The sequence below is a fragment of the Nocardia fodinahabitans genome (assembly GCF_052983615.1).
Genome location: NZ_JBRJJC010000001.1, coordinates 4,399,535 through 4,630,220, shown reverse-complemented (window position 1 = coordinate 4,630,220; position 230,686 = coordinate 4,399,535). Strand labels below are relative to the sequence as shown.

Genomic DNA, 230,686 nt, shown 5'->3' with positions numbered 1-230,686 from the left:
CGGGTCGTCGGTGTGGTTCGGGTCGGGCTCGACGACCAGCGCGTCGGCGGGCAGCGCCGGGAACCGTTCGCGGACAGCGACTTCGGCGAGCTGACCGATCGGGTCGTAGCAGCTGCGGCCGCGCAGGCCGGTGAGCGAGACGGCGCCGGTGTCGGCGGCGGCGAGCATGGACTCGGCGGCCGCGGCGTCGACCCGGCCGTAGGTGAGACCGGACGGCAGCAGGACGACGGCGGGGGCGAAGCGGTGACCGCCGGTGTGCGAGGCCTCCCAGACGCGGTCGGGATGGGCGGCGCCCAGGGTGGCGGCGATCGGGCGGCCGAGCCGGGCGCAGCACTGGTCGCGTTTGCCGTGCGCGCACACCAGGACCAGCGGATCGTCCACGCGCACACCGATTCCCGGCGGCGGGCCGTCGACGAGATGCAGGTCGATGTCGAGGAGCTGACGCAGGTCGGTGATCTCGAACCGCTCGCACCAGGAGCCCTCGGGACGCGAGCTGACCAGCAGGACGGTGCGGGTGCCGGTGAACTCGTTGCGGCCGGGGCGGCGGATGAGGGTCGGCCGGACCTTCGCCGCGGTGGTGCGCGCGGCCAGTTCGGCGGTGATCTCCGGGCCGAGCACCTCGTCACCGAGCACGTCGTGACCCCAGGCGCCGGGATGCTCGACGCACAGCCAGCCGGTGACGTGGGCCGCGGTGCCGAGCAGGGACAGGCCGGTCGCGGCCACCGAGCACGACATGCTCTCGAACGGGTTCATGACGGCTCCTTCCGCGACCGATGTCCGGCCGATCCGGAACAGGCGTCGTTTCACTGTAGAGCCGATTCCGGCCCCGCCGGTAAGGGCACCCTGTGTTCTAGGCCGCAGTCGCAATTGTCGGGCTCATGACCCGGTGTCCCCGGTCCGCCTTCGTGCTGTCAGAACGTGAGGTCTGTCCACGGGATGCGGACCGGGAACGGAAAGTCGATCTCGACGCCGTGCTCATCTGCAGGCGACCACTCCCCGGCGAGCAGATAGTTGGCCGATCGCAGCGGGCGAACTCCCGGCGGCAACTCACCAGGATGAGTTTCGAGCACGTAGGCACGCACCGTATCGATCGCGCTGACAGTTCGCGACAACGCCACTTCCCAGTACCAAGGGATCCCCGCCGAAGCGTAGCGCGCCTTCTTGGACTCGATATCGACCTGCCGGTTCGCCGGAGACAGCACCTCACCGGCAAGAACGACATCGGCGCCGCGCACATCCTGATAGGGCGAAGGCAAACACCGGACGACGAGAAAGTCGGGCGTCACAAAATCTGCTTTCCCCGTAGCACCGAGGAACACGTTCGTCTCCAGTGCGACCCGCCAGCATCGTTCCGGGTGCGCGGACAGGTCTTTGCGTGCTGCCTGTTCGAGTGCGCTGGTCAGTCGCATCGTGAATACCTGATGTTCGAGCGGACCGCGCCGGACCCACACGACACGGCCTTCCCACAGTTCGATCTGAGCGGCGATGTCGTCGGGCAGTAGTTCCAGTTCCTCCCAGGTCATCTGTTCCGGGAGGTCGGGCCGCTCGCCGTGCGGGACAGACATGGGGTCATCCTAGTACCAAGGTTCTCGGTACAGCCCGGGTCCGGCAGCTCATTCGTAGACGCCCTCGGCGTGCCAGGCGGCGGCGTCGTAGACGAGCAGGACGGCCCTGATCTCGGTGGGTTCGGCGTCGAGCTGGACCTGGGCGCGGGCGGCCGGACCCACCTGCTCGGCAGCGGCCCACCAGCGCTCGTCCACCGGCCACGGACCCGCCCAGCCGAGCAGCGCCCACTGCCTGCGACCCCAGTGCAGGCGGGCGGGGTCGGCGGTGAACAGGCCGCGATCGGTGACCTCGACGGCGGTGCCGTCGGCGGCGGTCAGGTGCACGGTGGGGCGGTGCAGGAGCAGCAGCGTCGGCGCCGGTTCGGGGAGCCGGCCGGGCCAGGGCTGGGACGGGTCGGCGGCCGGGGTGAGTTCGTCGCCAAGGGCGATCATGGTGATCCGCTCGGCGGGCCCGCGCCCGCCGCTGAGCACCCCGACGCGCACCGCCTCACCACCGAGCAGGCCCTGCACCCGGACCAGCGCGCGGCGGGCCCGTTCGGTCTCCTCGCCCTCCCCGCCCCAGAGGCCGAGTTGCAGCTCGCCTGCGGCGACCACCTCGACCGGTTCCAGGCGCAGCGCGACGATCGGAGCGGTCGGCCGATCGCGGTGGGTGAGCCAGCCGTCGAGCTGCCAGCGGATGCGGTCGGCGGTGTCGGGCGGGGTGAGCGGGCGCGCGCAGCGCCAGATCCGCGAGAGCTCCTCCCCCGCCTCGGTGCGCGCGGTGACGGCCAGCCGGGTGCAGGCCACGCCCGCGGCGGTGAGGGCGGTGTGCAGCTGGGTCGCGAGGGTGCGACCGGCGAACGCGGCGGCGTCGACCCGGTCGATCGGCGGATCGCAGTCGAGGTCGACGCTCAGTTCCGGCGGTGGGCGCCGCGCCGAGGGCGGTCGTTCGGGCAGGCCGCGGGCGACGCGGTGGGCCAGCACCGCGTCGGCGCCGAAGCGCGAAGCCACCTCGGCGGGGGTGAGCCGGGCGAAGTCGCCGACGCGGCGTAATCCCAAGCGGTGCAACAGATCGACCAGGTCGGCGCGTTCCGGTGGCGCCAGCGCGGGTTCGGCCGCCAGCTCGGCCACCGGGAGCGGCGCCAGATAGCGGGCGCCGTCGCCGACCGGGACGAACGCGGCGCGGCGGGCCGCGAGCACCGCGGTCGACACGGCGTCGGCGATGCCGATCTGCGCCTCGGCACCCGCCACCGCCACGGCGTCGATCAGCTCGACCGCCGCCGCCTCCTCGGAGCCGAAGAACCTGGTGGCGCCCCGTGCTCCGAGCACCAGCAGACCCGGGCGCAGCACTTCGACGCCGGGCACCGTCGCGTCGACCGCTCCGGCGATCGGCTCGAACAGGCGGGCATCCCGGTCCGGATCAGCCTGGGCGACAACCAGATCGGGGCAGCGCGACTGGGCTTCCCGGCGAGTCACGCCCGCGCGCACACCCTCGGCCCTGGCGATCGCCGACGACGACACCACCCGGTTCCCGTGCAGCACCGCCACCGGACGATCCGCGGGCACCCCGGCCACCGCGGCCGCCGCCACCGCGGGCCAGTCGGGACACAGCAGCGCCAGGACACGCTCTGCCCGTGTCATCGTCTGCCACCGGCTCGAACACCGACCGCCAGACGGTCACGACCGGTCGGCGTCCACCGTCGGGACAGGAACCGCCCCGGTCGGATGCCGGCGGGCACGGAACCACCGATCGAGGCCGGTGCCGTTCCGGAGCCTATGGGACACACCGTGACCGGAGGAGCCGCCGTCCGGTGACCAGTGCTCGGCGGGGCAGGCGGGCAGGCGATCGGCGCCTGACCGGTCGGCCACCGCCGGCCGGTCACGACACGGCCTCCCGCACGTCGGCCGCGGCGCGGTTCTCCGCTTCGCGGGCGAGCCATTCGGTGCGACCGGCCCTGGCGCACAGGTCTATCCGGCCGTGCCGGGGTGGGCCCGCCTTGGCGCTGACGAGCACGTCCAGGCAGACCGAGCGCAGGCGGCCGCGGCCTGCGCCGAGACCGCGGTAGCCGGTGACGCGGGTGTCCAGGCGCAGGGTCGGATCGGCCCAGGTTCCGCCCGCGACGACCAGGGTGGCACCGCGGTTGCGGGCGCGGGCGGCGAGGACCCGGCAGCGGGCGGGTGGAACGACCACGCCGTCGAGCCCGAGGACGACCAGATCGAGGCCGTCGAGCAGGACGGCGGCCACCTCGCCCGGATCGGGGCCGGGGTCGGCGATCACCGCCAGCCGGGACAGCTGCGCGCCCATCTCGGCGGCGGCCAGCAAACCCAGCCGGGGCAGTCCGACCACCGCGGCGTGGCCACCGCCGCCGGTCACCGCGGCGAGCAGACCGGACAGCAGCGAGTGCGCGCCGGTATAGGCGACCACGGCGCCCTTGGGCAATCCGCCGTCGGGCAACAGCTCGGCGAGCGGTGCGGGCACCGGCAGCAGATCGCGACGTAAGGGCTGTTCACGGGGGATGTGACCGGTGGCGGACTCGCCACGGCCGGGCACCGCGGCCATCCGCCTGCGCAATTCGTCGAGCGTGCGCGCGCGGGCCGCCACCTCGGGCGACAACGCATCCGAACCCATCAACACCACCTACTTCCACGATGGACCCGCGAGCGGAGAACCGCCCAGCGCCGGAACGGCAGCACCGTTTCAGCTATCGATCGTATTCGAATATACGTTCGATCGCGACCAGGGTGACACCCACCCCCGGCCCGTGTCCACAGCGGGGCCCCTTATACCCGCGCGTGGTGATACCGGCCAGTCATCGGCATATTCGACTACCCTCGCACCCGTGACCGAACGTGCTCGCCCCCATATCGGCCCCGACTACCTCGTCGCGGGTCGCTACCGCCTGCAGTCGAAATTGGGCGGCGGTGGCATGGGTGCGGTCTGGCTCGCGACGGACCGGTTGCTGAACCGGGAAGTCGCGATCAAGCAGGTGCTCTCCACGGCCGGATTGAGCGAGGCCGAGGCCGAGCGCATCCGCAGCAGCATCGTGCACGAGGGCCGGGTGGCCGCCAAGCTGTCGCACGAGCACGCGATCGCCGTCTACGACGTGGTGATCGAGGCGGGTGAACCCTGGCTCGTCATGGAGTACTTACCCTCGCGCAGCGTGGCCAAGGCGCTCACGCTGTTCGACACGCTGCCCGCGGTCGAGGTCGCCCAGATCGGCGCGCAGGTGGCCGACGCGCTCGCCGCCGCGCACGCCGCGGGCATCGTGCACCGCGACATCAAGCCGGGCAACATCCTCGTCGCCGATCGCGGTCCCGATCTCGGCAAGGCCAAGCTCAGCGACTTCGGCATCTCCCGCGGCGCGGGCGACACCCACGGCGACGACCCGGAAGGCACCATCACCGGCACCCCCGCCTACCTGCCGCCCGAGGTCGCCCGCGGCGCCCAGCCCACCGAGGCCAGCGACGTGTTCTCCCTCGGCGCGACCCTCTACACCGCGCTGGAGGGTCAGCCGCCGTTCGGTTTCGACGACGACGAGAACGATGTCGTCACCCGGGCCGCGATGGGCCGGATCATCCCGCCCAGCCGCAGCGGCATCCTCACCCAGCCGCTGCTGCACATGCTCGAACCGGCGCCGCAGCGCCGCCCCACGATGGCCCAGGCGCGCGACGAGATCCTCACCGCCGCCTTCGGCCCCGGCACCGCCGCCTACATCCTCGGCGTGCCGCTGCGCACCGAGGACGGCACCATTCCGTCCTGGGCGGCCCGCAACTCCGCCAGCGGCCTGCGCAGCCCGCATTCCGCACCGCTGCCGCGCCCGCAGCGCGCCCCGCTGGCCGCCGCCCAGGCACCGGCCCAGCGCAGCGGCAGCTTCGTCGACAACCTGCCCAACGGCGCCCCGCTGGCCATCGGCGCGGGCGTGCTGATCGGCCTGGTCATCCTCATCGCGATCATCATCGCGGTGATGTGATCACTCGATCCGGCGGCGGTGGGCCCATCGGGTCAGCGCGTTGCGATTGGACTGCTGGGTCTTGCGGAGCACGTTCGAGGCGTGGGTTTCCACGGTCTTCACCGAGATGAACAGGGTTTCGGCGATCTCGCGATAGGTGTAGCCGCGAGCCAGCAGGCGCAGGACCTCGAGCTCACGCGGGGTGAGCGAGTCCAGCTCGGGATCGAGCGGTGGCTCGGGGACCGGGGAGCGGCCGGTGAACGAGTCGAGGACGAAACCGGCCAGCCGCGGGCTGAACACGGCGTCCCCGCCGGCGACGCGCCGGATGCCGTCGGCCAGTTCGGCGCCGGAGATGGTCTTGGTGACGTACCCGCGCGCGCCCGCCCTGATCACCGCGATCACGTCCTCGGCGGCATCGGACACACTCAGCGCCAGGCATACCGGGCCGTCGGCGATCCCGGTCAGCACCGCGACACCGCCACCGTCGGGCATGTGCACGTCCAGCAGCACCACATCCGGCTTCGCCGCATCGATCCCCGCGACCGCCTCGGCCACCGCGCCCGCCTCGCCGACGACCTCCATGTCGGTCTCGCGGCTCAGCTCGGCGCGCACGCCCGACCGGAACACCGCGTGATCGTCGACCAGGAACACCCGAACACTCACTGACAGCTCACTCTCATCCCACCGGCGATCGACTTGGTCTCATCGGTACCACACAACCGTGAATGTCGTCGCGGACCGAGGGCAGAGCGCCCTCGAATGCGCTCGGCGGCAGCCGTTCCGGTGCCATCGAGGTGTCACCGGTCCGCGGCTTCGACGGCCCGCGCACGAGCCGGTGGCACGGTCGAACAGCGTGCCACCGCCTCGGTCGACGCGGGGGCTCACGCCTCGGGCGGGAGTGGTGCATCGCCCGTGTCCGCGGCTACCGCTGGATCGGGCTCGGTGGTGCCGGAGTCCGAGCGCGGCATCACGATGCGCACCTCGGTGCCGCGGCCGATGGTCGAGTCGATGACGGCGGTGCCGCCGCGGCGTTCGACGCGGGCGCAGATCGACTTCGCGACACCGCGCCGGTCGGCGGGCACGGCCGAGGTGTCGAAACCGGCGCCACGGTCGCGGACGAAGATGCTCACCTGATGCGGTTCGGTCTCGGCGAACAGGTCGATCTCCGGGACGCCCGCGTGCTTGGCCGCGTTGACCAGCGCTTCCCGGCTGGCGCCGAGCAGGGCGGTGAAGTGTTCCTTCGGCAGGCCCGCGCCGGTGTCGCCGGGGTCCATCGCGACATCGCCGACGGTCACCGGGGTGACCTTCACCCCGTGCTGGTCCTCCACCTCGCCCGCGATGGTGCGCAGCGCGGCGGCCAGACTGGACTGGGCGGGGGCGGTGTCGTCGAACAGCCATTTGCGCAGCTCGCGTTCCTGGCTGCGGGCCAGGCGCAGGACCTCCTGCGGGTCCTCGGCCTGCCGCTGGATCAGCGCGAGGGTCTGCAGTACCGAATCGTGCAGGTGCGAGGCGATCTCCTCGCGCTCCTCGTTGCGGATGCGGGCGCCGCGCTCGGCATTGAGCGCGCGCACCATGCGCAGCCACAGCGGCACCGTCAGCAGGCCCGCGCCGACCAGCGTGACCGCGACCGCGATCAACGCCGACCCGAGCGAACTCAGGTCGATCCTGGCCAGCACCACCACGCCGAGACCGACCACGATCAGCGTCGCCCCGGCCACGATCCGCGACCAGGTGACCACCGACGGTCGCGCGGGCAGGCCGAACAGCGCGCGGGGGCCCGGCGCGGCGACGTCGTACTCGCGCCAGACCAGCGCGGCGCCGACCGCGACCACCACGATCGGGGCGATCACCTTCGCGGCGGTGCCCTGGAACAACCAGCCGACGGTCACCGCGAGGCCGAGGCCGAGCAGGGCGAGCCCGATTGCCTGCCTGCGCTCGTCGCCGGTCGGCTTGGCCGCGTCGTCGCCGCCCGGGGTGAAGATCCACAGCAGGCCGTAGGCCACCAGGCCCGCACCGACCAGGGCCGACAGCAGCACGAACGCCATCCGCACCTTGAACACGTCGACGCCGAGATGATCGGCCAGCCCACCGGCGACACCACCGACCACCCGGCCACCGGTCCGGCGGACCAGTCGCGGGGTCGGCGGCAGCGGCGCGCCGACGGGCTCGGGACCCGGCGTCGGCAGCATGCCCGGCCGATAGCCGCGCGGCACGCCGTACCCCGACGGCGCCGGGTATCCCGCGGGGTAATAGCCGGGCGCGGGGCGATACTGCGGCTGCGGAACGTAAGGGTGCGGCGTGCCGTAGACGGTCTGGCCGTTGCCGAGCGCCCGCGCGACGAATCGCTGCGGCCCCTTCGCGGTCCGGTGTCCGCCGGGATTCATCGCGGCACCGGGGCCGCTGGTGTAGCGGGGCGCGCCGGCGACCGGTGGCGGCGCGTAGCGCGCGCCACCGCCGGACGCCTGCCCATACCGCGCGGGTGCGACCGACGCGGCCGGGCTCGTCGGTGTCGTGACGTCGTTCCCCGGGGCGGCGCCGTACCCGTGCGGGGCCGACCCCTGGGCGGCGCGGGCGGGAACAGACGGATCCATCCTTCGATACTGGCACGCTCGCCCGGCCCCCGGCATCGGGAATCTCCCTGATCTTGCCGCTTTCGCGCCGACCGGGCCGACCGGCACGCGCAGGCGGTCGCCTTGGCCGTGCCGCCGCGCATCCGTCGGCGGTGATCCGACCCGATTCCGGCCTGTCCGGTGCGGATTGCTGTCCGGACCGGACAACCGGTCACAGCACTCTCACCTGCGGTTATCACCTCCGGAACGGGTGCGGCGGCAGCCTCGGCACAGGTCGGATTCCTACCTTGATGACGGGCCGGAAACAGCGGCCTTCGAACAGGGGAGGAACGTTGAACATCATCACCACCGTGCTGGGTGCCACCGCCATCGCCGCGGCCACCGTCGGGATCGCTCCCGTCGCGTCGGCGACACCGATAGCCCCGCACGAGACGACCTATCACGGACCCGCCGGCTTCGAACTGACCCTCGGCCACACCGATCAGTCCTACCGGCAGGTGCCCGCGCTCAACGCCATGCCGACCAACCGGGAGGTGTTCCTCGACAACACCGCGTACGTGACGGCGCCCGCCGGGGCGAGCGGCACGCTCGAGTCCGGCTACCTCGTCGCCTGCGCGGTGGACGTGACACTGACGGTGGGACTCGACGGTGGGGTCTCGGTCAGCGCGGGGGCCACCATCGGGTTCGGCTCGTCGGGACCGGACGCGTCGGCCGACATCGGTCCGTCGATCTCGGCGGGGCTCGATCTGAACCTCTCGCTGGCACCCGGCGAGATCAAGAAGATCGATGTGGGGAGCATGCCGCTCGGCGCGGGCACCACCTACCTGGTGAACCGTGACTTCCACCTGATGGTCGGCGACTGCGGTGGCCCGCTCAACATCTACTCCTGGGCCACGGTGACCGCGACCACGCCGCAGGTGAGCGCGACCAACTCGGTCTTCGGCGACACCATGTTCCTCTGACCGGATCGGGACCCGGCGGCGCGCCGGGTCCCGATGCACCAAATATCATTCCCCTCGGTCGTTTTCACCGAACGGGGGTGCCTTGGCCATCAGTGATCCGGAGGGTTCTTCGCCGCGTGCGGTTTTCGCGCAGCGCTTCGCCGAACTCTATGCCGCGGCGGGCAATCCGACCCTGCGTCGCGTCGCCGCCGCCACCGAACGGCGCATGCGCAACACCCAGGCGGGCACACCGTCGGCGCAGCGGATCAGCGACTGGAAGGCCGGGCGCAACGTGCCCGCCCGCTTCGAATCGCTGCTGCCGGTGATCCTGACGCTGGTCGACCTGACCGAGAAGGCCCAGCACCAACTGCCGCGCAGGCTCGCCGACCCGCACGAATGGCGCCGCCTGTGGCAGGAATCGGTGACCTGGACAGCGGCAGCGGGCGAGGGCGACACCTGCCCCTACCCGGGTCTGCGGGCCTTCCGGGCCGAGGAGCGCGCGCTGTTCTTCGGGCGCGAACAGGCCACCACCGCGTTCGTCGACCTGGTCCGCGCCACCATCGGCATCGTGGTGCTGATCGGCGCCTCGGGCGCGGGCAAGTCCTCGCTGCTGGCCGCCGGCCTGCGCCCGGCCCTCGACCTGCCGTCGGCCACCATGACACCGGGTACGGCACCGACCGCCGGGCTGGCCGACGCGCTGACCGACGACCTCCGGGTCCTCGTCGTCGACCAGTTCGAGGAGCTGTTCACCCTCTGCCCGGACGAGTCCGAACGCTCGGCGTTCCTGACCGCGCTCGCCGCGCTGACCACCCGTCCGCACGATCCGCTCACCGTCGTCCTCGCGCTGCGCGCCGACTTCTACGAGCGCTGCCTGCACCATCCGATCCTGCGGAACAGCCTGCAGCACAACGACTATCTGCTCGGCCCGATGTCGATGGAGGAAGTCTCGCGCGCGATCAGCGGTCCGGCGGCCGCCGCCGGTCTCACCCTCGAACAGGGCCTGGAAGAGCTGGTGCTGACCGAGCTGCGCGGGCTCGGCGCGCACGCCGGCACCGACGGCTACGACCCCGGTGCCCTGCCGCTGCTCTCGCACGTGATGGCCGCGACGTGGCAGCAGCGGGAGGGGCGCAAACTCACGGTCTCCGGATATCGCAAGGCGGGCGCGGTGGCTGGGTCGGTCGCCGAGACCGCCGAACTGGCGTGGAGCGAACTCACCCCGGCCCAGCAGGACGCCGCCCAGGAACTGCTCGGCTCGCTGGTCACCGTCGGGCAGGACGCGCGCGATACCCGGCGCGTCGTCGGCCGTACCGAATTGCTCGCGCGCAGTGCCGATTCCGGCGCCGCGGCACAGGCACTCGATGTGCTCGCCGCGAGCAGGCTGCTCTCCCTGGACGCGGACTCGGTCCAGTTCTCCCACGAGATCGTGCTGACCGCCTGGCCCCGGCTGCGCGGATGGATCGATACCGATCGGGTCGGGCACCTGGTCCGGCAGCGGCTCGAGACCGACGCCACCGAATGGGAAGTGGCCGCCCGCGATCCCGCGCTGCTCTATCGCGGCACCCGGCTCGACAGCGCGAGTGAGCACACCCTCGGCACCGCGACCAGCCCGCGCGCCCGCGCCTTCCTCGCCGCCTCGGGGCGATCGGCCCGGCTCGGGCGGCGCTGGCGAGTCGGGGCCGGGGCCGTCGTGATCGCGCTGCTGGCCACCGGGGTGGTCGCCTGGGATCGCGGCAAGCTCGCCGATCAGCGCACCGCGGACCGCGACTACACCGAGCTGGTCGCCGCGGCCCAGCGGACCAGGACCGGCGATCCGTCGCTGTCGGCGCAGCTGTCGCTGGCCGCGTTCCGGATGCGCCCCGACCCGGCCACCCGGACCCAGCTGCTCAACAGCCAGGAGTTGCCGCTCTCGGTCACGGTTCCCGCCCACGACCAACAGGTCGACACGCTGGTCGCCCGCCCGGCGGACGGGCTGCTGGTCTCCATCGATCTCACACGCAAGGCCCTCTTCTGGGACACCACCGACCCGCGACGGCCGCGCCGGATCGAGTCCGACTTCGCGGTCCCCATCGACGTGCTGGCCTTCGTCCCCGGCGGCACCGGCGCGGTCACCAACGGGCCGTCCGGCCTGCAGTGGTGGGACTTCGCCCAGCCACGGTCACCACGGCTGCTCCAGACCCTGACACCCGCACGGCGGCAGTCGATGGCGATCAGTCCGCGCGGCACCCACCTCGTCGAGTCGGACGCGACGACGGTGACGTTCTGGTCCCTCGGGGCGCGGCCGGGTCCCGTGCGCAGCATCACCCTGCCCGGTGACGGCTCCGCGCACGTGCAATCCGTCGTTGAGTTCAGCCCCGACGGCGCCCTGCTCGCCATCGGCAGACTCGTGTTCGACACCGGGGCGCCCGATGTCGTGCAGCTGTGGGACGTCCGTGATCCGGTGGCGGCCCGGCCGGTCGGGGCACCGATCGTCATCCCCGGCAGTGACCATTTCCGCGACCTCGCGTTCAGCCCGGACAGCGCGATGCTGGCCGTCGGCACCTACGGATCGGCCGACCCCGCCGGCCCGCAATCGAGCCGGGTCGAACTCTGGCAGGTCACCGACCCCGGCCGTCCCCGCAGACACGGCTCCCCCTTCCGGGTCGACAACGACGTCCTGCAGTCGATCGCCTTCGCCGAGAACGGCACCGTGCTCGCGACGAGCTCCGCCGACGCGGGCCGCCTGTGGAACATCACCGATCCGGCCCAGCCGGAGCAAGCCGCGCCACCGCTGGCGGTGAGTCCCGGTCCCTGCTTGCAGGCCGTGGCCTCGGTCTGCGACAGCGGCCCGCGCTCGCTCATCGTCCTGCCCGGCACGCCGCTGCTGGCCGGGGCAGGCAACGACGGATCCCTGCGCCTCTGGACGATGCCCCGATCGATCGTCACCACGGCACCGCACTCGGCCTTCACCCCCATCTTCGATCGGGCGGGCGACCGGATGGCCGTGCTGTCCGGCAACGGGTCCATCGCGATCTGGGACACCGGTGACCCCCGGCACCCGGTCCGGCTGGCCACGATCGCCGGTGCGCCGGGCCGGTCGGACCCGGCGCTGAGTTCCGACGGACGGACGCTCTCGGTTCACGACCAGTACATCGCTCAGCGCCTCGTGTTCGACCTCGACGACCCGACGACCCCGCGCCCGCTGGCTCCGTGGCCCGCCGACGACACCACGGAATCGATCGTCGAGGGCGATCGGATGATGGTGATCCACGGCTCCTCGCTCCAGATGTGGGACGTCACCGATCGGGCCGCGCCGGTGCGCCGGGGAGTCCCGATCACCACGACACACGGGACGTTCACCTCGGGCCGTTTCGCCGCCGACGGCGACCGGCTCGAGACCACGTCCTACGACCCGGGCGAGAGCGCGCAGCCGTACCTGCGCCAGGTCTGGAGCCTCGCCGACCCGGACCATCCGCGACTGATCGGCACCGTGGACACCCGCACCACGACGAACTTCCAGCCGTCCCACCTGCTACCCGACAACCGCACGATGATCGTGACGGAGTTCGACAACTTCCGGCTGTTGGCGGCCGGGGAGCCCGGCCCGATCAGGCCGCTCACCGACCGGATCCGCACCGAGATGTCGCCGATCATCGCGCTGTCCACCGAGGTCGGCGGCAACAGCGTCGCCCTGTCCAGCGACGACGGCACGACCGTGCTGTGGTCCATCGACGACCCGCGCGCACCACGCAAGAGTGCCGGGCCGATCGGGCCCGCCGACGGGCGCAATCGCCGGGTGGTCGTGCACCCCGGCGGCGAACAGCTCATCGTGATCACCGACAACGGCCAGCTCGGGGTCTGGGAGCTGGACCCCGAGCAGGTCGCCGCACGGCTCTGCGCCGCCACCGGCGACGCGCTCACCGAATCCGTCTGGCACCGTCACGCCCCGAACGTGCCCTACCGTCCGCCCTGCGCCTGACCGGGGAACCCGGGCAAACCTCAGGGTTCACCCCGATGTGCGAAAGGACTGGTCGAGCACACCATGGAGGACATGAGCAGAACGAGCTTCGGTGACCAGATCCAGCAGATGTGGCATACGCGGCCCGTCCGGCTGCCGCGGCAGGGGCCGATCGCCGGCGTCGCGGCCGGGTTCGGGCTGCGATACGGCGTCGATCCGGTGCTGCTGCGGGTGGCGTTCGTGGTGTCGACGATCTTCGGTGGCGCCGGCATCGTGCTGTATCTGCTGGCGTGGCTGGTGCTGAGTTCGGCGGGGAACGAGGCGTCGGCGGCCGAGGCGCTGACCGATCACGCGCGCGGCACGCATTCGCAGACCAAGACGATCGTGTTGATCGTCGCGCTGGCGATCGCGGTGTCGACCATGGGGCCGGTGGGGCTCGGAATGGGCGGCTCCGGGGTGGTCAGCATGGGGCTGATGCTGGCGGGCTGGTGGATGCTCTACATCCGGCACCCCGAACTGCCCAGCGGTTTCGACACCGTCCGCGCCGAATCGCTCGGCACGGCGGGCTATCCGGCCGCCGGCTATCCGACCGGCGTGCCGGTCCGCGGCTATCCCTACATCCCGGACGTGCCGCCGACCGGGATGTACACGCCCTACACGAAACTGCCGGACGCCTACGTCCCCGATCCGGCCACGACCGTGCTGCCCCGCGAGGAAACCCGCACCGACGCAGCCGAATCCACTCCCCTGCTGCGCGTGGATGCCTCCGAGACGATCGTCCTGCACAAGGACGTCGCACCGGCGACCACCGACGAACCCGGCACCGCCGAACCGTCTTCCGCCGGCACGGCAGCCGACGTGCCCGCATCGGATTCGGCCACGGCGGCCGACGCGGAATCTACCCCGCCGCGCGCCGTGCCGACCGATCCCGCCCGCCCCGTCGACGAGTCGGGCGATCCCACGACGACCATCGATCTCGACAAGCGCGACGCCGGACCGTCCGAGGTGGTGACGCCGGAGCCGATCGCGGATTCCGGGCTCGGCACGACCGCCGTCCTCGGCAAGGGCCTCCCCGTACCCCCTTCGCCCACACCGGGTTTCCCGCGCACCGGCGCACAGGTGCCCAGCGGGGTCGATCCGCTCGGCATCGCGCCGCTGGCCTGGGAGCTCCCCGAGGCGGCACCGCGCTACGCGGTGGCGGTACCGCCACCGCCGCCGAAGCGGCCACGGTCCCGGCTCACCCCGATCACCATCGGACTGGCCATCCTGGCGGCCGCGCTGGCCGGTGCGGTAGCGGCGTCCGGCGTCGAATGGATGACACCGGCGCGGATCGCGGCCGTCGCGCTCGCGGTCGTCGGGCTCGGACTGATCGCGGGCGCGTTCCTGCGGCGCGGCTACGGGCTGCTGGTACTCACCGCGCCGCTGGCCGGGTTCGTGCTGCTGGCCTCGCTGATCGGGCCGATCGACTTCGAGCACAACGGGGCCATCGGTGACCGCGTCTGGGCACCGACCTCGGTGACCGAGCTGCAGCCCCGCTACGCCCTCGACATCGGTTCCGGCACGCTGGATCTGCGCGGACTGGACCTCACCGAGTCGCGCAGCGTCGAGGTCGCGGTGAACATCGGTGACGCGAAAGTGCACCTGCCCGAAGGGATGACAGTGAATACGACATGTGACATCCGGGTGACCGACGCGACCTGCGTCGAAGGCCTGAGCGGGCCGAAAACCCCCGGCGCCCCGGTCCTCGACCTGCACATCAAGATGCACCTTGGTGCCGTGGAGGTGACCCGTGGCTGACCCGACCAGCACCGAACCCCGCCGCACACCGGCGTTCTCGCTGCTCTGCACCGGCCTGATCGCCCTGGCCCTGAGCGTCTGGGCCCTGCTCGGCGCACCGACCCCCGACAACGGCGGCATCCTGCCGATCGGCTGGGGCGTCGTGATCGCGGCGATCGTCATCGGCCTACTGCTGACGTTCTCCCCCCGCCGCAAACGACACTGACGAAGGCACACCGACCACCGAGACACGACAATGGCCCGTCACCGTGACGGGCCATTGTCGTTGGAGGACAACGGCAATGAACGAAAGCACACACCGCGAGCAACACCCGCGCCCCTCGAACGCCCTACCGCTGGGCCGAATCCTGCTCACCCACCGACACAAACCACCGATCGCCCCCACCCCGTTTTCGGCCGCCTCGCCGCCGAGGGGCGAGACGTAACGCCGAAGGCGCAGTATCGCCCCTCGGCGGCGAGGTCACGAGGCCGAAAACCCGCGGCACCAGCCGCCAAAAATACAGCTCACTCCCATTCGATGGTGCCCGGCGGCTTGCTCGTCACATCGAGCACCACGCGGTTGACGTCCTTCACCTCGTTGGTGATGCGAGTGGAGATGCGCTCCAGCACGTCGTAGGGCAGCCGGGTCCAGTCCGCGGTCATCGCGTCCTCGCTCGACACCGGGCGCAGCACGATCGGGTGACCGTAGGTGCGGCCGTCGCCCTGCACGCCGACCGAGCGCACGTCGGCCAGCAGCACGACCGGGCACTGCCAGATCTGCTTGTCCAGGCCGGGCGGCGGTGAGCTCTTCGCGGGCGATGGCGTCGGCCTGGCGGAGCAGGTCGAGCCGATCGGCGGTCACCTCGCCGACGATGCGGATGGCCAGGCCCGGACCCGGGAAGGGCTGGCGCGCAACGATTTCCTCGGGCAGGCCCAGCTCGCGGCCGACCGCGCGGACCTCGTCCTTGAACAGCAGGCGCAGCGGCTCGACCAGGTCGAACCGAGGTCGTCGGGCAGACCGCCGACATTGTGGTGGCTCTTGATGTTCGCGGTGCCGGTGCCGCCGCCGGATTCGACGACGTCCGGGTACAGGGTGCCCTGGACCAGGAACTCGACCTTCGGCGCGGTGCCCGCGGCGGCGCCCTCCTCGAGCACGATGCCCGCGACCGCGTCCTCGAAGGAGCGGATGAACTCGCGGCCGATGATCTTGCGCTTCTCCTCCGGATCGGAGACGCCCTTCAGCTCACCCAGGAACTTGTCGACCGCGTCGACGGTCACCAGCTTGGCGCCGGTCGCGGCGACGAAGTCCTGTTGCACCTGCTCGCGCTCGCCCGCCCGCAGCAGACCGTGGTCGACGAACACACAGGTGAGGCGGTCACCGATCGCGCGCTGCACCAGCGCGGCGGCGACGGCGGAGTCGACGCCACCGGACAGACCGCAGATGGCGTGGCCGTCACCGATCTGCGCGCGCACGTCCTCGATCAGCGCCTCGGCGATATTGGCCGGGGTCCACTGCGCGGGGATGCCCGCGAGCTCGTGCAGGAAGCGGCTCAGCACCTGCTGGCCGTGCGGCGAGTGCAGCACCTCGGGGTGGTACTGGACACCCGCCAGGCGGCGGGCGCGATCCTCGAACGCGGCGACGGGCGCGCCCGCGGTGGTGCCGGTGACCTCGAAGCCCGCGGGGGCGTCGGTCACGGCGTCACCGTGGCTCATCCACACCGGCTGGATGGTCGGCAGGCCGCCGTGCAGCACGCCGCCGTCGATGCTGAGCTCGGTGCGGCCGTATTCGCGGGTGCCGGTGTGGGCCACCGTGCCGCCGAGCGCCTGCGCCATCGCCTGGAAGCCGTAGCAGATGCCGAACACCGGCACGCCCAGGTCGAACAGCCGGGCGTCGAGCTGCGGGGCGCCCTCGGCGTACACGCTGGACGGACCGCCGGACAGGATGACGGCCAGCGGCTGCTTCTCGGCGATCTCCTCCACCGTCATGGTGTGTGGAATCACCTCGGAGAACACGCGCGACTCGCGCACCCGGCGAGCGATCAGCTGGGCGTACTGTGCGCCGAAGTCGACGACGAGGACCGGTCTCTGAGTTTCTGCCACCGGGACAGTTTAGTGACGGCGCACGACGGTCGAGCAGCGGGCATCGGTGCACGCACACGCGTTGGGGGAACATTGCGCAATACCCGGTCGACCTGGCTATCCTCGTCCACGTGCCATTCGCCCGCGCGATCGATGCCGACATCTACTACGAGGACAGCGGTGGCACGGGTCCGGTGGTGTTGCTCGCCCACGAATTCTTCATGGACCACACCATGTTCGCCTCGCAGCAGGCCGCGCTGGCACCCGAATTCCGGATCGTGGCCTGGGACGCGCGCGGGCACGGCCGCACCAAGGATCAGCGGTTGCCGTTCACGTACTGGACCGCCGCGCGCGACGCGCTGACCGTCCTCGACGACATCGGCGCCGAACGCGCTGTGGTCGGCGGCACCGCGCAGGGGGGCTTCACCGCATTGCGGACCGCGCTGGTCGCGCCGGAGCGGGTCGCCGCGCTCATCCTCATCAGCACCGAGGCGCATGGGCCGACCAGGGAGCAGTCCACCGCGACCCAGCGCTTCCTCGACGAATGGCACGACAAGGGCTCACGCGCGGAAGCCGCGAACCGCCTGGCCGACTGGCTGATCGGCGACGACGACCGGCACCGCGACATCTGGACCAAGCGCTGGGTCTGCGACGCGCACAACGGCCTCGACGCCGCCGTGGGCTGCCTGCTCGGGCGCGACTCGGTGCTGGACCGGCTGCGCGAGATCACCTGCCCCGCGCTGATCATCCACGCCACCCACAGCGGCATCGCGGGCCAACGGGCCCGCACGCTGGCCGACGGGCTCACCGCCTCCACCTTCCTGGAGATCGATGGCGCCCGTCTGGCCGTCACGATGACCCACCCGGAACCGGTCAACGCGGCGATCGCGCGGTTCCTGCGGGAGCGGGTCCCCCTGACTCACGCGCGTTAGCGGACGCTGAGCCCGACCTTCTGGAATTCCTTGAGGTCGGAGTAGCCGGCCTTGGCCATCGAGCGGCGCAGGCCGCCGACCAGGTTCAGCGAGCCGAACGGGTCGTCGGAGGGGCCGTAGAGCACGCGCTCGAGGTTCGGGCGGGTGACGGTGCCGTCGGCGCCGTCGAGCCAGGACTCGTCGACCGGCAGGAACGAGCCGCGCGGCACCGAGGGGTGCGCGGTCGCCGAGGGCCAGTACCAGCCGCGACCGGGCGCCTCGGCCGAAACCGACAGCGGCACACCGAGCATCACGGCGTCGGCGCCGCAGGCGATGGCCTTGGCGAGCTGGCCGGAGGTGGCGACGTCACCGTCGGCGATGACGTGCACGTAGCGGCCGCCGGTCTCGTCGAGGTAGTCGCGGCGGGCCGCGGCGGCGTCGGCGATCGCGGTCGCCATCGGCACGCCGATGCCGAGCACCTCGCCGGTGGTGGTGGCACCCGGGTAGGAGCCGTAGCCGACGATGACGCCCGCGGCGCCGGTGCGCATCAGGTGCAGCGCGGTGCGGTGATCGCTCACGCCACCGGCGACGACCGGCACGTCCAGCTCGGCGATGAAGGTCTTCAGGTTCAGCGGCTCACCGTCGCCCACGTGCTCGGCGGAGATGATGGTGCCCTGCACCACCAGCAGGTCGACACCGGCCTGCACCAGCGCCGGGGTCAGCGCCCGCGCGTTCTGCGGGCTGACCCGCACCGCGGTGGTCACGCCCGCCGCGCGCACCTGCGCGACCGCGGCCGCGAGCAGGTCGGGCTGCATGGGCGCCGCGTGTAATTCCTGCAGCAGGGAGATCGCGCGTTCGTAACCCCCCTTGTCGACGAGATCGATCAGCTGATCGACCTTGCCCTGGACGTCGGCGTGCCGCGCCCACAGGCCCTCGCCGTTGATCACGCCGAGGCCGCCGAGACGACCCAGCTCGATCGCGAACTCCGGGGAGACCAGCGCGTCGGTGGGGTGCGAGAGCACCGGGATCTCGAAACGGTAGGCGTCGAGCTGCCAGGCCAGCGAGACCAGCTTGGACGACCGCGTCCGCCGCGAGGGGACGATATCGACGTCGTCGAGCTCGTAGGTCCGCCGAGCGACCCGCCCCATGCCGATTTCCACCATGTCACGCACAGTCACGCTCTTCTTTCTGCGCGCTGGTGCGCGCGTGTTCGCGGCCCCGAAGGGCCGCCGGTCAGGCACCGGTGCTTGCTCCTACGTCGCCTACGCACCGGCGCCTGACCGGCGGCCCGGCCGCGAACGGCCACTGCGTGGCCGCCGCTCCTCGAGGTCGCGGGTGCGGGGAACGTTGGCGTCGAAGGTGACATGTTCGATGTCAGCCTTCGCTGTCGGTCGGTAGACCGCAAGCCCCTGCAGGGTGCGAGTCGGCCACGTGGCTGTGCGCCGGAGGTCGGCCCTCCGGCGCACAAACGCGTCTAGTGTACTCAGCCGCGCCCGGTGTAGTTCGGGGCCTCGACCGTCATGGTGATGTCGTGCGGGTGGCTCTCCTTGAGTCCCGCCGCGGTGATCTGCACGAACTGAGCGCCCTGCAGGTGCTCGATGTGCTGCGAACCCGTGTAGCCCATGGCCGCGCGCAGGCCGCCGACGAGCTGGTGGATCACCTGGTTGACCGGGCCACGGAACGGCACGCGTCCCTCGATGCCCTCGGGGACCAGCTTGTCCTCGGCGAGCACGTCGTCCTGGAAGTAGCGGTCCTTGGAGTACGACTTGGCCTGGCCGCGGCCCTGCATGGCCCCGAGGGAACCCATGCCGCGGTAAGCCTTGAACTGCTTGCCGTTGACCAGCACCAGATCGCCGGGCGACTCGGCGGTGCCCGCGAGCAGCGAGCCGAGCATCACGGTCGACGCGCCGGCGGCGATGGCCTTGGCGACGTCACCGGAGTACTGCACGCCACCGTCGGCGATGACCGGCACACCGGCGGGCTTGCACGCGGCGACGGCCTCGAGGATCGCGGTGATCTGCGGCGCGCCGACACCGGCGACCACGCGGGTGGTGCAGATGGAGCCGGGACCGACACCCACCTTGACGGCGTCAACGCCCGCCTCGACGAGTGCCGCGGCGCCCGCCCGGGTCGCGACGTTGCCGCCGACGATCTGGATGCGGTCGCCCACCTCGGCCTTGACCTTGGCGACCATCTGGAGCACCTGCGACTGGTGGCCGTGCGCGGTGTCGACGATCAGCACGTCGACCCCGGCGTCGGCCAGCGTCATCGCGCGCGACCAGGAATCCTGGCCGACACCGATCGCCGCGCCGACCAGCAGGCGGCCGTCGCGGTCCTTGGTGGCGTTGGGGTACTGATCGGTCTTGACGAAGTCCTTGACCGTGATCAGGCCACGCAGCCGGCCGTTACCGTCGACGATCGGCAGCTTCTCGATCTTGTGGCGGCGCAGCAGACCCAGCGCGGCCTCGGCGGTGACGCCCTCCTGGGCGGTGATCAGCGGCGCCTTGGTCATCACCTCGTCGACGCGGCGGTCCTGGTCGACCTCGAAGCGCATGTCACGGTTGGTGATGATGCCCACCAGCGCGCCGGTCTCGTCCACCACGGGCAGGCCCGAGATGCGGAAGCGGGCGCACATGGCGTCGACCTCGGCGAGGGTGTCGGTGGGACGACAGGTGACCGGGTCGGTCACCATGCCCGCCTCGGAGCGCTTCACCGTCTCCACCTGGGCGGCCTGATCGGCGGCCGACAGGTTGCGGTGCAGCACGCCCATACCGCCGGCACGCGCCATCGCGATGGCCATGCGGGCCTCGGTGACGGTGTCCATGGCCGAACTCACCAGCGGGGTGCGCAGGGTGATCTCCCTGGTGAGCCTGCTGGAGGTCTCGACGGAACTGGGGATGAGATCCGAGGCGGCAGGCAGCAACAGCACGTCGTCGAACGTGAGGCCGAGCATGGCGATCTTGGTCGGATCGTCGCCACCCGTAGGAGGGCGCACCGCGATTCGTTCGCCCGACACGGGATTACTCATTCGGATCGACCCCTCCTGGTCGTCGGCAGCGACCGACGCCGACGATGCAGCGCGGCGGTGCTGAGCGGAAATGATTGATGGTCGGTGAGAACAAGCTCGCCGACGCCTGCATTCCATGGTATCCGGCGGGCGAACACGCCTGTGAAGTGAGCCCCGCGGCAAACTTGCCCGGTGCATCGCTGGCGCAGACCACCAAGTACTGCGTACCGTGGGGATGTGCGTGACCATCTACCACCTGGCCTGCCGCCGGATCCCTTCGCCGGAGACCCCTCCGACCCGTCTGCCGCGCTCGATGCCATCGAGCCCGGTGAGCCGCTGGATCCTCATGAGCGCCTCGCGGTCGAGGAAGATCTCGCGGACCTCGCCGTCTACGAAGCCCTGCTGGCCCATCGCGGCATCCGCGGGCTCGTCGTCAGCTGCGAGGATTGTCGGCAAGATCACTACCACGACTGGGACATGCTGCGGGCGAACCTGCTGCAGCTACTCGTCGACGGCACCGTCCGTCCGCACGAGCCCGCCTACGACCCGACGCCCGAGGCGTACGTCACCTGGGACTACTGCCGCGGCTACGCGGATGCCTCGATGAACGAGGCGTTCCACGGCGACGGATTCGACGGCTTCGACAGCTGAGCCGCCCGCCAGGCGCCGCTCCCCCGCTCCGGTCACGCGTGCACGGGGGACGACGCCGCACGGCATCGACAGACAACGACGAAGGCCCCGAACCTGTGAGGTTCGGGGCCTTCGTCGTGGAACGAGGCGATCAGGGTGACGGCACCGCGGGCGGCGCGGGCAGAATCGTCATCGCCGGCGGCGTCTGCAGAGTCGGCGGCACCGTGGGTGGCAACGGAGCCGACGTCGGGACCACCGTCGGCACGGTGACCGGCGGTGGTACGGCGATGGTCGTCTGCGGGGTGGTCGGGTCGACCGTCACCGGGGGCGGGGTGGTCGGCACGGTGGTCACCGGCGGCACCGTGGGTTCGGTGGTCTCCGGCGGGACGAGCGGCTTGGTCTCCGAACCGGGACCCGGCGACTGCATGATCACCGGCGGCTCGGACGACGGATCGGTGGTGCCTGTGCCGGGCCCGGTCGGCACCACCGGAGCGGTGCTGCCCGGGTTGGTCGTCGGCGACGGCGAGGTCGGCTTGGTCTGGCTGGGTGCGGACGGCGTCGGCGGCGCCAGCTGGGCGGCGATCTCCGGCGCGCGCTTGGCCAGCTCGTCCCGCAGCAGGTTCCAGCGGGCGACCAGGTCTTCCCGCTTGCCCTGGTCGTTGACCTGGCTCGCGGTGGCGGAAGCCTGTTCCAGCCGGGCCCGCGCCTGCTCCGGATTACCGGCGTCGAGCAGGTTCTGCGCGGCGACCAGATCGTCGTCGGCACGTGCCACGACGGTCGACTGCGCCTGTTCGCTGAACACGACCTCCTTGACGCGCCACAGCGGATCGCCGGGTGCCGCGCTGTAGGAGAACGCTGTGACTCCGCCGAAGACCACGGCCAGTGCCGCGGCCGCGCCGAGAAGGGGTCGTACCAGCCGCAGACGTCCGCGCGAGGAAGCTCCGACTCGAACCTGCCGCGCGCCGATCTCCTGATTGACCGCCGCGAACACGGTGTCCAGATCAGGACCCGCGGGCATCGGCTCGGCCAGCAGGTCAGCTCGCCAATCCGCGAGCAACGACGCCAGCTGGAACTCCTCGGGGCTGTCGGTACGCACCGGTCCGTCGCTCGCGATCGCGTCGATCAGCGCATCGTCGCTGCGCACCGCCGCAATGTCGACCGGACCGGAATCACCGGCATCCTCGGCGGCGTAGGGACCGCTGTCATGCGACCCACGCCAAACCTTCCGGTCGCCTCGACCGCGCTCGCCATCCCTAGCCATACATTTCACCTGCCCTCGCCACTTGTGACTTCAGTTTCGCGAGTGCCCTGTGCTGGGCTACTCGTATCGCCCCCGCCGTGCTGCCCACGGCGACTGCGGTTTCCTCTGCTGACAGACCCATCACCAAGCGCAGGATCAGGATTTCCCGATGTTTCTCGGGGAGCGTGGCCAGCAGAGTGTTCATCTGCCTGCTCGTCTCCGAGTCGAGAGCTCGCTGCTCCGGTCCATGGTCGGTGGATATGACATCTGGTACTTCGGCCATCGCCTCCGCCTTGTTACGGGCGGCGTTGCGATGGGCGTCGGCGACCTTGTGCGAAGCGATTCCGTAAACGAAGGCCATGAAGGGCCGACCCTGATCCTGATAGCGGGGCAGGGCGGTCATCACAGCCAAACAGACCTCTTGCGCAACATCATCCGCGGAGAGCTGCCCGCGCTCCGCGGCACCGATCCTGGCCCGGCAGTAGCGGACTACCAGCGGACGGATCAGTTCCAGTACCTGAGCTAAAGCAGACCTGTCGCCCTGCGCAGCCGCAGCGACGGCGAGGTCCAACTCTTCGCCCATATGCGTCATCGTCAGAGATTTTCCTGGCGTTACGAGTGGCGCGGTCCAATGTGACCGAGCTTCCACCGAAGGGGCGGAACGGAACTAACAATAGCGACCCGTTGATCACCCGCCAGCGGGCCTGGCCCCTTCTATGAGACCTCTCAGGAAGATCATCGGGACCGGGTCATGCGAACGGCAGGGTGAAATCCCCGCCCCACCCGCGGATTCGGGCCGCATGATCTGCGGCTTCGGTCGCGGCGGCCCGCGCTTCGGGCTCCTCGCACACCCCGGCGCGCAGCATCGCGGTGGCCCAGCGCAGGGGAAGCAGGCCGTATTCGGCGCAATCGGCGTCGACCGCGCCGGCGCGTTCCGCCGACCCGGCCGGGTCGCCCGCGGCGGCGGTCGCGGCGGCGACGAGCAGTGCCGATTTCACCCTATGCCGGACCGACGGCAGCGCGGCGGCGAGCGCCACCGCGGTCTCGGCGTCGCGCAGCGCCGGCCCGGCCTCGCCGCCGGCGAGCGCGGTCTCCGCGCGTACCCAGTGCCAGCGCACCGCGCAGCGGGCGGGCGCGTCGGCCAGCAGTGGTTCCACCCGGCCGAGCAGCCGGTGCGCCAGGGCGAGCCTGCCGGTACCGAGGGCGTCGGCGGCCAGGCCGGTGCAGGCGTCGGCCAGCGCCTCGGCGCGCGCGGTTCCGGTGGCGCCGAGCGCGAGCGTCGCCGCGCGACCGTCGAACGTCGCGGCGGCGGCGTGCCCGCCGAGCTGGCGCAGCAGCGAGCCGCGGGTGCTCTCGACGCGCGAGCGCAGCGCCGGGTCGATCCGCGCGCGGGTGAGCGTCAGCAGGTCCGCCCTGGCGGCGGCGTAGCGCCCCTGGGCACCGAGCGCGACCGCGCGATACCACCTGTCCAGTGGGGTGGCCGGGGTCGGCAACTCCGCAGCGGCCGTGCCGGGAGTGGGCCCGAAAGCAGTCGAAACGAGTATTTCGGAACCGATATCCGCGGGTGAAGCCGTTGTGTGCACGCCGAGACTGTAGCCGGTGCGGGTGCCGGGCCGTTCTCGTGATATGTCACGACGGCATCGGTACAGCTACCGATCAGCTTTTCCTCCGGCGGTCCATGTTGCCATCAGGTAAATCTCCGCCCGCCGCCACCACTACCGCAAAGTTTCGAATTCACATGCGTTTCGCGCAATTAACCTCGGCGCCCCGATTACGCCATCTGCGCCCCGTCCGCGGACGAGGGCCGTTGTGACCCGGAACACCCGCTCGACCGGCGGCTCAGCCGGCCGAAACCGGCCCTGCCTGGCGCGACCTGGGAAAACGCCGAAGACCTCGAGCACCGCGCGGGGACCCATCCATAGCCAACCGAACAGTATGGACGGAGCGAGCATGAAATGTAAACAGTGCGCAGGTTAAATTTCAGCGTTGCAGATTTGCGGAACCAATGCGTCGAACTATTGACGGAAATTCCCGCGTGCACCTAACGTAGCTCATCGCCGGGGTCGGCGCCGCGCGAAATTGCAGCGACCACCTACGGCACCGTCAGGCACCGTCGAGCCGGCCACCTCCGCGCGAGGTGGCGCGAAGACCTGCCGCACCACGTCGCTCGACAACGCTGACGAGCTCGCACCACAAGGAGTTCACCATGCCCATGCCCACTCACCTCCCCGGCCCGAACGCCGATGTCTGGGATTGGCAGATGCGCGGTTCGTGCCGCGGCCAGGACTCCGCCGTCTTCTTCCACCCCGACGGCGAACGTGGCCGCGCCCGCACCGCGCGCGAGATGCGTGCCAAGGAGATCTGCCGGGCCTGCCCCGTGCTGATGCAGTGCCGTACCCACGCGCTCAAGGTGAGCGAGCCCTACGGCATCTGGGGCGGAATGTCGGAGACCGAGCGCGAGATGCACGCGCGCCGCAACCGGCGCCGTATGGCCGTCTAGATACTTCGGCAGATCAACTCCCATCCGCCCGGCGTGGCGTGCCGAATCTCTAGCAAACAGCTGGCACCCCAACAAGGCACCCCCGGGCGGAGGGAGGTCATAGCCGCGGGCTACATTCGTGACCGATGACACAGAATGGGTTCCGAAGCGAAGCCTTCCCACCGAGCGTGGATTCTGCGGTTACCGCACGCGCGGCCGAAGGAGTCGAGCTAGCCGCACTGCTGGAACGATGCGGCCTGTCCGACCAGCAAGCCTTTGCCGAACTGTACGACCGGACGTCTGCGCGCGTCTTCGGCCTGATCCTGCGGGTCCTGCACGACCCGGGATACGCGGAGGAGACTACGCAAGAGGTCTATCTCCAGATTTGGCGCACCGCAACGAGTTTCGACCCCGCCAAGGGGTCGGCGGTGACCTGGCTGATGACGTTGGCGCACCGGCGGGCGGTCGACCGGGTTCGTGCCGAGCAAGCCCACACCCAGCGCGAAGTCGCTTACGGGATACGGGTTCTCGGCAACGAATTCGACGAGGTCACGGAGGAGGTGGAACGCAGACTCGAACAACAGGCCGTCCAGCGCGGGCTCTCGACATTGACCGAGACGCAGCGCGAGGCGATCTCGCTCGCCTACTACGGCGGGCGCACCTATGCGGAGGTAGCTCAGCATCTCGGCATCGGACTACCGACCGTCAAGTCCCGTATTCGGGACGGACTGACACGACTGAAGAAAAGTTTGGGGGTGCCGTGAGATGAACGAATCCCAGATCGATCTCGCGCACACCGTCGCGCTCGGATTGATCGACGACGAAGACCATCACGCGATCCAGACCATCATCGATACCGAAGACCCCGTCCTCTGTACCGAGTTCCTGCACGAGATCCGCGCTACCCGCACGGTCCTGGCCGAACTCGGTGCGAGTACCCCGACCCCACCTCCCCCCTCCCTGCGTGCGCGCCTGCTGGCCGCGCTCGACGCCGAAGAGCCCCCGGTAGCCAGCTAGCGCGAAACGAAAGGCCCCCGAACCGCAGTGCGGTCCAGGGGCCTTCGTCGTTACGGCACGTCAGTGCGCGTGACCGTGATGCCCGTGGTCGTCGGCCTCCTCGGCCGGCTTCTCCACGATGGCGCTCTCGGTGGTCAGGATCATCCGCGCGACCGAGGCGGCGTTCACCACGGCGGAGCGGGTCACCTTGACCGGGTCGACGACACCGTCGGTGAGCAGGTCACCGTAGGTCAGGGTGGCGGCGTTGAAGCCCTCCTTGCCGTCGGCGACCTTGCTGACGACGACAGCGCCGTCGACACCGGCGTTGGTGGCGATCCAGAACAGCGGTGCCTCGAGGCCCTTGCGGACGACCTCGACGCCGACGCGCTGGTCGCCGGTCAGCGAGTCGCGCAGCTCGAGCAGCGCGGTCGCGGCCTGCACGAGTGCGGTACCACCACCGGGGACGATGCCCTCCTCGACCGCGGCCTTGGCCGCTGCGACCGCGTCGTCGACGCGGTACTTGCGCTCCTTGAGCGCGGTCTCGGTGGCCGCGCCGACGCGGATCACCGCGACGCCGCCGGCCAGCTTCGCCAGCCGCTCTTCGAGCTTCTCGCGATCCCAGTCGGAATCGGTGGCCTCGATCTCGCGACGCAGCTGCGCGCTGCGGGCGGCGATGTCGGCTTCGGTGCCCGCGCCGTCGATCAGGACGGTCTCGTCCTTGGTGACGACGATGCGCCGCGCCTGACCGAGCTGCTCGATGGTGGCCTCGCGCAGGGTGACGCCGAGATCGGGGTTGATCACGGTGCCACCGGTGACGACGGCCAGGTCGTCGAGGAACGCCTTGCGGCGGTCACCGAAGAACGGCGCCTTGACCGCGACGGCCTTGAGAGTCTTACGGATCGAGTTGACCACCAGGGTGGACAGGGCCTCGCCCTCGATGTCCTCGGCGATGATCAGCACGGCCTTGCCGGACTCGGCGATCTTCTCGAGCAGCGGCAGCAGATCGGGCAGCGAGCTGATCTTGTCGCGGTGCAGCAGGACGTAGGTGTCCTCCAGCACGGCCTGCTGGGTCTCGGGGTCGGTCACGAAGTAGGGCGAGAGGTAGCCCTTGTCGAACGCCACACCCTCGGTGATCACGAGCTCGGTCTGGGTGGTCGAGGACTCCTCGACCGTCACCACGCCGTCCTTGCCGACGGTGGTGAGCGCCTTGCCGACCATCGCGCCGATCTCCTCGTCCCGCGAGGAGACGGTGGCGACCTGGGCGATGGCCTGCTCGCCGGAGACCGGGGTGGCCGCGGCCAGCAGCACCTCCGACACCTTGTCGGCGGCCAGCGCGATGCCCTGGCCGAGGGAGATCGGGTTGGCGCCGGCGGCGACGTTCTTCAGGCCCGCGCGCACGAAGGCCTGGGCCAGCACGGTCGCGGTGGTGGTGCCGTCGCCCGCGACGTCGTTGGTCTTGGTGGCGACGCTCTTGACGAGCTGGGCGCCGAGGTTCTCGAAGGGGTCCTCGAGATCGATGTCACGCGCGATGGTGACACCGTCGTTGGTCACGGTCGGGCCACCGAAGGCCTTCGCCAGCACGACGTGGCGGCCACGGGGACCGAGGGTCACCTTGACGGCGTCGGCGAGCTTGTCGACACCGCGTTCCAGAGCCCGACGAGCCTTCTCGTCGAACTCGATCTGCTTTGCCATGAAGTTCCAATCCTCTGGTCGAGACACTGATGAACCCAGCGCTGCCGCCGATCGCGATGCCACGGCGTGCTACGCAGAAGAGTTCCCTGCCGGCCGAGACGCCGAAGGCGCTGGGCCACGCAATCCGCCCCGGGTCGCTGGACGACGCCGGGGCGGAACGCGAATGCGGCGTTGGCCTACTTGGTGACGACGGCCAGGATGTCGCGCGCCGACAGGATGAGGTACTCCCCACCCTGGTACTTGATCTCGGTGCCGCCGTACTTGCTGTAGATGACGACGTCGCCTTCCTTGACGTCGACGGGGATGCGGTCACCCTTCTCGGTGATCCGACCCTCGCCGACGGCGATGACGGTGCCCTCCTGCGGCTTCTCCTTGGCCGTGTCCGGGATGACCAGGCCGGAGGCCGTCGTCGTCTCGGCCTCGTTGGCCTGGACGAGGATCTTGTCCTCGAGCGGCTTGATGTTCACGCTCGCCACGTTGAGCCCTCCACTTTCAGGGGAAATTCGGTCGTCCGGAACTGTTGTCCCGGACCGGGTTTCGGTCAGCATGCGACTCTGCGCGTCAGCCCCGTCGTCGCGGGTGCCGGGACCCGAAGCCCAGTAGTCGACTGGCACAAGTACAGCTACACAGTGCCGACTAGCACTCTATACGTGAGAGTGCCAGCGCTCAAGGGTGGGTTCTGCCAATGTCGCATTTTCGACACGCCCACACTGGCCAGTGATCTTCACATCGCCTGCCGCAATCTGTAACGTTCGCATAACAGGCTGTGAAAGGATATGTATAGCGTTCCATTCGAGATGGTCGGCATCACAGAACCATCCGCTCGAAGGGAGGTGAACATGCGAACATCCCTCGGCATCTCCGCAGGTAACGAGGTGGTGTGCTCAGCACTGGTCGCCACCGGTCCCGCCGGTGAGCAGAGCTTCGACTACCGCGTCGTCTCCGCCGACGCGGCCCATTCCGATCTCGGTGATCTCGTGTCGTCCTCGATCGAGCTGATGACCACCCAGCTACCCGTCACCCAGGGCGCCGCCATGGCGGGCGAACCGCTCGGGCGCTATTCCTCCGGCGCGCACCGCCGGGACGAGCCGGCCCGTTCGCGGCCACCGACCAGTGTCGCCGTCGCCTACCGGAACAGGGAGCAGGCCCAGGCCATTCGCGCCGCCACCACCCGGCACCGCGATCTGCGGCTGGTACCCGAGGGCACCGCCGCGATGACCTACCTGCGCGACACCGGCCTGCTCGACCGCTACGCCACCATCGCGGTAGTCGACCTCGGCGCCACCGGACTCACCGTCACCGTCGTCGACCACGCCGACGGCACGATCCTGCACACCGAGCGCACGCCCACGCTCAGCGGCAACGCCATCGACGAGCTGATCTACCACCATCTCGTCGATCTGCACTACGCCCGCCGGGGCACCAGGCCCAACCGCGGCACCCTGACCAACCGGGGCCGGGCGGCCAAGGAGCACCTGTCGATCGCGCCCGCGGTCACCATCGACCACGTCGCCGGGCAGCCGCTCAAGCTCACCCGCTCCGATTTCGAGGAGCTCATCGGCGGGCTGCTGCGCAATATCGCGCTGTTCACCGGTTCGGTCTTCACCCGCGCGCCGAAGTACCCCGAGGCGGTCGCGGTGATCGGCGGCTGCGCCAATATCCCCGCCGTCGTCGAGACGCTGCACGACAGGCTGGACGTGCCGGTGATCACCGTGCCCGATCCGGAAGCCGTGATCGCCAAGGGCGCCGCGCTGGTCGCCGACGCGGCGGCACCGTCGGCCTTACAGGTCGCCGCGCTGGGCGACGCCCCGAGCGGCACCTTCGCCAAGGTGGCCGGGACGCTGGCGGGCGCGGTCGTCGTGGTCGGCCTGGTGATCGGCTACGGCGTGCAGGCGGTCTCGCCCGACCCCGCCGAGGTCACCCCCGCGGGCACCAGCAGCACCGTGCGGCAGCCGCCGTTACCCGTGGTGCCGCAGCAGGCACCGACACCACAGAACCGCGAGAGCACCGACCGCACCGGCGTCACCAACGCGCCGCCCACCACCGAGGCCGCGACGACCCCGGCTCCGACCGCGCCGTCGACCACCCCGCCGTCGTCCCCGAGCCCGATCGCGCCGCCGTCGACGACGGCGCCCACCCTGCGCCCGGATCCGAATCTGCCGCAGATCCCCTACCCGGAGTCGCCGCTCGGCCCGCTCGACAGCGGGTCATCGGGTGGCCAGCAGCAGCGGCCGTCGACGCCGAACACCTCACCCTCGCAGCGGCCCGCCCAGGGCCTGCTCCCGGTGCCGCCCGCCGCGAGTATGCCGGAGACCGCGCCGCTCCAGCTGATCGACTAGCCGCGCAGGGCGCTCACCGATACCGGCAGACCCGGGTCCGTGGCGACCGTCAATTCCGCGGGCTGCGCGCCCGCCGCGATCACGTGCGCGCCGAGCGCCGCGATCATCACCCCGTTGTCGGTGCACAGCCTGGGCTTGGGCACCCGCAGGGTCAATCCCGCTGCCGCGCAACGTTCCTCGGCCAGCGAGCGGATCCGCGAATTCGCGGTGGCGCCGCCGCCGAGCACGATCGTGTCGACCCCGACATCGGTCGCTGCGCGCACGGCCTTCATCGTCAGCACGTCGGCGACCGCCTCCTGGAAGGACGCGGCGATATCGGGGATCGGCAGCTGGTCGGGGCCGATGCCCTGGCGCTGCGCGGCCTCGACATAGCGGGCGACCGCGGTCTTGAGGCCGGAGAAGGAGAAGTCGTAGCGGGCGTCGCGCGGGCCGGTCATCCCGCGCGGGAACGCGATCGCGCGCGGATCACCGTCCGTGGCCGCCGCATCGAGATAGGGGCCGCCCGGGTAGCCCAGGCCGAGCAGGCGGGCGACCTTGTCGAAGGCCTCGCCCGCGGCATCGTCGACCGTGCTGCCGAGTTCGGTGATCGGCGAGCCCAGATCGGTGACCTGCAGCAGATGCGTGTGCCCACCGGAGACGAGCAGCGCCACCGCGGGCGGCAGCGGACCGTGCTCGAGGGTGTCCACCGCGACGTGCCCACCGAGGTGGTTGAGCGCGTAGAACGGCACGTCCCAGGCGGCCGCGTAGGCCTTGGCCGCGGCGACCCCGACCAGCAGCGCACCGGCGAGGCCGGGCCCGATGGTGACAGCGAGCGCGTCGGGTTTGCTGATCCCGGCAGTGGCCAGCGCCCGGCGCATGGCGGGCACGATCGCCTCGAGATGCGCGCGCGAGGCGATCTCGGGGACCACGCCGCCGAAGCGCGCGTGCTGGTCGACGCTGGAGGCCACCTCGTCGGCGAGCAGCTCCAGCGAACCGTCGGGATGGCGCCGGACGATGCCGACTCCCGTTTCGTCGCACGAGCTTTCGATGCCCATGACGATCACGACAGCACCTCGTCCTGCCTGCCGCGCGCGGCCCATTCGTCGGCCGCCACGGTGAGTTCGGGCCGCCGCATGGTGTACGCGTCGGCACCGCTGGGGTGGTAGTAGTTCTTGCGCAGCCCGATGATGTGGAAACCGTGCTTGGCGTAGAGCGCGATCGCGGGCGCGTTGTCGGTGCGGACCTCGAGGAACACCGGGCCGCCGCGTTCGGCGGCGGTGGCCAGCAGCGCCTCCAGCAGCAGTGTGCCGATGCCGCCACGGTGGCAGTCCGGATCGACGCCGATGGTGTGCACCTCGGCCTCGGGATGCGCGGCGTCGCCGAGCAGGGCGATGCCCGCGTAGCCGACCATCGCGCCCGTCGCGTCGCGGGCGGTGATGTAGCGGTTGTGCGCGCCGGCCAGCTCGGACCGGAACGACACCGCCTGCCAGGGGTCGTCCTCGGGGAACAGCAGGTGCTCGAGCTCGACGCAGCGGTCGATGTCGTGCACCGTCATCGGTGCGATCCGGTAGTCGGACACGGCGCTCACGCCCCGGTCCGGTCGAGGGTGCGGAAGCTGTTCTCGACGGCGTCGGGCCTGCGCAGGTACAGCGGGACCAGCGCCTCGGGCGTGGTACCGGCCAGCAGCTCGGCTGCGGCGACGGTCACCAGCCCGGCGGGCGACGGGGTCTCGCTGGGCAGCACCGGCAGATCGAAGTAGTCGACGTGGGCGGCCGAGCCCGCGATCGCGACGGCGTCACCGAGCGGCACCTCGCCGGGCTTGCACACCTCGGGTCCGGCGGTGCGCGCCCCGTTCAGGTAGCGGGCCCAGTACACCTCGCGCCTGCGCGCGTCGGTCACCACCAGCAGTTCGCCGATCTCGCGCTGCTCGCCCGCGGCCTCGGCGGCGATGGCGTCGAGACTGCACACCCCGTGCACGGGCAGCCCGAGCGCGTCACCGAAGGCGGCGGCGGTGGCCATCCCGACTCGCAGGCCGGTGAACGGGCCGGGCCCGATCCCGACGACGAGCGCGTCGAGCTCGTCGCGCCGCACCCCGGCCTCGGTGAGGCATTCCAGGATCTGCGGGGTGAGCACTTCGGCGTGGGCGCGCGCGTCGACCTTCACGCGGGCAGCGAGCGTCGCCACGGCGGGCCGGGTGTCCGCGTCGGCGGCAGGTGACAGATGCACCAATCCCGCTGTAACGGCGGGTGTCGCGGTGTCGACTGCTAGTACGAGCATGATTGCCTCAACAATACCGGGTGGTTTCCGCGCCCGGCGCGCACCGGTGCCCGCCGATCCACGGGTTATTCGATCCACTCCCAGATGACCGTGCGCACATCGGATTCCGGTTCCCGTGCGAGTTGCACCCGCAGATGCCGCTCGGTGAGGTGTTCCACGACACCCTTGCCCCATTCCACCACGACGACGGCGTGATGCAGGTCGGTGTCGAGGTCGAGCGCGTCGAGTTCGTCCAGATCGCCCGCGAGCCGATAGGCGTCCACGTGCACCAGCGCGACGCCGGGCGTGCCGTCGGGCCGCTGCCCCGCCTTGTGCGCCCGCGCGATGATGAAGGTCGGCGAGCTGACCCGGCCCGCGACACCGAGACCCGCCGCGATTCCCCTGGTCAGAGCCGTCTTTCCGGCGCCGAGCGGACCGTCGAGAACCACCAGGTCACCGGCGCGCAGGGTCGCGGCCAACTCCCGGCCGAACGCCTCGGTGTCCTCGACCGTGGCCAGCACGCGCTGCTGTGGGTCAGCCACCGACGGCCTCCCCGCCCCGCGCGTCGCCGAAGCCGGCGTTCACCAGCAGCCGGTCGAGCGCGTCCAGCGTCACCTCGGGGTACTGCAGGTGCGGCATGTGCGCGGCCTCACGCACCCGCACCAGCTCACTGCCGGGCAGCGCCTCGGCCAGCGCGCGGGAGTTGCGGAACGGGATCACCATGTCGTGCGCGCCGCCGAGGACGAGCACCGGGATCTCGGCCAGTACCGGCAGCGCCGCCGACTCGTCGTGCAGCTCAATCGCTTTCAGGAACTTCTCGATGGTCGCGACCGGGGTGCGGTCGATCATCATGGTGGTGAACCGCGACAGCGTCGGGCTCACCGGACCGTGGAACGAGCTGACGTGCAGGATCGGCGTCACCAACTGCTTGGCCGCGGTCCGGCTCACCTGGACGACGGCGGGCGCGGTCCGCACCGCCATCCGGAACCCGTCGATCGCCGGATGCCGCAGCAGCTGCGGCAACCCGGTCGAGGTCACCTCGGCGGCAGCGGTACAGAACAGGCCGACCGCGCGCACCCGCGCCGCGAAGAGTTCGGGGAACTGCGCCGCGGCCGCGAGCACGGCCATCCCGCCGAGCGAATGCCCGACCAGCACCACCGGACCGGTCGGCGCGCACTCGCGCAGCACGGCGGCGACATCGTGGGCGAGCTGCGCGACGGTGCAGCTCTCGGTGCTCGGCGTGCCGGAGCGGCCGTGCCCGCGCTGGTCGAAGAAGACCATCCGGACCCGCGGGCCCCATTCACGGGCGAGGTCGCGACGCTGGAAGTGGAAGGACTCCATGCTGTTGCAGAAGCCGTGCACGAAGACGACGGTCACCTCGGCGGACTCGTCACCGTAGGTGCGGGTGGCCAGCGACACACCGTCGTCGGCGATCACCATCCCCGGCTCGTCCTCGTCGATCAGGGCGAAGTTCTCGTCGCGGTACTCGTCGCGTTCGGCGGGCCACAGCACGCGCGCGCCGATCCGGCGCAGGGTATGCGCGACGGCGAGCGCGCCGAGCAGACTCGCGGTCGCCAGGCCGCCGCGCAGGATCACACTGCCCCGCGTCATCGGCCGGTCCCCACGTAGCGACGCACGGCCCGGCCGCGCGGCGAGCAGACCACCTCGTAGTCGATGGTGTCGAGCAGCCTGGCCCAGTCGAGCGCGTGCGGATGCCCGGCGCCGCCGCCGAACAGCACCGCTCGATCGCCCTCCCGCACGCCGCCCGGGTTGTCGCCGAGGTCGACCATGAACTGGTCCATGCACACGCGCCCGACATTACGGTGCCGGGCCCCGCCCAACCACACCTCGAAACGTCCACTCAGCGAACGGAATACGCCGTCGGCGTACCCGGCGGGCACCAGCGCGACCGTCGTGTCGCGCGGCGCGATCCAGCGATGCCCGTAGGACACGCCCTCCCCCGCGGCCACCCGTTTCACCAGGGCGACCTCGGCTTGCAGCGTCATCGCCGGCCGCAGCCCGAAGTCGCCGAGCTCCGGGATCGGGGACAGCCCGTACACGGCGATACCCGGGCGGACCACGTCGAAGTGCAGGTCGGGGCGGGTCAGCGTGGCCGCCGAATTCGCCAGGTGCACCTGCTCGGGTTCCAGGCCCTGTTCCTTGGCCTGCGCGATCGCCTCGACGAAGCGTTCCCGCTGCCGGTCGAGCATCGGATGATCCGGTTCGTCGGAGTGCGCGAGGTGGGAGAAGATCGCCCGGAACCGGACGACCTGCTCGTCGACGAGGGCGCGCAGGGCCCGCAGGACCTGCGGATACTCGGTGACCGACACACCGTTGCGGTTCAAGCCGGTGTCGACCTTGAGCGTCACGACGGCGGTCCGGCCGCTCGCGCGCGCGGCCCGCTCGACGGCCCGCAACTGCGTGAGCGAGGACACCCCGATCTCGACATCCGCCGCGATCGCCGCGCCGAAATCGGCGTCGACGGTGTTGAGCCAGCACAGGATCGGCGCGGTGATCCCGGCGGCGCGCAAGGCCAGCGCCTCGGCGACCGTCGTGACCCCCAGCTCGGTGGCCCCGGACGCCAGCGCCGTGCGCCCGACCTCGACCGCGCCGTGGTTGTAACCGTCGGCCTTGACCACCGCCATCACCCCGGCGCCCTGCGCGAACTCACGCAGCACACGCACGTTGTGGGCGATGGCATCCAGGTCGATGACAGTCTCCACTTGCGCATTCACGGCTTCGATCCTGCCAGGACCCGCCGGATTCACAGAACCTGCCCCCGCACGACCCGACCGGTCCCCGCGACAGCGGCGGCCGCGATCACGCGCGTGCCGTCATCATGACCCGGATGACCTCATCCGGGTCATGCCGTCATTCGCCGGCGAGTTCCCGCAGGACACGGATGGCCGGACGGATGTGCCGCAACAGCGGGGAGGCCGAGATCGGCGCGGCCGCCGGCTCACCGTCATAGGCGGCCAGGTTGGCGGCCAGGGCGTGCACGCGGGCGGCGGCCGCGGCCGCCCACGCGGGTGGGCGACCCGTCGCCAGCAGCGCGCCGAGCAGGCCGGACAGCACGTCACCCGATCCCGCCGTCGCGGCCCAGGACCCACCCGCGTCGCTGACCAGCGTCGTCTCTCCCGGCGCAGCGATGATCGTCGCGCGGCCCTTCAGCAGCACGGTCACCCGCCACTCGTCGGCGAGCGCGCGGACCGCCGCCACCCGATCCGGACCGGGATCGGCACCGGTGAGCCGGGCGAACTCACCCGCGTGCGGCGTCAGCACCGTCGGCGCGGTGCGGCCCCGGACCAGGTCGGGTTCGGCGGCGAGCAGGGTGAGCCCGTCCGCATCGACGAGCACCGGCAGATCGGTGGCCAGTACCTGCGCGAGCCGGTCCCTGGCCGCGACATCGGTCCCCGCACCGGGACCGAACACCCACGCCTGGACCCGCCCGGTTCCCGAGATCGTGTGGCTGGCGATGACTTCGGGGAAATTCTCCAGTACCTCCGTGTCGTCGCCGACGTACCGCACCAGACCCGAAGTCGCCGCCACCGCCGCGCCGGTACTCAGCACCCCGGCCCCCGGATACTTCGCGCTGCCCGCGCACACCCCGACCACGCCCTGGCTGTATTTGTCGTCCGTCGCGCCGGGGACCGGCCAGTCCGCCCCGATCGCCGCGGCCTCGACCTGGGCGAGGTCCGGTTCCGGCAGCCGTAAACCGATCGGCACCAGCACGATTCGTCCGCAATACGGGGCGGCCAGCGCGTGCACCGGTTTGTACGAGCCGAACGCCACCGTCACCTCGGCACGGACCGCGGGCCCGTCGACCGCACCGGTATCCACATCCACCCCACTGGGCAGATCGACCGCGATGATCGGAACATCCACAGCCGCAACCAGTTCCGCGGCCGCCGGGCGCAACGGTCCGCGGCCGGAGATCCCCACGATCCCGTCGATCACCAGATCCACCGCATCGAGCCGGTCGACCACCCGGCCGCCCGCCTTCCGCAGCGCGGCGAGTCCGTCCGGGTGCGCGCGTTCGGGACTCAGCAGCACCGCGCGCACCGCCACACCGCGGCGCGCCAGCATCGACCCGGCCCACAGCGCGTCGCCGCCGTTGTCGCCCGACCCGACCAGCAGTCCGACCGACCGGCCCGCGACACCGCCGGTCCAGGAACGCAACTCGTCGGCCACCACGTTGGCCAGCCCGTACGCGGCCCGGCGCATCGGCATGCCCGCAGGCACCCGGGTGAACAGCTCCGCCTCGGCCGCCCTGACCTGGTCGGCGGTGAAGTAGCCACGCCGATCCGACATCGTCGCCTCCCGGCCGCCCGCGCGGCCCACGACAGGTCCGCGATCGTTCGCAGACTACGCTCCAGACCCATGTCGATGGTTCGTCACCGCGCCGCATCCACCCGGGTTGTCGCCGGATTCGTCGTGGCCGCCACCCTGCTGGTCGCCGGTTGCTCCGGCGACTCCGGGGACGCCGCCTCCACCACCACCCGCAAGCCGCGTCCGGTCACCACCACGACCACCCCGACCGAGCACAAACCGACCAACCTCACGATCGACGTCACCGGGATGAAGTACTCCCCCGCCGACGCCACCATCAAGGTCGGCGAGACCGTCACCTGGAAGTTCTCCGACAAGGCACCGCACAACGTGCAGGGCATCGGCGACAAGGCGATGGGCATCAACAGCCCGATCATCGACAAGGGCGAATGGTCCTACACCTTCACCCAGCCCGGCACCTACCGCTACCTGTGCAGCCTGCACCCGGATATGCGTGGTTCCATCACGGTGTCTTAGGAGCGCTGGCGCGCTCGGGTCGGCGGCCCCTTGGGTCCCGCCGGTCAGGCGCCGTTGCTTGCTCCTTCGTCGCTTGCGCAACGGCGCCTGACCGGCGGGACGGCCGCCGATGGCCGACTGCGTCGGCCTGCCCCTCCTCGGGGTCGGGGCGTGGTGGTCGGGTTGATCGGTCGGGGGCGGGTTCCGCCAGCAGGGGTGAGTTCTTGGAGCGCTGGTGCGCTCGGTCGGCGGCCCCTTGTGTCCTGCCAGTCACGTGCCGTGGCTTGTTCGTTCGTCGCGTACGCCACGGCGCCTGACCGGCGGGACGGCCGCCGACGGCCGACTGCGTCGGCCTGCCCTCCTCGGGGTCGGGCGTGCGGGGACGGAGTCGGGCGGAGTCGATCTACTCGACGGTGACCGACTTGGCCAGGTTGCGCGGCTTGTCCACGTCGTAACCGCGCGCCTGCGCCACCTCGGCGGCGAAGATCTGCAGCGGGACCGTCGACAGCAGCGGCTGGTACAGCGTCGGGGCGGCCGGGATCTCGATCAGATCGTCGGCGAACGGCCGCACCGTGTCGTCGCCCTCTTCGGCGATCACGATGGTCCGCGCGCCGCGCGCCTGGATCTCGCGGATATTGCTCAGCAGCTTCGAGTGCAGCACCGGGCGGCCCTTCGGCGAAGGCATCACCACGATGACCGGCAGGCCGTCCTCGATCAGCGCGATCGGCCCGTGCTTGAGCTCGCCGGCGGCGAAGCCCTCGGCGTGCATGTAGGCGAGTTCCTTGAGCTTGAGCGCGCCCTCCAGCGCCACCGGGTACCCGACGTGGCGGCCGAGGAACAGCACCGTCGGCACGTGCGCCAGCTCGCGCGCGATGGCCCGCACCTGCGCACCGGTCTCCAGCACCCGCGCGATCAGCTTCGGCATGGCCTCGAGCTCGGCGAACTCACGGGCGACCTCGTCGGGGTACTTGACCCCGCGCGCCTGCGCCAGGGCCAGACCGACCAGGTAGTTGGCCGCCACCTGCGCCAGGAACGCCTTGGTCGAGGCGACCCCGATCTCAGGTCCGGTGCGGGTGTAGATGACCGCGTCCGACTCGCGCGGGATCTGCGCGCCGTTGGTGTTGCAGATGGCGAGCACGCGCGCCTTCTGCTCCTTGGCGTGGCGCACCGCCTCGAGCGTGTCGGCCGTTTCGCCGGACTGCGAGATCGCCACCACCAGCGTCGACCGGTCCAGCACCGGGTCGCGGTAGCGGAACTCGCTGGCCAGCTCGACCTCCACCGGCACCCGGGTCCAGTGCTCGATCGCGTACTTGGCGAGCAGGCCCGCGTGGTAGGAGCTGCCACACGCGACGACGAACACCTTGTCGAACTCGCGCAGTTCCTGATCGGCGAGGCGCTGCTCGTCCAGGACGATCCGGCCGCCGTTCTCGTCGACGACGAAATGCCCGATCAGGGTGTCGGCGACCGCGGTCGGCTGCTCCTCGATCTCCTTGAGCATGAAGTAGTCGTGGCCGCCCTTCTCGGCGGCGGCGAGATCCCAGTCGATGGTGAACGGCCTGGTCACCACGCCCTCGGTGTTGCCCGCGAAGTCGGTGACGGTGTAGCTGTCGGCGGTGATCACCACGGCCTGGTTCTGCCCGAGCTCGACCGCCTCGCGGGTGTGCTCGATGAACGCGGTGACATCGGAGGCGATGAACATCTCGCCCTGGCCGACGCCGACGACCAGCGGCGTCGACTGCCGGGCCGCGACGATCGTGCCCGGGTGATCGGCATGGGTGAAGACCAGTGTGAACGCGCCCTCGAGGCGCTGCAGCACGGCCAGCGCGCTCGCGGTGAAGTCGCCCGCGGTGGGGCCCTCGGCGTAGGCGCGCGCCACCAGGTGCACCGCGACCTCGGTGTCGGTGTCGCTGAGCAGCTCGATGCCCGCGTTCTCCAGCTCGCGGCGCAGCGGCGCGAAGTTCTCGATGATGCCGTTGTGGACGACGGCGAGCTTGCCGGACGCGTCTCGGTGCGGGTGCGCGTTGCGGTCGGTCGGCGCGCCGTGCGTCGCCCACCGGGTGTGGCCCATGCCGCTGGTGCCCGCGAACCGCTCGGCCCCGGCTTCGCCCAGCTCGGCCTCCAGATTGGCCAGCTTGCCCGCCTTGCGTTCGACCGCGATCGACCCGTTTCCGTCGAGGATCGCGACGCCGGCGGAGTCGTATCCGCGATACTCCATGCGTCGCAACGCGTCGACGACAACGCCGAGCGCGTCCCGGTACCCGACGTAGCCCACGATTCCGCACATGGTGGTCCAGCCTAGCGATACACCCCGATTCTCGCCGTGCCGGTGTCGGCCGTGCGCGCCGGACCGAGTTCGCCACCAGGGCCGCTTCGGCGCGCGGGGTGATCGGATACTCTTCTCCCCGTGTCGGTGTCGGTGAAGTCGCTCCTCAGCACCCTGTCCGCGCGTGGTCCCCACCGGGTGTTGCGCGGAAATCTGGGCATCGCGGGCCAGCCGGGTGTGGTGTTCACCCCTGAGTCCGGCCTGAGCCTGCCCGCCGTCGCGTTCGCGCACAGCTGGCTGACCAGCGCGGAGAACTACAAGAGCCTGCTCGAGCATGTCGCGTCGTGGGGCTTCGTCGTCGCCGCGCCCGACACCGAGCGCGGCCCGATCCCCTCACACCTGGACCTCGGCACCGACCTGCTCACCACGCTCGACATCGTCAGCAAGGTGCGCCTCGGTGACGGCACCATCAGCGTCCACCCCGACCGCCTCGCCCTGGCGGGCCACGGCATGGGCGCGGGCGCCGCCGTCATCGCCGCCGCCCAGCGCCGCGTCGCCGCCGTCGCCGCCCTGTTCCCCGCCCCCACCTCCCCGGCCGCGGAGAACATCGCCCCCGAACTCGACACTCCCGGCCTGATCCTGGCCGGCGCCACCGACCTCGACTCGGTCAACTCCAACGCCCGCGCCCTCGCCACCGCCTGGGCAGGCCCCACCATCCTGCGCACCATCGACGGCGCCTCCCACAACGGCATCATCGAAGGCCGACGCCTCTTCACCGCCCTCGGCGCGGGCCGCTACGAGCACAAAACCGAGAAGACCACCCGAGCCCTCCTCACCGGCTACCTCCTCAACACCCTCCTCGGCGACAAGACCTACGCCCCCTTCGCCGACCCCGAAGCCGTCCTCCCCCACACCACCCTCGTCGACCCCACCGCCCCGATCGAAGAGGAAACCCCCAAACTCTCCCTCGGCACGGTCGCGAAGCTGATCAGGGGCTGACCGGCCCCGACTCGCGATCACCACGGATGCCCTCCAGCGCAAGACTTTCGCTCTGTGACGAGTGGCCACCCATCGGCAGCGATCCGGTAGTCTCTGAGCGCATCGGGGCGGGGACTCCCCGGTAGGAGGGGTGATAGATATGGGCCGGGGAGCAACAGCGGACGCACCATCGGAAAACGGCGATCCGCGATGAACTGGCTGGCCAGAATCGATGCCATCGCCGCCGAACACATCGCCGCCGCACGCCAGACCGAAGACCGCGTCACACAGGTCACACGCGACGCCGCGGAGGCGACACAGCAGATCGGTGAGCGCGTCGCGGCGATGGGCTTCGGACCGGAGACGCCGGAGGAACGGGCCGCACGCGAAGCGCGCGAAGAACGGGACCGGCTGATGTACGAGTACCGGTTGCGGACGCAGCAAGCAGCTGCCCAGGCGCCGCAGCGGGAGGTCTACGTGCAGCCGACGGATTGGACCGATGTCGACGAGGCACGCGTCAATGGGTTCGGCCGTGACTCGTGGCTGGTGTAGGCACAGCGGAGGGGATTTCCGATGAGTGACTGGTTGAACATGAACGCGGACACCGTCCGCGCGCAGGGCGCACAGCTGCGGAGCGCCGCGCAAGAACTGTCGGCGGTCGCCGGGTCCTGGGGAAACATGTTCGACAAGAACGATCTCGGCGCCGAATACGCCACCGAAGCGGCGGCCATCGTCACCGGCTTCGAACACACCGCCACTGCGGTGAAGAACTGGTCGAGCGCCTGCACGGCGTTCGGCGACGCACTGACCAACGGCGCCAACAGCGTGCAGTACACCGACGCTCAGTTCTCCGCCGCGATCAATACGGTTTCGGTCGACACCAAGGGTGATCTGACCATCGGGGGGAAGTAGGACATGTCAGACGACTCCGAACTCGGCTTGGGCCAGGGCAATGCGGGTGCGTGGGTCACCGTCAACGGCACCGGAACCGACAGGTCCGCGGTTTGGGCAGGATACGGTGATCACGCCGCCGGCGACGTCAAGATCAACGAGACGCTCTCGGCCGACTCCGGCACCTACAACACGGGATTCGACGCGGGCCAGATCCTGTCCTATGGCGCAACGCCTTACGCCGCCAACAGCAACATGGATGGCAGTCCCTACAAACCCTTCCTAAAGTGGTTCTATCTTGTCCAGGAACGGTACGAGCTTTCCGGGGCCACCGGGGGCGCCGGCATCTCGCTGGAATCGGAAGACGCGATGGCGACCGCGTACTTCAAGCAATCGAACATGAAGCTGAACAATCTCGTCGGAGCCGCTCGGCGCATCTCGGCCGCGAAGCCCAAGATCGAAACCGCCCAGAATGATCAGGAACAGGCCGTGCGGGTCCTCGACGGCGCATGGCAGGGCGCGAGTGGCAGTGCCGCGAAGGTCAAGCTGAGCAACCTGAACACGTGGTCCGACGAAGCGTCTACGGAAATCGGACAGCTCCCCACCATCTTGGAAGCCGCCGTCGACGGGATCAAGAGCTGCCTCCAGCGAAAGGCCAACGCCTTCGGGAAGCTCTACGAAGTCACCAAGATCAATGGCATCGACATGACCAACGGAGATTCGGGCGGCCTGACCTTCAACAACAAGCACGGCGATGATGCCTCGGCAGGCGACGACGATGTGTCGCTGATCCTCAACTACGCAGAAAAGCGCGGAGTCGGGGATACCGTACGCGCCCGTATTCAGGTACTGGCCGACCGAGGAGTCTTCGGACCCAATCGCGGCGGCCTGCTGCGCTACATGCGAGACAGAAACCCTAAGGACGAGAGTCAAGCCGGTCCCGTCGAATTCGACATCCAGGCCCAGGCGTTATGTCAGCAATGGCGACAGCATTTTCGCGAGAGCGCAGAAGGGTATTTCCGAGCCTATACAAACCTGTGCACCGAAACAGACACGGCGGTCAAGGCATACCTGAAGGTCGTCACCGACGCGCTGAACAACGTCGAGCATCTGTCCACGCCCCCAGCTCCGGCCACCGAGCAACCGAATCCCCAGTCACCGGGCACCACCCCGGCGGGCACCACAACCGATACCTCGACCGGCGCCGGCGGCACGACGACCGGAGACACCACCGGCACGACGACGGACGAGACGAAGACAACCACTGCGGGAACCACGAACCCGACAACGACAGACGATGATGATGACGACGACAACAACTCGACCACGGATCTGAGCAGCCTGCTGTCCACAGTCTCGAGCGGCCTGTCCACATTGAGCTCGGTGGTCAGCGAACTGTCGAGCCTGACCTCGGGATCCTCGACCTCGGCAGAGTCCATTGCCGAATCGATCGGCACCGGCCTCAGCTCGCTCGGGACATCGATCACCAGCGGTATAGAGCAGTTGAGCACCCTGTTCAGTAACACCGGATCGACCGAATTCACCATCGCCGGCACCACCCTGAGCTTGGCCACCGACGCGGATGGACAGCTTCAGCTCACCACGACCGATTCCACCGGCACATCCCATCAGTACGGCCTCACACTGAACGAGAACGGCATCCCAGTCGTCAGCGACACCGCCTCGACCGGCTCTGTCGGCACGGGCGAGCCCTCGGCATCCTCGGGCCAAGGCCCCGCGGGGCTCGAAGACGCCGGGTCATCATCGGGTGCGACGCCGAATCCCACCGGCTCGCTCAACGCCAAAGGTCAGGAAGCTGAACACAACCCGGGGAGCTACAGTGGCGCTCCGTCGTGGACAGCCGAACCCGAGCCCGAGAACGAACACTGGCCGTCCACGATTCCGGGCGGCGGCCAGCAGCCGGTTGTGGGCGACTCCGGAGCCGAACTGGCTGAGGCAGGCCCACTCTGAGTTCGAATCGTGCAATCTTGCCGGACGGGTTCAGGTCGCACGATCAGACCATGTCAGTCCAGCCACGTCGAGCGACGGTAGTACTCCGACTCGGAGTCGTAGTCACCATCCGACGGCGCGACCGTCGATCTGGCCTGCCGTGCCGCCTTCGCCCGCGCGACCGCCGCCCTGATCTCGGCCTGCTGTTGCTCATGGGACATGTTCGGGTCCGCCACGAACGGCGTCGGTGGCGGCACCGGCGGTGAGCGCACAGGCTCGATCCGCTGCACCGGTTCTTCCTGAACCGATTGCGGCTCCGACGTTTCGGGCTCTTCCTCGGCGGATTCCTTTTCGGCCAGCTCGCGCAGTCGCTGGGCGGCGTCGGCGGCGAACTGTTCTGCCCGCAGCGAGGTCTGACGATTGATCTCGTCGATCTCGTCCATCAGGTTCGCCGAACGCCGACGTGCCTCGGCCGCGATCTGCTCAATCTCTGCCGCGTAGTCCACGGTCGATCAGTCTCCCGATATCGTGCGCCGACCGCCAATGATCACCGGAGTCACAGCGGCCCCGCCTCGGCGAGCACCGCACCGCTGTCACCCGGGTTACTCACAGGATGATCCTCGACGCTCGGAACGTGCTCACCGTCGGTCTCCTGCTTGGTCGACCGAGGACCGACAGGCACGCCACCGGCGACGGACCCCGATGACTGTTCGCCCGAACCGACTTCGCTGGTGACCGGAGCGTTCGTCAGATCGGGAGTCTCGGACGTGGTCGCGTCCGCGCCACCGCGGCCGCCGGTTCCCGCCTCCGCGAGACCGGCTTCGCCCTGGCCGGTACCGGATTGCGGTGTACCCGAACCCACTACGCCGGTGGTGTCGTCCGTCTGCCCGGTCGTCGCACCATCGGCCGACGTGGAATCCTGCGTCAGCACCGGAATCCCGTTCTCGTCCAACGTCAACTTGTACTGCGTCGAGCCACCGTTGGCATCGGTCGTCGTCAACGACAGCCCGTTCTCACCAGCCTCGATGCTCACCTTCGTATCGCCGAGTTGGAACGAAGCCTCGGTCTCGCCCGACAGCAAACTGCTCGCCTGCTCGGTCATCTGCTCGATGCCATCGCTGATCGAGGTACCGATCGATTCGACCGCAGAGGTGAGTGTGTCACCGAGATCGCCGGTCAACGCTTCCGAGAGGGTGGTGCCGAGTTCGCTGATCGTCGAGGTGAGGGTGCTCAGCGCATCACTGGTATCCGAATCGTCGTCCTCGTCGGTGGTGCTGGAATCGTCGGTAGTCTTCGCTCCGGTTGTTGTCTTCGTCGTCGAGCCGGTGGTCGTCGATGTGTCACCGTTCGAGGTCTGGGTACCCGCCGCCGTAGTTTGATTCCCGGCCGAGGTCGACTGATTGCCGTTCGTCGTCGTTTGGGTACCTGCGGCCGTGGTCTGATCGCCGTTGGCCTTCACCTGTGTGCCGGCCGGAGGGGTCTTCTGCTCCTCTGTCGGGGTGCCCGCGACGGACTTCGCCCCGTCGTAGGACTTCTCCTCGACTGCGTTGAGTGCGGTGACGATGAGGTCGTACTTACCCTCGATCGCCGTGCGCGCAATCGAGCAGGCCGAGTTGAACGCGGTCACGCTTTGCTCGTATTTGAACACGAACGTCTGCTTCAGCCATCGCTCGCACTCGGTCTTGATCTGCTCGGGGTACTTCTTCGGGAAGATCGCGCCAGGAATCATCTTCTCCCAGACTTCCTTCTCGATCTCCCCCGTTTCCTCGCCGGTGATCACCTGATCGATATCGGTCGGCGTCAGATTCGCGATCGTGACCTTGCCATCCACCAACAGTTCATCGATGGCCTTGACCTTGTCCTTCACCGTCTCCAGGATCGTCGTGCTCGCCGTGTTCAAGGCATCGAGGACCTTCTGCACGGCCGTACAGTCCGTCTCCGAATGACTCGCCAGACTCGCAACGACTTGGATACCGCGGGTCCCCGCCTCCCCCTGCCACGAGACGGGTAGCACCTGGCTGACCTGGCGTTGTTTGTCGGACTGAGACTTCGCGGTGGTCAGCGCCAACTGGAGGCTGGCCGCTGTTGCCGCCAATGTCTGAAGGTTGAGGCCACGTTCTGCGTCGTATGCCGCGTAAATGGACGACAAAGTCATTGTCTGCGCCGCGGGAAACGCTCGCAGATACCTCGGTGTCAGATCTGTGAAAAAACCCAGGCCCTTGGCAGCGCCATCATCGAGCACCCCGTCGACGGTGTCAGCCATGATTGATCCCCTCCCCTGTGCGCGGGCTCATTGTCCGGCGGCCTGAGCAGCGACCTTCTTCTGGTCCTGGGCGTTGGAGTTATCGACCCCGACCAGTTCGATGGTCGCGGTGCCGATCGCTCCCGCGGTGTAGTCGGTGGCGGTGGTCCATCGGTTCAGCCAGCCACTGATTCGATCGAACCCGGTGGCGATCTTCTGACCGCGGTCGGTATAGGCGCGCCCTGCCTCCACACCGGACCCCCACGCGTTGATGTTCGTCGCGGCTTTGCGCAACTCACCGACAGTGGTCTTCAGATCATTGACCGATTGCGTGACTGCAGCCTGATTCACCACGATCCCGTTCGAGACGGTTGTGCTCATCCCCCACCTCCACAGTGCCGACTGCGCCACGGCGGCGCACTACCTACTTCGACGCACGAACCGGCCCACCGGTTCCCTCACCGGCGGGCCGAATTCACTCACTTCCCCAGGTTCCCCTGGTCGGTCCTGCGCCACTCCGACGTCCCATCAGGATGTCGGTGGTACTCCCACGCCGCGTAATCCCCGTCCGCCTCGACGACGGTCACGTGATCGGCGAACCCGTCATGGTCGTAGTCGGACCAGATGGTGGTGTCGTGGGGGGTGGCGTCGGTGAGGGAGTCGACTACTCCGTCGCCGTCCAGGTCTTGGGACGGGGAGTGGAGCTCGACCGGGCCGAGGCCGCCCAGGGGGGAATGGGCGTCGATGTCGGGTAGGCCGAGGCCGGGGATGTCGCCCGAGGTGACCATGGGACTCCTCCTCAAACGGAACTCGCGGATGACGGCGCGGTGGGATTGCCACCATCCTGTCATCCGCGAGCGGTGAGCGGAGCGGTCGGGCCTTACTTCTTGGGCATGATCAGCCACAGGACCAGGTAGAGGAGGAACTGGGGGCCGGGCAGCAGGCAGGAGACGACGAAGACCAGGCGGACGACGTTGGCGTTCCAGCCGAAGTACTCGGCGATACCACCGCAGACGCCTGCGATCCATGTGTCGCTGGTCGAACGGGTGAAGCGGCGGGCGGGGGCAGTCATTGTGTGTTGCCTTCCTCGGGAAGCGGTGATGACTCCACTGTGCCGAGCCAGGCCCCTGGCCCGCATCGGTCGGCAGACCCATCCGCACCCTGATTTCCGGCGGGCCCGATCTCAGGGTCCGACCCCGAGGCGGGCAGACTTAGGAGGTGAGCACGACATTGCAAGCCACCGGTCTGTCCGCCGGCCACGCCGAGCGGACCCTGTTCGCCGACCTCGATTTCACCCTCGCGCCCGGCGATGTGATCGGGCTGGTCGGGGTGAACGGCGCGGGCAAGTCGACGCTGCTGCGGATGCTGGCCGACGGGGTGGCGGGCGAAGGCGCCATCATGCTCAGCCCGCCGGACGCGACAGTCGGGTATCTGGCGCAGGAGCCGGAGCGGATCGAGGGCGAGACGGTGCTCGAGTTCCTGTCCCGCCGGACCGGGGTCGCGCACGCGCAGCAGGTGATGGATGCCGCGGCCGAGCGGCTCGGCGACGGCGGGGACGACGACTATTCGCCCGCGCTCGAACACTGGCTGGCGCTCGGCGGCGCCGATCTGGACCAGCGCGCCGAGGAGGTGACCGCCGATCTCGGGCTCACCGACGGGCTGGCCGGCGGCTTGAACACCCCGATGACGGGACTGTCCGGTGGGCAGGCCGCCCGCGCGGGTCTGGCCTCGGTGTTGTTGTCGCGCTTCGACATCCTGCTGCTCGACGAGCCGACCAACGATCTCGATCTGGACGGCCTGGACCGGCTGGAGCGCTTCGTCAAGGGCATCCGGGTGCCGCTGATGGTGATCAGCCACGATCGGGAGTTCCTGGCGCGCACCGTGAATCGGATACTGGAGCTGGATCTGGCCCAGCAGCAGGTCGGGCTCTACGACGGTGGTTACGAGGCGTATCTGGCCGAGCGCGAGATCGCCCGCAAGCACGCCCGTGAGGCCTATGACGAATTCGCCGACACCAAGGCGGGTTTGGAGGCGCGGGCGCAGATGCAGCGCAACTGGCTCGAGCACGGCGTGCGCAATGCCCGGCGCAAGGGCAAGAACGACTCGGACAAGATGGGCCGCAAGACCCGGGCCGAGTCCACCGAGAAGCAGGCGGCCAAGGCCCGGCAGACCCAGCGCCGGATCGAACGGCTGGATGTGGTCGAGGAGCCCCGCAAGGAGTGGGAGCTGCGGATGGAGATCGCCACCGCGCCGCGCAGCGGTTCGGTGGTGGCGACCGCGGCCAACGCCGTCGTGCGGCGGGGCGATTTCACGCTCGGGCCGATCACCACGCAGATCGACTGGGCCGACCGGATCGTGCTCACCGGCGCCAACGGTTCGGGCAAGTCCACCCTGCTCGGCCTGCTGCTGGGCAAGATCGCCCCCGATTCCGGTTCGGCCGCACTGGGTTCCGGCGTCCTGATCGGCGAGGTCGACCAGGCTCGCGGGCTGTTCCGCGGGCAGGACACCCTGGCCGGTACCTTCAGCGCCGCGATGCCCGAGTGGCCCGATGCCGATGTCCGCACGCTGCTCGCGAAGTTCGGCCTGCGCGGTCCGCACGTCACCAGGGCCTGCGACACCCTGTCCCCCGGCGAACGCACCCGCGCCGCGCTGGCGCTGCTGCAGGCGCGCGGGGTGAATCTGCTGGTCCTGGACGAGCCGACCAACCACCTCGACCTGCCCGCCATCGAACAGCTCGAGCAGGCCGTCGACTCCTTCACCGGCACGCTGATTCTGGTGACGCATGATCGCCGGATGCTGGATTCTGTTCGTGCGACCCGCCGTTGGCACATGGCGGGCGGGTCGCTCACCGAGGGTTAGGACGTTCCATGGACCTCACGCTGGGCATCGACACCCGCGTCACGCTGCTCGTCACCGGCCTGATCTTCCTGAGCGCGCTGCTGCTCGGGGTGTGGAAGTACCACGGCATCCGCACTTCGGCCGACGGCGCGGCACACGTCTACGTCGACATCGCGCATCGCGCGGCGCTGCTGTATTCCTTCGCCGGCGTGCTGCTCGCGGTGTTCACCGAACTCAGCGCGTGGCCGACCGTCGTCAATCTGACCGCGGACCTGGTGATTCTCGCGTTCTTCGCGGGCGCGATCGCCAGCTACGCGCTGCACGGGTGGCGGCGCGACACGACCAACCAGTTCGCCGGCCGGATCCCGGCCGAGCTGCGGCTGTCGATGTACGGGCTGATGGCGGGCGAGATCGCCGGGTTCCTGGTGCTGTTCAGTGGATTCGTCGCCGGCCAGTTCTGATCAGAACGACTGCACCGCAGCCGGTTCCGCGGCACCGAACAGGTCGATGTCGGACCCGAGTTTCGCGCCGATCAGCCCGGCGGCACCGGTCACGAAGAGAATCGCCACGACGACGATGAACGACCGGGACCGCGGCACTCGCGGCACGGGGAACGAATATCCGCGCGACGGTTCGGGGACCGGCTCGTAGTGCTCGACCGGCTGGCCGTAGCCCTCGTCACGGATCGGGACGGTGTGCGAATACCCCTGCGGCACATCACGGCACCCCGGCCGGCCACACGCCCCACCGCAGCGGTGATACGGGTCGGGCTCGCCGTATTCGACCGGGTAGCGGTCCTCATCGCGATAGTTCCGGGCAGGCAGCGGCGGCACCATGAATCGGCCCCTTCGAATCGTGCTGCGCGCCAAACTATCCGGTGCGCCGAGCAGCACACGCGCCACCGGCACACAGGTCCATACGGCGTATGCCGATAGTAGATGGACCGGGCGCGACCCGCCAGGTAGAGCTAGACGGCCGCGACCCGCTTGGCCAGATCGTCGGCGAGCTGGCGCGCCTGCACCGGATCGGTGGCCTCGACCATCACCCGCACCAGCTGCTCGGTTCCGCTGGGCCGCAACAGCACCCGGCCGGACTCACCGAGAACGCGCTCGGCCTCGGCGACCGCGTCGCGCACCTCGGGGGCGACGGCGACCGCGGCCTTGTCGCTGACCGGCACGTTCACCAGTACCTGCGGCACGGTGCTCATCACCGCGGCCAGCTCGCTCAGCGGACGCCCGGTCTGGGCCATCCGCGCCATCAGCCGCAGGCCGGTGAGCACGCCGTCACCGGTGGTGCCGTAGCGCGGGAACACCACGTGCCCGGACTGCTCGCCGCCGAGGGTGTACCCGCCGCGGCGCAGTTCCTCCAGCACGTAGCGGTCGCCGACGGCGGCGGTGAGCACCGTGATTCCGGCGGCGCGCATGGCGATGTGCAGGCCCAGGTTGCTCATCACGGTCGCGACCAGGGTGTCGGCGACGAGTTCGCCCGACTCCCGCATGGCCAGCGCCAGCACGGCCATGATCGCGTCACCGTCGACGATCTCGCCCGCGGCGTCCACCGCCAGGCACCGGTCGGCGTCACCGTCGAGGGCGATGCCCAGGTCGGCGCCGTTGGCGAGGACGGCGGCGCGGACCGCGCCGAGGTGGGTCGAGCCGCAGCCGTCGTTGATGTTGAGGCCGTCGGGTTCGGCGTTGATCGCGATCACCGTCGCCCCGGCCTCCCGGTACACCTGCGGGGCCACCTCCGAGGCCGCGCCGTGCGCGCAGTCGACGACGACGGTCAGCCCGGACAGGTCCTGGCCGGTGGATTCGAGCAGGTGCTCGACATAGCGTTCGTGGGTGCCCTCGACGGTGTAGTCGCCGCGCACGCGGCCGATGCCCGCACCGGTCGGGCGCACCGTGACGCCCTCGGTGATCAGCGCTTCGATCCGCTGTTCCACGGCGTCGTCGAGCTTGTGCCCGCCCGCCGCGAAGATCTTGATGCCGTTGTCGGGCATGGGATTGTGCGAGGCGGAGATCATCACGCCGAAGCACGCGTCGTAGAGGCCGGTCAGGTACGCCACGGCCGGGGTGGGCAGCACGCCCACCGAGAGGACATCGACACCGACGGAGGTCAGACCCGCGGTCACCGCGGCCTCGAGCATCTCGCCACTGGCCCGGGGATCACGGCCGAGCACCGCGACCGCGCGCTTCTTGCCGCGCGAGAGCACCTGCGCGGCCGCACCCGCGACGCGCATCGCCAGTTCCGGGCTCAGCGACTCGTTGGCGAGTCCCCGAACACCGTCTGTGCCGAACAGCCGTCCCATACCTATGCCCCTTAGAGGTGGTGGATACAGCACGAGAGCAGGCGACCAGCCGCGCTGGAAGCCTGCTCTCGCACACGTGCTCCGCCGACCGTACCGTCTCAGCCAAAGTAAGCGAAGACGGTGGTCGACAGTGCCGAAATCAGCGCTTCGAGTACTGAGGCGCCTTACGGGCCTTCTTCAGGCCGTACTTCTTACGCTCGGTGGCACGCGGGTCACGGGTCAGGAAGCCGGCGCGCTTGAGCGCGGGGCGATCCTCGGGGGTGACCTCGATCAGCGCACGGGCGATGGCCAGACGCAGAGCGCCGGCCTGACCCGACGGGCCGCCACCGACCAGGCGAGCGAAGATGTCGAAGCTCTCGACACGCTCGACGGTGACCAGCGGGGACTTCACGAGCTGCTGGTGCACCTTGTTCGGGAAGTAATCCTCGATGGTGCGGCCGTTGAGCACGAAGTTGCCCGAGCCGGGAACCAGGCGCACGCGAACGACGGCTTCCTTACGGCGGCCGACGGTCTGCACCGGGCGATCGATCACGATCGGGGCGTAGGTGGTCTCTTCGACGTACTCGGCCTCGTAGCCTTCGCCGTCTTCGACAACCTCGACCACGGTCTCGTCGACCACGTCGTACTCTTCGTTGAACTCTTCAGGAGCGGTCACTGGGCCACCTGCTTGATCTCGAACGGAACCGGCTGCTGCGCGGCGTGGGGGTGGTTCGGGCCTGCGTAGACCTTCAGCTTGCCCGCGATCGCGTTACCCAGCTTGTTCTTCGGGATCATGCCCTTGACGGCCTTCTCCACGAGACGATCGGGACGGGTCGCCAACACCTCGCCGACAGTGCGCGACTTGAGGCCGCCCGGGTGTCCGCTGTGGTGGTGGATGAGCTTGTCCTGCTTCTTGTTGCCGGAGATGGCAACCTTGTCCGCGTTGATGATGATGACGAAGTCGCCACCATCGACGTGCGGTGCGTAGGTCGGCTTGCCCTTGCCGCGCAGCAGGCCAGCGGCCTGCACGGCAAGACGGCCGAGGACTACGTCAGTGGCGTCGATGACGTACCACTTACGGGTCACGTCACCCGCCTTGGGGCTGTACGTAGGCACAGTCGGTCCCTGTCTGTCGTCGGTGTTGCCGGCCACGGGTGTGGGTCGAGACTGTCCCGGCGGCCGGTGGAGACCCGGGACATCGAGGAGACGCCGATCCGCGAACGGTTCGACGTTCCACACGCCAGCGAGCAACGATACCAGCTACGCATGACGCCACCACAATCGGGCGAGCCCGGCTAGATCACCACCGGTGGGCCGGGGTCGGTCGCGCCCGCGGGCCCGGGGATCAGGTAGCGCAGCGTATCGATGCCGGGGGTGACGCAGGCGTTGTCCTCGATCAGGCCGCCGCCGCGGGCACTCGCGATACCCTCCGGCGGAACTGTGTTCGCGTACGGGGTGAACGCGCAGGTCACCCGCTCCCCCTCGGCCGCGACCGCGGGGCCCGCGGCACTCGTGTGCAGGCCGGTCGCGGCCAGCGCGACCATGCCGAGCACGGCCGGTGCGCCGAAGAAGCCCTTCTTCACCTTGCCGATCAGCTTGCCGCGGCGATCCTCGTCGTCGGCCTCGGCCAGCGCGTGCCGCGGCGATCCACTCGCCTGCGCGGGCGGTCCGGCGACGATGCCCGCGGGACTCGGCGGCTGACCGGTCTGCGGCGCCGGGGCGCCCCAGCCGACCTGCGCGGCATAGCCCTGACCAGGATGCTGCGACTCGGGGTAGTCGTCCTCGTCCAGCTCCGGCTCGGTGACCAGTAGATGCGCCGCGCCGAGCACCAGCGCGTGCATCGGGTGATCGGCCACGTGCAGGCGCTGGCCGAGATGGTTCTGGAAGGCCAGCCGCAGCGCGTCGTTGAAGCAGACATTGCCCGCCAGCAGCACCGTCGAGGTGTCGGCGCCGATCGAGCGGGCCGCCGCCATCGCCTCGATCACCACGTTGTCGGCCGAACGGGCATCGCGCAGCGCCTCCGCGGTCACCGCGACCTCGACCGATTCGGTCGGCTGCTCGTCGTCGCCGTGCACCGCGACGACCAGCAGCGTGCGGCCGTCGGAGTACACGCCGGTCGCGCCGATCCCGTGCCGGTGCCGCTCGCTGGGCGGCGAGACCAGCCCGAGGGCGCGCACGTAGCCCGACAGCGCGACGCTCTCCGGCAGCGGCTCGACCACCACGTCCAGCTGCTCGACGAGCGCGGCGTAGATGTCGACCTTCTCGTCGGGCCAGCTGTCCGGATACGGCAGCGCGACCAGCTGCGGCTTGCCGCGCAGGTACTTGCCGACCGCGGCCAGCGGGTTGTAGAGCCGTGCCCGGAACACCAGCTCGGCGGGCCAGGTGGCACCGGCGATGACGATCTGCGGGTGCCCGAGAATGTCGCGCACGTCGGCGATCGCCATGCCGAGGTCCGGCCGCTGCCGGTCGACACCTGCGGTGTGCAGCCTGCCCGCGGCGTCGGCGAGTAGGTAGGCGGGTGGGGTGTAGGTGCCCTCCACCTGAACCGGGCGGATCGGAGTCTCACCGCCGCCCGCGGCAACGGACACCACATCCCACCCCAGATGCAGGGCCCCAACTCGAACGGTCACAGGCTCAAGTGTGCCCGGTCGGCGAGCGACACGCGCAGCATGCCCGCCGATATGGCCCTGACCTTGCGATCCCCCGTCATGCGGTGCCCCCTCAGGCATTCTCGGGCGCCCTCCGTAGTGACGCGAGCTGCCGCCTCCGGGCGCTGACTGCTCATGCCTGCGACTTCTTCAGGCGTAGGCGGCTCCACGTGATGACCGCCAGAATCGAGGTGATCACGATCAGCAGCGCGATGTCGAGGATCCAGATTCCCGGCTTGTGTTCCCAGAGCGGATCCTCCTGGGCACCGATGACCAGCTCGCGCAGGTCGACGGTCGCCGCGCCCGCGGCGTAACCCCAGCGCGATGGGAACAGGTACGACACCTGCTCGAGGCCGACCCGGTCGGTCACCGGGATCAGGCCGCCCGCCATCACCAGCTGCACCATGATCATCACCACGAGCATCGGCATGACCTGCTCGTTGGACTTGGCCAGGCTCGACATCAGCAGACCGAACACCACACAGCAGACCGCGGTCATCGCGATGTCGAAGTACAGCTCGACGCTGCCGTTCGGGATCAGCGCGCCCTCCGGCGGCGCCTTCTTGCCGAGGAAGGTGATGCCGACCAGCACCGCCGACTGCAGGAACGCGGTCACGCTGAACACCACGATCTTGGCCATCAGATACGCCGACGGCAGCAGGCCGACCGCGCGCTCGCGATAGAAGATCGACCGCTCACCGACCAGGTCGCGCACGGTCAGCGTGGCGCCCATGAAGCACGCACCGAGGATCAGCACGACCAGCAGCTGTTGCGCCTCACCACCGCTGGAGCGCGCGAACGATCCGTCCGGCTGCGCGATCAGCGGCCCCTCGGTGAAACCGTCACTACCGGGCACCACCAGCGACAACGCGCCGAGGATGAACGGCAGCACCACCAGGAAGATCAGGTAGCCGCGGTCGGCGAAGATCAGCCGCAGCTGCCTGCGCGCCAAGGTGCTGAACTGGCGCATCCCGCTCGATTGCGGTGGCGCGCCCGCGTTGCCGCGCTGCATCGGCGCGGGCGGTGGCGGCGGTGGCACATACGCCTGCCTGGATCGATAGGCCGCGAAGGCCTGGTCCGGGTTGGCCGCGACCTTGGCGAAGATCTCCGCCCAGTCGGTCGTGCCGAGCGCGGCGCCGACGCCACCGGGATGACCGGCGAAGGCGGTCTTGCCGCCGGGCGCGAGCAGCACCACCTGGTCGCACATGTCCAGGCAGGCGACCGAGTGGGTCACCACGATCACCACGCGACCGGCGTCGGCCAGCTCGCGCAGCATCTGCATGACCTGCCGGTCCAGCGCCGGGTCCAGGCCGGAGGTCGGCTCGTCGAGGATCAGCAGCGACGGACCGGTCAGCAGCTCCATCGCCACCGACGCGCGCTTGCGCTGACCGCCGGAGAGCCGGTCGACGCGGGTGTCGGCGTGCTGGGTGAGCGAGAGCTCCTGCAGGACGCCGTCGATCACCTGCTGACGGTCGGCTTTGGTGGTATCGGGCGGCAGCCGCAGTTCCGCGGCGAAGCCGAGGGCCTGGCGGACGGTGAGCTGACGATGCAGCACGTCGTCCTGCGGGACCATGCCGATCCGGGAGCGCAGCGCCTCGTACTCGGCGTGCAGGTTGCGGCCCTCGAAGGTGACCACACCGCCGGAGGGCTGGGTGCTGCCCGCGATCAGCTTCGACAGCGTCGACTTGCCCGCGCCCGACGGGCCGATCAGCGCGGTGAGGGTGCCGCGACCGGCCTGCATGTTGACATCGACGAGCAGCTGCTTGTTGCCCTCGACGGTGAACCCGACCCCGTGCACCGTCAGGCCGAGCTCGGCGACCGGCTTCTGCCGATGCGCCAGCGCGCCCTGGGTGACGACGAAGTCGATATTGCCGATGGTGACGATGTCGCGCTCGCGCAGCACGGTGCGCTGCTGGCGGTGACCGTTGACGAAGGTGCCGTTGGCCGATCCGAGGTCCTCGATGACCAGGCCCTCGCCCGAGGACACCAGGCGCGCGTGCTTGCGCGAGGCCAGCGGATCATTGACGATGATCTGATTGTCGGAGGTACGGCCGATGCTCAGGCCGCCGGGCGGAATGCGATCGCCGCGCGCCACCGGCTCGGTCGAGGCCGACTTGCGCACGGGCGGCAGCATCGAGGAGTCGGCGCGGCGGGTCATGTTGATGTTGTCCTGCGGCGCCATCGGCTGCGACGGCAGCTGCGAGGTCGGCACGTACTGCGGCTGTTGCTGCTGCTGCGGCGGCGCCGGTCTGGACGGTGGCTGGTAGGGCTGCTGCTGCGGACGTTGCGGCGGGCGTTGCTGTTGCTGCGGCTGGGACGGCGGTGCGAGCATCGTCGCGGCATGGCGCGACGACGGCGCCGCGGGCACCAGATGCAGCAGCGGCCCACTGATAGCGTCCCCCAGACGCACCTGTGTGGGCCGGTCGATCGAAACGGGCTGGCTCAGCCTGCGCGCGTCGACGAAAACGCCGTTGGTACTGCCGTTGTCGGCGAGCACCCACGCGCCGTTCTGGAAACGCAGAGTGGCGTGCACGCGCGATACCAGCGGACTGTCCACGAACAGCGTCACTTCGGGCGCCCGGCCCATGGTGATCTGCTGGCTCGCTTCGAAGACTCGTTCGGTTCCATCATGGCGCACGGTGATGGTCTGCGCCCCCGGTGAAGACATGGAGCGGATACTATGCCATCGCCCGGACATCGGCGGTGCCCCCGAGACGGCTTCAGTCCCGATCCGGCGATCGACCTGCACATGTATCCGGCCGACCAGGGGGACTGATGCCGAAACCCCAAGTGCTCATTGCGATCACCGCCGTGCTATGCGCGTTGCTGAGTGTGGGCTGCACGCGGGCGATCGACGGCCACGGGGTCTCGATCTACGACGATCCGTTCCAGGTGGCCGGGCTGCCGACGACCGGTGGCCCGAACGGACCGCGGCCGAACGTGCCGGATTCGTCGCTGACCGCGTCCAACGGTGACGGTGGCGAGGTCGACGCGCTGGCGCTCAACGCGATCGACGACATCCAGTCGTACTGGCAGGCCGCCTTCGGCCTCGAGTTCCACGGCGAGACCTTCGAGCCGGTCGAGAAGCTGGTGTCCTGGAATGCCAGGGCCTCGCGCAACCAGGCGATCGAATTCTGCAAGGAGACCACCTACCACCTGGTCAACGCCGCCTACTGCCGCAGCGACAACTCCATCGGCTGGGACCGCGCGATGCTGCTGCCCACCATGAGCGAGACCTTCGGGAAGATGTCGGTGGTCATGGTGCTGGCTCACGAGTACGGGCACGCCATCCAGACCATGGCCGAGCTCGTCACCAAGAAGACCCCGGTCCTGGTCAAGGAACAGCAGGCCGACTGCTTCGCGGGCGCGTTCATGCGCCACGTCGCCGAGGGCAAGTCGAAGCACTTCACGATCAACACCTCCGACGGCCTGAATTCCGTCCTGGCCGCGACCGTTTCGATCCGCGACTCCGACCCCGACGATCCCGAGAGCGTGCACGGTTCGGCCTTCGAGCGCGTCACCGCGGTGCAGATCGGCTTCACCGACGGCCCGCGCGGCTGCAAGGGCATCGACGACGAGGAGATCGACCAGCGCCGCGGCAATCTGCCGCAGAGCTTCTCCGGCGATCAGGGCCGCGGCGAGTACCCGATCACCAAGGAGAACCTGGTCGAGCTGAGCAAGGCGCTGCAGTCCATTCTGCCGGTCGAGGAAGCCCCGACCTACGAGTACTCGGGCGCCAGGATCGACTGCAAGGACGGCACCGCGACCGAACCGGTCACCTACTGCCCGGCCAGGAACGTCATCGCCACCGATGTACCCGGTCTGGCCCAGCGCGGCTCGGTCGATTCCGACGACGACGGCCCGCTCCCGGTCAAGGTCAGCGGCGACTACAACGGCTACGTCGTGTTCATCTCCCGCTACACCCTCGCCGTCCAGCGCGGTCACGGCCAGGCGCTGACCGGTGCGAAGACCGGTCTGCGCGCGGCCTGCCTGTCCGGTGTCGTCACCGGCAAGCTGGCCCAGCCCGGCCGCCCGGCCAGCCAGGGCGATATCCAGCTCTCCGCGGGCGACCTCGACGAGGCGGTCTCGGGCCTGCTCACCGACGGCCTGGCCGCCAGCGACACCGAGGGCAACACCGTTCCGAGCGGCTTCTCCCGCGTCGACGCCTTCCGGGCGGGTGTCCTCAACGGCGAGACCACCTGCCTGTCGCGGTACTCCTAGCCGAACGGCGGCGGCGCGGCCGGCTCGTAGCGCAGGACGCGGTTGCCGATCATCACCTCGGTGCCGGGGATCAGCGCCATCGGCTGGTTCGGGGTGAGCCGGATCCAGTCGCGGTAGCCGGGCAGGCGGGTGCGGGTGCCGTTGGTCGAACCGCGGTCGATGAGCTGGACGTCCCAATTCACCAGGTGCACTTCGGCATGCGCGCGGGACATGCCGCCGGAGGTGTCGTCGACGCGCAGCGGGATGAGCCCGCGCTGGGCGGCTTCGGAGTTCTCCGGGTCGCGGCCGATCACCGCGTCGGCGGCCAGCAGGTAGGTCATACCGTCGTCGAGGACGAGCATGCCCAGCGGCGGGCGCACCACTTCGCTGAGCGCCTGGGTCTGGTCGACCGGCATGCCGCAGACCGTGCAGAACGCCGAGCGTGGATCGCTGGGATGCGCACGCGCGCACTTGAATCCCATCACCTTGACCGTGAGCACCGTGGACCTGGCCGTCGCCTCGAGCCGTCGCTGCAGGTCGGGGTCGGGTTCGGGCGCCGGGTTGGTGCCCGAATTCCTGGTCTCGGCGTTGTGCGGGTCGACGGCCGCGTGCGCCGGTCCGGTGGCGCTGGTCGCCGCGTCCATCAGCGACGTCGCCGGCTGCATCCCGGTGGCGGGCGGCTCGGCGGGACGTGAATCCGCGTGCGCCGGACGAGGTTCCCGATCGATCCGGGCGGTGGGCGGCGGTGGCCTGTTGGTGCCGGCCGCGGGATCGGCGGTGCGGACCCGGGAGCGGGTCCCGTTGGACCACACCACGGCGCCGCCCGCCTGCGCGATCCCCTCGACCAGCCACCCGACGCCGCGCTCCGGCGGCAGATCGGGGATGCGGCCCTTGGCGTCGTCGACGAACAGCGCGACCGCCGTGGCGGGCTCGGACGCCACCCGGTCGACGGTGAACGCGGCGTCACTGCCCCGGTAGTACTCCGCGGTGCCGTCCCCGGCGAGCACCGCCGTCACCGCACCGTGCAGGAAGATCGCGACCCCGCCGTTGTCGGCGGCCGAGAGCACCCCGAAGTCGATCGGCGTGCCCGGCGAGATCTGCTCGGCGTACTTCATCAGCCAGCGTGTCGATTCCCGCGCGACCACCGAGCCCGGTCCGCCCGGCGCTTCCTCGGCGGCGCCGCGCACGAGCTCGGCCAGCGATTCCAGCGCGACCGCCGCGGTGTCGTCGGGAGTGAGCCTGCCGTGCCCGCGATGCGCGACGACGATCACCGCGCCCGCGACGCGCGCGACCGCATGACTTCCGAGCACGACTTCGACCTGCCGATCCCTCACAGGTATCGGCCTCTACCGGAACTGCGCAGCAGGGTCGTCGCCATGTCCTCCAGACTATGGCAAACCCGCCCACATAGGTCCCCCTGGGCGGCGATGGTCCGGTAACTTCAAGGGACCGCGGGAGGAACATCAAGGGGCACCGATGATCTATTCGACGAAGATCCGTATCGCGTCCGCACTCTGTGGTGCCACGCTCGCCGCCGCCCTCACCGGCTGCGCGGTCACCGGAACCCCGGTCGCCGCCGAACCCGATGTGCGCGGCCTGGAGACGGGCACCTACGCCACCGATCACCACAGCTACGACGACACCGCGGGCAGCCGGGGCGCGCTCGTCGAGGGCACCCGCATGTCGGCGGCCGTCGTTTCCGCCGTGCGTATCGATCCGTCGCTGTCGCACGGACGCGGCGGTACCGTGGTCCCCGATGTCGAGCGCGCGCTCGACTTCGTCGCCAATGTCTCCAAACCCGTTCTGGAGAACCGCAAATTCGTCACCGGGTACGCCGCCCTCGGCTCCGACCAGCCCGATCCGTCTGGCCAGAAGCGCCCGGCGGACGACGCGACCGCCGTGACCACCGCCGTCTTCCGTTTCCCGGACGCCACCGCGGCCACGCTCGCCGCCCGCGAGCTCGAGGACGTCGACCTGGCGGTGTCACCGGACAACCGCAAGCTCCCGTCGACCAAATACCCCGAGGCCTACGTCCATTGGCGCCCGAACGTGCCGACCATCGGCGCGTTCCTCGCGCACAAGGAGTTCGTGATCTCGCTGTTCATCCAGCGCCCGCGCGCCGACTCCATCGACCTCATCTCCTGGGTCGACAAGACCCTCGCCGCCGAGCTCACCCAGCTCGCCACCTTCTCCCCCACCCCGTTCGACGAACTCGGCGACCTCCCGATCGACCCGGAGCGGCTGCTCGCCCGCGCCGTCGTGCAGGACCGCGCCGGCGAGCACCCCGACCAGCACTCCTTCGCCGTCTACAGCCCCGCCCACCTGGTCAACAACGCCGACGACCAGACCACCCGCCAACGGCTGGTCGACACCACCGGCGCCGAGAGCATCGCCCTCGTCGACGGCGGCTCCGTCACCCGCGTGCGCGACCTGGCCGCCGCCGAGGCCCTGATGACCGGCCTCATCGACAGCGCGGGTCACTACGACACCCTGCCCGCCCCCACCGACATCCCCGGCGCCAAATGCCTGCAACTCAACAACCAGGGCGACGCCGAGGAAGAGTACAAATACCGCTGCTACGTCCCGTACAAGCGCTATCTCGGCATCGTCAGTTCCGACCAGGAACCCGACGTCCGCCAGAAGATCTCCGCGCAGTACGCCTTGCTCGCCAACAGTCTGTGAGCCCGGCCGCGCACAACAGCACCGCCCATCCCCGAATTCGGTGACGTAGTATTCCGCCGACCATCGTTTCGGGGAGGAATGATCGTGTTGCGAGCCACGAGACCAGTCAGGTCCGCTTGCGCCGCGCTGGCGGCCACTGTGCTGACAGGTGTCGTCGCGGCCTGTGGCACCGGCGACCAGGCGTCCGGGGCGACCGAGATCCCGGTCGACCTCACCACCCTCGACGTCGGCGCCTACGCCACGCAACCACGCCAGGTCGGCACGGTCGCGAACCACGATCAGGCGCGCTTCATCGAAGCTGAGCGGCTCGGTGACCACGTCCCCACCCCCGCCGACATCGATCCGCGCTTCGTCCACACCAACTCCTCGATCGCCACGGTGTTCATCGATGCCGAGGCGTCGCTCGGCAAGATCATGGCGGTCGATCGTTTCGGCGAGATCGCGCCGGACTTCATCGGCGGTTTCGTGAGTTCGGCGGAGACCGCGGGCCACAACAAGGGCATCGACATGGTCAATGCCGTGATGATCTTCCCCGACGAACAGAAAGCCGCCGCCGCGGCGACCGCGCTCGAACGACTCGATTTCGGTTACGCGCCGAACAATCAGCCGATCGAGATTCCCGGTTATCCCGCCGCGAAAGCGCATTGGCAGCCCGACCAGCAGTCGATCGGATCCTGGTTCGCCACCGGCCATCTCGTGATCTACACCTGGTTCTACGACTACCTGAAGATCTATCTGGAGAAAGTCGACAAGCAGGCGCTGCTCGACCTGACTCGCAAGAGCCTCGACACCGTCGTGCCCTCGGTCGCGAAGTTCACCCCGACCCCCGTCGACCAGCTGATGACGCTCCAGCGCGATCGTGAGAACATGCTCGGCCGCACCGCGCCCCGCCCGCGCGAGGATTCGTGGATCAACCCGCCGGGCGTCTACGCGGGCCGCACCGCACGGCATTTCTCCTCCGATCCGGAGAGCGCCACGAAGATGATCGACGACAACGGGGTGGACCTGTTCGCCAACGACGGCTCGGATGTCTACCGCGCGCGCGACATCGCGGGCGCGCGGGCGGTGCGCGACGAACTCGGCGGCCTCACCCGCAAGTTCACCGCCGCGGACCCACCGAAGAATCTGCCGAGCGCCCGGTGCAAGGAATACATCGGCCGGGAGAAGCTGGCTGTCCGTTTCTACTGCGCGGTGTCCTACGACCGCTACGCCGCCTACGTGTGGTCGAACCAGCTCCTCGATGCCCAGCAACGTATCTCCGCCCAGTACGCGCTGCTGGTGAACGCCCGATGAGCAGCCCGAAGCGCACCGCGACGGTGCTGATCACCGCCCTGCTGACCGCCGTCCTGACGGCCTGCGGTGCCACCGTGTCCGGCTCCGGCGTGCCCGGTGAGATCGATGTCCGCTCGCTCGATGTCGGCGCGTATCCCACCGAACCGCCCAATGCCCACGACGACGATCCGAGTCCGGCCTTCTACGAGATGTACAAGCTGGCCGCGATGCGGATCGCGGACTACGCGATCAGCGCCTACGACATCGATCCGCAGATGATCTACGGCAACCGGGCCGACGCGAACAATGCCCGGCTGATGCCGTCGGAACTCGGCAACGAGACGGCGATGTCGGCCATCGCGCAGAAATACAAGATGCTCTACGGCTTCCATTCCAGCGGTGCCTCGAAGGATCTCAGCGTCACCACCAGCGGTACCTGGCCGACCAAGAAGGACAACAACTGGTTCACCGCGACCACGATGATCCTGCAATTCCCCGACGCCGAGCGCGCCACGGCGGCGGCCCGGGAATTCCACGACGCCGACTTCGCCGCGCAGGAGGGGCGCAACCAGCCGGTGTCGCTGCCGAAATACCCTGCCGCCCATGCCCAGTGGCGTCCGGACTCGCCGTTCGTCCGGGTGCTGTTGCCGCACGGTCCGTATGTGATCGCCTTCCTGCTGTCGGTGGCCAGGCCCGACCTGCCCGCGCTCACCGCCCTGGCCGAGTCGGCGCTGACCAAGCAGATCGAGGCGCTGGCCGCGACGACGCCGCTGACCGACGAACAGCTCATGACCCTGCCCTGGGACCCCGATCACGTCCTGATGCGGACCCTCAACCCCGATGGGCTGACCAGCCCCGAGGGCTCGTACTACCTGGTCACCGGCGCGCGCGGCATCCAGCACTACTCCGGTGGCCCGCTCCCCGACCACCGCGAGTACATCGGGCAGCAGCTCACGAAGATGAACGCCCAGCAGGTCGCCATCTCGTGGGGCTCGATCGGAATCCGGACTCCCGACGCCGAGTCGGCCCGCCGCGCGGTCGCCGAGAAGCTGTTCCTCTGGCCCACCGCGACCGACGTCGCGCCCCCGCCCAACCTCACCGGCGCGACCTGTGTGGAGAACAAGCAGCTGGCCGCGAAGAAGCGCTTCAGCTGCATCCTCGCCTACAAGCAGTACGTCGGGATCGTCAGCAGCGAACAGCTCCTCGACGCTCAGCAACGCGCGGCCGCGCAGTACGCCGTCTTCGCCAACAGCCGGTGAGCTGAGGACTGCGCGTCGACAGGGCGGCCAGTATGCTCCCGCCGGAGCGCGGCACAGCAACGAGTCAGGAGACCGAAAGAGATGACGATGAGCCCGGGCACCATCGTCGGTGGCTACCGAGTCATCCGCAAGCTGGGCGCGGGCGGCATGGGCTCGGTCTATCTGGCCGCGCATCCGAGCCTGCCTCGCACGGACGCGCTCAAGATCCTCAGCCCCGAGCTCAGCCGCGATCCCGAGTTCCGCGCCAGGTTCGAACGCGAAGCCAATCTCGCCGCCGGCCTCGATCACCCGAACATCGTCTCGGTCTACAACCGCGGCGAGGAGCACGGCCAGCTGTGGATCGCGATGCAGTTCGTCGAAGGCACCGACGCCGCCGCCGAACTCGCCCGCGACCCGCACGCGATGACCCCGCTGCGCGCCCTGCGCATCACCACCGAGGTCGGCAAGGGCCTGGACTTCGCGCACCATCGCGGCCTGCTGCACCGCGACGTCAAACCGGCGAACTTCCTGCTCTCGGACACCTACGGCGACGACGAGCGGGTGTTGCTCACCGACTTCGGCGTGGCCAAGTCGACCGACGACGCCTCCGAGCTCACCCAGACCGGAAGCTTCCTCGCCACCATCGCCTATGCCCCGCCGGAGCAGCTGTCGGGTGGTCATCTCGACCACCGCGCCGACGTCTACAGCCTGGCCTGCGCCTTCTTCAAACTCCTCACCGGCCAGAACCCGTATCCCGCAACACAACCGGCCCTGGTGATGATGGGGCACCTGCACGAACCGCCGCCCCGCGCGACCGCCGTGCGTCCCGGCCTGCCACCCGCGATCGACCAGGTCTTCGCCCGCGCCATGGCGAAGAACCCGAACGAGCGATTCTCGACCTGCCGCGAATTCACCACCGCCGCGACCGCCGCCCTCGTCCCCGGCTCGCATCCCACGGGCCATCACACCGCGCCGACCTACCCGATCCAGACGCACACCCAGTGGTCGCCCAACGCCGTCACCGCGATCGGCTCGACGAATCCCGGTGAACCACCGAAGAATTCGAAGAACCGGCTGGTCCTCACCGTCGGTGCGCTGGTCGCCGTCGTCGCGGTGGCCGCCGGGATCGGCATCTGGGCCGCCCGCGGCGACAGTCCGCAGGTCGGCGGCTCGGGCACGACGACCGTCTCGACCGCCGCCCTGAGCCCGCTCGAGCAGGCCCGCAAGGACAACCCGGCCTTCACCGGCAAGACCGTCCTGATGGTCGACGTCGACGCCGACAACAAGGTCGCTACCTACCTGGGCGGCACCCTGCAGACCAAGTTCCTCGAGGACCTGGGTTTCGTCTACAACTTCAACTACACCAAGTCCGGTGAGGAACCCTCCCCCCGCCCGGTCGCCAACTCCTTCGACCGGCTGAACGTCGCCGAGGACAGCTATATCCTCGCCGTCCGCAGCGACGCCAAAGCCGGCGGCGGCGGCCTCCTGGGCCTCCCCTTCCAGATCACCGGCTCCCGCGCCACCGTCATCCCGGTCGACGACCCGATCAGCGTCACGGCCCTGCGCTCCTGGACGTCGAGCTCGGAACAGACCCTGCTGTCCCGGCTGCTCCCGGTCCTGAAGAGCCGCGTGAAGTAGGACAGGGCACTCACCACCGCTTCACACCAGGTGTCCATGAGAACCGCTGCAGTACAATCTCTCTCGATGGCACTGAAGCGGTGGAGGGCGTACCGCGTATCGAATCGCTGAGGAATTGCGTTCTGCTTCGGCAAGTCTGGACACCGAAGTGCAGGGCTTGACGTCCACTTGGAAAGGTGCGGCCGCAGACTCCTACGTAGCCGGATGGGATGAGATGCATCGGGGCGCTCTTGATGTATGGGACACTCTGTTCGCGCTCGCCGAACAGCTCGGGATCACCGCCGAGGACGGATTTTCGGTCGATCTCGAGCATCTGGACGCGGTGACAGCACGGATGCGCGGATTGAAGGGCTACGTCGCAGACCAGCTCGCTGCACTGGACTCCGCCGCCAATGCAGCGATGCTCAACTGGAGCGGCGAGGCCGCGACTGCCTACCAAGTCGCACATCGCGAATGGGCCGACGGTGCAACCGACATTCAGGATGGCCTGGCAGCAATGGAGAGCGCCGCTCAAATTGCGCACTCCAACTACAGCGGGATACCGACATCTTGCAACAGGCCAAGAAGAACAAGGGAAATTTTGGCCTCGGCGAGGGCACAATGGAAGAAGCCGAGGCCGCCGGAAAGGCCTGGGTCGAACCGAATGCGAAGCTAGCGTCAGATGGAAAAACCTGGGTAAGCGAAGATGGCCTCCGCCAATACCGGCCACCGAGCTATAAGCCGAACCTGGGCCTCACTCAAGCGAATTTTGAATGGCGGACCCTACCGTCGACAACCAAGGAATGGCAGGGCAATGGACACCTCTACATCACGGACGCACCATGAAGGCTGAATTGAAAGGGCTGCACAGCCCAGATGCCGACTTGACCAGTGACATTCTGCCGGACGATGCACTGTTCGTGCAATTGATGATCGGCCCACTCGGTGGACGAGGCGAAGAATCATTCGATGTTACGGTGTGTACACCCGCATGGCGTGCACAGGCAATTTCCAAAGATCCGGATGCAGGACGATTTCTCCTGGTATTGGACCGAATAGACGTCGAACTCATCGAACAGTATGTGGCAGACTTCCTGGCGCCATTGGAGCGACCGACATGGCAGGAACTGGCGGTCGAAATCGGAAATCTTGGAAAGTGGGAGTTCCTGGATTATCGCCCGTAACAACCCCTTGGCACGAGATGGATCTATTTTCCAGGATCTAATAGATTCCGGATGGGTGCGGCGCCGGTGGATCATCTGGCGTGGGTGCGCCGAGACCACGTGCGCTACTATGCCCGCGAGCCAGATCACCGGGGAAGGGTGGGCCTGGGACTCGGTCCGAGTCGGTCCACGATCGGATCAGCTGGTCAGTTGGAGGGGGAGAGCGTGCTGCTCAACCGTGGTGCATCGAGAGCGCGCGGAGCGATTCTGGCGGCGGTCGCCGTCGTGGTCGCCACCGCCGTGGTCGGGTGCGGATCACCGGTATCGGGGAGCGCGACGCGCATCGAACCGGACAAGTCGGACCTGGATTTCGGCAACTACCAAACCCAGCCGCGCACGGTCGGCAACGCCAAGAGCCTGAACCAGGGACGGGCGTGGGAAGCGCAGCGGCTCGCGGACTACGTGGCCGTGCCCTTCGAGATCGACCCCGCCTACGTCTACGACAATCGCCGGGAATCGCTGGTCCATCCCACACAGATCGTGCTGAATCGCAAGGGCCTGGGCAAGCTCATCATCAACGACACCTTCGACGAGGTCGCCGAGGATCTGGTCGCCGGCTGGCTGAACACCTGGGCGACCGGTCCGAGCGGGGACGAGCCGCGCCGCAGCCTCAATCTCTCGGTCCTGATCTTCCCCGACGCCAAGACGGCGGAGACCGTCGCGCCGATCCTCGAGCACGACGACTTCACCTTCAACAGCGACAACGAGTCCGTGTCGATCACCAAGTACCCGAAGACCTACGCGCATTGGCGGCCGTCGGTCTCCTCCATCGGTTCCTGGACGGTGCACGACCGCTACGTGATCTTCATGAAGATCGATGACGGGACCAAGGCACCCGATCTGCCCTCGCTGACCGCGCAGGTCGAACAGGCACTCGCGGTGCAGATTCCGCTCCTGGACAAGTTCGTGCCGACCCCGTCGGACCAGCTCGAGCGGGTCCCGCTGGACCCGACCGGACTCCTCGGCCGGACCCTGCCCTCGGATCCGTCGGCGCCGGTGCGCGCACAGCCCGACGGATACTCCATCGGACGCGGCGCACTGAGCCTGTTCGCCGATCCGGACGCCGATCTGCTGAACACGTTCACCAAGAACGGCATCGACCTGATCACCTTCGGCGACTCGGTCGTTTTCCGATCCACCACGGCCGCGGGCGCGAAGACCCTGGTCGACGAGTGGAAGAAGCCGGAGGCGGACTCGAAGGAGGCGGCGGCGCCGTCGAAGCTGGCCGACGCGGTCGCCTGCCGGGCCAACACCTACGAGTCACAGGGCGAGGTGAAAACCTCCGACTACATCTGCTACCTGCAGGTGGACCGCTACGCCGCGCAGATCCGCGACGGGAACCTGCAGGATCTGCATCAGCAGGTCGCCGCCCAATACGTTCTGCTCACCCGCCGATGAGGATGCCCGAGATGAAGAACACCCTGCGGCTGGCCGGGCTGCTCACCATCCTGATCGTCGGGTCGGGTTGCGCGGCGCCCATTTCCGGCCAGGCCAAGCCCGGCATGACGCCGGTCGACCTGGCGACGCTGAAAACCGGTGCGGCGGTCACCGAACCGACCGCCTTCGATCTGAAGTACTCCGACACCGCGAAATCGGTCAGGTTGATCGAGGGGCGTCGGTTGCTCAATGTTCTCGTCCAGCCGATCGATGTCGACCCCGAACTGACGAAGCGCCTCACCACCAAGGTGTTCGCCGACGGCACGGACATGTCGAAGGACGACGGGCTCCCGGAGCAGTTCAAGGCCGCGGTCGACGGCAACAGCTTCATCGCCGGCGTCACCGCGTCACGCACGAACGGCAGCGTGCGCGATACCAAGGGCCTGCACCTGAGCGTGCTGCATTTCGCGACCGCGCAGGACAGCAAGAACGCGGCGACGGCGATGTATCAGGTGAGCACCTCCGGCGAATCGCCCCGGCAGCCGGTGACGATTCCCGGCTACGCCGAGGCCAACGGGTCGACCAAGGACGGCACGGCGGTCAGCGCCTTCCAGGCGCACGGACCCTTCGTGATCGCCGTCAGCATCTCGCAGGAGACCGCCGATCAGGCCGGTTTGGCCGCCAAGGTCAAGAAGACCCTGGATCTGCAGCTGCCCGCTCTCGACAAGTACCGGGTCATCGCCCCGGACGACCTGCTCGACCTGCCGCTCGATCCCGACGGGATCATGCGGCGGGCGACGGGCAAATCGCCGTCGGGCGACCCCTACGGCATGAGCTACCACGAAGAGGACTTCGGCACCTTCGAGCCGTCCGGGATCCTGCACTTCGAGCGGAACCCCGCCGAGGCGAGGAAGGCGTTCGACGCGGCCGGCGTCGACCTGGTCGGCCGGCGCTTCAGCACCGTGTACCGCACCCGCGATGTCGAGGCCGCGTTCACGCTGCAAACCGCCCTCGCCAAGCGCGGTAAGAGCGACTCCGAACTCGCTCCCCCACCCGGCATCGCCGACGCCCAGTGCCTGCGGCTCGAGGACGAGGACCCGAACCGTGGCTACAACGGGATCTGCGTTCTCGTCTACGGCCGCTACGTCGCCGTTGTCATGTCGCTGGCGAGCGTGTCGAAGGCGGCGCTGCAGGTCGACCCGATCCTGCAGGAACGGACCGCCGCGCAGTACGCGATCCTGAAGAAGAGTGAGTGAACGATGATGCGAAAACTCCGCCTGAGCAGCGCATTGCTGACACTCGGATTCGCGCTGGCCGCGTGCGGCGGCTCCGATGCCGCCGCACCGCAGACACCGGCCGTCGACGTCACCAAGCTGGACTCCGGTAACTACCCGACGAAAGCGGTCGACCTCGAGCCCAGCCGGGTGCCGACGTCGGGAGCCCTGCGCGAGGCGATCCGCATCGGTGCCGCGACTCCGATCACCTCCCAATTCGATCCGCGATTCATCTTCGCGACCGGATACAGCGGTGGTCGGCACATCACCGCGATCGACCCGCCGTACTTCAGTGGCTCGGGAATCGAATCCACTGATTTCAACACCGTCATTCCGGGTGTCGTCGCCGGATGGGACAGTTCCGCGAATCGCCGTGACCAGCTCTACGCCGGCCGTGAGGTATCGACGATCACCCTGCGCTTCTCGACGCCGGATCAGGCGAAATTCGCGGCGACCGAACTGTCGAACCGCACGCCGAGCGCGGCCTATCAGATTCCGAACTACCCCGACAGCCTGGCCAAGCTGGAAGTCAAAACCGACCCGCTGCGGCTGCAGCACCTGCGCGCCTGGCTGGTCCGCGGCGACATGCTGCTGTCCATCGACGTCACCGATCCGATCGGCCTCCCCTACGACCCGGCCGCGGACGCCGAAGTCGTGCGCAAGTATTTCGACAAGCAGATCGAGATGTTCCGCACATACACCCCGACGCCGCTGAACGAGATCGACAAACTGCCGCTCGACACCGAGGGCTTGCTGAGTCACGTACTGCCGACCGAGGCTTCGAAGCGCCCGAAAAAGGGAACCAGCAGCTCCGCGGTGTATCCGGCGCAGGCCGTCCTGCATCTCGAAGAGCATCCGGCGGTCATGGGTCCCGCCTACACCGACGCCGGTGTCGACCTCATGGCGTTCGACACCGGATCCGTGTACCGCACCCGTGACGAGTCCGCGGCAGGCCGATTCCGCGCGGCGCTGGACAACGAGACGACCAGCGATACGGAGTACATGAAGGTCGACGGTCCGCCGAATCTGCCGGTCGTCAATTGCTTCAATGCGAAACCCGAAGTGAAGTACGCCTCCGACGCGCCCCCGACGTGTCACGGTGTGATCGGTCGATATGTGTTCGGCGTATCCGGCACCAACCTGCAGGACGTTTACCAACGGGCCGCCGCACAGTACAAGCTGCTGGTCGGGTTCAACTGACACGCACGAGCACTGTGGGGTGTGACAGCACCTGCTAGATTGCCCTGTTGGAACGTGCACTGCGGGGCGCGCGAAGGATTGAGGAGACGCGAATGGCCTTGCGGCCCGGCGCAATTGTGGGTGGCTACCGAGTGATCAAGGTCCTCGGCGCCGGAGGCATGGGCACCGTCTACCTCGCCCAGAACCCCAGCCTCCCCCGCCGCGACGCCCTCAAGGTCCTCAGCGGCGACCTGTCCACCGACCCCGAGTTCCGGGGCCGGTTCGAGCGGGAAGCCAATCTCGCCGCAGGCCTGGACCATCCGAACATCGTCGCCGTCTACAACCGCGGCGACGAGGACGGCCAGCTGTGGATCGCCATGCAGTACGTCGACGGCACCGACGCCTCCGCCGAGGTGGCCAAGGGCCCGAGCGCCATGCCGGCGCACCGGGCCCTGCGCATCATCGGCGAGGTCGGCAAGGGCCTCGACTACGCCCACCGCCGCGGCCTCCTCCACCGCGACATCAAGCCCGCCAACTTCATGATCGCCGCAGCCGAAGACGGCGACGAAGAACGCGTCCTGCTGACAGACTTCGGTGTCGCCAAGTCGGCCGACGACGGCCAGGACCTCACCGCCACCGGCAACTTCATGGCCACCGTCGCCTACGCTCCCCCCGAGCAACTGATGGGCACCAAGCTCGACCACCGCGCCGACATCTACAGCCTCGGCTGCTCCCTCTACAAACTCCTCACCGGCCAGAACCCCTACCCCGCCACGGTCCCGGCCATGGTCATGATGGGCCACCTGCACGAACCCCCACCCCGAGCCACCGCCATCCGCCCGGACCTCCCACCCGCGATCGACCACGTCATCGCCAAGGTCATGGCGAAAGACCCGGCCCACCGCTACAACACCTGCCGCGAATTCATCCAGGACGCCCACAACGCCCTGTTCGGCGCGCCCATGCAGGCACCCGCCTCCCAGGGATTCCACACCGCCCCGCGCATGCCGATCAACGGCCCGGCCACTGCCGCCACCGACGTCGTCTCGCCTCAGTGGGGCACGGACCCGAGTCGTCCGATCCCCACTTACCAAACCCATGCTGGTGTCCCCGAAAGCGATATCCTCACCGCTCGCAATCCCACACCCTATCGACCGAAGCGTGCACGGAAACTGCTGCTGTCAGGGCTAATCGCTGTGCTCGTTGCGGCGCTTATCGGAACCGGGATCTTCGTTCTGACCAGATCAGGTGGTTCACCAACCGGCGGCGGCAATGACCCGATGGCCCAAGTCCGGACACAGCATCCGGAGTTCAGCGGAAAGTCGATCACCGCATACAATTTCGGCAATTCCACCCTGTCCGTGGTTCTCAATCCGAGCGACCAGTGGAAGTTCTTGCGCGATCTGGACTTCGACTATAACGCCGACTACAAGGCCGTTGGAAACGAGAAGTCGCCTCGTGCGCTCTCAGTCGGAGACTACAGCATAAAGAACAGCACCGATATCGTCATCGTGCTCCGTACAGACGGCCAGGCCGGAAATGGCGGATTCCGCGGCCTCCCGTACGCGCTGACCAGCGGAAAAGCAACGGTCGTCGTTATCGATGATCCTTCGACAGTGCAGGCCTTTCAGGTGTGGAGCGACCAGTCGCAGCAGATCCTCATCGATAAGATGGTTCCAGCAATCGCAAAGGCCATCCAATGACGCCGTCGATCGGCAAAATTCGCATGTTAGCGCTATCCGGGGTGTTGGCGCTCGCTACCGGTTGTGGTGCAACGGTTCCAGGGAACCCACAACCTGGCGCAACGCCAGTCGATCTCGAGCACCTGCGCCCTGGGCCGTTTAAGAACGTTCCCACGCCTTTCGACATCACCTGGAACTCCGACACACCCAAGGTCATAAGGCTCATTGAAGCCCGCAGGATGCTCAACTACCTGGTGCATCCGATCGACGTGGATCCTTCGTTGGACACGCCCGGTGGCACCCAGATATTTGCCGACCATGCCGCAATGCCATCGAAAGGCGGCCTCGGGGAGCAGTATTCCGCCCCAGTGCGCCTCAACATTGATTTTATTGGCGGTGTATCGACATCCCAATCGAATGGAAGTGTTCGCTCACCCAAAGATCTCGCTATAGCTGTTCTGCAATTCTCGACGCCCTCTGAGGCCGCGAGAGTCGCGGGGGAGTTCCATCGGATAACAACCGAGTCAGGCGCCCGGCAGATCGTGCAGATTCCGGACCACCCCAACGCTCATGCATCAATAGAATTCGAGAATGTTCTCGACTCTTGGGAGCCGCACGGACAGTATGTCCTCTGGACGAGAGTGAAGACCCCAAATCCCGATGTCGGCGCCGCTTTGGCAACGACGAAGAAGACGATCGAAATGCAGATAGAGGCACTCGACCGGTTCAAGCCTATACCACTCGACGATGTTCTCGATGCCCCCCTCGACCCAGAGAACATTATGCGCCGCGCAACCGTCCGCGACGGTCGAGATGGCGTGGGCATAAGTAGATCCGAGGAGGATTTCGGACCTTTCGAGCCTTCCGGGATCCTCCATTTCGAGCGCCGCCCAGCGGAAGCGCGGAAGAAATTCGAGGAGACTGGCGTAGACTTGATCGGCCGCAGGTCGAGTACTGTTTATCGCACTCGTGATCTTGCATCCGCCTTTCGGCTTCAGACATTCTTCACAACTCCCGGAAAAGACGACGTGATTCTGAAGTCACCTCCAGGAATGGCGGACACACAGTGCATCAGACTGGATACTGCCGACAAGAGCCGCAATTACGACGCGCTGTGCGCAGTCGTACATGATAGGTACGTTGCAGTTGTGACGGCGAAATCGATCAGCGGCGGCGAGATCGAGAGCTCATTGATGGAGCGCGCAGCCGCGCAATACGCCATCTTGAAGAAATGCGAGGAATAGATGCGGAGCACGAGGTTCGCACCAGCCCTTGCCGCCCTGACACTCCTCGCGAGCGCGTGCGGGACTTCGGGATCCCCGCAAGAGATAGATATCGATAAACTGGACGTCGGAAACTATTCAACGAGACCGATCGATGTCGAGTCTATCAGGACACCGATGTCCGGAGCCGCACGAGAATCGATCAGAATCGGCAGTTTGACGCCACTCCCCCTTGACTATGACAGCCGGTTCGGCTTTGCGCCGCTCTACCCAGCGCGAGTAAACCGGGTAACGCCAGAGGAGCCACCCTACTTCAACGGCGCTCGTATCGAGAGCAGCCAATTCGCGGATGAGATGCCAGGCCTTGTCGCAGGATGGCGCATGTCCGCGAATCGTCGAAACGAGCTGGGCCGTGGCCGCACGATCGAAACCTTTACGCTCCGCTTCGGCGATCCGAGCCAGGCGCGCGCTGCATCGAACAAATTGGCAGATCGCAGCCCCGGTGACTTCCATAACGGAGTTAGCGGATTCTCCGACGTGACATCAAAGATCGCCCCGACGGACATTACGGGCGTTGCTTCGATTCGGACATGGCTCGTACAGAACGACATGCTACTGTACATTCAGATAAACGACCCGGTCAGTCGGCCATTCAATCCTGTCGACAATATCGAGATAACCAAGAGGTTTCTCGAGAAGCAGCTAAATATGCTCCGCGATTATTCGCCGACACCAACGTCTGGGCTGAACCAGCTTCCACTAGATACCGACGGACTGCTGAGCAAAACGCTCCCCAGAGACAAGCCACTCTCTGGCGGTGCCGTCTATCCTGCACACGCCGCGCTGGCGCTATCGGAGCGGCCAGCTGCCCTGTCTGCGGCCTTCGCTGATACAGGCGTCGACTATGTGGCAATTAATGGCGCTACCGTCTATCGCACTCGCGACGAAGCAGCCGCCACCAGGCTGATAGCAGCTCTGCAGAACGGCGCCTTTAATTCCACAGGACTTGTCGATGCTGAGGCTCCACAGAACTTGCCGGTTGCCCATTGCTACGCGCTCGACCCCAATCTCGAAGCTACCGGTGTCAACACCCCCCGGTGTCTAGCGCCAGTTGGCAGATACGTCATCTCGGTACCTGGAACAAACCTGCAGGACGTGCGCCAACGTCTTGCAGCCCAGTACAAACTATTGGCGACTGCTGGCTAACCAGCCAAGCCGAAACAGAAGAAGGTGGGTACGGAGAAATCCGTACCCACCTTCCGTTGTCAAGCCAGTGGGCTAGCTCAGCAGCATCTGAGCGAGGCGCCCGTCGGTGGCCTTCATGTTTTCCGAGCCCGACAGGGTCTTGGTACCGATCGCCTGAAGCTTGGTGTTCAGGTCGATCGACTGCGACTGCCACTTGGTCTGAAGGATGGTGAAGGCCGTCGAGCCCTCACCATCAGACCAGTGCTCCTCGATGAAGCGCTGGAACTCGTTCTCGTAGTCCTGCAGGGCAGTGGTGATTTCCCGGGCCTGCGTCTGAAGGCCGGCGCCGGCGTCGTTGATCGCGGCGAAGTCATACCGAATCGAACCGATATCAGTCATTGGCGTTCCTTAAGGTTGTCAGCAGGAGGATGATCAGGATTTCATGTTCAGAGTCGGAGTCGGCGTGTCAGCGGACTCCGCGATGATCTGCTGCGCGTTGTCGACTTCCTCGTTCGTGATCGTCTTGGCGATCTGCGAGACGTTGTCCGAGCTGTTGTACAGCTGGTTGTTCAGCGCGCGGGCGGACTCGAGGTAGGACGTCATCGCCTTCTGGAACGCCTCACCCGCGGCGCCCTGGAAGGCCGGGTTGTTGACGTTGGTGGCGTGGCCTTCCGAGTTCCGGATCATCGCCTCGATCATGTCGTGCTTGTCTTTCATCTTCGTCGAGAACGTCTCGATCTCGGCGGGCGAAGCGGAAAAACCCATCTTCTGGCTCCTTCGTGGTCAAGGTGGACCAGACCCCCCTGCTGGCGATCTGAGCCCTTCTACTTAGGTTCGACGCACCGACGGTGCGTTCGGTTCCATCATCTTTCGGAGAAGTTTCCGAAACCTACGGCGAGATCGACACTGATCGCATCACTTCCTCGCACGCAGTACTGACAGTCCCCCATCCTCCCGAGCCGTGCTGGCAGCCGACGTTGGTCTGGACGCCATGGTCGAGAAGGACGTACCACCTGACGACGGAACCGTCGCCAGGAAGCTCTTGGTAGCCGATCCCCCGGCGCCCGGCGAACACCACATCGCGTTCCGGCGTGCCGAACCGCCCGGGCTCGGCGCGTGAGATCCGCGCGGTGATGTCCCTTAGCACTTCATCATATCCAGCCTGGTCCGCGACAGTGTTGTACGTCACAGTAATTCGGCCGGGGGTGGCTGTCTGTGGAACGAGCACGGCTCGGTCCGCTGGTGAGCCGGTGGCGAGGCGCCAACCGGACGGGATGTCGAAGGTAACGCGGCCCATTGCGTGCTGGGCGGGGGAAGCGGCCGGCTGGGTGGTCGACGGTTTCGGTGCCAAGGACTCCGGAGTCGTGGATACCGCGGCTGACATGCTCCGAGCGGCGGTGGTTCCCGCGGCGTCGGCGTCGCTGCTGCGAGTGGCCACGACCGCGACGATGCCCGCGGTGACGACCGCCAGCGATACCGCCGCTGCCGCAATGATTTTGGTGGTGCTGTGGCGCGGCGAGGGTGCTGTGGCGGCGGCGCGTTCGCGGAGGGTGCCCACCCATTCGGCGTTCTGTGCCGGGATCGGGCGTGCCCGGTCGTCGTTGAGTCCGGATTGCGGCAGCAGCAGGGCGGTGAAGGCCAGTGGTTGGACCAACGGGGTCGGTTGCGTGGTCCAGGTTTCGGCGGCGAACTCGCGCAGGCGCTCCAGCAGGTGGTCGTCGGTCGGGCCGACGATCAGTACCGATGTCGGGCGGGAGCCGTCGGCGACCTCGCGGATCATGGCCGCCAGGCGGTCGATGTCGTCGTCGTTCCAGTCGCCCGCGCCCAGGGTGGGTTCGTGCTCGCAGGCCGCGACCGAGATCTGGTCCCGGGAACGGTCGACCGCGCTCACCGTGACGGCCAGCGGGTCGATTTCGATGACAACGACGAACTCGGTGGTCGCGAGCGTCTGGCGCAACCGGGCGACACGGGCGGCGATCGGTTCCAGCGTGACCGAACCCGAGTACCTGGCGAATGAGCGGGCGAGGATCGAGCGGCGGGCCGTCGACCACGAACTGGGATGTGCGACACCGATGCTCGCGCCGGGCGGAGTCGGTGCGACGCCGGCGAGGACATCGTCGACCACGGCGTCGGTGGCTGCCGCGATCGAGAGCGGGTGCGGCTCGTAGCCGATCCATGGCGAGTCCGCCATGGCCAGCGCCGAGACCGCCGGTTGCGACGGGCCGGTGGGCGCGCCGACCAGGATGCCGTTCGGCACCGGCATCACCGTGGGCGCGACATCCACGTGCCGGGCAGCGGTGCGCGCCAGCACGCGCGCATCGCCGACCACGACGTCGATGTCGGTCACAAGGCCGGTGCCCATGCCAACTGCACCAGATCGATCGCGTTCCTGGTGACGAGGGTTCCTCGACCCGGGGGCATCGCGCTGGCGCGCACGGTGCCGAAGAGCTGTCCTTCGTCGCGGCTACCGCTCATCACCAGGCCGATGCAACCGACGTCGCGCATCCGGGACACCACGGGCTCGTAGAGCGCCCGCGACGCACCACCGGATCGGCGGGCGATGATCAGGTGGAAGCCGATGTCCTTGGCGTGCGGGATGAATTCGACCAGCGGCGAGAGCGGGTTACCCGACGGGGTGACGACCAGGTCGTAGTCGTCGATGATCAGGTACAGCTCGGGACCTGTCCACCACGAGCGCGCTCGCAGTTCCTGCTGCGTGATGTTGGCGCCCGGCATCCGGGACTTGAGGATCCCGACGACCTGCTGGACGAACGGGGTGAGCACTTCCGCCGAGGGCGCGTAGCCGGCCAGGTGATTCGTCTCGATGGTGCCCAGCAGGGTGCGCCGGTAGTCACCGAGGATGATCTTGGCCTGCGACGGTTCGTTCGATTCGACGAGACCCTGGACGATTCCCCGCAGCAGCGCGGTCTTACCGCACTCGCTATCACCGAAGACCAGGAAGTGCGGCGTATCGGCCAAATTCAGCATGACCGGCGCCAGCTCGGACTCGTTGACACCGATCGGCACCAGCATGTTCGGACGCGACCGGTCGACTTCCGCGGGCCAGTTGCGCATGCCGAGCAGCAGCTCGTTCCGGTCCAGCAAGTCCGGCAGCGTGCGTGTGCCGGGGGCCGGACGACCGGGAGTGCGCTGTGCGATCAGTTCGACCGCGTGGGCGACACCGGCGCTCAGGTCGAGCGGGTCGGAGCTGCCGTCGACGCGGGGCAGCGCCATCAGCATGTGCAGTGCGTCCGGGGTGATACCGCGGCCCGGACGACCCTGTGGCACGAGCGAGGCGAACTTGCGGCCGATGTCGGAGTCCATCGGGTCACCCAGTCGGAGTTCGATGCGGGTGGCGATCTGGTCCTTGAGGGCTGGGCGCGCTTCCATCCACCGGGACAGGCCGATGACGACGTGCACGCCGTACGAAAGGCCTTGCAGGGCAAGGTTGGTGATCTGCTGTTCGAGTGCCTCGTAGTCCTGGCGGATCGTGCCGAAGCCGTCGATGACGAGGAAGGCGTCGCCGTACGGGTCGGCGTGCGCGCCGGCCGCGGCGGGGCTGCTGTTGGGGTCCATCGCGCGCAGGCGCCGGTACTCGACCATGGACTCGATGCCCAGCTGATGGAAGCGCTGTTCACGCTGCCGGACGAGGGTGCTCATCTCGGCGACGGTGCGACGCACCTTGTCCGGGTCCAGACGGTTGGCCACGGAGCCGACGTGCGGGAGTCCCTCGAGGCTGGACAGCGTGCCACCACCGAAATCGAGGCAGTAGAACTGCACCTGCTCGGCGGTGTGGGTCATCGACATCGACATGACCAGCGAACGCAAGGCCGTCGACTTACCCGACTGCGGGCCACCGACGATCGCCACGTGGCCGCGGGCACCCGACAGGTCCAGCATCATCGGGTCGCGCCGCTGATCGTACGGGCGGTCGACGATACCGATCGCGGCGCGCAGGCTGGCGATCGGCGAGTACTCGCCGGTGATGATCGAGCGCGGGTTCAGCTGGTCCAGGGTCGGTGCCTCGTCGAGCGGCGGCAGCCAGATCTCGTGGGCGGGCCGGCCGTGGCCGGTGATGCGGGACACGAGCATGTTCAGGTTCGACATCTGGTCGCCGTCGTCGCCGGTGGGCTCGGGCTCGTAGGTCGATTCCGGTGCGACCGGGATCCGGTCGGAGGTGCGGAAGGCGACGTGGTTGGCGCTGAAAGGGCGTGCGTTGACGTCGATTTCGCCGCCGACGATGCCCGCGCTGGTGACCTCGCGCTGTGAGCCGCCGCCGACGTACGGGCCGGAGACGTAGGAGGCCTGGAAGCGCTGGATCTCGCCGGAGTCGGCCTTGAGGTAACCGCCACCGGGTGAGTTGGGCAGGTTGTAGGCGTCGGGGACGCCGAGGACCTGGCGGGACTCGTTGGCGGAGAACGTCTTCAGGCCGATGCGGTAGGACAGGTGGGACTCGAGGCCCTTGAGCTTGCCCTCTTCCAGTCGCTGCGAGGCGAGCAGGAGGTGGACGTGCAGCGAGCGGCCGAGGCGGCCGATCATCACGAACAGCTCGGCGAAATCCGGGTGCTGGGTGAGGAGTTCGGAGAACTCGTCGAGCACGACGAACAGGGCGGGCAGCGGGTCGAGGTCGGCGCCCGCGGCGCGGGCCTTCTCGTATTCGGAGACGTTGGCGAAGTTGCCCGCCTGGCGCAGGACTTCCTGGCGGCGGTTCATCTCGCCCGCCAGCGCGTCCTTCATCCGGTCGACGAGGTCGGCCTCGTCTTCGAGGTTGGTGATGACCGCGGCGACGTGCGGGACGCCGTCGAGGCCGAGGAAGGTGGCACCACCCTTGAAGTCGACCAGGACCAGGTTGAGCTGGTCGGGCGAGTGGGTGGCGAGCAGGCTGAGCACGAGGGTGCGCAGGAACTCGGACTTACCGGAACCGGTGGCGCCGATGCACAGGCCGTGCGGGCCCATGCCGTTCTCGGCGGCTTCCTTGATATCGAGTTCGACCGGAGCACCGTCGGCACCGATGCCGAACGGCACGCGCAGACGCTCACGTCCGTACCGCGGACGCCAGGCGCTGGCCGGGTTGAAGTTGCCGATGTCGCCGAGGCTCATCAGCTGCGACCAGGTGGAGATGGTCTCGGAGTCGTCGGTTTCGACGTCGCTGCTGCGCTGGGTGGCGGCGCGGTAGGGGGCGAGGCGGCGGGCGGCCTGCTGGGCCTGCTCGGCGCTGACGCGGTCGATGGTGGCGAAGCGCTCCTGGTTGCCGGTGGCGCCACGGCCGAGGCATTCGCCGTCTTCGACGACCATCTTGATGCCACGCGAAACGGCAAGGCGGGGTGCGTAATTGCACAGGTCGATGATGGTGACGCCCTCGAAGCCGGATTCGCGGAGCTGGTCGTCCTCGGCCTCGAGCAGGCCGCCGTCGACGACGATCACCACGTGCACCAGGTTCGGGTTGTTCGGCTGGTTACGGGAGTAGCGCACGCGGTTGCCGAGCAGCGGGTGCAGGCTGCTCAGGGCTTCGCGGATGGAGCCGTAGAACATGCGCTGGGTGCCGATGCCGTCGGAGACCTCGGGGTGCTGGGTGTGCGGGAGCCACTTGGTCCACTCCCACTCGCGCGCGGTGTCGGGGCCGCAGACCACGGCGACGAGCACCTGGTCGGGCGCCTGGAACATGCACAGCTGCAACAGCATCGCGCGGGTCATGTCGCGGGCCTGGGCGCGGTCGCCGTCGAGGGCGATGGTGCCGAAGCCCTTCACCGCGATCGCGGTGGGCAGGTCGGGGACCGTGGAGTGGGCGCGGACGAAGCGGCGCAGGGAGACCGCGGCGATCGGTTCGAGCTCTTCGACCGGGCCGGTCTCCGGGGCGACCAGGCGGGTGGCCAGGCGCTGACCGCCGAGGCCGATCCTGGCGTGGCAGAAGTCCTTGTCGCCGGAGCGGCGCTCCCACATGCGGCTGGTGCCGGCGAGCATCCAGATCAGGCCGGGCTCGGGGTGGCTCCACTCGACGGCGGCGCGCTGCTGCTTGGCGGTCTCGTCGACGTCCTTGCGGACCTGGTCGAGGTAGCGCAGGTAGTCCTTGCGGTCCTCGTTGGCCTCGGCGGCCTTGGCGCCCTTGCCGTTGCCCTGACCGAACATGGTGACCATCGACATGATCATCATCAGCGGGAACATCATCGACATCGGGTTGGACAGCATGCCGCTGCCCTGGGTGAACATCAGCGCCATCATGCCGACCATGCCGACGACCATGACGACGGGCATCATCTTCATCAGCAGGTTTCCCGGCGTGATCCGGGGGATCTCGGGCGGCGGCTGCAGGGTGACCTCGCCACCGGGCGTGCGCGGCATCTCGCGCCGGGCACGGCGCTGGAACCGTACTGTGCTCATGGTCGAAGACTCCCCCTGCTTGACTACTCGCTGTCTTCCCTCGCGACGGGCTCAGTGTAGAGGTCGCGGCCGACATGTCGTATGGTTCGTCAGGCATTCTGCTGTCCGAACGGTGAGTTCCGCAAACTGTCGATCGCCCGAGGGGTCGAGCGGAAACACGAGGTAGAGACGGAGTTGGGGGAGTTTTGACGCACGCGCGACTCGATCATCTCGAGGAGGATTCCGCGCGCGGCATTGTTCGCGCACCGGATCTGGCCCGGGTGACGATTCTGGCCAAGCACACGCAGGTCGACATGGCGATTCCGGTCGACGTGCCGGTCGCGCTCGTCATTCCGAGCGTGGTCGACATGGTCGCTCAGCACAGCCGTTCCAACGATTTCGACAATGACGGTGAGCGCTACGAGCCGGCCGAATGGGTGCTCGCCCGCATCGGTCATCCGCCGTTCTCGAATTCGCTCAGTCTCGGTGAGCACGGGGTGCGCGACGGCGAACTCCTCATGCTGGAGAGCGCCTCGCACACCGCGCCGACGCCGCTGTTCGACGACATCATGTACAACGTCGCGATCGCCGACGCCGACCACTACCGCAGCTGGACCCCGAAGACGGCGCGCATCACCGGTTCGGTGCTCGCCGCGATCACCATGCTGGTCGGCTGCTTCGGTCTGCTCGCCGCCCCGGACGCGCTGCCGTTCTGGGTGACCGGCTCGCTCGCGCTGCTGGTCACGATCCTGTGCGTGGTCGCGGGCACGGTGCTCAGCCGCATGTACGGCGACACCTCGGCCGCGCTGGTCCTCGGCGGCTGCGCGCTGCCGACCGCGTTCACCGGCGGCATGCTGCTGGTCCCCGATCATTACGGCTGGGCGCATCTGCTGCTCGGCGCGACGCTGTTCGGCGCGACCGCCGTGCTGGCCTGGCGCGTCACCGGGGTCGGCCTCGCGCTGTTCATCGGCGCGGCCGCGGTCTCGGTGTTCGTCATTCCGGCGGCGCTGGTCGGGCTGCTCACCGAGCAGCCGGTCAAGGCCATCGGCGCCGTCGTCGCGGCGGTCGGGCTGGCCGGGCTCTCGCTGTCGCCGCGGGTATCGATGCTGCTGGCGAAGCTGCCGCTGCCGCCGGTCCCCTCCCCCGGCACCCCGATCGATCCGACCGAGGACGATCCCGACGACCACCGCGCGCTGCCCACCCTGGACGCGCTGCGGGCCAGGTCGGAGCGGGCCCGCAACTACCTCGCGGGTCTGGTCACCGCGACCACGCTGGTCACCGTCGTCGGCGCGCTGCTGGCGATCGACGCGGCCGCGGACGACCCGTACTGGCCCGGCATCGCACTCGCGCTGGTCTGCGCGGCCGTGCTGATGTTCCGCAGCCGCACCTACGCCGGCGCCGAGCAGGCGATCGTGCTGATCGCGGGTGGCGCGTCGATCGTGCTGATCATGCTGGTCGGGGTCGCGCTCGAAATGCGCCAGCCGCTGGTGGTTTTCGGCGCCGCGCTGGCGATCCTGATCGCCGCGCTGGTGATCGGCCTGATCGTGCCGAACCAGTCGGCGACGCCGCCGATGCGCCGGGCGGTCGAATTGCTCGAGTACGCGTTCGTCGCCGCGGTGCTGCCGCTGGTGTTCTGGGTCGCCGAGCTCTACTCCCTCGTCCGCGGGCTGTGAACGCGAGCCTGCGCGTCGCGGCGGCGGCCGTGGCGCTCGGCGTGGGCGCGTCGTTCGGGGTGGGTGCGGCGCCCGCCTCGGCCGACCGGCCGCCCGCCGCCGATCCCGCTGATCTGCCCGCGGGCGATCCGGCCGCGCCGCCGGAGAAGACCGAAGTCGGCTCGAACGCGGTGTGCACCACGGTGGCCACCGGCGGTGACGGGCCCGCCATCCCGGACGCGCAACGGTCCCTCGATCTGACGCGGGCGTGGGAGTTCTCGCGCGGCGCCGGCCAATTGATCGCGGTGATCGACACCGGCGTGAGCAGGCACGACCGCCTGCCCGACATGATCGCGGCGGGTGACTTCGTCGCCAATTCCGGTGACGGCGCCGAGGACTGCGACGCGCACGGCACCTTCGTGGCCGGGTTGATCGCGGCGACCCAGGTGCCCGGTCAGGGATTCGCGGGGGTGGCGCCGGAGGCTCGCATCCTCACGATCCGGCAAACCAGCAAGATGTATCAGAAGGAGGGCGCCAACCGGAACAAGGCGCCCGAGGATCTGCCCGACGGCTACGGCAACCTGAACACGATGGCCTCGGCCATCCGGCGCGCCGCCGATATGGGCGCGGGCGTCATCAACGTCTCCGAAGTGTGGTGTGGCACCAACAAGGACGTCAACGACCGGGCGATCGGTGCGGCCCTGCAGTACGCGGTCGAGGTCAAGAACGCGGTTCCCGTTGTGGCGGCGGGTAATTCGGATACCTGCAAGACGGCGAACACGGTGGTCGACCCGCTCGAGCCCAACGCCGACCCGTGGACCAAGACCTCGATGAACGTCAGCCCCGCGCGCTGGGACGAGTACGTGCTGGCCGTCGGCTCGATCGACGCGAACGGCGCACCGTCGAAGTTCACCGTCGCCGGACCGTGGCTCAGCGTCGCCGCGCCCGGCGAGAACATGACGTCGCTGAACCCGCGCGGGCCCGGCACCGCGACCGGAACGGTGAACCAGCAGGGCCAGACCGGCCCGATCAGCGGCACCAGTTTCGCGACACCGCTGGTGTCCGGCGTGGTCGCGCTGGTGCGGGCGCGGTTCCCCGAGCTCAGCGCCAAAGAAGTGATGAAGCGGATCCAGGCGACCGCGCACGCGCCCGCCGAGGGCTGGAACCAGTACATCGGCTACGGCAGCGTCGATCCGATCGCGGCGCTCACCGCGGAGGTCACCGGGCCGTTGCCGCCCAAGCGGCCGTCGCCGGCCAAGCAGGTGCAGCTCGCGGTGCCCGCGCCCGCGCCGATGCCGGACAACACGGCCAGGAATGTCGGGCTGATCGGGGCGGGCGTGGTCGGTCTGCTGTTCGTGCTCGGCATGCTCGCCTCGTTCCCGATCCGCCGCCGGTTCGGCGTACGCGAAGACACCTGAGGGAGCGGACGCGGTACCGTCCTGGTCGAGCGCACTCCGCGCAGCCCGTCGACCCAGGTAGCAGTATGGATTCGTTGACCACAGAGCCGCGCCCACCGACCCGCAGACAGCGGTGGGAACAGGCCACCAACCTGCCGATGATGGTGCTGGCCGTGCTGTTCCTGCTGCTGTATGCGTGGCGGGTGCTCGACACCGATGCCTCGCCGACGCTGGACGCCTGCCTGGTGTGGGCCGATGTCGGGATCTGGGCGGTGTTCGCGGTGGACTTCGCGGTCCGGCTGCGGTTGTCGACCGATCGGCCCCGGTTCGTCCGCAAGCATCCGCTCGACCTGCTCGTCGTGCTGGTGCCGCCGTTTCGCCCGCTGCGCCTGTTGCGCGCCGCGCTGCTGCTGCTCGACTCGCTCAACCGGGCGACGCATCCGCGGACCCGGCTGGTCACCTTCGTCGGCACCAGTTCGCTGCTGATCCTGCTGCTGTCGAGCCTGGCCTTCTTCGATGCCGAGTACGGTGCGCCCGACAGCAAGATCGAAACCTTCGATGACGCGCTGTGGTGGTCGGCCGTCTCGGTGACGACGGTCGGCTACGGCGACGTCTACCCAGTGACCATCGAAGGCAGGCTGGTGTCGCTGGTCCTTATGTTTCTGGGTATCGGCCTGATCTCCTTCGCCATCGGCACCATGACCAGCTGGGTCGTCGAGCAGCTCAAGACCGTCGACGACGCGGCCGACCGGACCGAACGCACGCTGGCCGAACTCGTCGACGAAGTGCGCGAGTTGCGTTCGGAGGTCGCCGAATTGCGGGCGCGGTCGGAGTCCCCGCCCGTCGGCTGACTACTTGCTGTTGGCGACGGTGGCCACCGGCTGCTTGGCCGGGGACGAGTCCGGCGCGACGCCGTCGTGCGCGACCATCGCGTCCTCCCGGCCCAGGCTCGGGCCGCCCGCGAGCAGCCCGACGATCGGCCACGGCGCCGGCTCGGCCTTCACGTTCTCCAGCCCGAGCGCCTTCACCGCGTCGGAGTTCTTGATGCCGAAGCGAACTCCGGTGTCGGCGATGTAGAACAGGCTGTCCTTGCGGCGGCTGTCCGGTTCGATGCCGGTGGTCTGGACGTAGGCGCCCGAGGCGGGCGGGATGTAGACCGAGTCAGCCTTCGGGCCGGAGCCGTCGGCCTGGGCGAGGCTGACCAGCTTGGCCTTGTCCGGGATGGGCAGGTCGATACCGGTGAGCACGGACAGTTCGGCGCGGGCGGTGGCGTCGTTGTTGTCGGTGGCGCCGGGGATCGGCTTCCAGGACAGGCAGCTGACCGGCTGATCCTTGGCAGTGACCAGGGTCGGCCGCTCCTTCGGGTAGTTGTCGACCTTCAGTGACTGCGAAACAGGCGCGTTCACGCGCTCGGTGTTCTGGATCGTGGTGCCCGCCATGGTCGAGTTGACCGAGTTGCGGATGATCTGGGCCGTCACGGCCGAGATTGGCTGCAAGCCGTCCTGCAGCACGACGAAGTCCTGGTTCGGCGCGTTGAACACCTGAACGACATCGCCTATCCGATGACCGCTGACGTTGTAGGTCGGTACACCACCCGGGTTGGCGATGACCGGCGAGACCACCGGCAGCACTTCCGGAATCGCGTTGAGCACACCCTCGCTGATCGGGCGCGGGGTGACACCGGCGATGCCGAGCGCGAGCGTGACGGCCGGGTCGTTCATGTTCACCTTGGCGCGCTTGCTGTCGAAGACGAGGAAGACGTCGTCCTTGGCCTTGACGAGCAGCGCCTTGTCCGCCGGCATCGCCGAGGCCTTGTCGCCGAGGTCGAGCGAACCGGCCAGCACCGAGGTGGTCAGATCGGCGGTGCCGTCGGACTTGAGCTGGTCGCACACCGACCACTGCCGGCCCTTGCCGTCCTTGTCGTACAGCAGCGACGACGGCGCGCCCGGAATGCCGATCAGCTGGCCGCGCGGCTTCTTGCCGAGTTCGGATTCCTTGACGATGACCGCCTTGGCCGCCTCACCGGCGGCCAGCCGGGCAGAGGCCAGGTTGAGCGCGGGGTGCACGACGTTCTCGATGACGACATAGACGCCACCGGATTCCTTGCCGATCAGGATCTTGTTGTCGCCGATCTTGTCCTGCGGGCGCAACAGCGCGAGGATGCCGCAACCCGCCAGCACGACCAGGCCGAGTACCAAACCCACCGCGTATGCCCGGGACTGGGCGCGCATCGGATCGTGCAGCATGCGCACGTCCCGGCGCACCAGGGCGTGCTCCATCCGCCGCACCAGGAAGCGGTAGCCGCTGACCTGCCAGCGTGTAGTGGGTTTTGAAGGCATGGTTCCTCCCCCGAACAGTGCTCTCGTCCGGGCAACACAGTACAGTTCCCGGCAGCACTTGTTCACATTCGGGGGAGGAACCAATGGCCGAGTACACCGGTGCTGGTCCACGTCCACTGTTCGGTCGCATCACGTTGCCGCAGCTGCTCATCGCGCAGGTGCTCGGCTTGACCGTCGGGCTCATCGCGCTCGTCTGCGGCCTCGGGCCCTTCCCCGCCCTCGGCATCGCGGTCGTCGTCGCGCTCGTGCCGCTGATCCCGATCGGCAAGCGCACCGTGCTCGACTGGCTGGGCACGATCCGCAGCTACCTCGGCAAGCGCGAATACACCCTCGGCGACACCGTCGACTTCCGCGACACCGACGGCCGCTCGCTCGGCCTGTACTGGGACGGCAGCCGGGTGGTCACCGTGGTCGAGGTGCTGCCGCCCAAAGGCGGACTGACCAGGATCGCCCGCACCGCGGTGCACGCCTCGCACCTGCTCCCCCTGCCCGAGCTGGCCGCCTGCCTGCACCAGCACGACATCCTGCTCAGCGGCATCGACATCATCAGCCACGGCCACCGCAGCCGCTCCGGCACGCCCGCGGGCGCGATCTACGAGTCGCTGCTCGGCCCGCTGCCAGCGACCGCGCACCGCACGGTCTGGCTCGCGATCAGCTACGACTCGGTGCAGTGCCCCGACGCGACGGCCCGGCGCGGCGGCGGGACCGACGGCGCCTCCCGCGCGGTCACCATCGCCACCCAGCGGATCATGCGCACGCTCGAGGACGCCGATTGCAGCGCGCGCATTCTCACCGCGCCCGAGATCCGCAAGGCGGTCCAGCAGATCACCTCGGGCCTGGACCCGCGCACGCTGACCCAGCGGTGGAAGTTCGCCGAGATCGGCAACACCGTCAACATCGGCAGCGCGGTGGACCCCAAGCAGCTCGGCTCGGATCTGCTCGCGCAGCTGTGGGTCGCGCCGTCGCGGGGCACGACGGTCGCGGTGCGGCTGCGGCCCGGCAGTGACGCCGAGTCGGTGAGTGTCGGTGCCGCATGGCGTTTGACCGCGCGTGAGCTGCCGGAGAAGACCGCGTCCAAGGGCATGGTCTCGATGAACGGCCGCCACCGCGACGCGCTGCTCGCGCATCTGCCGATCGCGGTGCCCGGCGTGGACGACACCGTGCCGACCACCGAGTACCCGATCGATGTCATCGGCGCGCTGCACCTGCCGTCGGCGGGCTGCGGCCAGCTGCTCGGCTCCGACGACGAGGGCAACGGCGTCGCCACCAGGATCATCGGCGCCGGTATCTCCTCGGTCTACGTGGCAGGCGAGCTGTATCTGGCCCAGCAGCTGGTGTTCCGCGCGCTGGCCGTCGGCGAGCGCGTCCTCGTCCGCACCGATCGCGCGCACGCCTGGGAACACCTGGTGAACACGGTCGGCAATCCGGAGCGGCTGACCATCGCGGTCGAAACACACCAGTCCGACGCGGGTTTCACCGCCACCGTCGTCGACGGTGTGCTCGCCCCCGCGCCGCACGCCGGTGTCACCACCATCTACCTCACCGGCGACCCGAACGGCTGGCCCGCGTCGCGCCCCGATCTGGAGATCTTCCAGCCGGGCGCGATCGGCAACCGGGTGGTGCTGCGCACCGGAACGACCAGGGTGAACCTCACCCTGGTGTCGATCCCGCGCGAGGCGACCTACATCGGGCAGCCGCGCGGGCAGCGCTCGATGGCGCCCGCCTGACCGATCAGCCCGGGTAGGGGTCGGCCGCCCGGGCGGCCCGCAAAGTCCGTCCCCACCAGGCCAATTGGCCGAGCATTCGCGCACTCGCGTCGATCGCGGCGTGATCGTCGGTGGCGCCCTCGGCGTCGAAGCGCCGCTTGGCCTGGGCGAAACTCACCGATTCGCGTACCGAGACCATGTGCAGTTCGGCGACCACCTGCCGCAACTGCTCGACAGCCCGCAAGCCGCCCGAGAGACCACCGTAGGAGACGAAGCCGATCGGTTTGGCCCGCCACTCCCGTTTGGCACTGTCCAGCGCCGTTTTCAGGGACGCGGGATACCCGTGGTTGTACTCGGAGGTGACCACCGCGAAGGCGTCGGCCGCGGCGAGCCTGGCCCGGAACGCGTCGACCTCGGGAGTCTCGGTCAGATCGACGGGCAGGGCGATGTCGCGCAGATCGAGTACGCCCACCTCGAACTCCGGCCGCTCGCCCAGCACACCGAGGAACCAGTCGGCCACCGCCGGCGCGAATCGCTCCGGGCGGGTACTGGCGACGACGACCTCCAACCGCAACGGTGTGTCCATACCGCGAGCTTATCGATGGACCCCCACCCCGCGGCGCCCGGCGGATCGGGCACGATGGGCGCAGGCGTTTTCATTCGATATCCGCAGGTGGGGAGTGACCGAAGGGGGCAACAGGTGATCATCGGGCAGTGGCAGCTGGTGGAGACGCTCGGCGCGAGGTGGTCGATGCTGACCACGGGGACGACGCCACGGGAGTGGGCGTCGTATCAGCGCGCGATCCCGGCCGCGCTGCAACCGATGATCGCCACCGCCCACGATTCCGGCACGCCGGTCGACCGGGTACTGCCCAGATCCCGACAGCCGTGGTCGGAGTTGCGGTTACGGGCCGAGCCGGTGGTCTGGCCGGGCGCCGGGACGCACGCGGTGAAGGTCTGGGTGGGCGAACAGGCACCCGAAGCCGCCCTCGGGGTCGGGCTGTTCCGGATCGACGCGCAGGCCAGGGTGGTGCGCACCCGTCCCGCCGGACTCGGCCCCCATCTCGGTTCCGTGCCGGTCGAATTGACCGGCGCCGAGGCCTTTCAGCGGATCGAGCGTTTCGATCGCGCGCTGGATATCGTCGCGGCCCTGACCCGTTCGGACCCGGACAGCAACTGGTCGGGCATCGCCACCGTGCACTCGACGGCGGGACCACGGTCGCTGCTGGTGGCGGCCCGCAACGGAACTGCGGCACAGCGGTTCTCGTGGCGTGGTCTCACGGTGGACGTCACCGACAGCATCGCCCCGCAACCCCAGTCGTTCGAGGCGGCGACGCTCGCACTGCTGCGCAACACCCAGCCGGGCCTGTATCTGTGCATCCTCGACACCGCGCAGGTCCGGCAGGTGCGGTGGGTCACCGAGCCGGTGCCCGGGCTGCGCTGGCGCGGGATCGACGAGCGGCTGATCCCGCACCCCGACGACCGCGCCAGGATCGTCGCGGCGCGGGCGGAGATCCTGGCGGGCGCGGCCCGCGCGGGGATGACCGGGGTGCGCCTCGCGGCCGAGGCGGGCGGCTGGCTGGTCGCCGACGTCGAGGTGTCGCCGTTGCCCGCGGGCGCCGACGGCGGCGCGGCGCCCGCGTTCGTGCTGGCTCAGCTGCAGGTCACCGCGCCGGCGGAGTGATCAGGGCAGCTCGAAGGGCAGCGACACCCCGGCATGCACGCGGCAGCGCTCGCAGGTGTCCTGGCCGTCGACCGCGGCGACCGCGCGACGCATCAGCTCCTTGAACGGGCCGAGGTTCTTCTTGAACTCGGCGAAGACGTCCACCGCGTGCACGCCGTCACCTTCCTCGAGGCCGGCGTCCAGATCGGTGATGAGAGCGACTGCGGCGTAGCACATCTCGAGTTCGCGGGCGAGCACGGCTTCGGGGTGGCCGGTCATGTTGACCAGGTCCCAGCCCTGCCCGGCGAACCAGCGGCTCTCGGCCCTGGTGGAGAAGCGCGGGCCCGGCACGACGACCATCGTGCCGGAATCCTCGACGCGCAGGTCGTCACCGGCGGACTTCACCGCGGCGGCGCGCAGGTCGTCGCAGTAGGGATCGGCGAAGGAGACGTGGATGCCGCCCCCGTCGAAGTAGGTCTGCGGACGGCCGGACGTCCGGTCGACGAGCTGATCGGGCACGGCGACGGTGCCCGGCCCCCAGTCGGCGCGCAGGCTGCCGACGGCGCACGGCGCGAACACCCGGCGCACGCCGAGCGAGCGCAGCGCCCACATGTTGGCCTGGTAGGGCAGGGTGTGCGGGGCGAACTCGTGCTGCTTGCCGTGACGCGGCAGGAACGCGACGGCGCGCCCGTCGACCTCGCCGATGGCGACGGGCGCGCTCGGCGCGCCGTACGGTGTGTCGACCTCGACGTGCACCGCGTCGTTGTCGAAGAAGTCATAGAAACCGCTGCCGCCGATGACGGCGAGTGCGGGCCGGGGAAGCGAACTCATACCGGTGATTCTCCCGTCCGGGCAGGTCGCGCGCATCACCGGGACCGCGACGACGGCCGCATCTGACAATTCCCACCGGAAACTGTACCCTAGGGGGGTATCAGCTCGGTAATCCGAGCACCCCGTCAGGCGAGGAGACCTCCGGTGACCGCACCCACCCCCGACACCACGACCGGCGGCGAGCACACAGGCCACGAAGGCCACGGCTACATCACCGCCAAAGAGGACTACCTCAAGCGCCTGCGCCGCATCGAGGGCCAGTCGCGTGGCCTGCAGCGGATGGTCGAGGAGGAGAAGTACTGCATCGACATCCTGACGCAGGTCTCCGCGATGACCAAGGCACTGCAGGCCGTCGCGATGGGCCTGCTCGAGGACCACATCTCGCACTGCGTCGTGAACGCCGCGGTCGCGGGTGGGCCCGAAGCCGAGGCCAAGATCAAGGAGGCGACCGACGCGATCGCGCGCCTGGTGCGTTCCTGACCGGCCTCAGCGGGCCGGCGGGAAGTCCTGACCGTCCGGCCACGGATCGGCCGACTCGTCGACGGCGAAATCGGCGAACAACACCCCAGGTGGGGCGGCGCCCGCTCAGGCGCCGGCCAACTCGGCGCGCACCGGTTCCCGGCGGGCGATCCGGCCGCTCGGTACCCGGAAGTTGTCGCGCTCGCCGCAGGTGGCCGGGACGGCGCGGAGGCCACGGGTGAGATCGAGGTCGGCGTAGAGAAGGCCTTCGGCGCCCTCGGCGAGGGGGGTGGCCAGTTCCAGGCCACCGGGGCCGAAGATGCGGGAGACGCCGCCACCACCGCGCAGCAGCGCGGCCGGGCAGACGCGCGTCGACGACTTCCCAGCCGGCGACCGGCACCACGGCGACGGGGGCGATCACATAGGCGGCGCCGTCCATCGCGTAGCGCACGCTGGCCGCGGTATTGAGTTCCGGGCCCCACTCCTTGCCCTCGCCGTAGTACACGGTGAAACCGGACCACGACGCGATGTGGATCTGTTCGCGCTCGTCGTGCATGCGGGCGCGCAGCGCGGGGCGCATGTGGTCGGCGCCGCCGAGCACGCCGATCCGGCCGTGCTCGGTGTCGCGCACCAGCACCTGGTCGTCGGCGGCGCTGAAGACGGTGCGCTCCAGGCCGGTCGGTTCCCCCTTGCGGGCGACCGCGATCTCGCCCTGCACGTCGACGAGCGCCTGCGACATGAACACCTCGCGGCCGGCGCGCTCGGCGAACCCGATCGACACGTGAATGCCTTTGCGGCGTGCGGCATAGGCGATGGCCCGCAGCTCCGGTCCGTCGGCGGTGAGGGAATTGGCGAGATAGCGCGCGAGGAACTCCTCGCCCCAGTCGACCGAGTTGAGCCACATCCACCACGGGAATCCGGGCAGGAACGTCTCGGGAAACGCGACCAGCTGCGCACCGCCGTCGGCGGCTTCCTCGATCAGCCCGATGGCCTGCTCGACCCCCGCGGACAGGTTCAACCACTTCGGCTCGGCTTGCACCGCAGCAACGCGTATCCGACCAAACATCGTGACCCCTTGTCGCTCAATCCTTGAAAGGTGTTCGATTCACTCTCTCGCAGATAGCGCAGACATAAACTGTCATACCGTGCCACTCGACTGACCGTCCGTGCCAAACCGGCGATACGCCCCGGGAGTCCGGCCTGTTTCCCGACGAAAGGCCCGGTAGAACTGCCGTTCCGTGGCGAAGCCCGACGCCGCGCCGATGATACCGAACGTCAGGTCTGGTCTTGACACCAGCATTGCACACGCACGCCGCACCCGAAGCCGCCGCAACAGATCGCTGGGGGATTCACCGTGCTCCTCGAACACGCGATACACCGATCGCCGGGAAACGAAACACGCCGCCGCGAGGGAATCGATCGTCAGTGCCGGATCGGTGTAGTTGGCCCGCAAATAGGCCAGCACGCCTTCGCGCGTCAGCGAATTCTCGGCAGGGCCGTTCACCGGCTTGCCCGCCACCAGCGAGGCCGCCGAGGCGATCAGGTCGATGGCGGTCTCGGTGAGCGCGGCGGCCTGGCCGGTATCGCGATCCTGCAACCGCGCCAGGTCGGTCAGGAACCCGCTGACGATCGCGACCGGTCCGTCGGCGGGGATGGTGCGGGCGGTCGGGACCGACACCGTCGACATCCCCGGCCTGCGCCGCACGGCGTCCATCGGGATCTGCACGATGACCTGCTCGATGTCCTCGCCGACCCGCCACTCGTAGGGCGCGTTCGACTCGTAGAACACCATCTCCCCCACCCCGACCCGCGTGCTGCGGCCGTGCTGGCTCAACACGGCCGACCCCCGGGTGTGGATGCTGATCAGCAGGTATTCCGCCGCGGCACGGGCGATCAGCGACCGCGTCCTGGTGACCTCCTGGCGGGTCGAAGTCAGCCGGGACAGACCGAAATCCGGGTAGGCGTGGTGGGCGATGCGGCCGTGGAACGACTCCGCGCCCGCCGGCCGGGCGGCCAGGGGAAGGTAGGTCTGCGTCAGCATGGCTTCCCACTGCTGGAACTGTTCCTCGGCGCGAACGTGGGCGCCGACCGCGAGCACTCCGGGAAGACGTGAACAATCAACTGCGGCCGGAACATCGGCTGTCATCGGGACATCCTCGTCGTATTCGTATTCACACGACGGAGAGACTCGCCGAGCACCGCCCTGGACCGGGACGAGGATATCCGACAGAAAAGATCACTTTTCAAAAATTGACCGATCGTGACAGGCCCCACTCGGAGATCACAGACCGGAACACATCGCATATCCCGCTCGGTATTCCCCCGGCGCCATTCCGAATTCCGCTTGGAACACCCGGTAGAAGTGACGCTCGGCGGCGAATCCGGCCGCCGCGGCCACTTCTTCGATCGGTCGCATGTGCCCGTCGCGCAATAATTCGCACGCGCGTTCGAGACGCAGCCGGAGCAATCGCCGGGCCGGGCTTTCCCCGCCTTCGAACAGCCGGTAGAGAGTGCGGCGCGAGATCGCGAATCGCTGCGCGACGGTGTCGACGGTGAGGTCGGCGTCGGCGAACCGGCGCCGCATGAAAGCGAGGATTCCGGCCCGGGTCAGCTCGGCGGCCGAGGGCCCCCGCGGCACGGACCCGGCCGCGAGTTGCAGCGCCGAGGCCAGCAGCCCGACGCCGTGGCGCGCGAACTCGGCGGCCACCACCGGGTCGCCGTGCTGCATGCCCGCCAACCCGCGGAAGAAGGCGCCGACCGCGGCGGCGGGATGCTCAGGTCCGAGCGCGATCGCGGACGGGATCGTGGCCAGCGGCGCGCCGACCGCGGCCAGCGCGTCGATCGGCACCTGGACGACGACCTTGTCGAAGTCCTCGTCGATCTCCCAGCGATACGGCCGCGCGCTGTCGTAGATGACCATGCTGCCCGCGTCGACGTGCGCGGACCGGCCGTCCTGGTGCATCACCCCGCGCCCGCCCAGGTAGATACTGGCCAGGATGTGCCGGTCGGCGCCGCTCTCGATCAGCCTGGGCGTCCGGCGGACGGTCTGCGCACCGGCCTGGACCGAGGTGACCAGCAGATCGTCGTACGCCGTCGCCGCGATCCGGCCACGGAACTCCTCGGCGCGATGCGGCGCGACGGCGAGCGGAATGTAGGTCTCGCTCATCAGCGATTCCCACCGATCCACCACCCCGCGCCCGGACAGCTCGCCCCCAGCCCGGACAGCCACCGTCGTCCGTCGACTCATGACCGTTCAGTACCCTCCCCACTCGGCCCTGCGTGCACACAGCATGCCACGCCAATGCGGACATAACACCCAAACGACGCGGGGTCACGCGGTGTGGCGGCGGAGTTCGTCGCTCGCGGGCGCGGGCCCGGTGACCAGGCGGTATTCCCCCGGCGTCATCCCGGTCTCCACCCGGAACGCCCGGAAGAAGTGCCGCTCGGAGGCGAAGCCGGAGGCGAGCGCGACCGACGATGTCGACCGGCCGGTGTCCCGCAGGAGCAGCACCTGCGCGCACTCGACCCGCATACGCCGCAGCACCGAACTCAGCCCGTCGCCGGTCTCGTCGAAGAGGCGATACAGGCTGCGCCGCGACACCAGGCACGCGCGCGCGATCTCGTCCACGGTCAGCGCCGGATCGGTGCACCGAGACCGCATGAACGACAGCACCTGCTCCCGCGACAGCGCCTGGGCCGACTGCCCGGTCGGCAGCGCGCCGCCGGCGAGGGTGACCGCCGACGCCAGCAGCTTGACCCCATTGTCGGCCAGGACGACCGCCTGCTCGGGCACGCTCTGCTGGATGCGGGCCAGATCGCGGAAGAACCCCGCGACCACGCCGGCCGGACTCTCGGCGTGCACCGTTGTCGCGGTGGGCAACGCGCCGCGCCCGGTGGGGACGTGTTCACCCAGCACCGACAGCGGCACCCGGGCCACCACCTGCGACCAGGAGCCGTCGATGTCCCAGTGATAGGGCCGGGTGGTGTCGTAGAAGACCATGTCGCCCGGACGCAGCACCGCGATCCGCCCGTCCTGGTGCAGCCTGCCGAATCCCTTGGTGAGAATGCTGACGAACAGGAACTCACCGTCGGTGCGCGCGATGCCGCTCTTGGTACGCCGGATGCGCTGGCCGCTGGCCCCGACGGTCGACAATTCGAAGCCGGGCAGACTGCCGCGAACAATGCGGCCGTGGAACGCCTCGTCGCGTTCGGGATCCACCGCGAGCGGCACGTAGCTTTCCGACAGCAAGGATTCCCACTGCGCGAAAGCCTCGCCCGCGGCCAATTCCGGACTGTCGTTCAGCTTCAGCTCGACGAGAGGCTCAGACGACTCCACGCCAACCACCCCGCTTTCCTGCGAACCGACCAGCAAACCGTGGGCGCAACAACGCATCACGCGTCGCCCGGTGTCAGAGCCTGCCAGATCGACCGGGCCGTTGCCAACGAGTGATTCGCAATGGAAATATCTCCGCAGCTCAAATCTTCAACCGACCCCGGCCTTTACAGGAGATTCGGCCCCTCCCGCCCCGTGGCCGCAGCCACCTTGTGACGCTTATCACCGCACCTCACGATTCGTCGTATCGCGCTCAGCGCAACGCCACTCGCGCCCGGGCAACCATCCGGTATTCGCCCGGTGTCATTCCCGTGACCTCCCGGAACACCCGGTAGAACTGCCGCTCGGTGGCGAAACCGGACGCTGCGGCGACCATCGCGATCGAGCCGATCTCCCCGGCCTCCAGCAATTTTCGGGCACGCTCCACCCGCAGCCCACGCAGCACGGCGCCCAGCCCACCCTCGAACTCCGCCACGATGCGATACAGCGTCCGGCGCGACACCTGGCAGGCATCGGCGATCCGGTCGACCGTCAGGCCGGGATCGGTGAAGTTGGCGCGCACGTAGTCCAGGACGCGCTGACTGCTCATCGCCTCCGCCTGCGCGTGCCCGGGGCGGCCGCCCGCGGCGATCACCGCGGCCGCGCCGACGAGGTCGATCCCACTGGCCGCCAGCATCCCGGCGGCGGCCGGATCGGAGTGATGCAGTTCGGCCACCCGCTGAAAGAACCGGGCGAGCGTCGTACCGACACCGCCCGCACCGAGCACCATCCCGGCGGGCAGCGCTTCGGCCCTGATCCCGAGGAAGTCGACGACCCGCTGGCGGGGTACCCGGATCGTCAGGTCCTCGATGGCCGCGTTCGACCGCCACAGGATCGGGCGGGAGGTGTCGTAGAAGATCATCGACCCGGGCGTCAGCACCGCGCGATGCCCCGCGTGCTCTACTTCCGCCCGCCCGGCGACCACGATGCTGCCGATGACATGGAATTCGTCGGCCCTGGCGATGTGCCGCCGGGTGCGGCGTAGCTCGTGCCCCTGCACGCGCACCGTCCCCACGGCGACGTCACCGAAGTCGGCCGAGCGGATCCGGCCCCGGAACTCGCCCGCCACCGTCGGCGCGATCGACACCTCGGTGAGCGCGCGACCGACCAGGTCCGCCCAGAAGCCGAACGCCTCCGACATCGCCGTCCGCTCGGTCGAGCAGACTTCGGGAAAACCCTCGAACCCCTGCATCGCCCGATCGTCGCACCAGCGCCGACCCGCTGTCCGGAAATTTGGCGAACATCACCGTTCGCATAGCTAACGATGGGGCGCGGCCTGTACCTCTCCCAGGAACTCACCCGTGGTCACGCCGGTCGCTGCCCGGAAGACCCGGTAGAACTGTCGTTCCGAGGCGAAGCCGAGGCGGGGACCACCGCACCGAACGACCGCGCCGGATCCGCCCGCAGCAACGCCTTGGCACGCTCGATCCGCATCCTGGACAACCGAGCCCGCACGCCGACATCGCTGCTGTCGAAGACGCGATGCAGCACGCCGCGAGATCTGACAACCGTGCGCGATGTCGTCAACGGTCAGCGCCGGGTCACCGCATCGATGCCGCATGAACGCCAGAACCCGTTGCCGCGCCAGAGCTTTCGCCCCGACTGTACCGGGCAGCTGACCGCCGGCTCGGCGGTCTGCGCCGGAACGTGCCCCGTGGTCACGTCACACGGCGCGGATGGGCGAGGATCTGCAGCACCAGCAGGGCCACCACCGCGAACGTGGCGATGAGCACAGCCACCCACACCGTCGGGTAGTCCCAGAGCAGGAACACCAGCGCGGCGATGATCAGCACCAGGGCCCGCAGCGCGCCGAGATACGCGGCGGCGAAACCGGACACCCGGCCGCCTTCCCCGCGCCGCAGCCGCGCGATCGCGCCGTCGAGGAGGTCGCGCAGCTTGGTGGCGAGCGCCGACGGCCCGGCCAGATAGGCACCGACCGCCGTGAGCGCACCGACGAGCGCGATCACGCGCGTGGTCACCCGCAGCGGATGGACGAGTGTGTCGTAGACCGTCCTCGCCACTTCCGCCGAGACAGCTCGGGCCGAGAGCTGATCGAGGTAGACCGCGCGCGCGATCAGCAGGGCGGCGGCGAGCACCACCATCGACACCAGCACGCTCAGGCCGACCGCGAGCAACGCGCGTCGCCGGGAACCGCTGCCCGCCACCAGCACCGCGCCGATCGCACAGACCACCGCGGCGACGCCGAGCACGATCGCGCCCCGATCGAGCAGCCGCACGGCCCGCTGGGCTTTCGCCAGCTCGTCGGAGTCGATCAGGACGAATTCGCCGCGCGGATCGAGATCGAGGCGGGCCAGGTCGAAGCCGCGATCCGCGAGCTCCGCTTCCAGCCTGCGCAGCATCGGTTCCAGCGAGAGCGAGACGACGCCCTCCGTGCTCACCTGCAGCACCCCGTCGTCCACCCCGGTGAGAGTGGCGACGAGGGCGCGGTGAGCCTGCCGGTTCGCCGTCTCCCACAGATCCGCGAAGCCGTCACTGCGCACCAGCGTGTCCGCCGCGTCGCGCACCAGCTTCTCGGACTGCGCGGCCAGCAGCGCGGGCACACTGCGCAGTGCCGCCTCCACGCGCGGTCGCAGATCGCGGCGCTCGTCGATCGTGTCGACCAGTTCGGACGCGGCGCCGCGCACGTCGACCCGCGTCATGACCGCCTCGGTCAGCTTGCCCGCGACAGCGTTCTGGATCACGGGATCGTCGGCCAGCGGCGCCATGGTCGCGACGTAATGATCGGTATCGAGGACCTCGGCGCGCACAAAACCCGCGACCACCGACACGAGGGTGAGCACCCCGGTCGCACAGACCAGCAAGGCCACGGCAATCCGCCTGGTCGTGCGGGCACGTCCACCAGAATCGTCTGCCATCTGCCCGGCTTTCTCGCTGACGTCGAGTCTGCCATCGTATCGCCGTTCGCCCGGCGACGACAGCAACTACCCAGCGGTCACTCGCCGCAGCACCCGCCGGCGGCGGGCAGAGTCCTGGTTTCCCGGGTCTGGGCGTTGCGCGCGGCGAGGTCGGCATCGGCCGGGTAGTCGACGCGGACCAGGCTCAGGCCGTGCGCGGGCGCCACCGTCACCGAGCTCGATCGCTCGGTCTCGGTCAGCAGGCTCGCCACCCAGTCGGCCGTGCGGCGGCCCTCACCGACAGCCAGCACCGCGCCGACCAGGCTGCGCACCATCGACCAGCAGAACGCGTCCGCGCTGACGTGCGCGTTCAGCAGTTCGCCGTCGCGCTCCCAGTCGAAGCGCTGTAGCTCACGCACCGTCGTCGCGCCCTCGCGGCGGCGGCAGAAGGCGGCGAAATCATGCAGCCCGAGCAGCTGCCGGGACGCCGCTCGCATGGCGTCGAGATCGAGACCGGGCTTGGCGGCCACCACGCTGCGGGCGTGCAGCGGCTCGGCGCCGTAGCGGGCGGTGGTCAGCCGGTAGACGTAGTGGCGACGGGTCGCGGAGAAGCGGGCGTCGAAATGCGGCGGCGCCGGCGCGACCTCGGTGATCCGCACGTCCTTGGGCAGGAAGCGCGCCATCCGGTACAGCAGTTTGTCGGCATCGAGTTCGCCGGTGGTGTCGAAATGCGCGACCTGGCCCTCGGCGTGCACCCCGGCGTCGGTGCGCCCGGCGACGGTGAGCTGGATCGGCTCGCGGAACACCTTCGACAGCGACTCCTCGAGCGTGCCCTGCACCGTACGCAGCCCCGGCTGACGCGCCCAGCCGGTGAAATCGGTGCCGTCGTAGCTGATCCCGAGCCGCACCCGGATCGCTTCCCGCTCGGTGTCGTCCATCGCTTCCTCCGCACCTGCTGTCACTGGCAAAAGGACGAGCCCGTCACCCACGAAGGGTGACGGGCTCGGCCGGATTCGAAGAGAATCAGGCGTCCTTCTTGTCCTCGGTGGCCTCGTCGGCGGCCGGGGCGTCGGCCACGGTCTCCTCGACGACGGTCTCCTCGGCCTCGGCGGCCGGAGCGGCCTCGGCCTTCTGCGAAGCGGCGACGCGACGGGCCCGGTCGGCCTCGTTGGTCACGGTCTTCTCACGGACCAGCTCGATGACGGCCATCGGCGCGTTGTCACCCTTGCGCGGCAGCGCCTTGGTGATGCGGGTGTAGCCACCCTCGCGACCCTCGAACGAGGGGCCGATCTCCGCGAACAGCGCGTGCACGATGTCCTTGTTGCGGATGACCTTCATGACCTCGCGACGGTCGGCAAGGGTGCCGCCCTTCGCCTTGGTGATGAGCTTCTCGGCGTAGGGGCGAACCGCCTTGGCCTTCGACTCGGTGGTCGTGATACGACCGTGCTCGAAAAGCGCCGTGGCCAGGTTGGCGAAGATCGCCTTCTGGTGCGACGCCGACCCGCCGAAGCGAGCACCCTTCTTGGGCTTAGGCATTGGATTCTCCTTGGGAAAGGTTCACCGGGGGTGCCCCCCTGGCGACCTAGAGCTGTTCGGTCTCGGCGTAGTCCTGCTCGCCGCCGTCGGTGTCACTGAACGTGCCGCTGTCGCTCCACGTTCCGGTGCTCGCGTCGTAACCCACCACGGAGGACGGGTCGAACGACGCCGGGCTGTCCTTGAGCGAGAGGCCCAGCGCGTGCAGCTTGACCTTCACCTCGTCGATGGACTTCTGGCCGAAGTTACGGATGTCGAGCAGATCCGACTCGGTGCGGGCGACGAGCTCGCCCACGGTGTGCACACCCTCGCGCTTGAGGCAGTTGTAGGACCGGACGGTGAGGTCCAGATCCTCGATCGGCAGACCGAAGGAGGCGATGTGATCCGCCTCGGCCGGGCTGGGGCCGATCTCGATGCCCTCGGCTTCGACGTTGAGCTCACGGGCCAGGCCGAAGAGCTCGACCAGGGTCTTGCCCGCCGAGGCGAGCGCGTCCCGCGCCGTGATGGAGTTCTTGGTCTCCACGTCGAGGATGAGACGGTCGAAGTCGGTGCGCTGCTCGACACGGGTGGCCTCGACCTTGTAGGTCACCTTGAGCACCGGGGAGTAGATCGAATCCACCGGGATCCGGCCGATTTCCGCACCGGTCGCCTTGTTCTGCACGGCGGGCACGTAACCGCGGCCCCGCTCGACGACGAGCTCGATCTCGAGCTTGCCCTTGTCGTTCAGGGTGGCGATGTGCATGTCCGGGTTGTGCACGACGACGCCGGCCGGCGGCACGATGTCACCGGCGGTGACGGTGCCAGGGCCCTGCTTACGCACGTACATGGTGACCGGCTCGTCCTCTTCGGAGGACACGACCAGACCCTTGAGGTTCAGGATGATGTCGGTGACGTCTTCCTTCACACCGGGAACGGTGGTGAACTCGTGCAGGACACCGTCGATGCGGATGCTCGTGACCGCGGCCCCCGGGATGGAGGACAGCAGGGTACGACGCAGCGAGTTGCCGAGGGTGTAACCGAAGCCCGGCTCGAGGGGTTCGATGGTGAACTTCGAGCGGTTCTCCGCCACAACCTCTTCGGTCAGTGTCGGACGCTGGGAAATCAGCATGAGGATCTACTTCCTGTTCAGGGCATCCGCTATTTGATGCCTCGTCAGTGAGTGCGGGGGCTGCCGTGTGCGCAGCCCCCACCAAAAGCGCTTACTTCGAGTAGTACTCGACGATGAGCTGTTCCTGCAGCGGCACATCGATCTGCGCGCGCTCGGGCAGCTGGTGCACCAGGATGCGCAGGCGGCCGGGGACGACCTGCAGCCAACCGGGAACCGGACGGTCGCCGACGGTCTCACGCGCGACCTGGAACGGCAGGGTCGGCAGCGACTTCTCCTTGACATCGATGATGTCGTACTGGGAGACCTGGTAGCTCGGGACGTTCACCTTGACGCCGTTGACCACGAAGTGGCCGTGGCTGACGAGCTGACGAGCCTGACGACGGGTGCGCGCCAGACCGGCGCGGTACACGACGTTGTCCAGACGCGACTCGAGCAGACGCAGCAGGTTGTCGCCGGTCTTGCCCTTGAGGCGGTTGGCCTCTTCGTAGTAGCGACGGAACTGCTTCTCCATGACGCCGTAGGAGAAGCGAGCCTTCTGCTTCTCCTGCAGCTGCATGAGGTACTCGGATTCCTTGATCCGCGCGCGGCCGTGCTGGCCGGGCGGGTAAGGACGACGCTCGAACGCCTGGTCGCCTCCGACGAGGTCGACGCGCAGACGACGCGACTTGCGGGTGATGGGGCCTGTATAACGTGCCATTTCAGCTGTTCCTTTCCCGCTTAGACGCGACGCCGCTTGGGCGGACGGCAGCCGTTGTGCGGCTGCGGGGTGACATCGGAGATCGAGCCCACTTCCAGGCCGGCGGCCTGCAGCGAACGGATCGCGGTTTCGCGGCCCGAACCCGGGCCCTTCACGAACACGTCGACCTTCTTGACACCGTTCTCCTGCGCCTTGCGGGCAGCGTTCTCGGCGGCGAGCTGCGCGGCGAACGGGGTGCTCTTACGCGAACCCTTGAAGCCGACGTGACCCGACGACGCCCACGAGATGACATTGCCCTCGGGGTCGGTGATCGAGACGATGGTGTTGTTGAACGTGCTCTTGATGTGCGCGTGGCCGTGCGGGATGTTCTTCTTATCCCGGCGACGCGACTTCTGAGTCTTCTTCGGGCCAGCGGCCCGGCTCTTCGGAGGCATACGCTATCCCTACTTCTTCTTGCCGGCGACGGTCTTCTTCGGACCCTTGCGCGTACGCGCGTTGGTCTTGGTGCGCTGACCACGAACGGGCAGGCCACGACGGTGGCGGATGCCCTGGTAGCAGCCGATCTCGATCTTGCGGCGAATATCGGCCTGGACCTCGCGGCGCAGGTCACCTTCGACCTTCATGTCAGAGGCTTCGATGTAGTCACGAAGCTTGGTCAGGTCGTCGTCGCTGAGATCCTTCGAGCGCAGGTCCGGGCTGACGCCGGTCTGAGCCAGGATCTCGGTGGCGCGGGTGCGCCCGATTCCGAAAATGTAGGTCAACGCGATCTCCATGCGCTTTTCGCGCGGGAGATCGACGCCCATCAGACGTGCCATGTGGCAGGTTCCTTCATGGTTGCGGAGGTCTGCTCCCTGTCCGTCCCCCCGTCTTTCAGGTGGGGGCACCGGCCTCCGTACCGGTGGTTGGCGCGCACAAGTGCGTGCGCGCTGGAGCTGGGAGTTCTTCTTTTCGGTCAGTCCGATCAGACGATCGGTGCCCGGTGGTGCTGCGTAGAACGGCCCCTCGGCAAGCCTCGGGAACGTTGAATCAGCCCTGACGCTGCTTGTGGCGCAGGTTGTCGCAGATCACCATGACCCGGCCGTGGCGGCGGATCACCTTGCACTTCTCGCAGATCTTCTTGACGCTCGGCTGAACCTTCACGTCCGTCCAATCTTTTCTTGGCTCACAAGGGTCTGTGAACACAGTTTTTCCCCAGCCGACGACTGGGGAAGTCTTGTAGCGCGCTCCGACCCGGGCCGGAACACCATGCGACGCCGCGTGCCGTCAGGCTCGCGGCGTCGAGCAGGTCTCACTTGTAGCGGTAGACAATCCGGCCGCGGGAGAGGTCGTACGGCGACAGCTCGACGACCACGCGGTCTTCCGGAAGGATGCGAATGTAGTGCTGCCGCATCTTTCCGCTGATGTGCGCGAGAACCTTGTGACCGTTCTCGAGCTCGATCCGGAACATCGCATTGGGCAGCGGCTCGACAACTCGACCCTCGACCTCGATGGCCCCGTCTTTCTTCGCCATATCCTCCGCGATCCCGGTTATGCTTCTAACCTGAGTTTGGATTGCCTCGTATCTGCTCGCTGGCATGCGAACAGTCGGCGCATAGGTGCACCGCCGCTCAAGCTTACCGGTACTGCACCCCAGAGGCAAAAACGGCCCGAACCGACCACCGGTCCGGCAGGGTCGGCCGACCGGAGGCGCCCACCACCGCGCCGATGTTGTCGCGTAAACTCACCGGCGTCGGAGATGTGGGTCGAGCAGATCGGGGGACCCTGGTGAGCGGAACGCGCCGGTGAGTCGTAACAACGACAGCCTCCCCATGTTGCCGCCGTGGCTGTCGGAGAGCGAAGTCACACAGGTCGGCTACGAGGCTCCGGTCGAGAACCTCCCCCAGGACGACCTGATCGACGAGGCACCCAAACGCCGCCGCTTCATGAGCCGCGGTGGGAACGACGACGCCAAGAAGGACAAGCGCGGCCGCCGGCGCAAGGGCGAGGACCAGCAGCCCGAGCAGCACCGGCCCGAGCCCGTCGCCGAGCCGCAGCGTCCGCCCGCCGAGCCGCCCACGCGGCAGCCGGGGTGGCCCGCCGAGACCGCGAACCCGCTGATCCCCGGCGACCAGCCCAACGCCGGATGGCAGGGTGGCCCGACGAACCCCGGGCCCGGAACACCGCCGCCCTGGCCGCAGGAGCGGGCGCCGCGCAACGCGACCGCCGCGGCGGTGCCGCCCGCTCCCGGGCCGTCCACCCACGCACCGACCAGCGATCCGTCCATCCCCACCGGCCCGACCGGTGCGCCCTTCGCCCACGGGCCGGGCGCTGCGCCGTACGTCGGCCCGGCCGGTGTGCACGAGAGCTCCGCGGCGGCCTACGCCGACCCGGCTTCGCAGGCAGGCGACCCTTCCGGTCCCGCGCTGCCGACCCGCACGCCCGCACCGCCGTCGACCGGGTTCACCCCCTCGGCCCGGGCCAGCAGCAGCGTCAGCTCCCCGACCTGCCGCCGCCCCCGCCCCTGCCGGATCCGCCGGCGCGCAACCGGCCGACCGAAGCGCCGCCGCGCCTGACCGCGCCGGGCGAGCCCTCGGCCCCCGCCACCCCGAACCCACTCCTCGGCCCGACGCCCGACGCCGAATCGCCGATGTCGTCGGCCGGTGCCGCTGATCCACTCCCCGGCCCGGCGCCGACTGCCACCACCGGAACACCCGCGCCGTCGACCGGTGGCCCGGACCCGCTCCGCGGACCGTCATCGACCACCACCGGCGCCGCCACACCGTCGACCGGTATTGCGGACCCGCTCCACGACCCGTCATCGGCCGCCACCACCGCCCCGTCGACCCGTGACGCGGACCCGCTCCTCGGTCCGGCCTCGAATCCCGCCGGAACTCCGTTCACCGGTGCTGCGCCGACGGGCAGTTGGTCGATGCCCGATGACGCCGCCGCCGAGCTGCGCTCGCCCGCCCCCGATGCGCACGCCGTCACGCCCGACCAGGCGCCGTCGCCCGATGCCCGACGACTGCCGGGTCCGGCCGACATCGCCCCGGCGACGCCGAATACGGCGACACCGAGCGAGGCCGCCCCCGCTGAGCCCGGCGAACCGGCACGCACCGACCGCGGCCGTCACAGCCTCGATCAGCCGGAGTCCGCGGCCACGACGATCGACGACGCGACGCCCACTCCCCCACCGCTGCCGGAACCTCCGGCGCTGCCAGATCCCACGACGGGCGCGGCCGTCCCGTCACCTGACGATGCGGCTCGCGGGATCGTGCACACCTCGCCCACCCCCGGCGATGCCGTCGCATCGGCCCAGACCTCGTCGGCCGCGCAAGCGGATGGCATCCTCACCGGCGATATCTCGTCGGGCAGCACATCCACGACGCACGCCACGGCGCCCGCCGAGGATGTCGCGGCAGACAGCGCACCGGCCGACCGCACGACCCGGATGAGCCTGCCCGCGGATCTCGCCGGTGGCGCCGGCGCGTCCGCTGCCGGAGCGCCCGACGCCCGGTCCGCCTACAGCACAGGTGGATTCACGCCGTCGGCCGGTACGGGATCCTCGTATCGTCCCGGCGAGTCCGTCGCTCCGCAGCAGGCGCCGGGCCCCGATCAGCACTCGCACTACGTCTCGCAGACGCCGACCTACCATTCGTCGCAGTACAAGGCGATTCCCGGCGACCCCTCGCCCGGTGCGGGCACCCACTCCGCTCCGGACGCGCGGACCGAGACGTACCGCAGCGACGATCCCCGGGTCCAGGCCGCCCGGAATCAGGCGCCCGGTGGCGACTACGCGCCGCCGGCCTGGCAGGCCGCCGCCGAGCAGCAGCCGTACGCTCCGCAAACCGGTTACCGCTCCGGCGAATTCGCACAGCCCGCGAACCCGATCTCGCCGTACCAGCAAACCCCCGGCCAGTACCAGCCGGGCGAGCCCGCGCACCAGCTGCCCGACGGCACCGTGACTCCGCAGTACCCGCAGCCCGAGTCGTACAACGCACCCGCACAGCACTTCCCACAGCCCGACGGCGCCCCGGCGCAGCACCAGCGCCCGGACGTCGCGCAGGCACCACACTCCGAGGCGACCCGGCACTACCAGCAGCCCGATGCCGCCCAGGCCCAGCCGAACCAACGGCCGGACGGCGCCGCTCCGCAATTCCTGCCGGACGGTTCCCCCGCGCCGCAGTACCAACCGGACGGTTCCCCCACACCGCAGTTCCTGCCCGACGGCACACCCGCGCCGAACTTCCAGCGCCCCGACGGCGCCCAGCCGTACCAGCAGCCGGGTGACGTCGCGCCCCAGCAGTTCCAGGGCGGCCAGACCGTACCGCCGTACCAGCAGCAGGCTCCGGGCCCGTACCAGCAGCCCGGCCAATACCAGCAGCCCACTTGGGGCGCCAACCCGCAGCACGGCTACCAGCCGCCGTCGCTCGACAATGTCCCGGTCAAGCGGGTCAAGAAGGCGCCAGGCAGTGGCTGGCGTAAAGCGGTGCACCATGTTTCGGGTGGCGCGATCAACCCGGGGATGTCCGCCGAGGAGCGGCGCCTGCAGGAGCTGGTCGCCCGCATCCGGCAGCCGGTGCGCGGTGACTACCGGATCGCGGTGCTCTCGCTCAAGGGCGGTGTCGGCAAGACGACGACCACCACCGGCCTCGGCTCGATCTTCGCCTCGATCCGCGGCGACCGGGTGATCGCGGTCGACGCCAACCCCGACTTCGGCACCCTGTCGCAGCGCGTGGCGCTGCAGACCCGCTCGACCGTGCGCGACCTGCTGCTCGATCCGTCGATCGAGCGCTACTCCGATGTCCGCAGGCACACCTCGCAGAGTTCGAGCAGGCTGGAAGTGCTTGCCAGCGAACGTGATCCGGCCGCGTCGGAGTCGTTCAACGACGAGGAGTACCGGGCGGTGGCCCGGATCCTGCAGCGGTTCTACAACATCATCCTGACCGACTGCGGTACCGGCCTGATGCACTCGGCGATGAGCGGCGTGCTCGATCTGGCGCACTCGCTGGTGCTGATCTCGTCGGCGGCGATCGACGGCGCGCGCAGTGCCGCGGCGACGCTGGACTGGCTGTCGCTGCACGGGCACGACCACCTGGTCCGCAACGCGGTCGTGGTGATCAACCTGCCGCGTGAGGGTTCACCGAATGTCGGTGTTCAGCAACTGCGCGAGTACTTCCTCTCGCGCTGCCGGGCCGTGCACATCATCCCGTTCGACGAGCACCTGTCCGAGGGTGCCGAGATCGATCTGCACCGCCTGCACAAGACGACCAAGCGGGCGTACGTGGAACTGGCGGCGACCGTCGCCGACGAGTTCGGCGTCGACCATCACCGCTTCGGCTGAGCTACGCCGCGGGCGGGCCGGTCACCATTCCGGCAGCCTGCGGCGACCGGCGATCACATCGCGGACCAGGTCGTCGTAGGCGTCGGCCAGCTCGGCGAGGTGGTGCCACGCGCAGTGCAGCATCTCGTCGTTGGCGGGCATCGTCATCAGGGCGTGGTGCGCGCGCACCGAGGACTCGGCCAGCCGGTCGATGACCGCGCCGATCGTCTCGGTGTGCAGGGTTGCGCCCAGGCGGTGCTGCGGAACGCCGCGATGCACCCAGTCGTCGATCGCGAGCACCAGTTCGGCTCGGCGGCAATCGATCTCGCGCATCACCACCGGATCGGTGTCGACGAATCCGCCGCGCCCGACGATGCGCTTCTCGTGCAGCACCGCGAGATCACGCGCGAACCACAGCAGTGGTCCCCCCACCACCCGGTGTCCGCGACACGCCCGGACGAGAAGATCGGAGAGCGGCAGCAGACCGGTAGTCGCCGGCGGCCCGGCGGTATCGACACACCGCAATGTGTCGGGGAAAGCCATTACGACCGTAGAACTCTCCGCACCAGCCACGTTGCCTCGCCGTCGTCGCCGCACAGCACCGGATCAGGACGTTCATTACAATAAACCTCGCAAGCTCACTGTCAAGCACTACTCGGCCGTAGGTAACCCAGACGAGTACACTTCGTTACCTGCACGACCTACCGAGGAGCATGATGGCGGACGGTCCGACATACCTCCGGATCGCAGACCTCCTCCGTGAGGAGATCCGCGCGGGCACGTGGAAGCCGGGCGATCGGCTGCCCAGCCATTCCGAACTGGCCGAGCAGATGCAGGTCTCGATCACCACCTCGCGCAACGCGATCCAAGTGCTCGTCGCCGAAAACCTTGTCTACACAGCTACTTCCCGCGGCACCATCGTACGAAACCAGGAAGTGCTGGAATCCGTGGTCACCGACCACATTCGCCGGGACCGGCCGCGCTCGGCGCACGACATCTTCGAGGAGATCGCGCGCGCCGCCAACCGCGAGCCCGCCAAGGAATTCAGCACCAGGATGGAGCCCGCCGACGACCAGGTCGCGCAGTGGCTCGGCGTCGCCGTCGACTCCTGGGTGCTGGCCCGCACCGTGGTGCAATACCTCGACAACGAACCGTGGTCGTGGGAGGTGAGTTTCTACCCACGCGATCTCGCCGAAGCCGCCGGCATCGATTCACCCCACGACATTCCCGAGGGCACCACCCGCCGTCTGGCCGACCGTGGCTACGGCGAGACCGCCCACCGCGACACCCTCGCCGCCCGGCCCGCCACCGCCGAGGAGGCGGCCGTGCTCGGCGTCGCCACCGGCACCGTCCTGCTCGACCACCTGCGCATCGGCGCCAACCACGAACGGGTCACCCGGGCGACCCGGCATCGTTGTCTGGCCGGCCGCAACCGGCTGGCCTACCAACTCGGCGACGCGGCGGGCACCGCCGTCATCGCCCGCACCCTCGGCATCGCACCCGGACCTGCCGTCGCATTGCCATGACCGTGGGGATGCGCCCGGCCGCCCTGGGCGACCTGCCGCTGATCTGCCGGCTGCGGGTGCAACGCACCGCCTGGCTCACCGCGCGTGGCTCCGACCAGTGGACGGTCGCGGGCCGGGGCCGCCCCATCGAGATCTTCGCAGGCGCGGTCGGCCGGGCGCTGGACGCGGGCGAGACATGGATCGCCGAGGTCGACGGTGAACCGGCGGGCACGATCACCGTCAACCACCGCGCCGACCCCGGCCTGTGGTCACCGTGGGAGCTGGCCGAGGCCGTCATCGTGCATTTCATGATCGTCGACCTGCGCTTCGCGGGCAGACAGGTCGGCCGCCACATGCTCTCCCACGCCGCCCACCTGGCAGAACACGAGCAGCTGTCCTGGGTCCGGCTCGACGCCTGGACCACCAACACCGAACTGCACAACTACTACCGCCGGGCCGGCTTCACCCTGACCCGCATCGCGGGCCCGGCCGCCACCGGCCCCTCCCGTGCCCTGTTCGAACGCCGCATCAGCCGGTGCCCGCCGCACCCCAACCGCAGCACCAGCACGCAACGGTCGTTCTCGGCGGCCTCGCTACCGGACTGACTCACAGCTCCGGCAGGTCGGCGATGTGCACCATTTCGATGCCCTGGCTGCGGGAGACGAGGGTGCCGCGGCCGGGGGGCATCTTGCTCGGACGGACCTCGCCGACCACCTTGCCCTCGTCGCGCGAGCCGCTCATGACCAGCGTCTGGACCGACAGATTCTTCATCGCACCGAGCACCGGGTCGTAGAGCGCGCGGGAGATGCCGCCGATGCGGCGGGTGACCACCAGGTGCAGGCCGATGTCGCGAGCCTGCGGCAGGTACTCGAGCAGCGGGGCGAACGGGTTTCCCGATCCGGTGACGACCATGTCGTAGTCGTCGACGACGACATAGATCTCTGGACCGCTCCACCAGCTGCGCTCCCGCAGCTGCTGCGGCGTGATGTCGGCGCCCGGGATGCGCTTGGACAGGTAGCCGGCGACCTCCGCGATCATCGGCCCGCAGGTCTGCGAGGAGGTCGAATAGCCTGCCAGCTGATCGCCTTCCAGCACACCGAGCATGGTGCGGCGGTAGTCGATGAGGATGACGCGCGCCTCGTCGGCGGTGGACTGTTCGGCGATGCCCATCACGATGTTGCGCAGCAGGGTGGTCTTGCCGCATTCGACATCGGCGAAGGCCATGAAATGTGGCTCGGTCGTGAAATCGAGGACCAGCGGCTGCAATTCGGATTCGCCGAGTCCGACCGCGACGCGGTAGCGATCCAGCGCGACGCCCTGTGCCCGCGCGGCGGCGATGACCTGCTCGCGCGGGAAGCTCAGTGGCAGCATGCGCACCTCGGGCGCCCGACGGGCCGGGTACAGCGCGGTGAGCTCCTCCTTGGCCCGCGCGACACCGTCGGCGATCGAGGCGGGGTCGGAGTCGGAATCCAGGCGCGGCAACGCGATCAGCATGTGCAGCTGCTGCGGGGTCAGACCGCGGCCCGGCCGACCGACCGGGACCTGATGCGCGGTTCGCCTGCCCATCTCGGAGTCGCCGGGGTCGCCGAGCCGCAGTTCCAGCCGGGTACCGATCTGGTCCTTGACCACCGGCCGGATCTCGGCCCAGCGGGACGCGCCGATCATCAGGTGGATGCCGTAGGACAGACCCTGTGCGGCAATGGCGTTGATCTGGTCGGCCAGTGCGTCGAATTCCTCACGGATCGCGGCCCAACCGTCGACCACCAGGAAGACGTCACCGAACAGGTCGGCCGCCAGCGGGTCCCCGGCGGCGGTCGCGGTGCCGTTGACCCGGCGCGCCTCCAGCGCGGAGAACTTGCGGCGGCGGAACTCGGTCATCGACTCGATGCCGAGTTCGGCGAAGCGTTCCTCGCGCTGCCGCATCAGGGTGGTCAGCTCGGCGATGGTGCGGCGCACCCGATCACCGTCGAGCCGGCCCGCCACCGAACCGACATGCGGGATGCCGACCAGACCGGCCATCGAACCGCCGCCGAAGTCCAGGCAGTAGAACTGCACCTGCTCGGGCGTGTGGGTGGCCGCGGCGGCCATGATGATGGTGCGCAGCGTGGTCGACTTGCCCGACTGCGGACCACCGACGACCGCCACATTGCCCTGGGCGCCCGCGAGATTGATGGTGAGCACGTCACGCCGCTGCTCGTAGGGCTTGTCGATGACGCCGATCGGCATCCACAGCTGACCGTGCCGGTTCACCGGCGAACGCCAGTCCGGATCGGGCAGCAGCATATCGGTGGTCGGCGATTCCTCGAGCGGCGGCAGCCAGACCTCGTGCGCGGGTCTGCCGTGGCCGGTGAGCCGCTTGACCACCACATCCAGCAGCGAGTCCGGAATGCCTTCCTCGACCATCGGTCCCGACGGCGGCGGAGGCGGCAGCTCCGGCAGTCGCAGCGGCGACTCCGTCTCCGTGGCGAGCGGTGCGACCTCGGCTACCTCCACCGGCGCCGCGGTGAACACCATCGGACGCTGACCGGCTACCGGCTCGCCGTCGTCGCCGGTCACCGTGCCCGCGGGCGCGACGTAGGGACCCGAGACGTAGCTGGCGTTGAACCGCAGCGGCTCGGACGCGTCGCTCTTGAGGTAGCCGGCGCCGGGCACGCTGGGCAGGTGGTAGGCATCGGTGATGCCGAGGACCGCGCGGGATTCGTTGGCGGAGAACGTCCGCAGACCGATCCGGTAGGACAGGTGCGACTCGAGTCCCCGCAGCTTGTTCTCCTCGAGCCGCTGCGAGGCGAGCAGCAGGTGCACGTGCAACGACCGGCCGAGGCGACCGATCATCACGAACAACTCAGCGAAATCCGGTTTCTGCGAGAGCAACTCGGAGAACTCGTCGACGACTACGAACAGCGCGGGCAGCGGGTCGAGCGGAACGCCGGCGGCACGGGCCTTCTCGTAGTCGGTCACGTTGGCGTAGTTGCCCGCCGAGCGCAGCAGTTCCTGGCGGCGATTCATCTCACCGGCAAGGGCGTCCTTCATGCGGTCGACGAGGGAGAGCTCCTCCTCCAGGTTGGTGATGACCGCGGCGACGTGCGGCAGCGAGTCCAAGCCGAGGAAAGTCGCGCCACCCTTGAAGTCGACCAGGACCAGGTTCAGCGCGTCCGGCGAGTGGGTGGTGACCATCGACAGCACCAGGGTGCGCAGGAATTCCGACTTACCCGAACCGGTCGCGCCGATACACAGGCCGTGCGGCCCCATGCCGTTCTCGGCGGACTCCTTGATGTCGATCTCGACCGGGGTGCCGTCGGGCGTGACGCCGATCGGAACGCGCAGCCGCTCGCGCGCGGTCCGCGGTCGCCACACTCGCGCCGGGTCGATCTGGGCCGCGTCGGAAATGCGCAGCAGCGCCATCAGACCGGGGTCGGAGGTGGTGCCCTCCCCCAGGCTGACGATCTGCGCGGCGGTGGCCAGCCGGTACCTGGCCAGGGTCCGCGCGAAGGCTTCGGCCTCGGCCACGGTGACGGTGTCGACGGTGGCGAAGCGCTCGACGCCCGCGGCGCTGCGCGCCGACACGGCGCCATCGGCGACCACGAGCTGCAGCCCGCGTCGGGCGGCGAGCCCGTTCTCCGGGGCGGTGAGGTCGAGCACGGTCACCGAGTCGAGACCGGATTCGCTGATCAGCCGTTCGTTGCCGCTGATGTAGCCGTCGTCGATCACCACGACCACATGCAGCCTGCCCTGCGTGGGCTGCGGGTTGCGCATGAAACGGCCGCGTTCGAGCAGCTCGGTCGAGAGCGCGGATTCCAGTTCACCCAGCGAGGTGTAGAGCATGCGCGCCGAGCCGAGTCCATCGCGCTGGCTCGGATGCTGCACGTGCGGCAGCCATTTCGCCCACGCCCAGTGCGCGTCCGGATCGGCGCAGATGATGGCGACGGCGAGGTGGTCGGGGCCGTGGAAGGTCGTCAGCTCCATCAGCATGGCGCGCACGAGTTCGCGGGCGTCCTCGTCGGGTCCGTCGATATTGATCGCGGGGAACGCGCGCAGCGACACCGCCGTCGGCAACTGGTGCACCACCGAGTGGGTACGCACGAAGCGGCGCAGCGCGACGGTGGAGACCGGCTCCAGATCCTCGAGTGGCCCGGTCTCGGGGCGGGCCAGCTTGGTCGCGAGCCGATGGCTGCCGACGCCGACCCGGATATGCCCGAAGTCGGGATCGTTGGGGCGGCGCTCCCACATCCGCCTGCTGCCGATCAGCGAGGGCAGATCGGCGGGTTCGGGATGGCTCCAGGACAGGGTGTCGAGCTGCTTGGCACCGGTGCCGCGCACGTCCTTGCGTACCTGATCGAGGTAGCGGAAATAGTCCTTGCGTTCCTCGTTGAGTTCCACGGCGCGCTTGGGACCGCCGCCGCGCATGCCCGCCATCATGCCGACCATCGACATCAGCATCATCATCGGGAACATCATCGACATCGGGTTGGACAGCAGATTGCGGCCCATCGTCGCCATCATCGCGATCATGCCGACGACCGCGACCACCATGATGACCGGCATCAGCTTCATCATCAGCGGCGCCGGGATCGCGCGCTGGATCTCCGGCGGCGGGGTCAGCGCGACTTCGCCACCGGGCGCGCGCGGGGGCGCGATCCTGGGTTTGCGGACGAAACCTTCGGTAGCCATCGTTGCCTCTACTCGAATTCGGGATTCGGGTCGTGCCTGCGGGCGCGGAACGGGTAGCCGGCCGCGGCACCGATGCCGAGTGCGGCGAGCAGGGTGAGTGAGCCGATCACCGCGACCCGGCCCGGTCGGGGGTCGGGTCGCGCGGGCGGCACCGGCGCGGCCACCGCGTGCGGGCGATCGGCGTTCGCGCTGATCGGCGCGTCGGGCAGGGCCGCGGTCAGTGCGGCGAGGGGGTCGATCAGACCGGCGCCGATCGCGTCGTCGCGGCCGCGTCCCGGCGCGTGCGCGGTGCGGGTGATCCGGTCGATGACCTGCGCCGCGGTCAGTTCGGGATAGCGGGAGCGGATCAACGCGGCCAGGCCGGCGACGTAGGGCGCGGCGAAACTGGTGCCGTCGACCGGTTGGGTGCCCTCGTTGGTCTGCACGCCGTCGACCAGCCCGGTACCGCCCGGCTTGCTGTCGAGGGAAACGATATTGCGCCCGATCGCCGCGGCGCCGATCCACGGACCGTGCAGCGACAGCGCGGAGGGTTTGCCGTCGGCGTCGACCGACGCCACCGACAGTACGTACGGGGTGAACCAGGCCGGCGTCGGCACGGTCGTGACCGCGCTCCACCCCGACCCTTCGTTCTGGTTCTCACAGCTGCCGCCGGTCTCCACGTTGCCCGCGGCCGCCACCACGACGACGTTGCGTTCGTAGGCGTACTGCACCGCCGCGCCCAGGGTGCTGTCGGCGGTGTCGGAACCAGCGGGGGTGCAGGCGACTTCGGAGATGTTGATGACCGTCGCGCCCATGTCGACCGCGCGGACCACCGCGCCGGCGAGGGTGAGCACGCTGCCGTAGCCGTCGCTGCGCAGCTCACCCGGTGGCTTGTCACCCCGGCGGTCCTTGGGTTCGTAGGCGAGACTGAGCTGGCGGATCGAGAGGATCTCCGCCTCCGGCGCCACCCCGACGAAGGCGTCATCGGGTGAGGGTTGCGCTGCGATGATGCCCGCGACCAGGGTCCCATGGCCGTCGCAGTCGACGGTGCCGTCGGAGTCGCTGACGTAGTCACCGCCCGGCTGTAGCGCGGGCAGCCGCGGATGCCGGTTCACCCCGGTGTCGATCACCGCGACCTTCTGCCCGGCACCCCGGCTGAACTGCCAGGCGGCGGGCAGGTCGAGTACGCGCTGCGCGATCGGCGGCTCCGACGGCGCGGCGCCACGCAGCACCGGCTCAGCGCACAGCTCCCGCTGTTCGGTCGGCTCCAGCGGTGCGGGCCTGCCGCTGAGCGCCTGGGCGACGGCCAGCGCCCCCGGATCGATCTTGGGCGGGGCGATGGCGTTCGCCGGTGCGGCGGCGGCGAGCACGACCAGGGCCGCCGAGACGGTGAGCCGGGCGCCGCGGTACCGCACGCTCATAGGTTGCGGGCGATCGAATACACGTCCATCACCCACAGCGCCAACGGGATCAGCGCGATGATGAGCAGGTACTCGAAGATCTCGATCATGCGCCGGGTCACCGGCGTCACTTCCAGGTGCGGCCCGATCACCCCGAACACGACCACCGCGACCGCGGTGACGAGTAGCAGTGCGGCGGCCGTGAATTCGAACGCGCTGTGCCCGATGCCGAGCGCGCAGACCACGATGATCGCGACCAGCGCGCCGGCGACGATCATGATCGCGGCCTGGGCCAGATCGGCGAAGGAGCGGCCGCGCAGGCACAGCACGACCGCGGTCACCAGCGCCAGCGCGACCCCACCGCTGTGCAGCGGGCCGAACGGGTCGGCCGCGCCGAAGGCACCGATCCCCGCGGCCAGTGCCACGGCCGCGATCAGGCCGGTCTGGACCTGGTTGGCGATGCGCGCCCGCTCACCGAGCCCGGCCGCCGAGGGCAGGGCGACCGCACCGATCGCGCCGATGCCCTCGATGGTCGGCCGCTGTTCGTGATCGGCCGGGTCGATCGCGCCACCGGCGGTCGGCACCGGCGGAATCGGCAGCCGGGCGACGAGCGCGGCCAGCCGCGGCACCGACGACAGCAGGATCAGCGCCGCCACCAGGACACCGGCGAACAGCTTCGGCAGCCCGGGGTGCCAGATCAGGTACACCGAGGCAGCAACGGCGGCAATCACACTCGTCGTGACAGCCGTGGCGAACAGGCTCGCGCCGACCGCGGTCAGGCGATAGCCGAGCACCGCGGCGACCAGCACCACCACCGCGCCGAGCAGCGCGTTCGCCGCGCCGAGCCCGCCGGGGACGACCAGCGCGCCACCGCCGAACAGCAACAGCAGCCCGTCGAGCGCGAGCCAGACGCCGGTCCGCTGGTCGGCGTAGCGCCGTGCCGCGATACCCGCCGCGACCATGGCGCCGATACCGGTGCCGAGCAGCGCGAACGCCGGGGCCAGCGGGTCACCGCCGGAGCGCGAGAGCGCGAGCAGCACGAGCGCGGCCAGCACCGCGACGGTGCCGAGCACCAGCCCGGTCGTGCGCGCCGCCGCCCCCGACCAGCTGCGGAATTCAGCTGCGGTGAGCCGGGAGACCGCATCGATGACATCGTCGAACAGCGCGGGTGATTCCTTGCGCGACACCGGGCTCAGCACGAGCAGTTCACCGTCGTGGACTTCGGCCTCGGTGAGTGTGCGGCTCGGCGCCAGCGGGTCACGGCCGAGGCGGGCCAGCGTCCAGTGCTGGGCCTGTACCGGCGCGGAGTCGTCGTCGGCGTCGGCGTGCCGTGGATCGCGGGAGCGGATCAGCGCCACCAGGTCGCCGATGAAGGCGGCGATCGGGACGGTGGCGGGCAGTCCGATGTCGAGCTGGGTATCGCCGCCGATCACCGACACCCGGCACAGTTCGGGCTCGGACCCTCGGCTGCCGGGCGGGCCGGCGACGGCGTGCGCTTCAGTCACCGTTTCGACGTCTCCACTTGGACTGCCTCCATGACCACGAGCTCACTCCGCATGCCACCACCAGTACCAAATCCGCAGGCCCGGCGAAAGACACCGAGAGCGAACAGCTTCCGCACCGGGGATGAACAATGGGTCGCGTTGGAGCCTTCCGTTGCGACCTCCCACAGAGATTACATAATCTAACGGTCAGCGCGAGTTTTCCATCCGACGACGATTTCGGGGTCCGACACCACATGCCAGATATTCGCCAGGCCCAGCGTGCTTTCGACGCAGGCGTGTTGTCGCTCGGATTGACGATCGAGGGCCAGGAGTCCGCCCGCGACCTCGAGTACGCCAAACTGGCCTTCCAGCGGGCGACCGAGTGGGACCCGTCGATGGCGGACGCGTGGCTCGGCCGGGCCGCCGCGGGGGAACTGACCAAGGACGTCCTGTTCAATCTGCAACGCACGAGCCTGGATTCGCTGGGCCGGGAGCAGCGTCGGCTCGGCCTCGCGCCGCGTGCGCTCACCGGCAAGTTCGAGCCGGGCCTCTACATCAGCTACCCGCTGTCGAGTTTGACCGAGGTCTGGCTCGCCTGGGCCGCGCAGCTGATCACCGATCGCGACTACGCCGCCGCCGAGCAGACCCTCGACAAGCTCGACGAGATCCGCCGCGCCCGCGCCGACGACCCCGACCGTGCCCACGACAATCTGATCTGCCTCTATATCCGCGGCATCCTGCACTACAACACGCAGCGCTGGCCGGACGTGATGACGGTGCTGGCCGGCTCGGCCGAGTGGACCGACCCGTTCCTGGCGACCGGCGCGCACGTGATGGTCGGCAGCGCCTGCGCCCAGCTCGGCTTGTTCGGCGAGGCGGTGCGGCGGATGGAACAGGCAGAGGCCGGCCCGATCCCGCTGGCCAGGGCGCACGCCATGCACAGTCGTGGTCTGTGCCTGCGCGAGATGGGCAGCGACGGCGAAGCCCAGGCCCTGTTCGAGCAGGTCTATTCGCAGTCACCGGATTTCGCGGCGAACACCGCGGCCATGCGCGATCGCACCTTCCGGATCACGGTGACCAGCCGCGAGTCGATCGACGCCAGGACCGACAAGTGGGATCCGGCCTCGGCGCCGACGATGGCCCAGATGCACGAGGCCGAAGCCGAGGACCGCGCCAAGAACGTGCTGGCGCAGGCGCGGGCCGAGCTGGACCGTCAGGTCGGTCTCGCCTCGGTGAAGACCCAGGTCGCCAAGCTGCAGTCGTCGGCACAGCTGGCGAAGATCCGCGCGGAGAAGGGCCTGTCGAGCCAGTCCCGTGGCCAGCACCTGGCCTTCACCGGTCCGCCCGGAACCGGCAAGACGACCATCGCGCGGGTGGTCGCCAAGATCTATTGCGGTGTCGGGCTGCTCAAGACCGACAAGGTGGTCGAGGCCAAGCGCGTCGACTTCGTCAGCCAGAACCTCGGTGGCACCGCGATCAAGTCGGAGAAGCTGATCGACAGCGCGATGGACGGCGTGCTGTTCATCGACGAGGCGTACACGCTGATCCAGACCGGTCTGTCCGGCGGTGACGCGTTCGGCCGCGAGGCCGTCGACACCCTGCTGGCCCGGATGGAGAACGATCGCGACCGGCTCGTCGTCATCATCGCCGGCTACGACGGCGAGATCGACCGGCTGCTGGCCGCCAACGACGGTCTGGCCTCGCGCTTCGCCAAGCGGCTGCAGTTCCCGTCCTACACGCCCGACGAGCTCGGCCAGATCGGCCAGATCATCGCGGGTGGACGGGATTCGCAGCTGTCCGAGGCGGCGGGCGCGGCCCTGATCGAGGCGTGCTCGTTCCTGTACGACATCGAGAGCACCGACCAGAGCGGGCAGCCGCGTCGCGGTGTCGACCTGGCGGGCAACGGCCGTTTCATCCGCAATGTGATCGAGGCGGCCGAGGAGGAACGAGAGTTCCGGCTGGCCAACGACGAAGAGCTGGACCTGTCGGAGGTCGACGACGACGTCCTGATGCGCATCGAGGAACCCGACATGCGGATCGCGTTGCGCGGCATCCTCGCCACGCTCAACGTCGGCGAGCTGCCCGCGTCGCTGCGCTAGCCTCAGCGTCCGGTGGGCAGCGAATCATAGCTGGTGAGCGCATCTTTCACCGACAGGGTCGGGCCGGGAACGAGCTGACCGACGATCGCCCACGGCGCCAGTCGCGGCTTGTCGCCCAGGCCGAGCGTGGCCGCGGTCTGGGCATCGGGCACTCCGTAGCGAATGCCGTTGTCGGCCACGTAGAACAGCGACTCGCGGCGCGGACTCCCCGGCTCGGTACCGGTGACCTGGATGTACTCCCCCGAGCTCGGCGGCAGGTACACCGCGTCGATCCGGTCGCCGGTGCCGTCGGCGGTGGACAGAGTGACCGCCTTGGCCGAATCGGCCAGCGGCAGGCGCAGACCGGTGAGCAGCGTCAGTTTCGCCCGCTCGGCGGGTCCGTCGACAGACTTGTTCGCCGTCGCGGCGGTGCCCGGGTTCTTCGACCAGTTGACGCAGGCCACCGGAGCGTCCTCGGCGGACAGGATGCGAGGCTTCTCGATCGGGAAGGCGTCGATCGGCAGGGTGGACAGGACCGGCACGCGGTCCAGCGCGTCCGGCGGGACGACCGCGATATCGCGCATTCCGTGCGAGTCCGCGTTGCGCAGCAGCAGCGCCGTGAACGGGCTGACCTCCTGCACGCCGTCGGCGAGCACCACGTACTGCTTGGCGCCGGGCACCGAGATGATGCCGCCGACCGGGATATTCGACAGCTTGCCCGGGCCCGGCTTGCCCGCCTCCGGGACGACCGGCACGGTCAGCGCGGGCACCTGGGTGGTGGCGCCGAGGAAGCCGGTCCCGATCGGGCGGGCCCGGTGACCGGACAGATCGAGGGTGCGGGCGATCACCGAGTTGGCCGGGTCCACCTCGGCGCGCACGCCGTTGTAGACCAGGTAGGTCTTGTCGCCACGGCGCACCAGCAGGGCGTCGTCCCGGCCGGCGGCCGAGATCCGGTCGCCGAGCGCGGGGGCACCGACAATGACCGTGGTGGTGCCGCCGGTGGCGCCCGCCGCGCTGCCCGTGATCGAGAGCTGGGTCGACTCGCACAGCGTCCAGTCCGAGCCCGCGCCCTGCGCCGAGCCCGGCATCGCGGCGGGCGCGCCGGGGATGCCGACCAGCGGTCCGCGCGGCATCGAGCCAAGCTTGCTGTCCTTCACCGAATTCGGCTGCGCCGCCGACCCCGCGATCAGCCGGGCGGAGGCGAGGTTGAGCACCGGATGCAGCGTCTTGGTGCCGTCCGAGCCCTGCACGACCACATACATCGCACCGCTCTGCTTGCCGGTGACGATCAGCGAATCGCCGATGGCACCCTGTGGCTTGAGAAAGCTCAGAATGGCCGCGCCCGCGACGATCAGCAGGCCCAGCACGGCACCGACCCACAGCGACCGGCTCTGCGACCGCATGGGGTCGTGCAGCATCCGCACGTCGCGTCGCACCAAGGCGTGATCGAGCCGTCGCAGGAGGAACCGATAACCGTTGACCTGGGCCTTGGTCGTCAACTGTGCTGGCACAGTCGACACGGTACCGTAAGCCGCGATGGCGTCTGTGCCGACGAAATCTCGTACGCCGAACAGGGACAAGCGTTTTGAACAACAGGGTAAACGCCGGGCGAACCACCGGCGACAATGTCTACGACACCTTGCGTGATCCGGAATTCTGGCTGTTCCGCGTCCTGCCGCTGCGCGCGTGCGTTCCCGTCGCGGTGCTGTCCGCGGTGCTGGCCTGGGCGGTGCTCGCGGCGTCGCGGTCGGTGCCCGGCGCAGCGGCGACGGCGGTGGTCGTCCTGCTGATCGGCCTGGTCCCGATCCGCGGGCGCAGCCTCGCGATCCGGCTCGGCGAGTGGTTCTCGCGGCGCACCGGCAAACGCGCCGAGACCCTCGACCGCGCACCCGCCTTCGATGTGCCGCTCCCCGAGGGCGGCGGCTGCGGCGTGCGCTGGGACGGCGACCTGCTGCTCACAATGCTGCGCGTCGACCCGCCACCGGACACCCTGACCCTGCTGCGCAGCGGCGCGCTCAGCGCCGACCAGCTGCTCCCGCTGACCGAGATCGCCCAGTGCCTGGAACAGTTCGACATCCGGCTGGTGAGCATCGACGTGATCGCCACCGGCGCCCGTACCGCGGGTACCGGCGCGGCGGCCCATCTCTACGACCGGATCATCGGCCCGCTGCCCGCCGTCGCCCACCGCACCTGCTGGCTGGTGCTGCGCCTGGACCCGCTGGGCAACACCGACGCCGTCGCCAAGCGGGGCGGTGGCGCGAAGGGCGCGCTGCGCACGGTCATCATCGCGACGCGCCGCATCGCCAATCGCCTGGCCGCCCGCGACATCCAGGTCTCGGTCCTCACGGCGACCGAGATGAACAGCGCGGTCCGCCAGCTCACGCACGGCTTCGACCCTGCCACGCTGACCGAATCCGCGCTCGAGCTCACCGGCGAGGGCAGGCACCTCACCCACTACCAGCTCACCGCTGCGCTGATCAGCAACGGCGGGCTGGCCGCGATCTGGTCCACTCCCTCGCTCTCGACCACGGTCACCCTGCGGCTGCATCCCGGCGCGCGGTCCGGCGCCCCCCGCGACGATCGCACCGGCACCGTCGTCCTCAACGCGGTGGTCCGCTTCGATTCCGCGGGCGAGCTCGCCGAACCGCCGCTGCCCGGCCTGCGTGAGCTGCCCGGCCGCCAGCGCCGAATCCTGTTGGACACCCTGCCGATCGGCGCAACCGACGATCCCGCCGGCCGCGACGGCTACCGTGGCACGCTCACCGCGCTCGCGGACCTGGCCGTGCCGACCATCGGTTGCGGGCAGCTCATCGGTGCCGACGAGCGCGGCCAGGGCATCGCCGTCCCGCTGATCGGCGCGGGCACCAGGCACGTGGATGTCATCGGCAATCTGGACCTGGCCCAGCAGGTGGTCCTGCGAGCCACCGGCCTCGGCGCCCACGCGGTCGTGCACACCACCCGCCCCAACGCGTGGCAGTCCATGGTCGCCAATCTCGCGACCCCGCAGCTGCTCTCGATCGCACCGCGCGCCGCAGGCGCCACGCCCGCGCCCCAGCCCGGCCCGCCCCCGGTCCCGGCCGCGCCGTACCCGACGACGACCGTGCTGGTCTACGACGGGATCGCACCGACCACCCACCTCGGCGGCGCGACCATCGTCGAGGTCCGTACCAGCGAACGCGACTCCGACGCGGTCGAGCCGGACGTGACCCTGGTGCAGGACCCGTACTCCCCCAACCGCATCACCGTGCGCACGAGCACCGGCAGCGCGACCGTCACCATGGTGACCACGCCGGACGAGATGCACTACATCGGCGAGTCACTGGCCGCCAGATAGCGGAAGCGGAGCGGGACACCGTGCCCGTAGGCACAAGTCCCGCCCCGCTTCTCGGCGGTCCGGCTTAAAAGTCGGCGAAGCCGTCGCCGACCTTGCCGTCGGCCTCGAGGGCGCGCTGCAGCGCCGACTCGACCTGAGCGGCGAGCTTGTCGAGCTTGTCGAGGGTGTCGTCCAGGCCGTCGTTGTGCACGAGGTTGTCGTAGGCCTTCTGGAAGTTCGCCTGCGCGTTCTCACCCTGCAGGTTGGTCTTGAAATCGGTGGAGGCCTGCTCCAGCTCCGAGATCTGGCCCTTCATCTGGCCACCGTAGGTCTGCAGGTCGCTGAACAGCTCGTTCATCGCCGCGGGATCGTAAAGAATAGTCATGAGGGTAGATCCTTTTCGTTAGACGAGGTTGGTGTGCGAGCCACCGGAGGGGGCGGACGCGCCGCCGCCGGACAGGCCCTGGCTGTCCATGTTCACGATGGTGGACTTACCGGTGTTCACAGCCTGGGTGAACGCGTCGAAGCGCTTGTTGAGGTCTTCGGCCTCGGTGTGCCAGGCTTCGGCGACCTTGACGAATTCGTCGGAGGCGTCACCCTTCCAGCCGCGAAGCACGGCCTGGGCGGCGTCGTCGATCTCCTGGACGGACTTGCGCAGGGTGCCGATGGTCGTCTCGAGATTGGAGACGACCTTATCGATACCGCCGGCTTCTACACCTACTGGTCCCTGAGGGGGCATTGTCGAACCTTTCCTTCTTGATGGGTGGAACGGAGGTGGCTAATCGGGCAGCCACCTCCCACCGGGTAGCCCCTCGAGGAGCGCACCGACGGCTTGGGAGAGCCGATGGTCGGTGCCCGGCGAGATGGTGGACCACACCCGGCCGTCGGGCGCCGTCATCGGCGCGACGACGATCCGGCCGCGCGCGGTGTCGTAGACGGCGACCGCGCCGGGGGCCCGGGTGGTCAGCCCGTCGTGGTGCACGGTCGCGACGATCTCGGTGTAGCCGTGGCAGCTGCCGAAGGCGGCCCCGAGCACGGTCGCGTCGCGCGCGTCGATGCCGAGCGCGTACATCGCGTCCACGTAGTCGGCGGTCGTGGTCGCGGCGTCCAGCCGCCGGGCGAGTTCGTCGGCCGCCACACTGGCGGGGGCGACCTCGGCGGGGGCGCAGGTGGGCAGGGCGGCGAGCAGCAGCGCGGCCAATTCGCGTGCCGAGCCGTCGATTCCGCTGACGGCGACCTCGAGGTCCTCGCCGGTGCGCACCGCGCTGGCATGCCTGGTGCCGCGCCGGGCCAGGCAGATCCGGCGGGTGCCGTCGGCGGAGTAGGCACGGGCGGCGAGCTCGGCGTCGGGCTGGGCGAGCGTGTGCAGCGCGTCGGCCACGCCGGGCTCCACGTCGCCGTATTCGTCGAAGAGACCGCGCGCCGACAGCTCGGCGATCGCGCTGTCGCGCGCGGCCTGCCACTCGTCGAACGAGTCCTGTCGCGGACCGACTGCGAGGACCAGCGGCAGGGTCTGCACACCGAGCCGGTCGGCGACCGCCAGCAGCGCGTCGTTGGTGAGGGTGGTCATTGCTGATCTCCCGAGGAGGTGGTCGAGGCGGTGCCCGCCTGCGGCGCGGCGCGTTCGGCGCCACCGAGTACCGCGGGCGCCGCCTGGATCTCGCCCTCGGCGACGAGCTGGTCGGATTCCTCGTAGGCCAGGCTGGCGCGCGGGAAGCGCGGCGCGTCCTGCGCGCCGCCACCGTGTGCCATCGCGCCGGGGACCACCGGCGCGGTCTGCGCCGCGGGCGTGGCCACCGCGGAGGTGGGGGTCCCGGCGACGGCGGCGGTCGCCGACTGCACGTACATCGGGGCGCGGTAGGCGGTCTGCACCGGTGCGGGCAGACCGGGTAGCGCGATCGGGCCCATCATCCCGATGCCCGGCATTGCCGCACTCGCCGCCGCGGCGCTCGCCGTGGCGGTACCGGATTGTTCGGCGGCCAGCGCGGTTTCGGGCACGATCGGCGGTGCCGAGGAGTGCAGCCACGGGGTGGCCAGTGGTTCGGTGGCGGCCTCGTAGCTGCGCATCACCCGGGACGCGACGGCGGTGGCCGCGTCGGCATCGGCATCGGTCTGGGCGGCGATGGCCTTGATCGGGGCACCGAGCATCGCGCCCACCTGCTCGACGGCCTGCTGCATCCTGCTGATCGCGGCCAGGTCGGCGGCCCCCGGCATCGCGCGTTGCGCGAGTTCGTAGGCCAGCACCTGCGCCTGCATCCTGGCGGCGTTGGCCGTGGCCGCGGCGGCGGTCTCCACCAGCCAGTCCCGCAGGGTCGAGATGCGTTCCCACACTTCGTCACTGCGCCCGGACTGCCACGATCCGCGCAGCGTCCGCAGGACCTGCTCGTAGTCGAGCACGGCGCCGCCGAGGGCCGCGGCCAGCCGCGTCCAGGCCGCGGCCGCATCGGCCATCGGGATCGGGCCGGGTCCGGTGGTGAGGTCGGCGGCCAGCCGCTCGGGCTCACGCGCCTCCCACACCACGCCGGTGAATCCGGGCTGCGGAGGTTCGATCATCAGCTACCGAAGCCGCCCGCGTTATCGGTCTCCATCTGATCGAAGGCGGTGACCTGCGCGCGCAATCCGGCGGCCAGCTTGCGCATCTCGTGCACACCGGACTCGGTGTTGGTGAGGAAGTCGTCGGCGACGTCGTTGGCCGTGAGCGCGGCCCGGCCCGACACCTCGTCGACGCCGGCGGGCGCGACGTGCAGGGCGGGCGCGACCGCGATCAGTTCGGTCGTCAGCCGGTCGACGAGCGCGTCGAGCGAGCTCGCGGCCTGGCTTGCCGCAATGGCGTCGAATTCGAAGGTGTTGCTCATGGCTGCTCCTGTGGGGTCCGAATCTGGGTCACAAGCTGAGTTCTTTGTCCGGCGGCACCTCGGAAGCCGCGGCCATCGGCTGCGCCGCTGCGCCGACCACCGGCGCCGAGACGCCCTCGAGCTGACCGACGACCTCGTCGCCGTGCTGCCCGGTGACCAGGTTGCTGTGCACCGCCTCGCCACCGCCGTCCACCGGCCGGGCCAGGCCCGCACCGCCCGCGCCCATCGGCATGTAGCCGGGGGCCGAACCGGTGGTGGCGACAGTGCTCTCCGACGACGACTGCCCGGCCGAGCCCGCACCGCCGACGGCGCCCGCGCTCGACACCGCGCCCCGCCCCTGCCACGGGCTCAGCGGGGTCGAGGTGCTCGCCCCGCCGCCGAGTCCGGCCGCGACAGCGCCGATCCCGCCCGCCGCCGCCAGTCCGCCACCGCTCGCCGCAGTCAGGGCGTCCTCGCCGGTCGACAGCTCACCGGCGATCGGCGCGGCGGTCTGGGTGTTCGTGCTCGACAGCGAACTCGTCTGCGCGGCCAGCGACGTCAGCGATTCGGTGACCGTGCTGACGGTGCTGATCAGCGGGGTGATCATGCTCATCAGCTGGGTGAGGGTGTCCGAGCTCGACGAGTTCACACCCGTCGGGGCGTTGGTCACGTCGACCTTCTGCCCCGCCTGAGTCATCTCCGCGCTGTGGCCGACGAGCTGGACCTTGGTCTCGGCGGTGATCGCCAGCCCCTCGGTGATGGCCTCGACGGTCGCCGCGACCAGCGCCGCCTGGCCGACCGGTGTCGCCGCGTAGAGCGGCGCCAGCGCCAGCGTCGCCGAGTATCTGGCCATCACGGCCGAGAGCTTCGCCCCGCCGAGCGCGACACTGCCGGCGGCATTGACCAGCACGGCCTTCTCCGACGTACTCTGCTGCGCCAGTTCGGCACCGTCGGACTGCGCGGCGGCCGCCTTCTCGGTGGCCTGGGTCGCCGCCATGCTCTGCCACAGCGACATCACCGTGGTCAGCGCCTGCGATCCGAGCGACATGGCGGTCTGCAGCCCCGAGCTGATATTCGACAGCACGTCGGCCGGGTTGGTCGACGTGCCATCCGAGCTGGTCGAACCGAGCTGCCCGGTACCGAATGCCGAGGCCAGTTCGGTCAGCGGCTGCATCAGCGCGGTCAGGTCGATGGTCGGCAGCGGCGGCAGTTCCGGCAGCTGCACGAACTGGGGCAGCTGCGGCAACTGCGGCAACCCCAGCGATCCCAGCACCGTGCTCACCGGCTGATCCAGCATCGGCGCCAGCGAGCTGCCGCGAAGCAGTTCCAGCACAGTCGGATCCAGCGGCACCGCGCCGCCGGTGGAAGTCACCCCCGGAATGGTCATGGCTATCGCGTGACCGAGCCGATACCGAGCTTGGCGGCGGCGTCGGCCCCCTCGTAGGTCGACGCCGCTTCCATCGCGGTCACCGCGGTGCCCGCGTGCACGGCGGCCAGTTCGGCGACCGAGCTCAGGTGGTTGGCCTGCGCGTAGGCGAACGAGACCAGGAATTCCTGCCCGATCAGGCCGAACACCGGCACGACCGCGCCCATGGTGGCCGCCTGATCGACCGCGCCCGCCTGGGCGACCCCGGCCGCCATCGTGGCCGACGCGCCGGCGTAGGCGCGAACTGCTTCGGGAACTACCGCAACGTGATTCATGGTTTCAGTGTCCAATCTCGAAACAGTGCATGGTGTTTCGTTACTTTATCTACCCGAATCCGGTCGGCGCCATGCGTCGCCGGGATGAAGTTCAGTTGAATCTCACGTGCCGGACTCGTTGAACGCCGTCACCAGCGCACCCCGCTCGGCGAACGCGCGGTACACCGCGGCGTGTGCCGTCTGCACCAGCACCCGCTCGAATTCGGCCGGGCTCATCGACCGCACCGCGCCGGAGAAGTCCAATCCGACCAGCGCGCCGGCACCGTCGACGACCACCGTCACCGCGCCGTCGGACGAGGTCTCCTCGACCCGGATACCCGCCGTCGCCTCCTGCAGATCCTGCAGCCGGTAGAGCTGACCCTGCACCCGGGCGATCAGCTCGTCCATCGTGTCGACCATGTCGATCCCCTCCCGTCGCGTCCGCGCCTCAGACGGACCGTAGCCAGCTCTGCGGCTCGGTGTCGTAGTCCTGTTCCTCGACGATCTCCGCCGCGGCGACCTCGGCCTCGGTCGGCAGCCCGGTCGCGGCCAGCAGCCGCTCGTCGAACCCGGCCGCCGCCAGCTGATTGCGCCGCGCCAGCCCGGCCCGCTTGGCTGACTTCTGACACAACCGCAACACCTCCGCGGCCAGCGCCGACGGATCACGCTGCAGTTCCGCCGGATCCACGGTAATACCGATCGGCAGCCCCTGCTCGGTGGTGCGCACCTCGATGGTCCCGGTCAGCGAGGACGCGGTGAACTCGGTCGGAAATTCGTCCATCTTCCCCTCCTACGCCCGATCATCCCTGATGGCTCTGACAACTTCGGCGATCTGAGTGTTGATCAGGCTCGTCACGCGTCGTTTGTCCGCGCCGACGGCGACCGACGGCGTCCCCGGCACCACCAGGTAGCGCCCGTCGTCGACGAGATCGCGCCAGCCGAGCTGTAGCCGGACCACCCCGCGCGGCCCGAACCGCGACCAGCCCTGTTCGATATCGATGGTGCCTTCGCGGGTGGTGGCGGCCTTGCGGAACGCACCGGCGCGCACGGCGACCTCGTCGTCGTAGTGCTGCACGAGCGAACGACCGTAGGAGTAGTCGAAGTCGGCCTCGGCCTGCTCGGCCAGCTCGATCTCGCGCTCCCGGCCACCGTCGGCCTCGGGCAATTGACCCGCGACCACGTCACCGAGACTCAGCGCGTCGTGCTGGGTGACGACGAACCCTTCGGCGTCGTAGATGGTTTCGCCCGGCCGCTGCCGCACCACGTAGCCGGTATCGCCTTTACGGACCGCGAGCACACGCACCGAGAGCGCGGGATCGGTCTCGGCGTCGCCGCCGCCGTAGCCGCGCACGACCACCCGGATGTCGGGCTGCACGAGCACATCGATCAGGTCGTCGAGGTCACGGCCCCAGCGCTGTTTTATCTCGGTCCACGCCTGCCTGCGCCGGAAATCGCCTTCCTCGAAGGTCTGTGGCGGGCACCGGTAGATGAACGGCGCCGGCATGCTCGTCTCGTTGAGCCCGTCCCACATCGCGTCGAACTCGAGACCGGTGAACTCCCAGCTCGCGATCACTGTTCCACGACCGGTTTCGCGACGATCGGCGCGTCACCGAGCGCTTCTTCCAGGTGCTCCACCGAGTCGAGGTAGTCGGCGCGCTTGTGTTCCTTCTGCTGCTGACCGCCACCGGCGCCCGCGCCACCCATCGGCATACCACCCATGGGCATCCCCGAGGACGCCGACGAGGCGAGCCCGGCCCGCGCGCCCAGGTCGACCGCGGGGACCGCCGCCGAGGCACGCGGAAAGAGCTTGGAGGCGTTCAGGTTCTGGCCCGCGCCCTTCCCGGCGGCACCGGCACCGCTGCCGCCGCCCGCGCCGCCACCGCCCTTGCCCGCGGCCGCGGTCTTCTTGGCGGCGGCGTCTTTGAGATCCTGCGCCGACAAACCGCTGAGCCCGGACAGCCCCGACAGTGCCGAGTTGGCGCTGTCGCTACCCGAGCCCAGCGCGGATTCGAGTGCCTGCTGCGCCGCCGAGAGTCCCGACTGGATGGCCGAACTCGGATCGCTGGACGAGCTGGAGTTCTGGTTGCTGCCGTTCTGGTTGTTGCCGTTCTGCGTGCCGTTCTGGTCCTTGCCGCCGTTCTTGTCCGCGTCCTTCAGCTTGTCGTTCTGCTTCTGCAGGTCGCGATTCTGCTGCTGCAACTTCTGCAGCGCCGAGCTCAGCTGCCCGGCGGACTGCCCGCTGCCGCCGCCGTTGTTGCCGCCGCCACCACCGTTGTTCCCGCCGTTGTTGTTGTTTCCCCCGGTGTCGCCGGTGGTCACCGGCTTCGGGTCGGGCAGCTGGGCGATGGCCCCGGTGGTGGCGTTGACACCGGGCACGTAGATCATCCGCATCACCCCGGCCGCGGCCTTGGTCATCTCGTCCTTCTGCGCCTGGGTGACGGTCACGACGTAGGGGCTCGCCCCGTTCACGACCAGCGCCTGCTGCAGGTCCCACCCGGTCGAATACAACCATTCCGAGGCGTATTCGAGGGCCTCGCCGATCAGATTCATCCGCAGGACCAGCGTGTCGTTGCCGTCCTTGTAGCTGCCCATCGCCGACTGGGCGCGATCCGCGCCACCGCTGCCGCCGCCCGGACTGGTCCAGTGCTGCTTGCTCGCGACCACCTTGTTGTTCAGGTCACCGAAGGCGGTGTTCAGGTTCCGGGCCAGCCAGCGCCAGTCCGTGGCGGCCTGGGCGACCGCCTTCGGGGTGTTGGCCTGCAGGATCGAGTCGCGGATGTCGACGAACTGCTCATAGGTGTAGCCCCCCGGATCCTCCGCGTGCACCTTGCCACCGTCGAACGACGATTTCTCCGCCTGCACGAGCGCGGCGGGCAGACCCCAGTTGCCGCTGTCGCGACCGTCGTTGCGACCCTGCGGGAAGTAGGGCACGGAGTAGCGGGAGCCGCCGTCGATCGGCGCGGCGTTCTTGGGCGCGAGCAGGCCGGGAATGATGGCGTCCGGGTGCTCGTTGTTCGGATCGGCGCCGCCGCCCTTGCGCATTCCCGCAGGCCCCTCGTGAGCGCTCAGACCGTGGGTCTTGGACTTGCTGTCGTTGATCGAGGTGCGCAGCGCGGCCAGGTCGCTCTTGCTGAGCGAGTCGTTGCCCTTGTAGTGGCTACCCGCCTGCATGAAGGTGGTGCCGATGTCGTCGAGAATGCCCTCGTGCGCGGTCAGGATACCGCGCAGTTCGTCACCCTTGGCCGAGAACTGGGCGGCCAGCGCGGCGGCGGAGGGCAGCACCTTCGCGAACGCCGCCAGCTTGCTGACGAGGTGCAGTTCCTTCTTCACCGAATTGACCTGGATCCGCGCGTCGTTCGCGGCGTGCACCAGGTCGCTCAGCGCGGTCGGCGCGATATACAGCTGTCCATTGGACGCGGCCGAACTCAGGCCGGACCATTGTTGCGCCGCGGATGGTGTCGGTGTCATGTAGGCAAGCCTCCCCGTTCGTACCAGATCACCACCGAATCGTTCGGCTCGCGCACGATTCTACGTTCGGGAACGTGAATTCGATATGTACACAAACGAACTCGCAGGTTGCGCGGCGGTCAAAACAGTCGCTCACCACCACGAACGCACGGCGGCGCGGAACTCATCGGTCCGCTCGACGGCAGCGGGCGTGTAGTCGGCTGCCCGCACGAACTCCACGAACTCGACCGGCAGGGTCAACTGCTGTCGGATCACGTACCGCAGCGAGTCGGTCCGCCAGATCCAGGTGCCGTCGGTGTGCAGTGACGGTCCGCCCTCGATGAAGACCCCCGGCTCGAACAGGTCGGGCACCGATTCCAGCACGTCCAGGCCCCGCGCGGATTTGCGCATGTACTCCACGATCGCAGCGCGATCGGGCTCGATGACGGTGGCCTCCGCGCCCTGAATCGACGGCAGCTCGTCGCGTTCGCCCGCGTAGAGCTCCCGATACATCGCCACCGGCTTCAATTCCACGTCGTTGTCCTCGTTTTCGTCATTTCTCCAGGTTCTCGACCGAGACGACCTTGCCCGCGTCGGAGAATTCGACGCGACGCTCGGGGGTTCCGTCGGGCCGCCGGTCCAGCCAGGTCCCGACCGCACGACCCTCGGCGAATTGCCCGGTGCTTCTGGTGGTTCCGTCCGGATACCAGGAAATCTCGGGGCCGTGGGGCAGCCCGTCCAGATAGCGGGTCACCCGGGTGATCGGACTCCGCTCGTCTTCGGCGTCCAGCCGGGTGACGACCTGACCCGAATAGGGCCTGCCCGCGTACCGGAGTGTGCTGCTGGCCGGATCCACGGTCACCTCGGGCGCGGATTGTTCGATCGCGTCGGCATCGATCCCCTTGATCGTGCGCTCGTCGACGCGCTCGACCTGCTGTCCCGACTCGTCCCAGCGGATATGCGACAGGCGCCGGCCGTCGCTGTCGTAGATGTCCTCGACCGCCTTGGTGCCGTCCGGATGCCACTCGCGCCACTCGTCGATCGGATGGTTGCGGGAGAACAATCCCTCGTACCGCTCGCCGCCGTCGGGGTACCAGCCGGTCCACATGCCGGAGCGGTCGCCGTCGTCGTAGCCGTGGAGCTCGACCATCGAGCCGTCCGGCAGCGTCTTCGACACCAATCCGGTCAGGGGTTCGCCCCGGTAGGTCGCGCGGTGGGTCTCGGCATCGATCGCCAGTTCCGGATCGTCGGACTCGATGAAGTCATCGCTCATGGGAATCCGCTCCACTCGCACGGTGCTCGGCGGTCGCGCCGGCGACCGTCAGCTGGAACCAGGCGCCGTCGAGGTCGAATCCGTCGCCTGGGAACACCGCGGTCAGCTGTTCCCTGGCTACCGTACCCTGCTCGGCGGCGCGGACCAGCGGCTCGACCGCCGACCGCTGGGCGGCCGAGGCGTGCTCGCCGAGCAGACCCGCGACCAGGTCGACGACCGTCTCGGTCGACCACATGCCGGGCACGGCCGCGGCGAGATCGTCGGCTCCCGGCGAGTCACCACGGTGCCAGCGCCCGCTTTCCCACCAGTAGCAGAAGGTGAGCAATCCGTTGGCGGCACGGCGATTCAGCACCGAATCGGCGACCCAGACCGGCGCACCGCGATACAGCGGCGGCAGCGCGGCACCGCCGTTGTAGGCAGCGTCGAGTTCCGGCGCGTTCCACACCCCGCCGGAGAGCACCGCGCGGTCGCCGGGCAGCAGACACAAGGTCGACCCGCTGCGGCCCGATCCCTCGAAGACGCAGAACGCGGGCGCCGTCCGCGGCCCCCATTCGGATTCGATCGCCACGAACGCCGCCGCGATCAGCGCCCAGCGTCGGGTCATCGGCTCGGGGGCTGGAAACTCCACGTCCGGCGCCGAACTCGACGCCACCCGCCCGGCGGCGACATCGGCGCGGACCTGCTCACCCGCGCGCTGCGGACTGCGCAACTGCCGATCGTCGTGTCCGATGTAGGCGGCCAGCCAGACCGGCAGCCGGTCGCGCGGATAGATCTCGATATCGGTGCGGTACACCGCGGGCGGGAACAGCTGATCGTCCGGGAACGGATCGTCGCCGTAGTCGTAGTCGACCTCGAGCCTGCCCTCGCTGGTCATCGACAGCAGATAGCGCCACCACGGCCCGTCGCCGAAAGTGGCCGAGAGGTGCCGGTGTTCGCGCAGCAGGCCGAGGATCGCGTCGGTCGGGAACACCCGGGCGATGCGATCGTCGGCATCGCCGAAGACGACCAGGGTGATCTCGGCCGCCGCCGTCATGGCGAAACTCGCCTCGACCTTGGTCCAGCCGGGCGGGCCGATCTTGGCGATCTCGCGGGCGATCCGATGGCTGAGCGCGGTGGCGCGCTCGGCGACATCGTCGGTGGTGCGCGCCGCCGCGAGGGGCCTGGCGGTGGTGAGGGTGAAGCTCACATCGGGATCGGTCACGGTGCGTCGTCCTCCTTGTCCGACGCGGGGATGCGCACGCCGAGCTCGTCGAACCGTCTGCTCAGCAGCAGGCGGTGGGACAGGTCGTAGCTGTCCTCCTGCCGGATCCGCCCGTCCGGAAACCACTCGTACCAGGCGCCGATCGGGCCGGTCGGCGTGCGCACACCCTTGCGCCGGACGTGCCCGGCCTCCGAGCGGACGAACAGGCCCTGAGGGAAACCGATGCGGTAATCCTGGGTTTCGACGGCGTCGCCGGTGCGCTCGATCAGCCGCCCGGTGAACGGCTCGCCTCGGTGATCCCAGCGGCCCGTCGTGGCGTCGCGCGCGAGTTCGGCGTCGCCGGCCTCGAAGGTGACGAGGTCGTCGGCGGGGACCGGCAGGTCGCTGGTGTGCCCGGTGCGCGTGCCGTTCTCGTCCCATTCCTGGCGCAGCATGAGGACGCTGTTGCCGTTGAACACGTTCTCGCGCAGCGGCGCGCCGTCGGGGTACCAGTGCAGCCACAGCCCGATCGGGCGGCCGGCCGCGGCCGTGCCCGCGAACTGCCGGGCGCCGTCGCCGTGCCAGGACAGATCGGGACCGTCGGCGAAACCGTCCACGTACCAGGTCAGCTGGACGATGGGGCCGCCCGGATAGAAATACTCGACGGTCTGACCGGTGAAGGGCGCGCCACGGTATCGACGCTCGCCCGTCGCGGGATCGGACTCCAGCTCCTCGTCGTCGACATCGACCGCGTCCGCGCGGATCGGCTTCGCGAGCGCGGCCGCATCGATGTCCGCGAGCAGCGCGCCGGTGCCGTCCCACCGTTTCCGGGTGTGCAGACCGCCGCTGCGATCGAACTCGTCCTCCTGGATCAGCTGTCCGTCCACGGCCCAGTGTTTCCACGTCCCGACCGGTCGGCCGTGGGCGTACCCCCCCGGAGTACCGGTCGGCGCCGTCCGGGTACCAGCCCCAGCACCCGCCCTCGCGCACACCCTCGACGAAGGAGATCACCTCGACGGTCGTGAAATCGGGCAGCGACTCGATCGTCTCGCCGGTGAACGGCTCGTCCGCGTAACACAGCCGGTCGGCCGCATCGCGGGACAACGCCGGGTCGGTGACGTCGATCGGGTCGGACATGAGGCCTCCTTCGCGGTCAGTGGAAGATCGTTGCTCGGCGTGACGGGTCGGCGACGACGTCGCGGATCAGCAGCCCGAGGTCCAGTTCCGGCGGCAGCGAGCGGTAGATCAGCTCGCACTGGACCTGCCCTGCCATCACGACCGCGAACCTGGTCAACCGCTGTGGGGAGGTCTCCCACACGATGTCGACCGGACCGTCCAGGTGGAAGGCCTGATGGCCCGCGCGCATCGCCAATCCGTCCCTGCCACGGTAGAACACCACGGGGGTGTCCCCGAGATCGGAGTAGACGCCCGTGGCCGAGGTGGCATGCGGGGGCGCGGCATGCAGGATACCGCTGTGCGGGTCGAACTGGGCTGGCACACCGTAGCCGGTGAACGGGCGCACCACGACGCCGTGACCGGGGTCGGAGTCGCTGTGCTCGGGCCGGTAGCGCCGGTTCCCCTGGCCGCCGCCCGCCTGTCCGCCACCGCCTCCCGGCATGGGCGTACCCGGCGGGTACATGGGCGGCGGGATATCGCCGGCGTGCTGACCCGACCCGTTTCCCGGGGCTCCGGGGTAGGGCGCCGTCGGTGCGCCGGGGTTGAGCCACGGCGGTGTGGGAACCGCGGGAGTCGGGTTGTGCCACGGCGGGAGCACACCGCCCGGCGAGTTCGGCCCACCCGGACCACCGGCGTTCGACGGATCGGTCGGGCCCGGATTCGGACCGGTCGGGGTGCCCGGCTGAGTCGGGTACGACGGGTTCGGACCGGTCGGAGTGCCCGGTTGGCTCGGGTACGACGGGTTCGGGTAGCCGGGCTCCGACGGGGTCGGGTAGGTCGGTGTCGGGTATGACGGGTTCGACGGCGTCGGGTACGACGGCGGCGTCGGTGGGTACGACGGCGGCGGATAGTTCGGCGTCGGGTACGACGGGGCCGGAGGCTGCGTCGGGTACGACGGCTGCGGCGGATAGGTCGGCATCGGCGGATGCGACGGTTGCGGCGGGTGGGTCGGCATCGGGGGATGCGACGGCATCGGCGGGTACGAAGGCTGCGGCGGGTACGCCGGAGTCGGGTAGGTCGGCTGCTGCGGGTACGACGGCGGCTGCTGCTGGTAGGGCGGCTGCTGCGGAGGCTGCTGCTGCTGTCCCGGCGGATCGGTGGGCTGCGGCGACAGCACCGGGAACCGCGGCCGATCGAACAGCGGCACCTCGAGGTCGACCTCGTACTCGTGCGGTGGATGCGGAATATGCGACCGCAACGCCGATCCCGGCAACTGCGTGAACCGATGCTCGTCGGTCACCTGTGTCGGATCAGGATCGTCCCCACGCCCCGACCGATCTCCCCCACCCGGCTCCCCGGCCCATCGCCGTCGCCGGACCGCACATCGTCGCCGCCGTCACCATCATCGGGGCCATCGCCACCGTCACGACCATCGCGGCCCTCGCTGTCACGGCTATCGCGACCCTCGCCACCATCGCTGGGCACGCCATCACCAGCCGACGGCCTGCTCTCCGGTCCGGAAGTCCCCGGCGTCTGTACCACGCCGGGTGCCCCATCAGGTCGGGTCGTACCGACGGAGAACGGGCGATCGACCGACGGCGGGAGATCCTCGGCCACCACCGGATCCGTATCGGTCCGTCGAGGGCCTTCCGACTCCGATTCCTGCACAACGGGATTCGCATCGCCGGTGACGGGAGCGGTCTCGCCAACCGGAGCGGTCTCGCTGCCGTCAGCCGGTAGGACGACACTATCGGGACGGGTTGGTGGAGCGATCCCATCCGGACGCGTGTCACCCGACACCACGCCGTCCGAGTTCGACGTTCCCGTCGCGTCGGTCGGCCCGACGACGCCGTCGACGGAGGTATCGGCAGGCGGCCGAGTGACAGCGTCGGAGCCCGCCGAGTGCTCGATTCCCTCGGGTCGGGTCGTCTCAGTCCACGAGTCCGGGTCAGCGGCGGGCATGACACCATCGGGGCGAGTCGAGCCGGGCGCAAGCACCTGGCCGTTCGACGAGGCCGCGGGGGGCAGGTCTCTGCCGTCAGAGCCGGGCGGGAGCCCACCGTCGGTGCCAGGCGGCAGCCCACCATCGGACGACGGATTGTCGGGGCGGGTGGGTGGGGTGGCGGGGAGCGCACCGTGCTCGGGCGAGGCGAGGTCGGGGGTGGGTGCCTGCGGCTCGGACAGCAGGGCGCGCAGGGCGGCCAGGTCGGTGGTGCGACGGCGGATCTCGTCGCGGATCTGTTCGTGGACCTCGGCGAGCTGGTCCAGGCTCAGACGTTCGTGCTTGTCGATCCGGCCGTCACGGAAGGCTTCGTAGACCTCGGCCCAACGGGTGGGATCGGCATCGGTGAGGTCGACGCCGAGCAGACGCGCGTAGTCGCGACTCGGGCCGGGGAGATCGCCCTCGGGACGGCCGTGCAGAGGCGAGGTGCCGGACAGATCGGTGGCGCCGACTTCCCGCAGGAAGTCCAGGGCGTCGCGGGCGTGCACCGGCGGATCGTCGCCGATCGCGCGCGGATCGGTGGCCGGGTCGTAGACCAGGCCGTCGGTGAACGGGTCGATGGCGCCGAGGGCGCGCACGTAGTCGGCCAGCGGCCCGGTCAGGTCACTGAGATCGCCGCGACCGAGCCGGTTGGCGATCGCCTCGTGCAACGCGTCGGCGCCGGCGGGCAGCGCGCCACGATCGAGCCCCAGGTGCGGCGCCAGCGCGTCACGCGCGGCGGTCACCGCCGACGGGTCGACCCCGCTGAGCACCTTGGCGTAGGCGGCCAGGTCACCGATCTGCTGACGACGTAGCGCGGACGGCGTCGCCGGATCACCGATGGTCCCCGCCACGCTCTCGGGCGTGAGGTCCTCGGCGGACACGCCGATCCGGTGAGCCACCGCGCTTCTGGCCTTGTGCAGATCGTTGAACGTATCGATGGCGTCGGCCGACAGCGCGTAGTCGACCAGCCCCTCGACCTGCCGGGCCCGCACCTGGTTGGCGCGTTCGAGGTCGCTCAGCAGAGTGCGCAGTTCATCGGCGGGCATCGCGGTCGGATCGTCGATGCCGAGCCGCTGCGCCACCCCGGCGAGATCGGCCCGGATCTCCGCGGCCGAACGCGGCTGTGCCCCATCGACCGTCGTGTCGTCGGACAGCGGCGCCAGGCTGGTCGCGGGTTCCGGGGCGGTCGGCGGGAGCTCCACCATCCGCCACGGCCCCAGGCCCTCCCGCAGCATCGTGATGTCGACCTGCCGCCCGTCGACCTCGTTACGGACGTGCCGCACCTCGGGCGCGTCGAGTTCGACGATGTGCACCCGTCCGGTCTCGTCCACCGCGACCGCGCGCACGTCGATGGTGACCTCACCGCGGTTGACCCGATCGAGGAAATCCGCGTCGGCACCGGCCAGCGCGCGAGCCAGCGCTTCCTCGTGCCCGCCACCGGTGTCGACGACCGCGATCCGCCCGTTCTCGGTGTCGAGGATCAGCCGGTCACCCGAATCGGCATCGGCGAATTCCGCGGCCCGCCGGGCGAATTCGTCCAGCACGCCGGTGTTGTTGTCGAGCTGGGCACGTAGATTCGCGACCTGGGCGTCGAGGTCGCGCGCCAGAGCCTCGAGGTCCGCGCCCGCCAGGTGCGCCCACATCGATCGTTCGTCGCGCAGGCCCGATCGGCGCAGGGCGTTCTCGAAGTACTTGCGCAGACCCTGGTCGCGTCCGGGCTGTTCGCTGTCTTCCAGGTCGTTCCAGTGGCTGACCCATTCGCCACCGTTGTTGACCCCACGCCAGTCGAGAATGCTGGTGTCGCCACCGTTGGCCGCGACCAGCTCCTTGAGGAAGGAGCCGAGCGGATCGTTGCTGTTGAAGCGGTTCGACCGATAGGGCGTGTGCGCGTGCTCCTCGTTGAATCCACGAGCGGCCGCCGCCAATCCCTCGATCACGCCGTCGCGGCGCAGCAGCCGGTACTCGCCCTCGGCGACGGCTCGGCGCAGCCCATCGGGGCTGTAGTCGGTGAGCTGAATGCCGAGTTCGGCCGCGAGCAGGTCCAGCGCGGCCGCGTCGACGAGGCGCTGACGGATCGCGTCGACGACCTCCTGCGCCCACGGCGGCAACGGCTCGGCCGACTCCAGCGGCGCCTCACCCGAGCGCGGAATCTGCACCGGCTCCGCGGCTTCGGGTCCGGCCGCCAGTTCCGGCCTGCTCTCCGGTTCGAGCAGATGCTCGAGCCCGGCGTCGCGCAGATCCTGCTCGATCTGCCTGCGCAGCTCGGGGTCGGCGTCGGAGATCCACGGCTTGTATTCCGAGCCGTCGAGATTGCGCAACGGCAGGAACTCGCCCGCCTGGTCGGCCATTCGCGACGACAGGTGCTTCAGGATCGGGACGAGCTCGCGGTTCTGCCACATGAGCACGCCCTCTTTGAGGATGCGCACCGGGTTGAACTTGGTCTGCAGTTGCTCGTATTCGTCGCCGTGCGGACCGTTCGGGGTCGGGTCCTTCATCTTGGTCAGCGGCAGGCCGGCTTCGTGGCCGAGCAGCGACTGGCCCGCGCTGTCGATGCCGGAACCGGACGGGTACTTCGGGTACTCGCCGAAGTACCCGCGAGTCACCCGATCCCAGAGTCGATGCAGCCAGGTCTTCGGCTTCTCCGGTCGCGGGGTCGGCGCCGTCTCCGTGACCACGGTCTGCGCCGGCGGGCGCTCGACCGGCTCGACGCGCCAGGAACCTGGACCGTCCTCGACGACCCGAACCACGATCCGCTCACCGTCGACCTCCACCGAGAAGTGGCGAGCGTCGAGGTCGGCGGCGTGCAGATCCGCGAGATGACGTAGATCGGCGGCGTCGCGGGCGACCCCCGCGCGCAGCCTGGTCACGTCGTCGGCGGCCCGGGTGAGGCCGGGATCGGGCGCGAGGCCGAGCCGGTTGGCCCACCGCCGGGCGCTGGCTTCGAGCTGCGCGCGCTGCGCCGGATCGGTGGCTTCGTGGTAGCGGCGCACGGTCTCGGCGAAGGCCTCGACGGTGCCCGCCCGCAAGACATTCCGATAGCGCTGGGCATCCATCGCCGCCGGATTGTCGGGGTCGATACCGAAGCGCGCCGCCAGCCGCTCGGCGGCCTGCTGGGCCGGTTCCAGGCGCGGCGTGCCCGGATGCTGGGCGGGGCCGTCGCCCGGCGGGATCAGCCCGGCCGGACGAACAGGCTGTTCCGCCGGGTCGGGCTCCGGCGCCGCGGTGAGATCCGGTCGCGCACCGTCGTCGAGACCGGCCGCCCGGAGCTCGTCGGCGACCTGCGCGCGCACGTCGGGATCGCCCTCGACACGCCACGGGTCGAGCCCGTCGCTCAGCTCGTCGAGGTCGAGCGCCTCGTAGTCGCCGGGGTAGCGCATGGGAGCACCGAGCTCGGCGTCGGGATCCAGTGCGGCATCGAGGAACCCACGCGCGCGGGCCGCGTCGGCGATCTCGGCCAGCGCGCCGAGCGGATCGGCGAGCCCGGTGAGCGCGTCACCGAGCCCGAGCGCCTCGGCGAGCCTGCGCACGTGCTCGCGCTCGGCCTCCGACAGCGGGGTCGCGTCGGCGAACACCGACGGCGGCAGGTCGGCCAGCTCCTGCAGGAACTTCGCGACATCGTCGAGCGCGGGAGTGCGCTCGGGCTGCGCGGATTCGTCGGCGGCGTCCGGATTCCCGGTGAGATCCGGTTGCGCCGCATCCGGCACGGCCAGCTCCGCGGGCTCCCCCGGCAACGGCGGGAAGTCGGCGACGGTGCGCTTGGCGGGTTCTTCCGGTTCCGGAGTGAGCGCCACCGGATTGTTCGATGGCGGTTTCGACGGCGGGCCTGCCGGTTGCGTGGGAACCGGCCCGTCATCGCCGGACTCGTCGTCGCGCCGGGTGCTGTCACCGTCGTCATCCGACCGCAGGCGCTCGCCCGCACCGTCGGACATATTCGGCTCGGCGACAACATCATCCGGCCGCGTCACCGCCGACTCGGTAGGAACATCGTCGGGCTGCGTAGTCGACGGGTCACGGTTCACGAGCTCGGCGAAGCGCGCGGTGATGTCGGCGTGCGCGGCATCGAAGGCCTCTTGCGCGCGCAGGTAGGACTGCAGAGCTGCGTCGTCGGGATCGACCCCGTCCGGGCGCGTCTGGTTCGGGTCGTCCGGCTCGTTCACCGCGGCGAGTTCGTCACGCAGCGCGTCGAATTCGGCCTGAGCACGCAGATAAGAGGCGAGCGCGGCAGCATCCTCCCCGGTGAACGGCATCGAGTTCGCCTCGGCGACACCGTCCGGCCGGGTCTGCCCGGCCTGCGGCACTCCATCGGGCCGGGTCTGCTCCCCCACCGGAATCCCGTCCGGCCGGGTCACACCGGCGACGGGAACCCCGTCCGGCCGGGTATTTTCGCCGGTCAGCTGGGCGAAACGGCCGTCGATGTCGAGACGGGCGGCGTCGAATTCCGCTTGGGCGCGACGGTAGGACTCCAGGGCGGCGAGGTCTTCGTCGACGCTGTCCAGATGGGTGAGGGCGTCGTCGAGCGCCGCGTCGGCGGCGGCTTCGCGGCGTTCGTCGGCGTTGTCGGCGAGGGTGTTCTGGCGGCGTACCGCGTCGTCGATCGCGGCGAGCGGATCGACCGGCTCGCCGGGGCCGACCAGGTCGTCGAGGGTCGGCAGGTGGCGATCCAGATCCGTGGCGACGTCGTCGAGAGCGCGCATGGTCTCGGCCAGGCGGGTGTCGGCCCTGGCGTCCAGTTCGGTACCGCGTTCGGGAATCTCGGCATCCGGCTCGGACTTCGGTTCGTCGGGGCGCGCACCGTTCGATCCCGCCTCGAGTTCGCCGGGCTCGGCGGATCGATTCGGGCCGGAACCCGGATCGAGCGGTCCGCCCGGCCGGTTCGGCCCGCTCGGCCCCGAGGGCGCAGCGGGTCCACCCGGCTGGGCGGGCGGGCCCGGCTGGGCGGGCGGGCCCGCGGGCAGATCGGCGGCCGGCGTGTAGAACTCGCCGGTGAGTGAACGCAGGCGCGCGATCTGCTCGGCCCGGGTCCGCACTTCCTCGCGCATCCGGGCGACTTCGGCGGCCATCTCCGTGGGCGACAGTCCTTCGTGCTTTTCGATCTTGCCGTCGCGGTAGGCCTCGTACACCTTGTGGAACTGCTCGTTGTCCGCGGTCGACACATCGACGCCGACCAACCGCGCCCAATCGCGATTCGGCAGCGGGCGTGGCCGATTCGGGTCCGGCGTGGTGTCGGCGCCGAAGGAGCGGCCGACGTTGTCGGCGATCGCGCGGCCGAAGTCGAGCACGTCGGCGCCGGGCAGCGCGCCCCCGACCACGTCGCGCAGGCCGTGCACCGCGTCGATGTCGTAGATGTGCGGTTCACCGGTGGTCCGCGGGTCGGCGGACCGGTCGCCCTTGGGCACCTCCGAGAACCGGTCGATAGCCAGCAGGGCCTCGGCGTACTGGGTCAGCGCCGCCTGCACCACGTCGCCGTGACCGCGGCGCTGCATCCGCGAGATCAGCTTGCGCAGCTTGCGCGGGTCGATTCCCTTGTCGGCAGGCCCGTATTCGAATTTGCCCGCCGCATTCTGCTTCTGCTGCCGCGGGCGCAGTGGCGCCGGGTCGTCGACGCCGAGCGCGCGCAACAGCTGCGCCTGGGCTGCGTCCACCGCCGCGGCATCGATGATGCGCAGCTGACGCGAGTAGCCGTCGGTCTTGGCGCCGTCGCGCGGACCGTCGAGCAGGTCCTCGAACTGCTGGTCACGCAGGGCGTTGCGCTGTTTACGGTTGGCCAGTGCCTCGCCGAGCCGTTGCGGGGTGAGCTCGCGCTCGGTCAGACCGAGCCGGTCCGCGAGCTGGCCGCGCGCGTCGCCGACCAGGTGGAAGGTCTCGATGTCGGTCATCGTGCGCGCGTAGTCGGCGAGCATTTCGATCTGACCGGCCCGCACCGCGTTGTCCAGACTCAGATCCGCGAGTGTGCGGGCGAGGTTGTCCGGATGCAGTTGCACCGGAGTGAGATTCAGTTCGCGTGCCAGGTCGACGATCTCGCGCACCATCTGCTCCCGGTCGCGCGGCGGCGCGACCGGATCCGGCTCAGCCTGGACGGGATACCAGTTCCCGTCCTCACCACGGACCATGGTCACCGCGAGCTCGGTGCCGTCGATGGTGTGCCGCACGTGCTCGACCTCGGGTGTGGCCACCGGGTCCAGGTGCACGTTGCCCAGGCCGTCGGTCCTGGCGTCGCGGAAGTCGACCACGACCGATTTGTCGCGCAAACGCTGGGCGAGGTCGGGGTTCTCGTCGAGGGCGCGGGCCAGCGCCTGCACCCGGTCGAGCGGACCGTCGGTGACCAGCAACCGGTCCGGCCCGCCGTCGGGCCCGGGCACCCTGGCCACCTGATCGTTGTAGCTCTGGCCGACCGGATCGCTCTGGTCGCCGCGCAGGATCGGCTCGGCCGCGTTGATGAAGTCGGTCAGCTGCTGGGCGTGCCGCAGCGCGGCCTCCCGCAGCTGCGCCAGCGTCGGTTCCAGGTTGCCCCCGGACAGGTCGCTCAGGTCGAGCCCGAACATCGCGGCCCAGCTGGACAATTCGTCACGCAACTGGTCGCGGCGCAGTGCGTGCTCGAAGAAGGCGCGCGTCGCCTCGTCCCGCCCGAGCTCGGCGTCGCTGGCGAAATTGCCCCACTCAGGGAGCCGATCGGCGCCGTTGCCGACCCGGTCGTAGTCGCGCAGCGCGGTATCGCCCTCGAACGCGACGATCAGGTCGCGCAGGAACCGGCCCATCGGGTTGTCGTCGAAGAAGCTGACCGCGTCGGAGAACGGCACCGGGCGCGGCGCGGAGGTGTCGCCCCAGTGACTGCCCCGCGTGCGCGGCTCGTCGGCCTCGTCGTCGAAGTCGTCGTCGGGGTCTTCGGTGCGCCGGGTGTCCTCGGAGTCGAGGGCTCGCGGGTCGTGCCGCGGTCCCGGCACGGCATTGTCGCGGTCGACACCCGTCGGCGCCGCTTCCTCCGGCGGATGGTCCGGCCGACGGTACGGCCGGCTCTGCTCCTCCGCGGCGCGGTGCGCGGCATCGGCCAGCCCCTCGATCGCGGCGGCCTCGCGCAATACCCGGTGGGTCTGCGCATCGATCGCGCGGCGCAGGGCCTGGGGACTGTCGTCGTCGAGGTCGAAGCCGAGCCGGGCGGCCATCTCGGCGATGGTCTCGTGTTCGGGCGGCGTCGGATCGGGGTCCGGTGTCGGATCGTACGGCGGTTCTTCCTCGAGCGCGCGGGCCTCGTCGTAGTCGATGAGGTCGTTGGTCCAGAGGTCGTTGATCAGCTCCCGGCGCAGTTCCGGGTCACCGGTACGGAACAGCTCGGCCAGTACTTCCGCCGCGGCCTCCTGGGTGATCCGCTCGACTTCCAGGTCACTGATCACCTGATCGCGGACCGCGCGGGGATCCCCGTCGGTGATCCACGGCCGGTACTCGGATCCGTCGGGCAGATAGACCGGGTGGTACTCGCCGGCGACACCCTGCTTGCGCCCCAGGTACTTTCCGATCACCGGCAGGTTCTCCCGGTTCTGCCAGACCGTCATACCTTCCTTGCCGATCCGCGCCACATTCAGCGCGGGGTCGCCTGCGGGGTCGGGCGCGGGCCGGAACTCGGGGCCGTCGTGCGATGGCGGCGTCGGCGTCGGCGTCGGTGTCGGCCCGGCCGGATGCGCGGGCGGATCGGTGAACAGGTGCGAGCCGTCGACGACGCCGTCCCGCAGGGCGGTCTGGCCCCTGCCGTCCAGCCCCGAGCCCGACGGGTATTTCAGGTTCAGCCCGGTGTACCCGGCGTTGAGCCGGTCGACCAGCCTGGTCAGCGCCGTGCGGGTGTCGGGCGTCGCGTCCCGCAGGTTCGCCGGCAGATTCGGGAGTTCGGCCGTGTGGGCGACGAGCCAGCGACCGTCTTCGAGCCGGACGTGCATCGACACCACTTCGCCGTTCGGGCCGAGGGTGATCCGCACCTCGCGCTCGGGCGTGCGCTGATCGTCGTTCTCGATCCGCGGCCCCTGCCGCGAGCCCGGATCCTCGTCGCCGGGCTCGGCGAACGGGAGCCGTTGCGGGCGGCGCGGTTCCGGCTTGGGCTGCCGTTGCGGCTCCGGCTCGCTACCGGGACGACGGGGCTGGTCGGCGTCGTCGTCGCCGAGCCAGGCGGGCCGGGGGCGCCGCTGGGCGGGGTCGGGGTCGGTGGGGAGCCGATCAGGCGAGATCAGGCGCGGGCGCAGATCGGTGCCGTCGGGACCACGACCCGCCAGCTCCGAATGCCGCTGCGGGGGAACCTCGCCGACGCCCACCCGGTTCTGGTGATCCTGGTAGAACCCGGTGGCGCTCTCCGTGCCGCGCACCATACGGGTGCAGTTCGCGCAGCAGGGCATCAGGTTGCCCCGGTCGACGCCGATCGGCGCGTGCACCAGGGAGGCGAGCGGACCGAGCGGTTCGCGGGCGGCATCGTCGGTGCGGTCGGCGGGGAGGTGCTGCTGGTCGTCCGGCAGACCGTTCGCATCCCGGTCGCGCAGAGCGGCGTTGGTGGTCTTCACCTCGGCGTGCCGCAGGGCGGCGTCGCCCTGTGGGAAGCCCCGCGACGCCTCGCCATTGGCCAGTTTGTCGAGCTCACCGCCTGCTCTTGTCACATTGGCGGCCAGCTCGGGGTGCAGTTGCGCGCGAGCGATCAGATCATCGATCGTGCCGTTGGCCGCTTCGAACACCCGCCCGGTGATCCGATCGATGGTCACCGCCAGCACCGGACCGATCGGATCCTTCCGGTTCTCGATCCGGCCCTTCTCCTCCTGCATCGCCTTGGCGGCCTTGTTCGCTTCGTCGAATTCGGCTTTGAGACGGTCACGCTCGGCGGTCAGTGCCGCCCGATCGGCCGGATCGGCCTGGCGGATGCGCTGATTGGCCTCGTTCAGCGGTCGACGTTTCTCGTCGGCCGCCTCCTTCAACCGCGCCAGCTCCTCCTTGACCGCGGCGAGCTGCGGCGCCTTCAGGTCCTTGACCCCTTGCGCCAGTTCGGCATACAGCGCCCGGCGTTCCCGCGACAGGTCGCGGACCAGATCGTCGACGTGTACGCCGTCGACGGTGGCGATCAAACCGTCGGCGTCGCGGACGATGTCACCGGTCAGCTCACCGAGCAGGTGCGCCTCGGGGTTCGGTACGTCGGAACTGCCGTCGACCGGCGCCACCTTGGCCATCGCCGGTTCCATCGACGGCGACTCGTCCTCGCCGAGCCACATCGGTCCCCGGTCGCGGGGCGTCAGCCCATCGGTGGGCTCCTCCGGCGACACCAACCGGGGCGGTGCGTCCGATCCGTCGGGTCCACGCCCGACCAGATCCACGTGCCGGATCGGCTCGGTGAAGCCGGTCGCTCGGACGCCGTCGTGTCCGCGCATCGCACCGGTGGTGCTCTCGGTGCCGCGCACGGTGCGGGAGCAATTCGCGCAGCAGGGCGAAGCCACCGGCTCGCCGTTCTCGCCCCAGCCGGGGAAGTACGGCGCGTTGACGACCGACGCGAGCCCGTCGTGGTCGGTGGGCAGCAGCGGCAGCTTGTCCTCGTCGGCGGCCGTGCGATTGTGCTCCTCGCGGCGGTGGTTCTCCGCCTCGCGGTCGTGCATGGCCTGGTTGGTGCCGCGGACCTCCGCGTGACCCATCGGGTTGTCCGGGTGCGGAAACTGGTTCCGGTCGTGGTTGCCGTTGCGGCTGCGCTCCAGTTCGATGGGATCGGCACCGGTTCTGCGGATGTTCTCCTCGACGGTCGGGTGCAACTCATCGGCGGAGAGCACATGGTCGGGCGGACCATTGGCCGCTTCGTAGACCCGACCGGTCAGGCGGTCGACGGTGATCGACGTGACCTGGCCGCGTTGCCCCTTCGACAGCGCCGTGCCGTCCTTCTCGGCCGCTTTCAGCGCGTCCTGCGCGGCGGTGCGCGCGTCGGTGGCGGTGCCGATGTTCCGCTGCGCCTGACCGACCGCCTCCTTGGCGCGCTGGAACCGGTCCGCCGCTTCGTCGGCCCGGCGCTGCGCGTCGGCGAGGTCGGCCTCCGCCTGGCGCTGCGCGTCCGACACCTGATCGTCGTCGCGCTGCTGCGCTTCGTCGCGTTCGGCCTGGAGGCGCTTGGTGGCCTGGTCGAGCTCCCGCTTGGCGTCGGCGTTCTCCGCCGCGGCGGCCTGGACCTCGTTGCCCGCCTCGCTCTTCGCGGCCTTGGCCGCATCGAGGTTCGAGTTGGCCGTTTCGATGCGCTCGCGCAGCCGCTGGTTATTCTCTTCGGCCGTGGTGTAGACGGCGGCCCGCTCGGCCGCGAGCCGATCGGTGAACTCGTCGATCGGCATGCCGTCGACATGGGTGATCGCGGGTGGCACACCGTCATCGGTCTGCACCCGCGCGTCGTTCATATCGAGCGTGCCGAGGAGCTGGGCATCGATCGAGATTCCGGGCAGCTCGTCGGCGCCGTCCGGCGGACGCAGCTTCGAGGACGGCGGATCGGCGTCCTCACCCATCCAGGCGTGCTGGGAATCGTCGGACCGGTCGGGTGCCCGCGGCCCGCTGTCGTCGCCGAGGCCCGGCCGTGACTCGGGTGTGGTCGTGGCGTCCGAGCGCAGCGCGGGGACCCGGTCGCGGCCGTCACCGGGATGCACCCGCTGGTCGGGCGCCGGTTCGAACGTCTTCCAGGTGGTCCGCTCGTTCTTGAACACCGCGGGCGAATTCGGGGTCGGTTCCACGCCGACCACACCGTCGGGAGCCCGCACGGTGACGCCGAGGCGATCGGAGACGTATTGCGCCCATCCCGCCGAATTGCCCGCGTGGCACGACATCAGGCGCACCGGCGTGCCCGGCACATAGTTCGGGTTGTCGAGGATCGCCTGCACGATCTCTTCGGGATGCACCGGTGCCCCATTGCCCGGCAGCGGATTACCGTCGGCGCGACCGTGCACGATCACGTCGTGTTCGCCCTCGTTGCGCAGGTTGTCGCGCACACTGCTGGTCGCCGGATCGTCACCGAACGAGGTGCTGGTGCGACCGTGCACGACGCCCTCGCCGTTGGACAGGAAGTCGTCGAAGACGGGGCCACGCTCGCCCTCGCGGGTGCTGTCGGTGGCGTTGTCGCGCGGCATCGGCGCGTCCGGCGTGTCGCGCGACGGCGTCGCCCGCGCGGCGTCGTTGCCCCTGGCCGGCGCGGCCGAGGCCTCCGGACCGGCGAACGGCACGACCGGGGGCACTACGGCATCGGCATCGGACCGTTCGCGCGGATTCGGCTCGGGCTGCGCCGCCTCGGCGCGTACCTGCTGCGCCTCGGTCTCGGTGGTCCGTGCGCGCGGCGCCTCGCCGGCAGACTGCTCGGCCCGCACACCGCCGTGCTCGTTGCCCGCGCTCGTCGGTTCGGCGATGCCGGCGCGTGAGGCGGCGCCGGGCCGCGGTGCCGAACCGTCGCCGGCTTGCGCGCGATCGATCGTCGCCCGCGATTCCGGTGTGGCCGCACGAGTTTCGGGTGCGCGCGGCTGGTCGACGCGCGGCGCCTCGCCGCCGGGCCGCACCTCGGGTCCGACCGGACGAGCCGGTCCGGCGTGCTGACCGCGGGCATCCGCGGGCGCCGAACCGGCCTGGTTCGACGTCTGTGCGGGCTGCTGGGCGGGTGCGCCCTGCTGGGCGGGTGCGCCCTGCTGGGCGGGTGCGCCCTGCTGGGCGGGTGCGGCGTGCTGGGCCGCGACCGGCGCGGCGGTGGTGTCCCTGGTACCGGACGAATCGTTGAGACCGCCGCCGTCGCGGGTGTCCGCCCTGATATCGGTCGAGGCGGTGTCCAGCCGGGTCCCGTGATCGGAACCGGTCGTGGTCGACGCGCTGTCGGCGACCTCCGCCCGGCCCTCCTGGCGCGACGAATCCGACTGCGCCGCCGTGGTGTCCGAGCCGCCCTCGGCGCGCGAGCCACCCTCGGCGCGCGGTCCGCCGTCCGCGCGGCCACCGCCGTCACCCTGCCCGTCGGCCTGAACGTCGGCCTTGGGTTCGGACCGCGAGGTGTTGGTGACACCGCCGCCCTGATCGCCGCCTTCGGAGCGCTGCCCGCTCCCGGTGTCCTCGCCCTCGGCCCGCGCCCCGGTATCGGTGTCGGCCTCGCCCATATCGGTGGTGCCCGCCGGGCGCATGTTCTGCTCGCCGCTGCGGCCGGAGCCACCCTCACCGGTATTGCTGGTCGAATCGTCTGTGCGACTGCTACTTCCGTCACCGGAGCCCGGAGTATTCGCGCCGTCGCGGCCGAAGCCGCCCAGGTTCGCGTCCTCGCCGAAGATGTTCGCGATCTTGGTGTCGAGGCCGGGCCGGTTGAACAGGCCGGGGTTCATCTTCTGCCAAGCACCGTGCGCACCCGCGTGATTGAGCCCGGACATCGCGCCGTTGGTGGCACCCGCCGACCACATCAGCGGGTCGGACATGGCGTTGCCCAGATTGTTCAGCGCCTGGTCGAGACCGACGGTGCCCACATCCCACGCGAACTGCCCGAGCATGCCGCCGCCCGCGCCGACCAGACCCGCACCGGTACCGGTGATGGCGCCGCGCAGCCACGGCTTCATCTCCGAGCCGAGGCGGTTGCCGAGCCAATTGCCGAACGGTCCGGCCGCGGCACCACCGGCGGCGGAGCTGAGCGCGGTCGCGCCGACCTGGTTCCAGTCGATCTCTTTCCGGTGCCCGCTGTCGACCTGATACTGCTGGATCGCCAGTTCCTGCATGGTGCCGAGCACCGTGTCGATCAGGACGTGGCGGGCCAGGAACGAAACGACCTTGGTCGCCGCGAATTTCGCGACATTGCGGATGATCCAGGCGACGGCCCGCTCGCCGATCAGCCGCACCGCCACGCGCGTGATACCCACCGCGATCGCCTCCACCGCGGGCGCGGTCGGCGGAAAGATCCAGGCCGCGGCGATCTCCGCCGCCAGCAGCGCCAGCGACGAATAGAACATCAGCTTGGTGTATTCGATCTCGGTGCCGGTCGAGTTCACGGTTTCGCCGACCTGATCGAAGAATTCGGCCAGCTTCTCCAGCGATTGATCGCCGGTGCGCATGCTGTCGAATGCCTTGATCATGTCGTCGACGCCGTCGCCGACCGGATACGCCTTCAGCGCAGCGGCTTTGGCCGCATCGATATCGTCGAAGATCTCCCGCAGGCCATCGGCGGCCGTGTGCCAGTCACCGGCCATCGCCCACATGTCGTCTTCATTGCCGTGCGGCCATTCCATACCGACGAGGTACTTGAGCCATTCCAGCCCAGAGGGGAGCTCGAGCGCCATGCGGAGTCAGGTCACCAGCCCGAATCGGTGGCGGCGCTGCCACGTTCACGCTGCGCCGGATCCTCGCCGCCACCGCGCCGTTCGGCGGAATCCGGCGGCGCCGTGGACGCCTCGACGGTCGGCGGGATGCGGAACTCCGGCATGCCCTCCACCAGATCCGAGATCTTCGGCATCCGGGCGCGCTGCTGCTGGAACGGCGCCATCAGCTCGTTCACCTTGCGCGCGACCTCCGCGCTGGCCTGCTGCGCTGCCTCGGTCACCGCCTTGGCGATCTCGGCGTACCCGAGGTCCTCGATATCGGCGCCGAACTTGGTCTCGATGACCTTGTTGTCGGCGTTCACCGTGACGGTGACGCGCCGGCGCACCGTGGCGCTGGCGACGATCTCGGCGCGGGCCTGCTGGATGCGGGCGACCGCGCGCATCTGGTCCTGGACGCCCTCGATGATCTCGGCGAGGTCAGCTTTGGCTTGTTCGTTGGTCATGAGTGCACGCGTCCGCTCAGTTGAAGCCGTCGCGGTTGCCGTGCTCCATCTTGTCGATCTTGTCCGCCGCGTCGGTCTGGCCCTCGGAGAACTTGCCCATGCCGTCGGCCATCGCCTGGGCGTTGGTCGTGGTGGCGGAGTGCATCTTCAGGTAGCCGTCGTCACCGCCGGGCCCGTTGGCGAAATTGGAGCCGAGGCTGTCGTCGCCCCAGCAGCCGTCACGACCGGCGAGCGAGGACTTCAGGGTGGACAGCACGCTCTCGATCTTGTCGTGCACCGCGTCCGACTTCTGCGCGGCCGCGCGAAAAAGGTCTGCGTCGAACTCGAGGGCCATCGCGTCCTCCCTTTCCAGCGTGGGTGCCGAGCACATCACATATCGTTCGCTTGCGCAACAGAATGCCTGCCGGAAGCGAATCCTTCGTTACAACAACATGAATCGTGTGTTCACGTCCTGGCCTCCCAGTGCGCTTCGACCCGCTCCATCATCCGGGTGACCGATCGATCGACCTTGTCGGTCAGCTGCTGCCGGGTCACCGGTTCGGCCACCGGGTCGTTGGACGGCAGATCGATCGCGTACCGCCCGTCCCCCGGCAGATCACGCCAGACGATGATGTCGCGCTCCATCCCGCGGGACCCGAACATGGACTGGTTCTGCAGGGTTTCGATGAGTCCGGTGCGTTCGGCCGGGGTCTCGAAGAAGGCGGCGCTGCGCGCGGCGATCCCGGTGTCGGCCTCATCGAGGACCATCGACGAACGCGGCGCGAAATGCGCCTGCTCGGCCGCCTGTCCACCGTCGAGCGGGATGATCCCCGTCTTGCCCGCGTCCAGCGGTGGCAGGTGCGCGACGATCGCCTCGGCCAATCCGTGCGGACCGCACTCCACGACGGTGTAGCCGGAGCTGTGCCACGAGGTGACGCCTGGCTTCTGGTACACCAGGTAGCCCTGCGCACCGGATCGGGCGACGCGCGCCTTGATCATGTACTTCGGGTCCTCCGACGCCCGGTCGTTCCACCCGCGCAACCGGACGTAGACCTCGGGCCGGGCGAGCACCCCGATGGCGGAATGCAGTTCCCCGTCGAGCATCTCGCTCACCCGCACCCACGCCTCGTGCTTGCGGTGCTCGAACTCGATCGCGTCCTGCATCTCGGTCACGAAGGTCAGCGGCCGTGGCATGCTCGCGCGGACGAGCCGCTGCCACAGCACGAAGAACTCGACGTCGGTGAACTCCCAGGTACGCGTCACGCTTGCCGCTCCGGGGTGCCGCGCTCCACGGTGACCGCTTCGACGACTTCGGGGATCACGTGCGCGGCGCTCTCCGCACTCGCGGCGACCAACGGCGACACGATCTCCTCCAGCGAGCTCAGATTGCTGAAGTCGGGGAGCGCGGCACGCGGGAACGCGGCCGATGCCGAGGTCGTCACCGGCTCGTCGGCGATGCCCGCGGCGGGGGCGGCGGCCGTGGCAGCCGAGCCGGTCGCGGGCTGCTCGACGGTGAGCCCGAGCGCCTGCGCGGCGGACTGCAATTCGGGATGGTCGGCCATCAGCTGGGCGAACTCGGGCGAATCCGAGATCGCCGTCGCCAGGTCGGGGAACTGGCCGAGCGCCTTGGTCAGCTCGGACAGATCTGGTGTCATGGCGCCGACATCGATCGAGGACAGCGCCTCGATCACGCTGGGCAGCGCCTGAGTCACCGAGGAGAGCACGCCGGAGATCGTCGACATCAGCGTCGACAACCCATCGGAGCTGGAACCGCTCGCGGACGAGGTGCCCTTGGACGCCGAACCGGAACCGCCCGAACCCGATCCGCCCGAACCCGATCCGGTGGTTCCGGTACCGCCCTGGCCGGAGCCCTGCTGACCGTTGAGCAGCCCTTGCTGCTGCTTGGCCTGGTCCTGCAGTTGCTGCTTCTGCTTGTCGAGGGCCTGCTGGTCCTGCGTCAGCTGCTTCTGTTTGTCCTGCAACTCCTGCAGTTGCTGTTGCTGCTGGGCCTGCGCCTGTTTGTCCTGGCCGCTGCCTTGATTCCCGCCACCCTGATTGCCCCCACCTTGGTTGCCGCCCCCCTGATTGCCGCCGCCTTGGTTGTTGCCGCCTTGATTGTTGCCGCCACCGTCGTTGCGCTTGGAGGGGTCGGTTTCCTTCTTCTCCGGCGGCGGACCGAGTGCCCCCTTGGGCGCCGTGGGCACGGCGGCCGCCGGGAACATCGTCTGCACCTCGTCGAAGCCGACGTAGTAGTGCTTGCGGTACAGCTCCTGCACCTCGCCGACATCGTCACAGGTCTCGCCGTCGGCGGGCGGCGGCATGGACGCCGCGGTCGCGTGCAGGAAGTCGACGGTGTACTGCAGTGCCGAGTGCATCATCGTGAAGCCGTCACGCAGCGAACCGAGGGATCCGACGAATGCCTTCACCGCGGTCAAGGCGGCGTCGCCACCTTTGCTCTCCCAGTTCGTCGTGGTGATCGTGCCGATGGCCGTCTCGAAGGTGTTGCCCACCTTCTCCACCTGTTCGGCCATCACCTTCCAGGTCGGCATGTCCGCCGAGACCTGGCTCCATTGGATGCGCCTACCGAGGTTCTGCAGGTCCTTCCACGACATGCTCGATGGTTCGCGGGCGTGATTCTTGAACACGCCCGAGCTCTCCGCGGTGGCGAGCGCCGTCTTCGCGCTCGGCTTCTTGGCGACGTCGATATCGTCGTCGTACACCGTGTAGTTGCCCCCGGGCGTCTGGTAGTGCGGGGGGGAGGTACCCGGGTGCCTTGGCGACGGTGTCCTTCAGCGGCAATCCGGCCGGCGAGGTCGACACCTTACTGAGCGTGTCCTTCTTGCCGTTCAACGCCGCGATCTCGCTGGCGGTCAACGAGTCGTTGCCGGTGTAGACCGCGCCGGCCGCCTTGAACATGTCGCCCATGTCGTGCAGCGCGTCGATGAATTTGCCGACGGTGTCCGACGCCTGCGTCGTTTCCTCGATGAACTTGTCACGCAGCGGCTTGGCGTGCACTTCCTCGCCGCCGATGGCGTCGACGGAATAGTTGTTGAGCGCGCCCGGTTTGAGCAGGTCCTGGCACCCCTTGAGCACGGCGATCACATCGTGACAGGCGTTGGCGGCCTGCAGCGCGGCGCCGGTCTCGATTCTGATGCTCGCCTTGCCCGCCGCCCCGTCCCAGGGAGTCTTCTCGCCCACGCCACTAGCTCCTCGTCGCACACCGACATCGGCCCTAACCGCGGGGCCGGATCGACCGAAGCTTAGCCACCATAATGGAATCTGCCCAGCCCCAACACTTTCCGTCTACCCCGATTTTCCCCACCCGACACATGGGCGGCTCGCACCGATCTGTGACAGACTCGATCGAGCAACAACCGCCGCGCAGCGGCTGACGCACGAGCGATGATGGGGCCGGAGATTGACGTGGCGATGGAACTGCTCATGACCGATGTGAGCGGCCTCGAACGGCGCGTAGCGGCCGACCGTACCGCCACCAGGAGCCAGGCCCCCGCGGACTACCTCCGGTTGGCCGGTTCCCTCGCCGAGCTGGCCCAGGGCCTGCTCGCCACCCGCGACGACCCGTCGGGTCGCGATCGGACCGCCGAGGCGCTGGAACCGGCGCAGGAGGCGGTCGCCATCCGCCTGCACTGGCTGGTCGGCGGGTATGTCAGCTACGAGTACGCCGGTGCGCTGCAGGATTCGCTGCGGCTGTTCGAGCAGGCGACGCGGCTGGTCGGGCATCGGCAGCTGGCCACCAACACCATTCGCAGTGCGTGTCAGGCGTATCGGCAGGTCGCGCAGGACTATCCGGATGTGCAGCCGATGTGCGCCGACGGGCTGTCCAAGTGCGGCGTGTGGCTGATGCGGCTCGATCACGACGCGGCGGTGGCGGCGACCGAGGACGCGGTGCGGATCAGGGCGGCGATGTACGCACGCACCTCCGAGCAGCCCGGTAAGTATCTGGCCAGCCTGAGCACGCTGCTGCGCACCATGATGGTCGGCCGGTCCCGCAAGCAGGCCATCGCGAGTTATCGCACGCTGTATTCCGAGGTCACCTCCGCGGCGAGCACCGCGCGGTTGCGTGAGACCCGCGTCGAGGAACTCGATCTCACCGTCAAGACCACCCAGGCACTGATCAAGCTGGGCGCGCCGACGCTGGAGCGGGCCGGGCGGCTCACCCAGCAGCAGATCCTCTATCAGTCGGGTGGCGACCTGGCCACCATCGACGAGATCAACTGGCGGCTGGCGCTGGTCGGGCTCAAGCCGCTCGCGGCGGGCGCGATGCCGGAGCCGCCGTCGCGGCCGGTCGAGATCTCGGCGACCTACGGCGCGCTCGCGGTGCGCTGTTCGGCACCGGACGCGCTCGACCAGGTACGAGCGGCGATCGTGGCGGCCTTCGCGCGCGACGGCGTCGAGCCGGTGGACGCAGGCCGGTTCGCCGGGGTGCACGAGAAGCACTGGGGTGTGAAGGAACCCGTCACGAATCCCGCGGTCGAGCTGGCCCCCGATGTGGTGCTGGTGGAGAAGTCTTCCGGCAGCTGGATTTCGGTGAAGAGCCTGAACTGGGAGATCGGCGCGCTCGGCAAGCATCCACTCGCCGTTCGGCTCTCGGAGAAGTGGCCGGTCCTCACCGTCGCCACCATCGAGAACATCTCCTACGAGCTGTGCCTCTACGACAGCGGCGTCGCCACCCAGTACGCCGCGCTCGGCAGGCCGGCCGGTCAGGCACCGCTCGACGCACCGCTGGCGCCGCTGGATTTCGCGACCCTGGCCGACTACGGCGCCGACTACGCCTCCGAGACGCAGGTCCGCGCGGCCTTCGGCAACGCGCCGATGTTCGCCAAGGTCACCGAGCTGCCCGGCAGCGGCATCCGCCAGGCCGCCGAGAAGCGCCCGCTCACCGAGTACGGCCCCGACATCCTGTTCTTCGGCAAGCCCTGACCCGGCTCGGCCGCTGCCAGTGTCGGAGCCGGGCCGGACAGCCTATCCGTCCGGGCCGGTCTGCCGCACCGGGCGAGCACCCGGCATGATCGGATGCTGTGCGAGTACTGCTGCAGCGGGTGACCAGCGCCCAGGTGAGTGTCGACGGTGCGGTCGTCGGCCGGATCGACCCTCTCGGCGCGGGTGTCCCCCACGGCCTGCTCGCCCTGGTCGGCGCCACCCACACCGACACCGAAGCGACCGCGCGGGCCCTCGCCGACAAGGCCTGGCGGCTTCGCATCCTCGACGGCGAACGCTCCGCCGCCGACCTGAACGCTCCGGTTCTCGTCGTCAGCCAGTTCACCCTCTACGCCAACACCGCCAAGGGCCGCCGCCCCTCCTGGAACGCCGCGGCCCCCGGCCCGATCGCCGAACCCCTCGTCGACACCTTCGCCGACACCCTGCGCGAACTCGGCGCCACCGTGGCCACCGGCCACTTCGGCGCGCACATGCAGATCGAGCTGACGAACGACGGCCCGGTCACCATCCTGCTGGAAGGCTGACCGGGCCGTCGTTCGAAACCTGTTGCGCGCGAACTACTCCGGGCGCAAGGTGAGGATGCGGGGGCCGTCCTCGGTGACGGCGACGCTGTGCTCCCAGTGCGCGGCACGGGTGCCGTCGGTAGTGACCACGGTCCACTCGTCGTCGAGGGTCTTGGTCTCGGTGGTGCCGAGGGTGAGCATCGGCTCGATCGCCAGGACCGAACCGACGACCAGGCGCGGGCCCTTGCCGGGGGCGCCCTCGTTCGGCAGGAACGGGTCCATGTGCATCTCGCGGCCGATGGCGTGACCGCCGTAGCCGTCGACGATGCCGTAGGCGCGGCCGTGCTCGCGCTCGGCGGCGCGGGTGCCGAGCTCGATGGCGTGCGAGACGTCGGTGAGCCGGTTGTCCGGCAGCATCGCCGCGATACCCGCCTCCATCGACAACTTGGTCGCCTCGCTCAGCAGCGCGTCGGCCTCGATGATGTTGCCGACGCCGAATGTCCACGCCGAGTCGCCGTGCCAGCCGTCGAGGATGGCACCGCAGTCGATGGAGACGAGATCGCCCTCGGTGAGGATTTCCTTCGCCGAGGGGATCCCGTGGACCACACGGTCGTTGACCGAAGAACAGATCGAGCCGGGGAAGCCGTGGTAGCCCTTGAACGACGGGACGGCGCCCGCGTCACGGATGACCTGCTCGGCCACCTCGTCCAGCTCCAGCGTCGACACACCGGGCTTGGCCGCGGCGCGGACGGCGACGAGCGCCCGCCCGACGATCGCGCCGGCTGCCGCCATGGCATCCAGCTCGCCCGCCGAACGGAACGGCACGACCTTCTTCTTACGGTTGAAGACCATCCGGCCTCAGTACTCCGATCGGTGGTTACTGACCGAGCGCCTTCAGCGCCCGCGCGTTGACTTCGTCGACCTCGCCGATACCGTCGACGGTCACGACCAGACCGTCGTAGTACTCGAGCAGCGGCTCGGTCTCCTCACGGTAGACCCGCAGCCGGTTGCGGATGACGTCCTCGGTGTCGTCGGCGCGCCCACGGGCGAGCATGCGCTCGACCACGGTGTCCTCGGCGACCACGAAGCACAGCACGGCGTCGAGCGCGGTGCCGTTGTGCTCGAGGATCTTCTTCAGCGCGTCGGCCTGATCGGTCGTGCGCGGGTATCCGTCGAGGACGAAACCGTTCGACGCGTCCGGCTCACCGACGCGGGCCTCGACCATGCGGTTGGTGACGTCGCTGGGGACGAGGTCACCCGCGTCCATGTACTTCTGCGCTTCGCGACCGAGGGCGGTCTGCTGGCTGATATTCGCGCGGAAGAGGTCTCCGGTGGAGATGTGCGGAACGCCCAGCTTCTCCGACAGCAGGACGGCCTGAGTACCTTTGCCGGCACCCGGCGGACCGAGCAGAACAACTCTCACTTGAGGAACCCTTCGTAATTTCGATTCATCAGCTGGCTCTCGATCTGTTTGACCGTATCGAGACCCACGCTGACCATGATGAGGACCGCAGTACCGCCGAACGGCAGGTTCGCCGCTCCGCCGGTCGAGCCCATGTCCAGGAACAGGTTCGGGAGGACGGCGACCAGACCGAGGTAGATCGAGCCAGGCAGGGTGATGCGGCTCAGAACGTAGTTGAGATAGTCGGCGGTCGGCTTGCCCGGACGGTAACCGGGAATGAAGCCGCCGAACTTCTTCATCTCATCCGCGCGCTCCTCCGGGTTGAAGGTGATCGCGACGTAGAAGTAGGTGAAGAACACGATCAGACCGAAGTAGATCGCGATGTAGACCGGGTTGCCCGGGTTCACCAGGTACTTCTGGATGATCTCCTGCCACCAGCTCGGGTCGGTCGCCGTGTTCGACCCGGTCAGCTGCGCGACCAGGTTCGGCAGGTAGAGCAGTGAGGACGCGAAGATCACCGGGATGACGCCGGCCTGGTTGACCTTCAACGGCAGGTAGGTAGAGGAACCGCCGTACATCTTGCGACCGACGACGCGCTTGGCGTACTGCACCGGGATCCGGCGCTGGCCCTGCTCGACGAAGATCACGGCCACCAGGATCACCAGCACGGCCACACACACCAGGCCGAAGATCAGGCCACCGTCGGAGTCGAGGATGTTCTTGCCGTCGAGCGGCAGGCGGGCGGCGATACCGGCGAAGATGAGCAGCGACATGCCGTTACCGACACCGCGCTCGGTGATCTGCTCACCGAACCACATGACCAGCGCGGCACCGGCGGTCATCACCAGGACGATGATGATCATGCCGAAGATGCTGGTGTCGGCGAGGATGTCCTCCTGGCAGCCCTGCAGCAGCTGACCGCGCGCGGCGAGCGCGACGAGACCCGTGGCCTGCAGGATCGCCAGGGCGATCGACAGATACCGGGTGTACTGCGTCATCTTGGTCTGGCCTGCTTGGCCTTCCTTGCGCAGTTCCTCGAACCGCGGGATGACGACGGTCAGCAGCTGGATGATGATGCTCGCGGTGATGTACGGCATGATGCCGATCGCGAACACCGACAGCTGCAGCAGCGCACCACCGGAGAAGAGATTGATGAGCTGGTAGATACCGGCGGAATCGCCGCCGGAGACCAGCTTCACGCAGTCCTGGACCGCGCGGTAGTCGACGCCGGGGGACGGCAGCGCGGCACCCAACCGGTACAGCGCGATCAACCCCAGCGTGAAGAGAATCTTCCGCCGTAAGTCCGGAGTCCGGAAGGCCGATACGAAGGCGGAAAGCACAGATCCTCCTGGCGAACGACATGGTCATGCCATGCGACTTCGGTTCTACGGAAACGTCAGCCGATGACGAGCTTGGCAGACAACACTTGAACTCTAACAGTGACACCGGACGAGCTCGCGACTCGTCCGGTGTCCACTGCTGACTAACAGTACCGTCAGGCCAGTTCGGTGACAGTGCCACCGGCTGCGGCGATCTTCTCCTTGGCGGAGCCGGTCACCTTGTCGGCGGTCACCTGGACCGCCACGCCGATCTCACCGTCGCCGAGAACCTTGACCAGCTCGTTCTTGCGAACGGCGCCGGCCGCGACGAGCTCGGCCTTACCGACCGTGCCGCCCTCGGGGAACAGCTCCGCGATGCGGCCCACGTTCACAACCTGGTACTCCACGCGGAAGCGGTTGGTGAAGCCCTTCAGCTTCGGCAGGCGCATGTGCAGCGGCATCTGGCCACCCTCGAACGCCGGGGAGACGTTCTTGCGGGCCTTCGTGCCCTTGGTACCGCGACCGGCGGTCTTGCCCTTGGAACCCTCACCGCGACCCACACGGGTCTTCTCGGTCTTGGAACCCGGCGCAGGACGCAGGTGGTGCAATTTGATGGTCATGTCAGACCTCCTCAACAGTTACGAGGTGGCGCACGACGTTGATCAGACCGCGGTTCTGAGCGTTGTCCTCACGGACAACACTCTGACGGATCTTGCGAAGGCCCAGCGTACGCAGGGAGTCCTTCTGATTCGCCTTGGCGCCGATGGTGCTCTTGATCTGGGTCACCTTGAGATCAGCCATGTCAGGCTCCCTGTCCCGCACGCGCACGCAGCATGCCCGCCGGAGCGACATCCTCGATCGGCAGACCGCGACGCGCGGCAACCTCTTCGGGACGCTGGAGCATCTTGAGCGCGGCAACCGTCGCGTGAACGACGTTGATCGCATTGTCGCTACCGAGCGACTTGGCCAGAATGTCGTGAATGCCTGCGCATTCGAGCACGGCACGCGCCGCGCCGCCGGCGATCACACCGGTACCGGGCGAAGCCGGACGCAGCATGACGACACCGGCCGCCGCCTCACCCTGAACCGGGTGGGTGATGGTCGAGCCGATCATCGGGACGCGGAAGAAGCCCTTACGAGCCTCCTCGACACCCTTCTGGATGGCCGCGGGAACTTCCTTGGCCTTGCCGTAGCCGACGCCGACCAGACCGTTGCCGTCACCGACGATCACGAGGGCGGTGAAGCTGAAGCGACGACCACCCTTCACGACCTTGGAGACGCGGTTGATCGCGACTACGCGCTCGAGCTGGTTCTTCTCGGCCGCGTTGTCCCGGCGGTCGCCGCCACCGCGACGATCGCCACCACCGCGGCGGTCGCCACGGTTGCCCTCGGGGGCATTGCTGTTCTGTCCGGCGGGTCCGTTGCCGCCGTCACGCCGCTGACGTCCCGGCATCAGACGTTCCTTCCGTTCGAAATAACAGTCATCAGAACTTCAACCCGCCTTCACGAGCGGCATCGGCCAGCGCCGCGATACGGCCGTGGTAGTCGTGACCACCACGGTCGAACACGACCGCCTCGATACCCGCAGCCTTGGCACGCTCGGCGATCAGCTGACCGACCTTGGCGCCCTTGGCGGACTTGTCGCCCTCCAGCGCGCGCACGTCGGCCTCGATCGAGGACGCGGCGGCAATGGTCTTGCCCACCGAGTCGTCGACGAGCTGGGCGTGCAGGTGCCGCGAGGAGCGGTTGACCACCAGGCGCGGACGCTCGGTGGTGCCGACGACCTTCTTGCGCAGACGGAAGTGACGGCGGGTCTTGGACAGCCGACGCTTGGTCGAGGTGTCCTTGCCCAGCGGAATCCGCTTGGCCTTCTGGTTAGCAGTTTGCGCCATGATCACTTACCCGTCTTTCCGACCTTGCGGCGAACGACCTCGCCGGCGTAGCGGATGCCCTTGCCCTTGTACGGGTCGGGCTTACGCAGTCCGTGGATGACAGCGGAGATCTGGCCGACCTTCTGCTTGTCGATGCCGGACACAGAGAACTTGGTGGGCGATTCCACCGCGAAGGTGATGCCCTCCGGGGCCTCGATCGGCACCGGGTGGCTGTAGCCCAGGGCGAACTCGAGGTTCGAGCCCTTGGCGGCCACACGGTAACCGACACCGAAGATTTCCATCTTCTTCTCGTAGCCCTTGGTGACACCCTCGATCATGTTGGCGATCAGGGTGCGGGAAAGGCCGTGCAGCGAACGGTTGGCGCGCTCGTCGTTGGGACGGGCCACCTCCAGCTCGTTACCTTCACCCTTGGTGACGGTGATCGGCTCGGCCACGGTGTGCGACAGGGTGCCCTTGGGCCCCTTCACCGTGACGACCTGGCCGTCGATGGTGACGTCGACGCCGGCCGGAATCTCGATGGGCTTCTTACCAATACGCGACATTAGTCCTGACCTCCCTTACCAGACGTAGGCGAGGACTTCGCCGCCCACGCCCTGCTTGGCCGCCTGACGGTCGGTGAGCAGACCGGTCGACGTGGAAATGATCGCCACGCCGAGGCCGCCGAGGACCTTGGGCAGGTTGGTGGACTTCGCGTACACACGCAGACCCGGCTTCGAGACGCGACGCAGGCCCTGCAGGCTGCGCTCACGGCTGGGGCCGTACTTCAGATCGACGACGAGGGACTTGCCCACGGTCGCGTCTTCGGTGCGGTAATCGGCGATGTAGCCCTCACGCTTCAAGATCTCGGCGATGTTCGCCTTGAGCTTGGAGTGGGGCGCCTTCACCTGATCGTGGTACGCCGAGTTGGCGTTGCGCAGACGCGTCAAGAAGTCTGCGATCGGATCAGTCATGGTCATGGTTAGACCTCGACACCTTTCTCGCTGCGGTTCCCATGCAGCATCGGCGCGCTCACACACGCCGACCGTGGGCCTACAACAATTCGGCTGGTCCGGACGGCACTTACCGACCGGATGAGTTCTCTTTACGAGCTCTCGGCGCCTGGACCGTCCGCCCGCTTACGCACATCAGCGAGGCGCCAGCGGACACAGAGGTGCCCAGGCAACCGCTCTAGTGTAGGCAATGCCGTGGTCAGGACCAAACCGGGGTCGGTTCGCGCGGCCGGATCCGATCAGGCCACGACCGCGCGCGCCGCCTTGGCGGTGAGCATCGCCGCCGCGGCCGAGACCGCGGTGGCCACGATGAGCATCAACTCGCCACCGACGACCAGGCTCATCACACCGCCGAGGAAGGCACCGGCCGCGAAGGCCGCGTACTGCGCGCCGTAGCCGAGCCAATCGCGGGCGCTACCGCCGCTGACGTGGCTTTCGATCCCCTGACTCAGTTTCACGACGGTACCGGTGGCATAGCTCAGCGGAACGCTGGTCTCGCCGTTCTTCACGAACGCGGTGTTGAGCGCGCCGACCGCGAAGGCGACGAACGCGATGGGGATGAACCCCACCTCCTGGCCGCCGGTGCGGTCGAGGGCGAAGTCGACGACCGCGGCCACCGCGAGCGCCACGGTGGTCACCACCGCCGCGCCGTGGCGGCTGTCGCGCCACCACCGCCGGCGCAGCAGCGAGGCGACGAACACGCCGAGCCCGAACGAGAAGAGCAACGTAATAGCGCCGACGGCCAGCAGCTGGTCATTGTCGAACCAGCCGAGAACGGCCCGCTCGGTATTTCCGGTCATGAATGTCACGAAATACCCGGCAGAATGTGTATAGGCGGCCGCGCCGATGAATCCGGCCAATATCGAAAGAAAGGCGACCATCGGCATCGCACCCGCGGGAATCCCGCGGAGCGGCGCCTGGTGGGCCAGGTCACGCCCGGTTTTCTCTGTGGTTGTCGTCACAATCCCACTCCTCCGGTTGTCCTGGAATTAGGGATCGTCTTTGACACCCGGTCGCGCCACATTTCCGCGCGACCATCCCGACACTAGCGACGGACAGGAGGGTCGGCCACCGCGATTTCACGATTATCGGGAAAAACACAGAATTGACCTCGGGATATTTAACCTCACGTTCACCGAACAATTCGAAACAAATTCCCGCGCAAGCGGGTCCGGCCAGGCCGGACGCTCCGCCGGACGGGGCGCACTCGGCGAATTCCGTTCGCCGCCAACTAGTTTCCTGAAGTAAGCATGTGATAGCTTCGCGAGGTTCGCCCGATCTGTGCAGGAGGCTCGGCAGTTGTATTCGCGCTCTGGGCGCCGTGGAACTCGCCGTAGCTGGACTCGCGTTCTCGCGGTGCTGCTCGGTCTCGGCGCCCTCACCGTCCCGGCTCCCGCAAGCGCGGCCGATCCCTACGTCGACCCGCTCGCCGAGGCCGCGAGCACACCCGGCCTGCAGTGGTCGGACTGCGAGGACGGCTTCTCCTGCACCTGGGCGCAGGTTCCGCTGGACTACCGCAGTCCGCAGGGCGAGCAGATCGAGCTGGCGGTGATCAAGCTGCCCGCGACCGATCCCGGTCAGCGGCTCGGCACCCTGTTCGTGAACTTCGGCGGGCCGGGGCCGTCGGGCGTCGATCGGCTCCGCGAGCGGGCGCGGTGGCCGTGGCTGTTCTCCGAGGAACTTCGGGCCCGGTTCGATCTGGTGTCGTGGGATCCGCGCTCGGTCTCACGCAGCGCGCCGACCAGCTGTTTTTCTTCGGCCGACGAGCAAGAGACCTACTTCGCGACCTTCCCCGGCACGCCGGCGAACGCCGCCGAGGAACCGGAGTTCTTCGCCCGCTCCGCAGACATCGCGGCCCGCTGCGGCGAGTCCGCGGGCCCGATCCTCGCGCACGCCTCGACCGCGAACACCGCCCGTGACCTGGAGTTGCTGCGCCGCGCGGTGGGCGATGCGGCGCTGACCTATCACGGCATCTCCTACGGCACCCAGGTCGGCGCGGTCTACGCCAATATGTTCCCGGGCCGGGTGCGGGCGATGGCGCTGGACGGGTCGCTGGACTTCGAGGGCAATGCGAACGGGCACGGCACCGACGGGGCGAACCTGCCGCTGGACACCCGCCAAGGCGTGGCCGATGCCGTCGCCGAGACCTTCGACGCGTTCCTGCGCGCCTGCTCGGCCGCGGGCCCGGACTGCGCGTTCTCGGCGGGCGAGCCGAAACTCAAGTGGATCGCGCTCGCCGAACGCGCGCGCCTGGCGCCCATCGTCGTCGACGGCACCCCGTGGACCTACGGGCAGATCGTTACCGCCGCGGGCAGCCTCGCACGTCCGGAAACCTATCCCGACCTGGCGATCCTGCTGCAACAGCTCTTCGACGCCGGGACCGCGTTGCAGCCGGCCGTCACCCACGACGCGGTCTTCGCGAAGGAACAACCCGGCAATCGCGTCGAGGCCTTCTATTCGATCCAGTGCGCCGACAGCATCGTCCCGACCGACCCCGTCGTCTACAGCCGGGTCGGCGCCCTCGAAGACCTGCGCGTCCCGTATTTCGGCCGCACCGCCGTCTTCAACGCCACCCCCTGCGCCTTCTGGCCCGCCCGCGACACCGACCGCTACACCGGTCCATGGAATCGCGACACCGCCGCCCCGATCCTGGTCCTGAACAGCAGATACGACCCGGCGACGCCCCTGCGCGGCGCCGTCGCCGGCGCCGCGCAATTGGCCAATGCCCGCGTGGTCGTGGTGGAAGGCGCGGGCCACAGCAGCATGTACGTGCCCAGCACCTGCGCCGAACACGTCAAGCGCGACTACCTGTTCACCGGCCAGCTCCCCCCGGCCGACCTCCGCTGCGGGATCGACCGGTCCCCCTTCCGCTGACCTGCGGGGACGTAGCGGTCAGCGGGTGACACACACCATGCTGAGCAGCGGGCCGTACGGATTCTCGGCGCTGCCCGCCAGAACGAGCAGCCCACCAACCGGGCTGCAGAGGACATCCAGGCTCGACGAGCCGCTGCCGGCGACCGGCGTTTCGGCGTGCGCGGTGGTCGCGGTGACGGCGGGGGCGAGGAGGAACAGGGCGAGGGCGGAGGTTACGGCGAGCTTCTTCATGGCTCTACCGTGCCGTCCACCCGCGCCGTCCGCACGCCCCGACTTGCCGGGGCATCGCCTCCGAGGGCACGAACTCCGTTGAGAAGTCCACACCCTCGGAGCAACGGCTCGGTCAGCCCGCCATACCCGGGAGATCGGCTGAGCATCGACGAGTACCCGACGATCATCGCCGCGTGCTCGCGGCCCTGACCCACCTGCGGGTCGAGACCCGACTCAGCTGAACAGGCAGAGCAGGTCGTACAGCGGCGGCTTCTCGACACTGCCCGTGGCGAACAGCAACTGTGCGACCGGCGAGCAGATCAGCGCGGTCTCCGACGACCCCGACCCACCCTGCGAGGAACCCGTACCGCCCTGCGACGACCCGGAGTCGGCGACCGGCGCGGGCGCGGCGGGGGCGGCGGAGGCGACGGCGGGCGCCGACAGCAGCGCACAGGACAGAACGGCGACGGTAGCGAACTTCTTCATGCGCCAAGGGAACACGAAGCAGGCCCTCCACAAGAGTGAAATCCACATATTTCACCTAACTTGCGGAAACCACCCCGGCGACCGGCCGAAATGTCGGTGCGGACTGCAATCCTGAGAATCCATCGACCACTGGGGGGGAACCATGACCTACGACGATTGCGGCTGGCACTCGGACACGACCTCGGAACTGGGCCTGGACAGCGAGGCGGGCGCGACCCACATCGGCATGTTCTACGCCTGGGCCGTCGCGCACGACCTGCATTCGCCGACCGTGCTCGTCTGGGGCGAACCGGAAGCCCGGCCACGGCCCGAGCTGGCGGCGTTGCGCGAGCGCACGAAGACCCCCGGCCGCTATCTACTCGACCACTGCTGCGGCGAACTGAACGAGGGCCACCTCAACGACCACGGCCAGGCCTTCGCGGCGGCCGCCTACCGGCAATACCTGCGCGCCTACGACCGCATCCCCGAGATCGCGCGATACGAAACCACCTATCACGTCCCCGACACCTGGGAGATCTACGACGCCGTCGCGGCACTTCTCGACGAGGCATGGGCGGAATGGCGGCCAGACGCCGGCTGATCCGTGCCGTCGTTCGTTATTCGCCTGGGCGGCTGCGCTCACTCCGAGCGCGGGCTCACCAGGAGCTCTTGTGCACGCCCGGGAGCTCGCCACGGTGGGCACGGACGCCACACCAGCGATCCATGCCTTTCACACGTTGGTCGTCCGGCGCTTGAGGAGACGACAGTTGCTCAGATATACTTTTCGAAAAGTTTATATCACCCGGAGGTTGTGGATGGCACGGACAGTGGTGGATCTCGATGATGCCGCACTCGCCGAGGCGGCTCGGTACCTGGGAACCTCAACCAAGAAGGACACAGTCAACGCCGCGTTGCGCGAGATCATCGATCGCCGACACCGCGCAGAGGCGATCGCCCGGATGCGGGCGCTGGTGGCCAGCGGCGAGATCGACCTTCCCGAAACCACGTCGACACGCCCAGGCCACGAGTCGGCGGCGTGACAGAACGGTTCCTCGCCGACACCAGCGCCCTGGTCCGGTTCTTTCGGGGCCAGACAGGTGCGCAATGGGATCAGTTGGCCAACTCCGGCTTGTTGTGCATCTGCGAACCTGTTCGCCAGGAGTACCTGCGCGCTGCGGGCGGTCGTCCCGCCTACTATGAGGCGGCCAGTCTGCTCCACGAGATCTTTCCCTATTTCACGATGCCCGAGTCCTGCTGGGAGCATTCCGCGCAGTTGCAGGACAGCCTCGCAGAGAAGGGCTGGCACCAATGCGCGAGCCCGGTAGACCTCCTGGTCGCGGTGACCGCCGCACACCACAAATTGACTGTGCTGCATGCAGATTCAGACTTCGAGACCATCGCCCGTCTCACTGGGCAACCCGTTCAACGTATAGACTGAAATCCCCACAAACGCGACAAGGCACGGACTCTCGACCGAGAGTCCGTGCCTTGCTTCGTTATTCGCCTAGGCGGCTGCGCTCACTCCGAGCGCGGGCTCACCAGGAGCTCTTGTGCACGCCCGGGAGCTCGCCACGGTGGGCCATCTCGCGCAGGCACACGCGGCACAGGCCGAACTTGCGGTACACCGCGTGGGGGCGGCCGCAACGCTGGCAGCGGGTGTAGGCGGCAAGGCATGCGGCCCGTTGGTTCACCAGTACCGTCCTGCGCCCGGTGGACCGATCATCGTGTCTCGCGGGTCTTGCTCGATCACCGCGACCTCGAGCCCGTTCACCAAGTTCACGAGCAATCTGACCGAGAACTTCCTGACCCATCTGTTGCACCGCGGATTTCGTTCTCGCAGACCGCATCGCAGAAGGCGAGTTCGTCCTCGCCACCGCGCTCGCCATCGCAGCGATCGGCGTCGTCGTCGAGGCCACCGCGGTCGCGTCGCCTCCCGCGACGACTCAGGAGGCGCTGGCCGCCCTGCCCGCCAGCACGAGCGGTGTCGACCACGGACTCGGCTACGAAGCGGCGCGCGACGGAAACACCTTCGCCGCCTCCCTGACCGGCGGCACGTTCCGCGTGACCGACGACGCCATCGAGGCTGTCGCGGCCGACGGCACGCTCCTCAGCAGTGTGCCGCGCGTCCTCGCCTTCGAGGAGAACATGGTCACCCTGGCGCCGCATCGGTCGAACTCGCTTCCAGCGCCAGCCTTCGGTTCCAGCGGCATATATGCGACAATACACATATGCCACTCAAGCGAACTATGGTCTACGCCGAAGCCGACGACCTCGCGGTTATCAAAGACGCTGCGGCCAACTCGGACGCGAGCGAAGCCGAGATCATCCGCGAGGCGATCCACCTGGCAGCGATGCGATTGCGTCGACGTTCCGAACCGCTGCGCTTGCGCCGATTCGCCAGCGGTGACCCGACGCTCGCCGCCCGAACCGAGGAGATTCTCGCCGAAGACGACGTCGCGTGACCGGAACGGGCATCGTCATCGCCGATACGTCCGGCCTGATCGCCGCGTTCGATACCTCGGCGCCGGAAAGTGACGGGGCTTTCGCCTCCCTGGAACGGGCCGGTCTGGTTGTGCTCTCGCCACTGGGCTTCGCCGAACTCGACCATGTCGGACGACGCGAACTGGGACGCGAGCACGCCAGGTCGATGATCGAAGACCTCAGCGCGCAGGCACGAACCGATGAGTTCGAAATCGCCGCGCTCACCCCCGACGTTCTCGACCAGGCAAATGCCGTACGCACCCTGTATCCCAGCCTGAACCTCGACCTGGCCGACGCCGTCTGCGTGGCGCTCGCCGCCGAGTACGAGACAGCCACAATCCTCACGTTGGACCATCGCGACTTCCGCGCGCTGACACCATTGACCGCGCACCGATCCTTCCGACTCCTGCCTGCCGACCTCTGAACGCACGAAGGCACGGACTCTCGACCGAGAGTCCGTGCCTTGCTTCGTTATTCGCCTAGGCGGCTGCGCTCACTCCGAGCGCGGGCTCACCAGGAGCTCTTGTGCACGCCCGGGAGCTCGCCACGGTGGGCCATTTCGCGCAGGCACACGCGGCACAGGCCGAACTTGCGGTACACCGCGTGGGGGCGGCCGCAACGCTGGCAGCGGGTGTAGGCGCGGACCGCGAACTTCGGCTTGGCGTTGGCCTTGTTGACCAGTGCTTTCTTGGCCATGTGCTCAGTTCTCCTTGAACGGGAAGCCGAGGTGCTTCAGCAGCGCACGGCCTTCTTCGTTGTTGGTCGCAGTGGTCACCACGGTGATGTCCATACCGCGCGGGCGGTCGATGGAATCCACGTCGATCTCGTGGAACATCGACTGCTCGCTGAGGCCGAACGTGTAGTTGCCGTTGCCGTCGAACTGCTTCGGCGACAGACCGCGGAAGTCGCGGATACGCGGCAGCGCGATGGAGACCAGGCGATCCAGGAACTCCCACATGCGGTCGCCACGGAGGGTGACCTTGGCACCGATCGGCATGCCCTCACGGAGCTTGAACTGCGCGATCGACTTGGTGGCCTTGCGGACCTCCGGCTTCTGACCGGTGATCAGCTCGAGGTCCTTGATGGCACCGTTGATCAGCTTCGCGTCACGGGCGGCGTCACCGACACCCATGTTCACGACGACCTTGACGACGCCCGGGATCTGCATCACGTTGGCGTACTCGAACTCGCTGTTCAGCGCGTCCTTGATCTCGGCGCGGTAGCGCGCCTTCAGCCGGGGCTGAGTCTGCTCAGAGGTGGTCATGTCAGATGTCCTTCCCGTTCTTACGGGAGATCCGAACCCGCTTGCCGGTCTCTTCGTCGGTGCGGTAGCCGACGCGAGTCGGGTTACCGTCGGAGTCGACGACCATCACGTTGGAAACCTGGATGGGGGCTTCCTGGGTCACGATGCCACCCGAGGAGGCGCCACGCTGGTTCGCGGAATCCGCGACGTGCTTCTTGATGCGGTTCACGCCTTCGACGAGAACCTTGCCGGTCGCCGGGTAGGCCTGGATGACCTTGCCCTTGGCGCCCTTGTCCTTGCCCGAGATGACGAGGACGGTGTCACCCTTGTGCACCTTCATGGTCAGAGCACCTCCGGGGCCAGCGAAACGATCTTCATGAAGCGCTTGTCGCGCAGCTCACGGCCGACCGGGCCGAAGATGCGGGTGCCGCGAGGATCGTTGTCCGGCTTGATCAGCACGGCAGCGTTCTCGTCGAACTTGATGTAGGAACCGTCCGGACGGCGGCGCTCCTTGACGGTGCGCACGACGACAGCCTTGACGACGTCGCCCTTCTTGACGTTCGCGCCGGGGATGGCGTCCTTGACGGTGGCGACGATGATGTCACCGATACCGGCATAGCGACGCGACGAGCCACCGAGCACGCGGATGCAAAGGATTTCCTTCGCCCCGGTGTTGTCGGCGACGCGCAGTCGCGACTCCTGCTGAATCACTTCAGCACCTCCTGGACCTGGATGTATACGTACGCCGGATTGCCGACCCGACGCACATGGTCAGTCACCCTCCGGACGCGCGCCTGCCAGCGGAAATACCTACCACTGGGGGTTCACTGCCGGATTGCGAGCGCAGAGCTCCCGCAGGCAACCGGTCTAGTGTAGGCGAATCCCCAGGTCGACCCAAATCGGGGGTCGTTCCGCAAATCTGAAGCAGATATGCTTCAAACCACTGTGCGCGCGATCACGCCGTTGCTACGGTCGCCCTGCTCGTCGAGGTACGAGCTGATGAGGAGTCGCACATGCGCATCACCCTGCCGACCACCCGCCGTCTCGCGACCACCGCGAGCGCCTTCGCCGCCGTGCTCGCCCTGACCGCGCCGCACGCCGCCGCAGGCCCGATCATCGACATGCTCACCGACACCCTCACCGTCGGCTGCACCGCCAAGATCGACGTCGTCGGCCTCGACGACTACGTCGGCGCGCAGGTGGACTTCGTCGCCAACGGCAAGTTCTTCGCCAGCGACACCGTCGACCTGGAGGTGAACGTCGGCGGCGTGACCGTGGCCAAGGCTACCGCCTACTACCACGTCGAGACCGAGGTCGAGGTGCAGCTCTCGCTGCTGCTGCACGCCACCGGAGCGCCACTGGTCACCAAGCGCGTACCCACCGTCGCGAAGATCCTGAACGCGGGCAGCGGCCTGGCGTGCGACATGGCTACCGGCAGCGCGGGCATCTCCTCGGACTGAGCCGCTCCGGCCCGGAAACGGGCCGGGCTCATCGCTACCTCCACCGATCGGCCCGCCCGCCGGTAGCCTGGGCGGGCTGGATCGCAACGAGCAGGGGTGCGGCTGCCGCATCGGGGAAGGAACCTAGTGACATCGTCCGGTCGTCCGTCGGTCGTGGACCGCCGCGCATTCCTCATCGCCATGGGCCTGGTGCCCGTGGCGGCCGCGCTGGCCTCGTGCACGTCCGATTCCCCCGAAGTGAAGCTCACCGGCGTGGACATGGGCGGCGGCGATCCGGCGATCCGCCCGCAGGACGACCTGTACCGCCACGTCAACGGCGCCTGGCTGCGCGACTACCAGCTGCCGCCGGACAAGGCCTCGGTCGGCGCGATCACCGACGCCAACGACCGCACGCTCGCGCAGTTGCGCGCGATCATCGAGGGCATCGAGGACCCGAAGCCGGGGACCGAAGCCCAGCAGATCAAGGACCTCTACGACGCCCGCCTCGACCTCGACGAGATCGAGCGCCTCGGCATCACGCCGCTCGACGGCTTGTTCACCGCGCTCGACCAGGCCGCGGGCAAGCCCGAGCTGGCGAAGGTCATGGCCGAGGCGCCGATCTCCGGGCTGATCGGGATGGGCATCGGCATCGACCGCAAGAACTCCAAGGCCTACATCCCCAGCGTCAGCCAGGCCGGGCTCACCCTGGGCGAGCAGTACTACCGCAAGCCGGAGTTCGCCACGCAGCTGGCCGGCTACCAGACCTACCTCGAACAGCTGGCCAAGGGCCTCGGCATGGCCGACCCGACCGGGGTGGCGCAGCGGACCGTCGACCTGGAGAAGCGGATCGCCGCGAACCACTGGGACAGCGTGCGCCTGCGCAACACCGACGCCACCTACAACCTGATGAGCTGGCGGGAGCTGACCGCACTCGGCCCGCAGTTCGACTGGGACCCGTGGCTGGCGGGCATGACCGACCGGCCCAAGTCGCTGTTCGACAAGATGGTCGTCGGCCAGCCGTCGTTCATCACCGCGGCCGCGCAGCTGTGGAGCGAGGTCGACCTCGCCCAGTGGCGCGACTACCTGAAGCTGCACATCGCCAACACCTACGCGCGCTTCCTGCCCAAGGCGATCGCCGACGCGCGCTTCGACTTCGTCGGCCGGGTGCTCAGCGGTCTGGAGGAGAAGCCGGAGATGTGGCGCTCCGCGGTGGGCGTCGTCGACGACAATCTCGGCGAACCGCTGGGAAAGCTGTACGTGGACAAGCACTTCCCGCCCGCGGCCAAGGACCGCGCGCTGGAGATGGTCGACGATCTGCGCGCCGCCTACCGCGACAACTTCACGAATTCGACCTGGATGTCGCAGCCCACCCGCGAGGCCTCGATCGCCAAGCTGGACAAGATCGTCGCCCAGATCGGCTACCCCGACAAGTGGGTCGACTACTCCTCGGTGCAGGTGACCCGCGGCAAGCTGATCGAATCTCTCATCGCCATCAACGCTTTCGAGTCCAAGCGCGCGTTCGCCCGGCTCGGCACCGAGGTGGACAAGTCGGAGTGGAGCATGTCGCCGCAGACGGTGAACGCCTACTACAGCCCGACCACCAACCAGATCGTCTTCCCCGCCGCCTACCTGCAGCCGCCGTTCTTCGACTCCGGCGCCCAGGACGCGGTCAACTACGGCGCCGTCGGCTCGACGATCGGCCACGAGATCGGGCACGGCTTCGACGACCAGGGCTCCAAGTACGACGGTGACGGCAACCGCCGCGACTGGTGGACGCCGGAAGATCGCGCCGCCTTCGACGCCAAGGCGCAGCAGCTCATCGAGCAGTACGACGTGCTGGTACCGGTGGGCGCGCCCGAGGGCCAGCACGTGAACGGCGCGCTCACCGTCGGCGAGAACCTGGCCGACCTGCGCGGCCTGCAGATCGCGCTGGCGGCGTATCAGAAACGCGCCGAGCGCACCGGTGAGCAGCCCGACTTCCGCACCATGTTCTTCTCCTGGGCGCGACAGTGGCGCGACAAGCAGACCGAGGAGGCGACCCTGCAGTCCCTGCAGGACACCCACTCGCCCAACGAGTTCCGCTGCAATCAGGTCGTCCGCAATATCGGCGAGTTCTACACAACCTTCGAGGTGAAGGACGGCGACAAGCTGTTCATGCCGCAGGATCAGCGGGTCACACTCTAGGGACGTTGCCCCTCCCACGCCGACGTAGGTTAGCCTAGGCTGACCTACGTTGGAACCGGCTCCACGAGCCGATCGAGGAACCTTCCTCGATGAAGGAGGATGCAACGATGACGTCTGTTCGGACTTCGCGCGGCTGGCGGCGCGTGGCCGTGGCCGCATTCGCCGGTGCGCTCGCCTTCGGCGTCGCCGCCTGCGGTTCCAGCGACGACGCCGCGGGCTCGGGCGAGCCGGTCTCCATCACCCATGCCAAGGGCGAGACCACCGTCACCGGGACGCCGGCGAAGATCGTCGCCCTGGGCAACCAGTGGCTCGACACCTCGCTGGCGCTCGGGGTGGTCCCCGTCGGCTACATCGACAACATCTCCGCGGTCTCCAAGAGCACCCCGCCGTGGGAGCCGGAGAGCCTGAAGTCGGCCAAGGCCCTCAACACCACGGGCAGCATCGCCGAGCAGGTCGCCGCGCTCGAACCGGACCTGATCCTGGCCGACCCGTTCATCGCCGATCAGAAGACCTACGACGAGCTGTCCAAGATCGCGCCGACGCTGCCCGCGCTGACCAAGGACGCCGTCACCCCGTGGCAGGACCAGGTCACCGCGCTCGGCAAGGTGCTGCACAAGGAATCCGACGCGACCGCGGTGATCAAGAAGGTCGACGACCAGATCGCGGCGATCACCGCCGCCAACCCCGGCCTGACGGGCAAGACCTTCGCCAGCACCTGGCTGGCCGGCCCCGCGCAGCTGATGGTGCTGACCGACCCCAACGACGGCTCGGCCAAGGTCTTCACCCAGCTGGGCATGGGCATTCCGGCCAACCTCACCGCGCAGCCGTCCAACCAGGGCCGCCTGGCGCTCTCGCCGGAGCGCGTCGACGAGCTGTCCGCCGACCTGCTGCTGGCCGGCTACTCCCCCGGCCTCGACGAGAAGTACCGCCAGCTGCCCGGTTACAGCGAGCTGCCGTCGGTCGAGAAGGGCTCGGTGGTCTTCCTGACCACGCAGGAGATCAGCGCCATCAACCAGCCGTCCGCCCTGTCGGTGCCCTACATCCTCGACAAACTGGGCCCCGCCTTCGCCGCCGCGGCGAAGTAGCACCTCCCCCACCACGTTCGACCCAGCAAGGACTGCGCTGTGCTCGCCTCCACGTACCCCGCCCAGACCCGATTCTCGCTGCGCGCCGGAGTCACCTGCCTCACCACCCCGGCCGGGGCGGTGCTGCTGAATCCGCCGCGCAACGTGAAGCTGACCGGGCTGGGCGCCGGTGCGCTGCAGGCGTTGAAGACGCTGAACCAGGGCCCGGCGACGGCGGCCGAGATGTCGACCGCCGCCGCCGGTGACGACATCACCGGGCTGATGCGCAAGCTCACCGACGGCGGCTGGCTGGCCGTGACGGTGCGCGACGGCGGCCGCGACCTCTACAGCATCCGCCCGTTCGCCGAGCCCGCGCCGCGCCCCGAGGTAGCCCTGCCGACCTGGTCGGCGACGCTGTCGAAGTTCGCCGTCCTGCACCGCGACGCCCAGGGTTTCGTGCTCGAGCACCCGCGGGCGTGGTGCGATCTACGCGTGCACGATCCGCGACTGCTCGCGCTGCTCGACGGTCCGATGGCGGCCGATTCGCCGGTGCCCGCCGCGGTGAAGTCGCAGTTCATGGCGGATCTGCAGTGGTGCGGTTTCCTCGTCGACGGCGACGAGGAGGAGCACGAGTTCAGCACCCGCTCCTGGAACGCCCCCGACCTGTGGTTCCATCGCCGCAGCACCCTCGGCGCCCGCACGGTGACCTGGGACGACTTCGGCCCGACCCGCTGGGCCGACGGCCGCTTCCCCGAATTGCCCGCCCGCCGCGCGCCGTTCGCCGGCGAGCCGATCGCCCTGGCCCGCCCGGACCTGGACGGCCTGCGCGCCGCCGACCCCAGCCTCACCGCCACCCTCGAGGATCGCGTGTCGACCCGCGCCTTCGACGACGCGGCCCCCATCACCGCCGACCAGCTGGGCGAGCTGCTGTTCCGCAGCGCCCGCACCCGCGCCGACGGCTCCCGCCCCTACCCCTCCGGCGGCGGCGCCTACGAGCTCGAGATCTACCCGGTGATCCGCAATGTCGCCGGCCTGGACAACGGGATGTACCACTACGACTCGGCCGACCACGCCCTGCGCCCGGTCGCCCCCGCCGACTCCCCCGCCGTCCAGAAGCTGCTCAAGTCCACCTCGGCCACCCTCGCCGGTGGCGCCGAACCCCAGGTCCTGCTGCTGGTCTCGGCCCGCGCTGGCCGCGTCATGTGGAGCTACGAGCAGGTCGCCTACGCCAATATCCTCAAGCATGTCGGCGTCCTCATGCAGACCGTCTACCTCGCCGCGACCGCCATGAACCTCGGCGTCGTCGCCCAGGGCTTCAGCGACACCACCGCCTTCGCCACCGCCACCGGCCTCGACGAACTCGAGGAATGCAACGTCGGCAGCATCATCGTGGGCTCCCGCACCGCCTGACGCCCTTCGAGATCCATCTCACCTCCGGGGAACCATCGGAGGGTCTCGCGCGTCCAACCTTTCGACGTGCTTCCTATCGGATCGAGGGGCTCATGAACGAGGACTGGTCGGCGCCGACCCGCGCGGCGAACGACGCGTTGCGCGCGCAGATCGATGCGATGCTCGACTCGTTCACCGCCGACAAGTCCGCGCTGCTCGACGCACAGGCGCGGGCCACCGAAGCGGCCAGCGCGTGGTCGGCCGACAACCTGGTCCGCGTCACCGGCACCATCGCCGGTGTCAGCGAAGTACACATCGAGCCCGATGCCTTCAAACGGTCGACGCCGGACTCGCTCGGCCGCTCGATCACCGAGGCCATCACCGCCATGACCATCGCGGTGCGGCAGGTCCAGGAGCAGGCGATGGCGCCCATCGCGGATCTGGCCGGACAACTGCCCGACCTGCCCGACCTGGTCCCCGGCGCCGTCAGCGTGAAAGACCTGATCGCCCAACTGACTTCACCACCAGCCGCGGAAGAGCCCGAGCCCCCGCGCCGCCTGGTCGAGGATTCCGACGACGACGAGGGAGACTACTTCCGCAACCGGAGCTACCTCCAGTGACGCTGAAGGTCGACCCGCAGGCACTGCGCGCCACCCAACCGTCGTTCACCTCGGTCGCCGACACGATCACCACCGCGGCCGCCGCGCTGGCGAGTGTGATCAGCAACGAAGGCGAATGCTGGGGCAACGACGAGATCGGCCAGGCATTCGCCGAGAACTACACCCCTGGCGTCGACTCCGGCCAGCAGGCCGTCACCGGATTGGCCACGGTGATGACCCAGCTCGGCGCGAACCTGGTCACCATCGCCACCGCGTTCGAAACCCAGGACACCACCACCGCGGGCGCGCTCGGGCAAACCACCGGAACCGCGTAAATGGGCATCGAGATCCCCGATGAACTGCAATGGGTAGCGAAATGGATTCTCGGCGCCGGTGATTGGCCGGAGGGCGACGAGACCGCGATGCGCCGCGTCGCCGACGCCTGGACGACCATGGCGCAGACGCTCAACACCGTCGACGACAACGCCGCCGTCGCGCTGAACGTCGCACTGACGGCCCTGTCCGAAGGCGAAACCCACACCACCGTCGCCGCCTTCCGCGACAAACTGCTCAACGGCGACGAGGCGACGTTCACCGCCGTCCGGAAATGGTGCGAGACGCAAGCCGAACTACTCAACGACGGCGCCAACGACATCGAGCACACCAAGCTGGTGATCATCGGCACCATGATCATCACCGCGGCCGAGCTGGTCGTGGCCGGCTTCACCGCGTGGACCGGAATCGGCGCGGTGGCGGGCGCCGCGGCCAGAGTCGCCGGACAGATCGCGGTCCGGGTAGCGATCCGGCAATTGATCGCCCGCATGCTGACCCGCGGCGCCGCCAAAGCCGCCGCCCGACTCGCCTTGCGCGGCGCCGCGTTCGAAGCTCTGGAGGAGGGCGGCACCGACCTGTCCGCCCGCCTCATCCAGCTCTCCAACGGCGACCGCTCGCTGTCGAAATTCGGCCTGACCGATCTGGGCCTGGCCACCTTCGGCGGTGCCGTCGGCGGCGCGGTCGGCGGTCTCCTCGGTGGCGGCACCGGCGCGCTCGGCGACCTCGCCTCCTCCACCACCGGCAAGCTGGCGGGCAAGGTGGTCGGCGGCACGGTCACCGAACTCGGCGCCGACGTCTCGGCCCAGGTCGCCGCCGCCGGCGTGGGCGCCGCGCTCCTCGGCCAGGAGTTCAAACTCGACATCGGCCTCGAGACCTTCACCAGCGCGGGCGCGGGCGGCGTGCAGAGCACCCTGGAATCCGGCGGCCACGGCGGACCCGCCACCGCACCGACGGTCCCCGAGCTCGACACCGACGCCCTCGACACCACCCTTCCCGCAGGCACCGACGACCAGGCACCGAGCGACCCCGGCGCGACCACGCCCGCCGGAACTGACACCGAGCCCGGTGACACCACACCCGCGGGCACCGACACCGAGCCCGACAGCACCACACCGGCCGGAACCGATGACGACGGAGCGAATACCCCTCCCACCGACGGTGATACGGACGGCGCGACCGACCCCGCGTCCACGGGCGACCCGGATTCGCCCACCGACGATGCGACCGCACCGCAGAACAACGCACCCGACACCGAGCTGTCCCCGTCGAACCCGAACGACGGCGCGCCGTCCCCCGACGATTCCGCGCCGTCCACCCCGGACGACTCCGTCCCATCCACTCCAGACGGCTCGGTGCCGTCCATCCGCGACGACAACGGCCCCGTCCAGGTACCGGCCGCCGTCGAGACCACCACCGATGGCCACGACAACGCGGACGTACCGACCATCCCGTCTCCGGGCGACACGGCCCCCTCGATCACGCCCACCGGCTCCACAACGGATCTGCCACCGCAGTCTCTCCCGACCGATCCGACCGACACGGACCCGGCGAACAACCCACCCGTACAACAGGTTCCCACCACCCTGACGCCGAACGACGTCACCCAACCCGGCCCGACGACACCGGCGAACCCACCGACAACCCAGCCGACCACCACCGACACGTCGACCGCCGCCACCACGACCACTCCGGCCCCACAAACCGGAACCCCCACGCCCACAACAACTGCGGCACCGTCCACCACCACACCGTCGTCCACCCCGACGACTCCCCCACCCCCTCTTGCCCAGACCCCGACCTCCACCACACCGACACCATCACCAAGGTCGACCACCACACCCCCGGCAACCACCACGACGCCACCCACACCCGCGCCGAACCGGTCGAATACCAACCCGCTTTCCTCAACTGGCAGTGATCACAGCAGGCAAGGCGATGAGCCGACACAAGCAGGACGGGGCCTGGATGAAGTCGGGCAACGTGCAAGCCTAGATCCTCCCAAGCAATCCGGTGGCCAGCGCGAAGTGCCACCGAGCGACCCCGAATCCACACCGCCGGAAAGCACGACGCCCGCCGATCCACAGGCAAGCCAGCCGAACTCGATCGATACGCCGACAACCGTTGAGGCTGCGGCTGCCCCGACGACGGCGCAGAATGCGCCGCTGACGCCGACGCCCACCCCGACGCCGACTACGCCGGATTCACACATCGAACCCGGCCACAGCCCGGATGCTCGTCCGCTCCGCGATTCGTTGCGAAACCTTCCCTCGCAGGACGGCCGAATCACCACGGTCGACACCAACCGTGACCCGTCCCAATCACGACCACCCGCCTACCGAATCCGACGCTTCCAAGTGGGAGGTCAATGGGTGGCGGTGGCTACCATACGGGCCTACATCCCCAACGCACACCTGATGACCCCGGCCGAACTCCACCAGGAAATGGAGTACGCACACGCTGCGATCGACGCCACTTTCAACCACAATCGGGAGCTCCCCGGCGGCGACCGGCTCCTCGTCGACGTCGAATTCTCGACGAATCCCAACGCCACCGACCTTCGCCTGAACACCCAGCAGCACCGATTCGACCTCGCCAACGACCTGCGCGAGCACATGGGTCTGCCCCCCGGCAAACCCGAGCAGCCACCCACCGAAGACGACCTCTGCGCGATCAGCAACGACATCGCCAGAGCGAATACGCCTGCGCCGTTCTCGAACCCGTCCGATCTCCGCACCTTCGGTCCGCGCGAGCTGGCTCCGGTCGAGCAAGCGCGGTTCCAATCCGACGTAGAGAATGCTCTCCGCAGCGGCAACGAATTCACGATCGGCGCCGATCCCCGAACCAATCCATACGGTTCAGCCATCAACGACGGTGGGCCGACCGTCCGAGGACGCCGCAACAACTGCCTGGACTGTTCACTGTCCGCGCTGTCGTCGTTCTACGGCCGACCGCAGGTAGCAGCCCCTCGCAACGACGACAAGAAGCCGGACGGCACGTCGGATACCCGAACTGGCGAAGCCTCAGGTTTGGCACGGGCCGCGCAGTGGCTCGGCGGTGGATTGCTCCACTTCAAAGGATTGTCGATCGGCCAGCAGTATCAAGCACTCCACGATCACGTCGCGGCGCTCGGTCCCGGTTCATCCGCGTTGGTTGTCAACAGGTGGCACGCGCAGGATGCTGCGGGCAACTTCCTGTACAACGACGACGGATCGCCAAAAATGGGCGGATCCCATGCGACCGTGATCGTTTACCCACCTGGCGCAACCGGCCCTGTGTGGTGGGATCCCCAGTCCGGCATGACCTCCGACACACCACCATCGTGGATGGTGGATGCGTCGTTGACTCTCGACTTCACGCCCATCGATCCCAATGGAGGAAACCCCCATGGCGGAACCAATTCTCACGGAGGATCAAGCCAGACAGTCGCTGGCCCGATGGTTCGGACCGAACCGGGAATTCAGCATGATGGAAACCCGGCACGGCTGGGTCAGCCAAGCGACACTGACGGATCAGGAACTCGAGCAGGGTTGGGGGCTGGGCTTGGTGAACTACGTTCTGAACAAGCAGACCGGAGTGATCACCGAACACCGCAGCCTCCCACCGAAGATGATCGGCGAGGAGTACGACCAGGCGATCGAGACGGGGCGCCCGATACAGGGCGGCCAGGTGTACCCCCCGCTTCACCGGATCAGCCTTCTACAGACCTCCGAGGACCAGAGCACGGTCCGGTACGAGATGCAGGTGACCTCGCTCGAACAAGCGGACACCCCGACCACCAGTCAGATCCTGACAATCACCAAGAACCCGTACAACTTTCACCCGACCGACAGTCTGGCGGCCTCGGCGGCGTCCTGGGCGGAAGCCCGCTCCCGAGCGACGGGAGCCTGGCCGACGGAGGGCAGCTTCGAGCAGTAGATTCGCAGCCGGACGAAACTCCCAGCACCACAACTGCTCCCACGAGCACCCAGACCGCATCGCCCCAACCCGTACCGTCCACCGGGTTGCCGAACGCCCCTGGAGCCGCGCCGCACCCGGCCGCGAGCAGCGCGACCCCGCCCCCGCCTGCTTCCTCCGCGCCCACACCCCAGCAGGTCCAGAACGCGAACCGAGCACGGGTTGCCCGTGACAACCTCCGTACCCGCCGGCCGGACGGCGGCGTGCAGCCGGTCACCGATCCCAGCGGTCGCCGACGCTTCACCTGGGGCAGATACACCACCGCCCTGGGCGCTCCTGTCTCGGTCATGCGGATCGGTATCCACCTCACCGGCGCGGCGAACCTCGACCCCGCCGCGGTCGCCGCCTTGCTGGAACGCGCCCAGTTCGCCGTCGATCTGCACTTCAACGGCGGTTTCCGGCTTCCCAACGGCGACTGGATGATGGTCGATCTCGTCCCGGTGACCAACCCCGCCGACGCCGACATGCACATGCCCGTCGACAGCTCGGGATTGCCCGGCACAACCCATCCGAACGTCGACTTGCCGGGATTGACCGCCCAGCTGCGCGACCAACTCGGTTTGGACCCGAACGGTGACCACGTATCCCCCGCTGATCTCGACCAGCTCAGCGCTGCCGTAGATCGCGCCAGATTCACCCTGCCGCCACCGCCTTGGCTCAGCAATCCATCGACCAGCAACACCGAATCCGAGCCGCCCCGACCGACCACGCCGACTTCGTTGCCGAACACCCGGAACCTGGCTGCTCACCCGGTACCCGACAACAGTCGACACCTCCCGCCTCCGCCCCGCCGCGACTTCCGCGCACCCGAATCCAACCCGCCACCGCGGCCCACACTCCCGACATCCGCACCGACGAGTCAGGCGCCGCGACCGGTCGACAGCACCACGCCGCATTCGGCTCCGCACACACCCCACGACCCTCATTCGTGGGGCGCCCCGAATCCCAACCACCGGTCGCGCACCGGTGGCAGACGCCCGTTGTGGCGAAGAATTCTCGGCCTCCCCCCGCGCGATCCCGCAGCGAGCGCCTCGGTCCCGCCGGCGACGCCGAGCACCGTCCCGCCACCTACAACACGCCACGCTGCCGAGTTCCGACCACAGATTGCGCCTCCGGCTCCCCAGCAAGTGGTGGACGAATTCGGCGCAAGGGCCTATCGCCCAGGCCCTCCGTTCCAAACCCAGAACATGGGTCAGCAATATGACGGCGAGCACATCCCGGGCAACCAGGTATGGCAAACGCCGCCCTCTCACGTCGACTACCTCGACCCGAACAGGCGTCGAGCGCTTCGCCTCGAAATACGAAACGGACTCCTGTACACCGCAAATGGAGAGTTGTTCGACACGGGCAGAGCCCAGACGGTGTGGAGCGGCGGCGGGCGGGCGATATTCGTCATGGACCAGAACGGCAACCTCTATGCCTCACTCAGCCACTCGGCTGGCCGTTTCCATCACTCGAGCTTTCTCGCTGGAGCTCCTGTCGCCGCCGCCGGAGAACTCGTTGTCAGCGGCGGAGTGCTGCAGCTGCTCACCGACTCCAGTGGGCACTATCGACCTGAACGAGGCCACACTTTGCAGGCCATCGAACATCTACGTAGGCTCGGGATCCCGCTCAGCGCGGCCCAGGTCGAGTTCGAAGCACCGCGATGAGGAAGGGAATAGAGGATGAACTTCTGGACCGGGATCGTTCAACGAATCTTCTACCACATCCAGTTCGAACCAGAGTTGGGCCCTGAGCTGGCGGCCCGGATCGCCAACGCGCTGGTGGTCGAACCGATCGAGAACCTGACCGCGGATGACGAATACCGATCGCTCGCCGACGGTCTCAGGCACCAGGCACCGCTGCCGACTCTTGTTCGGATGCGCCATCCGGAGGCCGAGTTACGACACTTCCTGGCGCAAATCGTCGAGAGCATGGATTCGAGGCGCCCGTGGCCGACGCCTCCCTATACCCCCTTGTCCGCCGACTACCTTAGCGAATTCCAGAATGCACGACCGATAGCCAGGCTCGCGCTCACGGTGAACGAACTGGAGGGACGCCTCGCTCGCGGATTCAATCACGACAGCGAGGACGGACCGTTCATGCTGCTGAGAATGAGTTCCGGAACTATTTTCGGATTCTTCTCTCCATATTGGAACGGAAGCCACGATGTCATCGTCTATGCCGCCGACTCCGCTCGTGACCCGGGCGAATTTATCCGAGAATTGATCGACACCGGAAGAGTGGAACCGGGAAGAATTTTCCGACTCGACGAAACAAGCGTTCAGCCGAGCGCGACCCGTTATGCGACGACACCGATACTTCCCGCATTCCATGGAGAGCACCTTCCCGGGAACTCCGCATGGGATGGGAAGCAAGTCAGATATCTGGACGATACAGCGCGGCAAGATTTCCGCCTGCATAGCTACGACGGCCTCCTGCACGACGACAAGGGCAAGTTGTTCGACACTGCGACGGCACAGACGCTCTGGACTCCAGGAGGTGGGCGAGCAATTTTCGTCATGGATCATGATGGATACCTCTACTCCGCACCGCTCCATACTCTGGGCGAGTTTCATCATTCAAGCCTGTTGGCGGGAGCACCGGTTGCGGGAGCCGGAGAAATTCAGGCGGCAGCCGGGAAAGTTCTCCTGGTGAGCGATCAGAGTAGCCACTACCGGCCGGCCAGAAGATATACCCGCCAAGTGATGGACAGCCTCCAGCGGCAAGGCATAGATATCGGCGACGTTCAGATCGAGTACCACTCGACAGAATGAGGATCCCGAGTCCGTCGGATGAACAGGAAATACCGATTTCAGTCGATTGGAGGCGAGTGACGTGAGCTGCTGGCGGCCGGTCGTCAATTCGATCCTGCACTCGGTGCAGTTCGACAGGGAACTCGATGACCACGTCGTCGCGCACACCCCGCTGACAGTGCCGCTCGCCACGCTGACACCGATGGAGGAGATCAGGCACTCGCCGGTGGCCTCTCGTTGGGAGAGCCGCTTCCAACACTCGTTCAAATGTCCTATGACCCGGCCGAACTGCGGGGATTCCTCGGTCGAGTAGTTGTACGCGCGGGTTGCGTCCATGGCCGACGTTGCCGTATGTTCGATTGCCCGAAGGAGTCCAACCGAAGCCGTGGCAGACGCGGATCGACCGGATTTCCGAGGTCGACCGGCTGTTGACGTATCGAATTCAGGCTGTCTCCAGGGCGGATCCACCCCAGCCGCCGATCGACCATCACGTCACCATCGACAGTTCACCAACAAGGTCGACTACCGCGCGGCTCCGCTGTCGCGGTTCCTGGTCGATGCGGTGCAGCAAATCACCTACCCTCGCCATCAGGGCGAACCCTGGTTGACCACAACGACGTTCGACCTCTGACCTCATCGGTTCGATCGGGATCTGACGATCCGGAAGTTGGACTTGACCGTGGCGATTCGGCAGTACCGCGCTGATGGGTTTGGGCGCGGGTCGGTAGTCATCAAGCTTGGTGACGTTCGCGGCGGGACGACCGGCGAGGAGGTTGTGCTCGGGTCGGGTGGGTATCCGTAAGGTCGTTGGCGATGACGGATTGCTGCGGTCGGGGATGGAACCGGTCGGGGGTTGGGTGCGTCTAAGGATGTAGTGGCGGGGAACTGTCGCGTCTGACCAGGTAGGAGAGCTGTGCGAGGCGTTGTGGTGATGCGGGCCGTGGCCTGTGGGCTGGCCGGTGTGGCGGTGCTTGCTGGGTGTGGGGATACCGAGCAGGGGGCAGCCGGGCCTACGAAGGCGGGGACGGCCGAGGTGTTCAACCCTTGCCGGGGGGATCTGTCGGATGACGCGCTGCGCGGCGCCGGTCTCGATCCGGCGACGAAGCGAGTGACTACTGATCCGCCGACCGGTGCTTCGTCTTGGCGAATCTGCAACTGGGCGCCGCTGGATGACCGGGCTGAGATCGGGAAGCGCCGGGTGGCCGTAATCTCGACCAGCAACACGCTGGTCCAGGCGCGTGCCAAGGACAGCCTCGTCAATGTCCGGGACACGACGGTGAATGCACGTCCCGGTCTGGTCTCGCAAGAGAAGAACGATCCCAACAGCTGCTACGTGTCGTTCGAGGCCGAGCAGGGCATGTTCGAAATCAAGGTGGGCTGGCTCAGCACGGAAGGACCCCGCGTCGGGGATACCTGCGAGATGGCCGCGACATTTGCAGCGGCGCTCGAGCCGAAGCTACCGAAGTAGTCCGGGGGGAACTAGGCAATGACACAGGACCATGCAGATTACTGGCGGAGCATGAAGGCTCAGGCGATCAGCGGCGACTTCAAGATCGAGGAAGACCTCGGTCAAGCTATCGCCAACGTGGTCAGCCAGTACATCACGGAACTCGAGCAGCAGAAGTTCGAGGCGGCGACGTTGGAGCACTTGAACGGATGGGGCGACCTGCCCTCCGCGGTAGCCATCCGAGAAAAGCTCGAAGGCAAAGCCTCGGCCGACAACTCGGCGGTCAAACGCCTGGACGAACACATCGCTATCGCCCGCGACCAACGCGACACCTTCCTCGCCGCCATCGGCAAACTGCAAGGTGTAGACCAGCAGACCGCCGGCGCGCTGGGTGCGACAGGGGCCGGTCTCTGATGGGGTTCTGGGATGGGGTCGGGTCGGTCGTCAATGGTGCCGGTGCGGTCGGTGAGTTCCTGGGTCACGTGGGCACGTTCGGTGTTTTCAAGGTCATGGACAACTATGACCGGGCCGATGAGTTCAGCCGGCTCGACCAGGACGGCCGGGAAGCGTGGGAAGGCGACCGGGCCATCATCACCGATGAATGGTCGCGGTTGAGTGCCAATTCCGGTCTGACGATGGACAAGGCGGCGATCACTTCGCCGGAACCGTTCAGCACCTGGACACACCAGCAGATCTGGCAGGCGCTCAATGGTCCGGACGGGAGTTCCGGTGTCGACGCGACGGCGGTGAATGCCGGCGCGGACGGCTGGCGGCGGCTCACAACGGGGACCGAGACCGCGGTGACCAACTACCGGAACAGTTTCGAGCGGGTGCTGTCCGAGAAGTGGTCGGGGCAGTCGGGTAATGCGGCGATCGAGGCGGTGAAGAGCTACACCACCGACGCGACGAAGCTGCCGACGGCATTCCAGATGGTCGCCAACGGGATCGACCACATGCAGGGTCTGCTCGGGCAGTCGAAGATCGCGATTCCGAAGCCGGACGATATTTCCGGCTTCGACGAGTTCATCAGTCACATTCCCGGCAACGGCGTGGTCAAGGCGGCGAAGCATCGCGCCACCGAGGCGGAGGAAGACGCCCGGCTCTTCATGATCGGCACGTATCAGCCGGGTTCGGTCATCGTCGACGGCAAGACCCCGGTCCTTCCGTTGCCGCAGAACAACACCGAGAATCCGGGGGACGGCGGTCCCGGCACCCGGAACGGCAACGACGGCACCACCAACGGGAACACCAACAACAACAACGGCACCACGCCGGGGACTAATCCCGCCGGGACGCAGGAGAATCCGGGTACGACGTCGCCGCAGACGACCGATACCGGTGACGATCAGAACGACGACGGCAGCGACGACAGTACCGACGACTCGACCTCGCCGAGCAGTACCGATCCGTCCGCGACCACTCCCGCCACGACGACACCAGGGACCGGGCAGCCGACGACTCCCGGTGACACCAAGACCGGCGGCTCGCCCGGCGGCGGCTCGCCCGGGTCCGGTGTGCCCACCGGTGCGGCCGTGCCCGGTGCGGGGCGCAGTGTGTCGGGCACTCCCGGTGGCGCTGCCTCCGGTGCTCGCGCGGCGACGGCAGGCACCGCCGGTGGGCGGGGCATGAGCGGCATGCCCGGCATGATGGGCGGCGGGCGTGGTGGCAATGGCAAGGATGACGAGAACGAGCACACCAGTCCCGACTACCTCATCCAGGATCGGGAGAGCGAGCTCATCGGGCAGTTGCCGCCGACCCTGCCGGCGGGTGGGGTGATCGGCGGGTGAGCTGGGACCAAGCTCTGGAGGACTGGGAACCGGCGCAGCGCGAGCAGGTACCGCTCGGCCGCTGGCGACTCGACCCACATGCGTTCGCCATCGGCGTCGAGGGCCACGGGCGGGACCGGCTGCCGTATCCGCTGACCTTTCGGCCAGAGTTCGCGGAAACGATCGAGATCCACGCCGAGCGGCGCCGAGCGGCCGGGCTCCGGCTGCGGCAGGTCTATGACCAGCGGCTGCACAGGGTGTTCGGTGCGCTGCTCGAGCCGCAGGTCCGGGTCGAGATCGAGGGCTTGTACGGGCCCGGCCAGGCGGAGGTCGTGCGGGTGTACGCGGGGATCATCGAGGATCACGCGGCCTTGGCGGTCCAGGCGCACGGGCCCACCCGAGAGCAAGGCGGAGACCTCACGCTGAGCATCGTGCCGCTGGCCGAGTTGGCCGCCGAGATCGTCGCGGCGCTGCCCCGGGTGCCGGGCGGGACCACGCCGCGCTTCCAGGGGCGGCGCAGCGATCTCGACGCCGCCACCTATGCCAAACATCCCACCCGCCTGTCCCCCGCCGAACAGACACAGCGCTTCTTCCGCCGCGCCCGGATCGGGACCGGCGAGATCACCGTCTATCCGGGCTACCAGGTCGACGCCCGGCCCACCGGGGACGGCAAGGCGTTCCTTTGGCTGGACTACCCCGACGACGGCCGCTACCTACTTCAGCACCAGGGCCCCGACGAGTTCACCGTGATCCCCGGACCGCCCGCCGAACTGACCCACCGGCTCGCCAGGCAGATCGCGATCTGCACCGACCGGCCGACCCGCAGGCGCTGACGATGGCCATCTACCTGGTCTTCCGGCTGCGTTCGGTGGCGGACGACGAAGTCGTCTACGAGTACGCCGGGGTTGACCACGTGTTCGACCGCGCGGTCACGATCAGGACGGCCGACTACGCCGTCAGCGTGCCGGACGGCGAGGTGGGCGGGTTGGCCGCGCGCGTCGCCGGGAAGGCGATCCACGGGCACCGGACCTCCGGGATATGGATGAAGGTCGGCTCGCAGCAGTCGTAGTTCGAGGCGATCCACCTGGCCGGGTGGGCTGGGCGAGGTTACTTCCCGCGCAGACCGAAGGGGTTGCCGTCGGGATCGGTGAGAACGCAGACGCGCAGGCCGGGGGCTACCTCGCGAGGGGCGGAGTGTTCGGTGGCGCCGGTGGCGAGCAGGGCGGTGCGGGTGGCGTCTACGTTCTCGACGTCGGTGAAGGCGATGGGGCCTGCGCCCGCGTCGCCCTGGGGGTTGAGGCTGATCTCGAAGCCGTTGACGTTGTAGCCGACGTAGTAGGGCTCGTCGGTGTGGGGTGTGCCGTACAGGGCGGTGTAGACCTTCTTGGCGGATTCCAGGTCGGAGACGGGGATGACTACGGCGCCGATGGTGGGGCTCATCTTGGCTTCCTTCCGAAGGGTGTCGGTGAAGAACGTGATGCTCCGTCTGCCAGCCTAACCACCGGAAACGACGAAAGCGGGCAGCGCAGGCCACCCGCTTTTGTCGGTGTCCGGAATCAGATGGCGTCGGCCAGGGCGGTGACCGCCTCGGTCCAGAGTTCGGCGAAGCGTGCTGCCTGCGCTTCGGTGAACAGGGCCGTGCTCCAGCGGAAGTTGGTGGTCAGGGCGGGGCCATCGGGGGTGGTGCCGATACCGGCGATGACGTCGACCGCGTAGCGCAGCGGCAGGTCGGGCTCGGGGTCCAGCGGCAGGGCCGCGTCGTGGGCGCCGACCAGCAGGGACCAGGGGTTACCCTCGGTGCCGGAGAGGTCGATACGGCCCAGGTAGTTGAACTCGACCTGGGGTTCAGCCGCGGCGCGGAGTTCGGGGACGCGGTCGACGTAGCGGAGCAGGCCGTAATCGAGGCCCTGGTTGGGGATCTCGCGCAGGTGGGTCGAGACGGTGTCCAGCAGGGTGCGGGCAGCGGCCGGATCCGCTTGTGCGCCAGCGACATCCACCGCGTGCTCGCCGACGCCGAGGCGCACGGGGAACACGTTGGTGAACCAGCCGAGGGTGTTGGCGGTGTCGGTGCCGAGTTCGGCGTCGGCGCGGCCGTGGCCCTCCAGCGCGATCAACGCGCCTGCGGTGGCGTCGTTTCCGTTGTCGGCGTGGACCGAGGCCATGGTCATGGTGAGGGCGGTGAGCAGCAGCTCGCGGACGCCCTCGTCCTTGCCGACGCGGGCCAGCAGGCGCTCGGTCAGGGCGACCGGGGTCGCGACGGTGGTGATGCGCAGGGTGGACCAGGTGTCGGTGGCCGGGGCGGGCACCCGCGCGCCGAGCGCGGCATCGGGTGCGGCGACCTGGGCGGCCCAATAGTGGCGCTGGGCGAGCACTTCCGGTTCGGCGGCACGCTGCCACATGGCTTCGGACCACTGCCGGTAGGAGGTGAACTCGGGCAGCATCTTCGGCGTCACCCCGGACTGGACCTGCTGCCAGGCGGCGGCCAGGCCGTCGATCATGATGTGCCAGGAGACGACGTCGACGGCGAGGTGATGGATCGCCAGCAGCAGGACATCGCCGGCACCGGCGGTGTCGGCGAACCACACCGCGCGCACCATCGCACCGGTTCGGGGGTCGATGTCGTCGTTGGCGGTGCGCGCGAATTCTGTTATGGCCGCGTCGAGTTCGGCACCGGCGAGGCCGCGCGGCGCCTCGATGACGACATCGGCGGCTTGAACCGCACCAGGCGCTCTGGTGACCAAGCGCGGTCCGTCAGGGGTGTCGGTGAGCACGGCGCGCAGGGTGTCGTGCGCGTCGAGCAGGGCCTGCAGCGTTGCTTCCATTCCGGCACGGTCGATTCCGGCGGGCAGGCGCAGCAGAGCGCTCTGGGTGAAGCGACGGAAGTTGCCGTACTCGTACATCCACGACACCACCGGCAGCGGCGGCACCACGCCGTAGGCGTCGGCGCCGGACTGGGCGGCCACGGCCGGGCCGTCATCGGCCGCGGCGGCGAGCTCGCGAATGGTGGGGCAGGCCAGCACCATTCGGGGATTGAGCGCGATGCCGCGGCGGCGGGCCTTGTTGACCAGGGAGATCGCGACGATGCTGTCGACGCCGAGTTCGTAGAAGTCGGCGTCGACGCCGGGAGCACGGCCGTCGAACAGTTCGGCGAAGACCTCGCTCAGCGCGATCTCGGTGGGGGTTTCGGCGGCGGCGTTGCCGTCGGCGGCCGAGAGGGTCTGTTCGGCGAGTTCGCGCAGGGCGTGACCGTCGAGCTTACCGTTGACGTTCACCGGCAGCTGCTCGAGGACGACGATCCGCGCGGGAATCATGTACGCGGGCAGGCGCTGGGCCAGATCGGCACGCACCCGGCTGACGACCACCGCGCGGCCCGCCTTGCCGACGACGAAACCGACCAGCGACGCGCCACCGGCGCGCCGCACCACGGTCACCGCGGCGGTGTCGATATCGGCGGAGCGGCGCAGCGCGGTCTCGATCTCGCCGACCTCGATGCGGTAGCCGCGCACCTTGACCTGCGCGTCGGCGCGACCCAGGTAGCCGAAGCGGCCGCCGGGCAGCCTGCGCACGAGGTCACCGGTGCGGTACATGCGCTGACCGGGGCGATGCGGGTCGGCGCAGAAGCGGTCGGCGGTGATGGCGGGCTTGCCGAGGTAGCCGCGGGCCAGCTGCACGCCGGACAGGTAGAGCTCGCCGACGACGCCGGGCGGCACCGGGCGCAGCCGCGAGTCCAGGACGTAGCCGGCCATGCCGCCGTTGGCGGTGCCGATGGTCGGGATCTCCGAGGTGGCCACCGGGGCGACGACCGCTTCGACGGTGGTCTCGGTGGGGCCGTAGCAGTTGTAGACGGCGGTGCCGGGCAGGGCGCGCAGGCGTGCCCACAGCGCGGTGTCGATGGCCTCGCCGCCGAGGGCGAGCACCGGCAGTTCCCGGTCGAGCAGGCCCGCCGCCGCCAGCTGCGCCAGCATGGACGGGGTGGTGTCGATCATGTCGATGCCGAATTCGGCCATGCCGGAGACGATCCGGTGCGCGTCGCGCATCTCCTCGGCGTCGAACAGGTGCAGCGCCTGACCGGCGAACAAGCCGACCATCGGCTGCCAGGACGCGTCGAACCCGAGCGACCAGGCGTGCGCGACCCGAAGCGGGCGGCCGAGTTTCGCCATCGCGGGGCGGTAGAAGCGCTCCAGGTGATCGGCGAAGTAGCCGGCCAGCGCGGCATTGGTGCCGACGACGCCCTTGGGCTCGCCGGTCGAGCCGGAGGTGAAAATAATGTAGGCGCTGTGCTCGAGCTGGCGGCGCACCGTGGGGGCCTGCGCGGGGCGGGCGGCGATGCGAGCGACGACGGCGGGGTCGTCGAGCAGCAGGACAGGCTGCCTGCCAAGTGTCGGGCCGTCGAGCAGAGCGCGGTCCTGCGCTCGAATGACTGCGAGGACCGGGTTCGACTGACGCAGAATGGATTCGATGCGGCCGACCGGTAGCGAGATGTCGACCGGCACATAGGCCGCGCCTGCGGCGAAGGTCGCCAGAATGGCGACGATCGACGCGGTGCCGCGCGGGAGCATCAGGGCGACAACGGTTTCCGGTCCGACGCCGTGGGCGGCGAACTCCCCCGCCATCCGGCAGGCTTGGTCGTGCAGCTCCCGGTAGGTGAAGACCTCGCCCGCGGTGGTGGTCAGCGCGATCGCGTCGGGTGTCGCGGCGGACTGGCGCTCGAACAGTTCCCACGGGGTCGCGGTCGGCGCGGGCGCGATATCGGTGGCCGCCGCGCGCAGTTCGGCGTGTTCGTCGGCGGTGAGCAGGTCGATCGCGTCGAGGGTGGCCGCGGCGTCGAGCCGCGGCAGCGCGCGCAGCACCGCGACCAGGCGGGCGCCGAGATCGGCGGGGTCGAGGTGGCCGAGCAGGGCCGGGATCGACTCGACGAGGACGAGCAGATCGCCCTCGCTCAGGTGCGAGACGACGGTGAGCGGGTAGTGAGCCAGGCTTTCCATCTCGATCGGCCGGAACCGCGCGCCGTCGGGCGCGGTGACGGTCTGGATGGCGTCGTCGATGGGGGCGTTCTCGAAGACGAACAGGGTGTCGAACAGCGAGCCGTGCCCGGCCGCGCGCTGCAGCGTCGACAGGCTGAGGTAGCCGATCTCGCGCATGGCGGCCGAATCCCGTTGCAGGCGAGCGCACTGCGCGACGACCGGCTCGGCGGGGTCGAGGCGGTGCACGACCGGGACGGTGTTGATGAACAGGCCGACCATGCCCTCCACGCCCGCGAGCTTCTCGGGACGACCGGAGATGGTGGTGCCGTAGACGACGTCGCGACGATCGGTGATCCGGCCGAGCAGCAGCGTCCAGGCGAACTGGACAGCGGTATTGAGCGTCATGCCGTTGGCGCGCGCCCACTGCTGCAACCGCTCGGTCTCGGTGGCGGACAGGCGCAGTCGCGTGGTCTGCGGCACGGCGGACCCGCGCTCGCCGGTGCCGTCGGCCAGCACCAGCGGCGCGCTGACCTGCCCGAGGTGCTCGGCCCACCGGCGGGCGGCGGCGTCGTGGTCCTGGGCGCCGAGCCAGCCGATGTAGTCGCGGTACGGACGCGGGGCGGGCAGCCCGTCGAGGCTGCCGCCGGACTGGTAGACGGCGAGCAGTTCGGTGAAGAACACCGCGACGGCCCAGCCGTCCATCAGGATGTGGTGCGCGGTAAGGATCATCCGCTTACGCGGCTCGGGCGCGTCGGTGACATTCAGCAGCAGCACCCGCAGCGCCGGGCCACGGCCGAGCGCGAACGGCACCCGGCGCTCGGATTCGGCGATCGCGTCGAATTCCGTTGTGCGCGCGTCCCGCTCGGTCCAGGGCAGCTCGGCGCGGGACGGGATGATCTGCACCGGCTTGGGCACATCGGTGTCCCAGAACGCGGCACGCAGGTTCGGATGCCGGTCGAGCATCGCCTGCGCGCTGCGGCGCAGCAGGTCGGTGTCGAGCGGGCCATCGATGTCGACCACGAATTGCATCGTGTACAGGTCGATCTCGGTGCCCGCCAACCGCGACAGCGAGAAGAGCCCCTCCTGCAGCGGGCTCAGCGCCAGCACGTCCTCGATCTGCGGGGCACTCATGCGATGTCCTTCCGTCCCTGCGTGTTCACTAGGCCTGTGCCTGCCAGGCCGCGGTCAGCGCCGACAGCGCGTCGGCTTCCAGACCGGAGGCGCTCATCGGGGCGTGCGAAACCTGTTCGGGTTCCTCGCGATTCGGCTGCTCCGTGGCGGCGGCCGCGTCGACGGCGGCGGCCAGTTCGGTGATCGTGAAGTACTCGAACACCATCTGCGGGGTCAGCGGCAGGCCGAGGGCGGCGGCGCGGGCCGACCACTGGATCGAGATGACGCTGTCGCCGCCGAGGGCGAAGAAGCCGTCCTCACCCGTGACGTCGTCGATCTCGAGCAGTTCCTCGATCAGCGCGATGAGCTGCCGCTCGGTGTCGGAGTCCGCCGCGCCCGCTCCCGCGGTGGCGGCCGCGGCGATCGGGGCCGGTGCGGCGAGCAGCCGGTCCAGGTCGGCCTGCGGCAGCACCCGCAGCTCGGCGACCGGCAGGTCCGGCGTCTCGGCGAAGGCGCGCAGGGTGGCGGCCAGCGCGTCGGCGATCAGGGCCGCGGTGGCCGGGTCGTAGAGGTCGGCGTTGACGACGACGCGCACGTCCATGCCGCCGTCGGCGGTCACGTTCAGGCTCAGGTTCAGATCCAGGAACGAGACGTCGAAGTCGGCGGGCAGCACGGTGACCGTCGAGGCGCCCGAGGACGCGAACGGCAGCGTGGTCGGCGCCCAGTCCGCGCCACGGAAGTGGATCATGCTCTGGAACAACGGGTTCCGCGAGCGCGAGCGGCGCGGGTTGAGCGCCTCGACGAGCCGCTCGATCGGCAGTTCCTGATGCGCGTTGGCGTCGAGGACGACGTCGCGGGCCGCGCTCACGGTGTCGCGCAGGGTGGGCGCGCCCGAGAGGTCGTTGCGCAGCACCACCATGTTGGCGAACAGGCCGACCAGGCCGGTCGTCGCCGGATCGGTGCGCGCCGCGACGGGGGTGCCGAGGGTGATGTCGGTGCCGCCGCCGAGGACGTGCAGCAGCGTGGCGACCGCGGCCTGGCACACCATGAACTCGGTGGCGCCGCCGCGCATCGCCAGCGCCTCCAGCCCGGAGCGCACGCTCGCGGGCAACGTGAAGGTGACCACCTCGCCGCGCTTGCCGAGCACCGGCGGGCGCTGCCGGTCGTGCGCGACCGAGATCTCCTCGGGGACATCGGCGAGCGCCGTCTTCCAGTAGTCGATCTGGGCCTGCGCGAACTCGCTCGGCGCGGCCTGATCGAACAGCTCGCGCTGCCACAGGGCGTAGTCGGCGAACTGGATCGGCAGCGGGCTCCAGCCCGGGGCGCCGCCCTGCTCGCTGCGCGCCCGGTAGGCGGTGGTCAGGTCGTCGAGCAGCACGCCGAAGGAGGCGTGGTCGGCGACGATGTGGTGCACCAGCAGCGAGAGCACATGGGTGTTCGCGTCGAGCGCCAGCAGTTCGGCGCGGATCAGCGGTTCGCCGTCGAGGCTGAACGCGTAGCCGGCGATGGCCGCGAGTTCCGCGGTGAGGTCGGTGGGCGCGATCTCCCGGATCGGCAGCGGCACGGTGGTGGCCGGGTGCACCACCTGGTACGGGACGCCGTCGTGTTCGGGGAAGGTGGTGCGCAGGGATTCGTGGCGGGCGACGACGTCGTCGAGCGCCGAACGCAGCGCCGCGATGTCGAGCGCGCCGTCGAAACGCAGCGCCAGCGGCAGGTTGCCGACCGAACCCGCGCCCTCCATGCGGTACTGGAACCACATGGCCAGCTGCGAGTACGACAGTGGGACGCGCGCACCGCGGGCCCGGCCACCGATCGCCGGACGGCCCGGATTCGCCTGCGGGGCAGCGGTATCGACCTGCGCCTCGACGATCTCCTCGTCGGAGTCGACGGCGTCGAGGTCGATATCGAACTCGGCCAGGAAGCGGGCCACCAGGTTCGCGGCCAGCGCGGCCGGGGTCGGGCTGTCGAAGACGACGCGGACGTCGAGCTCCACGCCGAACTCCGCGCGCACCTGGGCGACCAGGCGGGCGGCGAGCAGCGAATGGCCACCCAGCTCGAAGAACGAATCCTCCGCGCTGACCTCGGCGAGCCCGAACAGCGTGCCGAACAGGGCACACAGCTTGCGCTCGGTGGCGGTGGCGGGCGCGCGATGGGTGCGCGCGACGGCGGGGGTGGCGGCGGGCAGGGCGCGCTTGTCGAGCTTGCCGTTGACGGTCAGCGGGATCTCCGGAATCACCGCGAAGGCGCTGGGCACCATGTATTCCGGCAGCCCGGTCGAGGCGAAGGCGTGCACCTGCTCGAGGTCGATCGACTCCTCGGCCGGCACCACGTAGGCGGCCAGCATGGCGCCGACGGCGGGGTCCTCGGTGACGATGACGACACAGTGCGCGACGGCGGGATGCGCGGCGATCGCGGCCTCGACCTCACCGAGTTCGATGCGGAAGCCACGCACCTTCACCTGCTCGTCGGCGCGGCCGACGAACTCCAGCTCACCGAAGTCGTTGCGGCGCACCAGGTCACCGGAGCGGTAGAGCCGCGCGCCCGGGGTGAACGGGTCGGCGACGAAACGCTGCGCGCTCAGCGCGGGACGGTCCAGATAGCCGCGGGCCAGCTGGTCGCCGCCGAGGTAGAGCTCGCCGACCACGCCGTCGGGCACCAGGTGCAGCGCCTCGTCGAGAACATAGGTGTAGACATTGCGGTTGGGGATGCCGATCGGCACCACGCCGGTGCCCTGCGGTCCCGCGATCGGCATGTGGGTCGAACAGACCACGGCCTCGGTCGGGCCGTAGTGGTTGCGCAGTTCGGCGTCGAGGGTGTTGGCGAAGCGGTCGGCCACCTCGCCGGGCAGCGCCTCACCGCCCACCGGGACCTGCCGCAGCGACTGCCATTCGCTCACCTCGGGCAGCAGCAGGAAGGTGCTCAGCATCGAGGGCACCATGTGCAGCACGGTGACCTGGCGGCGGGTGATCAGGTCGGCGACGTAGCGGATGTCGCGGAAGGCGTTGGGCTTGGGCACGATCAGCTGCGCGCCGACCGTGAGGGTGATGGCGATGTCGACCAGCGAGGCGTCGAAGCTCACCGAGGACGACTGCATCAGCCGGTCCTGCGCCGACATGCTCCAGTCGGCGGTGAAGCAGACGATGTGCTCGGCGATCGCGGCGTGCGGCACCGGGACACCCTTGGGCTTGCCGGTGGAGCCGGAGGTGTAGATGACGTAGGCGAGGTTGGCGGGCAGCAGCGGGCGCAACCGGTCGGCGTCGGTCGGCGCGGTCGCGGGCAGCTCGGCCGCCATCGACTCCGCGGCCGTCAGTTCCGCCGCGCCGAGCAGCAGCCGGGGACGCGCGTCCTCGACCAGGTACTCGATCCGGTCCTGCGGGTAGGCCGGGTCGATCGGCAGGTACGCCCCGCCCGCCTTCAGCACGGCGAGCACGGCGACGATGAACTCCACCGAGGTGCCCAGCCGCAGCCCGACGATGTCCTCGGTGCCGATGCCCTGCCCGATCAGCCAGTGCGCCAAGCGGTTCGCGCGCGCGTGCAGCGCGCCGTAGCTGAGTTCGATGTCGTCGGCGGCGAGCGCGAGCGCGTCGGGGGTGGCTGCCGCGGCGGCTTCCAACAGCGCGACGAGGGTGGTCGCGGGCTGATCGACGAGCACGCCGTGCGAACGCTCCAGCAGCGCGGCGCGGTCGTCGGCGCCGAGCATGTCGAGGTCGGCGAGCCTGCGCTTCGGGTCACGCAGCGCGGCGTCGAGGAGCCGGCCGAAGTGGGCGAGCAGCTGGTCGACGATCGATTCGGCGAGCACGTCGGTCTGGTACTCGGCCTCGACCACGGCGGTGCCGTCGTCTTCGAGCACGATCGCCAGGGCCAGCGGCACCTGGGCGCTCACCGCGCCCAGTTCCAGTGGGGTGGCGGTCACGCCGTCGATGGCGAAGCCGTCGGCGCTCTTGCGCACGCTGAAGCCGAGGCGGACCAGCTGATCCATGCCGTCGCGCCCGGCGACGCGGTCCGGGTTGGCTTCGCGCACCACCCGATCGATGCCGACGCCGCGCCGCGCGAACGCGCCCGCGCAGGTGTCGCGCACGGCGGCGACGAGCTGGGCGAAGTCGTCGCGGGCGCCGACGGTGGCGCGCAGCAGCAGGGTGTTGCCGAAGTAGCCGATGAGCTGCTCGGTGCCGGCCGGGCGATCGGTCACCGGGATGGAGACGAGGAAATCGTCGGCGGCGGTGTAGCGGTGCACGAGGGCATCGAAACCGGCCAGCAGCACCATGAACGGGGTCGCGGCGTGCTCGCGCGCGAACCGCTCGGTGCGGGTGACGAGGTCGGCCGAGAGCCGGTGGGTGCGGCGCTGGGCCTGCCTGCCGGGTGCCGCGGCAGGCGAACCCGGCAGCTCCAGCGGCTCGGGCAGCGGACGCAGGGCCGCACGCCAGTAGTCGACGTCGGCGTCGGCGGCCTCGTCGGTGGACGCGATCGCGGCGAACTGGACCGTGGCGCCCGCGCCGGACCCGGCGCGGTAGGCGGCGTTGAGCTCGGCGAAGAACACCGACCAGGAGTCGTCGTCCCAGCAGATGTGGTGGATGGCGAACAACACGACGTGCTCGTCGGCGCCGGTGCGGATCAGGGTGGCGCGCACCGGCAATTCGGCGCCCAGCGCGAAGGGACGGCCGAACTCACGCCGGGCCAGCACCTCCACCCGCAGGTCACGGCCGGATTCGGCGAGGTCGGTCAGGTCGTGGGTCTGCCACTGCGCGCGGGCGTCGTCGGTGAACACCTGGTACGGCTCGCCCTCGGCGTCCGCGCCGTAGGTGGTGCGCAGGATGTCGTGGCGGGCCACCACGGTGTCGAAGGCGGCGTGCAGGCGCTCGCCGTCGAGCGGGCCGGTGAGCCGGTAGGCGACACAGATGGACAGGGCGGTGTCGTCGGCGTCGCGGGTCTGCAGGAACCACATCCGGCGCTGACCGGGGGTGAGCGGACGGCGCTCGCCCGCCGCGATGCGCGGCACGGCGACGGGTTCGGGCGCGGCGGCCATGCCGCTCGCGCGCAGTTTCTGCTGGAGCAGTAACTTGCGACGCTCCGCGACGGACAGGGTGGCTTCGGTGTCAGACATGATTGTTCGGCCCCTCAGCCCTGGTCGGTGTTCTGTGCCATCAGCAGCACGACATCGTCGAGCGACGCGCCGCCGAGAATCGCCGCGACCGGCAGATCGCGATCCAGCTCCGCCTTGACCCGCTTGCGGAAGTCCAAGGCCTGCAACGAGTCCAGGCCGAGGGCGACCAGCGGCATGGTGGCGTCGATGGAGTCGGCGCTGTCGCCGCCGATGACCTTGCGCAGTTCGGTGCGCATGCGCAGGTCGAGCGGGGTGTTGTCGGCCACCGCCGCGCCGTTCGTGGTCGGCGCGGCGACCTCGACGGAGGCCGGAGCCACCGCACCGGAGCCAGTCGCCGACGAGACCGCCTGCGGTAGCGGCGCACTGGACTCGAGTCCGGTGAGCACCGAGGACAGCCCGAACGCACCGAGCACCTCGCGCAGGAAGTCCCAGTCGGCGGCGATGATCATGCCGTCGCGAGCGGGCAGCGCGAGCCCGGCCGCGATCGCGTCGGCGGGCACCATCGGGAACACGCCCGCTTCTTCCACCCGGGCGAAACCGGCGTCGTCGAGCGGACCGGCCACGCTCCACAGGCCCCACTGCAGGCTGGCCGCGTCGATGCCACGGGCCCGGAGCCGCCGGGCGGCGACGTCGAGCATGCGGTTGGTCACCGCGTACAGGATCTGCCCGCGTCCGCCCAGGGTCGCCGCCATGGACGAGCACAGCAGGACCCGGGCGTTGTCGGCCAGCGGTGCGGCCTCGACGAGGTTGTCCAGGCCGCGCAGCTTGGCGCCGGCGGCGGTGCGCACGTCCGCGGCGGTGATCTCGTCGAGTTCGGCATCGACGTAGTCGACGGCGGCGTGGATCACCAGATCGACCGGGCGATCGGCGATCTCGGCACCGAAGGCGGCCGCGGCGTCGGCATCGCCGACGTCACAGGCGCGCACCACGATCTCGGTGCCGCTCAGCCCGCGCAGCCGAGCCAGTTCGCCTGCCAGCGCCTCGGTTTCGCCGCTGCGGCTGAGCAGGGTGACGCGGCCGGCGCCGGTCCGCGCCAGGTGGTCGGTGAACCGCAGCCCGAGCTGACCGGTGCCGCCGACGATCACCACGTGATCGAGATCGGCACCGAGCGAACCGGTCTCGGCGGCGGTGTCGAGCACCAGCCGCTTCACGAACACCTTGCCCGCGCGCAACGCCAGCTCGGCCTCCCCCGTGGAGTGCACGGCGGCGACGATCTTGGCGGCCTGCGCGGCCGCGGGTTCGGACGCGGCGAGATCGAGATGCCGGAACAGGATGCCGGGGTGTTCGATACCGACACTGCGGAATCCGGCGGTGACGCCCGACTGGAACAGCGCGGGAATCGGATCGCCGTCGTGCACGGACTCGCCGCCGACGGTCAGCAGCCAGCACTCGCCGCCGGGACGCAGCGCGGACAGCGCACCGGCCCAGGCGCGGTCGGCGTAGAAGCCGGTCAGCGCGTCGATGGCGGCGGCGGTGTCGTCGTCCGCGGTCTCGGGGAGCAGGACGACCACGGTGTCGGCGGCCGTGCCGTCACTCAGGGTGAAGGCCGCACCGGAGGCGAGGTCGGCCGGGCCGAGCACCCGCGCGCCGGCACCGTGCCGGTCGGCGGCCGCGAGCAGCGCGGTGGCCAGGTCGGCGCATTCGCCGGTGTGATCGACGAGCAGCAGGTCGCGCGGCGCGGTGAGCGAGCGGCGCTGCAACGGACTCCACTGTTCCACCAGCCGTTGCGGTTTCGGCGTGGTGACGACCAGCTCGGCCGGGGTCTCGTGCGCGCCAAGCGGCGCCCACAGCCGCTTGGGCGCGGTGACGGTGTGCGGGAAGTCGCGCAGCGGGAGGGCGGCGGAATCGTCGACGCGCAGTGCGTCCCAGCGGTAGTCGGCGTCGAGGACGGCGACCTGGGCCAGGTTGCGGGTGAACTCCGAGAGTCCTTCGGCGGTGCGCAGCGAGGTGCCGAGCACGCGGAAGTCGCGCGGGGGCAGGCCGGGACGGTTCGGGACCAGGCTCAGGTTCTCCTGCAGGGCCAGCTGCAGCACCGGATGCTCGACGACCTCGATCAGCAGGTCGATGCCGTCACTGCCCGCGCTGACCACGGCCCGGTCGAACCGGACGCGATTGCGCAGGTTCCAGTACCAGTACTCCTCCTGCGTGAGATCGGGCGTGATCACCTCGCCCAAGGTCGCGCCGTAGCAGGGGATCTCGGATGCGGCAAAGTTCGGGGCGCTCATCTCGTCACCGAGGAAGCCTTCGAATTCGGTCCGCACCTCGGCGACCATGGAGGTGTGCGCGGGAAAGGCGACGCGGATCTCCCTGGCGAACTGGCCGCGCGCGGTGGCCGCGGCCACCAGCTCGACGACGGCGCCGCGTTCGCCGGAGATGGCGATGATGTGCGGCGAGTTGACGACCGCCAGCTCGGCCCAGCCGGAGTTGCGCGCCATCAGCGCTTCCACGCTCTCGCGGTCCATGCCGAAGACTGCCATCGAATAGCCGCGCGGCGACAGCCGGTCGGCCAGCAGGGCGCGATGGGTCACCGCGAGCACCGAATCCCGCAGCGTCATCACACCGGACACCGCGCCCGCGGCGAGCTCGCCCTGGCTGTGGCCGATGGTCGCGTGCGGTTCCACACCCGCCGCCCGCCACAGTGCGGCCAGACCGGTCATGTGGAACATCAACGCGGGTTGCACTTCCCACACCGCGTCTTCGTACTGTCCCTCGTGGCCGAGCAGATAGTGCAGTGGCTTGGAGTGCCCGAAGCGTTCGGCGTGGATGGCGGCGCACTCGTCGACGACGGCGCGGTAGGCGTCCGACAGCTCGTAGAACACCGCGCCCATGCCGGGACGCTGGCTGCCCTGACCGGGGAAGACGAAGCCGATGCGGCGGGCGCCGGCCGGGGTGTCGGCCCGGACCACCGACGGATGGTCGGTGTCGGTGGCGATCGCGTCGAGCGCGGCCAGCAGGTCGGTGCGCGCGGCGGCGGCGTCGGCCGCCGACGGCGGCGCCAGCACCAGGGCGCGGCGACGACGGGCGACCCGGGTGCGGAACAGCATGTCCGCCAGACGTTCCGGCGTCACCTCCGGATGGGCCGCGACGTAGGCGCGCAGGGTGGTGGCCTCGGCACGTAGTCCGTCGACGCTGTCGGAGGACAGCAGGACGGGAACGGTGCCGTCGGGCAGACGGTACTCAGCCATGGTTGGTCTCCTCCAGCACCGGCAGGCCGACGATGGCGTGCGCGTTGGTTCCCGCGACACCGAACGAGGACACCGCGCCGTAGCGCATGCCGTCCGCGCGCGGCGCCCAGTCGGTGAGTTCGGCGGCGAGCCGCAGACTTGTCGCGTCCCAGTCGAGGTCGGTGGTGGGGGCGTCGGCCCACAGGCTCGGCGCGATCGCGCCGTGCGCGCCGCACAGCAGCACCTTGATCAGGCCGAGCATGCCCGAGGCGGCCTGGGCGTGGCCCGCGTTGGACTTCACCGAGCCGAGCAGCGGGCCGTCGTCGCCGCGCTCCGGGTCGCCGTAGGTGGCGGCCAGCGCGGTCAGTTCGAGCGGATCACCGACGGCGGTCCCGGTGCCATGGCCCTCGATCAGGCCGATGTCGTGCGCGCTGATCCCGGCGGCGGCGACGGTGGCCTCGATGAGCCGCTGCTGCGCCCGCGCGCTGGGCACCGCGATCGGCGCGCCCGCGCCGTTGTGGTTGACCCGCGACCCGAGCAGCTGCCCGTAGATCCGGTGGCCGAGCGCCTCGGCCCGCGATTCCCGTTCCAGCACGACGACGCCCGCGCCCTCGCCCCACAGCGTCCCGGTCGGGTCGGCGGCGTAGGAACGGCAGTGGCCGTCGGTGGCCAGGGCGTTGTTCTTGGAGAACTCGTAGAACGCGCCGGGCGAGCCCATCACGCAGACACCACCGGCCAGCGCCCAGTCGCACTCGCCCGCGCGGATGGCCGAGGCGGCCTGATGCACCGCGGTCAGCGACGAGGCGCACGCGGTGTCCACGCTGATCGACGGGCCGACCAGGCCGAGCCCGTGCGAGATGCGACCGGCGACCGCGCCGAGCGCGGTGCCGGTGGCGCGGTAGCCGCTGTACTCGTTGACCCCGGCCACGCGCGGCCCGTACTCGGCCGCCGAGACACCCATCCAGACACCGGCCGGATCACCGTCGAGCGCACCGGGATTGATGCCGGCGTGCTCGAGCGCCCGCCAGGCCACCCGCATGGCCACCCGCTGCTGCGGGTCCATGGCGACCGCCTCGCGCGGGGTGATGCCGAAGTACTGGGCGTCGAATTCAGTGGCGCCGTCGAGGAACCCGCCCGCGTCACGCACGGGGGCCCAGCCGTCGAGCCTGCCGAGGGCGAACAGCTCGTCGAGCGGCCACTCGCGGTCGCGCGGGAAGGGTCCGATCAGTTCGCGGCCTTCGGCCAGTGCCGACCAGAACGCGGGCAGGGTGTCGACGCCGCCGGGCGCCTCGACGCCCATGCCGACGATGACGATGGGATCGTGGCCGGGCGCGCTCATCGGGTGAGCGCCTGACCGGCGAGTACCTCGGCGATGCCGTCGATGTTCTCGTCGATGTAGAAGTGGCCGCCGGCGAACAGGTTCACTTCCAGCTCGGCGCTGGTGCTGGTCTCCCAGGCGTAGAGGTCGCGGGGACCGACGAACGGATCATCGTCGCCGCCGAGCACCAGCAGGGGTGCGGCGACCTGGACGTCGGCGCCGCAGGAGTAGGCGTCGAAGGCGCGGTAGTCGGCCTTGAGCACCGGCAGCGCCATTCGCATGACCTCACGGCTGGCCATCACGTCGGCGCCGGTGCCGTTGAGGGCGGACATGTGGTCGAGCAATTCCTCGTCCTCGGTGGGATGCCCGGGGAGCTCGGCGATCCGGTGCGGGGCGGCCGCCGCGGAGGCCACCAGCAAACGCACGGACAACCCGGCGGCCTCGGCCAGCCGGACGAACTCGAACGCGACGATGGAACCCATGCTGTGACCGAAGACGGTCAGCGGGGCGCCGGTGTCGTGGGCGGAGCCACGGAAGGCCTCGAAGGCGCCGGCGGCGAGCTCGGGCAGGGTCTCAGCCGCGGCTTCGCGCACCCGGTCCTGACGACCTGGGTACTGCATCACCACGGTGTCGAAGTCCTGGGCCATACGCTTGGCGAACACCCGGTAGGCCGAGGCGCCGGCACCCGCGTGCGGGAAGACGATCAGCGGCGGTAGGGAGTCGGTCCGGGGGGCCTGGAATTGCCGGATCCAGCCGAGTTCTCTTGCCATGTCGTTCTCCCTCACCGGCCGCACACACGCTGTGCGGCCGTTTCGCACTGTCCATCGCCGTGCCGACGCACGGGCCCGCCCGGCGCGGTCGTCCGGGGCCGGGGCGAAACCTGTTGCCGCCGAAGCCGACCCGGTTCGGTCGTGACCCGGCAACCACCGGGCGATCGGTCGGGCAACAGTAACACCCGGGCGTTAGTATAGGCTAGCCTTACCAGTCGAGGTGACCAAGGTAACGATCGAACGGAGCACCCAGCAGATGAACCCCGCCGGGACCCCCTACGTGCTGCCCCGCGAGCAGACCGACCTGCCCGCCGAGGTGGCCGCCGCACCGGCGCCGACGCTGCCGATCTTCGCGGCGCCCTTCGCCCTGCGCGTAGCCGACCCGGACGGCACCGATCCCGCACTGCTCGCCGAGTGGATGACCCGCCCGCACCTGCTCGAATCGTGGGAGCAGGACTGGGACACCGACCGCCGCCGGTCCGATTTCCAGACCCAGCTGGCCGGAACCTACTCGCGCCCGTGCCTTCTCAGCCTCGACTTCGCCGTGCTCGGCGAGCCCGAGCTCGGGGTGCGCGACATCGCCTACATCGAGCTCTACCGCGCGGCCAAGGACGAGATCGGCCGCCTCTACGACGCACAGCCCGGCGACATCGGCTTTCACATCGCCACCGCCGACACCCGGGTGATCGGCAAGGGCATCATGTCCGCCTGGATCTCGACCCTGGCCGCCGCCGTCTTCGCCGCCAACCCCGACTGCCGTCGCATGCTCGGCGACCCGGACCACCGCAACCAGGCCATCTGCCGCAGCTTCGACAAGATCGGCTGGCACCGCGTCGGCGAATTCGACGTGCGTCCGACCCGCCGCATCGCGCTCTACGCGACCCCGCGCACCCCGGCCGACCTCCCGGTCCCAGCCCCCGGCGCCTGACCCTCCCACCCCGACCACCACGCCCCGACCCCGAGGAGGGGCAGGCCGACGAAGTCGGCCGTCGGCGGCCGTCCCGCCGATCAGGCGCCGTGGCGCAAGCGACGAAGGAGCAAGCCACGGTGCCTGATCGGCGGGACCCAAGGGGCCGCCGACTCGAGCGCGCCAGCGCTCCAAAGACTCAGCACGCGATCCGAGAGTTCGCCCAGGCAGCTGAGATTGGGGAAGCCGGGGCCCTGGGCGATCGCAGCCATGTTCGGCAGGTAGAGCTTGCCCGCCAGGCCGGTGACGGCCAGGTCGTAGCCGATCGAGGACTCGATCCGCTGCTGGGTCAGCGGGCCGCCCACCGCGAGCTCGAGCAGGTCGGCGGTCCGCTGGTCGAACATGTCCAGGAACCACAGCGGCTGACCGCCGGTGGCGTCGACGACCAGGTCGAAGTTGTGCACCTGATCGGCACGCAGCTCGTTGGTGAGCGTGAGGGCCAGCACCTCGCCTTGCGGCACGATCTTGGTGACCCGGCCCTGCAGATGGTGCACGCGGCTGTCGCCGAGCAGGCTCTCCTGCACCCGTACCGAGAACACGCCGCGGTCGGTGCGCCGGATGACATCCCGGCGTTCCTGCAGACTCAGCGCGTTCCACTTCACCGGATCACTGAACAGCGAGTTCTCGAAGAAACTCTCGCCGCGGGTGTAGAGGGTGGCCATCGGCGAGATCACCGAGATGGTGAGCATCTCGTGCCGGACCAGCTCGTCCAGGGCCGAGCCCGCGGTCTCGCCGCCGCCGATCACCGCGGCGCGGGAGGCGGCGGGCAGGCTGCGCTTGCCCGCCAGGTCCCAGAACTCGGCGATGCTGAGCACGCGCGGGTGTTCGGCCAGTGCGCGGCTGCTGCGGCCGGGGCCGGTGATCATCAGGCCGTCGGCGGTGAGCTCGGACCGGTTGCCGTCGGCGTCGACCACGGCGACCTGCCACTGGTCGTCGATGCCGTTGCCGCCGTGGCGGATCCGCTCGACCCGGCCGAGCACGAGCTCGAGGTCGATGGACTTGGCGACCCACTGCAGGTACTTGGCCCAGACGTGGTGCTGCGGGCTCGGCCTGCCGCGGTCGACCCACTCGGCGTAGGTGCCGTGCTCGATCAGGAACGAGGTCCAGCTGAACGCGGCCATCGCCTGGTCGATATCGCGGTTACGGCCGCGCGCCCAGGTGGAGTGGTACGGGAAGCCGATGTCCTTCTCGGGGCTGGTGCCGAGCCGATGCTGACCGTCGGTCCAGCCGCCGCTGGGCAGCCAGTTGCCGCCGACCGCGTGCGATTCGACGACGACCACCCGGGCCGCGGGCAGGCCGAGAGTGCGCAGGACGTGCGATTTCGCGGCCACCGCAAGGGCTTTCGGCCCCGCGCCGACTACCAGGAGGGTTTCCACCGGTTCGTTCTCCACTCTCTCACGCAGGTCGCGCCGGGATCGTCCACAGGGCGATTGCCCGGACACGATCCCATATTTGCATAGGCTTACCTTATCTGAACAGTGTGACGATAGCCGCCCATGCAGACAAACAAGTGACCTTAGGCTAACCTAACGACATGGGTAAGGGATTGAACGGCCTGATCACCAAGGCCTGGGGCGGCGCCGACTACAAGCTGACGGTGACATCCACCGAGCAGGTCACCGACAAGTTCGTGCGGATCGGCGTCGACCTCGGTGGGCTGCTCGCCGACCACCCGGTGCACCCCACCCAGTGGATCCGCCTGTGGATTCCGGACGCCGGGAGCGACAAGCTGCACCATCGCGGCTACACCCTCGTCGACCCGGACCCGGAAACCGACACCGCCTACATCGACTTCGCGCTGCACAACGGCCCCGCCGCCGACTGGGCCCGGCGCGCCCAGCCGGGCGACCCGCTGGACGCGACCGTCCTCGGCTCGGACTTCCAGCTGCCGGAGCAGACCCCGAGCGAGTACGTCGTCTTCGGTGACACCGCCTCGCTGCCCGCCATCAACTCGCTGCTCGACGCCATCGGCGACACCCCGGCGCGAGTCTGGCTGGAGTGGCAGTACGAGTCCGACCAGGCCATCCCGGTGCGCAACAAGCCGCACCACCAGCTCACCTGGCTGCAGCGCGTCGACGACGGCCGCCTGATGCGCGAGGCCGCGCAGGAGATGAGCTGCGCCGCGGACGCGTTCGCGTGGGTGGCGTGCTGTGGGCAGACCACCCGCTCGATCGTGAAGACCCTCAAGGGCCAGCACGCGCTGCCCAAGACCGCGATCAAGTCGCAGGCGTACTGGAAGTAGTCATCCCCGAGGACGACCGACGATCGGTCTCGATGCTGATGCGGACGGACTGAGCACTGCGGCAAGCTGATCGGACAAGTCGGGAACCCCGAGCCGTCCGGATCGAATCGAGCGCGCCGTGTCCGTCATCGATGCTGTCTTCTTGGTCGCCACCGTGGCGCTCGCGAGCACGCTGGTCGCGTCGCCACGGATCGGCAGGCGGGTGGCGCCGTTCGCGCTGCCGGTGCTGGTCATCGGCGCGCTGCTGCTGTGGGTGCTCGAGGGCTACTGGCACTGGTGGCCGCTCTACCTGCTGATCGTGCTGATGTTCGCGTTCGTGGTGACCGACGCCGGCGGAACGCGCAGGCGGGCGTGGTTCCGCGGGGGAATCGGCGCGCTGGCCGTGCTGTCGATCCTGCCGTGGGCGCTGCCGCCCGCGCCGGAACTCCCCGCACCCACCGGCCCGTACGCGGTCGGGTCGGAGATCTTCCGCTGGGTCGACGAGCAGCGGCCCGAGCCGGCGACCACGGCCGACGACCGGCGCAATGTGGTCGTCCAGGCGTGGTATCCGACCGAGGTGTCGTCCGGCAGGCAGTGGGTGTATCTCGACGGCCAGGGCCGGTTGCCGTCGCGGGTGTCGGGGATTCCGGGATTTCTCCTGTCGGACACCACTATCGACACGCACGCGACCTCCGACGTTCCGGTGTCGCCGGACCGGGACCGCTGGCCGGTGGTGCTGTTCTCCCCCGGCTACGGCGCGCCGCGCGCGTTCTACTCCGGACTGATCGCCGACCTGGCCAGCCGTGGATTCATCGTGCTGGCGATCGACCATCCCTACGAGTCGGCGGTGACCGAACTCGCCGACGGCACCGTCGCCACCACCGTCGAGAACATCGCCGCCGACGACCCCGACGCCCTTCGCTTCATGACCGAACGGCTCGAAACCCGCACGGCCGACCTGCAATTCGTGCTCGACCAGCTCGCCCGGCCCGACGTCCTCGGCCAGCTGGCAGGCCACGTCGATCTCGAAAACCTTACCGCCACCGGACATTCCCTCGGCGGCGCCGCCGCGCTGTCGGCCCTGGCCGCCGACCCCCGGCTCACCGCCGCGGCCAATCTCGACGGCACCCTCTACGGCGATCTGCCCGAACGCGCCCTCGATCGCCCCGTGCTACTGCTCGAAAGCGACCACGCCGTGACCGGCCATTCCCAGCGCTATCTCGACGGCAATCGCGGTGTGCTGGAACACTTGCGCGCCCCCGGCTTCCGCTACGAGTTCGGCGACGCCGACCACTTCAGCTTCACCGACGTGCCCCAATTCCTCGCCGCCCCGGTGCGTTTCCTGGTGACCAGGATCGTCGGCGGATCGCGCACCGCCGCCGACACCCAGCGCACCACCAACGACATCCTGACTCCGTTCCTACTGGGCAAACATGCCGAGGTCGCCACCGCCGCCGCTGGTCATGCCGGGGTCACGGGCGGACCCGTGCCGCGCTGACGAGGCGTAGTGGCGGGCGCGGGCGATATCGGCCAAGGTGGACAGCGGAACGCAGTACGGAACCCACACCCGCGAGGAGTACGCCGTGTCCGTTCTCGACGAAAGCACGCCCTTCGGTGCCACGGTCGCCCAGCGCCTGGCCGACGAGCACGTCCTCTGGCTGACCACGATCGGCGCCGACGGCACCCCGCAGCCGAACCCCGTGTGGTTCCTGTGGCAGGACGGCACCTTCCTGATCTACACCATGCCCAAGGCCAAGCGGCTGCACCATCTCACCCGCAATCCGCGGGTATCACTGAACCTCAACAGCTCCGCCTCCGGTGGCGACATCGTCGTGTTCGCCGGTTCGGCGCGCGTCGGCGAGGCGGTGCCCGAGGCCACGATCGCCGACTACAGCCGCAAGTACACGCAAGGCTTCGTGGACATCAAGATGACCGAGGCCGAGTTCTTCGACACCTACTCGGTCCCGATCCACATCACCCCGGATCATCTGCGGGGCTTCTGAATACGACAAAGGGCCGTCTCGGCGAGACGGCCCTTTGTCGTCGTCGGGTCAGGCCGAGACGGGTTCCAGACGCCAGCCGGTGGCGCGTTCCCGCTCGTTCCAGAACGCGGCGTAGCGGCCGTCGAGCGCCAGCAGTTCCCGATGGGTGCCGCGTTCGGCGATGCGGCCGCCGTCGAGGAACAGGATCTGGTCGGCGTGGGCGATCGTGGAGAGCCGGTGCGCCACGACGAGAACCGTCCTGTCCCTGGTCAGTTCGTGGATGCCACGCACGACCACGGCCTCGCTGTGCGGGTCCAGCGCGCTGGTCGCCTCGTCGAGCAAGACGATCGGGCCGTCCTTGAGCAGGGCCCTGGCGATCGACACGCGCTGACGTTCACCGCCGGACAGCGACGCGCCGCCCTCGCCGACCATGGTGTCGAAACCGTCGGGCAGCCGCTCGACGATCTCGTCGACCCGGGCCGCGACGGCCGCGCGCTCGAGCTCGGCGTCGGTGGCCTCGGGCTTGCCGATGCGGATGTTGTCGGCGACCGAGCGGTTGAACAGGTAGACGTTCTGGAACACCAGCGAGAGCTGATCGAGCAGGGTCTCCGAAGGCTGTTCGCGCACATCGTGTTCGCCCACCGAGACCGCGCCGGAGCTCACATCGTAGAAGCGGGCGGCCAGTCGCAGCAGCGTGGTCTTGCCCGCGCCGCTGGGCCCGACGATGGCCGTGGTGGTCCCGGCGGGCACGGTGAAACTCAGCTCCGACAGGACGGTCTCGCCGGGCCGGTAGCCGAAGCTCACGTCGTCGAAGACCACGGCGGGCGCGCCCGGGGTCACCGGTTCGGAGGGCGCGGGCAGGGTCGGCTCGGCCAGCAGCTCGGTGATCCGATCGGCGGCCGCGGCGGCCGAGCGCAGGGCCGTGCCCAGCTGGGCGGCCTGGTTCACCGGCTCGATGAAACGCGAGCTCACCGCGATCAGCGCGATCGCCGCCGCCGCCGAGATCGCGCCGTCGGTCACCTGCACCACCGCGAGGTAGGCCAGCACCAGGAACACCGCCTGCACGAACAGCGCGAAGACGATCAGTCCCGGCACGGTCGCGATCATCATCTTGCGCACCGCCGACCGCTGCCCGGCCAGCGCGGCGGCGAGCGCCTTGTTGCCCGCGCCGACCGCGCCGAACGCGCGCAGCACCGGCTGCGCCTGGGCGAATTCCACCACCCGGGAATCGGCTTCGGCCGCGGCGGTGTGCAGCCGAGCGTCGGCACCGGTGTAGGCGCGGTTGGCGAGGTTGTTGACCAGGTACAGCACGGGTGCGGCCAGCAGCATGGCCAGCCCGATCCGCCAGTCGATGAACAGCATGCCGATAGCGACCACCAGCGGCACGATGATGCCGGTGAGCACCTTGGTGAGCAGGTAGGCGATCAGGCCCTGCATCTCGCGGACCTGCTCGACCATGACCCGCGAGAGCGGGCCCGCGTCACGATCGGAGAACCAGCCCAGCGGCAGCGCGTTGAGCTGATCGCCGAGCCTGGTCTGCAGACCACGCTGCATGCCGAGGCCGATCCGCAGGCCGAGCACGGCCTGGAGATAACCGAAGACGACCACGCCGGCCACGGCCGCGGCCATGCCGAGCGCCCACAGCCAGGCGCCGCCCAGGTCGTCACCGAAGAGCGCTTCCAGCACCGGGACCAGCAACAGATACGCGATGGCCTGGCACAGCGCCTGTAGCACGATGGCGGTGAGCAGGCGCGGGATCAGCGGGGCGAACTCGTCGGGGACGAGGCGGAAAACCTTGCGAATCATCGTGTTTCCTCCACCAGGGCGAGCGTGCCGAGCGCGGCCTCGTTGATCTCCCACAGCCGCTGGTACAGCCCACCGGCGGCGCGCAGCTCGGGGTGCGTGCCCTGCTCGACGAGCGTTCCGTTCTCCAGCACCAGGATTCGGTCGACGCCGGTGATGGTGTGCAGACGGTGCGCGATCACCAGCACGGTGCGGCCCGCGACCAGCGCGGCCAGCGCGTCCTGCACAGCGGCCTCGGATTCGGGGTCGGCGAAGGCAGTGGCCTCGTCGAGGACCAGAATCGGGGTGTCGGCCAGCAGCGCGCGAGCGATCGAGAGGCGCTGGGCCTCACCGCCGGACAGGGTCGCGTCGACGCCGATCTCGGAGTCGTAGCCGCGCGGCAGCGCCATGATCCGGTCGTGGATCTGCGCGGCCCGGCTCGCCCGCTCGATCGCCGCGTCATCGGCGCCGGGACGCGCGAGCAGCAGGTTCTCCCGGATCGAGCCGCGGATCAGGCGCACGTCCTGGAACACGAATCCGACGGTGCGGTACAACTCTTCACTGGTGAACTCGCGGATATCGCGGCCGTCGATGGTGATCCGGCCCGCGCCCACGTCGTAGAAGCGGGGCAGCAGCTTGGCCAGCGTCGATTTGCCGGAGCCGCTCGGGCCGACCAGCGCGGTGATGGTGCCCGGGGTCAGTTCGAGGTCGAGACCGCGCAGCACGGCATGACCGGCGCGGTAGGCGAATTCGACGCCCTCGAAGCGGACGACACCGCCCTGGCCCGCCGCGGGCACGGTGGTCGCCGCGACGACGTCGAGCTCGGGGGTCTGCTGCAGTTCGTGCAGGCGCAGCGCCGCGGCGCCACCGGCCCGCAGCGCCTGCGAGCCGTAGCCGAGGCCGAGCAGCGAACTGCCGATGCCCAAGCCCACCAGCAGGAACGGCAGCAGGTCGAGCGGATTCACCCAGTCCAGGCCGACGAAGGCCAGCCCGCCGACGACCACGATCAGCATCACGAAAACCGGCATGACCACGATGTCGGAGGCCGACTGCACGCGCAGGATCGGCATCTTCATCCGATGCGCGGCGCGCACCTGACCGTCGACCGCGTGCTGGAACTCGGTGTGCGCCTTGCCCGCCTGGCCGAACGCCCGCACCACCTGGATGCCGTCGACGAATTCGATGGTGGCCTCGGCGGTGCGGTGCTCCCAGCGGGTGTAGACGGCGAGGCGGTCGCGGCCGTCGCGGTCCATGATCTTGCCGAACAGGACGAAGTAGGCGATCAGCGGAATCAGCAGCACCAGGGTGAGCCGCCAGTCCACGGTGAACAGGTAGCCGAGAGTGACCAGCGGGACCACCAGCGCGCCGACGAACTCCAGGCGGGCGTGGGCGACGAGATAGTGCAGCGCCTCCACGTCGTCGCGGAGATAGGTCTTGACCTCACCGGAGCTACGTTCGCCGAACCAGCCGAGCGGCACCCGGGTGAGCTTGTCGGCCAGGGCCCGGCGCAGGGTCAGCTGATAGCCGGCGTCGACCGCGTGCGACCAGGTGAGCGCGACGGCCTGCAGCAGCGCGCGCACGATGAGGACGACAACGGCCGCGCCGAACAGCCACCACACCCGATCGGTGTCGACCGGACTCTCGAGCAGTTCCCGGCAGGCCTGCACGATCAGCAGGAACGGCACGACGGTGCAGACCGAGGCGACCGCGACGAGCAGGCTCGCGAACGTGAGCATCCCCGACACCGGCGCCAGGATCTCCTTGCGCGCCTGTGCTTCCTGCTGCTTCTGCGCTTTCGCGGCCGCCTTGGGCAGCCGGTTCCCCGACTCCACCCCCGGCGGCGGCGCTACCTGCACCGTCATAACTTCTCGCCCTCTCGACCTGTCCACGGCAAAGTACCAAGGGTAGGTTAGCCTAAGTTGAGTGGTTGTGGCCGACCGGGGAAGGTTGTGTGAACTGGCGGTCAACCCCCTCGGCAATTCGACATTCCGGGCGTAATTTTCTCTCTACCTCCGAATCCTTTTATCGCGGCGGGAGAGCGAAAATGTTTGTCACGTCAATAATTTCGGCGATTGCGGACTGTCATATCGACCCCGGTCATCTGACACCCGACCAAGCGCACCGGGCCATGCAGATTCATCTCGAATGCAGCGTCGATCTGTGCCGGGTACGCAGGCGCGCCCGGCACACCCTCGTCGAAGCGAAATTGATGGTCCTCGACCAACGCGCCGGTTGACGATTGGCCGGGAGAATTTCGGGAAACCTTTTCTGGTGTTCACTCCACTGCCCGCTTCAGCCGCCTGGGTGCATCACGAGGCACGCACCGGTTTCGAAGTGACCTATTTCCGCGACGGCGAACGCGGCGTCCTGATCGAAGGATGCGCGACCGCGGTCGAGGACGGTCTGGCCTGGGCGATCGACTACCGCCTGCGCGTCGACGGCAGCTGGCACACCAGGTCGGCCCAGATCACCGGCCGCTACCCCGACGCCCGGCGCTCGCTCACGCTGCACTCCGACGGGCTCGGTCGCTGGCAGCTCGACGGCACGCCCGCGCCCGAACTCGACGGGTGTCTCGATGTCGACCTCGAGGCGTCGGCGTGCACCAACGCGCTGCCGGTGCACCGGCTCGGGCTGGCGGTCGGGGACGCGGCCGACGCGCCCGCGGTGTACGTGCGCGCCGCCGACCTCGCGGTCATCCGGCTACCCCAGCACTACCGGCGGGTCGCCGACGGCGCAGGTCAGCGCTACGACTACCAGGCGCAGACGTTCGACTACCGGGCCACGCTGGACTACGACGCGGCCGGGCTGATCGTCGACTATCCGGGGCTGGCGCGGCGTCACACCTGAGGGCCGACGAGACTGACGGTATGCGACGCAGGCAGCAGCCGCCGCTGCCCAAGCGGCACGGCCTCGATCCCGCCCGGCTCCGGCTCCCGGAGGACGGGCACTGGGCGACCGTGCGCGACCACCTGGTCGAGCGGCTGCCCCGGGTCGATCCGGCGCGAATCGACGAGATGCTGCGGGCGGGCGAGATCGTCGACCTGGCCGGACCGCTGCCGCCGGACGCGCCGTTCGTGCCGGGCGGGGCGGTGTGGTTCCACCGGGATCTGCCGGTGGAGACCGAGGTGCCGTTCGAGATCGGGATCGTCCACCGCGACGACGACCTCCTGGTCGTCGACAAACCGCACTTCCTCGCGACCATCCCGCGTGGCCGGCACATTCTGCAGACGGCCCTGGTCCGCCTGCGCCGCGACCTGGACCTGCCCGATCTGATTCCGGCGCACCGGCTGGACCGGGTGACCGCGGGCCTGATCCTGTTCGTGGTGAACCCGGCCGCGCGCGGCGCCTATCAGACGATGTTCCACCGCCGCACCGTGCGCAAGGAATACGAGGCCATCGCGCCCTACGATCCCGCGCTCACGCTGCCGCGGATCGTGCGCAGCCGGATCATCAAGGAGAAGCAGGTGCTCGCCGCGCACGAGGTACCCGGCGAACCCAATGCCGAGACCGAGGTGGAACTGGTCGAACACCGCGACGGGCTCGGCCGCTACCGGCTGCGGCCGCACACCGGACGGACCCATCAGCTGCGCCTGCACATGAACAGCCTCGGCGTGCCGATCCTCGGCGACGATTTCTATCCGGTGGTCACCGACAAATCCATCGACGACTACACCCGGCCGCTGCAATTGCTGGCGGCCTCGCTCGAATTCACCGATCCGATCAGCGGGCTGCCCCGGCGCTTCGAGACCGCGCGCAGCCTGCGGGCCTGGACCGACCTGCCCGGATGGTCCGGATCGGCTGTCGAGTAGCTCACAGGAGATTCATCGCACCGTTTCCATTCCGTGATATTTCCGTACACTCGGTCGGGTGCCCGTACTCGCCACCGTCGCCGACCCCCGGCCCAAGCTGCACGCCTATATCGATATCGGCGTGGTCGTCGTCGTGCTGGCCTGCACCAATCTGATCGCGCATTTCACCACCGCGTGGGCCAATATCGTCACCGTGCCGGTCGCGGCCTTCGCGCTGCTGGCGCTGATGCGCAAGCGCGGGCTCGGCTGGGCTGAGCTCGGCCTCTCCCCCAGGCACTGGCGCCGCGGCACGATCTACGCCCTCGGCGCGGTCGGGATCGTGCTCACCGCCGTCGCGATCGGCGCGATCCTGCCGGTCACCCGGCCGTTCTTCCTCGCCGACCGGTACGCGACCATCTCCGGCGCGCTGATCGCGTCGATGATCGTCATCCCGTTGCAGACGGTGATCCCCGAGGAACTCGCCTTCCGCGGCGTCCTGCACGGCACGCTCGACCGGGTACTCGGCGTCCGCGGCCTGTTCGCGGCGGGCTCGCTGCTGTTCGGCTTCTGGCATATCGCCTCCTCGCTCGGCCTGACCAGCGGCAACAAGGGGCTGTCCGGAATCGTCGGCGGCGGTCTGGCCGGCCAGATCATCGGCATCACCCTCGCCGTCGCGGCCACCGCGGGCGCGGGCGTGGTGTTCACCTGGCTGCGCAGGCGCAGCGGCAGCCTGCTCGCCCCGATCGCCCTGCACTGGTCGCTCAACGGCGCGGGCGCCCTCGCCGCCGCCGTCGTCTGGCACACCGCGCTGCGCTGAGTCAGCGCTCCTCGGCCAGGGCCGGGTCGGTGGCGCGGACGGCGGCGAAGACATTCGCGCAGACCGTCACGAGATCGTCGGGGTGGGTGGTGCGGCCGTCCATCAGCCAATCGACCAGCAGGTGGTTCACGCCGCCGACGACGGTGACACAGGTCAGCCTGCTGCGTTCGGGGAGCGGCTGGGCCCGCGCGGAGGCCCACAATCCCGCGACCAGTTCGGCGTAGTCGCGCAGCACGCTGTGCCTGCGCTCCTCCATCCGCGCGGAGACGCCGACCACCTCGATCAGCACCACCCTGGCGCGGCGCGGGTCCTCGGTGAGATAGCCGATGAAGGCGGCCAGGCCCGCGGTGATCACGTCGTCCAGGCGGGACCCCGCCGTCGACAGGGCCGCGACCGTGCGCTCGCGGAGCTCGGCGGTCGTCACGTCGTAGAGCGTGGCCAGGCAGTCCTCACGGTCGCGGAACGATTCGTAGAAATAGCGCTCGGTGAGACCGGCGATCCCGCACAGCTGCTTCACCGTGCCCACCGCGTAGCCCTGGGTGCCGAAGAGTTCGAGCGCGGCATCCAGCAGCGCGTTCGGCGCTGCTGGACTCGCTCCGCAGAGGTCCGTCCCGAGTACCGCCGACCCGCCGGGCGATCGGCGGACTGCTCTGTCATCGAAGTCTGTCCTTCTGTGCGACTGCGTGGAATACTAGGCCACAATTTCTGACAAGACGACATGTCAAAAGGGCTGTTTCCGCTGGATCGAAAGGCTTCGCCGATGAAACGCACCCATGCCGGCTCGGTCGTCGCGGTGACCGGCGGCGCCGCCGGCATCGGCCGCGAGATCGCCCGGCAGTTCGCTGCCGCCGGCGCGCGCGTCTGCATCGGCGATCTGTCCGGCACAGCGGCTCGCACCACGGCACGGGAGCTGCCGGGCACGGTGCACGGCTGCGAACTCGACGTCACCGATGAGCGCTCGTTCCACAATTTCCTCGCCACCACCGAGGCCCTGCTCGGGCCGATCGATGTGCTCGTCAACAACGCGGGCGTGATGTGGGTCGGCGCGTTCGACACCGAGCCCGATACCGCCACCACCCGGATGATCGCGGTGAATCTGCACGGCGTCATCCGTGGCGTGCGCCTGGCCGCGCCCGCGATGCGCACGCGCCGCCGCGGGCACATCGTCACCATCGCCTCCGCCGCGTCCCGGCTATCCCCTCCCGGCGAATCCACCTATGCCGCAACCAAACACGGAGTGCTCGGCTACCTGACCGGTGTGCGGGAAGAACTCCGGGGCTCCGGCGTGCGGATCTCGGTGATCATGCCCGGGGTGGTCGATACCGAATTGGCCGCCGGAACGGCTACGGGCGCAGCCGAACTCCTGCAACCCGCCGACGTCGCGCGAGCGGTGCTCGATGTGGTCGAACGGCCGCGATTCGAGGTCTCCATTCCCGGGTACATCGGTCCGCTCACGCATCTGGCCGGACTGCTGCCGCAACGGCTTCGCGATATCGTGCTGCGCCGCGCGGTGCCCGACCAGGTCGCGGCGGTCGCGGGCTCGTCCGCGCGCGGGAAATACGAGAAGCGCACCCTCTCCTAGATCCACTCCGATCGCCCGGTTGTCGTTGACCACGACGCGGACGGCGTTTACGCTCTCTGGCAATCACACATATGTTCGATAGTCCATATGTTCGAGTGACCGGAAGGCGCCAGATGTCCGACGATCGGTCGATGGAGGATGCCGTCAGCTCGCCGAACACCGAGATCACGGCACTCGCACAGCAGGTCGCGACCGCGCGCGGCAAGCTGCCGCTACAGCACGACACGGCGCTCTACGACGCACTCTCCGACTCCGAGATCCGGGCCGAACGCGAACTGGCCGAATGGATCCGCGCGCAGCGCCGTAAACAGCGCCGCCACGCCGTCGCCGACGAACTCGCCGCCGAAAAGCGCGACCGGCGCACCGGCGCGCTCATCCGCCGGGCCGACGAGGCCGACGCGCACTGGCACCGCAAGGCCCTGGCGGCGCGACGGCGGGTCTCCAGCGCCGACGCGCGACTGGCCCAGCTGTACCGGCGGGCGGAGTGGTCCTCGCGCGCGCTGATCGGCGTCGTCGTCCTCGGCATGGTCTGGGCCGGGGTGAACGTCCAGCACAATCTGGTGCCCAGCGGGGATATGAGCGACCCGCTGTACTGGCTCAGCTTCGGCATCGAGGCGATGATCTCGATCCCGATCATCACCATCATGGTCGCCGCCACCACCGCCGCCCGCTGGGGCCGCGAGCTCGAGCGGGGCAAGGTCCTGCTGTTCGAGCTGGCCCTGCTCGGCACCACCGTCGCCCTCAACGCAGGCCCCCACCTGGCCTCCGGATCCTTCGGCCGCGCCGCCGAATACGCCATCGCGCCGGTGATGGTGGGCGTGGTGATCTGGCTGCACGCGTGGGTGTCGGCGCGGTACGCGCTGCTGATCGAGGGGGCTTCGGTCGAGCTGCCGGGGGACGCGAGTTACTCCCCTGCCGAGCGCGTTGTGTCGAGGCCCGATGTCACCGGGGCCGAAATCGCGGCGGGGCGGGTCAGCGTGGCAGGGATGGGTGCTTCGTCGTCTCCCTCAGTCGGCACCACAGTCCAGCCCGCCGTTCCGACTTCCTCGATGGAACAGCTCGAGACGCATATCGACTCGACACCAGCGGCGGCTACGGGCTCCGGGAATGCCGTGGCGGCGCCCGATATCGCGGCGACCTCGGCGACCGGTCAGGTCGCAGCCGGTCAGGTCGTCACGCCCCACGACGAAGCCCTCGCACACGACGACGCACAGGCTCGGCGCACGTCCGGACCTCAGCACAGCCACATCCCCGCACAGGCTGACACGGCCACGCGTGCAGGTGAATTCGAGCAGCTGGATCGCACCACGAGCGCCTCCGCTCCGGCCGTTCACGTGGCGGCGGACGCTACCGCCACGACCCACACAACCGTCACAGCCGCGCCCGACTCGGCCTCGGCCGAAGCCTCTTCCGCCACCATGGCACCTGAGCCGGACGCGACCTCCCCTGCGCCCGTGGCGATGTCGACCTCCATGGGTGTCCCCGGAGTCGACTCCGACGTCCGTGCAGTCGCCTCGACCTCGCAGGATGATGCGCCGGAACAGACCGCAGCGCAGGCGTCCACGGAGTCGGCGCCCGTCACGGGTCGTGGCCGGCTCACCGACGGCACCCGTCGTCCGTCGACCGACAAGCTCGCCGCGCCCGGCACCCTGGAACTCATCCACAAGGCCGCCGCCGAGCACCGACGCAACGGCGACCACGCCCGAGTCAACGGTGCCGCGCCTACGCTGCGGCGAATACCGGTCACCGCCGCCGCGCAGGCGACTGCGGGCGAGGCCACCGGTACCGACCCGGTTCCCGAGGCGACGGCGCACGCCGGCACCGTCGCCCGTGACCGCAACGGCGACACCGCGGCACCCACCGAATCGGTAGTGGTGCACAACGATCCACAGGCCCCGGCCGACGAGCCCGAGCAGCTCACCCTCGCCACCGAGATAGAGCCCGCACAACCTCAGCACGCCGCGTCGGCTTCGGCGCAACTCACGAACCCGGAGCCGGTGATCGCATCCGAGCAGCAGCTCACGCATGCTGCGACCACGTCTGACACCGAGCAGCAGCGCACAAACTCTGCGACGGCGCCTGCCGCGAAGCGTCCGCTCACGAACGCCGCGTCAACGTCTGCTCCGAAACAGCAGCTCGCACAATCCGAGTCGCTGGCTGGTACGGAACCAGAGTCCGAACCGCCCTCTCTCCCGAAGAAGCAGCCCACGAAGGCCGAGGAAGTGGCGCTCGCGAGCGAGCGCGTGCCGGTGGAGTCCCCCGAACCGATCGAACCGGACCTCGCCGACGAAGACGACCTCGCCGACGACGCCTACAATTTCGACGACGACACCGAGGTCCGCGCCCTGGCCCGCCAGATCGCCCACCGCAGCCCCCTGCGCCTGACCCTCGACCAGATCGAGGAAATCCTCGAGCTCACCGACCAGTCCTGGTCAGCCCGCAGCATCGGCGCCGAGGTCGGCGTCTCCGGCACCACCGTCACCAATATCGTCGAATTCGCCCGCAAAATCCGCCACCCGTACGCCTTCACCGGCTGAGCCGACAGCCTCTCGCATCGCCGCACGAATATCATCGCGGCTGATCGGGCCTCCCAGGTGAAAAGTCTGTTCGTTGTACACGGCTATCCGACCACGAGGCGCTCGCCTCCGAAGTCCGCGATGATCTCCATCCGACCGCCGAGTGCTTCGATGTAGGACGCGAGTGTTCGCAACTCAGCCGCCGTGACCGCCGCCCGTTCGATCGCTGATACCCGTTCCTGGCGAATCCGCATCCGCTTCGCCACCTCTGCCTGGGTCAGCCCCAATCGCTTCCGCATCTCGGCAAGCCGGGTGGCACGGCTCAGCTCCACCATTCGCTGCGCCCCCGCCTCCACCTCGGCACGGTCGTCTGAGTCCGGAAAGAACTCTGCCAGGAAGCTGTCCCGGTCGTAGGGATGAGTGCTGCTCATGAGCGCTCCTTCTCCTTCCTGTACAGGTTGTACCTGTACTCAGCCACTGGTATCGCTTGGCGGTACCAAGCCTTCCAGTTGCCCGCCTTGTCACCGGCGACCAGCAGGACCGCGTTTCGTTCTGGATCGAATATGAAGAGGATCCTGACTTCGGTCGCACCGGCCGAACCCGGACGCAACTCTTTGAGGTTGTGTAGCGACGAGTTCTTGATCCGGTCGACCAGCGGTCGACCGAGCGCCGGACCCTCCTCGAGCAGAGCCGTGATGGCCTGACCGACGAGAACAGCCGTCTCCTTGTCCTCGCTCCGGAGCCGATGTAGCCACTGCCGAACCTCGTCGACGATCTCTAGGCGGAAGTTCACCAGAGGATCGTAGATTCCATAGTACTTCTACATACTGAAAGGCGGAATAGTCCGTTTTGCGATGCGGCAGCCCCCACGACGAAGGCCCACTGCCCACGGGGAAACGGGCCTTCGTTCGAACGATCTCGATCGATCGCGGAGGGACCCTACTTGGCCTTCTCCAGAACCTCGACCAGACGCCAGCGCTTGGTGGCCGGCCAGTGAGTTCTACTCATCGACGCTCCATCTACATAGCCGCCACCTGCGCGGCCGCCGGCGCTGTCACCCGACGGCTGTCCTCGAGCACCTTCCCGGTCGACGCATAGTCGCCCCGCAGAGGAATGAGGACTACTGCGAGAAGTGTCCGCTCCTGACGGACAGACACTCCGGCGCACCGGGTGCCGCCCGATACGACGAAGGCCCGCTTCCCAGAGGGAAACGGGCCTTCGTGGCAACGATCTCGATGGATCGAGGAGGGACCTTACTTGGCCTTCTCCAGGACCTCGACCAGACGCCAGCGCTTGGTGGCCGACAGCGGACGGGTCTCCATCAGCTGAACGCGGTCGCCGACGCGCGATCTCGTTCTCGTCATGCGCCTTCACCTTGGAGGTGGTGCGAATGATCTTGCCGTAGAGCTTGTGCCGGTGACGGTCTTCCAGCTCGACGACGATCGTCTTGTTCATCTTGTCCGAGACGACGTAACCGCTGCGTACCTTGCGGCTGTTGCGCTCTTCCTTGTTCTCGCTCATGCCGCATCTCCCTTGCCAGCGGGTGCCGTGGCCAGGCCGAGCTCGCGCTCACGCATGACCGTGTAGATCCGCGCGATCTCATGACGGACGACGCGCAGACGTCGGTTGTTGTCGAGCTGACCCGTCGCCATCTGGAAGCGCAGGTTGAACAGCTCTTCCTTCGACTCACGCAGGCGGGCGACGAGCTCCTCTTCGTTGAGCTCGCGGAGCTCTGCGGCCGGTGTTCCGGTAGCCATCAGAACTGCTCCTCCCTGGTCACGATCCTGCACTTCATCGGGAGCTTGTGCATCGCGCGGCGCAGGGCCTCGCGAGCGATCTCCTCGTTCGGGTAAGACATCTCGAACATGACCCGACCGGGCTTCACGTTCGCGACCCACCACTCCGGCGAACCCTTACCGGAACCCATGCGGGTTTCGGCCGGCTTCTTGGTGAGCGGGCGGTCGGGGTAGATGTTGATCCAGATCTTGCCGCCACGCTTGATGTGGCGGGTCATCGCGATACGCGCCGACTCGATCTGACGGTTGGTGACGTAGGCGGGCTCGAGAGCCTGGATGCCGTACTCACCGAACGCCACCGCGGTGCCGCCCTTGGACATGCCGGAACGACTCGGGTGGTGCTGCTTGCGGTGCTTGACCCTACGGGGCATCAGCATGCGTCAGCCCTCCTGACTCTCTGCCGGAGCCTCCGCCACAGCGGTGGCGGCGCGCCCGACCTCGGTGCTGGTCGCGGTGGTGCCGGCGGAACCGGAACGACGAGGGCGGCTCGGACGCTCGCGACGCGGGCGCTCCGGAGCAGCAGCGGCAGCGGTCAGCTCACGACGACCACCGACGATGTCACCCTTGTAGATCCAGACCTTCACGCCGATGCGACCGAAGGTGGTCTTGGCCTCGTAGAGGCCGTAGTCGATGTCCGCGCGCAGCGTGTGCAGCGGGACGCGACCCTCACGGTAGAACTCCGAGCGCGACATTTCGGCGCCACCGAGGCGGCCCGAGCACTGCACGCGGATGCCCTTGACGTTCGGCGAACGCATGGCCGACTGGATGGCCTTACGCATCGCGCGACGGAACGCCACACGGTTGCTGAGCTGCTCGGCGACACCCTGAGCGACCAGCTGCGCATCCGACTCGGGGTTCTTGACCTCGAGGATGTTCAGCTGGACCTGCTTCTTGGTGAGCTTCTCCAGCTCGGCGCGGATGCGGTCGGCCTCCGCGCCACGGCGACCGATCACGATGCCGGGACGCGCGGTGTGGATATCCACACGGACGCGATCACGGGTGCGCTCGATCTCGACCTTCGAGATGCCTGCCCGCTCCATGCCGGTGGCGAGGAGCTTGCGGATCTGAACGTCTTCCTTCACGTATTCCGCGTACTGCTTGTCCGCGTACCAACGCGACTTCCAGTCGGTGGTGATACCGAGGCGGAAGCCATGGGGGTTGATTTTCTGTCCCATTTACTTTGCCCCTCCCTTCCGGCGGCTACGAGTGGCAGCGCCGGCAGTGGGCACGCTCTCGACCTCGATGGTGATGTGGCTGGTGCGCTTGCGGATCCGGAACGCGCGGCCCTGGGCCCGCGGCTGGAAACGCTTCATGGTGGCACCCTCGTCGACGAACGCAGTCGAGATGACCAGGGTGGCCGGGTTGAGGCCGAGGTTGTTCTCGGCGTTCGCCGCGGCACTGGCCACGACCTTGGCGACCGGCTCGCTCGCGGCCTGCGGCGCGAACTTCAGGATCGCCAGGGCATCCTCGACACGCTTGCCGCGGACCAGGTCCACGACGCGACGCGCCTTCATCGGGGTGACCCGCACGTGCTTAGCGGTAGCGCGGGCAGTCGGGTTCTGAACCGTTTCGGTGTTGGTTTCAGTCATCGCCGCTTGCTCTTCCGGTCGTCCTTGACGTGGCTCTTGAACGTCCTGGTCGGCGCGAACTCACCGAGCTTGTGGCCGACCATGTTGTCCGACACGAACACCGGGACATGCTTGCGACCGTCGTGGACGGCGAAAGTGTGGCCGATGAAATCGGGGATGATGGTCGAGCGACGCGACCAGGTCTTGATGACCTGCTTCGTGCCCTTCTCGTTCTGCACGTCCACCTTCGCGAGGAGGTGGTCGTCGACGAACGGGCCCTTCTTGAGGCTGCGTGGCATTTCTTACCTCCTCCTTAGCGCTTCTTGCCGGTCTTGCGGCGGCGAACGATGAGCTTGTCGCTCGGACGGTTGGGCTTACGGGTGCGGCCCTCAGGCTGACCCCACGGGGAGACCGGGTGGCGACCACCGGAGGTCTTACCCTCACCACCACCGTGCGGGTGGTCGACCGGGTTCATGACGACACCACGGACGGTAGGACGGCGGCCCTTCCAGCGCATACGGCCGGCCTTGCCCCAGTTGATGTTCGACTGCTCGGCGTTGCCGACCTCGCCGACGGTGGCGCGGCAGCGCACGTCGACACGGCGGATTTCACCGGAGGGCATACGCAGGGTCGCGTACGGCCCTTCCTTGCCCAGCAGCTGGATGCTCATGCCTGCGGCACGGGCCATCTTGGCGCCGCCGCCCGGACGCAGCTCCACGTTGTGAATCGTGGTACCGGTCGGGATGTTGCGCAGCGGCAGGTTGTTGCCCGGCTTGATGTCGGCCGTGGGGCCGGACTCGATCGGGCTGCCCTGCTGGATGCCCTTCGGCGCGATGATGTAGCGCTTCTCGCCGTCGGCGAAGTGCAGCAGTGCGATGTTGGCGGTGCGGTTGGGGTCGTACTCGATGTGAGCGACCTTGGCCGGGATGCCGTCCTTGTCCAGTCGACGGAAGTCGATGACGCGGTAGGCACGCTTGTGACCGCCACCGCGGTGACGCGTGGTGATGCGACCGTGCGCGTTACGACCACCGGACTTGGTGAGCGGGCGCAGCAGCGACTTCTCCGGCGTCGACCGGGTGATCTCGGCGAAGTCCGAGACGCTGGAGCCACGACGGCCCGGCGTAGTCGGCTTGTATTTACGGATTGCCATGAGTTCTTCTCTACTTTCTGGATCGCCAGCCGCTTACGCGACCGGTCCTCCGAAGATCTCGATGGGCTTGCTGTCGGCCGAGATGGTCACGAGCGCGCGCTTGGTGTCCTTGCGCTTGCCGTAACCGAAGCGGGTCCGCTTGCGCTTGCCCTGACGGTTGGCGGTATTGACGCTGGTGACCTTGACGCCGAAAACCTTCTCGACGGCGATCTTGATCTGCGTCTTGTTCGAATCCGGGTGCACCAGGAAGGTGTAGGTGCCTTCCTCGATCAGTCCGTAGGACTTCTCCGAGATGACCGGTGCGAGCAGGATGTCGCGGGGGTCGGCGATGGTGCTCACTTGCTCTCCTCCTGGGCCGCCTCGGCGGGACCGTGAACGAACGCGTTCAGGGCCTCGACGCTGAACACCAGTTCGTCGCTGTTGAGGACGTCGTAGGTGTTGAGCTGATCCGGGGCGATCGGCAGCACGTTCTGCAGGTTCGCCACGCTCTTCCACGCGGCGACGTCCTCGCGACCGACGACGACCAGGAACTTCTTGCGGTCCGACAGCTCGGACAGGAAGCTCTTGGCGGCCTTGGTCGACGGGGTCTGACCCGCGACCAGCTCGGTGATCACGTGGATGCGCTCGTTGCGGGCCCGGTCGGACAGGGCGCCACGCAGAGCGGCGGCCTTCATCTTCTTGGGGGTCCGCTGGCTGTAGTCACGCGGCTGCGGGCCGTGGACGGTGCCACCGCCGGCGAACTGCGGCGCACGGGTCGAACCCTGGCGGGCGCGGCCGGTGCCCTTCTGGCGGTACGGCTTCTTGCCACCACCGGAGACCTGACCACGAGTCTTCGTGGCGTGGGTGCCCTGGCGAGCGGCGGCCAGCTGCGCGATGACGACCTGGTGCATCAGCGCGACGTTGGCGGTCACGTCGAAGATCTCCGCGGGGAGTTCGACGGTGCCTTCGGTCTTGCCGCCTGCGGCCTTAACGGTCAGCGTCAGGTTGGCCTTCTTGTCGAGGCTGGTCATGCGTGCGCACCACCCTTCACGGCGCTCTTGACGATCACGACGTTGCCCTTGCGGCCAGGGATGGCACCCTTGACCAGGAGCAGGCCGTTCTCGGCGTCGACCTTGTGAACCGAGAGGTTCTGCGTGGTGACGCGGTCGTTACCCATACGGCCCGACATGCGCATGCCCTTGAACACGCGGCCGGGAGTGGCGCAGCCACCGATCGAGCCCGGGCGACGGTGCACAGCCTGCGCACCGTGCGAGGCGCCCTGGCCCTTGAAGCCGTGACGCTTCATGGTGCCGGCGAAGCCCTTGCCCTTGCTGATACCGGTCACGTCGACGTAGGTGCCCTCTTCGAAGACGTCGGCGGAGAGCTCCTGGCCGACCTCGAAGGTGGAGGCATCCGCGACGCGGATCTCGGTGACGTGGCGGCGCGGGGTGACACCGGCCTTGGCGAACTGGCCGGAAGTCGGCTTGTTCACCTTGCGCGGGTCGATGGCGCCGAAAGCGATCTGAACGGCCGAGTAGCCGTCGCGCTCCACGGTGCGGATCTGGGTGACCACGTTCGGGCCCGCCTTGATGACGGTGACCGGGACGACGCGGTTCTTCTCGTCGAAGACCTGGGTCATGCCGAGCTTGGTGCCCAGGATGCCGGCTGCGGGCCGGTTCTTGTTGTCAGTCATATCTCGAGTCCCCGTCACTGAATGTTGACGTCGACGCTGGCCGGCAGGTCGATGCGCATGAGCGCGTCGACCGTCTTCGGCGTCGGGTCGAGGATGTCGATGAGGCGCTTGTGCGTACGCATCTCGAAGTGTTCGCGCGAGTCCTTGTACTTGTGCGGCGAACGGATGACGCAGTACACGTTCTTCTCGGTGGGCAACGGCACAGGCCCGACCACGCGGGCGCCAGTGCGGGTCACCGTCTCCACGATCTTGCGCGCAGACGCGTCGATCGCCTCGTGGTCATAGGCCTTGAGCCTGATGCGGATCTTTTGTCCCGCCACGCTAAGTGTCCTTTTCTCCGCTTTCCTTCGTGGTCACAGGAGCTGGCTCCTGCACCACCCTCATTTGCACAGCCCGAACACACGAAGACGTCTCAGTTTGGAGACCGCAACCGGGCACCGCCCAGTCCTCGCCGCTGTTCATCTGTCATGGTTCTCCGGCCCACGCGGTCGGGCGTGTCGCCTTCTCGCTCATTCTTCAGCCCTGGTCACTTACTCACCGCTGGCCTGGAACGTGGTCCCGGACGTATCCACACCGGCTAGCCGGAGGGATACAAACTACTGCTCGCCTCGCTCGACCCGTCTTCTCCGTGGAAAAGACATGATCCTGTGCAAGGCAACCCGAACAGTATGCACCATGCCGACGACGCTCTTCAAATCGGGGGTCATGAGGTATCGATCACGCCCCAACAGGGCCATCTACCTGGACCGCACCGCCGGCTGGGCTGTACCGGGCCATGGTAGCTGGCGCGACGCTCGCGCTGGTCGGCGGAGGGTTACGCGCTACCTTACTTTTGAGTAAGATACGGGCATGGCACAGGAAACCGCGACGTACCGCGGCTGGAAGAAACTGCCCGACAACCGACTCGGGCACACGCTGTTCTCGCTCGGCATGGTCGCCCGGGTGCCGTACTTCGGCACGGTGCTGCCGCAGGTGGTGCGGCTCGAGCCCGGGATCTGCGAGGTGACCTCGCCCAAGTGGTTCGGCATCCACAACCATCTGGGCACCTTCCACGCGATCGCGGCCTGCAATCTCGCCGAGGTCGCGATGGGCATGCTCAGCGAGGCCACCGTGCCGACCACGCATCGCTGGATTCCCAAGTCGATGAACGTGCAGTACCTGGCCAAGGCCGAGTCCGGGCTGCGCGCGGTGGCCAGGCTGACCGAGATCCCCGACTTCGACGCGATCACCGAGGGCACCGAACTCACCGTGCCCGTGTCGATCTACGACAAGGGCGGCATCGAGGTCGTGCACGCCGACATCACCACCTGGGTCACGCCACGCTGAGCTGAACATCGGGCCCTGAAAAGCGTTGGATCGGTACGGTTGTGACGAGACGACAACAGACGGGGAGTTCGATGTTGGAAGTCGCGCAACTGATCCGGCGCTTCGGCGACAACGTGGCGGTCGACGAGGTGTCCTTCACCGTGCCGCCGGGGGCGCTGACCGGGTTCGTCGGGGGGAACGGGGCGGGCAAGACCACCACCATGCGGATGATCATGGGGGTGCTGGCCGTGCACGGCGGCGAGGTCAGGTGGGACGGACGGGCGGTGACGGCGCTGGATCGCCGGTCGTTCGGGTACATGCCGGAAGAGCGCGGGCTGTATCCGAAGCAGCCGGTGCTCGATCAGCTCGTCTATCTGGCCAGGCTGCGCGGACTGAGCGCGGCCGAGGCGAAGACGCGGGCCACCGAACTGCTGGAACGGTTCGGGCTGGGGGCCAGGAGTAAGGACAAGCTCGAGTCGCTGTCGCTGGGCAATCAGCAGCGGGTGCAGATCGCGGCGGCCGTGATCGCGCAGCCGACGGCCCTGATCCTGGACGAACCGTTCTCCGGGCTCGATCCGGTCGCGGTCGATTCCATGGCCGAGCTGCTGCGCGAGTACGCCGGGCAGGGGGTGCCGGTGCTGTTCTCCTCGCATCAGCTGGATCTGGTCGAGCGGTTGTGCGATCAGCTGGTGATCCTCGCCGCCGGGCGGGTCGTCGGGCAGGGAACGGTCGAGGCGCTGCGGGCGACGAACGCGTCGCGGTATCGGCTGGTCGCGGGCAGTGATCCGGGGTGGTTGCGGGAGTTCGCGGGGGTGCGGGTGGTCGAGGCGAACGGGTCGGCGGCGGTCATCGAGCTGGTGGGTGCGAGCACCGACGCGGTACTCACCGAGGCGCTGGCGCGGGGATCGGTGCGGGAGTTCGCCGAACTGCGGCCGACGGTCGCCGAGATCTATCGGGAGGTGACGGCGTGAATACCTCCACTGCTTCGCGTGGCGTGTGGCGGATCGTCGCCGCCAGGGAGATCGTGGTGAAGCTGCGTGATCGCAACTTCGTCATCTCGACGGTGATCACCATCGTGGCCATTGTCGCGTCGCTGGCGATCAGCGGGTTCGTCAGCAGCAGGCCCGACAGGATCGAGGTCGCCCTCACCGGGCCGGAGACGATGGCGGTGGTCCAGGCGGCGGGTGGCCTGGCCGCGGCGGCCGACACCGATATCACCTTCACCGCCTATCCCCTTCCGGATCGGGCCGCCGTCGAGCAGCGGGTGCGCGACGAGACGGTCGAGGTCGGGCTGGTGCCGGTGGACGGCGGTTGGCAGCTCATCGGCAAGACCGCCGAGAACGACAGTGCCACCACCTACATCACCGCCGCCGCCGCGCAGCTCGCCTTGCAGCGCAATGCCGAGGCCGCCGGTGTGTCGCTCGAGGAGCTCGCGCGCGGGGCCGGGGTGACCTACGCGCTGCTGGAGAAGGGCGGGGTCGATCCCGGGCTCGCCAAGATCGTGGCGTTCGTGTTCGCGTTCCTCTTCTATCTGGCGTCGGTGCTGTTCGGCATGTCCATCGCGCAGAGTGTGGTGGAGGAGAAGCAGAACCGGATCGTCGAGATCCTGGCCAGCGCGATGCCGTTGCGGCAGTTGCTGATCGGCAAGGTGGCGGGCAACGCGGTGCTGGCGTTCGCGCAGCTCAGCCTGTTCGTCGGCGCGGGACTGATCGGCCTGGCCGCCACCGGACAAGCCGACCAGCTGGGCCGGATCGCCGGCGCGGCAGGGTGGTTCATCGTCTTCTTCCTGGTGGGCTTCCTCGCCCTGGCCAGCCTCTGGGCCGTCGCGGGCTCGCTGGCGACGCGCAGCGAAGACCTCCAGTCCACCGCCACTCCCCTGTCGATGCTGATCATGATCGTGCTGTTCGCCGGCATCTTCCTCACCGGCACGGCCCGCGTCGTCGCCTCCTACGTCCCGATCATGTCCATCGTCGCCATGCCCGGCCGCCTCGCCGCGGGCACCGCCGCCTGGTGGGAACCGTTCATCTCCCTAGCCCTGATGGCCGTGACCACCTACGGCATCGTGATCGTGGCCGAACGCGTCTACCGCCGCTCGCTGATGCAGACCCAGGGCCGGCTCACCGTCCGCCAGGCCTTGGCTCTGGAGGACTGAGCCGAGCAGCGGTGCTTGCGCCGTGGCGGCCGGTGCGGTTTGAATGCGGGCGTGAGCGTTGTGCGGGAGTTCGATATCTGCGTGGTCGGGTTGGGGCCGACCGGGCGGGGGCTGGCGCATCGCGCCGCGGTGGCGGGGTTGCGGGTCGCGGCGGTGGATCCGCGGCCGGAGCGGTTGTTTCCGCCGACGTTCTCGTGCTGGGTCGATGAGCTGCCGACATGGCTGCCCGCGAGTGTGATCGCGCAGCGGATCGAGGCGCCGACGGTGTGGACGAAGACCGAGCATCGGATCGAGCGGCCCTACTGTGTGCTGTCCAAGGCGGGGTTGCACGCGGCGTTGGCCCTCGACGACGCGACGGTGTTCGCGGATCGCGCGCGACGCGTCGACCAGCACGAAGTCGAGCTCGCGAACGGGAAGGTGATCGCGGCGGGGGTCGTGTTCGATACGCGGGGGCTGCCCGTGCTCGGGCAGCGCCGGGCGGCGTCGGCGCACGGGATCTTCGTCGACGCGGAGACCGCGGCGCCGATGGTGGCCGACGGGGAGGGCCTGCTGCTGGACTGGCGGCCGGAGAACGGCGCGGGGCCGGACGAGCCGCCGTCGTTCCTCTACGCGGTGCCGCTCGGCGACGGGACGGTGATCTTCGAGGAGACCAGCCTCGGCTTACGCGGCGGGATGCCGCAGCACGAGCTACGCAAGCGGACCCTGAGCAGGCTCGCGGCGCACGGCATCCGGCTCACCGGGGACGAGCCGCACGAGGCAGCCCACTATCCGCTGGACCAGGCGCCGCCGAAGAAGGGCACCGCCATCGCGGTGCCGTTCGGTTCGCGCGGCGGGATGATGCACCCGTGCACCGGGTATTCGGTGGCCGACTCGCTCGCTCTCATCGACACCGCGATCGACGCCGTAGGGCAGGGCCGCGACCCCATCGCCGCGCTGTGGCCGTGGCAGGCGCGGGCGGTGTACTGGATGCGGATGCGCGGACTGTGGGGCCTGGGCCGGCTCACCACCGACCAGTCCATCGCCATGTTCGAGGCGTTCTTCACCGAATCCGCTCGCGGTCAGCGGGCGCTGCTCTCGGCCCACGCCGACTACACCGCGCTGGGCGCCGTCCTGTTCAACACCGTCGCCCACACCTGGCCGTTCCGCTGGCGCTACGACCTGGTCGGCTGGACCAACCGCGATCGCTGGCTCGACTACCCGTTCGCCCCCGCGAACGCCGAACGGCACGTGGGCTGACCCACGTGCCGTTCGATGCCGGACGCGACTACGAGGTCTCGGCGGCCTTCTTGTAGCCGACGATCGCCGGGTAGGCGAAGACCGCGATCATGCCCACGGTCCACGCCACCGTCTTCAGCAGCGGCTCGGCGACCGGACCGCCGTAGGACAGACCCTTCATCGCGTCGATCGCGCAGCTCATCGGCTGGTTGGCGACCACGTCCTGCAACCAGGTCGGGTACGCGAAGACCGGGACGAACCCGGTGTTGAAGAACATCAGCAGGGTGTTGAGGATGCCGATCAGGCTGATCAGCATCACGCCCTCGGTGATCGTGGCCAGGGCCGTCACCATCACCGCGAAACCGAGGCCGAACAGCACCGGCACGCAGATCAGCGCGATATTGGCGAGCGGGTCCTCCATGAACAGGAATCCCAGTGGCACCGCGACGAGCAGCACGATCACCGTGGTGATCAGGATGCGCAGCGCCTCGGCCAGCAGCCTGCCGGTCAGCAGCGACGCCTTGTTCAGCGGCATCGTGTAGAAGCGGCTGAGCAGGCCGGCCGCCTTCTCGCGTTTGAAGCCGAGCGCGCTCACCACCGCGCCGGTCATGGCCGCGACCAGGGTCAGCAGCGCGGCCTGGCCGTAGATGCTGGGGATGCCGGTGGCCGCGGTGATCGAGTCACCCAGCACGATGCGGAACATCAGCAGCGTCACCGCCGGGTAGGCGATGGTCTGGATGGTCGTCGACGGGTCGCGCAGCCACACCATCAGCAGCCGTTTGCACTGGATCAGGCTGTGGGTGAACCACACCGATACCGAGCCTTCCGGCTTGGCGTGCACGACGGGCAGCTCGGCGGCGGTGGCCGCCACGGACTCGGGCGGTTGGATCCGTTCGGTCGTATCCATTGTTGTCATGATCGCCTCACACTCGCCCACACCGCCAGTGGGAGGAACAGGATCGCCAGTCCGCCCAGCCACACCAGCGACACCCAGGTGCCCGCCCAGCTCAGATGACCGGCGGCCATATCGCTGAGGGTGTGCGCGAACTGGGAGATCGGCTGATTGCGCGCGAACGGCCGCACCCAGGCCGGGAAGCTGGCCTCGGGCACGAACCCGGTCGACATCATGCCGAAGATCAGGATCGGCAGGGTGAGCGCCTGGCTGAGTGCCTCGGGGTTCTTGGTGAGGCTGCCCAGCGCGTCGGCGCCGAGCGTCAGCACGATGCCGACGGCCAGCGCGAACCCGCAGAACGCCAGCGCCTGCAGCCAGCCGCCGGTGAACCGGAAACCGATCAGGTAGCCGTAGCCGACCGTGGCGATCAGCGACACCACCGACCGCACCAGACCGGCGCAGATCCGCGACATCAGCGGAACCAGCGAACCGATCGGCATGGTCTGCAATCGCGTGCTCAGGCCGGTGAGCGCTTCGAACGCCGCGAGCTGCGCGTTCGACATCATCGTCATCGCCATCGTCTGCAGCACGACGATCGGCATGACGTACTGCGCGTAGTCGATGCCCTGGACCTTCATCACGTACCGCAGCGGCAGATAGAAGGCGACGGTGACGACCAGCGGCGTGAGCACGGCGACGACCAGCTCGCCCTTGGTGGCCATCGTGCGCACGATGCGCCCGGTCAGCGCGCGCCACTGCGCGAAGCTGCTCGGACGGACCTCGGGTAGCTCGGCGAACAGCGTGTTCGCCTCGGGAGCGGACACACTCACTAGTGGCCGCCCGAGTGACCGGTGATCGACAGGAACACGTCGTCGAGCGACGGCCTGCGCAGCGCGATGTCGGCCAGGTCGATGCCGGCGTTGTCGAGCCTGCGCAACGCCTCGGCGAGGGTGGCCGCGCCCTCGGGGGCCGGGATGGAAAGCTTGTCGGCGCCGTCGACATCGGCGGCGACGGCGGCCGGGACCAGGTCACCGAGGGCCCGCACGGTCGCCGGGATCCGGCTGACGTCGAGCGGGACGATCTCGCAGAAGCTGCCGCCGGTGCGGGCCTTGAGCTGATCGGCGGTGCCCTCGGCGATGACGGTGCCCTTGTCGATCACGATGATGTTGTCGCTGAGCACGTCGGCCTCTTCGAGGTACTGCGTGGTCAGCAGGACCGTGATGCCCTGGTTCTTGAGCGCGGTGACCAGGTCCCACACGCCCTGCCTGCTGCGCGGGTCCAGACCGGTGGTCGGCTCGTCGAGGAACACCACTTCGGGCCGCACGACCAGCCCGCAGGCGATGTCGACGCGGCGGCGCATACCACCGGAGTAGTTGCGCACGGCGCGCTTGCCCGCGCTCACCAGGTCGAATTCCTCGAGCAGGGTGTCCGCGCGTTTGCGGGCGGCCGATTTGGCCAGGCCCATCAGCCTGCCGAACAGCTCGAGATTCTCCCGGCCGGAGAGGTTCTCGTCGAGGGCGGCGTACTGGCCGGTCATCATGATCGAGCGGCGCACGCCCGCGCTGTCGGTGAGCACGTCGTGCCCGGCGACGACGGCGGTGCCGGAGTCGGGGCGCAGCAGCGTCGACAGGATCTTGACCGTGGTCGTCTTCCCCGCGCCGTTGGGTCCGAGGATGCCCAATACGCTGGCCTTTTCGGCCTGGAAACTGATGCCCTGCAACGCGTGCACATCGCCGAAGGACTTGCGCACATCGGACACCAGCACCGCGGGCTCACCGCCGCGCGACGCGACGCCACCTGCGGGCGAATCCACTGAGATCGAACTCGGCATCAACTCTCCACCATCGGCCGGGTGCGGCGCCCTGGTCGGACGAGCGCACGCGGAATTTGCTTCCCGGTAAGTGATCCATACCGTTCGGCGCGATGTTACCGGTCCGCAGGTTTTCCGGGTCCGGTCTGCGCGGACCCGGCCGGTTTCGCGCGCCGCTGTGGTCTTGCTCACGAGGGCAGTGCAGGGGCAGTGTGCTGACCTTGTCGGCGCGCTCGGCCGCCCATACGCTGGCGACGGGGAAACACTCGTCTCACCGGCCCGCACGCGGGCGTGTTCGATCTCGTGAGAGGTGACAAATGGGCGACTCAGCACCGGCAGGCGCCGCCGCGCCGACGGGGCGATCCGACGTGCTGACGTCGTTCGACCCGCGCACCGGCGAACAGCTCGCGCGGTATCCCGTGCACGGGCAAGCCGAGGTCACCCGCGCGGTACGTACCGCCCGCGCCACCCAGAACTGGTGGGGCGAGCTGGGATTCGCGGGCCGCAAACGCCTGCTGATGGAGTGGCGGGCCCAGATCGCCAGGCGTACCGGTGAATTGGTGGAGGTGTTGCGCGACGAGACGGGCAAGCCGGAGGCCGACGCCGCGCTCGAAGTGATGCTCGCGGTGGAGAACCTGGACTGGGCCGCCCGCAACGCCGAACGCACGCTGGGCCGAAAGCGTCTGGCCACCGGCTGGTTCACCCGCAATCAGCACGCCTCGGTCGGGTATCTGCCGCTGGGCGTGGTCGGGGTGCTCGGCGCCTGGAACAACCCGGTCTTCACGCCGATGGGTTCGATCGCCTACGCCATGGCCGCGGGCAACGCGGTGGTGTTCACCCCGCACGAGCTGACCACCGGCGTCGGCACCTGGCTGGCCGCCAGCTGGGCCGCGGTGGCACCCGATCAGCCGGTGCTGCAGGCCGTCACCGGTGACGCGCGCACCGCGACCGCGCTGTGCAAGTCGGGGGTCGACAAGATCGCCTACGCCGGGCCGGAGGTGGCCGGGCGTGACGTGATCGCGCTGTGCGCGCAGACGCTGACGCCGGTCGTGGTGGAGCACAGCGGCAAGGGCAGCATGATCGTGCACGTCGACGCCGTCCTCGACGCGGCGGCCGAGGCCGCGGTATTCGGCGCGATGGCCAATGCCGGGCAGAACTCCTCGGGCATCCAGCGCTGTTATGTCGCCGATTCGGTCTTCGACGACTTCCTGGCCAGGGTGGCCGAGCGCGCGGCGAAGCTGCGCCCCGGCGCCGACAACCGCGCGGCCTACGGCCCGATGATCAACGCCGCCCAGGTCGACGTGGTGCGCAGGCAGGTCCGCGATGCCATCGCGCGCGGCGGGCACGCGGTTCTCGGCGGCCTCGATTCCTTCCGCGACCCCTATGTGGAACCGATCGTGCTGGCCGAGGTGCCGGAGGAGAGCATCGCGATCACCGGCGAGGGCACCGGCCCGGTCCTGGTGGTGAACCGGGTCGCCGACCTGGCCGACGCGGTGACCAGGGTGAACGCGGCGGGCAACGGCATCGCCGTCACCGTCTTCACCCGCGACATCCCCAGCGCGGAGTTCATCGCCGAGCAGCTCAGAGTCGGCGTGGTGACGGTGAATTCGTCGACCGCCTTCACCGGCATCCCGGCCCTGCCGTTCGGCGGCGTCGGCGAGTACGGGCAGGGCCACAGCCACGGCCAGCAGGGCCTGCGCGAATTCAGCCGCACCATGTCGATCGCCCGCAGGCGCTACCGCGCCCCGATCCGGCTATCGACCTTCGATCGTCATCCCGGGCATCTCCACATGGCGCGCGCCCTCTTCCGGCTACGCCACGGCCGCGGCTAGCTAGCCCGCGGCCTCGTCGCGGTCACCTTTGTCGCCGAGCAGGACCGCGCCGGTGAGCGCCGCGAGCCGGGCGAGCTGTTCGGGGCGGGAGTCGAAGCGCAGCAGCCGGCCGACGTCGATGATCTGGCCGATGGCGGCGTGCACCCGGAACCTGGCCTCGATCGGGTCGCCGTCGAGCAGGTTCGCCCATTCGAGGACGTTCTGGCGCTGGATGGCGCGCAGCCGGTGCTGTTCGGCCTGCGGGAGGTTGCTGAACTCCGCGTAGTAGACCGGCATGATCTCCGGCGTCGCGAAGGTGAGCCGGGCGTAGCGGTCGGCGATGCGGCGGGCGGCGTCGGCGCGGCTCTCGGACTCGGCCAGCGCCTCGCCGATCGCCACGGCGAGCCGGTCGCCGGTGCGATGGAAGGCGGCGGCGAGCAGGTCGGCCTTGCTGTCGAAGTGCCGGTAGACGCTGGAGGCGTTGATGCCGACCGCGGCGCCGATCTCCTCGATGCCCGACTCGTGGTAACCGTTGCGGCCGAAGATCCGGATCGCCTCGGTGAGCAGCTGTTCACGTTTCGAGGTCACCGGCAGGCCGCGATTCTGCTTGTCCGGTTCCGCGGCGGCCGGCGCCGGTGGCAGCTCGGCGCGCACGATCGCCCAGGCCATGTCGAGCTGCAGCGCGAGAATG

General features: G+C 69.1%; 203 protein-coding genes and 4 pseudogenes (2 of these 207 cut by a window edge). 80 read left to right on the top strand and 127 right to left on the bottom strand.

The features are described from left to right. The 4 genes from NV348_RS21450 to imuA' all read right to left on the bottom strand — a co-directional run. Positions 1-753, bottom strand: the 5' portion of a protein-coding gene (locus tag NV348_RS21450) for a ferredoxin family protein (protein ID WP_447148490.1). It extends 171 nt beyond the left edge of the window; 753 of the gene's 924 nt are visible here — the first part of the coding sequence; its start codon is at positions 751-753; the stop codon falls past the left edge of the window. Positions 754-911: 158 nt separating this feature from the next. Next, a complete protein-coding gene (locus NV348_RS21445) occupies positions 912-1,523 on the bottom strand; it encodes a Uma2 family endonuclease (RefSeq protein WP_447148489.1) in 612 nt (203 codons plus the stop codon). A 90-nt stretch (positions 1,524-1,613) separates the two neighbouring features. After that, positions 1,614-3,185, bottom strand: a complete 1,572-nt coding sequence (locus NV348_RS21440; protein WP_447148488.1) for a DNA polymerase Y family protein — start codon at positions 3,183-3,185, stop codon at positions 1,614-1,616. Positions 3,186-3,423: 238 nt separating this feature from the next. Then, positions 3,424-4,173: a DnaE2-dependent mutagenesis accessory factor ImuA' gene (imuA', locus tag NV348_RS21435; RefSeq protein WP_447148487.1), complete on the bottom strand. Its 750-nt coding sequence runs from the start codon at positions 4,171-4,173 to the stop codon at positions 3,424-3,426. Between the two features lie 211 nt (positions 4,174-4,384). On the opposite strand from imuA', the gene NV348_RS21430 reads away from it, so the two are divergent. Beyond that, complete coding sequence (locus tag NV348_RS21430) at positions 4,385-5,515, top strand: serine/threonine-protein kinase (protein WP_218717327.1); 1,131 nt, start codon at positions 4,385-4,387, stop codon at positions 5,513-5,515. Here NV348_RS21430 and NV348_RS21425 read toward each other — a convergent pair whose 3' ends face one another. Continuing rightward, positions 5,516-6,157 (bottom strand): response regulator, encoded by a 642-nt coding sequence (locus NV348_RS21425; protein WP_374104838.1) that lies wholly within the window; start codon positions 6,155-6,157, stop codon positions 5,516-5,518. Between the two features lie 218 nt (positions 6,158-6,375). Further along, on the bottom strand, positions 6,376-7,683 hold the full coding sequence (locus tag NV348_RS21420) for an ATP-binding protein (protein ID WP_447151113.1): 1,308 nt from the start codon (positions 7,681-7,683) through the stop codon (positions 6,376-6,378). A gap of 713 nt (positions 7,684-8,396) precedes the next feature. Here NV348_RS21420 and NV348_RS21415 point away from each other — a divergent pair. From NV348_RS21415 to NV348_RS21400, 4 genes are all read left to right on the top strand, one after another. Further along, the gene (locus NV348_RS21415) at positions 8,397-9,026 is read left to right on the top strand and encodes an MspA family porin (RefSeq protein ID WP_447148486.1); all 630 of its coding nucleotides are present in this window, start codon (positions 8,397-8,399) and stop codon (positions 9,024-9,026) included. 82 nt (positions 9,027-9,108) lie between these two features. Beyond that, positions 9,109-12,960, top strand: a complete 3,852-nt coding sequence (locus tag NV348_RS21410) for an nSTAND1 domain-containing NTPase (protein ID WP_447148485.1) — start codon at positions 9,109-9,111, stop codon at positions 12,958-12,960. A 72-nt stretch (positions 12,961-13,032) separates the two neighbouring features. Next, complete coding sequence (locus tag NV348_RS21405) at positions 13,033-14,736, top strand: PspC domain-containing protein (RefSeq protein WP_447148484.1); 1,704 nt, start codon at positions 13,033-13,035, stop codon at positions 14,734-14,736. Beyond that, entirely contained in the window at positions 14,729-14,941 is a 213-nt protein-coding gene (locus NV348_RS21400; RefSeq protein WP_447148483.1) for a hypothetical protein, read from the top strand. The genes NV348_RS21405 and NV348_RS21400 overlap by 8 nt, the downstream gene beginning before the upstream one ends. A gap of 299 nt (positions 14,942-15,240) precedes the next feature. Here NV348_RS21400 and guaA read toward each other — a convergent pair. Continuing rightward, positions 15,241-16,815, bottom strand: a pseudogene (gene guaA, locus NV348_RS21395) (glutamine-hydrolyzing GMP synthase). Positions 16,816-16,925: 110 nt separating this feature from the next. On the opposite strand from guaA, the gene NV348_RS21390 reads away from it, so the two are divergent. Then, complete coding sequence (locus NV348_RS21390; RefSeq protein WP_447148482.1) at positions 16,926-17,726, top strand: alpha/beta fold hydrolase; 801 nt, start codon at positions 16,926-16,928, stop codon at positions 17,724-17,726. Here NV348_RS21390 and NV348_RS21385 read toward each other — a convergent pair. Beyond that, complete coding sequence (locus NV348_RS21385; protein ID WP_447151112.1) at positions 17,723-18,877, bottom strand: GuaB3 family IMP dehydrogenase-related protein; 1,155 nt, start codon at positions 18,875-18,877, stop codon at positions 17,723-17,725. The two genes, NV348_RS21390 and NV348_RS21385, sit on opposite strands and share 4 nt — an antisense overlap. 311 nt (positions 18,878-19,188) lie before the next feature. After that, entirely contained in the window at positions 19,189-20,733 is a 1,545-nt protein-coding gene (guaB, locus tag NV348_RS21380; protein WP_447148481.1) for an IMP dehydrogenase, read from the bottom strand. Between the two features lie 216 nt (positions 20,734-20,949). Between guaB and NV348_RS21375 the strand changes: the two genes are divergently transcribed. After that, positions 20,950-21,363 carry a DUF5319 domain-containing protein gene (locus NV348_RS21375; protein WP_011207424.1) on the top strand — a complete coding sequence of 138 codons (414 nt, stop codon included), beginning with the start codon at positions 20,950-20,952 and terminating at the stop codon, positions 21,361-21,363. A 130-nt stretch (positions 21,364-21,493) separates the two neighbouring features. Here NV348_RS21375 and NV348_RS21370 read toward each other — a convergent pair whose 3' ends face one another. From NV348_RS21370 to NV348_RS21360, 3 genes are all read right to left on the bottom strand, one after another. Further along, positions 21,494-22,486, bottom strand: coding sequence for an anti-sigma-D factor RsdA (locus NV348_RS21370; RefSeq protein ID WP_447148480.1), 993 nt, complete (start codon positions 22,484-22,486; stop codon positions 21,494-21,496). 109 nt (positions 22,487-22,595) lie between these two features. Further along, positions 22,596-23,174 carry a sigma-70 family RNA polymerase sigma factor gene (locus tag NV348_RS21365; RefSeq protein WP_447148479.1) on the bottom strand — a complete coding sequence of 193 codons (579 nt, stop codon included), beginning with the start codon at positions 23,172-23,174 and terminating at the stop codon, positions 22,596-22,598. A gap of 157 nt (positions 23,175-23,331) precedes the next feature. Further along, on the bottom strand, positions 23,332-24,165 hold the full coding sequence (locus tag NV348_RS21360; protein ID WP_447148478.1) for a hypothetical protein: 834 nt from the start codon (positions 24,163-24,165) through the stop codon (positions 23,332-23,334). 623 nt (positions 24,166-24,788) lie between these two features. Here NV348_RS21360 and NV348_RS21355 point away from each other — a divergent pair. The 3 genes from NV348_RS21355 to NV348_RS21345 all read left to right on the top strand — a co-directional run bounded on the left by NV348_RS21355 (position 24,789) and on the right by NV348_RS21345 (position 26,078). Further along, positions 24,789-25,082 carry a WhiB family transcriptional regulator gene (locus tag NV348_RS21355; RefSeq protein ID WP_022567299.1) on the top strand — a complete coding sequence of 98 codons (294 nt, stop codon included), beginning with the start codon at positions 24,789-24,791 and terminating at the stop codon, positions 25,080-25,082. Positions 25,083-25,207: 125 nt separating this feature from the next. After that, on the top strand, positions 25,208-25,825 hold the full coding sequence (locus tag NV348_RS21350) for a sigma-70 family RNA polymerase sigma factor (RefSeq protein WP_365055330.1): 618 nt from the start codon (positions 25,208-25,210) through the stop codon (positions 25,823-25,825). Between the two features lies 1 nt (position 25,826). Continuing rightward, positions 25,827-26,078 carry an RskA family anti-sigma factor gene (locus tag NV348_RS21345; RefSeq protein WP_447148477.1) on the top strand — a complete coding sequence of 84 codons (252 nt, stop codon included), beginning with the start codon at positions 25,827-25,829 and terminating at the stop codon, positions 26,076-26,078. Positions 26,079-26,138: 60 nt separating this feature from the next. Here the strand turns inward: NV348_RS21345 and groL are convergent, their stop codons facing one another. Together groL and groES are read right to left on the bottom strand one after the other, a co-directional pair. Beyond that, on the bottom strand, positions 26,139-27,749 hold the full coding sequence (groL, locus tag NV348_RS21340; RefSeq protein WP_447148476.1) for a chaperonin GroEL: 1,611 nt from the start codon (positions 27,747-27,749) through the stop codon (positions 26,139-26,141). A 176-nt stretch (positions 27,750-27,925) separates the two neighbouring features. Beyond that, positions 27,926-28,225, bottom strand: coding sequence for a co-chaperone GroES (groES, locus tag NV348_RS21335; RefSeq protein WP_019045169.1), 300 nt, complete (start codon positions 28,223-28,225; stop codon positions 27,926-27,928). Positions 28,226-28,588: 363 nt separating this feature from the next. On the opposite strand from groES, the gene NV348_RS21330 reads away from it, so the two are divergent. Next, positions 28,589-30,088 (top strand): DUF7159 family protein, encoded by a 1,500-nt coding sequence (locus NV348_RS21330; RefSeq protein WP_447148475.1) that lies wholly within the window; start codon positions 28,589-28,591, stop codon positions 30,086-30,088. Here the strand turns inward: NV348_RS21330 and tsaD are convergent. The 7 genes from tsaD to NV348_RS21295 all read right to left on the bottom strand — a co-directional run bounded on the left by tsaD (position 30,085) and on the right by NV348_RS21295 (position 36,634). Next, positions 30,085-31,131: a tRNA (adenosine(37)-N6)-threonylcarbamoyltransferase complex transferase subunit TsaD gene (gene tsaD / locus NV348_RS21325; RefSeq protein WP_447148474.1), complete on the bottom strand. Its 1,047-nt coding sequence runs from the start codon at positions 31,129-31,131 to the stop codon at positions 30,085-30,087. The genes NV348_RS21330 and tsaD overlap by 4 nt on opposite strands. After that, positions 31,128-31,622: a ribosomal protein S18-alanine N-acetyltransferase gene (gene rimI / locus NV348_RS21320; RefSeq protein WP_447151111.1), complete on the bottom strand. Its 495-nt coding sequence runs from the start codon at positions 31,620-31,622 to the stop codon at positions 31,128-31,130. Before rimI ends, tsaD begins: the two co-directional genes overlap by 4 nt. 29 nt (positions 31,623-31,651) lie before the next feature. Continuing rightward, a complete protein-coding gene (tsaB, locus tag NV348_RS21315; RefSeq protein WP_447148473.1) occupies positions 31,652-32,344 on the bottom strand; it encodes a tRNA (adenosine(37)-N6)-threonylcarbamoyltransferase complex dimerization subunit type 1 TsaB in 693 nt (230 codons plus the stop codon). Positions 32,345-32,409: 65 nt separating this feature from the next. Next, entirely contained in the window at positions 32,410-32,865 is a 456-nt protein-coding gene (tsaE, locus tag NV348_RS21310; RefSeq protein ID WP_447148472.1) for a tRNA (adenosine(37)-N6)-threonylcarbamoyltransferase complex ATPase subunit type 1 TsaE, read from the bottom strand. Beyond that, the gene (locus NV348_RS21305) at positions 32,858-33,934 is read right to left on the bottom strand and encodes an alpha/beta fold hydrolase (protein ID WP_447148471.1); all 1,077 of its coding nucleotides are present in this window, start codon (positions 33,932-33,934) and stop codon (positions 32,858-32,860) included. The genes tsaE and NV348_RS21305 overlap by 8 nt, the downstream gene beginning before the upstream one ends. Further along, positions 33,931-35,091 carry an alanine racemase gene (gene alr / locus NV348_RS21300; protein WP_447148470.1) on the bottom strand — a complete coding sequence of 387 codons (1,161 nt, stop codon included), beginning with the start codon at positions 35,089-35,091 and terminating at the stop codon, positions 33,931-33,933. Before alr ends, NV348_RS21305 begins: the two co-directional genes overlap by 4 nt. Before the next feature lie 103 nt (positions 35,092-35,194). Next, positions 35,195-36,634, bottom strand: coding sequence for an NAD(P)H-hydrate dehydratase (locus NV348_RS21295; RefSeq protein ID WP_447148469.1), 1,440 nt, complete (start codon positions 36,632-36,634; stop codon positions 35,195-35,197). Between the two features lie 69 nt (positions 36,635-36,703). Between NV348_RS21295 and NV348_RS21290 the strand changes: the two genes are divergently transcribed. After that, the gene (locus NV348_RS21290) at positions 36,704-37,129 is read left to right on the top strand and encodes a cupredoxin domain-containing protein (RefSeq protein ID WP_447148468.1); all 426 of its coding nucleotides are present in this window, start codon (positions 36,704-36,706) and stop codon (positions 37,127-37,129) included. A 382-nt stretch (positions 37,130-37,511) separates the two neighbouring features. Here NV348_RS21290 and glmS read toward each other — a convergent pair whose 3' ends face one another. Further along, positions 37,512-39,392 (bottom strand): glutamine--fructose-6-phosphate transaminase (isomerizing), encoded by a 1,881-nt coding sequence (gene glmS, locus NV348_RS21285; RefSeq protein ID WP_447148467.1) that lies wholly within the window; start codon positions 39,390-39,392, stop codon positions 37,512-37,514. Positions 39,393-39,512: 120 nt separating this feature from the next. Here glmS and NV348_RS21280 point away from each other — a divergent pair, with 120 nt between their 5' ends. From NV348_RS21280 to NV348_RS21265, 4 genes are all read left to right on the top strand, one after another. Further along, positions 39,513-40,370, top strand: a complete 858-nt coding sequence (locus tag NV348_RS21280) for an alpha/beta fold hydrolase (RefSeq protein WP_447148466.1) — start codon at positions 39,513-39,515, stop codon at positions 40,368-40,370. 189 nt (positions 40,371-40,559) lie between these two features. Continuing rightward, the gene (locus tag NV348_RS21275; protein ID WP_447148465.1) at positions 40,560-40,901 is read left to right on the top strand and encodes a hypothetical protein; all 342 of its coding nucleotides are present in this window, start codon (positions 40,560-40,562) and stop codon (positions 40,899-40,901) included. 21 nt (positions 40,902-40,922) lie between these two features. Further along, the gene (locus NV348_RS21270) at positions 40,923-41,261 is read left to right on the top strand and encodes a hypothetical protein (protein WP_447148464.1); all 339 of its coding nucleotides are present in this window, start codon (positions 40,923-40,925) and stop codon (positions 41,259-41,261) included. A gap of 3 nt (positions 41,262-41,264) precedes the next feature. Further along, positions 41,265-43,211 (top strand): hypothetical protein, encoded by a 1,947-nt coding sequence (locus NV348_RS21265; protein WP_447148463.1) that lies wholly within the window; start codon positions 41,265-41,267, stop codon positions 43,209-43,211. 53 nt (positions 43,212-43,264) lie between these two features. Here the strand turns inward: NV348_RS21265 and NV348_RS21260 are convergent, their stop codons facing one another. The 5 genes from NV348_RS21260 to NV348_RS21240 all read right to left on the bottom strand — a co-directional run bounded on the left by NV348_RS21260 (position 43,265) and on the right by NV348_RS21240 (position 46,504). After that, positions 43,265-43,633: a hypothetical protein gene (locus NV348_RS21260; RefSeq protein WP_447148462.1), complete on the bottom strand. Its 369-nt coding sequence runs from the start codon at positions 43,631-43,633 to the stop codon at positions 43,265-43,267. A gap of 113 nt (positions 43,634-43,746) precedes the next feature. Next, the gene (locus NV348_RS21255; RefSeq protein ID WP_447148461.1) at positions 43,747-45,453 is read right to left on the bottom strand and encodes a hypothetical protein; all 1,707 of its coding nucleotides are present in this window, start codon (positions 45,451-45,453) and stop codon (positions 43,747-43,749) included. A gap of 27 nt (positions 45,454-45,480) precedes the next feature. Continuing rightward, positions 45,481-45,843: a hypothetical protein gene (locus NV348_RS21250; RefSeq protein ID WP_447148460.1), complete on the bottom strand. Its 363-nt coding sequence runs from the start codon at positions 45,841-45,843 to the stop codon at positions 45,481-45,483. A gap of 68 nt (positions 45,844-45,911) precedes the next feature. Next, the gene (locus NV348_RS21245; RefSeq protein ID WP_365010783.1) at positions 45,912-46,220 is read right to left on the bottom strand and encodes a DUF6802 family protein; all 309 of its coding nucleotides are present in this window, start codon (positions 46,218-46,220) and stop codon (positions 45,912-45,914) included. 92 nt (positions 46,221-46,312) lie between these two features. After that, a complete protein-coding gene (locus tag NV348_RS21240; RefSeq protein WP_218717731.1) occupies positions 46,313-46,504 on the bottom strand; it encodes a PspC domain-containing protein in 192 nt (63 codons plus the stop codon). Positions 46,505-46,650: 146 nt separating this feature from the next. On the opposite strand from NV348_RS21240, the gene NV348_RS21235 reads away from it, so the two are divergent. Both NV348_RS21235 and NV348_RS21230 read left to right on the top strand, forming a co-directional pair. Beyond that, on the top strand, positions 46,651-48,291 hold the full coding sequence (locus NV348_RS21235; RefSeq protein ID WP_447148459.1) for an ABC-F family ATP-binding cassette domain-containing protein: 1,641 nt from the start codon (positions 46,651-46,653) through the stop codon (positions 48,289-48,291). An 8-nt stretch (positions 48,292-48,299) separates the two neighbouring features. Further along, positions 48,300-48,731 carry a hypothetical protein gene (locus tag NV348_RS21230; RefSeq protein WP_447148458.1) on the top strand — a complete coding sequence of 144 codons (432 nt, stop codon included), beginning with the start codon at positions 48,300-48,302 and terminating at the stop codon, positions 48,729-48,731. On the opposite strand, the gene NV348_RS21225 is transcribed toward NV348_RS21230, so the two are convergent. The 6 genes from NV348_RS21225 to NV348_RS21200 form a co-directional block, all read right to left on the bottom strand. Continuing rightward, entirely contained in the window at positions 48,732-49,106 is a 375-nt protein-coding gene (locus tag NV348_RS21225; RefSeq protein WP_447148457.1) for a hypothetical protein, read from the bottom strand. Positions 49,107-49,237: 131 nt separating this feature from the next. Beyond that, positions 49,238-50,575 (bottom strand): phosphoglucosamine mutase, encoded by a 1,338-nt coding sequence (gene glmM, locus NV348_RS21220; protein ID WP_447148456.1) that lies wholly within the window; start codon positions 50,573-50,575, stop codon positions 49,238-49,240. 139 nt (positions 50,576-50,714) lie between these two features. Then, complete coding sequence (rpsI, locus tag NV348_RS21215) at positions 50,715-51,230, bottom strand: 30S ribosomal protein S9 (RefSeq protein WP_447148455.1); 516 nt, start codon at positions 51,228-51,230, stop codon at positions 50,715-50,717. Further along, complete coding sequence (rplM, locus tag NV348_RS21210) at positions 51,227-51,670, bottom strand: 50S ribosomal protein L13 (RefSeq protein ID WP_022567307.1); 444 nt, start codon at positions 51,668-51,670, stop codon at positions 51,227-51,229. The genes rpsI and rplM overlap by 4 nt, the downstream gene beginning before the upstream one ends. 179 nt (positions 51,671-51,849) lie before the next feature. Beyond that, the gene (locus NV348_RS21205; protein WP_447148454.1) at positions 51,850-53,184 is read right to left on the bottom strand and encodes a hypothetical protein; all 1,335 of its coding nucleotides are present in this window, start codon (positions 53,182-53,184) and stop codon (positions 51,850-51,852) included. A 151-nt stretch (positions 53,185-53,335) separates the two neighbouring features. After that, positions 53,336-55,870, bottom strand: coding sequence for an FHA domain-containing protein (locus NV348_RS21200; RefSeq protein WP_447148453.1), 2,535 nt, complete (start codon positions 55,868-55,870; stop codon positions 53,336-53,338). Positions 55,871-55,977: 107 nt separating this feature from the next. On the opposite strand from NV348_RS21200, the gene NV348_RS21195 reads away from it, so the two are divergent. Next, positions 55,978-57,423, top strand: coding sequence for a neutral zinc metallopeptidase (locus tag NV348_RS21195; protein WP_447148452.1), 1,446 nt, complete (start codon positions 55,978-55,980; stop codon positions 57,421-57,423). On the opposite strand, the gene NV348_RS21190 is transcribed toward NV348_RS21195, so the two are convergent. Beyond that, entirely contained in the window at positions 57,420-58,712 is a 1,293-nt protein-coding gene (locus NV348_RS21190; protein ID WP_447148451.1) for an FHA domain-containing protein, read from the bottom strand. The two genes, NV348_RS21195 and NV348_RS21190, sit on opposite strands and share 4 nt — an antisense overlap. A gap of 166 nt (positions 58,713-58,878) precedes the next feature. Here NV348_RS21190 and NV348_RS21185 point away from each other — a divergent pair, with 166 nt between their 5' ends. The 12 genes from NV348_RS21185 (at position 58,879) to NV348_RS21130 (ending at position 73,375) form a co-directional block, all read left to right on the top strand. Continuing rightward, positions 58,879-60,084 (top strand): DUF7373 family lipoprotein, encoded by a 1,206-nt coding sequence (locus NV348_RS21185; protein ID WP_447148450.1) that lies wholly within the window; start codon positions 58,879-58,881, stop codon positions 60,082-60,084. Between the two features lie 138 nt (positions 60,085-60,222). Next, entirely contained in the window at positions 60,223-61,377 is a 1,155-nt protein-coding gene (locus NV348_RS21180) for a DUF7373 family lipoprotein (RefSeq protein WP_447148449.1), read from the top strand. Beyond that, entirely contained in the window at positions 61,374-62,615 is a 1,242-nt protein-coding gene (locus NV348_RS21175; protein ID WP_447148448.1) for a DUF7373 family lipoprotein, read from the top strand. The genes NV348_RS21180 and NV348_RS21175 overlap by 4 nt, the downstream gene beginning before the upstream one ends. 81 nt (positions 62,616-62,696) lie before the next feature. Beyond that, positions 62,697-64,232: a serine/threonine-protein kinase gene (locus NV348_RS21170; protein ID WP_447148447.1), complete on the top strand. Its 1,536-nt coding sequence runs from the start codon at positions 62,697-62,699 to the stop codon at positions 64,230-64,232. 103 nt (positions 64,233-64,335) lie between these two features. Beyond that, complete coding sequence (locus tag NV348_RS21165; RefSeq protein WP_447151110.1) at positions 64,336-64,887, top strand: WXG100 family type VII secretion target; 552 nt, start codon at positions 64,336-64,338, stop codon at positions 64,885-64,887. Positions 64,888-65,053: 166 nt separating this feature from the next. Further along, positions 65,054-65,395: an Imm8 family immunity protein gene (locus NV348_RS21160; protein ID WP_447148446.1), complete on the top strand. Its 342-nt coding sequence runs from the start codon at positions 65,054-65,056 to the stop codon at positions 65,393-65,395. Between the two features lie 204 nt (positions 65,396-65,599). Then, positions 65,600-66,832 (top strand): DUF7373 family lipoprotein, encoded by a 1,233-nt coding sequence (locus NV348_RS21155; protein WP_447148445.1) that lies wholly within the window; start codon positions 65,600-65,602, stop codon positions 66,830-66,832. Between the two features lie 11 nt (positions 66,833-66,843). Continuing rightward, the gene (locus tag NV348_RS21150; protein WP_447148444.1) at positions 66,844-68,067 is read left to right on the top strand and encodes a DUF7373 family lipoprotein; all 1,224 of its coding nucleotides are present in this window, start codon (positions 66,844-66,846) and stop codon (positions 68,065-68,067) included. Positions 68,068-68,070: 3 nt separating this feature from the next. Beyond that, positions 68,071-69,285, top strand: coding sequence for a DUF7373 family lipoprotein (locus NV348_RS21145; RefSeq protein WP_447148443.1), 1,215 nt, complete (start codon positions 68,071-68,073; stop codon positions 69,283-69,285). A 92-nt stretch (positions 69,286-69,377) separates the two neighbouring features. Then, a complete protein-coding gene (locus tag NV348_RS21140; protein ID WP_447148442.1) occupies positions 69,378-70,967 on the top strand; it encodes a serine/threonine-protein kinase in 1,590 nt (529 codons plus the stop codon). Beyond that, the gene (locus NV348_RS21135) at positions 70,964-72,190 is read left to right on the top strand and encodes a DUF7373 family lipoprotein (protein ID WP_447148441.1); all 1,227 of its coding nucleotides are present in this window, start codon (positions 70,964-70,966) and stop codon (positions 72,188-72,190) included. Before NV348_RS21140 ends, NV348_RS21135 begins: the two co-directional genes overlap by 4 nt. After that, positions 72,191-73,375: a DUF7373 family lipoprotein gene (locus tag NV348_RS21130; protein WP_447148440.1), complete on the top strand. Its 1,185-nt coding sequence runs from the start codon at positions 72,191-72,193 to the stop codon at positions 73,373-73,375. It begins immediately after the preceding gene. A 72-nt stretch (positions 73,376-73,447) separates the two neighbouring features. On the opposite strand, the gene NV348_RS21125 is transcribed toward NV348_RS21130, so the two are convergent. The 4 genes from NV348_RS21125 to eccCa (NV348_RS21110) form a co-directional block, all read right to left on the bottom strand. Beyond that, the gene (locus NV348_RS21125) at positions 73,448-73,753 is read right to left on the bottom strand and encodes a WXG100 family type VII secretion target (RefSeq protein WP_447148439.1); all 306 of its coding nucleotides are present in this window, start codon (positions 73,751-73,753) and stop codon (positions 73,448-73,450) included. A gap of 33 nt (positions 73,754-73,786) precedes the next feature. Continuing rightward, complete coding sequence (locus NV348_RS21120) at positions 73,787-74,119, bottom strand: WXG100 family type VII secretion target (protein ID WP_447148438.1); 333 nt, start codon at positions 74,117-74,119, stop codon at positions 73,787-73,789. Between the two features lie 124 nt (positions 74,120-74,243). Then, positions 74,244-75,716, bottom strand: a complete 1,473-nt coding sequence (locus NV348_RS21115) for a type VII secretion-associated protein (protein ID WP_447148437.1) — start codon at positions 75,714-75,716, stop codon at positions 74,244-74,246. After that, a complete protein-coding gene (eccCa, locus tag NV348_RS21110) occupies positions 75,698-79,732 on the bottom strand; it encodes a type VII secretion protein EccCa (protein WP_447148436.1) in 4,035 nt (1,344 codons plus the stop codon). The genes NV348_RS21115 and eccCa (NV348_RS21110) overlap by 19 nt, the downstream gene beginning before the upstream one ends. A 185-nt stretch (positions 79,733-79,917) precedes the next feature. On the opposite strand from eccCa (NV348_RS21110), the gene eccD (NV348_RS21105) reads away from it, so the two are divergent. The 3 genes from eccD (NV348_RS21105) (at position 79,918) to NV348_RS21095 (ending at position 83,611) form a co-directional block, all read left to right on the top strand. After that, positions 79,918-81,384: a type VII secretion integral membrane protein EccD gene (eccD, locus tag NV348_RS21105; protein ID WP_447148435.1), complete on the top strand. Its 1,467-nt coding sequence runs from the start codon at positions 79,918-79,920 to the stop codon at positions 81,382-81,384. Beyond that, on the top strand, positions 81,381-82,781 hold the full coding sequence (gene mycP, locus NV348_RS21100) for a type VII secretion-associated serine protease mycosin (protein ID WP_447148434.1): 1,401 nt from the start codon (positions 81,381-81,383) through the stop codon (positions 82,779-82,781). Before eccD (NV348_RS21105) ends, mycP (NV348_RS21100) begins: the two co-directional genes overlap by 4 nt. Before the next feature lie 74 nt (positions 82,782-82,855). Next, complete coding sequence (locus NV348_RS21095) at positions 82,856-83,611, top strand: potassium channel family protein (RefSeq protein WP_447148433.1); 756 nt, start codon at positions 82,856-82,858, stop codon at positions 83,609-83,611. On the opposite strand, the gene eccB (NV348_RS21090) is transcribed toward NV348_RS21095, so the two are convergent. Continuing rightward, entirely contained in the window at positions 83,612-85,099 is a 1,488-nt protein-coding gene (gene eccB / locus NV348_RS21090; protein WP_447148432.1) for a type VII secretion protein EccB, read from the bottom strand. It abuts the gene before it with no gap. 83 nt (positions 85,100-85,182) lie between these two features. Here eccB (NV348_RS21090) and eccE (NV348_RS21085) point away from each other — a divergent pair, with 83 nt between their 5' ends. Continuing rightward, positions 85,183-86,826 (top strand): type VII secretion protein EccE, encoded by a 1,644-nt coding sequence (eccE, locus tag NV348_RS21085; RefSeq protein ID WP_447148431.1) that lies wholly within the window; start codon positions 85,183-85,185, stop codon positions 86,824-86,826. Positions 86,827-86,830: 4 nt separating this feature from the next. Here the strand turns inward: eccE (NV348_RS21085) and NV348_RS21080 are convergent, their stop codons facing one another. Beyond that, entirely contained in the window at positions 86,831-87,391 is a 561-nt protein-coding gene (locus tag NV348_RS21080) for an NADPH-dependent FMN reductase (protein WP_447148430.1), read from the bottom strand. A gap of 114 nt (positions 87,392-87,505) precedes the next feature. On the opposite strand from NV348_RS21080, the gene NV348_RS21075 reads away from it, so the two are divergent. Continuing rightward, the gene (locus tag NV348_RS21075; RefSeq protein ID WP_447148429.1) at positions 87,506-88,489 is read left to right on the top strand and encodes a GAF domain-containing protein; all 984 of its coding nucleotides are present in this window, start codon (positions 87,506-87,508) and stop codon (positions 88,487-88,489) included. Here the strand turns inward: NV348_RS21075 and NV348_RS21070 are convergent, their stop codons facing one another. Beyond that, the gene (locus tag NV348_RS21070) at positions 88,490-89,299 is read right to left on the bottom strand and encodes an S-methyl-5'-thioadenosine phosphorylase (protein WP_447148428.1); all 810 of its coding nucleotides are present in this window, start codon (positions 89,297-89,299) and stop codon (positions 88,490-88,492) included. 144 nt (positions 89,300-89,443) lie between these two features. Here NV348_RS21070 and NV348_RS21065 point away from each other — a divergent pair, with 144 nt between their 5' ends. After that, positions 89,444-89,779, top strand: a complete 336-nt coding sequence (locus tag NV348_RS21065; RefSeq protein WP_447148427.1) for a metal-sensitive transcriptional regulator — start codon at positions 89,444-89,446, stop codon at positions 89,777-89,779. Here NV348_RS21065 and NV348_RS21060 read toward each other — a convergent pair. The 14 genes from NV348_RS21060 to infA form a co-directional block, all read right to left on the bottom strand. Then, positions 89,736-90,824, bottom strand: a complete 1,089-nt coding sequence (locus NV348_RS21060; protein WP_447148426.1) for a nitrilase-related carbon-nitrogen hydrolase — start codon at positions 90,822-90,824, stop codon at positions 89,736-89,738. The two genes, NV348_RS21065 and NV348_RS21060, sit on opposite strands and share 44 nt — an antisense overlap. A 72-nt stretch (positions 90,825-90,896) precedes the next feature. After that, positions 90,897-91,904, bottom strand: coding sequence for an AraC-like ligand-binding domain-containing protein (locus NV348_RS21055; protein WP_447148425.1), 1,008 nt, complete (start codon positions 91,902-91,904; stop codon positions 90,897-90,899). A gap of 135 nt (positions 91,905-92,039) precedes the next feature. Further along, complete coding sequence (locus tag NV348_RS21050; protein ID WP_447148424.1) at positions 92,040-93,005, bottom strand: AraC family transcriptional regulator; 966 nt, start codon at positions 93,003-93,005, stop codon at positions 92,040-92,042. 84 nt (positions 93,006-93,089) lie between these two features. Next, positions 93,090-94,094: a helix-turn-helix domain-containing protein gene (locus NV348_RS21045; RefSeq protein WP_447148423.1), complete on the bottom strand. Its 1,005-nt coding sequence runs from the start codon at positions 94,092-94,094 to the stop codon at positions 93,090-93,092. A 250-nt stretch (positions 94,095-94,344) separates the two neighbouring features. Then, positions 94,345-95,322, bottom strand: a complete 978-nt coding sequence (locus NV348_RS21040) for an AraC family transcriptional regulator (RefSeq protein WP_447148422.1) — start codon at positions 95,320-95,322, stop codon at positions 94,345-94,347. Between the two features lie 466 nt (positions 95,323-95,788). Then, positions 95,789-97,006 (bottom strand): hypothetical protein, encoded by a 1,218-nt coding sequence (locus NV348_RS21035; protein ID WP_447148421.1) that lies wholly within the window; start codon positions 97,004-97,006, stop codon positions 95,789-95,791. A gap of 77 nt (positions 97,007-97,083) precedes the next feature. Beyond that, positions 97,084-97,923 (bottom strand): tRNA pseudouridine(38-40) synthase TruA, encoded by an 840-nt coding sequence (gene truA, locus NV348_RS21030; RefSeq protein ID WP_447148420.1) that lies wholly within the window; start codon positions 97,921-97,923, stop codon positions 97,084-97,086. Positions 97,924-98,008: 85 nt separating this feature from the next. Then, positions 98,009-98,521: a 50S ribosomal protein L17 gene (gene rplQ, locus NV348_RS21025; protein WP_019045113.1), complete on the bottom strand. Its 513-nt coding sequence runs from the start codon at positions 98,519-98,521 to the stop codon at positions 98,009-98,011. Between the two features lie 46 nt (positions 98,522-98,567). Further along, on the bottom strand, positions 98,568-99,626 hold the full coding sequence (locus NV348_RS21020) for a DNA-directed RNA polymerase subunit alpha (protein ID WP_022567324.1): 1,059 nt from the start codon (positions 99,624-99,626) through the stop codon (positions 98,568-98,570). A 91-nt stretch (positions 99,627-99,717) separates the two neighbouring features. Continuing rightward, positions 99,718-100,323, bottom strand: coding sequence for a 30S ribosomal protein S4 (rpsD, locus tag NV348_RS21015; RefSeq protein ID WP_019045111.1), 606 nt, complete (start codon positions 100,321-100,323; stop codon positions 99,718-99,720). 20 nt (positions 100,324-100,343) lie between these two features. Beyond that, positions 100,344-100,757: a 30S ribosomal protein S11 gene (gene rpsK / locus NV348_RS21010; protein ID WP_019045110.1), complete on the bottom strand. Its 414-nt coding sequence runs from the start codon at positions 100,755-100,757 to the stop codon at positions 100,344-100,346. Between the two features lie 9 nt (positions 100,758-100,766). Continuing rightward, a complete protein-coding gene (rpsM, locus tag NV348_RS21005; RefSeq protein ID WP_355271363.1) occupies positions 100,767-101,138 on the bottom strand; it encodes a 30S ribosomal protein S13 in 372 nt (123 codons plus the stop codon). Positions 101,139-101,349: 211 nt separating this feature from the next. After that, on the bottom strand, positions 101,350-101,463 hold the full coding sequence (gene rpmJ / locus NV348_RS21000; RefSeq protein WP_011207363.1) for a 50S ribosomal protein L36: 114 nt from the start codon (positions 101,461-101,463) through the stop codon (positions 101,350-101,352). Between the two features lie 148 nt (positions 101,464-101,611). Beyond that, a complete protein-coding gene (gene infA / locus NV348_RS20995; protein WP_003418601.1) occupies positions 101,612-101,833 on the bottom strand; it encodes a translation initiation factor IF-1 in 222 nt (73 codons plus the stop codon). A 271-nt stretch (positions 101,834-102,104) separates the two neighbouring features. Between infA and NV348_RS20990 the strand changes: the two genes are divergently transcribed. Continuing rightward, positions 102,105-102,875 carry a hypothetical protein gene (locus NV348_RS20990; protein WP_447148419.1) on the top strand — a complete coding sequence of 257 codons (771 nt, stop codon included), beginning with the start codon at positions 102,105-102,107 and terminating at the stop codon, positions 102,873-102,875. Positions 102,876-103,231: 356 nt separating this feature from the next. Further along, entirely contained in the window at positions 103,232-105,643 is a 2,412-nt protein-coding gene (locus NV348_RS20985; protein ID WP_447148418.1) for a MinD/ParA family ATP-binding protein, read from the top strand. Between the two features lie 21 nt (positions 105,644-105,664). Here the strand turns inward: NV348_RS20985 and NV348_RS20980 are convergent, their stop codons facing one another. Beyond that, entirely contained in the window at positions 105,665-106,057 is a 393-nt protein-coding gene (locus NV348_RS20980) for a DUF4254 domain-containing protein (protein ID WP_189030564.1), read from the bottom strand. Between the two features lie 281 nt (positions 106,058-106,338). On the opposite strand from NV348_RS20980, the gene NV348_RS20975 reads away from it, so the two are divergent. Together NV348_RS20975 and NV348_RS20970 are read left to right on the top strand one after the other, a co-directional pair. Then, complete coding sequence (locus NV348_RS20975) at positions 106,339-107,148, top strand: GntR family transcriptional regulator (RefSeq protein WP_447148417.1); 810 nt, start codon at positions 106,339-106,341, stop codon at positions 107,146-107,148. Continuing rightward, on the top strand, positions 107,145-107,732 hold the full coding sequence (locus NV348_RS20970; protein WP_447148416.1) for a GNAT family N-acetyltransferase: 588 nt from the start codon (positions 107,145-107,147) through the stop codon (positions 107,730-107,732). The genes NV348_RS20975 and NV348_RS20970 overlap by 4 nt, the downstream gene beginning before the upstream one ends. Before the next feature lies 1 nt (position 107,733). Here NV348_RS20970 and eccCa (NV348_RS20965) read toward each other — a convergent pair whose 3' ends face one another. Genes eccCa (NV348_RS20965) through eccD (NV348_RS20955) form a run of 3 tightly spaced genes read right to left on the bottom strand, consistent with a single transcriptional unit; the run spans position 107,734 to position 114,679 of the window. Continuing rightward, complete coding sequence (gene eccCa / locus NV348_RS20965; protein ID WP_447148415.1) at positions 107,734-111,795, bottom strand: type VII secretion protein EccCa; 4,062 nt, start codon at positions 111,793-111,795, stop codon at positions 107,734-107,736. Between the two features lie 8 nt (positions 111,796-111,803). Further along, positions 111,804-113,195: a type VII secretion-associated serine protease mycosin gene (gene mycP, locus NV348_RS20960; RefSeq protein ID WP_447148414.1), complete on the bottom strand. Its 1,392-nt coding sequence runs from the start codon at positions 113,193-113,195 to the stop codon at positions 111,804-111,806. Beyond that, positions 113,192-114,679, bottom strand: a complete 1,488-nt coding sequence (gene eccD / locus NV348_RS20955; protein ID WP_447148413.1) for a type VII secretion integral membrane protein EccD — start codon at positions 114,677-114,679, stop codon at positions 113,192-113,194. The genes mycP (NV348_RS20960) and eccD (NV348_RS20955) overlap by 4 nt, the downstream gene beginning before the upstream one ends. Before the next feature lie 233 nt (positions 114,680-114,912). Between eccD (NV348_RS20955) and eccA the strand changes: the two genes are divergently transcribed. Beyond that, complete coding sequence (eccA, locus tag NV348_RS20950; protein ID WP_447148412.1) at positions 114,913-116,757, top strand: type VII secretion AAA-ATPase EccA; 1,845 nt, start codon at positions 114,913-114,915, stop codon at positions 116,755-116,757. 2 nt (positions 116,758-116,759) lie between these two features. Here the strand turns inward: eccA and eccB (NV348_RS20945) are convergent, their stop codons facing one another. Then, a complete protein-coding gene (gene eccB, locus NV348_RS20945; protein WP_447148411.1) occupies positions 116,760-118,247 on the bottom strand; it encodes a type VII secretion protein EccB in 1,488 nt (495 codons plus the stop codon). Positions 118,248-118,321: 74 nt separating this feature from the next. On the opposite strand from eccB (NV348_RS20945), the gene eccE (NV348_RS20940) reads away from it, so the two are divergent. Further along, on the top strand, positions 118,322-120,070 hold the full coding sequence (gene eccE, locus NV348_RS20940; protein ID WP_447148410.1) for a type VII secretion protein EccE: 1,749 nt from the start codon (positions 118,322-118,324) through the stop codon (positions 120,068-120,070). A 64-nt stretch (positions 120,071-120,134) separates the two neighbouring features. On the opposite strand, the gene NV348_RS20935 is transcribed toward eccE (NV348_RS20940), so the two are convergent. The 22 genes from NV348_RS20935 to NV348_RS20830 all read right to left on the bottom strand — a co-directional run bounded on the left by NV348_RS20935 (position 120,135) and on the right by NV348_RS20830 (position 150,493). Continuing rightward, positions 120,135-120,434 carry a type VII secretion protein EsxR gene (locus tag NV348_RS20935; protein ID WP_447148409.1) on the bottom strand — a complete coding sequence of 100 codons (300 nt, stop codon included), beginning with the start codon at positions 120,432-120,434 and terminating at the stop codon, positions 120,135-120,137. Positions 120,435-120,452: 18 nt separating this feature from the next. Continuing rightward, on the bottom strand, positions 120,453-120,788 hold the full coding sequence (locus NV348_RS20930; protein WP_447148408.1) for a WXG100 family type VII secretion target: 336 nt from the start codon (positions 120,786-120,788) through the stop codon (positions 120,453-120,455). A gap of 39 nt (positions 120,789-120,827) precedes the next feature. After that, the gene (locus tag NV348_RS20925; protein ID WP_447148407.1) at positions 120,828-121,619 is read right to left on the bottom strand and encodes an ESX secretion-associated protein EspG; all 792 of its coding nucleotides are present in this window, start codon (positions 121,617-121,619) and stop codon (positions 120,828-120,830) included. Further along, positions 121,616-122,602, bottom strand: coding sequence for a PPE domain-containing protein (locus NV348_RS20920; RefSeq protein ID WP_447148406.1), 987 nt, complete (start codon positions 122,600-122,602; stop codon positions 121,616-121,618). The genes NV348_RS20925 and NV348_RS20920 overlap by 4 nt, the downstream gene beginning before the upstream one ends. Continuing rightward, positions 122,602-122,904, bottom strand: coding sequence for a PE family protein (locus tag NV348_RS20915; RefSeq protein WP_447148405.1), 303 nt, complete (start codon positions 122,902-122,904; stop codon positions 122,602-122,604). Before NV348_RS20915 ends, NV348_RS20920 begins: the two co-directional genes overlap by 1 nt. Positions 122,905-122,932: 28 nt before the next feature. Beyond that, entirely contained in the window at positions 122,933-124,255 is a 1,323-nt protein-coding gene (locus NV348_RS20910; RefSeq protein ID WP_447148404.1) for a hypothetical protein, read from the bottom strand. Positions 124,256-124,272: 17 nt separating this feature from the next. Continuing rightward, complete coding sequence (locus tag NV348_RS20905) at positions 124,273-124,584, bottom strand: type VII secretion target (RefSeq protein ID WP_447148403.1); 312 nt, start codon at positions 124,582-124,584, stop codon at positions 124,273-124,275. Positions 124,585-124,686: 102 nt separating this feature from the next. Continuing rightward, positions 124,687-124,983: a YbaB/EbfC family nucleoid-associated protein gene (locus NV348_RS20900; protein ID WP_447148402.1), complete on the bottom strand. Its 297-nt coding sequence runs from the start codon at positions 124,981-124,983 to the stop codon at positions 124,687-124,689. Positions 124,984-125,011: 28 nt separating this feature from the next. Beyond that, positions 125,012-125,344 (bottom strand): hypothetical protein, encoded by a 333-nt coding sequence (locus NV348_RS20895; protein WP_447148401.1) that lies wholly within the window; start codon positions 125,342-125,344, stop codon positions 125,012-125,014. A 9-nt stretch (positions 125,345-125,353) separates the two neighbouring features. Beyond that, on the bottom strand, positions 125,354-126,136 hold the full coding sequence (locus NV348_RS20890; RefSeq protein WP_447148400.1) for an ESX secretion-associated protein EspG: 783 nt from the start codon (positions 126,134-126,136) through the stop codon (positions 125,354-125,356). Continuing rightward, complete coding sequence (locus NV348_RS20885) at positions 126,133-128,031, bottom strand: hypothetical protein (protein WP_447148399.1); 1,899 nt, start codon at positions 128,029-128,031, stop codon at positions 126,133-126,135. Before NV348_RS20885 ends, NV348_RS20890 begins: the two co-directional genes overlap by 4 nt. A gap of 132 nt (positions 128,032-128,163) precedes the next feature. Beyond that, entirely contained in the window at positions 128,164-128,544 is a 381-nt protein-coding gene (locus tag NV348_RS20880) for a hypothetical protein (protein ID WP_447148398.1), read from the bottom strand. A 19-nt stretch (positions 128,545-128,563) separates the two neighbouring features. Further along, on the bottom strand, positions 128,564-129,283 hold the full coding sequence (locus tag NV348_RS20875; RefSeq protein ID WP_447148397.1) for a toxin-antitoxin system YwqK family antitoxin: 720 nt from the start codon (positions 129,281-129,283) through the stop codon (positions 128,564-128,566). Beyond that, positions 129,273-130,484, bottom strand: a complete 1,212-nt coding sequence (locus NV348_RS20870) for a hypothetical protein (protein WP_447148396.1) — start codon at positions 130,482-130,484, stop codon at positions 129,273-129,275. The genes NV348_RS20875 and NV348_RS20870 overlap by 11 nt, the downstream gene beginning before the upstream one ends. Further along, positions 130,481-131,350 carry a toxin-antitoxin system YwqK family antitoxin gene (locus NV348_RS20865; protein ID WP_447148395.1) on the bottom strand — a complete coding sequence of 290 codons (870 nt, stop codon included), beginning with the start codon at positions 131,348-131,350 and terminating at the stop codon, positions 130,481-130,483. The genes NV348_RS20870 and NV348_RS20865 overlap by 4 nt, the downstream gene beginning before the upstream one ends. A gap of 266 nt (positions 131,351-131,616) precedes the next feature. Beyond that, positions 131,617-132,879, bottom strand: a complete 1,263-nt coding sequence (locus NV348_RS20860; RefSeq protein WP_447148394.1) for a hypothetical protein — start codon at positions 132,877-132,879, stop codon at positions 131,617-131,619. Next, entirely contained in the window at positions 132,876-146,834 is a 13,959-nt protein-coding gene (locus tag NV348_RS20855) for a WXG100-like domain-containing protein (RefSeq protein ID WP_447148393.1), read from the bottom strand. The genes NV348_RS20860 and NV348_RS20855 overlap by 4 nt, the downstream gene beginning before the upstream one ends. Before the next feature lie 11 nt (positions 146,835-146,845). Beyond that, positions 146,846-147,316, bottom strand: a complete 471-nt coding sequence (locus NV348_RS20850; protein ID WP_447148392.1) for a YbaB/EbfC family nucleoid-associated protein — start codon at positions 147,314-147,316, stop codon at positions 146,846-146,848. A 16-nt stretch (positions 147,317-147,332) separates the two neighbouring features. Then, positions 147,333-147,650: a hypothetical protein gene (locus NV348_RS20845; RefSeq protein ID WP_447148391.1), complete on the bottom strand. Its 318-nt coding sequence runs from the start codon at positions 147,648-147,650 to the stop codon at positions 147,333-147,335. A 110-nt stretch (positions 147,651-147,760) separates the two neighbouring features. Further along, entirely contained in the window at positions 147,761-148,558 is a 798-nt protein-coding gene (locus NV348_RS20840) for an ESX secretion-associated protein EspG (protein WP_447148390.1), read from the bottom strand. Beyond that, positions 148,555-149,940, bottom strand: coding sequence for a hypothetical protein (locus NV348_RS20835; RefSeq protein ID WP_447148389.1), 1,386 nt, complete (start codon positions 149,938-149,940; stop codon positions 148,555-148,557). The genes NV348_RS20840 and NV348_RS20835 overlap by 4 nt, the downstream gene beginning before the upstream one ends. Next, positions 149,876-150,493: a hypothetical protein gene (locus NV348_RS20830; RefSeq protein WP_447148388.1), complete on the bottom strand. Its 618-nt coding sequence runs from the start codon at positions 150,491-150,493 to the stop codon at positions 149,876-149,878. Before NV348_RS20830 ends, NV348_RS20835 begins: the two co-directional genes overlap by 65 nt. A 243-nt stretch (positions 150,494-150,736) precedes the next feature. Between NV348_RS20830 and NV348_RS20825 the strand changes: the two genes are divergently transcribed. Beyond that, positions 150,737-152,236 (top strand): hypothetical protein, encoded by a 1,500-nt coding sequence (locus NV348_RS20825; protein WP_447148387.1) that lies wholly within the window; start codon positions 150,737-150,739, stop codon positions 152,234-152,236. 98 nt (positions 152,237-152,334) lie between these two features. Beyond that, positions 152,335-152,778, top strand: coding sequence for a D-aminoacyl-tRNA deacylase (dtd, locus tag NV348_RS20820; protein ID WP_447148386.1), 444 nt, complete (start codon positions 152,335-152,337; stop codon positions 152,776-152,778). A gap of 33 nt (positions 152,779-152,811) precedes the next feature. On the opposite strand, the gene map is transcribed toward dtd, so the two are convergent. The 10 genes from map to NV348_RS20770 all read right to left on the bottom strand — a co-directional run bounded on the left by map (position 152,812) and on the right by NV348_RS20770 (position 159,246). Next, entirely contained in the window at positions 152,812-153,609 is a 798-nt protein-coding gene (gene map, locus NV348_RS20815) for a type I methionyl aminopeptidase (protein WP_218719435.1), read from the bottom strand. Between the two features lie 25 nt (positions 153,610-153,634). Next, entirely contained in the window at positions 153,635-154,180 is a 546-nt protein-coding gene (locus tag NV348_RS20810; protein WP_447148385.1) for an adenylate kinase, read from the bottom strand. Continuing rightward, positions 154,177-155,499, bottom strand: coding sequence for a preprotein translocase subunit SecY (secY, locus tag NV348_RS20805; protein ID WP_447148384.1), 1,323 nt, complete (start codon positions 155,497-155,499; stop codon positions 154,177-154,179). Before secY ends, NV348_RS20810 begins: the two co-directional genes overlap by 4 nt. Positions 155,500-155,654: 155 nt before the next feature. Further along, positions 155,655-156,098, bottom strand: coding sequence for a 50S ribosomal protein L15 (gene rplO, locus NV348_RS20800; RefSeq protein ID WP_019045071.1), 444 nt, complete (start codon positions 156,096-156,098; stop codon positions 155,655-155,657). Position 156,099: 1 nt separating this feature from the next. Then, a complete protein-coding gene (gene rpmD, locus NV348_RS20795) occupies positions 156,100-156,279 on the bottom strand; it encodes a 50S ribosomal protein L30 (RefSeq protein WP_019045070.1) in 180 nt (59 codons plus the stop codon). A 1-nt stretch (position 156,280) separates the two neighbouring features. Next, the gene (gene rpsE, locus NV348_RS20790; RefSeq protein WP_218719432.1) at positions 156,281-156,931 is read right to left on the bottom strand and encodes a 30S ribosomal protein S5; all 651 of its coding nucleotides are present in this window, start codon (positions 156,929-156,931) and stop codon (positions 156,281-156,283) included. Between the two features lie 31 nt (positions 156,932-156,962). After that, positions 156,963-157,370: a 50S ribosomal protein L18 gene (gene rplR / locus NV348_RS20785; protein WP_447148383.1), complete on the bottom strand. Its 408-nt coding sequence runs from the start codon at positions 157,368-157,370 to the stop codon at positions 156,963-156,965. Positions 157,371-157,372: 2 nt separating this feature from the next. Beyond that, a complete protein-coding gene (gene rplF, locus NV348_RS20780) occupies positions 157,373-157,912 on the bottom strand; it encodes a 50S ribosomal protein L6 (RefSeq protein ID WP_019045067.1) in 540 nt (179 codons plus the stop codon). Between the two features lie 15 nt (positions 157,913-157,927). Further along, positions 157,928-158,326: a 30S ribosomal protein S8 gene (gene rpsH, locus NV348_RS20775; RefSeq protein WP_014981717.1), complete on the bottom strand. Its 399-nt coding sequence runs from the start codon at positions 158,324-158,326 to the stop codon at positions 157,928-157,930. Positions 158,327-158,598: 272 nt separating this feature from the next. Further along, positions 158,599-159,246: a YoaK family protein gene (locus tag NV348_RS20770; protein WP_447151109.1), complete on the bottom strand. Its 648-nt coding sequence runs from the start codon at positions 159,244-159,246 to the stop codon at positions 158,599-158,601. A 469-nt stretch (positions 159,247-159,715) separates the two neighbouring features. Between NV348_RS20770 and NV348_RS20765 the strand changes: the two genes are divergently transcribed. Beyond that, on the top strand, positions 159,716-161,233 hold the full coding sequence (locus tag NV348_RS20765) for an alpha/beta hydrolase (RefSeq protein WP_447148382.1): 1,518 nt from the start codon (positions 159,716-159,718) through the stop codon (positions 161,231-161,233). Between the two features lie 18 nt (positions 161,234-161,251). Here the strand turns inward: NV348_RS20765 and NV348_RS20760 are convergent, their stop codons facing one another. Next, the gene (locus NV348_RS20760) at positions 161,252-161,464 is read right to left on the bottom strand and encodes a hypothetical protein (protein WP_379075675.1); all 213 of its coding nucleotides are present in this window, start codon (positions 161,462-161,464) and stop codon (positions 161,252-161,254) included. 213 nt (positions 161,465-161,677) lie between these two features. Then, the gene (locus NV348_RS20755) at positions 161,678-161,929 is read right to left on the bottom strand and encodes a hypothetical protein (protein ID WP_447148381.1); all 252 of its coding nucleotides are present in this window, start codon (positions 161,927-161,929) and stop codon (positions 161,678-161,680) included. Between the two features lie 142 nt (positions 161,930-162,071). Between NV348_RS20755 and NV348_RS20750 the strand changes: the two genes are divergently transcribed. The 3 genes from NV348_RS20750 (at position 162,072) to NV348_RS20740 (ending at position 163,346) form a co-directional block, all read left to right on the top strand. Further along, positions 162,072-162,509: a DUF7832 domain-containing protein gene (locus NV348_RS20750; protein ID WP_447148380.1), complete on the top strand. Its 438-nt coding sequence runs from the start codon at positions 162,072-162,074 to the stop codon at positions 162,507-162,509. Positions 162,510-162,723: 214 nt separating this feature from the next. Beyond that, a complete protein-coding gene (locus NV348_RS20745) occupies positions 162,724-162,948 on the top strand; it encodes a type II toxin-antitoxin system VapB family antitoxin (protein WP_447148379.1) in 225 nt (74 codons plus the stop codon). Next, a complete protein-coding gene (locus NV348_RS20740) occupies positions 162,945-163,346 on the top strand; it encodes a PIN domain nuclease (RefSeq protein ID WP_447148378.1) in 402 nt (133 codons plus the stop codon). Before NV348_RS20745 ends, NV348_RS20740 begins: the two co-directional genes overlap by 4 nt. A 97-nt stretch (positions 163,347-163,443) precedes the next feature. Here NV348_RS20740 and NV348_RS20735 read toward each other — a convergent pair whose 3' ends face one another. After that, positions 163,444-163,602 (bottom strand): type Z 30S ribosomal protein S14, encoded by a 159-nt coding sequence (locus tag NV348_RS20735; protein WP_447151108.1) that lies wholly within the window; start codon positions 163,600-163,602, stop codon positions 163,444-163,446. A gap of 115 nt (positions 163,603-163,717) precedes the next feature. On the opposite strand from NV348_RS20735, the pseudogene NV348_RS36505 reads away from it, so the two are divergent. From NV348_RS36505 to NV348_RS20720, 3 genes and pseudogenes are all read left to right on the top strand, one after another. Then, positions 163,718-164,014, top strand: a pseudogene (locus NV348_RS36505) (DUF8020 domain-containing protein); the annotation flags it as partial. Positions 164,015-164,136: 122 nt separating this feature from the next. After that, positions 164,137-164,370, top strand: coding sequence for a CopG family transcriptional regulator (locus NV348_RS20725; RefSeq protein WP_447148377.1), 234 nt, complete (start codon positions 164,137-164,139; stop codon positions 164,368-164,370). Next, complete coding sequence (locus NV348_RS20720) at positions 164,367-164,813, top strand: PIN domain-containing protein (protein WP_447148376.1); 447 nt, start codon at positions 164,367-164,369, stop codon at positions 164,811-164,813. The genes NV348_RS20725 and NV348_RS20720 overlap by 4 nt, the downstream gene beginning before the upstream one ends. Before the next feature lie 86 nt (positions 164,814-164,899). On the opposite strand, the gene NV348_RS20715 is transcribed toward NV348_RS20720, so the two are convergent. From NV348_RS20715 to rplN, 4 genes are read right to left on the bottom strand one after another with little or no spacing between them, the layout of a single operon-like run. Further along, positions 164,900-165,085, bottom strand: a complete 186-nt coding sequence (locus NV348_RS20715; protein WP_014981705.1) for a type Z 30S ribosomal protein S14 — start codon at positions 165,083-165,085, stop codon at positions 164,900-164,902. A 4-nt stretch (positions 165,086-165,089) separates the two neighbouring features. Further along, the gene (gene rplE, locus NV348_RS20710) at positions 165,090-165,653 is read right to left on the bottom strand and encodes a 50S ribosomal protein L5 (protein ID WP_019045062.1); all 564 of its coding nucleotides are present in this window, start codon (positions 165,651-165,653) and stop codon (positions 165,090-165,092) included. A 1-nt stretch (position 165,654) separates the two neighbouring features. After that, on the bottom strand, positions 165,655-165,972 hold the full coding sequence (gene rplX / locus NV348_RS20705; RefSeq protein WP_019045061.1) for a 50S ribosomal protein L24: 318 nt from the start codon (positions 165,970-165,972) through the stop codon (positions 165,655-165,657). Positions 165,973-165,974: 2 nt separating this feature from the next. Then, on the bottom strand, positions 165,975-166,343 hold the full coding sequence (gene rplN / locus NV348_RS20700; protein ID WP_043647623.1) for a 50S ribosomal protein L14: 369 nt from the start codon (positions 166,341-166,343) through the stop codon (positions 165,975-165,977). A gap of 302 nt (positions 166,344-166,645) precedes the next feature. On the opposite strand from rplN, the gene NV348_RS20695 reads away from it, so the two are divergent. The 7 genes and pseudogenes from NV348_RS20695 to NV348_RS20665 all read left to right on the top strand — a co-directional run. Further along, positions 166,646-167,092, top strand: coding sequence for a hypothetical protein (locus tag NV348_RS20695; RefSeq protein ID WP_447148375.1), 447 nt, complete (start codon positions 166,646-166,648; stop codon positions 167,090-167,092). 126 nt (positions 167,093-167,218) lie between these two features. Continuing rightward, positions 167,219-169,255 (top strand): M13 family metallopeptidase, encoded by a 2,037-nt coding sequence (locus NV348_RS20690; protein WP_447148374.1) that lies wholly within the window; start codon positions 167,219-167,221, stop codon positions 169,253-169,255. 107 nt (positions 169,256-169,362) lie between these two features. Beyond that, positions 169,363-170,340, top strand: a complete 978-nt coding sequence (locus NV348_RS20685) for an ABC transporter substrate-binding protein (RefSeq protein ID WP_447148373.1) — start codon at positions 169,363-169,365, stop codon at positions 170,338-170,340. Positions 170,341-170,379: 39 nt separating this feature from the next. Next, the gene (locus NV348_RS20680) at positions 170,380-171,729 is read left to right on the top strand and encodes a SagB family peptide dehydrogenase (protein ID WP_447148372.1); all 1,350 of its coding nucleotides are present in this window, start codon (positions 170,380-170,382) and stop codon (positions 171,727-171,729) included. Between the two features lie 92 nt (positions 171,730-171,821). Continuing rightward, entirely contained in the window at positions 171,822-172,328 is a 507-nt protein-coding gene (locus tag NV348_RS20675) for a YbaB/EbfC family nucleoid-associated protein (RefSeq protein ID WP_447148371.1), read from the top strand. Beyond that, entirely contained in the window at positions 172,325-172,642 is a 318-nt protein-coding gene (locus NV348_RS20670; protein WP_447148370.1) for a type VII secretion target, read from the top strand. The genes NV348_RS20675 and NV348_RS20670 overlap by 4 nt, the downstream gene beginning before the upstream one ends. Then, positions 172,643-173,041, top strand: a pseudogene (locus NV348_RS20665) (WXG100-like domain-containing protein); the annotation flags it as partial. Here the strand turns inward: NV348_RS20665 and NV348_RS20660 are convergent. Continuing rightward, positions 172,937-173,569, bottom strand: a complete 633-nt coding sequence (locus NV348_RS20660) for a hypothetical protein (RefSeq protein ID WP_447151227.1) — start codon at positions 173,567-173,569, stop codon at positions 172,937-172,939. The pseudogene NV348_RS20665 and the gene NV348_RS20660 sit on opposite strands and share 105 nt — an antisense overlap. Here NV348_RS20660 and NV348_RS20655 point away from each other — a divergent pair. The 7 genes from NV348_RS20655 to NV348_RS20625 all read left to right on the top strand — a co-directional run bounded on the left by NV348_RS20655 (position 173,540) and on the right by NV348_RS20625 (position 183,611). After that, entirely contained in the window at positions 173,540-178,243 is a 4,704-nt protein-coding gene (locus tag NV348_RS20655) for a toxin glutamine deamidase domain-containing protein (RefSeq protein WP_447151107.1), read from the top strand. The genes NV348_RS20660 and NV348_RS20655 overlap by 30 nt on opposite strands. A 15-nt stretch (positions 178,244-178,258) precedes the next feature. Further along, positions 178,259-179,350 (top strand): IQM protein middle domain-containing protein, encoded by a 1,092-nt coding sequence (locus NV348_RS20650; RefSeq protein WP_447148369.1) that lies wholly within the window; start codon positions 178,259-178,261, stop codon positions 179,348-179,350. 910 nt (positions 179,351-180,260) lie between these two features. Next, positions 180,261-180,797 (top strand): DUF3558 domain-containing protein, encoded by a 537-nt coding sequence (locus NV348_RS20645; protein WP_447151106.1) that lies wholly within the window; start codon positions 180,261-180,263, stop codon positions 180,795-180,797. 18 nt (positions 180,798-180,815) lie between these two features. Further along, complete coding sequence (locus NV348_RS20640; protein ID WP_447148368.1) at positions 180,816-181,190, top strand: hypothetical protein; 375 nt, start codon at positions 180,816-180,818, stop codon at positions 181,188-181,190. Next, the gene (locus NV348_RS20635; protein WP_447148367.1) at positions 181,190-182,563 is read left to right on the top strand and encodes a hypothetical protein; all 1,374 of its coding nucleotides are present in this window, start codon (positions 181,190-181,192) and stop codon (positions 182,561-182,563) included. Before NV348_RS20640 ends, NV348_RS20635 begins: the two co-directional genes overlap by 1 nt. After that, positions 182,560-183,375: an ESX secretion-associated protein EspG gene (locus NV348_RS20630; RefSeq protein ID WP_447148366.1), complete on the top strand. Its 816-nt coding sequence runs from the start codon at positions 182,560-182,562 to the stop codon at positions 183,373-183,375. Before NV348_RS20635 ends, NV348_RS20630 begins: the two co-directional genes overlap by 4 nt. Positions 183,376-183,377: 2 nt before the next feature. Then, positions 183,378-183,611 carry a hypothetical protein gene (locus NV348_RS20625; protein WP_447148365.1) on the top strand — a complete coding sequence of 78 codons (234 nt, stop codon included), beginning with the start codon at positions 183,378-183,380 and terminating at the stop codon, positions 183,609-183,611. Positions 183,612-183,649: 38 nt separating this feature from the next. Here NV348_RS20625 and NV348_RS20620 read toward each other — a convergent pair whose 3' ends face one another. The 6 genes from NV348_RS20620 to NV348_RS20595 form a co-directional block, all read right to left on the bottom strand. After that, entirely contained in the window at positions 183,650-183,982 is a 333-nt protein-coding gene (locus NV348_RS20620; protein WP_447148364.1) for a VOC family protein, read from the bottom strand. A 116-nt stretch (positions 183,983-184,098) separates the two neighbouring features. After that, complete coding sequence (locus NV348_RS20615; protein WP_447148363.1) at positions 184,099-188,637, bottom strand: non-ribosomal peptide synthetase; 4,539 nt, start codon at positions 188,635-188,637, stop codon at positions 184,099-184,101. A gap of 28 nt (positions 188,638-188,665) precedes the next feature. After that, positions 188,666-193,717 carry a non-ribosomal peptide synthetase gene (locus NV348_RS20610; RefSeq protein WP_447148362.1) on the bottom strand — a complete coding sequence of 1,684 codons (5,052 nt, stop codon included), beginning with the start codon at positions 193,715-193,717 and terminating at the stop codon, positions 188,666-188,668. Between the two features lie 14 nt (positions 193,718-193,731). Beyond that, positions 193,732-196,902 (bottom strand): nocobactin polyketide synthase NbtC, encoded by a 3,171-nt coding sequence (gene nbtC, locus NV348_RS20605; RefSeq protein ID WP_447148361.1) that lies wholly within the window; start codon positions 196,900-196,902, stop codon positions 193,732-193,734. Next, positions 196,895-198,220, bottom strand: a complete 1,326-nt coding sequence (locus NV348_RS20600) for a beta-ketoacyl [acyl carrier protein] synthase domain-containing protein (protein ID WP_447148360.1) — start codon at positions 198,218-198,220, stop codon at positions 196,895-196,897. Before NV348_RS20600 ends, nbtC begins: the two co-directional genes overlap by 8 nt. Further along, on the bottom strand, positions 198,217-198,969 hold the full coding sequence (locus NV348_RS20595; protein ID WP_447148359.1) for a thioesterase II family protein: 753 nt from the start codon (positions 198,967-198,969) through the stop codon (positions 198,217-198,219). Before NV348_RS20595 ends, NV348_RS20600 begins: the two co-directional genes overlap by 4 nt. Positions 198,970-199,225: 256 nt before the next feature. On the opposite strand from NV348_RS20595, the gene NV348_RS20590 reads away from it, so the two are divergent. Beyond that, positions 199,226-199,897 (top strand): GNAT family N-acetyltransferase, encoded by a 672-nt coding sequence (locus NV348_RS20590; protein ID WP_447151105.1) that lies wholly within the window; start codon positions 199,226-199,228, stop codon positions 199,895-199,897. 80 nt (positions 199,898-199,977) lie between these two features. Here NV348_RS20590 and NV348_RS20585 read toward each other — a convergent pair whose 3' ends face one another. Beyond that, entirely contained in the window at positions 199,978-201,312 is a 1,335-nt protein-coding gene (locus NV348_RS20585; RefSeq protein ID WP_447148358.1) for a SidA/IucD/PvdA family monooxygenase, read from the bottom strand. A gap of 158 nt (positions 201,313-201,470) precedes the next feature. Between NV348_RS20585 and NV348_RS20580 the strand changes: the two genes are divergently transcribed. From NV348_RS20580 to NV348_RS20570, 3 genes are all read left to right on the top strand, one after another. Then, complete coding sequence (locus NV348_RS20580; RefSeq protein WP_447148357.1) at positions 201,471-202,178, top strand: siderophore-interacting protein; 708 nt, start codon at positions 201,471-201,473, stop codon at positions 202,176-202,178. 118 nt (positions 202,179-202,296) lie between these two features. Next, positions 202,297-203,655 (top strand): alpha/beta hydrolase family protein, encoded by a 1,359-nt coding sequence (locus NV348_RS20575; protein WP_447148356.1) that lies wholly within the window; start codon positions 202,297-202,299, stop codon positions 203,653-203,655. Positions 203,656-203,740: 85 nt separating this feature from the next. Beyond that, positions 203,741-204,160: a TIGR03667 family PPOX class F420-dependent oxidoreductase gene (locus NV348_RS20570; protein WP_447148355.1), complete on the top strand. Its 420-nt coding sequence runs from the start codon at positions 203,741-203,743 to the stop codon at positions 204,158-204,160. Positions 204,161-204,208: 48 nt separating this feature from the next. Here the strand turns inward: NV348_RS20570 and NV348_RS20565 are convergent, their stop codons facing one another. Together NV348_RS20565 and NV348_RS20560 are read right to left on the bottom strand one after the other, a co-directional pair. Next, on the bottom strand, positions 204,209-205,945 hold the full coding sequence (locus tag NV348_RS20565; RefSeq protein WP_447148354.1) for an ABC transporter ATP-binding protein: 1,737 nt from the start codon (positions 205,943-205,945) through the stop codon (positions 204,209-204,211). Beyond that, entirely contained in the window at positions 205,942-207,783 is a 1,842-nt protein-coding gene (locus NV348_RS20560) for an ABC transporter ATP-binding protein (protein ID WP_447148353.1), read from the bottom strand. Before NV348_RS20560 ends, NV348_RS20565 begins: the two co-directional genes overlap by 4 nt. 409 nt (positions 207,784-208,192) lie before the next feature. Here NV348_RS20560 and NV348_RS20555 point away from each other — a divergent pair, with 409 nt between their 5' ends. The 3 genes from NV348_RS20555 to NV348_RS20545 are packed head-to-tail and all read left to right on the top strand — an operon-like array spanning position 208,193 to position 210,526. Continuing rightward, entirely contained in the window at positions 208,193-208,768 is a 576-nt protein-coding gene (locus NV348_RS20555) for a putative glycolipid-binding domain-containing protein (RefSeq protein WP_447148352.1), read from the top strand. Positions 208,769-208,788: 20 nt separating this feature from the next. Beyond that, positions 208,789-209,730 carry an RluA family pseudouridine synthase gene (locus tag NV348_RS20550; protein WP_447148351.1) on the top strand — a complete coding sequence of 314 codons (942 nt, stop codon included), beginning with the start codon at positions 208,789-208,791 and terminating at the stop codon, positions 209,728-209,730. A gap of 58 nt (positions 209,731-209,788) precedes the next feature. After that, positions 209,789-210,526, top strand: a complete 738-nt coding sequence (locus NV348_RS20545; RefSeq protein ID WP_447148350.1) for a CPBP family glutamic-type intramembrane protease — start codon at positions 209,789-209,791, stop codon at positions 210,524-210,526. A gap of 1 nt (position 210,527) precedes the next feature. Here NV348_RS20545 and NV348_RS20540 read toward each other — a convergent pair whose 3' ends face one another. Then, positions 210,528-211,052, bottom strand: a complete 525-nt coding sequence (locus NV348_RS20540; RefSeq protein WP_447148349.1) for a TetR/AcrR family transcriptional regulator — start codon at positions 211,050-211,052, stop codon at positions 210,528-210,530. Positions 211,053-211,286: 234 nt separating this feature from the next. On the opposite strand from NV348_RS20540, the gene NV348_RS20535 reads away from it, so the two are divergent. Both NV348_RS20535 and NV348_RS20530 read left to right on the top strand, forming a co-directional pair. Next, the gene (locus NV348_RS20535; protein ID WP_447148348.1) at positions 211,287-212,108 is read left to right on the top strand and encodes an SDR family oxidoreductase; all 822 of its coding nucleotides are present in this window, start codon (positions 211,287-211,289) and stop codon (positions 212,106-212,108) included. Positions 212,109-212,221: 113 nt separating this feature from the next. Further along, the gene (locus tag NV348_RS20530; RefSeq protein ID WP_447148347.1) at positions 212,222-214,645 is read left to right on the top strand and encodes a hypothetical protein; all 2,424 of its coding nucleotides are present in this window, start codon (positions 212,222-212,224) and stop codon (positions 214,643-214,645) included. A gap of 83 nt (positions 214,646-214,728) precedes the next feature. Here NV348_RS20530 and NV348_RS20525 read toward each other — a convergent pair whose 3' ends face one another. The 13 genes and pseudogenes from NV348_RS20525 to rpsJ all read right to left on the bottom strand — a co-directional run bounded on the left by NV348_RS20525 (position 214,729) and on the right by rpsJ (position 221,130). Further along, positions 214,729-215,055 (bottom strand): helix-turn-helix domain-containing protein, encoded by a 327-nt coding sequence (locus tag NV348_RS20525; RefSeq protein WP_447148346.1) that lies wholly within the window; start codon positions 215,053-215,055, stop codon positions 214,729-214,731. Then, on the bottom strand, positions 215,052-215,417 hold the full coding sequence (locus tag NV348_RS20520) for a type II toxin-antitoxin system RelE/ParE family toxin (RefSeq protein ID WP_447148345.1): 366 nt from the start codon (positions 215,415-215,417) through the stop codon (positions 215,052-215,054). Before NV348_RS20520 ends, NV348_RS20525 begins: the two co-directional genes overlap by 4 nt. A 460-nt stretch (positions 215,418-215,877) precedes the next feature. Continuing rightward, positions 215,878-216,145, bottom strand: a pseudogene (gene rpsQ / locus NV348_RS20515) (30S ribosomal protein S17). Continuing rightward, on the bottom strand, positions 216,142-216,381 hold the full coding sequence (gene rpmC / locus NV348_RS20510) for a 50S ribosomal protein L29 (protein ID WP_071926410.1): 240 nt from the start codon (positions 216,379-216,381) through the stop codon (positions 216,142-216,144). The pseudogene rpsQ and the gene rpmC overlap by 4 nt, the downstream one beginning before the upstream one ends. Then, positions 216,381-216,797 carry a 50S ribosomal protein L16 gene (rplP, locus tag NV348_RS20505; protein WP_019045023.1) on the bottom strand — a complete coding sequence of 139 codons (417 nt, stop codon included), beginning with the start codon at positions 216,795-216,797 and terminating at the stop codon, positions 216,381-216,383. Before rplP ends, rpmC begins: the two co-directional genes overlap by 1 nt. Positions 216,798-216,800: 3 nt before the next feature. Next, positions 216,801-217,595: a 30S ribosomal protein S3 gene (gene rpsC, locus NV348_RS20500; RefSeq protein ID WP_302871706.1), complete on the bottom strand. Its 795-nt coding sequence runs from the start codon at positions 217,593-217,595 to the stop codon at positions 216,801-216,803. Beyond that, positions 217,596-218,009: a 50S ribosomal protein L22 gene (rplV, locus tag NV348_RS20495; protein ID WP_019045021.1), complete on the bottom strand. Its 414-nt coding sequence runs from the start codon at positions 218,007-218,009 to the stop codon at positions 217,596-217,598. It abuts the gene before it with no gap. Next, entirely contained in the window at positions 218,006-218,287 is a 282-nt protein-coding gene (rpsS, locus tag NV348_RS20490) for a 30S ribosomal protein S19 (protein WP_019045020.1), read from the bottom strand. Before rpsS ends, rplV begins: the two co-directional genes overlap by 4 nt. Before the next feature lie 14 nt (positions 218,288-218,301). Further along, on the bottom strand, positions 218,302-219,138 hold the full coding sequence (gene rplB, locus NV348_RS20485) for a 50S ribosomal protein L2 (RefSeq protein ID WP_019045019.1): 837 nt from the start codon (positions 219,136-219,138) through the stop codon (positions 218,302-218,304). Between the two features lie 33 nt (positions 219,139-219,171). Next, a complete protein-coding gene (gene rplW / locus NV348_RS20480; RefSeq protein WP_019045018.1) occupies positions 219,172-219,477 on the bottom strand; it encodes a 50S ribosomal protein L23 in 306 nt (101 codons plus the stop codon). Continuing rightward, positions 219,474-220,148, bottom strand: a complete 675-nt coding sequence (gene rplD / locus NV348_RS20475) for a 50S ribosomal protein L4 (RefSeq protein WP_019045017.1) — start codon at positions 220,146-220,148, stop codon at positions 219,474-219,476. The genes rplW and rplD overlap by 4 nt, the downstream gene beginning before the upstream one ends. Then, entirely contained in the window at positions 220,145-220,810 is a 666-nt protein-coding gene (gene rplC, locus NV348_RS20470; protein WP_019045016.1) for a 50S ribosomal protein L3, read from the bottom strand. Before rplC ends, rplD begins: the two co-directional genes overlap by 4 nt. 14 nt (positions 220,811-220,824) lie before the next feature. Next, positions 220,825-221,130: a 30S ribosomal protein S10 gene (gene rpsJ / locus NV348_RS20465; RefSeq protein WP_003938093.1), complete on the bottom strand. Its 306-nt coding sequence runs from the start codon at positions 221,128-221,130 to the stop codon at positions 220,825-220,827. A gap of 529 nt (positions 221,131-221,659) precedes the next feature. On the opposite strand from rpsJ, the gene NV348_RS20460 reads away from it, so the two are divergent. From NV348_RS20460 to NV348_RS20445, 4 genes are all read left to right on the top strand, one after another. Beyond that, complete coding sequence (locus NV348_RS20460) at positions 221,660-222,136, top strand: hotdog fold domain-containing protein (RefSeq protein ID WP_447148344.1); 477 nt, start codon at positions 221,660-221,662, stop codon at positions 222,134-222,136. Between the two features lie 71 nt (positions 222,137-222,207). Next, positions 222,208-223,086: an ABC transporter ATP-binding protein gene (locus NV348_RS20455; protein WP_447148343.1), complete on the top strand. Its 879-nt coding sequence runs from the start codon at positions 222,208-222,210 to the stop codon at positions 223,084-223,086. Further along, a complete protein-coding gene (locus tag NV348_RS20450) occupies positions 223,083-224,267 on the top strand; it encodes an ABC transporter permease (protein WP_447148342.1) in 1,185 nt (394 codons plus the stop codon). Before NV348_RS20455 ends, NV348_RS20450 begins: the two co-directional genes overlap by 4 nt. 51 nt (positions 224,268-224,318) lie before the next feature. Continuing rightward, entirely contained in the window at positions 224,319-225,503 is a 1,185-nt protein-coding gene (locus NV348_RS20445; protein ID WP_447148341.1) for a lycopene cyclase family protein, read from the top strand. A 28-nt stretch (positions 225,504-225,531) separates the two neighbouring features. On the opposite strand, the gene NV348_RS20440 is transcribed toward NV348_RS20445, so the two are convergent. The 3 genes from NV348_RS20440 to NV348_RS20430 are packed head-to-tail and all read right to left on the bottom strand — an operon-like array spanning position 225,532 to position 228,205. Continuing rightward, the gene (locus NV348_RS20440) at positions 225,532-226,389 is read right to left on the bottom strand and encodes an ABC transporter permease (protein ID WP_447148340.1); all 858 of its coding nucleotides are present in this window, start codon (positions 226,387-226,389) and stop codon (positions 225,532-225,534) included. Between the two features lie 5 nt (positions 226,390-226,394). After that, positions 226,395-227,198, bottom strand: a complete 804-nt coding sequence (locus tag NV348_RS20435) for an ABC transporter permease (protein WP_447148339.1) — start codon at positions 227,196-227,198, stop codon at positions 226,395-226,397. A 5-nt stretch (positions 227,199-227,203) separates the two neighbouring features. After that, positions 227,204-228,205, bottom strand: coding sequence for an ATP-binding cassette domain-containing protein (locus NV348_RS20430; protein ID WP_447148338.1), 1,002 nt, complete (start codon positions 228,203-228,205; stop codon positions 227,204-227,206). Between the two features lie 296 nt (positions 228,206-228,501). Between NV348_RS20430 and NV348_RS20425 the strand changes: the two genes are divergently transcribed. Then, positions 228,502-230,016 (top strand): aldehyde dehydrogenase family protein, encoded by a 1,515-nt coding sequence (locus NV348_RS20425; RefSeq protein WP_447148337.1) that lies wholly within the window; start codon positions 228,502-228,504, stop codon positions 230,014-230,016. Here the strand turns inward: NV348_RS20425 and NV348_RS20420 are convergent, their stop codons facing one another. After that, positions 230,017-230,686, bottom strand: the 3' portion of a protein-coding gene (locus NV348_RS20420; RefSeq protein WP_447148336.1) for a TetR/AcrR family transcriptional regulator. The gene runs 578 nt beyond the window's last position; 670 of the gene's 1,248 nt are visible here — the last part of the coding sequence; the start codon falls outside the window, past its right edge; it ends in the stop codon at positions 230,017-230,019. It lies immediately after the preceding gene.

Bases quoted from the DNA above. Each gene is read 5' to 3' on its own strand.
- NV348_RS21445 (WP_447148489.1), bottom strand. From the start codon at position 1,523: ATGACCTGGGAGGAACTGGAACTACTGCCCGACGACATCGCCGCTCAG.
- NV348_RS21440 (WP_447148488.1), bottom strand. From the start codon at position 3,185: ATGACACGGGCAGAGCGTGTCCTGGCGCTGCTGTGTCCCGACTGGCCC.
- imuA' (WP_447148487.1), bottom strand. From the start codon at position 4,173: ATGGGTTCGGATGCGTTGTCGCCCGAGGTGGCGGCCCGCGCGCGCACG.
- NV348_RS21420 (WP_447151113.1), bottom strand. From the start codon at position 7,683: ATGCTGCCGACGCCGGGTCCCGAGCCCGTCGGCGCGCCGCTGCCGCCG.
- NV348_RS21405 (WP_447148484.1), top strand. From the start codon at position 13,033: ATGAGCAGAACGAGCTTCGGTGACCAGATCCAGCAGATGTGGCATACG.
- guaB (WP_447148481.1), bottom strand. From the start codon at position 20,733: ATGAGTAATCCCGTGTCGGGCGAACGAATCGCGGTGCGCCCTCCTACG.
- NV348_RS21365 (WP_447148479.1), bottom strand. From the start codon at position 23,174: ATGACGCATATGGGCGAAGAGTTGGACCTCGCCGTCGCTGCGGCTGCG.
- NV348_RS21355 (WP_022567299.1), top strand. From the start codon at position 24,789: ATGCCCATGCCCACTCACCTCCCCGGCCCGAACGCCGATGTCTGGGAT.
- NV348_RS21350 (WP_365055330.1), top strand. From the start codon at position 25,208: ATGACACAGAATGGGTTCCGAAGCGAAGCCTTCCCACCGAGCGTGGAT.
- NV348_RS21345 (WP_447148477.1), top strand. From the start codon at position 25,827: ATGAACGAATCCCAGATCGATCTCGCGCACACCGTCGCGCTCGGATTG.
- groL (WP_447148476.1), bottom strand. From the start codon at position 27,749: ATGGCAAAGCAGATCGAGTTCGACGAGAAGGCTCGTCGGGCTCTGGAA.
- NV348_RS21330 (WP_447148475.1), top strand. From the start codon at position 28,589: ATGCGAACATCCCTCGGCATCTCCGCAGGTAACGAGGTGGTGTGCTCA.
- rimI (WP_447151111.1), bottom strand. From the start codon at position 31,622: ATGACGGTGCACGACATCGACCGCTGCGTCGAGCTCGAGCACCTGCTG.
- tsaB (WP_447148473.1), bottom strand. From the start codon at position 32,344: ATGCTCGTACTAGCAGTCGACACCGCGACACCCGCCGTTACAGCGGGA.
- NV348_RS21305 (WP_447148471.1), bottom strand. From the start codon at position 33,934: ATGACGCGGGGCAGTGTGATCCTGCGCGGCGGCCTGGCGACCGCGAGT.
- NV348_RS21295 (WP_447148469.1), bottom strand. From the start codon at position 36,634: ATGTCGGATCGGCGTGGCTACTTCACCGCCGACCAGGTCAGGGCGGCC.
- NV348_RS21290 (WP_447148468.1), top strand. From the start codon at position 36,704: ATGTCGATGGTTCGTCACCGCGCCGCATCCACCCGGGTTGTCGCCGGA.
- glmS (WP_447148467.1), bottom strand. From the start codon at position 39,392: ATGTGCGGAATCGTGGGCTACGTCGGGTACCGGGACGCGCTCGGCGTT.
- NV348_RS21275 (WP_447148465.1), top strand. From the start codon at position 40,560: ATGAACTGGCTGGCCAGAATCGATGCCATCGCCGCCGAACACATCGCC.
- NV348_RS21270 (WP_447148464.1), top strand. From the start codon at position 40,923: ATGAGTGACTGGTTGAACATGAACGCGGACACCGTCCGCGCGCAGGGC.
- NV348_RS21265 (WP_447148463.1), top strand. From the start codon at position 41,265: ATGTCAGACGACTCCGAACTCGGCTTGGGCCAGGGCAATGCGGGTGCG.
- NV348_RS21260 (WP_447148462.1), bottom strand. From the start codon at position 43,633: ATGGACGAGATCGACGAGATCAATCGTCAGACCTCGCTGCGGGCAGAA.
- NV348_RS21255 (WP_447148461.1), bottom strand. From the start codon at position 45,453: ATGGCTGACACCGTCGACGGGGTGCTCGATGATGGCGCTGCCAAGGGC.
- NV348_RS21245 (WP_365010783.1), bottom strand. From the start codon at position 46,220: ATGGTCACCTCGGGCGACATCCCCGGCCTCGGCCTACCCGACATCGAC.
- NV348_RS21240 (WP_218717731.1), bottom strand. From the start codon at position 46,504: ATGACTGCCCCCGCCCGCCGCTTCACCCGTTCGACCAGCGACACATGG.
- NV348_RS21230 (WP_447148458.1), top strand. From the start codon at position 48,300: ATGGACCTCACGCTGGGCATCGACACCCGCGTCACGCTGCTCGTCACC.
- NV348_RS21225 (WP_447148457.1), bottom strand. From the start codon at position 49,106: ATGGTGCCGCCGCTGCCTGCCCGGAACTATCGCGATGAGGACCGCTAC.
- glmM (WP_447148456.1), bottom strand. From the start codon at position 50,575: ATGGGACGGCTGTTCGGCACAGACGGTGTTCGGGGACTCGCCAACGAG.
- NV348_RS21200 (WP_447148453.1), bottom strand. From the start codon at position 55,870: ATGTCTTCACCGGGGGCGCAGACCATCACCGTGCGCCATGATGGAACC.
- NV348_RS21195 (WP_447148452.1), top strand. From the start codon at position 55,978: ATGCCGAAACCCCAAGTGCTCATTGCGATCACCGCCGTGCTATGCGCG.
- NV348_RS21185 (WP_447148450.1), top strand. From the start codon at position 58,879: ATGATCTATTCGACGAAGATCCGTATCGCGTCCGCACTCTGTGGTGCC.
- NV348_RS21175 (WP_447148448.1), top strand. From the start codon at position 61,374: ATGAGCAGCCCGAAGCGCACCGCGACGGTGCTGATCACCGCCCTGCTG.
- NV348_RS21170 (WP_447148447.1), top strand. From the start codon at position 62,697: ATGACGATGAGCCCGGGCACCATCGTCGGTGGCTACCGAGTCATCCGC.
- NV348_RS21160 (WP_447148446.1), top strand. From the start codon at position 65,054: ATGAAGGCTGAATTGAAAGGGCTGCACAGCCCAGATGCCGACTTGACC.
- NV348_RS21150 (WP_447148444.1), top strand. From the start codon at position 66,844: ATGAAGAACACCCTGCGGCTGGCCGGGCTGCTCACCATCCTGATCGTC.
- NV348_RS21145 (WP_447148443.1), top strand. From the start codon at position 68,071: ATGATGCGAAAACTCCGCCTGAGCAGCGCATTGCTGACACTCGGATTC.
- NV348_RS21140 (WP_447148442.1), top strand. From the start codon at position 69,378: ATGGCCTTGCGGCCCGGCGCAATTGTGGGTGGCTACCGAGTGATCAAG.
- NV348_RS21135 (WP_447148441.1), top strand. From the start codon at position 70,964: ATGACGCCGTCGATCGGCAAAATTCGCATGTTAGCGCTATCCGGGGTG.
- NV348_RS21130 (WP_447148440.1), top strand. From the start codon at position 72,191: ATGCGGAGCACGAGGTTCGCACCAGCCCTTGCCGCCCTGACACTCCTC.
- NV348_RS21125 (WP_447148439.1), bottom strand. From the start codon at position 73,753: ATGACTGATATCGGTTCGATTCGGTATGACTTCGCCGCGATCAACGAC.
- NV348_RS21120 (WP_447148438.1), bottom strand. From the start codon at position 74,119: ATGGGTTTTTCCGCTTCGCCCGCCGAGATCGAGACGTTCTCGACGAAG.
- NV348_RS21115 (WP_447148437.1), bottom strand. From the start codon at position 75,716: ATGGGCACCGGCCTTGTGACCGACATCGACGTCGTGGTCGGCGATGCG.
- eccCa (WP_447148436.1), bottom strand. From the start codon at position 79,732: ATGAGCACAGTACGGTTCCAGCGCCGTGCCCGGCGCGAGATGCCGCGC.
- eccB (WP_447148432.1), bottom strand. From the start codon at position 85,099: ATGCCTTCAAAACCCACTACACGCTGGCAGGTCAGCGGCTACCGCTTC.
- eccE (WP_447148431.1), top strand. From the start codon at position 85,183: ATGGCCGAGTACACCGGTGCTGGTCCACGTCCACTGTTCGGTCGCATC.
- NV348_RS21080 (WP_447148430.1), bottom strand. From the start codon at position 87,391: ATGGACACACCGTTGCGGTTGGAGGTCGTCGTCGCCAGTACCCGCCCG.
- NV348_RS21070 (WP_447148428.1), bottom strand. From the start codon at position 89,299: ATGAGTTCGCTTCCCCGGCCCGCACTCGCCGTCATCGGCGGCAGCGGT.
- NV348_RS21060 (WP_447148426.1), bottom strand. From the start codon at position 90,824: ATGTTTGGTCGGATACGCGTTGCTGCGGTGCAAGCCGAGCCGAAGTGG.
- NV348_RS21055 (WP_447148425.1), bottom strand. From the start codon at position 91,904: ATGACAGCCGATGTTCCGGCCGCAGTTGATTGTTCACGTCTTCCCGGA.
- NV348_RS21050 (WP_447148424.1), bottom strand. From the start codon at position 93,005: ATGAGTCGACGGACGACGGTGGCTGTCCGGGCTGGGGGCGAGCTGTCC.
- NV348_RS21040 (WP_447148422.1), bottom strand. From the start codon at position 95,322: ATGCAGGGGTTCGAGGGTTTTCCCGAAGTCTGCTCGACCGAGCGGACG.
- NV348_RS21035 (WP_447148421.1), bottom strand. From the start codon at position 97,006: ATGGCAGACGATTCTGGTGGACGTGCCCGCACGACCAGGCGGATTGCC.
- truA (WP_447148420.1), bottom strand. From the start codon at position 97,923: ATGGACGACACCGAGCGGGAAGCGATCCGGGTGCGGCTCGGGATCAGC.
- rplQ (WP_019045113.1), bottom strand. From the start codon at position 98,521: ATGCCTAAGCCCAAGAAGGGTGCTCGCTTCGGCGGGTCGGCGTCGCAC.
- NV348_RS21020 (WP_022567324.1), bottom strand. From the start codon at position 99,626: ATGCTGATTTCCCAGCGTCCGACACTGACCGAAGAGGTTGTGGCGGAG.
- rpsD (WP_019045111.1), bottom strand. From the start codon at position 100,323: ATGGCACGTTATACAGGCCCCATCACCCGCAAGTCGCGTCGTCTGCGC.
- rpsK (WP_019045110.1), bottom strand. From the start codon at position 100,757: ATGCCTCCGAAGAGCCGGGCCGCTGGCCCGAAGAAGACTCAGAAGTCG.
- rpsM (WP_355271363.1), bottom strand. From the start codon at position 101,138: ATGGCACGTCTGATGGGCGTCGATCTCCCGCGCGAAAAGCGCATGGAG.
- infA (WP_003418601.1), bottom strand. From the start codon at position 101,833: ATGGCGAAGAAAGACGGGGCCATCGAGGTCGAGGGTCGAGTTGTCGAG.
- NV348_RS20985 (WP_447148418.1), top strand. From the start codon at position 103,232: ATGCCCGATGACGCCGCCGCCGAGCTGCGCTCGCCCGCCCCCGATGCG.
- NV348_RS20975 (WP_447148417.1), top strand. From the start codon at position 106,339: ATGGCGGACGGTCCGACATACCTCCGGATCGCAGACCTCCTCCGTGAG.
- NV348_RS20970 (WP_447148416.1), top strand. From the start codon at position 107,145: ATGACCGTGGGGATGCGCCCGGCCGCCCTGGGCGACCTGCCGCTGATC.
- eccCa (WP_447148415.1), bottom strand. From the start codon at position 111,795: ATGGCTACCGAAGGTTTCGTCCGCAAACCCAGGATCGCGCCCCCGCGC.
- mycP (WP_447148414.1), bottom strand. From the start codon at position 113,195: ATGAGCGTGCGGTACCGCGGCGCCCGGCTCACCGTCTCGGCGGCCCTG.
- eccA (WP_447148412.1), top strand. From the start codon at position 114,913: ATGCCAGATATTCGCCAGGCCCAGCGTGCTTTCGACGCAGGCGTGTTG.
- NV348_RS20935 (WP_447148409.1), bottom strand. From the start codon at position 120,434: ATGACTATTCTTTACGATCCCGCGGCGATGAACGAGCTGTTCAGCGAC.
- NV348_RS20930 (WP_447148408.1), bottom strand. From the start codon at position 120,788: ATGCCCCCTCAGGGACCAGTAGGTGTAGAAGCCGGCGGTATCGATAAG.
- NV348_RS20925 (WP_447148407.1), bottom strand. From the start codon at position 121,619: ATGACCACCCTCACCAACGACGCGCTGCTGGCGGTCGCCGACCGGCTC.
- NV348_RS20920 (WP_447148406.1), bottom strand. From the start codon at position 122,602: ATGATCGAACCTCCGCAGCCCGGATTCACCGGCGTGGTGTGGGAGGCG.
- NV348_RS20915 (WP_447148405.1), bottom strand. From the start codon at position 122,904: ATGAGCAACACCTTCGAATTCGACGCCATTGCGGCAAGCCAGGCCGCG.
- NV348_RS20905 (WP_447148403.1), bottom strand. From the start codon at position 124,584: ATGAATCACGTTGCGGTAGTTCCCGAAGCAGTTCGCGCCTACGCCGGC.
- NV348_RS20900 (WP_447148402.1), bottom strand. From the start codon at position 124,983: ATGGTCGACACGATGGACGAGCTGATCGCCCGGGTGCAGGGTCAGCTC.
- NV348_RS20895 (WP_447148401.1), bottom strand. From the start codon at position 125,344: ATGGACGAATTTCCGACCGAGTTCACCGCGTCCTCGCTGACCGGGACC.
- NV348_RS20885 (WP_447148399.1), bottom strand. From the start codon at position 128,031: ATGACACCGACACCATCCGCGGCGCAACAATGGTCCGGCCTGAGTTCG.
- NV348_RS20875 (WP_447148397.1), bottom strand. From the start codon at position 129,283: ATGAGCGATGACTTCATCGAGTCCGACGATCCGGAACTGGCGATCGAT.
- NV348_RS20855 (WP_447148393.1), bottom strand. From the start codon at position 146,834: ATGGCGCTCGAGCTCCCCTCTGGGCTGGAATGGCTCAAGTACCTCGTC.
- NV348_RS20850 (WP_447148392.1), bottom strand. From the start codon at position 147,316: ATGACCAACGAACAAGCCAAAGCTGACCTCGCCGAGATCATCGAGGGC.
- NV348_RS20845 (WP_447148391.1), bottom strand. From the start codon at position 147,650: ATGGCCCTCGAGTTCGACGCAGACCTTTTTCGCGCGGCCGCGCAGAAG.
- NV348_RS20825 (WP_447148387.1), top strand. From the start codon at position 150,737: ATGACCGATGTGAGCGGCCTCGAACGGCGCGTAGCGGCCGACCGTACC.
- map (WP_218719435.1), bottom strand. From the start codon at position 153,609: ATGGTCTTCAACCGTAAGAAGAAGGTCGTGCCGTTCCGTTCGGCGGGC.
- rplO (WP_019045071.1), bottom strand. From the start codon at position 156,098: ATGACCATCAAATTGCACCACCTGCGTCCTGCGCCGGGTTCCAAGACC.
- rpmD (WP_019045070.1), bottom strand. From the start codon at position 156,279: ATGGCTGATCTCAAGGTGACCCAGATCAAGAGCACCATCGGCGCCAAG.
- rpsE (WP_218719432.1), bottom strand. From the start codon at position 156,931: ATGCCGGGACGTCAGCGGCGTGACGGCGGCAACGGACCCGCCGGACAG.
- rplR (WP_447148383.1), bottom strand. From the start codon at position 157,370: ATGGCGCAAACTGCTAACCAGAAGGCCAAGCGGATTCCGCTGGGCAAG.
- rplF (WP_019045067.1), bottom strand. From the start codon at position 157,912: ATGTCGCGTATTGGTAAGAAGCCCATCGAGATTCCGGCCGGCGTCGAC.
- rpsH (WP_014981717.1), bottom strand. From the start codon at position 158,326: ATGACCATGACTGATCCGATCGCAGACTTCTTGACGCGTCTGCGCAAC.
- NV348_RS20770 (WP_447151109.1), bottom strand. From the start codon at position 159,246: ATGCCGATGGTCGCCTTTCTTTCGATATTGGCCGGATTCATCGGCGCG.
- NV348_RS20760 (WP_379075675.1), bottom strand. From the start codon at position 161,464: ATGAAGAAGCTCGCCGTAACCTCCGCCCTCGCCCTGTTCCTCCTCGCC.
- NV348_RS20755 (WP_447148381.1), bottom strand. From the start codon at position 161,929: ATGAAGAAGTTCGCTACCGTCGCCGTTCTGTCCTGTGCGCTGCTGTCG.
- NV348_RS20750 (WP_447148380.1), top strand. From the start codon at position 162,072: ATGACCTACGACGATTGCGGCTGGCACTCGGACACGACCTCGGAACTG.
- NV348_RS20745 (WP_447148379.1), top strand. From the start codon at position 162,724: ATGGCACGGACAGTGGTGGATCTCGATGATGCCGCACTCGCCGAGGCG.
- NV348_RS20725 (WP_447148377.1), top strand. From the start codon at position 164,137: ATGCCACTCAAGCGAACTATGGTCTACGCCGAAGCCGACGACCTCGCG.
- NV348_RS20715 (WP_014981705.1), bottom strand. From the start codon at position 165,085: ATGGCCAAGAAAGCACTGGTCAACAAGGCCAACGCCAAGCCGAAGTTC.
- rplE (WP_019045062.1), bottom strand. From the start codon at position 165,653: ATGACCACCTCTGAGCAGACTCAGCCCCGGCTGAAGGCGCGCTACCGC.
- rplX (WP_019045061.1), bottom strand. From the start codon at position 165,972: ATGAAGGTGCACAAGGGTGACACCGTCCTCGTCATCTCGGGCAAGGAC.
- NV348_RS20695 (WP_447148375.1), top strand. From the start codon at position 166,646: ATGCGCATCACCCTGCCGACCACCCGCCGTCTCGCGACCACCGCGAGC.
- NV348_RS20685 (WP_447148373.1), top strand. From the start codon at position 169,363: ATGACGTCTGTTCGGACTTCGCGCGGCTGGCGGCGCGTGGCCGTGGCC.
- NV348_RS20675 (WP_447148371.1), top strand. From the start codon at position 171,822: ATGAACGAGGACTGGTCGGCGCCGACCCGCGCGGCGAACGACGCGTTG.
- NV348_RS20650 (WP_447148369.1), top strand. From the start codon at position 178,259: ATGAACTTCTGGACCGGGATCGTTCAACGAATCTTCTACCACATCCAG.
- NV348_RS20645 (WP_447151106.1), top strand. From the start codon at position 180,261: ATGCGGGCCGTGGCCTGTGGGCTGGCCGGTGTGGCGGTGCTTGCTGGG.
- NV348_RS20640 (WP_447148368.1), top strand. From the start codon at position 180,816: ATGACACAGGACCATGCAGATTACTGGCGGAGCATGAAGGCTCAGGCG.
- NV348_RS20635 (WP_447148367.1), top strand. From the start codon at position 181,190: ATGGGGTTCTGGGATGGGGTCGGGTCGGTCGTCAATGGTGCCGGTGCG.
- NV348_RS20625 (WP_447148365.1), top strand. From the start codon at position 183,378: ATGGCCATCTACCTGGTCTTCCGGCTGCGTTCGGTGGCGGACGACGAA.
- NV348_RS20620 (WP_447148364.1), bottom strand. From the start codon at position 183,982: ATGAGCCCCACCATCGGCGCCGTAGTCATCCCCGTCTCCGACCTGGAA.
- NV348_RS20615 (WP_447148363.1), bottom strand. From the start codon at position 188,637: ATGAGTGCCCCGCAGATCGAGGACGTGCTGGCGCTGAGCCCGCTGCAG.
- NV348_RS20610 (WP_447148362.1), bottom strand. From the start codon at position 193,717: ATGTCTGACACCGAAGCCACCCTGTCCGTCGCGGAGCGTCGCAAGTTA.
- nbtC (WP_447148361.1), bottom strand. From the start codon at position 196,902: ATGGCTGAGTACCGTCTGCCCGACGGCACCGTTCCCGTCCTGCTGTCC.
- NV348_RS20600 (WP_447148360.1), bottom strand. From the start codon at position 198,220: ATGAGCGCGCCCGGCCACGATCCCATCGTCATCGTCGGCATGGGCGTC.
- NV348_RS20595 (WP_447148359.1), bottom strand. From the start codon at position 198,969: ATGGCAAGAGAACTCGGCTGGATCCGGCAATTCCAGGCCCCCCGGACC.
- NV348_RS20590 (WP_447151105.1), top strand. From the start codon at position 199,226: ATGAACCCCGCCGGGACCCCCTACGTGCTGCCCCGCGAGCAGACCGAC.
- NV348_RS20580 (WP_447148357.1), top strand. From the start codon at position 201,471: ATGGGTAAGGGATTGAACGGCCTGATCACCAAGGCCTGGGGCGGCGCC.
- NV348_RS20565 (WP_447148354.1), bottom strand. From the start codon at position 205,945: ATGATTCGCAAGGTTTTCCGCCTCGTCCCCGACGAGTTCGCCCCGCTG.
- NV348_RS20560 (WP_447148353.1), bottom strand. From the start codon at position 207,783: ATGACGGTGCAGGTAGCGCCGCCGCCGGGGGTGGAGTCGGGGAACCGG.
- NV348_RS20550 (WP_447148351.1), top strand. From the start codon at position 208,789: ATGCGACGCAGGCAGCAGCCGCCGCTGCCCAAGCGGCACGGCCTCGAT.
- NV348_RS20535 (WP_447148348.1), top strand. From the start codon at position 211,287: ATGAAACGCACCCATGCCGGCTCGGTCGTCGCGGTGACCGGCGGCGCC.
- NV348_RS20530 (WP_447148347.1), top strand. From the start codon at position 212,222: ATGTCCGACGATCGGTCGATGGAGGATGCCGTCAGCTCGCCGAACACC.
- NV348_RS20525 (WP_447148346.1), bottom strand. From the start codon at position 215,055: ATGAGCAGCACTCATCCCTACGACCGGGACAGCTTCCTGGCAGAGTTC.
- rpmC (WP_071926410.1), bottom strand. From the start codon at position 216,381: ATGGCTACCGGAACACCGGCCGCAGAGCTCCGCGAGCTCAACGAAGAG.
- rplP (WP_019045023.1), bottom strand. From the start codon at position 216,797: ATGCTGATGCCCCGTAGGGTCAAGCACCGCAAGCAGCACCACCCGAGT.
- rpsC (WP_302871706.1), bottom strand. From the start codon at position 217,595: ATGGGACAGAAAATCAACCCCCATGGCTTCCGCCTCGGTATCACCACC.
- rplV (WP_019045021.1), bottom strand. From the start codon at position 218,009: ATGACTGAAACCAACACCGAAACGGTTCAGAACCCGACTGCCCGCGCT.
- rpsS (WP_019045020.1), bottom strand. From the start codon at position 218,287: ATGCCACGCAGCCTCAAGAAGGGCCCGTTCGTCGACGACCACCTCCTC.
- rplB (WP_019045019.1), bottom strand. From the start codon at position 219,138: ATGGCAATCCGTAAATACAAGCCGACTACGCCGGGCCGTCGTGGCTCC.
- rplD (WP_019045017.1), bottom strand. From the start codon at position 220,148: ATGACCAGCCTCGACAAGAAGGCCAACCTGACGCTGACCGTTAAGGCC.
- rplC (WP_019045016.1), bottom strand. From the start codon at position 220,810: ATGACTGACAACAAGAACCGGCCCGCAGCCGGCATCCTGGGCACCAAG.
- NV348_RS20460 (WP_447148344.1), top strand. From the start codon at position 221,660: ATGGCACAGGAAACCGCGACGTACCGCGGCTGGAAGAAACTGCCCGAC.
- NV348_RS20455 (WP_447148343.1), top strand. From the start codon at position 222,208: ATGTTGGAAGTCGCGCAACTGATCCGGCGCTTCGGCGACAACGTGGCG.
- NV348_RS20440 (WP_447148340.1), bottom strand. From the start codon at position 226,389: ATGGATACGACCGAACGGATCCAACCGCCCGAGTCCGTGGCGGCCACC.
- NV348_RS20430 (WP_447148338.1), bottom strand. From the start codon at position 228,205: ATGCCGAGTTCGATCTCAGTGGATTCGCCCGCAGGTGGCGTCGCGTCG.
- NV348_RS20425 (WP_447148337.1), top strand. From the start codon at position 228,502: ATGGGCGACTCAGCACCGGCAGGCGCCGCCGCGCCGACGGGGCGATCC.